Annotated in this window: 220 protein-coding genes and 2 riboswitches (2 of these 222 running past the window's edge); of the genes, 102 read left to right on the top strand and 118 right to left on the bottom strand. The window is 68.0% G+C overall.

What is annotated here, in order from left to right:
* The 4 genes in view from FHR20_RS11825 to FHR20_RS11810 are tightly spaced (at most 29 nt apart) and all read right to left on the bottom strand, a layout consistent with a single transcriptional unit that may run on beyond the window.
* On the bottom strand, positions 1 to 2422 hold the 5' portion of the coding sequence (locus FHR20_RS11825) for an AAA family ATPase (RefSeq protein WP_167299836.1). The gene continues 986 nt to the left of window position 1, outside the view; 2422 of the gene's 3408 nt are visible here — the first part of the coding sequence; the start codon lies at positions 2420 to 2422; its stop codon lies off the left edge, out of view.
* 29 nt (positions 2423 to 2451) lie between these two features.
* Positions 2452 to 3213, bottom strand: coding sequence for a DsbA family protein (locus tag FHR20_RS11820; RefSeq protein ID WP_167299835.1), 762 nt, complete (start codon positions 3211 to 3213; stop codon positions 2452 to 2454).
* A gap of 28 nt (positions 3214 to 3241) precedes the next feature.
* Entirely contained in the window at positions 3242 to 3967 is a 726-nt protein-coding gene (locus tag FHR20_RS11815; protein ID WP_167299834.1) for a DsbA family protein, read from the bottom strand.
* Positions 3967 to 4500, bottom strand: a complete 534-nt coding sequence (locus tag FHR20_RS11810; protein ID WP_167299833.1) for a DUF721 domain-containing protein — start codon at positions 4498 to 4500, stop codon at positions 3967 to 3969. The genes FHR20_RS11815 and FHR20_RS11810 overlap by 1 nt, the downstream gene beginning before the upstream one ends.
* Before the next feature lie 27 nt (positions 4501 to 4527).
* Here FHR20_RS11810 and FHR20_RS11805 point away from each other — a divergent pair, with 27 nt between their 5' ends.
* Genes FHR20_RS11805 through nudC form a run of 3 tightly spaced genes read left to right on the top strand, consistent with a single transcriptional unit; the run spans position 4528 to position 7726 of the window.
* A complete protein-coding gene (locus FHR20_RS11805; RefSeq protein WP_167299832.1) occupies positions 4528 to 5583 on the top strand; it encodes an NUDIX domain-containing protein in 1056 nt (351 codons plus the stop codon).
* Complete coding sequence (locus FHR20_RS11800; RefSeq protein WP_167299831.1) at positions 5571 to 6854, top strand: serine hydrolase domain-containing protein; 1284 nt, start codon at positions 5571 to 5573, stop codon at positions 6852 to 6854. Before FHR20_RS11805 ends, FHR20_RS11800 begins: the two co-directional genes overlap by 13 nt.
* Positions 6851 to 7726, top strand: a complete 876-nt coding sequence (gene nudC / locus FHR20_RS11795) for an NAD(+) diphosphatase (protein ID WP_167299830.1) — start codon at positions 6851 to 6853, stop codon at positions 7724 to 7726. The genes FHR20_RS11800 and nudC overlap by 4 nt, the downstream gene beginning before the upstream one ends.
* Before the next feature lie 8 nt (positions 7727 to 7734).
* Here the strand turns inward: nudC and FHR20_RS11790 are convergent, their stop codons facing one another.
* The 3 genes from FHR20_RS11790 to FHR20_RS11780 form a co-directional block, all read right to left on the bottom strand.
* Positions 7735 to 8241 carry a hypothetical protein gene (locus FHR20_RS11790; protein WP_167299829.1) on the bottom strand — a complete coding sequence of 169 codons (507 nt, stop codon included), beginning with the start codon at positions 8239 to 8241 and terminating at the stop codon, positions 7735 to 7737.
* 14 nt (positions 8242 to 8255) lie between these two features.
* On the bottom strand, positions 8256 to 8534 hold the full coding sequence (locus FHR20_RS11785; protein ID WP_287398132.1) for a helix-turn-helix transcriptional regulator: 279 nt from the start codon (positions 8532 to 8534) through the stop codon (positions 8256 to 8258).
* 82 nt (positions 8535 to 8616) lie between these two features.
* Positions 8617 to 9519: a prephenate dehydratase gene (locus tag FHR20_RS11780; protein WP_167299828.1), complete on the bottom strand. Its 903-nt coding sequence runs from the start codon at positions 9517 to 9519 to the stop codon at positions 8617 to 8619.
* Positions 9520 to 9621: 102 nt separating this feature from the next.
* Here FHR20_RS11780 and FHR20_RS11775 point away from each other — a divergent pair, with 102 nt between their 5' ends.
* The 5 genes from FHR20_RS11775 to yfiB all read left to right on the top strand — a co-directional run bounded on the left by FHR20_RS11775 (position 9622) and on the right by yfiB (position 13218).
* Positions 9622 to 10284: a c-type cytochrome gene (locus FHR20_RS11775; protein WP_167299827.1), complete on the top strand. Its 663-nt coding sequence runs from the start codon at positions 9622 to 9624 to the stop codon at positions 10282 to 10284.
* Between the two features lie 134 nt (positions 10285 to 10418).
* Positions 10419 to 10814: a nuclear transport factor 2 family protein gene (locus FHR20_RS11770; RefSeq protein WP_167299826.1), complete on the top strand. Its 396-nt coding sequence runs from the start codon at positions 10419 to 10421 to the stop codon at positions 10812 to 10814.
* Positions 10815 to 10973: 159 nt separating this feature from the next.
* The gene (gene yfiR / locus FHR20_RS11765) at positions 10974 to 11501 is read left to right on the top strand and encodes a regulatory sequestration protein YfiR (RefSeq protein ID WP_167299825.1); all 528 of its coding nucleotides are present in this window, start codon (positions 10974 to 10976) and stop codon (positions 11499 to 11501) included.
* Complete coding sequence (gene dgcN / locus FHR20_RS11760) at positions 11501 to 12730, top strand: diguanylate cyclase DgcN/YfiN (RefSeq protein WP_167299824.1); 1230 nt, start codon at positions 11501 to 11503, stop codon at positions 12728 to 12730. Before yfiR ends, dgcN begins: the two co-directional genes overlap by 1 nt.
* Positions 12727 to 13218, top strand: a complete 492-nt coding sequence (gene yfiB / locus FHR20_RS11755) for an outer membrane lipoprotein YfiB (RefSeq protein WP_167299823.1) — start codon at positions 12727 to 12729, stop codon at positions 13216 to 13218. The genes dgcN and yfiB overlap by 4 nt, the downstream gene beginning before the upstream one ends.
* Positions 13219 to 13231: 13 nt before the next feature.
* Here the strand turns inward: yfiB and FHR20_RS11750 are convergent, their stop codons facing one another.
* Entirely contained in the window at positions 13232 to 14140 is a 909-nt protein-coding gene (locus tag FHR20_RS11750) for an LOG family protein (RefSeq protein ID WP_167299822.1), read from the bottom strand.
* A gap of 36 nt (positions 14141 to 14176) precedes the next feature.
* Positions 14177 to 14851: an extensin-like domain-containing protein gene (locus FHR20_RS11745; RefSeq protein WP_167299821.1), complete on the bottom strand. Its 675-nt coding sequence runs from the start codon at positions 14849 to 14851 to the stop codon at positions 14177 to 14179.
* 158 nt (positions 14852 to 15009) lie between these two features.
* Here FHR20_RS11745 and FHR20_RS11740 point away from each other — a divergent pair, with 158 nt between their 5' ends.
* The 3 genes from FHR20_RS11740 (at position 15010) to FHR20_RS11730 (ending at position 19030) form a co-directional block, all read left to right on the top strand.
* Positions 15010 to 16170: a phosphoserine transaminase gene (locus tag FHR20_RS11740; RefSeq protein ID WP_167299820.1), complete on the top strand. Its 1161-nt coding sequence runs from the start codon at positions 15010 to 15012 to the stop codon at positions 16168 to 16170.
* Between the two features lie 101 nt (positions 16171 to 16271).
* The gene (gene serA, locus FHR20_RS11735) at positions 16272 to 17849 is read left to right on the top strand and encodes a phosphoglycerate dehydrogenase (protein ID WP_167299819.1); all 1578 of its coding nucleotides are present in this window, start codon (positions 16272 to 16274) and stop codon (positions 17847 to 17849) included.
* Between the two features lie 59 nt (positions 17850 to 17908).
* The gene (locus tag FHR20_RS11730) at positions 17909 to 19030 is read left to right on the top strand and encodes an ATP phosphoribosyltransferase regulatory subunit (protein WP_167299818.1); all 1122 of its coding nucleotides are present in this window, start codon (positions 17909 to 17911) and stop codon (positions 19028 to 19030) included.
* On the opposite strand, the gene FHR20_RS11725 is transcribed toward FHR20_RS11730, so the two are convergent.
* From FHR20_RS11725 to FHR20_RS11710, 4 genes are all read right to left on the bottom strand, one after another.
* A complete protein-coding gene (locus FHR20_RS11725) occupies positions 19027 to 20460 on the bottom strand; it encodes a mannitol dehydrogenase family protein (protein ID WP_167299817.1) in 1434 nt (477 codons plus the stop codon). The genes FHR20_RS11730 and FHR20_RS11725 overlap by 4 nt on opposite strands.
* 60 nt (positions 20461 to 20520) lie before the next feature.
* Positions 20521 to 21549, bottom strand: a complete 1029-nt coding sequence (locus FHR20_RS11720; RefSeq protein ID WP_243857296.1) for a retroviral-like aspartic protease family protein — start codon at positions 21547 to 21549, stop codon at positions 20521 to 20523.
* A gap of 114 nt (positions 21550 to 21663) precedes the next feature.
* Positions 21664 to 24078, bottom strand: coding sequence for a ligase-associated DNA damage response DEXH box helicase (locus FHR20_RS11715; RefSeq protein WP_167299816.1), 2415 nt, complete (start codon positions 24076 to 24078; stop codon positions 21664 to 21666).
* A gap of 10 nt (positions 24079 to 24088) precedes the next feature.
* Positions 24089 to 24562, bottom strand: coding sequence for a hypothetical protein (locus FHR20_RS11710; RefSeq protein ID WP_167299815.1), 474 nt, complete (start codon positions 24560 to 24562; stop codon positions 24089 to 24091).
* 142 nt (positions 24563 to 24704) lie between these two features.
* On the opposite strand from FHR20_RS11710, the gene FHR20_RS11705 reads away from it, so the two are divergent.
* Entirely contained in the window at positions 24705 to 25703 is a 999-nt protein-coding gene (locus FHR20_RS11705; RefSeq protein WP_167299814.1) for a ligase-associated DNA damage response exonuclease, read from the top strand.
* 167 nt (positions 25704 to 25870) lie between these two features.
* Here FHR20_RS11705 and FHR20_RS11700 read toward each other — a convergent pair whose 3' ends face one another.
* The 8 genes from FHR20_RS11700 to FHR20_RS11665 all read right to left on the bottom strand — a co-directional run bounded on the left by FHR20_RS11700 (position 25871) and on the right by FHR20_RS11665 (position 32327).
* On the bottom strand, positions 25871 to 26257 hold the full coding sequence (locus FHR20_RS11700) for a hypothetical protein (RefSeq protein ID WP_167299813.1): 387 nt from the start codon (positions 26255 to 26257) through the stop codon (positions 25871 to 25873).
* A gap of 36 nt (positions 26258 to 26293) precedes the next feature.
* Complete coding sequence (locus FHR20_RS11695) at positions 26294 to 27133, bottom strand: endonuclease/exonuclease/phosphatase family protein (RefSeq protein WP_243857295.1); 840 nt, start codon at positions 27131 to 27133, stop codon at positions 26294 to 26296.
* Positions 27130 to 28668, bottom strand: a complete 1539-nt coding sequence (rpoN, locus tag FHR20_RS11690) for an RNA polymerase factor sigma-54 (RefSeq protein WP_167299812.1) — start codon at positions 28666 to 28668, stop codon at positions 27130 to 27132. The genes FHR20_RS11695 and rpoN overlap by 4 nt, the downstream gene beginning before the upstream one ends.
* A 28-nt stretch (positions 28669 to 28696) precedes the next feature.
* The gene (lptB, locus tag FHR20_RS11685; protein ID WP_167299811.1) at positions 28697 to 29473 is read right to left on the bottom strand and encodes an LPS export ABC transporter ATP-binding protein; all 777 of its coding nucleotides are present in this window, start codon (positions 29471 to 29473) and stop codon (positions 28697 to 28699) included.
* Between the two features lie 125 nt (positions 29474 to 29598).
* Entirely contained in the window at positions 29599 to 30213 is a 615-nt protein-coding gene (locus FHR20_RS11680; protein ID WP_167299810.1) for an LptA/OstA family protein, read from the bottom strand.
* A gap of 2 nt (positions 30214 to 30215) precedes the next feature.
* Entirely contained in the window at positions 30216 to 30860 is a 645-nt protein-coding gene (gene lptC, locus FHR20_RS11675) for an LPS export ABC transporter periplasmic protein LptC (protein ID WP_167299809.1), read from the bottom strand.
* Entirely contained in the window at positions 30861 to 31481 is a 621-nt protein-coding gene (locus tag FHR20_RS11670; RefSeq protein WP_167299808.1) for a ribonuclease D, read from the bottom strand. It lies immediately after the preceding gene.
* A gap of 9 nt (positions 31482 to 31490) precedes the next feature.
* Positions 31491 to 32327, bottom strand: coding sequence for a TerC family protein (locus FHR20_RS11665; protein ID WP_167299807.1), 837 nt, complete (start codon positions 32325 to 32327; stop codon positions 31491 to 31493).
* 210 nt (positions 32328 to 32537) lie between these two features.
* Here FHR20_RS11665 and FHR20_RS23030 point away from each other — a divergent pair, with 210 nt between their 5' ends.
* Positions 32538 to 33356, top strand: coding sequence for a cold-shock protein (locus FHR20_RS23030; RefSeq protein WP_167299806.1), 819 nt, complete (start codon positions 32538 to 32540; stop codon positions 33354 to 33356).
* Positions 33357 to 33617: 261 nt separating this feature from the next.
* Here FHR20_RS23030 and FHR20_RS11655 read toward each other — a convergent pair whose 3' ends face one another.
* On the bottom strand, positions 33618 to 34091 hold the full coding sequence (locus FHR20_RS11655) for an Lrp/AsnC family transcriptional regulator (RefSeq protein WP_167299805.1): 474 nt from the start codon (positions 34089 to 34091) through the stop codon (positions 33618 to 33620).
* Positions 34092 to 34199: 108 nt separating this feature from the next.
* Between FHR20_RS11655 and FHR20_RS11650 the strand changes: the two genes are divergently transcribed.
* On the top strand, positions 34200 to 35519 hold the full coding sequence (locus FHR20_RS11650; protein ID WP_167299804.1) for a S41 family peptidase: 1320 nt from the start codon (positions 34200 to 34202) through the stop codon (positions 35517 to 35519).
* Positions 35520 to 35553: 34 nt separating this feature from the next.
* Here FHR20_RS11650 and FHR20_RS11645 read toward each other — a convergent pair whose 3' ends face one another.
* From FHR20_RS11645 to FHR20_RS11635, 3 genes are read right to left on the bottom strand one after another with little or no spacing between them, the layout of a single operon-like run.
* Positions 35554 to 36384 carry a DMT family transporter gene (locus tag FHR20_RS11645; protein WP_286712524.1) on the bottom strand — a complete coding sequence of 277 codons (831 nt, stop codon included), beginning with the start codon at positions 36382 to 36384 and terminating at the stop codon, positions 35554 to 35556.
* Complete coding sequence (locus FHR20_RS11640; RefSeq protein ID WP_167299803.1) at positions 36381 to 36818, bottom strand: hypothetical protein; 438 nt, start codon at positions 36816 to 36818, stop codon at positions 36381 to 36383. Before FHR20_RS11640 ends, FHR20_RS11645 begins: the two co-directional genes overlap by 4 nt.
* A 15-nt stretch (positions 36819 to 36833) precedes the next feature.
* A complete protein-coding gene (locus tag FHR20_RS11635; protein WP_167300488.1) occupies positions 36834 to 38411 on the bottom strand; it encodes a cisplatin damage response ATP-dependent DNA ligase in 1578 nt (525 codons plus the stop codon).
* A 49-nt stretch (positions 38412 to 38460) separates the two neighbouring features.
* Between FHR20_RS11635 and FHR20_RS11630 the strand changes: the two genes are divergently transcribed.
* Positions 38461 to 39294: a metallophosphoesterase gene (locus tag FHR20_RS11630; protein ID WP_167299802.1), complete on the top strand. Its 834-nt coding sequence runs from the start codon at positions 38461 to 38463 to the stop codon at positions 39292 to 39294.
* A gap of 47 nt (positions 39295 to 39341) precedes the next feature.
* Positions 39342 to 39671, top strand: a complete 330-nt coding sequence (locus tag FHR20_RS11625) for a hypothetical protein (protein WP_167299801.1) — start codon at positions 39342 to 39344, stop codon at positions 39669 to 39671.
* Between the two features lie 60 nt (positions 39672 to 39731).
* Here the strand turns inward: FHR20_RS11625 and FHR20_RS11620 are convergent, their stop codons facing one another.
* Together FHR20_RS11620 and FHR20_RS11615 are read right to left on the bottom strand one after the other, a co-directional pair.
* Positions 39732 to 40229 carry a Dps family protein gene (locus tag FHR20_RS11620; protein ID WP_086128047.1) on the bottom strand — a complete coding sequence of 166 codons (498 nt, stop codon included), beginning with the start codon at positions 40227 to 40229 and terminating at the stop codon, positions 39732 to 39734.
* Between the two features lie 96 nt (positions 40230 to 40325).
* Positions 40326 to 40889 carry a TMEM165/GDT1 family protein gene (locus FHR20_RS11615; protein WP_167299800.1) on the bottom strand — a complete coding sequence of 188 codons (564 nt, stop codon included), beginning with the start codon at positions 40887 to 40889 and terminating at the stop codon, positions 40326 to 40328.
* 224 nt (positions 40890 to 41113) lie between these two features.
* Here FHR20_RS11615 and rpmG point away from each other — a divergent pair, with 224 nt between their 5' ends.
* The gene (rpmG, locus tag FHR20_RS11610; protein ID WP_025560997.1) at positions 41114 to 41281 is read left to right on the top strand and encodes a 50S ribosomal protein L33; all 168 of its coding nucleotides are present in this window, start codon (positions 41114 to 41116) and stop codon (positions 41279 to 41281) included.
* 69 nt (positions 41282 to 41350) lie between these two features.
* Here the strand turns inward: rpmG and FHR20_RS11605 are convergent, their stop codons facing one another.
* Entirely contained in the window at positions 41351 to 41779 is a 429-nt protein-coding gene (locus FHR20_RS11605) for a response regulator (protein ID WP_167299799.1), read from the bottom strand.
* 37 nt (positions 41780 to 41816) lie between these two features.
* Here FHR20_RS11605 and FHR20_RS11600 point away from each other — a divergent pair, with 37 nt between their 5' ends.
* From FHR20_RS11600 to FHR20_RS11585, 4 genes are all read left to right on the top strand, one after another.
* A complete protein-coding gene (locus tag FHR20_RS11600) occupies positions 41817 to 42083 on the top strand; it encodes a DUF3572 family protein (protein WP_167299798.1) in 267 nt (88 codons plus the stop codon).
* A complete protein-coding gene (locus FHR20_RS11595; protein WP_167299797.1) occupies positions 42080 to 42715 on the top strand; it encodes an HAD family hydrolase in 636 nt (211 codons plus the stop codon). Before FHR20_RS11600 ends, FHR20_RS11595 begins: the two co-directional genes overlap by 4 nt.
* 8 nt (positions 42716 to 42723) lie before the next feature.
* Entirely contained in the window at positions 42724 to 43188 is a 465-nt protein-coding gene (locus tag FHR20_RS11590) for a RidA family protein (RefSeq protein ID WP_167300487.1), read from the top strand.
* 258 nt (positions 43189 to 43446) lie between these two features.
* Positions 43447 to 44241 carry a TorF family putative porin gene (locus FHR20_RS11585; protein ID WP_167299796.1) on the top strand — a complete coding sequence of 265 codons (795 nt, stop codon included), beginning with the start codon at positions 43447 to 43449 and terminating at the stop codon, positions 44239 to 44241.
* 104 nt (positions 44242 to 44345) lie between these two features.
* Here the strand turns inward: FHR20_RS11585 and FHR20_RS11580 are convergent, their stop codons facing one another.
* From FHR20_RS11580 to FHR20_RS11545, 8 genes are all read right to left on the bottom strand, one after another.
* Positions 44346 to 44759 carry a DUF3035 domain-containing protein gene (locus tag FHR20_RS11580; protein ID WP_086128054.1) on the bottom strand — a complete coding sequence of 138 codons (414 nt, stop codon included), beginning with the start codon at positions 44757 to 44759 and terminating at the stop codon, positions 44346 to 44348.
* Entirely contained in the window at positions 44752 to 45321 is a 570-nt protein-coding gene (gene lspA, locus FHR20_RS11575) for a signal peptidase II (RefSeq protein ID WP_086128055.1), read from the bottom strand. The genes FHR20_RS11580 and lspA overlap by 8 nt, the downstream gene beginning before the upstream one ends.
* Positions 45318 to 48164, bottom strand: a complete 2847-nt coding sequence (gene ileS / locus FHR20_RS11570; RefSeq protein ID WP_167299795.1) for an isoleucine--tRNA ligase — start codon at positions 48162 to 48164, stop codon at positions 45318 to 45320. The genes lspA and ileS overlap by 4 nt, the downstream gene beginning before the upstream one ends.
* A gap of 93 nt (positions 48165 to 48257) precedes the next feature.
* Complete coding sequence (locus FHR20_RS11565; RefSeq protein WP_167299794.1) at positions 48258 to 49184, bottom strand: bifunctional riboflavin kinase/FAD synthetase; 927 nt, start codon at positions 49182 to 49184, stop codon at positions 48258 to 48260.
* Positions 49185 to 49354: 170 nt separating this feature from the next.
* Positions 49355 to 50527, bottom strand: coding sequence for a dipeptidase (locus FHR20_RS11560; protein ID WP_167299793.1), 1173 nt, complete (start codon positions 50525 to 50527; stop codon positions 49355 to 49357).
* Complete coding sequence (locus tag FHR20_RS11555) at positions 50524 to 50994, bottom strand: dihydrofolate reductase (protein WP_167300486.1); 471 nt, start codon at positions 50992 to 50994, stop codon at positions 50524 to 50526. The genes FHR20_RS11560 and FHR20_RS11555 overlap by 4 nt, the downstream gene beginning before the upstream one ends.
* Before the next feature lie 144 nt (positions 50995 to 51138).
* Positions 51139 to 52020: a BPSS1187 family protein gene (locus FHR20_RS11550; protein ID WP_167299792.1), complete on the bottom strand. Its 882-nt coding sequence runs from the start codon at positions 52018 to 52020 to the stop codon at positions 51139 to 51141.
* Entirely contained in the window at positions 52017 to 52811 is a 795-nt protein-coding gene (locus FHR20_RS11545) for a thymidylate synthase (protein WP_167299791.1), read from the bottom strand. The genes FHR20_RS11550 and FHR20_RS11545 overlap by 4 nt, the downstream gene beginning before the upstream one ends.
* A 53-nt stretch (positions 52812 to 52864) precedes the next feature.
* Here FHR20_RS11545 and FHR20_RS11540 point away from each other — a divergent pair, with 53 nt between their 5' ends.
* Positions 52865 to 53359 carry a JAB domain-containing protein gene (locus FHR20_RS11540; protein ID WP_243857294.1) on the top strand — a complete coding sequence of 165 codons (495 nt, stop codon included), beginning with the start codon at positions 52865 to 52867 and terminating at the stop codon, positions 53357 to 53359.
* On the opposite strand, the gene FHR20_RS11535 is transcribed toward FHR20_RS11540, so the two are convergent.
* From FHR20_RS11535 to FHR20_RS11520, 4 genes are all read right to left on the bottom strand, one after another.
* Positions 53345 to 54112: a class I SAM-dependent methyltransferase gene (locus tag FHR20_RS11535; protein WP_167299790.1), complete on the bottom strand. Its 768-nt coding sequence runs from the start codon at positions 54110 to 54112 to the stop codon at positions 53345 to 53347. The genes FHR20_RS11540 and FHR20_RS11535 overlap by 15 nt on opposite strands.
* On the bottom strand, positions 54109 to 55236 hold the full coding sequence (prfB, locus tag FHR20_RS11530) for a peptide chain release factor 2 (protein ID WP_167299789.1): 1128 nt from the start codon (positions 55234 to 55236) through the stop codon (positions 54109 to 54111). The genes FHR20_RS11535 and prfB overlap by 4 nt, the downstream gene beginning before the upstream one ends.
* Before the next feature lie 128 nt (positions 55237 to 55364).
* On the bottom strand, positions 55365 to 57881 hold the full coding sequence (locus tag FHR20_RS11525; protein WP_167299788.1) for a penicillin-binding protein 1A: 2517 nt from the start codon (positions 57879 to 57881) through the stop codon (positions 55365 to 55367).
* Between the two features lie 204 nt (positions 57882 to 58085).
* Positions 58086 to 59348 (bottom strand): N-acetylmuramoyl-L-alanine amidase, encoded by a 1263-nt coding sequence (locus FHR20_RS11520; RefSeq protein ID WP_167299787.1) that lies wholly within the window; start codon positions 59346 to 59348, stop codon positions 58086 to 58088.
* 484 nt (positions 59349 to 59832) lie between these two features.
* Here FHR20_RS11520 and FHR20_RS11515 point away from each other — a divergent pair, with 484 nt between their 5' ends.
* The 6 genes from FHR20_RS11515 (at position 59833) to FHR20_RS11490 (ending at position 67233) form a co-directional block, all read left to right on the top strand.
* Entirely contained in the window at positions 59833 to 62457 is a 2625-nt protein-coding gene (locus tag FHR20_RS11515) for an Rne/Rng family ribonuclease (RefSeq protein ID WP_167299786.1), read from the top strand.
* Between the two features lie 137 nt (positions 62458 to 62594).
* The gene (locus tag FHR20_RS11510) at positions 62595 to 63953 is read left to right on the top strand and encodes a M48 family metalloprotease (RefSeq protein WP_167299785.1); all 1359 of its coding nucleotides are present in this window, start codon (positions 62595 to 62597) and stop codon (positions 63951 to 63953) included.
* Between the two features lie 5 nt (positions 63954 to 63958).
* Positions 63959 to 64741 carry a DsbA family protein gene (locus FHR20_RS11505; protein WP_167299784.1) on the top strand — a complete coding sequence of 261 codons (783 nt, stop codon included), beginning with the start codon at positions 63959 to 63961 and terminating at the stop codon, positions 64739 to 64741.
* 121 nt (positions 64742 to 64862) lie between these two features.
* Entirely contained in the window at positions 64863 to 65813 is a 951-nt protein-coding gene (locus FHR20_RS11500) for an ABC transporter ATP-binding protein (protein WP_167299783.1), read from the top strand.
* Positions 65810 to 66583: an ABC transporter permease gene (locus FHR20_RS11495; protein ID WP_167299782.1), complete on the top strand. Its 774-nt coding sequence runs from the start codon at positions 65810 to 65812 to the stop codon at positions 66581 to 66583. The genes FHR20_RS11500 and FHR20_RS11495 overlap by 4 nt, the downstream gene beginning before the upstream one ends.
* Positions 66583 to 67233: an FABP family protein gene (locus FHR20_RS11490; RefSeq protein WP_167299781.1), complete on the top strand. Its 651-nt coding sequence runs from the start codon at positions 66583 to 66585 to the stop codon at positions 67231 to 67233. Before FHR20_RS11495 ends, FHR20_RS11490 begins: the two co-directional genes overlap by 1 nt.
* A gap of 62 nt (positions 67234 to 67295) precedes the next feature.
* Here FHR20_RS11490 and FHR20_RS11485 read toward each other — a convergent pair whose 3' ends face one another.
* On the bottom strand, positions 67296 to 69155 hold the full coding sequence (locus FHR20_RS11485) for a CocE/NonD family hydrolase (RefSeq protein WP_167299780.1): 1860 nt from the start codon (positions 69153 to 69155) through the stop codon (positions 67296 to 67298).
* A 54-nt stretch (positions 69156 to 69209) separates the two neighbouring features.
* Complete coding sequence (locus FHR20_RS11480; RefSeq protein WP_167299779.1) at positions 69210 to 69953, bottom strand: CPBP family intramembrane glutamic endopeptidase; 744 nt, start codon at positions 69951 to 69953, stop codon at positions 69210 to 69212.
* 210 nt (positions 69954 to 70163) lie between these two features.
* Here FHR20_RS11480 and FHR20_RS11475 point away from each other — a divergent pair, with 210 nt between their 5' ends.
* The 3 genes from FHR20_RS11475 to FHR20_RS11465 are packed head-to-tail and all read left to right on the top strand — an operon-like array spanning position 70164 to position 74089.
* Positions 70164 to 72476 (top strand): ferritin-like domain-containing protein, encoded by a 2313-nt coding sequence (locus FHR20_RS11475; RefSeq protein ID WP_167299778.1) that lies wholly within the window; start codon positions 70164 to 70166, stop codon positions 72474 to 72476.
* Between the two features lie 13 nt (positions 72477 to 72489).
* The gene (gene bufB, locus FHR20_RS11470) at positions 72490 to 73341 is read left to right on the top strand and encodes an MNIO family bufferin maturase (protein WP_167299777.1); all 852 of its coding nucleotides are present in this window, start codon (positions 72490 to 72492) and stop codon (positions 73339 to 73341) included.
* Positions 73331 to 74089 carry an HvfC/BufC N-terminal domain-containing protein gene (locus tag FHR20_RS11465; RefSeq protein WP_167299776.1) on the top strand — a complete coding sequence of 253 codons (759 nt, stop codon included), beginning with the start codon at positions 73331 to 73333 and terminating at the stop codon, positions 74087 to 74089. The genes bufB (FHR20_RS11470) and FHR20_RS11465 overlap by 11 nt, the downstream gene beginning before the upstream one ends.
* Before the next feature lie 35 nt (positions 74090 to 74124).
* Here the strand turns inward: FHR20_RS11465 and glpX are convergent, their stop codons facing one another.
* On the bottom strand, positions 74125 to 75093 hold the full coding sequence (gene glpX, locus FHR20_RS11460) for a class II fructose-bisphosphatase (protein ID WP_167299775.1): 969 nt from the start codon (positions 75091 to 75093) through the stop codon (positions 74125 to 74127).
* Positions 75094 to 75246: 153 nt separating this feature from the next.
* On the opposite strand from glpX, the gene FHR20_RS11455 reads away from it, so the two are divergent.
* Together FHR20_RS11455 and FHR20_RS11450 are read left to right on the top strand one after the other, a co-directional pair.
* Positions 75247 to 75600, top strand: coding sequence for a hypothetical protein (locus FHR20_RS11455; protein ID WP_167299774.1), 354 nt, complete (start codon positions 75247 to 75249; stop codon positions 75598 to 75600).
* 70 nt (positions 75601 to 75670) lie between these two features.
* Positions 75671 to 75979 carry a hypothetical protein gene (locus FHR20_RS11450; protein WP_167299773.1) on the top strand — a complete coding sequence of 103 codons (309 nt, stop codon included), beginning with the start codon at positions 75671 to 75673 and terminating at the stop codon, positions 75977 to 75979.
* Between the two features lie 19 nt (positions 75980 to 75998).
* Here FHR20_RS11450 and FHR20_RS11445 read toward each other — a convergent pair whose 3' ends face one another.
* From FHR20_RS11445 to FHR20_RS11435, 3 genes are all read right to left on the bottom strand, one after another.
* Positions 75999 to 77291, bottom strand: a complete 1293-nt coding sequence (locus FHR20_RS11445; RefSeq protein ID WP_167299772.1) for a homoserine dehydrogenase — start codon at positions 77289 to 77291, stop codon at positions 75999 to 76001.
* Between the two features lie 130 nt (positions 77292 to 77421).
* On the bottom strand, positions 77422 to 78372 hold the full coding sequence (locus FHR20_RS11440; protein WP_167299771.1) for an isopenicillin N synthase family dioxygenase: 951 nt from the start codon (positions 78370 to 78372) through the stop codon (positions 77422 to 77424).
* Between the two features lie 110 nt (positions 78373 to 78482).
* A complete protein-coding gene (locus FHR20_RS11435; RefSeq protein WP_167299770.1) occupies positions 78483 to 79022 on the bottom strand; it encodes a hypothetical protein in 540 nt (179 codons plus the stop codon).
* Positions 79023 to 79141: 119 nt separating this feature from the next.
* Between FHR20_RS11435 and FHR20_RS11430 the strand changes: the two genes are divergently transcribed.
* The 5 genes from FHR20_RS11430 to FHR20_RS11410 all read left to right on the top strand — a co-directional run bounded on the left by FHR20_RS11430 (position 79142) and on the right by FHR20_RS11410 (position 82390).
* A complete protein-coding gene (locus tag FHR20_RS11430; protein WP_167299769.1) occupies positions 79142 to 80374 on the top strand; it encodes a multidrug effflux MFS transporter in 1233 nt (410 codons plus the stop codon).
* Between the two features lie 61 nt (positions 80375 to 80435).
* A complete protein-coding gene (locus FHR20_RS11425; RefSeq protein WP_243857293.1) occupies positions 80436 to 80789 on the top strand; it encodes a DNA primase in 354 nt (117 codons plus the stop codon).
* 46 nt (positions 80790 to 80835) lie between these two features.
* Positions 80836 to 81426 (top strand): YdeI/OmpD-associated family protein, encoded by a 591-nt coding sequence (locus FHR20_RS11420; RefSeq protein WP_167299768.1) that lies wholly within the window; start codon positions 80836 to 80838, stop codon positions 81424 to 81426.
* Positions 81427 to 81530: 104 nt separating this feature from the next.
* Positions 81531 to 81944 (top strand): ExbD/TolR family protein, encoded by a 414-nt coding sequence (locus FHR20_RS11415; RefSeq protein ID WP_167299767.1) that lies wholly within the window; start codon positions 81531 to 81533, stop codon positions 81942 to 81944.
* Between the two features lie 59 nt (positions 81945 to 82003).
* The gene (locus FHR20_RS11410; RefSeq protein WP_167299766.1) at positions 82004 to 82390 is read left to right on the top strand and encodes an MliC family protein; all 387 of its coding nucleotides are present in this window, start codon (positions 82004 to 82006) and stop codon (positions 82388 to 82390) included.
* Here FHR20_RS11410 and FHR20_RS11405 read toward each other — a convergent pair.
* The gene (locus FHR20_RS11405) at positions 82380 to 82583 is read right to left on the bottom strand and encodes a hypothetical protein (RefSeq protein ID WP_208413564.1); all 204 of its coding nucleotides are present in this window, start codon (positions 82581 to 82583) and stop codon (positions 82380 to 82382) included. The two genes, FHR20_RS11410 and FHR20_RS11405, sit on opposite strands and share 11 nt — an antisense overlap.
* A 65-nt stretch (positions 82584 to 82648) precedes the next feature.
* Between FHR20_RS11405 and FHR20_RS11400 the strand changes: the two genes are divergently transcribed.
* Entirely contained in the window at positions 82649 to 83041 is a 393-nt protein-coding gene (locus FHR20_RS11400; RefSeq protein WP_167299765.1) for an acyl-CoA thioesterase, read from the top strand.
* A gap of 36 nt (positions 83042 to 83077) precedes the next feature.
* Here the strand turns inward: FHR20_RS11400 and ppc are convergent, their stop codons facing one another.
* On the bottom strand, positions 83078 to 85750 hold the full coding sequence (gene ppc, locus FHR20_RS11395) for a phosphoenolpyruvate carboxylase (protein ID WP_167299764.1): 2673 nt from the start codon (positions 85748 to 85750) through the stop codon (positions 83078 to 83080).
* Positions 85751 to 85829: 79 nt separating this feature from the next.
* Positions 85830 to 86843, bottom strand: coding sequence for a L,D-transpeptidase family protein (locus tag FHR20_RS11390; protein WP_243857292.1), 1014 nt, complete (start codon positions 86841 to 86843; stop codon positions 85830 to 85832).
* A gap of 97 nt (positions 86844 to 86940) precedes the next feature.
* Between FHR20_RS11390 and FHR20_RS11385 the strand changes: the two genes are divergently transcribed.
* A complete protein-coding gene (locus tag FHR20_RS11385; protein ID WP_167299763.1) occupies positions 86941 to 87789 on the top strand; it encodes an oxygenase MpaB family protein in 849 nt (282 codons plus the stop codon).
* On the opposite strand, the gene FHR20_RS11380 is transcribed toward FHR20_RS11385, so the two are convergent.
* The 6 genes from FHR20_RS11380 to FHR20_RS11355 all read right to left on the bottom strand — a co-directional run bounded on the left by FHR20_RS11380 (position 87786) and on the right by FHR20_RS11355 (position 93832).
* On the bottom strand, positions 87786 to 88184 hold the full coding sequence (locus FHR20_RS11380) for a septal ring lytic transglycosylase RlpA family protein (RefSeq protein WP_167299762.1): 399 nt from the start codon (positions 88182 to 88184) through the stop codon (positions 87786 to 87788). The genes FHR20_RS11385 and FHR20_RS11380 overlap by 4 nt on opposite strands.
* A 132-nt stretch (positions 88185 to 88316) precedes the next feature.
* Positions 88317 to 89105: a DUF4198 domain-containing protein gene (locus FHR20_RS11375; RefSeq protein WP_167299761.1), complete on the bottom strand. Its 789-nt coding sequence runs from the start codon at positions 89103 to 89105 to the stop codon at positions 88317 to 88319.
* A gap of 47 nt (positions 89106 to 89152) precedes the next feature.
* Positions 89153 to 90280, bottom strand: a complete 1128-nt coding sequence (locus tag FHR20_RS11370; protein ID WP_167299760.1) for an ABC transporter permease — start codon at positions 90278 to 90280, stop codon at positions 89153 to 89155.
* Positions 90277 to 91443, bottom strand: coding sequence for an ABC transporter permease (locus FHR20_RS11365; protein WP_167299759.1), 1167 nt, complete (start codon positions 91441 to 91443; stop codon positions 90277 to 90279). The genes FHR20_RS11370 and FHR20_RS11365 overlap by 4 nt, the downstream gene beginning before the upstream one ends.
* Positions 91444 to 91448: 5 nt before the next feature.
* Positions 91449 to 92471: an HlyD family secretion protein gene (locus FHR20_RS11360; protein WP_167299758.1), complete on the bottom strand. Its 1023-nt coding sequence runs from the start codon at positions 92469 to 92471 to the stop codon at positions 91449 to 91451.
* Positions 92468 to 93832, bottom strand: coding sequence for a TolC family protein (locus FHR20_RS11355; protein ID WP_243857291.1), 1365 nt, complete (start codon positions 93830 to 93832; stop codon positions 92468 to 92470). Before FHR20_RS11355 ends, FHR20_RS11360 begins: the two co-directional genes overlap by 4 nt.
* 621 nt (positions 93833 to 94453) lie before the next feature.
* Between FHR20_RS11355 and FHR20_RS11350 the strand changes: the two genes are divergently transcribed.
* The 3 genes from FHR20_RS11350 to FHR20_RS11340 all read left to right on the top strand — a co-directional run bounded on the left by FHR20_RS11350 (position 94454) and on the right by FHR20_RS11340 (position 96280).
* A complete protein-coding gene (locus tag FHR20_RS11350) occupies positions 94454 to 94603 on the top strand; it encodes a hypothetical protein (protein ID WP_167299757.1) in 150 nt (49 codons plus the stop codon).
* An 87-nt stretch (positions 94604 to 94690) separates the two neighbouring features.
* Positions 94691 to 95143, top strand: coding sequence for a GNAT family N-acetyltransferase (locus FHR20_RS11345; RefSeq protein WP_167299756.1), 453 nt, complete (start codon positions 94691 to 94693; stop codon positions 95141 to 95143).
* A gap of 231 nt (positions 95144 to 95374) precedes the next feature.
* A riboswitch (cobalamin riboswitch) is annotated at positions 95375 to 95592 on the top strand.
* A gap of 166 nt (positions 95593 to 95758) precedes the next feature.
* Complete coding sequence (locus FHR20_RS11340) at positions 95759 to 96280, top strand: hypothetical protein (RefSeq protein WP_167299755.1); 522 nt, start codon at positions 95759 to 95761, stop codon at positions 96278 to 96280.
* Here the strand turns inward: FHR20_RS11340 and FHR20_RS11335 are convergent.
* Positions 96265 to 97665, bottom strand: coding sequence for a short-chain fatty acyl-CoA regulator family protein (locus FHR20_RS11335; RefSeq protein WP_167299754.1), 1401 nt, complete (start codon positions 97663 to 97665; stop codon positions 96265 to 96267). The genes FHR20_RS11340 and FHR20_RS11335 overlap by 16 nt on opposite strands.
* Positions 97666 to 97769: 104 nt before the next feature.
* Between FHR20_RS11335 and FHR20_RS11330 the strand changes: the two genes are divergently transcribed.
* From FHR20_RS11330 to purU, 11 genes are all read left to right on the top strand, one after another.
* Positions 97770 to 98102 carry a hypothetical protein gene (locus tag FHR20_RS11330; RefSeq protein WP_167299753.1) on the top strand — a complete coding sequence of 111 codons (333 nt, stop codon included), beginning with the start codon at positions 97770 to 97772 and terminating at the stop codon, positions 98100 to 98102.
* A complete protein-coding gene (gene acnD / locus FHR20_RS11325) occupies positions 98099 to 100729 on the top strand; it encodes a Fe/S-dependent 2-methylisocitrate dehydratase AcnD (protein WP_167299752.1) in 2631 nt (876 codons plus the stop codon). Before FHR20_RS11330 ends, acnD begins: the two co-directional genes overlap by 4 nt.
* On the top strand, positions 100726 to 101880 hold the full coding sequence (gene prpF, locus FHR20_RS11320) for a 2-methylaconitate cis-trans isomerase PrpF (RefSeq protein WP_167299751.1): 1155 nt from the start codon (positions 100726 to 100728) through the stop codon (positions 101878 to 101880). The genes acnD and prpF overlap by 4 nt, the downstream gene beginning before the upstream one ends.
* Before the next feature lie 11 nt (positions 101881 to 101891).
* Positions 101892 to 103055, top strand: a complete 1164-nt coding sequence (prpC, locus tag FHR20_RS11315) for a bifunctional 2-methylcitrate synthase/citrate synthase (RefSeq protein ID WP_167299750.1) — start codon at positions 101892 to 101894, stop codon at positions 103053 to 103055.
* A gap of 26 nt (positions 103056 to 103081) precedes the next feature.
* Positions 103082 to 104002, top strand: a complete 921-nt coding sequence (prpB, locus tag FHR20_RS11310; protein ID WP_167299749.1) for a methylisocitrate lyase — start codon at positions 103082 to 103084, stop codon at positions 104000 to 104002.
* Positions 104003 to 104079: 77 nt separating this feature from the next.
* Complete coding sequence (locus FHR20_RS11305; RefSeq protein WP_167299748.1) at positions 104080 to 104742, top strand: epoxyqueuosine reductase QueH; 663 nt, start codon at positions 104080 to 104082, stop codon at positions 104740 to 104742.
* Between the two features lie 49 nt (positions 104743 to 104791).
* A riboswitch (cobalamin riboswitch) is annotated at positions 104792 to 105014 on the top strand.
* Between the two features lie 124 nt (positions 105015 to 105138).
* Positions 105139 to 106125: a DUF1852 domain-containing protein gene (locus tag FHR20_RS11300; protein WP_167299747.1), complete on the top strand. Its 987-nt coding sequence runs from the start codon at positions 105139 to 105141 to the stop codon at positions 106123 to 106125.
* Positions 106126 to 106154: 29 nt separating this feature from the next.
* Complete coding sequence (locus tag FHR20_RS11295; protein ID WP_167299746.1) at positions 106155 to 107183, top strand: methionine synthase; 1029 nt, start codon at positions 106155 to 106157, stop codon at positions 107181 to 107183.
* Positions 107184 to 107274: 91 nt separating this feature from the next.
* Entirely contained in the window at positions 107275 to 108282 is a 1008-nt protein-coding gene (locus FHR20_RS11290; RefSeq protein WP_167299745.1) for a bile acid:sodium symporter family protein, read from the top strand.
* Positions 108283 to 108292: 10 nt separating this feature from the next.
* Positions 108293 to 108814 carry a flavin reductase family protein gene (locus tag FHR20_RS11285; RefSeq protein ID WP_167299744.1) on the top strand — a complete coding sequence of 174 codons (522 nt, stop codon included), beginning with the start codon at positions 108293 to 108295 and terminating at the stop codon, positions 108812 to 108814.
* Positions 108815 to 109666, top strand: a complete 852-nt coding sequence (gene purU, locus FHR20_RS11280) for a formyltetrahydrofolate deformylase (RefSeq protein ID WP_167299743.1) — start codon at positions 108815 to 108817, stop codon at positions 109664 to 109666.
* A gap of 553 nt (positions 109667 to 110219) precedes the next feature.
* On the opposite strand, the gene FHR20_RS11275 is transcribed toward purU, so the two are convergent.
* Positions 110220 to 111038, bottom strand: coding sequence for a hypothetical protein (locus FHR20_RS11275; protein ID WP_167299742.1), 819 nt, complete (start codon positions 111036 to 111038; stop codon positions 110220 to 110222).
* A gap of 145 nt (positions 111039 to 111183) precedes the next feature.
* Here FHR20_RS11275 and FHR20_RS11270 point away from each other — a divergent pair, with 145 nt between their 5' ends.
* The 4 genes from FHR20_RS11270 (at position 111184) to FHR20_RS11255 (ending at position 114515) form a co-directional block, all read left to right on the top strand.
* Entirely contained in the window at positions 111184 to 112140 is a 957-nt protein-coding gene (locus FHR20_RS11270; protein WP_167299741.1) for a DUF4365 domain-containing protein, read from the top strand.
* Positions 112141 to 112614: 474 nt separating this feature from the next.
* Positions 112615 to 113181, top strand: a complete 567-nt coding sequence (locus tag FHR20_RS11265) for a sigma-70 family RNA polymerase sigma factor (RefSeq protein ID WP_167299740.1) — start codon at positions 112615 to 112617, stop codon at positions 113179 to 113181.
* A complete protein-coding gene (locus FHR20_RS11260) occupies positions 113174 to 113875 on the top strand; it encodes an anti-sigma factor (RefSeq protein ID WP_167299739.1) in 702 nt (233 codons plus the stop codon). Before FHR20_RS11265 ends, FHR20_RS11260 begins: the two co-directional genes overlap by 8 nt.
* A 109-nt stretch (positions 113876 to 113984) precedes the next feature.
* The gene (locus FHR20_RS11255) at positions 113985 to 114515 is read left to right on the top strand and encodes a fasciclin domain-containing protein (RefSeq protein WP_243857377.1); all 531 of its coding nucleotides are present in this window, start codon (positions 113985 to 113987) and stop codon (positions 114513 to 114515) included.
* Between the two features lie 150 nt (positions 114516 to 114665).
* On the opposite strand, the gene FHR20_RS11250 is transcribed toward FHR20_RS11255, so the two are convergent.
* Both FHR20_RS11250 and FHR20_RS11245 read right to left on the bottom strand, forming a co-directional pair.
* On the bottom strand, positions 114666 to 115127 hold the full coding sequence (locus FHR20_RS11250) for a DoxX family protein (RefSeq protein ID WP_167299737.1): 462 nt from the start codon (positions 115125 to 115127) through the stop codon (positions 114666 to 114668).
* A 52-nt stretch (positions 115128 to 115179) separates the two neighbouring features.
* Entirely contained in the window at positions 115180 to 115458 is a 279-nt protein-coding gene (locus FHR20_RS11245) for a BufA1 family periplasmic bufferin-type metallophore (protein WP_167299736.1), read from the bottom strand.
* Between the two features lie 210 nt (positions 115459 to 115668).
* Here FHR20_RS11245 and FHR20_RS11240 point away from each other — a divergent pair, with 210 nt between their 5' ends.
* The 6 genes from FHR20_RS11240 (at position 115669) to FHR20_RS11215 (ending at position 120628) form a co-directional block, all read left to right on the top strand.
* Positions 115669 to 116208: a sigma-70 family RNA polymerase sigma factor gene (locus FHR20_RS11240; RefSeq protein ID WP_167299735.1), complete on the top strand. Its 540-nt coding sequence runs from the start codon at positions 115669 to 115671 to the stop codon at positions 116206 to 116208.
* Positions 116205 to 116846 (top strand): DUF1109 domain-containing protein, encoded by a 642-nt coding sequence (locus tag FHR20_RS11235; protein ID WP_167299734.1) that lies wholly within the window; start codon positions 116205 to 116207, stop codon positions 116844 to 116846. The genes FHR20_RS11240 and FHR20_RS11235 overlap by 4 nt, the downstream gene beginning before the upstream one ends.
* 82 nt (positions 116847 to 116928) lie before the next feature.
* The gene (bufA2, locus tag FHR20_RS11230) at positions 116929 to 117207 is read left to right on the top strand and encodes a BufA2 family periplasmic bufferin-type metallophore (protein ID WP_167299733.1); all 279 of its coding nucleotides are present in this window, start codon (positions 116929 to 116931) and stop codon (positions 117205 to 117207) included.
* A gap of 63 nt (positions 117208 to 117270) precedes the next feature.
* Positions 117271 to 118101 carry an MNIO family bufferin maturase gene (gene bufB, locus FHR20_RS11225; protein ID WP_167299732.1) on the top strand — a complete coding sequence of 277 codons (831 nt, stop codon included), beginning with the start codon at positions 117271 to 117273 and terminating at the stop codon, positions 118099 to 118101.
* Complete coding sequence (locus tag FHR20_RS11220) at positions 118098 to 118874, top strand: HvfC/BufC N-terminal domain-containing protein (RefSeq protein ID WP_167299731.1); 777 nt, start codon at positions 118098 to 118100, stop codon at positions 118872 to 118874. The genes bufB (FHR20_RS11225) and FHR20_RS11220 overlap by 4 nt, the downstream gene beginning before the upstream one ends.
* Before the next feature lie 398 nt (positions 118875 to 119272).
* Complete coding sequence (locus FHR20_RS11215) at positions 119273 to 120628, top strand: serine hydrolase (protein ID WP_208413562.1); 1356 nt, start codon at positions 119273 to 119275, stop codon at positions 120626 to 120628.
* A 387-nt stretch (positions 120629 to 121015) separates the two neighbouring features.
* Here FHR20_RS11215 and FHR20_RS23230 read toward each other — a convergent pair whose 3' ends face one another.
* The 4 genes from FHR20_RS23230 to recF all read right to left on the bottom strand — a co-directional run bounded on the left by FHR20_RS23230 (position 121016) and on the right by recF (position 126393).
* Positions 121016 to 121918, bottom strand: a complete 903-nt coding sequence (locus FHR20_RS23230) for a TniQ family protein (protein ID WP_167299729.1) — start codon at positions 121916 to 121918, stop codon at positions 121016 to 121018.
* A 213-nt stretch (positions 121919 to 122131) separates the two neighbouring features.
* Positions 122132 to 124678: a DNA topoisomerase (ATP-hydrolyzing) subunit B gene (gyrB, locus tag FHR20_RS11200; RefSeq protein ID WP_167299728.1), complete on the bottom strand. Its 2547-nt coding sequence runs from the start codon at positions 124676 to 124678 to the stop codon at positions 122132 to 122134.
* A gap of 63 nt (positions 124679 to 124741) precedes the next feature.
* The gene (locus FHR20_RS11195; RefSeq protein WP_167299727.1) at positions 124742 to 125263 is read right to left on the bottom strand and encodes an energy transducer TonB; all 522 of its coding nucleotides are present in this window, start codon (positions 125261 to 125263) and stop codon (positions 124742 to 124744) included.
* A 62-nt stretch (positions 125264 to 125325) separates the two neighbouring features.
* Entirely contained in the window at positions 125326 to 126393 is a 1068-nt protein-coding gene (gene recF / locus FHR20_RS11190; RefSeq protein ID WP_167299726.1) for a DNA replication/repair protein RecF, read from the bottom strand.
* 118 nt (positions 126394 to 126511) lie between these two features.
* Between recF and FHR20_RS11185 the strand changes: the two genes are divergently transcribed.
* Complete coding sequence (locus FHR20_RS11185) at positions 126512 to 127261, top strand: hypothetical protein (protein WP_167299725.1); 750 nt, start codon at positions 126512 to 126514, stop codon at positions 127259 to 127261.
* 15 nt (positions 127262 to 127276) lie between these two features.
* Here the strand turns inward: FHR20_RS11185 and FHR20_RS11180 are convergent, their stop codons facing one another.
* Complete coding sequence (locus FHR20_RS11180) at positions 127277 to 128041, bottom strand: Coq4 family protein (RefSeq protein ID WP_167299724.1); 765 nt, start codon at positions 128039 to 128041, stop codon at positions 127277 to 127279.
* A gap of 156 nt (positions 128042 to 128197) precedes the next feature.
* Between FHR20_RS11180 and FHR20_RS11175 the strand changes: the two genes are divergently transcribed.
* Positions 128198 to 128416 carry a helix-turn-helix transcriptional regulator gene (locus tag FHR20_RS11175; RefSeq protein ID WP_167299723.1) on the top strand — a complete coding sequence of 73 codons (219 nt, stop codon included), beginning with the start codon at positions 128198 to 128200 and terminating at the stop codon, positions 128414 to 128416.
* Positions 128409 to 129047: a hypothetical protein gene (locus tag FHR20_RS11170; RefSeq protein ID WP_167299722.1), complete on the top strand. Its 639-nt coding sequence runs from the start codon at positions 128409 to 128411 to the stop codon at positions 129045 to 129047. The genes FHR20_RS11175 and FHR20_RS11170 overlap by 8 nt, the downstream gene beginning before the upstream one ends.
* Positions 129048 to 129218: 171 nt before the next feature.
* Here the strand turns inward: FHR20_RS11170 and dnaN are convergent, their stop codons facing one another.
* Both dnaN and FHR20_RS11160 read right to left on the bottom strand, forming a co-directional pair.
* Complete coding sequence (gene dnaN / locus FHR20_RS11165; RefSeq protein WP_167299721.1) at positions 129219 to 130331, bottom strand: DNA polymerase III subunit beta; 1113 nt, start codon at positions 130329 to 130331, stop codon at positions 129219 to 129221.
* 137 nt (positions 130332 to 130468) lie between these two features.
* Positions 130469 to 131077 (bottom strand): outer membrane protein, encoded by a 609-nt coding sequence (locus tag FHR20_RS11160; RefSeq protein WP_167299720.1) that lies wholly within the window; start codon positions 131075 to 131077, stop codon positions 130469 to 130471.
* Positions 131078 to 131386: 309 nt separating this feature from the next.
* Between FHR20_RS11160 and FHR20_RS11155 the strand changes: the two genes are divergently transcribed.
* Positions 131387 to 132034 (top strand): histidine phosphatase family protein, encoded by a 648-nt coding sequence (locus tag FHR20_RS11155; RefSeq protein WP_167299719.1) that lies wholly within the window; start codon positions 131387 to 131389, stop codon positions 132032 to 132034.
* The gene (locus FHR20_RS11150) at positions 132031 to 132492 is read left to right on the top strand and encodes a hypothetical protein (protein WP_167299718.1); all 462 of its coding nucleotides are present in this window, start codon (positions 132031 to 132033) and stop codon (positions 132490 to 132492) included. Before FHR20_RS11155 ends, FHR20_RS11150 begins: the two co-directional genes overlap by 4 nt.
* Before the next feature lie 161 nt (positions 132493 to 132653).
* Here the strand turns inward: FHR20_RS11150 and FHR20_RS11145 are convergent, their stop codons facing one another.
* Together FHR20_RS11145 and FHR20_RS11140 are read right to left on the bottom strand one after the other, a co-directional pair.
* Complete coding sequence (locus FHR20_RS11145) at positions 132654 to 133055, bottom strand: DUF4168 domain-containing protein (RefSeq protein ID WP_167299717.1); 402 nt, start codon at positions 133053 to 133055, stop codon at positions 132654 to 132656.
* A 103-nt stretch (positions 133056 to 133158) separates the two neighbouring features.
* On the bottom strand, positions 133159 to 134037 hold the full coding sequence (locus FHR20_RS11140) for a LysR family transcriptional regulator (protein WP_167299716.1): 879 nt from the start codon (positions 134035 to 134037) through the stop codon (positions 133159 to 133161).
* 93 nt (positions 134038 to 134130) lie between these two features.
* Here FHR20_RS11140 and FHR20_RS11135 point away from each other — a divergent pair, with 93 nt between their 5' ends.
* From FHR20_RS11135 to FHR20_RS11110, 6 genes are all read left to right on the top strand, one after another.
* Positions 134131 to 135066: an NAD-dependent epimerase/dehydratase family protein gene (locus FHR20_RS11135; RefSeq protein WP_167299715.1), complete on the top strand. Its 936-nt coding sequence runs from the start codon at positions 134131 to 134133 to the stop codon at positions 135064 to 135066.
* Between the two features lie 79 nt (positions 135067 to 135145).
* On the top strand, positions 135146 to 136330 hold the full coding sequence (gene rlmN / locus FHR20_RS11130; protein ID WP_243857290.1) for a dual-specificity RNA methyltransferase RlmN: 1185 nt from the start codon (positions 135146 to 135148) through the stop codon (positions 136328 to 136330).
* Between the two features lie 102 nt (positions 136331 to 136432).
* Positions 136433 to 137191, top strand: a complete 759-nt coding sequence (locus tag FHR20_RS11125) for a sulfite exporter TauE/SafE family protein (protein WP_286712566.1) — start codon at positions 136433 to 136435, stop codon at positions 137189 to 137191.
* A 17-nt stretch (positions 137192 to 137208) separates the two neighbouring features.
* Positions 137209 to 137898: a cytochrome b/b6 domain-containing protein gene (locus tag FHR20_RS11120; protein ID WP_167299713.1), complete on the top strand. Its 690-nt coding sequence runs from the start codon at positions 137209 to 137211 to the stop codon at positions 137896 to 137898.
* Positions 137895 to 138632, top strand: coding sequence for a molybdopterin-binding protein (locus FHR20_RS11115; RefSeq protein WP_167299712.1), 738 nt, complete (start codon positions 137895 to 137897; stop codon positions 138630 to 138632). Before FHR20_RS11120 ends, FHR20_RS11115 begins: the two co-directional genes overlap by 4 nt.
* Before the next feature lie 89 nt (positions 138633 to 138721).
* On the top strand, positions 138722 to 139984 hold the full coding sequence (locus tag FHR20_RS11110) for an SAM-dependent methyltransferase (protein ID WP_167299711.1): 1263 nt from the start codon (positions 138722 to 138724) through the stop codon (positions 139982 to 139984).
* On the opposite strand, the gene FHR20_RS11105 is transcribed toward FHR20_RS11110, so the two are convergent.
* Entirely contained in the window at positions 139972 to 140391 is a 420-nt protein-coding gene (locus FHR20_RS11105; RefSeq protein WP_167299710.1) for a DUF1801 domain-containing protein, read from the bottom strand. The genes FHR20_RS11110 and FHR20_RS11105 overlap by 13 nt on opposite strands.
* 114 nt (positions 140392 to 140505) lie before the next feature.
* Here FHR20_RS11105 and FHR20_RS11100 point away from each other — a divergent pair, with 114 nt between their 5' ends.
* The 4 genes from FHR20_RS11100 (at position 140506) to FHR20_RS11085 (ending at position 146862) form a co-directional block, all read left to right on the top strand.
* Positions 140506 to 141726 (top strand): argininosuccinate synthase, encoded by a 1221-nt coding sequence (locus FHR20_RS11100; RefSeq protein ID WP_167299709.1) that lies wholly within the window; start codon positions 140506 to 140508, stop codon positions 141724 to 141726.
* Between the two features lie 88 nt (positions 141727 to 141814).
* Positions 141815 to 143527: a hypothetical protein gene (locus FHR20_RS11095; protein ID WP_167299708.1), complete on the top strand. Its 1713-nt coding sequence runs from the start codon at positions 141815 to 141817 to the stop codon at positions 143525 to 143527.
* On the top strand, positions 143527 to 145077 hold the full coding sequence (locus tag FHR20_RS11090) for a hypothetical protein (RefSeq protein ID WP_167299707.1): 1551 nt from the start codon (positions 143527 to 143529) through the stop codon (positions 145075 to 145077). The genes FHR20_RS11095 and FHR20_RS11090 overlap by 1 nt, the downstream gene beginning before the upstream one ends.
* Before the next feature lie 9 nt (positions 145078 to 145086).
* A complete protein-coding gene (locus FHR20_RS11085) occupies positions 145087 to 146862 on the top strand; it encodes a hypothetical protein (protein ID WP_243857289.1) in 1776 nt (591 codons plus the stop codon).
* Between the two features lie 84 nt (positions 146863 to 146946).
* Here FHR20_RS11085 and FHR20_RS11080 read toward each other — a convergent pair whose 3' ends face one another.
* Genes FHR20_RS11080 through FHR20_RS11065 form a run of 4 tightly spaced genes read right to left on the bottom strand, consistent with a single transcriptional unit; the run spans position 146947 to position 151405 of the window.
* Positions 146947 to 148122, bottom strand: coding sequence for a GNAT family N-acetyltransferase (locus FHR20_RS11080; protein WP_243857288.1), 1176 nt, complete (start codon positions 148120 to 148122; stop codon positions 146947 to 146949).
* A gap of 9 nt (positions 148123 to 148131) precedes the next feature.
* A complete protein-coding gene (locus FHR20_RS11075; RefSeq protein WP_167299706.1) occupies positions 148132 to 149403 on the bottom strand; it encodes a mechanosensitive ion channel family protein in 1272 nt (423 codons plus the stop codon).
* Positions 149400 to 150584, bottom strand: a complete 1185-nt coding sequence (gene metC / locus FHR20_RS11070; protein WP_167299705.1) for a cystathionine beta-lyase — start codon at positions 150582 to 150584, stop codon at positions 149400 to 149402. The genes FHR20_RS11075 and metC overlap by 4 nt, the downstream gene beginning before the upstream one ends.
* Entirely contained in the window at positions 150581 to 151405 is an 825-nt protein-coding gene (locus tag FHR20_RS11065; RefSeq protein WP_167299704.1) for a sulfurtransferase, read from the bottom strand. Before FHR20_RS11065 ends, metC begins: the two co-directional genes overlap by 4 nt.
* A 53-nt stretch (positions 151406 to 151458) precedes the next feature.
* Here FHR20_RS11065 and queF point away from each other — a divergent pair, with 53 nt between their 5' ends.
* From queF to FHR20_RS11050, 3 genes are all read left to right on the top strand, one after another.
* Positions 151459 to 151905 carry a preQ(1) synthase gene (queF, locus tag FHR20_RS11060; RefSeq protein ID WP_167300478.1) on the top strand — a complete coding sequence of 149 codons (447 nt, stop codon included), beginning with the start codon at positions 151459 to 151461 and terminating at the stop codon, positions 151903 to 151905.
* A gap of 144 nt (positions 151906 to 152049) precedes the next feature.
* Positions 152050 to 154311 (top strand): glycosyltransferase family 4 protein, encoded by a 2262-nt coding sequence (locus FHR20_RS11055; RefSeq protein ID WP_167299703.1) that lies wholly within the window; start codon positions 152050 to 152052, stop codon positions 154309 to 154311.
* Between the two features lie 43 nt (positions 154312 to 154354).
* Positions 154355 to 155641: a glycoside hydrolase family 130 protein gene (locus tag FHR20_RS11050; protein ID WP_167299702.1), complete on the top strand. Its 1287-nt coding sequence runs from the start codon at positions 154355 to 154357 to the stop codon at positions 155639 to 155641.
* Between the two features lie 57 nt (positions 155642 to 155698).
* Here the strand turns inward: FHR20_RS11050 and FHR20_RS11045 are convergent, their stop codons facing one another.
* Complete coding sequence (locus FHR20_RS11045; RefSeq protein ID WP_243857287.1) at positions 155699 to 157723, bottom strand: OPT family oligopeptide transporter; 2025 nt, start codon at positions 157721 to 157723, stop codon at positions 155699 to 155701.
* Between the two features lie 203 nt (positions 157724 to 157926).
* Here FHR20_RS11045 and FHR20_RS11040 point away from each other — a divergent pair, with 203 nt between their 5' ends.
* From FHR20_RS11040 to FHR20_RS11030, 3 genes are all read left to right on the top strand, one after another.
* Positions 157927 to 158250, top strand: coding sequence for an ArsR/SmtB family transcription factor (locus FHR20_RS11040; protein WP_167299701.1), 324 nt, complete (start codon positions 157927 to 157929; stop codon positions 158248 to 158250).
* Positions 158247 to 158675 carry an SRPBCC family protein gene (locus tag FHR20_RS11035; protein WP_167299700.1) on the top strand — a complete coding sequence of 143 codons (429 nt, stop codon included), beginning with the start codon at positions 158247 to 158249 and terminating at the stop codon, positions 158673 to 158675. Before FHR20_RS11040 ends, FHR20_RS11035 begins: the two co-directional genes overlap by 4 nt.
* Positions 158676 to 158829: 154 nt before the next feature.
* On the top strand, positions 158830 to 159885 hold the full coding sequence (locus FHR20_RS11030) for an AI-2E family transporter (RefSeq protein WP_167299699.1): 1056 nt from the start codon (positions 158830 to 158832) through the stop codon (positions 159883 to 159885).
* Positions 159886 to 159924: 39 nt separating this feature from the next.
* Here FHR20_RS11030 and FHR20_RS11025 read toward each other — a convergent pair whose 3' ends face one another.
* From FHR20_RS11025 to hflK, 4 genes are all read right to left on the bottom strand, one after another.
* Positions 159925 to 161592, bottom strand: a complete 1668-nt coding sequence (locus FHR20_RS11025; protein WP_167299698.1) for a helicase HerA-like domain-containing protein — start codon at positions 161590 to 161592, stop codon at positions 159925 to 159927.
* Positions 161593 to 161663: 71 nt separating this feature from the next.
* Positions 161664 to 163160, bottom strand: a complete 1497-nt coding sequence (locus FHR20_RS11020; RefSeq protein ID WP_167299697.1) for a Do family serine endopeptidase — start codon at positions 163158 to 163160, stop codon at positions 161664 to 161666.
* 94 nt (positions 163161 to 163254) lie between these two features.
* The gene (gene hflC, locus FHR20_RS11015; protein ID WP_167299696.1) at positions 163255 to 164106 is read right to left on the bottom strand and encodes a protease modulator HflC; all 852 of its coding nucleotides are present in this window, start codon (positions 164104 to 164106) and stop codon (positions 163255 to 163257) included.
* Positions 164103 to 165212 carry a protease modulator HflK gene (hflK, locus tag FHR20_RS11010; RefSeq protein WP_243857286.1) on the bottom strand — a complete coding sequence of 370 codons (1110 nt, stop codon included), beginning with the start codon at positions 165210 to 165212 and terminating at the stop codon, positions 164103 to 164105. The genes hflC and hflK overlap by 4 nt, the downstream gene beginning before the upstream one ends.
* A gap of 70 nt (positions 165213 to 165282) precedes the next feature.
* Here hflK and FHR20_RS11005 point away from each other — a divergent pair, with 70 nt between their 5' ends.
* Positions 165283 to 166239 (top strand): P-loop NTPase, encoded by a 957-nt coding sequence (locus FHR20_RS11005; RefSeq protein ID WP_167299695.1) that lies wholly within the window; start codon positions 165283 to 165285, stop codon positions 166237 to 166239.
* 4 nt (positions 166240 to 166243) lie between these two features.
* Positions 166244 to 166672, top strand: a complete 429-nt coding sequence (locus FHR20_RS11000) for a CoA-binding protein (RefSeq protein WP_167299694.1) — start codon at positions 166244 to 166246, stop codon at positions 166670 to 166672.
* Here the strand turns inward: FHR20_RS11000 and FHR20_RS10995 are convergent.
* The gene (locus FHR20_RS10995) at positions 166657 to 168243 is read right to left on the bottom strand and encodes a winged helix-turn-helix domain-containing protein (RefSeq protein ID WP_167299693.1); all 1587 of its coding nucleotides are present in this window, start codon (positions 168241 to 168243) and stop codon (positions 166657 to 166659) included. The two genes, FHR20_RS11000 and FHR20_RS10995, sit on opposite strands and share 16 nt — an antisense overlap.
* 165 nt (positions 168244 to 168408) lie before the next feature.
* Between FHR20_RS10995 and FHR20_RS10990 the strand changes: the two genes are divergently transcribed.
* Positions 168409 to 168708 (top strand): UrcA family protein, encoded by a 300-nt coding sequence (locus FHR20_RS10990; RefSeq protein WP_167299692.1) that lies wholly within the window; start codon positions 168409 to 168411, stop codon positions 168706 to 168708.
* 50 nt (positions 168709 to 168758) lie between these two features.
* On the opposite strand, the gene FHR20_RS10985 is transcribed toward FHR20_RS10990, so the two are convergent.
* The 4 genes from FHR20_RS10985 to FHR20_RS10970 form a co-directional block, all read right to left on the bottom strand.
* Positions 168759 to 169871: an aminotransferase class V-fold PLP-dependent enzyme gene (locus FHR20_RS10985; protein WP_167299691.1), complete on the bottom strand. Its 1113-nt coding sequence runs from the start codon at positions 169869 to 169871 to the stop codon at positions 168759 to 168761.
* Positions 169868 to 170632 (bottom strand): tryptophan 2,3-dioxygenase, encoded by a 765-nt coding sequence (locus FHR20_RS10980; protein WP_167299690.1) that lies wholly within the window; start codon positions 170630 to 170632, stop codon positions 169868 to 169870. The genes FHR20_RS10985 and FHR20_RS10980 overlap by 4 nt, the downstream gene beginning before the upstream one ends.
* 263 nt (positions 170633 to 170895) lie before the next feature.
* Positions 170896 to 171714 (bottom strand): 2,3,4,5-tetrahydropyridine-2,6-dicarboxylate N-succinyltransferase, encoded by an 819-nt coding sequence (gene dapD, locus FHR20_RS10975; RefSeq protein ID WP_167299689.1) that lies wholly within the window; start codon positions 171712 to 171714, stop codon positions 170896 to 170898.
* Entirely contained in the window at positions 171711 to 172379 is a 669-nt protein-coding gene (locus FHR20_RS10970; RefSeq protein WP_167299688.1) for a pyrimidine 5'-nucleotidase, read from the bottom strand. The genes dapD and FHR20_RS10970 overlap by 4 nt, the downstream gene beginning before the upstream one ends.
* 148 nt (positions 172380 to 172527) lie before the next feature.
* On the opposite strand from FHR20_RS10970, the gene FHR20_RS10965 reads away from it, so the two are divergent.
* Entirely contained in the window at positions 172528 to 173538 is a 1011-nt protein-coding gene (locus FHR20_RS10965) for an LLM class flavin-dependent oxidoreductase (RefSeq protein ID WP_167299687.1), read from the top strand.
* 17 nt (positions 173539 to 173555) lie between these two features.
* Here FHR20_RS10965 and FHR20_RS10960 read toward each other — a convergent pair whose 3' ends face one another.
* From FHR20_RS10960 to FHR20_RS10945, 4 genes are all read right to left on the bottom strand, one after another.
* Positions 173556 to 174044: a hypothetical protein gene (locus FHR20_RS10960; RefSeq protein ID WP_167299686.1), complete on the bottom strand. Its 489-nt coding sequence runs from the start codon at positions 174042 to 174044 to the stop codon at positions 173556 to 173558.
* A gap of 222 nt (positions 174045 to 174266) precedes the next feature.
* Positions 174267 to 175604 carry a sensor histidine kinase gene (locus tag FHR20_RS10955; protein ID WP_243857369.1) on the bottom strand — a complete coding sequence of 446 codons (1338 nt, stop codon included), beginning with the start codon at positions 175602 to 175604 and terminating at the stop codon, positions 174267 to 174269.
* Positions 175605 to 175716: 112 nt separating this feature from the next.
* The gene (locus tag FHR20_RS10950) at positions 175717 to 176385 is read right to left on the bottom strand and encodes a response regulator transcription factor (protein ID WP_086128141.1); all 669 of its coding nucleotides are present in this window, start codon (positions 176383 to 176385) and stop codon (positions 175717 to 175719) included.
* Between the two features lie 20 nt (positions 176386 to 176405).
* On the bottom strand, positions 176406 to 176708 hold the full coding sequence (locus FHR20_RS10945) for a hypothetical protein (RefSeq protein WP_243857367.1): 303 nt from the start codon (positions 176706 to 176708) through the stop codon (positions 176406 to 176408).
* Between the two features lie 104 nt (positions 176709 to 176812).
* On the opposite strand from FHR20_RS10945, the gene FHR20_RS10940 reads away from it, so the two are divergent.
* Positions 176813 to 178603 carry an ABC-F family ATP-binding cassette domain-containing protein gene (locus FHR20_RS10940; protein WP_167299684.1) on the top strand — a complete coding sequence of 597 codons (1791 nt, stop codon included), beginning with the start codon at positions 176813 to 176815 and terminating at the stop codon, positions 178601 to 178603.
* An 80-nt stretch (positions 178604 to 178683) separates the two neighbouring features.
* Here the strand turns inward: FHR20_RS10940 and FHR20_RS10935 are convergent, their stop codons facing one another.
* From FHR20_RS10935 to FHR20_RS10910, 6 genes are all read right to left on the bottom strand, one after another.
* Complete coding sequence (locus FHR20_RS10935) at positions 178684 to 179634, bottom strand: histidine kinase dimerization/phosphoacceptor domain -containing protein (RefSeq protein ID WP_167299683.1); 951 nt, start codon at positions 179632 to 179634, stop codon at positions 178684 to 178686.
* A 138-nt stretch (positions 179635 to 179772) separates the two neighbouring features.
* A complete protein-coding gene (locus tag FHR20_RS10930; protein ID WP_167299682.1) occupies positions 179773 to 180585 on the bottom strand; it encodes a DUF815 domain-containing protein in 813 nt (270 codons plus the stop codon).
* Positions 180586 to 180670: 85 nt separating this feature from the next.
* Positions 180671 to 182752, bottom strand: coding sequence for a tetratricopeptide repeat protein (locus FHR20_RS10925; RefSeq protein ID WP_167299681.1), 2082 nt, complete (start codon positions 182750 to 182752; stop codon positions 180671 to 180673).
* Positions 182736 to 184106, bottom strand: a complete 1371-nt coding sequence (gene prsR / locus FHR20_RS10920) for a PEP-CTERM-box response regulator transcription factor (RefSeq protein WP_167299680.1) — start codon at positions 184104 to 184106, stop codon at positions 182736 to 182738. The genes FHR20_RS10925 and prsR overlap by 17 nt, the downstream gene beginning before the upstream one ends.
* Entirely contained in the window at positions 184103 to 186160 is a 2058-nt protein-coding gene (gene prsK / locus FHR20_RS10915; protein WP_167299679.1) for an XrtA/PEP-CTERM system histidine kinase PrsK, read from the bottom strand. The genes prsR and prsK overlap by 4 nt, the downstream gene beginning before the upstream one ends.
* The gene (locus tag FHR20_RS10910) at positions 186161 to 187549 is read right to left on the bottom strand and encodes a TIGR03013 family XrtA/PEP-CTERM system glycosyltransferase (protein WP_167299678.1); all 1389 of its coding nucleotides are present in this window, start codon (positions 187547 to 187549) and stop codon (positions 186161 to 186163) included.
* A 160-nt stretch (positions 187550 to 187709) separates the two neighbouring features.
* Between FHR20_RS10910 and FHR20_RS10905 the strand changes: the two genes are divergently transcribed.
* On the top strand, positions 187710 to 188771 hold the full coding sequence (locus FHR20_RS10905) for a mannose-1-phosphate guanylyltransferase/mannose-6-phosphate isomerase (RefSeq protein ID WP_167299677.1): 1062 nt from the start codon (positions 187710 to 187712) through the stop codon (positions 188769 to 188771).
* Here the strand turns inward: FHR20_RS10905 and FHR20_RS10900 are convergent.
* Positions 188768 to 189907 carry a sulfotransferase gene (locus FHR20_RS10900; protein ID WP_167299676.1) on the bottom strand — a complete coding sequence of 380 codons (1140 nt, stop codon included), beginning with the start codon at positions 189905 to 189907 and terminating at the stop codon, positions 188768 to 188770. The two genes, FHR20_RS10905 and FHR20_RS10900, sit on opposite strands and share 4 nt — an antisense overlap.
* A 65-nt stretch (positions 189908 to 189972) precedes the next feature.
* Between FHR20_RS10900 and FHR20_RS10895 the strand changes: the two genes are divergently transcribed.
* Entirely contained in the window at positions 189973 to 190560 is a 588-nt protein-coding gene (locus FHR20_RS10895) for an aspartyl/asparaginyl beta-hydroxylase domain-containing protein (protein WP_167299675.1), read from the top strand.
* Between the two features lie 35 nt (positions 190561 to 190595).
* The gene (locus FHR20_RS10890) at positions 190596 to 190892 is read left to right on the top strand and encodes an HNH endonuclease (RefSeq protein ID WP_167300474.1); all 297 of its coding nucleotides are present in this window, start codon (positions 190596 to 190598) and stop codon (positions 190890 to 190892) included.
* A 37-nt stretch (positions 190893 to 190929) separates the two neighbouring features.
* On the opposite strand, the gene pepF is transcribed toward FHR20_RS10890, so the two are convergent.
* From pepF to groES, 3 genes are all read right to left on the bottom strand, one after another.
* Positions 190930 to 192792 (bottom strand): oligoendopeptidase F, encoded by a 1863-nt coding sequence (gene pepF, locus FHR20_RS10885; protein WP_167299674.1) that lies wholly within the window; start codon positions 192790 to 192792, stop codon positions 190930 to 190932.
* A 439-nt stretch (positions 192793 to 193231) separates the two neighbouring features.
* A complete protein-coding gene (groL, locus tag FHR20_RS10880) occupies positions 193232 to 194875 on the bottom strand; it encodes a chaperonin GroEL (protein WP_167299673.1) in 1644 nt (547 codons plus the stop codon).
* A 79-nt stretch (positions 194876 to 194954) separates the two neighbouring features.
* The gene (gene groES, locus FHR20_RS10875; RefSeq protein ID WP_086128153.1) at positions 194955 to 195242 is read right to left on the bottom strand and encodes a co-chaperone GroES; all 288 of its coding nucleotides are present in this window, start codon (positions 195240 to 195242) and stop codon (positions 194955 to 194957) included.
* A gap of 277 nt (positions 195243 to 195519) precedes the next feature.
* Here groES and sppA point away from each other — a divergent pair, with 277 nt between their 5' ends.
* From sppA to FHR20_RS10860, 3 genes are read left to right on the top strand one after another with little or no spacing between them, the layout of a single operon-like run.
* Positions 195520 to 197412: a signal peptide peptidase SppA gene (gene sppA, locus FHR20_RS10870; RefSeq protein ID WP_167299672.1), complete on the top strand. Its 1893-nt coding sequence runs from the start codon at positions 195520 to 195522 to the stop codon at positions 197410 to 197412.
* Positions 197409 to 197984, top strand: coding sequence for a GNAT family N-acetyltransferase (locus FHR20_RS10865; protein WP_167299671.1), 576 nt, complete (start codon positions 197409 to 197411; stop codon positions 197982 to 197984). The genes sppA and FHR20_RS10865 overlap by 4 nt, the downstream gene beginning before the upstream one ends.
* A 56-nt stretch (positions 197985 to 198040) precedes the next feature.
* A complete protein-coding gene (locus FHR20_RS10860; protein WP_167299670.1) occupies positions 198041 to 198427 on the top strand; it encodes a hypothetical protein in 387 nt (128 codons plus the stop codon).
* Between the two features lie 11 nt (positions 198428 to 198438).
* Here FHR20_RS10860 and FHR20_RS10855 read toward each other — a convergent pair whose 3' ends face one another.
* Positions 198439 to 199074 carry a trimeric intracellular cation channel family protein gene (locus FHR20_RS10855; RefSeq protein ID WP_167299669.1) on the bottom strand — a complete coding sequence of 212 codons (636 nt, stop codon included), beginning with the start codon at positions 199072 to 199074 and terminating at the stop codon, positions 198439 to 198441.
* Positions 199075 to 199137: 63 nt separating this feature from the next.
* Between FHR20_RS10855 and FHR20_RS10850 the strand changes: the two genes are divergently transcribed.
* On the top strand, positions 199138 to 199803 hold the full coding sequence (locus FHR20_RS10850; RefSeq protein ID WP_167299668.1) for a YoaK family protein: 666 nt from the start codon (positions 199138 to 199140) through the stop codon (positions 199801 to 199803).
* A 101-nt stretch (positions 199804 to 199904) separates the two neighbouring features.
* Here the strand turns inward: FHR20_RS10850 and FHR20_RS10845 are convergent, their stop codons facing one another.
* From FHR20_RS10845 to FHR20_RS10805, 9 genes are all read right to left on the bottom strand, one after another.
* A complete protein-coding gene (locus FHR20_RS10845; RefSeq protein WP_167299667.1) occupies positions 199905 to 201233 on the bottom strand; it encodes a serine hydrolase in 1329 nt (442 codons plus the stop codon).
* Between the two features lie 87 nt (positions 201234 to 201320).
* Positions 201321 to 202715 carry a dihydrolipoyl dehydrogenase gene (lpdA, locus tag FHR20_RS10840; protein ID WP_167299666.1) on the bottom strand — a complete coding sequence of 465 codons (1395 nt, stop codon included), beginning with the start codon at positions 202713 to 202715 and terminating at the stop codon, positions 201321 to 201323.
* A 198-nt stretch (positions 202716 to 202913) separates the two neighbouring features.
* Complete coding sequence (gene odhB, locus FHR20_RS10835) at positions 202914 to 204122, bottom strand: 2-oxoglutarate dehydrogenase complex dihydrolipoyllysine-residue succinyltransferase (RefSeq protein WP_167299665.1); 1209 nt, start codon at positions 204120 to 204122, stop codon at positions 202914 to 202916.
* A 28-nt stretch (positions 204123 to 204150) separates the two neighbouring features.
* On the bottom strand, positions 204151 to 207087 hold the full coding sequence (locus FHR20_RS10830) for a 2-oxoglutarate dehydrogenase E1 component (protein ID WP_167299664.1): 2937 nt from the start codon (positions 207085 to 207087) through the stop codon (positions 204151 to 204153).
* A 166-nt stretch (positions 207088 to 207253) separates the two neighbouring features.
* Positions 207254 to 208138: a succinate--CoA ligase subunit alpha gene (gene sucD, locus FHR20_RS10825; protein ID WP_167299663.1), complete on the bottom strand. Its 885-nt coding sequence runs from the start codon at positions 208136 to 208138 to the stop codon at positions 207254 to 207256.
* A gap of 105 nt (positions 208139 to 208243) precedes the next feature.
* A complete protein-coding gene (locus FHR20_RS10820) occupies positions 208244 to 208819 on the bottom strand; it encodes a hypothetical protein (protein ID WP_167299662.1) in 576 nt (191 codons plus the stop codon).
* Positions 208820 to 208929: 110 nt separating this feature from the next.
* Positions 208930 to 209892: a malate dehydrogenase gene (gene mdh / locus FHR20_RS10815; protein WP_167299661.1), complete on the bottom strand. Its 963-nt coding sequence runs from the start codon at positions 209890 to 209892 to the stop codon at positions 208930 to 208932.
* 160 nt (positions 209893 to 210052) lie between these two features.
* On the bottom strand, positions 210053 to 210343 hold the full coding sequence (locus tag FHR20_RS10810) for a hypothetical protein (RefSeq protein WP_167299660.1): 291 nt from the start codon (positions 210341 to 210343) through the stop codon (positions 210053 to 210055).
* A 5-nt stretch (positions 210344 to 210348) separates the two neighbouring features.
* Positions 210349 to 210678 (bottom strand): YbjQ family protein, encoded by a 330-nt coding sequence (locus FHR20_RS10805; RefSeq protein WP_086128170.1) that lies wholly within the window; start codon positions 210676 to 210678, stop codon positions 210349 to 210351.
* A 100-nt stretch (positions 210679 to 210778) separates the two neighbouring features.
* On the opposite strand from FHR20_RS10805, the gene FHR20_RS10800 reads away from it, so the two are divergent.
* Both FHR20_RS10800 and FHR20_RS10795 read left to right on the top strand, forming a co-directional pair.
* On the top strand, positions 210779 to 211141 hold the full coding sequence (locus FHR20_RS10800; RefSeq protein ID WP_167299659.1) for a hypothetical protein: 363 nt from the start codon (positions 210779 to 210781) through the stop codon (positions 211139 to 211141).
* Positions 211141 to 212283, top strand: coding sequence for a glutathionylspermidine synthase family protein (locus FHR20_RS10795; protein WP_167299658.1), 1143 nt, complete (start codon positions 211141 to 211143; stop codon positions 212281 to 212283). Before FHR20_RS10800 ends, FHR20_RS10795 begins: the two co-directional genes overlap by 1 nt.
* 4 nt (positions 212284 to 212287) lie before the next feature.
* On the opposite strand, the gene FHR20_RS10790 is transcribed toward FHR20_RS10795, so the two are convergent.
* On the bottom strand, positions 212288 to 212695 hold the full coding sequence (locus FHR20_RS10790) for a VOC family protein (protein WP_167299657.1): 408 nt from the start codon (positions 212693 to 212695) through the stop codon (positions 212288 to 212290).
* Positions 212696 to 212756: 61 nt separating this feature from the next.
* On the opposite strand from FHR20_RS10790, the gene FHR20_RS10785 reads away from it, so the two are divergent.
* Entirely contained in the window at positions 212757 to 213296 is a 540-nt protein-coding gene (locus FHR20_RS10785; protein ID WP_167299656.1) for a winged helix-turn-helix transcriptional regulator, read from the top strand.
* Here the strand turns inward: FHR20_RS10785 and FHR20_RS10780 are convergent.
* The 4 genes from FHR20_RS10780 to FHR20_RS10765 all read right to left on the bottom strand — a co-directional run bounded on the left by FHR20_RS10780 (position 213253) and on the right by FHR20_RS10765 (position 217637).
* Positions 213253 to 215154 (bottom strand): glycoside hydrolase family 2 protein, encoded by a 1902-nt coding sequence (locus tag FHR20_RS10780; RefSeq protein WP_243857285.1) that lies wholly within the window; start codon positions 215152 to 215154, stop codon positions 213253 to 213255. The two genes, FHR20_RS10785 and FHR20_RS10780, sit on opposite strands and share 44 nt — an antisense overlap.
* 1 nt (position 215155) lies before the next feature.
* A complete protein-coding gene (locus FHR20_RS10775) occupies positions 215156 to 215932 on the bottom strand; it encodes a COG4705 family protein (protein WP_167299655.1) in 777 nt (258 codons plus the stop codon).
* 30 nt (positions 215933 to 215962) lie between these two features.
* The gene (zapE, locus tag FHR20_RS10770) at positions 215963 to 217075 is read right to left on the bottom strand and encodes a cell division protein ZapE (RefSeq protein WP_167299654.1); all 1113 of its coding nucleotides are present in this window, start codon (positions 217073 to 217075) and stop codon (positions 215963 to 215965) included.
* A gap of 103 nt (positions 217076 to 217178) precedes the next feature.
* Entirely contained in the window at positions 217179 to 217637 is a 459-nt protein-coding gene (locus FHR20_RS10765) for a PaaI family thioesterase (protein ID WP_167299653.1), read from the bottom strand.
* Between the two features lie 130 nt (positions 217638 to 217767).
* On the opposite strand from FHR20_RS10765, the gene FHR20_RS10760 reads away from it, so the two are divergent.
* Positions 217768 to 217959 (top strand): hypothetical protein, encoded by a 192-nt coding sequence (locus FHR20_RS10760; protein ID WP_167299652.1) that lies wholly within the window; start codon positions 217768 to 217770, stop codon positions 217957 to 217959.
* Between the two features lie 67 nt (positions 217960 to 218026).
* Here FHR20_RS10760 and FHR20_RS10755 read toward each other — a convergent pair whose 3' ends face one another.
* The 4 genes from FHR20_RS10755 to FHR20_RS10740 all read right to left on the bottom strand — a co-directional run bounded on the left by FHR20_RS10755 (position 218027) and on the right by FHR20_RS10740 (position 221376).
* Positions 218027 to 218812 carry a succinate dehydrogenase iron-sulfur subunit gene (locus FHR20_RS10755; RefSeq protein WP_167299651.1) on the bottom strand — a complete coding sequence of 262 codons (786 nt, stop codon included), beginning with the start codon at positions 218810 to 218812 and terminating at the stop codon, positions 218027 to 218029.
* 59 nt (positions 218813 to 218871) lie between these two features.
* The gene (locus FHR20_RS10750) at positions 218872 to 219735 is read right to left on the bottom strand and encodes an ATP-dependent Clp protease proteolytic subunit (protein WP_341786439.1); all 864 of its coding nucleotides are present in this window, start codon (positions 219733 to 219735) and stop codon (positions 218872 to 218874) included.
* A gap of 1 nt (position 219736) precedes the next feature.
* Positions 219737 to 220711 carry a C13 family peptidase gene (locus FHR20_RS10745; RefSeq protein WP_167299650.1) on the bottom strand — a complete coding sequence of 325 codons (975 nt, stop codon included), beginning with the start codon at positions 220709 to 220711 and terminating at the stop codon, positions 219737 to 219739.
* A 113-nt stretch (positions 220712 to 220824) separates the two neighbouring features.
* Positions 220825 to 221376 (bottom strand): hypothetical protein, encoded by a 552-nt coding sequence (locus tag FHR20_RS10740; protein ID WP_167299649.1) that lies wholly within the window; start codon positions 221374 to 221376, stop codon positions 220825 to 220827.
* Between the two features lie 99 nt (positions 221377 to 221475).
* Between FHR20_RS10740 and FHR20_RS22695 the strand changes: the two genes are divergently transcribed.
* The gene (locus FHR20_RS22695; protein WP_167299648.1) at positions 221476 to 221688 is read left to right on the top strand and encodes a helix-turn-helix domain-containing protein; all 213 of its coding nucleotides are present in this window, start codon (positions 221476 to 221478) and stop codon (positions 221686 to 221688) included.
* A gap of 69 nt (positions 221689 to 221757) precedes the next feature.
* On the opposite strand, the gene sdhA is transcribed toward FHR20_RS22695, so the two are convergent.
* Both sdhA and sdhD read right to left on the bottom strand, forming a co-directional pair.
* Positions 221758 to 223560 (bottom strand): succinate dehydrogenase flavoprotein subunit, encoded by a 1803-nt coding sequence (gene sdhA / locus FHR20_RS10730; RefSeq protein WP_167300471.1) that lies wholly within the window; start codon positions 223558 to 223560, stop codon positions 221758 to 221760.
* Positions 223557 to 223690 carry the 3' end of a succinate dehydrogenase, hydrophobic membrane anchor protein gene (gene sdhD / locus FHR20_RS10725; protein WP_167299647.1) on the bottom strand. Its footprint extends 256 nt past the window's final position, so the window shows 134 of its 390 coding nt (coding positions 257-390); its start codon lies off the right edge, out of view; its stop codon occupies positions 223557 to 223559. The genes sdhA and sdhD overlap by 4 nt, the downstream gene beginning before the upstream one ends.

The following is a 223690-nucleotide window of genomic DNA, read 5'->3' as shown; positions in this document are numbered from 1 at the left end:
GTCCGGCAAGCGCCGCGCTCTCCTCGGCGAGCTGGGCGGCCCGCTTGTCCATTTCGGCGGCACGCCGGGCGGCCTCGCCCGCACGCGATTTCCAGCCCTTGGCTTCGGCACCGGCGGCGGCGTGGCGTTCGCGCGCGCTGCCGATCTCGCGCTCCAGCGTGCCGCGCTCGGCGCGGGCCGAAGCGGCGGCGGCGCGCTTGCCCTCGGCGTCGGCGGAGAGCGCGGCGACGCGGGCGCGCGTCTCGGTGCCGTCGGGCAGGGCGGCCTTGGCGGCCTCGGCACGGGTCAGCTCGGCCGCCGCTTCGTCCTGTTCGGCGGCGATGCGGCGGATGCGGGCGTCGAGATCGGCGCGTTGCGAATCGAGCCGTTCGAGTTGGGCGGTGGCGCGGTCCTCGGCCCGGCCGGCCTCGCGCCCGGCATTTTCCGCATGGTCGAGCACGCGGCGGCAGTCGGCGGCGGCGCGGCGCGCCTCGGCGATATTCTCCTCGATCCGGCGTAGCTCGGCATCGGCGCCCTCGACCGCGCGCACCGCCGCCGGCCGCGCCCGTTCGATGGCGGCGAGCCGGTTGACCCGCACCAGCCGCTCGGCCGCCGCCGCCCCGCCGGACCTGGCGACATAGCCGTCCCAGCGGCGCAGGATGCCGCCCAGCGTCACCAGCCGCTGGCCGACCGCGAGCGGCTGGCCGTCATCCGCTTCCGCCACCAGCACCTGGGCGAGTCGGCGCGACAGCCCGGCCGGCGCCTGGACGTGCGCGCCCAGCGGCGCCGTGCCCGGCGGCGCGGCCGGATCGCCGGGCTGCGGCGCGGCACCGGCCCAATAGCGCTCGGCTCCGGTATCGAGCCCGGCCTCGAGATCGTCCCCCAGCGCCGCGGCGAGCGCGCGCTCATAGCCGGCGTCGACCTTCAGCTTGTCGAGCAGCCGGTCCTTGTCCGAAGGCCGGGTCGCCTTGGCCAGCGCGGCCGCTTCGCTGTCGAGCTGGGCGAGCTCCGCATGGGCAGTGGCGCGGGCCGCCTGGGCATGGTTGCGCGCCTCGATCGCGGCGCGTTCCTCGGCATCGGCGCGGGCCAGGCCGGTGCGTGCGCCTTCGGCCTGGCGGAGCGCCTGTGCCCGGGCCTCGGCGGCGCGGGCCTTCTCCGCCTGCAGCGGCTCGGGGTCGGGCAGCGCCCGCAGCTCGGCGTCGATCCGCGCCCGATCGCGTTCGGCGCGTTCCGCCCGGGTGCGTGCCGCCGCCAGCGCGGCCTCGGCGACGCGAGCCTCGGCGGCTTCGCTCGCCTGCGCGGCGAGCGCCTGGGCCAGCGCCACCTCGGCATCGCGCGCGGCCCGTTCCGCCTCGGCCAGCGCGGCATCGAGATTGGGCATGCGCGCGGTCGTCTCGGCGATGCGCGTGTCGAGCGCCTTCCCCTCTTCCTCCAGCCGGGCCAGCGCCTCGGCCGCATCGCGGGCGAGCGCGCCTTCGCGGCCGCGATCCTCGTCCAGCCGACGCACCGAATCCTGCATCTCGGCAATCCGCCGTTCGACCGCGGCCCTGTCCGCACGCAGCGTCGCGAGACCGTGCATGGCCTCGCTCGCCCGGTCGCGCAGCGCCAGCGCCTCGGCGCGCAGCGTGGCGAGCTTCTCGGCCGCCGCCTGCTGCACCGCCACCGCCGAATCATGCGCCCCGGTCCGCTCGGCGACCAGCGCCTCGGCCGCCGCCGCTTCCCGCTTGGCCGCATCCGCCGCCGCAGCAGCATCGCGCCAGCGCGCGAAGATCATCCGCGCCTCGGCGACGCGGATCCGGTCGGAAAGCTCGCGATAGCGCTCGGCCTGGCGCGCCTGGCGCTTGAGCTGGGCGGCGCGGGTCTCCTGATCGCCGATCACTTCGTCGAGCCGGGCGAGATTGGCCTCGGTCGCGCGCAGGCGCTGCTCGGCATCCTTGCGGCGGACGTGCAGGCCGGCGATGCCCGCCGCCTCTTCCAGCATCGCGCGGCGCTCGCCGGGCTTGGCCTGGATGATCGCGCCGATCCGGCCCTGGCTGACCAGCGCGGGCGAATGCGCGCCCGTCGCCGAATCGGCGAAGAGCAGGGCGACGTCCTTGGCGCGGACGTCGCGGCCGTTGATCCGATAGGCGGAACCGGCGCCGCGCTCGATGCGGCGGACGACTTCCATCTCGTCGTCCTCGCCTACCTGGTCGGCGAGGATCGAGACTTCGGCGAAGTCGCGCGACGGGCGAGTCGCGGTGCCGGCGAAGATCACGTCCTCCATGCCGGCGCCGCGCATCGACTTGGCGCTGGTCTCGCCCATCACCCAGCGCAGCGCTTCGAGCAGGTTCGACTTGCCGCAGCCATTGGGGCCGACGATCCCCGTCAGCCCCGGCTCGATGCGGAGGTCAGCCGGGTCGACGAAGCTCTTGAAGCCCGTCAGCCGCAGCCGCTTGATCTGCACGCTCGCCTACCCCCGCAGCGTCATGAGGATCAGCGCGCCCCGGCCGCCTTGAGCAGCGGCTCGAGCTGTTCCCACGAGCCGGCATCGACCTTCTTGCCGTTGATGAAGAAGCTCGGCGTGCCGTTCACGCCATGCACGGTGGCGGCATCGGCGTTCACCTTGGCGATCTCGTCGATCTTCTTCTGGTCGCCCAGGCACTGGCGCGCCTTGGCCTCGGGCACGCCGCGCTGCTTCATGAAGTCGATCATGCCGAGCTGCTCGGCAAAGCCCACCGCGGCCTGGGGCGGCGGCAGCTGCTGGAGCTGCTGGGCGAGCTGCGGGTTGTTCTTCACCAGCTGTTCGGTGCGGGTGAGGAAGCTCTCCTGGTTCTCGAAGAACTGGTCGAGCATGCTGAAGAAGCTCTCGTCGGGCACGCACTGGTTGAGCAGCGCGGCGGCGAGGTCGGGCGCGCCGTGGATCAGGAAGTCGCGGAACTCCCAGCTGACCTTGCCGGTCGAGATGTAGTTCTTGCGCAGCGGCTCGGGCGCGGTGCGGCCGAACAGCCCGCAATAGGGGCAGTTGCGCGAGCCATATTCGACCAGCTTGATCGGCGCGTTGGGGTTGCCCTGGATATAGCCGCCGTCCTTGGTCTTGCCGATCGTGTCGACCCAGGCCTTGCCGGCGGGTGCGGTGACGGCGGCGATCGGCGTCGAGGAAGTCACTGGTGCCGAGCTGTTGCCCGTGCCACCGCCGCCGCAGGAAGCGAGCGCGAACAGCGCGGGGATCAGGGCCAGGGCCAATTTGATACGCATAGGTCTGCTTTCTCCAGAAATCGCGATGTCAGGCGCCGTTCGCCCACAGCTCGGGCAGCAATCGTTCCCAGCTATAGGCACTTACCTTGCGCCCGTTGACGATGAAAGTGGGCGTGGCCCGCACCTGGTGGACATTCACCGCGTCGGCATTGGTCTTGGCGATGCGTTCGATCCGCTTGGGATCGGCGAGGCACTGGCGGGCCCTGGCTTCGGGCAGGCCCTGGGTCTTCATGAAGGCGATCAGGCCCAGCGCCTCGGCGAGGCGCGTCGCCATCTGGGGCGGCGGCAGCTTCTGCCAGGCCGCCACCTGCTGGGGCTGGCTCTTGAGCAGTGCCGCCAGCTTGTCCTCGAACTGGCGCTGATTGGCGTAGATCGCATCGAGCACCGGGAAGAAGCGCGCGGGCGCGACGCACTGGTTGAGCAGCGCCATGGCGAGGTCGGGCGCGCCATGGATCAGGAAGTCGCGATATTCGTAGCTGACCTTGCCGCTCGCGATGAAGTCACGGCGCAGCGGCGGCACGCCCTCGGCGGCGAATCGCCCGCAGGTGGGGCAGCCGCGCGAGCCATATTCGACCAGCTTCACCGGCGCATCGGGATTGCCCTGGCGAAAGCCGCCCTGCGGCGTGATGACGACGGTGGCGACCCAGTCCGGCGCCGCGGCCGGCTTTGCCGCGGGTTTCCGGGCCTGCTGCGCCGATGCGCCGCCCGCCAGCGCCAGCGCCAGCGCGCCGGCGACCAGGTACCGGTTCCGCATCAGTCGATCCGGCCGATCTTGGGGCGGTCGTCGCTCGCCGCCACGCCCGCGGCCAGCGCCTCGAGCACGGCCTTCAGCTCGGGATCGCCGATGCCCCGCAGGCTCTCGCCCATCGCTTCGCTGAGCGGCTTGAGGCTGGGCGGCGGCGCCGCCTTTTCGGGCCGCTTCACTTCGCCATGGCGAATCGCGAGCCGGGCCACTGCCGCATAGCCGAAGAAGCGGTTCACCCGCTCGACGATCTCGGGCGCGATGTGCTGCATCGTCGGGGCATGCGCACCCGCGACGACGAGGTGGAGCACGCCCTGTTCGCGCTTGCCCTGGGGGAAGCGGATCGATTCGGGCATCGAGACGCGCGCATAGCGCTCGCCGACGATCTCCACCCAGCGGCTGACGATCGAATGCTGGACGAAGCCGAACTTGCGGAAGGTCGCGCGGCCGACATCGGGGAGCAGCTCGGATACCGGGCGGGCGCGGAGCGCGCGCTGCGGCGCGGGGGCCGGCTGGCGGGTGGTGGCGCGAGGGGGCTTCGTCATTTCCGCCAACCCATGCCATAGGGGCATGTGCCCGACAACGCCCCTCGCGCAATCGCCTCCGCGCTGCTCCACTGGTACGACCGCAACGCCCGCGACCTGCCCTGGCGCGCGCGGCCCGGCGCCAATGCACCCGATCCCTATCGCGTCTGGCTCTCGGAAGTGATGCTCCAGCAGACCCAGGTCGCCAGCGTCATCCCCTATTTCGACAAATTCACCACGCGCTGGCCGAGCGTCGCGGCGCTGGCGGCGGCCGAGGATGCCGATCTGATGGCCGCCTGGGCCGGGCTCGGCTATTATGCGCGCGCCCGCAATCTGCTCGCCTGCGCCCGCGAAGTGGCGCGGCGGGGCGGCTTTCCCGACAGCGAATCGGGCCTGCGCGAGCTGCCCGGCGTGGGCGGCTACACCGCTGCGGCGATCGCGGCGATCGCGTTCGGCCGGCGCGCGGTGGTGGTCGACGCCAATGTCGAGCGCGTCGTGGCGCGGCTGTTCGCGGTGGAGGAGGCGCTGCCCGGCGCCAGGGCCAGGATCTACGCCCGCACCGATTCGATCACTCCCGATCTGCGCTCGGGCGATTTCGCCCAGGCGATGATGGACCTGGGCAGCGGGACCTGCACCGCGCGCTCTCCGCGCTGCCTGCTCTGTCCGCTGCGCGAGGATTGCGCCGGATTCGCGGGCGGCGCGCCCGAACGTTTCCCGGTCAAGGCCGCCAAGCCCGCCAAGCCCCGCCGCCACGGCACGATGTTCTGGCTCGAGCGGGAGGGGCAGGTGCTGCTCGTCCGCCGTCCGGACAAGGGGCTGCTCGGCGGCATGCGCGCCTTGCCCACCGGGCCCTGGGCCGATTCGCCGCCGGGGCTGGCCGGCGCGCCGGCCCCGGCCGAATGGCACATGCTCGACGCGCAGGTCGGCCATGGCTTCACCCATTTCAACCTCGACGTCGGACTTGCGGCTGCAACGATCCCGTCGCATGCAGGCGCCGCCGTCGCCGGCGAATGGTGGCCGATCGCCGATCTGGAATCGGCCGGATTGCCCACCGTCTTCGCCAAGGCGGCACGGACATTCAGGAGGCGGCTATGCGCGGATTGATCGGTTTCGGCTTTGGCTTGGCAGTGCTGGCGTCGCCGGCCTTGGCGCAGACCGCGCCCAAGCCGCCCGCCGCGCCGGATGTCGCGGCCGAGACTGCGCTCGCCAAGCGCTATGTCGCCGAAGGCAAGGTGCCCGGCATCGTCATCCTCGCCGGCCGTCCGGACGGCTCCGTCACCGTGGTCAGCGAAGGCCGCGTCGCCGACGAGGCCACCGCACATAAGGCGGATCGCGACAGCCTGTGGCGGGTCTATTCGATGACCAAGCCGATCACCGGCATCGCCGCGATGATCCTGATCGAGGAAGGCAAGCTCAAGCTGGACCAGCCGATCGGCGACTTCATCCCGGCGTTCAAGACCATGAAGGTGCTGGTCGATCCGGCCAAGGACCTGACCACCCGCCCGGCGACCAGGCCGATCACGGTGCGCAACCTGCTCACCCACACCGCGGGCCTGGGCTACAACATCATCACCAAGGGGCCCTTGCTCGACGAGTACAACAGGCTCGGCATCAACCCGGCCCAGGTGAACGAGCAGATGGAAGTCCAGATGGCGGCGCTCCGCCCGGGCAGCCTCGAGGAGTTCGCCAACCGCACCGCCTCGCTGCCGCTGATCGCCGAGCCCGGCGCCAAGTGGAGCTATTCGATCAGCCTCGACATCCTCGGCCGGGTGATCGAGGTCGCCAGCGGCATGCCGTTCGACCAGTTCGTCAACACGCGCATCTTCAAGCCGCTCAAGATGGAGCAGAGCTATTGGACCGTGCCGGCGGACAAGGTCGGCAATTTCGCCAGCAACTATGTCTTCATGGGCACCACCCGCGTGCCCGCCGACCCGGCCGCCAGCTCGATCTATCTGAAGAAGCCCGAATTCCCCTATGGCGGCGCCGGCCTGGTCATGTCCGCGCGCGACTATGACCGGTTCCTCCACATGCTGCTGAACCGCGGCGAGCTGGACGGCGTCCGCATCCTCAAGCCAGAGACGGTGGCCGTCGCGATGTCGAACCTGCTTCCGGCGGGCGCCGACACGTCGGTCCTCAACGAGACCGCGAAGGACACCGGCGCCCAGATGGGCTTCGGCGCCGGCGGCTCGATCTATCTCGGCGACGTTCCGGGCGGCCCGGGCAAGGGCACGTTCGGCTGGGGCGGTGCCGCCGGCACGATCGCCTGGGTCGATCCCGTCCACAAGGTGCGCGGCGTGGGGATGATCAACCTGTTCGGCGACACGCCGCTGAAGCGCGAAGTCTCCAAGGCGATCTACGCCGACATCGCCAAGTGACGCGCGCGCCCGGCTTCACCGGCGGCACGCTCGATCGTGCCGACCGGGTTCGCCATGAGCCGGAATTGCTCGCCGCCGCGCTGGCGGATCCGCGCGCGCGCCTGCTGGTGCTGGATTCGCTCGATCCGGTGCTCGACGCGGACGGCCGGCTGACCTGGACCGGCCTGGCGGAGGCGAAGGGCGAGCTGCTGTTCCTCGGCCATGACCAGGGCGTGCCCCGCTTCGTCTCGGCGCTGCCCGACGGCATGCCGGTGCCGCTGGGCCGCTCGCCGGCGATGTTCGCGCTGCTCGATCGCTTCGCCGCGCCCGATGCCGCGAACTATGCATCGGCGCGCGGACTCGTCTTCTGGCATGGTCGCAACCGCTTCTGCGCCAATTGCGGCGCGCCCACCCGCATCACCCATGCCGGGTGGGCGCGGCACTGCCCCGAGTGCGGCGCCGAGCATTTCCCGCGCGTCGAGCCGGTGGTGATCATGCTTGCCGAGCAGGGCGACCGCGCGCTGCTCGGCCGCCAGCCGAGCTGGCCGCCGGGCCGCTATTCGGCGCTGGCCGGCTTCCTGGAAGTGGGCGAGGCGATCGAGGAGGCAGTGCGCCGCGAGACGTTCGAGGAAGCCGGAATCCGGCTGGGCGCAGTCCGCTATGTCGCCAGCCAGCCCTGGCCCTTCCCGGCATCGCTGATGGTCGCCTGTATCGGCGAGGCGCTGAACGACGATATCCGCGTCGATGCCAACGAGCTGGAGGACGCACGCTGGTTCACGCGGGAGGAGGTTTGCCAGGCGCTCGCCCGCGATCCCGCCGCGCCCTTCCTGGGCCCGCCGCCCTATGCGATCGCCCATACGCTGCTGACGGCCTGGGTGGAGGGTGGGGGCTAGGCCCCGTCCTACTCCTCCTCCACCGGTCGCGTCGCCCAGCTCGCATGCAGGGTCGGCACGGTGAGGTAGAGCACGAACAGCATATAGGTGAAGTTGGCGAGCTGCGCGATCAGCACCTCGCGGCTCCAATGGTCGAGCAGCGTCAGGCCGAGCATCAGCCAGATGCCGAGGAACGTCGCGAAGCTCACCGTCGCGAAGCCGGCGAGGAAGGCGCGCTGGCGCACCTGCCGGTCGAACTCGTCGACCAGCCTGGGGCCGCCCCAGGGCTTGATCGGCCCGAAGATCGGCAGGAAGGTGCCCAGCACGAACCCCGCTGAGATCAGGGCATAGCCCGGATAGGTCCCGCCGGGCTGCGCCAGCCCCCAGGCCCAGCCGCCCAGGGCCAGGGCAAGCGCGAGGATCGGTATCCAGCGCAGGTGGCGCCGGCGCACCTCGGCCCTGGCGAGCGCGGGGATGCCGGTGCGGTCGGCGGCGGCGTCGAGCCGGGAGAACAGGCGCTGGTTGAAACGGGACATGTCGGCCTCCGGGATCATTCGGCCGCGCGGCGCAGCGCCGACGCGACCGATTCGAAAGGAGTGAAGGAGAAGAGCAGCTCGACCGGCGCGTCGAACACCGCGGCGAGCTTCATGCCGAGCTCGAGGCTGGGGCTGTAATCGCCGCGCTCGAGATAGCCGATGGTCTGGGGGTTCACCCCCACGGCTTCGGCAAGCGCGCGCCGGCTCATCCCGCGTTCGGCACGGAACAGGGCAATACGGTTGTGGATCTGCGGCAATTTGGCGACTCGGATGATGATATGTTGTCTATACACAACAAATCATCTCATGAGTCAAGCGCGCGCCATGGCGCCGCAAGACGCGTTCCGGTGGCGATCCAGTGGCCGTCGGCGTTCGCTAGGCGCGTTCGCGCGCCTGGGCATAGGTGCCGAGCACGCGCATCCACTTGGTGTGGAACTTCAGCTCCTCCAGCGCGCGGGCGACCGGCGCCTCGTCGGGCCTGCCGACGATATCGGCATAGAATTCGGTCGCCGCGAAGCTGCCGCCGCGCTGGTAGCTTTCCAGCTTGGTCATGTTGACGCCGTTGGTCGCGAAGCCGCCCAGCGCCTTGTAGAGCGCGGCGGGGACGTTCTTCACCTCGAAGACGAAGGTGGTCATGAACGGGGCCCCCGCTTCCCCGGCCCCTTCGGCGGCCAGCGGCTCGCGGGCAAGGATGACGAAGCGCGTCATGTTGTGCTCGGCATCGGCGATGTCGGCACCCAGCGTCTGCAGGTCGTAGAGCGCGGCCGCGCCCGGAGGGGCCAGCGCGGCGACCGCCGGATCGCCGGCCTCCGCCACCATCGCGGCGGCACCGGCGGTGTCGGGATAGGCGAGCGGCTGGATGCCCTGGGCCTTCAGCCAGTGGCGACACTGGCCGAGCGCCTGGGGATGGCTCATTGCCTGGCGCACGCCCTCGACCGGACCAAGTCCCATCAGGGCATAGCGGATCGGCAGGAAATGCTCGCCGATGATCGACAGGCCCGATTCGGGCAGCAGGAAATGGATGTCGGCGACGCGGCCGTGCAGGGAATTCTCGATCGGGATCATCGCGCAGCCGGCGCGGCCCTCCTTCACTGCGTCGATCGCGTCCTCGAACGAGAAGCAGGGGAGCGGCAGCCCGTCGGGGAAGCATTCGCGCACCGCGATGTGCGAATTGGCGCCGGGCGCGCCCTGAAAGGCGACGGCCCGCACGGGGGTCTTGGCGGCTGCCTCGGTCATCTCCGCGACGAGCTTTCTCGCCGGGCTCGCGAAATTCTCCATAACGGCCGGGCGCTAGCCGCCGAACCTCGCACTCGCAAGCCCCGCTTGCTTTAGTTGCGGTGCCGGTTTTAAAGGAACGCAATTTTTCCGCAGGGGCATTTCATGGACAATCGCTTCAATACGATCGCGGGCTGGGCACTTGCGGGCGGCATTGCCGCGCTCGGGCTTTCGATCGCTGGGGGAATGCTGTTCCATGGCGAGCGCCCCGAGCATATGGGTTATGTGATCGAGGGCGTCGAGGAAGCCGGCGATAGCGGCGCGGCGGTGGTCGAGCCGATCGCGGTGCGCCTGGGCAAGGCCGATGCCGCCAAGGGCGAAGCCTCGTTCAAGAAGTGCATGGCCTGCCACACGATCAACCAGGGTGGCGCCAATGGCATCGGCCCGAATCTCTACGGCACGATGGGCGAGGGCATCGCCCAGGGCAAGGCGGGCTTCGCCTTCTCCGATGCGCTCAAGGCGGTGGGCGGCAGCTGGGACTTCGACAAGATGGACGCGTGGCTTTCCAATCCGCGCAAGTTCGCCTCGGGCACCAAGATGACCTTCGCAGGCATCGCGGACGGCCAGGAGCGCGCCAATGTGATCGCCTATCTCAACGCCCAGGGCTCGAACCTGCCGCTGCCGGCCGCTCCGGCCGCCGGCGCCGCCCCGGCCGAGGGCAATGCGACCGACGATCACGCCGCGGGCGGCAACATCTCGAACGAAGCGGCCCCGGCCCCGGCGGCGGGTGCGCCCGCCAAGGCGCCGGCGGAGAAGAAGGGCGCCTGAGCGCGCGCCACGAGGATCGAATGCACGGGCGTCGCGGATTATTCCGCGGCGCCTTTTTCTTTCCCGGCCGGATCGCGTGCGGGGCTTCGGCGCCGGTGCTGGACGCGTTCGGCCCGGCCCGGCTAGGGAAGGCGATGGCTTCGCACCTTGCGCCCGAACTCGCCATCCGCATGCGCCGCGCCGCGTTCAACCGGGCGCTGGCGGAGGCCGATCTCGCCGCGATCGGGCCGCTCCTCGCGCCCGACGTCGTGCTGGTGGCGGGCACCGATTCGGCAGTGATCGCGGGCCGCAAGGCACAGCTGCTCGCCTGGAAGCGGGAATTCGCCGCACCGGATCGCACGGTCTATGCCCGCACGCCGGAGGCGATCACGCTTTCCCCGGTGGCGCCGATCGCGTTCGAGCACGGGGCCTGGCAGGGCGTGTCGTCGCGGAACGGCGCGGTCGAGGCGGCGGGCGCCTATACTGCCAAATGGCGTCGATCCGGCGAGGACTGGCTGATCGAGGCCGAGCTCTACCTCACGCTTGCCTGAATGGTGCGGTGCGGCAGATGTAACGCGCGGTAACCGGATGCGAAGCATGGGTTTTCATAAAAACCCTCTCCCGTTCCGCAGATTCCGCGTGACTTGCCGCGAACGCTTTCGGTACCGTTATGGTTATTGCGCCGTAAAGGCCGGAAGGATCGGGTCGTTTTGTTGCTTGCTCTCGCCCTGTCGGCGATAGTTCCAGGATCTCCTGAGGCACCGATCCCCGCGTCCGACACGCGTTTCGCGCCGGGCACCGAGGACTCGGCCGTCGCCCGTACCGTCGGCGGAATCGCGAGCTACACGCGCTGGCCCGAGCCGATGGCGACGCTGCGCATCTGCGTCTCCGGCGCGGCGCGCCATGCCGACCGGCTGAGCGAGGCGGCGCGCACGGCGGGGCGGCCGGCAACGGTGCGCCGCCTGGGCATCGGCGCGGCGCCGACCGGCTGCGACCTCCTCTATCTTGGGCCGATGCGGCCCGCCGAGAGCCTGGGCATGATCCGCGCGACGCATGGCCGCGCGATATTGTCGATCGCCGAATCGGATCCGGCGTGCCGCGGCGGCGCGATGTTCTGCCTCGCGGTGAGCGCCGCGTCGCTCAGCTTCCGGATCAACATCGATGCGATCTCGCGCAGCACCCTGCGCGTCGACCCGCGCGTGCAGCGCGTGGCAACCCTGGCGGGAGGGGGAAACTGATGGCGGGTCCTACGCAATTGCCGAGCGTGCGCCAGGTGCTCTCGAGGGTGCATTTCCGCGTCACTCTGGTCGCCGTGGCGATCGCCGGTCTCACGGTGATGCTCACCGGCTTCGCGGCGCTCGGCATCTACGCCCGGCAGAATCTCGAGCTGATCGCCCAGACGGCGAGCTACAGCGTCGCGCCGGCGCTGGTGTTCGAAGATCCCGACGCGGCCAGGCTCGCCATCGAGCCGCTGGCGGAGAGCCCGGGCGTGGCCGGGATCGCGGTATTCGGCCCGTCCGCGCGCCCCTTTGCCGCGCGTATCAAGTCGACCCCGGCCGCCGGTTCGTCGATCGGATGGGTGGCGAAGTCGCTGTTCTTTCCCCGGCCGGTCGCCGCGCCGGTCACGCAGGGCGGCCGGGTGATCGGGGAGGTCCGCGTCGAGGGGGATGCCGCGATCGTCGCCGGCTATATCCGTGCCGGGCTGCTCGGCGGCCTGGCCTGCCTCCTTCTCACTGCGATCGCGACGTCGCTGCTCGCGCGGCGGCTGCAGGAGGAGATCGCGGTGCCGCTCCAGGCCATGGCCGCCGTCGCGCATGCGGTGCGCGTGGGGCGCGCCTTCGATCGCCGTGCGCCCAGGGCGAGCATCCGCGAGATCGATACGCTGCGCGACGATTTCAACGCCCTGCTCGCCGAGCTGGAGGAATGGCATCATCGCATGCGCGACGAGAATGCCGCGCTCAGCCACCAGGCGACGCACGACCCGCTCACCGGGCTGCCCAACCGGGCATTGCTGGAACAGGAGCTTTCGGCCGTGCTGGAGCGCGCCCGGCGCGAGGGCACCAGCTTCGCGCTGCTCTATGCCGATGGCGACGGCTTCAAGGCGATCAACGACGAATATGGCCATGCGGCGGGAGACGCGGTGCTGGTCGCGATCGGGCGCCGGCTGCGCAAGGGCCTGCGGGCCAGCGACGTCGCGGCGCGGCTCGGCGGCGACGAATTCGCCATCCTGCTCGCCGCGCCGAGCGGAGCCGAGGCCGTGGCGCGCGCCAGCGAGGGGATTGCGCTCCAGATGGCCGCGCCGATCGCGCTTCCCGGCGGCGAACAGGTCGTGGTGGGACTGACCCTGGGTGCCGCCGTCTATCCGCGCGACGGCGAGGACCTGGCCGCCCTGGTCCATCATGCGGACCTGGAGATGCTCACTGCCAAGCAGGGGCGGCCCCAACATCGAAAGGAAGGCAGGAAATGAAGTTCGCTGCGTATCGCCCCGCGTTCGCGCTGTTGGCCCTGTTGCTGGCCGGTTGCCAGGCGTCGATGCACCCCAAGCCGCTGTGGACCGCTCCCCAGCTCGAAGTGATGCGCGCCGCCGGCTTCGTGCAGACCGATCGCGGTTGGGAGCTCAGCGTCGCCGATCGGCTGCTCTTCGCTTCCGACGAGAGCCGCGTCGACGAGAAGCAGGCCGTGGCGATCGCGCGCATCGCGAGCAACCTGCAGGCGGTCGATATCCGCCACGCCACGATCGAGGGCCATGCCGACATCACCGGCACGCGCCGCCACAACCTGATCCTGTCGGGCCAGCGCGCCCGGGCCGTCGCCAGCGTGTTCGTCGGCGCGGGCTTCGATCGCGGCAACATCCGCACCGAGGGGCTGGGCGACCGCTATCCGATCGAGGACAATCGCACCGCCGAGGGGCGGCAGGAGAATCGCCGCGTGGTGATCCTCCTCAGCGCGCCCTGAACGGGCGGAGCGATCACTCCGGCTTGTCGATTCCCGGCCGCGGGCGGGCGATCACCGTGTGGTCCTTGCCCTTCCAGAAGTCCTGGACGATCTGCCAGCCCTCCTCCGCGGTCTCGCAGAAATGGAACAGGTCGAGATCCTTGGGCGAGATCACCCCTTCCTCGACCAGCGCCTCGAAATCGACGACGCGGTTCCAGAAGTCCTTGCCGTAGAACAGCACCGGGATCGGCGCGATCTTGCCGGTCTGGATCAGCGTCAGCAGCTCGAACGATTCGTCGAACGTGCCGAAGCCGCCGGGGAACACCGCCACCGCGCGCGCGTGCAGCAGGAAGTGCATCTTCCTGAGCGCGAAATAGTGGAACTGCATCGACAGGCCCGGCGTGACGTACGGGTTCGGGGCCTGCTCATGGGGCAGCAGGATGTTGAGGCCGATCGTGTCCGCCCCCACGTCGCGCGCGCCGCGGTTCGCCGCTTCCATGATCGACGGACCGCCGCCCGAGGTGACGACGAAGTGGCGGTTCCCCGCCTCGTCGAGCGGGAAGTTGGAGGCGAGCTGGGCAAGCGCGCGCGCGACCTCGTAATATTTCGACTTCTCGACCAGCCGCTCGGCGATCTTCTTCTGCTGCTCGGTCTCGGCCAGCGCGAGCAATGCGCTCGCCTTGCTCGGCTCGGGGATGCGGGCCGATCCGTAGACGACGAAGGTGGACTTGATGTGCGCCTCGTCGAGCAGCAGCTGCGGCTTCAGCAATTCGAGCTGGAAGCGCACCGGCCGCAGGTCCTCGCGCAGCAGGAAGTCCATGTCCTGGAAGGCGAGGCGGTAGGCGGGGTGCTCGGTCTGCGGGGTGCCGGTGGCGGTGTTGGCGTTCTGCACTTCCTGCTGGGCAGGGCGGAAAACGCGGCTCGGAACTCTCGTATCGCTCATTTCGCCCGGCTTAGGCCCAATGCGGGCGCGCTGCAATCAGCGGCAGAACGGGCCCCGCCCCATGTCGAGATGGAGATGGTTGTAATGCGCCGCATTATAGTCGGGGCTCAGCACCGTGGCGAAGCGCTTGCAGGCCGATCCGTGGATCGTCTCGAGAAAGGCGCGGACCTGCTGGTCGCCGCTGCGCCAGTCGCGCTCGATCGTCACGCGCCGCCCGTCCGCCAGGACGAAGCCCGAGACATCGACGGCGTTGGCCAGCCCGTGCTCGGACATGCGCTGCGCCGATGCGGCGCCGTTGCCGATGATGCCGCGGCACGAATAGGTGCCATAGGTCTCGACCCGGACCAGGTCGCTGCCCAGTATCTGCCCTGCCGCCGGGGCGACGGCGAAGCGCACCCAGGCAGTGAAGCTGCGCGCCAGCCCGCATTTCATCGACTTGAGCCCGGTCACCGGCACGCCGATGTCGAGCAGCTGCACCGCGCCGGTGACGATGCAGCCGCCGCCGAAGTCGCGGTCGGGCAGGGCGGAATAGCGCACCTGCTCGCGCGAAAGGTCGGCGAAACATTGCTGCGTCTCGCGCGGCGTGGGACCGTTCAGCGTGACCGGGCCGCCGGGGCGCTCGCGAATCGGTGCGGGAGCGGGCCGATCGCCGCCGCCGCCGAACAGGCAGCCGGAAAGCAGCAGGGGCAGGAACAGGGCAAAAACGCGCATGATGCACGCATAGCATCATCGGCACGCGTCATGGTCAACGCCACAAATGTTCGCGGGCCCGCCCTTTCGCGCAATTGACTTTCGCGGGCGCGCCGCTAGGGCCGTCGGCGGGCCACGCGGTCCCAACGCCGCGCGTGCTCTCTGCAAGGAGAGTCTATATGACTGATACGACTGCCGCCGACGCCGGAATTGCGTCCATTGCCAAGCCCGCCGCCAAGCCGGCACGCCCCCATTTCTCCTCCGGTCCCTGCGCCAAGCCTCCCGGCTGGTCGCCCGAGAAGCTCGCAACCGCGTCGCTCGGCCGCTCGCACCGCTCCAAGCTGGGCAAGAACCGCCTGCAATACTGCATCGACCTGATGCGCGAGTTGCTCCGCCTGCCCGAGACGCACCGCATCGGCATCGTCCCCGGCTCGGACACGGGCGCCTTCGAAATGGCGATGTGGACGATGCTCGGCGCGCGCGGAGTCACCACGCTCGCCTGGGAAAGCTTCGGTGAAGGTTGGGTCACCGATGCGGTCAAGCAGCTGAAGCTCGAGCCGACGATCGTCCGCGCCGATTACGGCCGGTTGCCGGACCTTGGCGCGGTGAACTGGGCGGACGACGTGCTGTTCACCTGGAACGGCACCACTTCCGGCGTGCGCGTGCCGGACGGCGAATGGATCGCTGCGGACCGCGAAGGGCTGAGCTTCGCCGACGCCACCTCGGCCGTGTTCGCCTATGACCTGCCCTGGGACAGGATCGACGTCGCTACCTTCTCCTGGCAGAAGGTGCTGGGCGGCGAGGGTGCGCACGGCGTGCTGATCCTCGGCCCCCGTGCAGTCGAGCGGCTCGAGAGCCACACGCCGGCCTGGCCGCTGCCCAAGGTGTTCCGCCTCGTCTCCAAGGGCGCGCTCGCCGAGGGCGTGTTCAAGGGCGAGACGATCAACACGCCGTCGATGCTCGCCGTCGAGGATGCGATCTTCGCGCTCGAATGGGCCAAGGGCCTGGGCGGCGCCGAGGGGCTGATCGCCCGGTCGGACGCCAATGCCGCGGCGCTCGACGCGATCGTGGCGGAGCGGGGCTGGCTCGGCCATCTCGCGGCCGAGCCCGGCATCCGCTCGAAGACCAGCGTGTGCCTCACCGTCGAGGGCGCCGATGCCGACTTCATCAAGAAGTTCGCCGGCCTGCTCGAGAAGGAAGGCGCGGCGTACGACGTCGCCGGCTATCGCGACGCCCCGCCGGGCCTGCGCATCTGGTGCGGCGCCACCGTCGACACTGCCGACATCGTCGCGCTCGGGCCCTGGCTCGACTGGGCCTATGCCGAGGCACGCAGCGCCTAGGCGCCATCCCCCCGCGAAGGCGGGGATCCAGAGTCACCAGCGAATCACGCAATAACCCCGGATCCCCGCCTGTGCGGGGATGACGGGGGTGGAGAACCGAAATGCCCAAAGTCCTGATCAGCGACAAGATGGACCCCAAGGCCGCGCAAATCTTCCGCGAGCGCGGCGTCGAAGTCGACGAAATCACCGGCAAGACCCCCGAGGAGCTCAAGGCCATCATCGGCCAGTATGACGGCCTCGCCATCCGCAGCTCGACCAAGGTGACCGCGGAGATCCTGGATGCCGCCGCCAACCTCAAGGTCGTCGGCCGCGCCGGCATCGGCGTCGACAATGTCGACATCCCCGCCGCTTCGGCGCGCGGCGTGGTGGTGATGAACACGCCCTTCGGCAATTCGATCACCACCGCCGAACATGCCATCGCGCTGATGTTCGCGCTCGCCCGCCAGCTGCCCGAGGCCGATGCCTCCACCCAGGCCGGCAAGTGGGAGAAGAACCGCTTCATGGGGGTCGAACTCACCGGCAAGACGCTCGGCCTGATCGGTGCGGGCAATATCGGCTCGATCGTCGCCGACCGCGCCCAGGGCCTGAAGATGAAGGTCGTCGCCTTCGATCCCTTCCTCACGCCCGACCGCGCGATCGAGATGGGCGTGGAGAAGGTGGGCCTCGACGACCTGCTGCTTCGCGCCGACTTCATCACGCTGCACACGCCGCTGACCGATCAGACGCGCGGCATCCTCTCGGCCGAGAATCTCGCCAAGACCAAGCGCGGCGTGCGCATCATCAATTGCGCGCGCGGCGGCCTGATCGACGAGGCGGCGCTGAAGCAGGGGCTGGAGAGCGGCCATGTCGCCGGTGCGGCGCTCGACGTGTTCCAGGTGGAGCCGGCCAAGGAGCATCCGCTGTTCGGCACGCCCAACTTCGTCTCGACGCCGCATCTCGGCGCCTCGACCACCGAGGCGCAGGTGAACGTGGCGATCCAGGTCGCCGAGCAGATGGCCGATTTCCTCGTCTCGGGCGGAGTTACCAACGCGCTCAACATGCCCAGCCTCTCGGCCGAGGAGGCGCCGCGCCTCAAGCCCTATATGGCGCTGGCCGAGAAGCTCGGCTCGCTGGTCGGCCAGCTTGCGCATGGCGAGCTGCGCAACATCGCGATCGAGAGCGAAGGCGCGGCGGCCGAGCTCAACCAGAAGCCGATCGTCGGCGCCGTGCTCGCCGGCCTGATGCGTGTCCATTCGGATACGGTGAACATGGTCAATGCGCCGTTCCTGGCCAAGGAGCGCGGGCTCGACGTGCGCGAGGTGCGGCACGACCGTGAGGGCGATTATCACACGCTGGTCCGCGTCACCGTGGGCACGGCGCAGGGCGATCGCTCGGTAGCGGGCACGCTGTTCGGCAATGCCGCGCCGCGCCTGGTCGAGCTGTTCGGCATCAAGGTCGAGGCCGATCTGGCCGGCAACATGCTCTACATCGTCAACGAGGACGCGCCGGGCTTTATCGGCCGGCTCGGCACCACGCTGGGCGCGGCGGGAGTCAATATCGGCACCTTCCATCTGGGCCGCCGGGAAGCGGGCGGCGAGGCGGTGCTGCTGCTCTCGGTCGACGATGTGGTGGGCGAGGCGCTCCTGGCCACGGTCCGGGCGCTTCCCGGCGTGAAGACGGCGATGGCGCTGACGTTCTGACGCGCACGGTGCGCCATCCCGGCTTTCGCCGGGATGGCGCTTTGGTCTAGGGGAGCGGGATGAGCGGACTGTTACCCGAAGGCTTTCACGATCGCCTCCCCCCCGCGGCGGATGCGGCGACGCGGCTCGAATCCCATGTGCTCGGCGTTGCCCGCGGCTATGGGTACGAACAGGTCGATCCGCCGCTCGCCGAGTTCGCCGACGAGCTGAGCGCGCGCCTCAAGGCCGCGGGCGGATTGCGCGACGCGGTGCGCTTCGTCGATCCGGTCTCGCAGCGAACGCTGGCGATCCGGCCCGACCTGACCGCCCAGATCGGCCGCATCGCCGCGACGCGGATGGGGCACCATCCCCGCCCGGTGCGCCTTTCCTATGCCGGCCCGGTGATGAAGCTTGCCGCCTCGGAGCTCGACCCGCTGCGCGCGACCCGGCAGATCGGCGCCGAACTGATCGGCCTCGACACCGTTGCCGCCGCCACCGAAGTGGTGCGCGTCGCGATCGAAGCGCTCCGGGCGACCGGCGTCGAGGGCATCGCGCTCGATTTCACGCTGCCCGATCTGGTCGATTGCCTGGCGGGCGACAGCCTCACCCCTGCCCAGCTCGCAACCCTGCGCGACCGGCTCGACGCCAAGGACGCCGCCGGCGTCGCAGCGATCGCGCCGCGGTACCTGCCCCTGATCGAAGCCGCCGGGCCCTTCGATGCCGCGATCGAGCGCCTGCGCGCGAGCGATGCGGGCAAGGCGCTCGCCACCCGGCTCGACGGCCTTGTCGAGATCGCCGCGAGCATCCGGGGCCAGGCTGCGCTCACCCTCGATCCCACGGAACGCCACGGCTTCGAATATCAAAGCTGGCTCGGCTTCTCGCTGTTCGCAAAGGGCGTGCGCGGCGAGATCGGCCGGGGCGGCACCTACACCATCCTGCACGGCAATGGCCGGGAGGAAGCGGCCGTGGGCTTCTCGCTCTATGCCGATCCCATTCTCGACGCCGGCATCGGCGCGGGTGCGCGACGCCGGCTGTTCCTTCCCTTCGGCACGCCCGCCGGCATCGGCGCCAAGCTGCGCGAAGAGGGCTGGGTGACGGTTGCCGCGCTCGAAGCGGACGACACGCCCGAGGCCCAACTCTGCACCCATGTCCTGCGCGACGGGGCGCCGCAGACGATCCAGGCCGGGCTCGCGGCGAACTAGCGCGCGAGCAGCTCCGCCGCCCGCCCGTCCAGGAACGCCGCGACCGCTGCCGTCACCGCATCGCGGAAGCGTGCATCCTCGGCAAGCTGTGCCGGGAACACCTGGCGAAGCGCCAGCACCGCGGCCGCCGGGTCGGCGCCCGAAGCGGCGCCGGCGAGCATTTCCGCCAGCGGATCGGTGATCGTCTCGCCCGCCTGGGCCTTGCGGCGCAGAAAGGCGATCCACGCCGCCACCGGCACCCCCAGCCGCGCCACGTCATGTCCTGCCGCCAGCCGGTCGCGGACCGTGTCGAGCAACCGATAGGGCAGCTTCTGCGAACCGTCCCAGGCGATCTGGCTGAGCAAATGGCGGATCGCCGGGTTGCGGAAGCGGGCCAGTACCGCATCGGCATAGTCCGGCACGTCGAGCCCCTCGACCGGCTTCAGCGCGCCCGCAATGTCCTCGTGCATCAGCCGGCTGGCAAAGCCGCCCAGCGCGGGATCGCGCACGGCCTCGAACACGGTCTCGTGCCCGAGCGCCAGGCCGATATAGGCCAGGCTCGAATGCGCGCCGTTGAGGATGCGCAGCTTGGCCTGCTCATAACCGCGTACGTCATTGGTCAGCGTCACGCCCGCGGCGGCAAGGTCCGGCCCGTCGGCCAGGTCGAAACGCTGCAGCACCCATTGGGTGAAGCGCTCGCGCTGCACCGCCGCCCGGTCGTCGACACCGAGTTCGGCCGCGATCCTGGCGAGGAAGGCGGCGTCGCTCGCCGGAGTGATCGAATCGACCATCGAATCGGGAAAGGCGACTTCGCCCGCCATCCAGTCGGCCAGCCCGGCATCCCATTCGCGGGCCAGTGCGACACAGGCCGCGCGCAGCTTCGCGCCATTGCCGGTCATGTTGTCGCAGCAGAGCATCGCGAAGGGCGGCGCGCCCGCCGCGCGGCGATCGGCGAGGCCCGACACGATCCAGCCGATCACGCTCGCCGGCTCGGCGGGGCGAGCACGGTCGTGGACGATGTCGGGATGGGCGAAGTCGAGGCTGCCGTCGGCGGCCAGGCAATAGCCCTTCTCCGTCACCGTGCTGGTGGCGAGCCGCACTGCGGGATCGGCGAGCAGGGTGCGCAGCCGCGCGCCTTCGCCCGGGCCGATCGCATCCGAATGCGCGGCGATGATGCGCGTGCCCGGCTCGCGATCGATCACCGCCAGCGTGTAGAGCCCGTCCTGCATCTTGAGCGCGTCGACGGTGCCCGCGCTGCGCAGCGAGACCGCGGCGATGCCCCAGCGCGGATCGGTGTCGAGCACTCGGTCGAACACGTCCGCCTGGTGCGCGCGGTGGAAGGCGCCGGGGCCGAAATGGACCACGCCGGTCCGGATCGCGGCGGGGTCGTGCCCCGGCCGGGCGATAGCGGGGGGAAGCGAGGCGAGCGCGGCGCGCGAGAGGCTGGTCATGCGGCGCGACCAACCCGCCCGCACCGCCAAAGTCAATGGGCCCGAGTCAGCGGCGCGGCGTCAATAGCGCGTGAGGGGCGAGCTGCCGCTCACGCCGGGAATCATCGAGCCGGTGGTGCGTTCCTTGGGGCTGCGGTCCACCGGCATCAGGAAGCGGACCTGGCGGTTGGGAAAGTCGATGTCGACGCGGCGGAAGCTGCGCAGCGCGTCCATGCCCAGCAGCAGCGCCGGGCGCCGGGTGAGGCCGAAGCGCTCGAAGGGCGCCACCTCGGCGAAGGCCACGGGCATGGCTCCGAAGCGCACCTTGCCCACGGTGATGTTGGGCACTTCGGTATAGTCGGCGGTGGTGCGGTTGCCGATGACGCTGGTGAGCGTGATCGGCTGGGCCTTGGGCGCGTCGCGGCCGACGCGCTTGCGCAGCGCGTTGTTGCCCATCGTCACCTGGCTGCCGGTGTCGAGCACCACCTGGATCCGGGTATTGTCGTAATAGGCGTCGGTCACGATCAACTGGCCGAACACGTTCTTGGCGGTGACCACGATCTCGTCGGGATCGCGCTTCGCGAAGGTCTTGCGCTTGACGCTCGGGCGCACGGCCATGATGCCCTTCTCGAAGTCGATCGTCACCTGATGGTTGCGCAGCGTATCGATGCCGAGCAGGCCGAGCGCGCCGAGGTTGCGAGCCTCGAGCGCGGGGGCGATGATCGTATGCTGCTCGCCGATCGACTTGATCGAGAGACCGGGCACGACGACGGTGTTGACCCGGTCGCGCCCGGTCATCGAGGTGATGACCACCGGCGCCGAGGCCCCCAGCCGCAGCGATCCGGCGAGCTCGCGCGACACGACGGTGCGCTCGGCCCCGGTGTCGATGATGAAGTTGTAGGGCCCGCTATTGCCCACCGCGACGGGAACGGTGAGCCGCTTGTCGATCTCTCCCAGCGCCAGGAGCGTCGCCTCGACATTCTCGGGCGTGGGCATGGTCAGCGCGGGATCCTGGGGCGGGGGCGGCGTGCCCTCGCGGGGATTCTGGCGGTCATGCGCTCCGGCGGTTGCGGCCAGCGGGAGCAGGAGAAGCGCGGCGAGCCTGTTCATGGATACGAAGATACACCTTCGCATGCTGCGCAGCAATCTGTCCGCATTGTGTCTGGCGTCGTTCTCGGCTTCGCCGAATCGGGAGCGGCCGGTGCCGCCCTGCCGAAGACGACTCTAGTCGAGGCGCATCGCCTCTGCCGCGATGTCCTCCGCCTCCATCAGCAGCGCGTCCTCGGTGACGCCCTGGGCGACGTTCTCGCGGCCGATCATGATGAGCACCGGCACGGCCAGGGGCGAGACGCGGGGCAGGTCGATGTGCAGCATCGTGTCGGCGGCGGTATCGAGGAGATGGCCGAGGCGGCCGACATCGGTCATGCGGGCACGCGCATCGGCCCAGGCGGCGCGCAGCAGCAGATGGTCGGGCTCATATCTGCGCAGCACGTCGTAGATCAGGTCGGTCGAGAAGGTGACCTGGCGGCCGGTCTTCTTCTTGCCGGGATGCTGGCGCTCGACCAGCCCGCCGATGATCGCCACTTCGCGAAAGGCGCGCTTGAGCAGCGCGGAACCCTGCACCCATTCGACGAACTCGTGCTCGAGAATGTCCGGCGAGAAAAGGGCGCGCGGGTCCTCGATCCGCTCCAGGCCGTAGACCGCGAGCGCATAGTCGTTGGCGACGAAGCCCAGCGGCTTCAGCCCCAGCGCCTCCATCCGCCGCGTGACCAGCATGCCGAGCGACTGGTGCGCGTTCCAGCCCTCGAAGCTGTAGATCACCATGTGGTGCCGGCCCTCATGCGGAAAGGTCTCGACGAGCAGCTGGCCGGGCGCCGGGATCGCGGAGCGGCGCGCCTGCATCTCCAGCCATTCGCGGACGTCGACGGGAAAGCGCGGCCACTGGTCCCGATCGTGGAGGAAGCGGCGGACGCGATCGGCAAGGTTCGCGGTGATGGCGAGGCGGGCGCCCATGTACGAGGGGATGCGCGCGGTCTTCGAAGTGGCGCGGACGACCAGGTCGGTGGTGTCGACTCGCTCGACTTCCAGCGCCAGGCCGGCGAAGAAGAACGTGTCGCCCGGAGAGAGGGCGGCGGCGAAATTCTCCTCGACCTTGCCGAGGCGGCGGCCGTTGCGGAAGCGCACCTCGAGCATCGGCGCCTCGACGATGATCCCGGCGTTGAGCCGGTGCTGCGCAACAAAGGCCGGGGTGGTGACGCGCCAGAGGCCGTCCCTGCCGAGTGTCAGCCGCTTGAACTTGTCATAGGCGCGCAGCGCATAGCCGCCATCGGCGATGAAGCCCAGTATCTTGCCGAACGTCTCGTCGGGCAGGGCGGAATAGGGCAATGCTGCACGGATCTCCTGCAGCAATTCACGCGCATCGAACGGTGCCGCGCAGGCACAGGCCATGACGTGCTGCGCCAGCACGTCGAGCGCGCCGGGGCGGAAGACGTCGGGGTCGAGCGCGCCCTGTTCGACGGCGTCCAGCGCCGCGCGGGCCTCCAGATACTCGAAGCGGTTGCCGGGGACGAGCACCGCTTCGCTCGGCTCGTCCAGCCGGTGATTGGCGCGGCCGATGCGCTGGAGCAGGCGCGAGGATCCCTTGGGGGCGCCCATCTGGATCACGCAGTCGACATCGCCCCAGTCGACGCCCAGGTCGAGGCTGGCGGTGGCGACCAGGGCGCGCAGCTTGCCGTCGGCCATCGCCTGCTCGGCCCGCCGCCGCGCCTCGAGGCTGAGGCTGCCATGGTGGACGCCGATCGGCAGCTTCAGCTCGTTCACCTTCCACAGTTGCTGGAAGACCAGCTCGGCAAGGCCCCGGGTGTTGCAGAAGACGATGGTCGTCCGGTGCGTCTCGATCTCGGCCATCACCTGCGGGATCGCATAGACACCCGAATGGCCCGCCCAGGGAACCTTATCCTCGGGGAGGAGGATGGCGATGTTCGGCTCGGCGCCCTTCTCGCCCTCGACCAGCGTGACGCCGCCGATATCGCCATGCGGGGCGAGCCAGGCGCGATAGCCGTCCGGATCCGCGACGGTTGCCGAGAGCGCGACGCGGCGCAGCTCCGGGGCGAAGCGCTGGAGCCGGGCAAGGGCGAGGGCGAGGAGGTCGCCGCGCTTGCCGGTGGCAAAGGCATGGACCTCGTCGATGACTATCGTCTTCAGCCCGGAGAACATCGTCAGGCTGTCCTCATAGGAAAGCAGCAGGCTGAGCGATTCGGGCGTGGTGAGCAGGATCTGGGGCGGCCGGGCGCGCTGGCGGACCTTGCGATCCCAGGGCGTGTCGCCCGTGCGCGTCTCTACCCGGATGGGTAGGCTCATCTCCTCGATCGGCGTGAGCAGGTTGCGCTGCACGTCCACCGCCAGCGCTTTCAGGGGCGAGATGTAGAGCGTGTGCAGCCCATCGACCGGCGCTTCGATCAGCTCGGCCAGGCTGGGAAGGAAGCCCGCCAGCGTCTTGCCCGCGCCGGTAGGCGCGACGAGCAGCGCATGCTCGCCCCGGCGGCCGGCGGCGAGCATCTCCAGCTGGTGCCGACGCGGCGCCCAGCCGCGCGCAGCGAACCAGCTTATGAGAGGATCGGGAAGGTCGCGTGCAGACACGCGCAAGGAGTCACTTGTCAGGATTTCTGGCCAGCAGTTCCGCTATCACCGCACGCCGGTCACGCTGCTCAAAATGCGTAAACAGGGTTCGGTCGTCGGTACATGCGAAGCGATACAATGGGGACGTGATAGACATTGGCCCGGACATGCTGGCTATCGTGCTATTGTGTTTTAGATCGCCATTAGCGTCCAGGGTGAACGGTTCCATCCTCGACGTTGTCCTCGTCGTGCACCGGACTATTAAACTCAATGCAACGCCAGTTGCGCCGTTGGCTTGGGGTTTTGAAAACAACGCGACAAGCCAGAGAACCGCGCTGTCGCCCGATCGCCTCGGCTGCCCGTTGGAAATTACGTTCCAGCTATCGGCGCCGCCGGGTTGAACAAGCCACCAATCATTCCCCTCAAATCGATCCGCCGTGAGCGCCTGTGCCAGCGCTGGCGAAGCGAATGCACAGGTCATCAAGGCGGCGATCAAAAACTTCACGATGTTTCCCTATGCAGTGGGTTGCAAGAGTATCCTCGGCGCAAAGCCAGTCAAGGTCGCCGCGCTCATCACGCACCCAACTAAGGCGGTGAGCGATTCGATCCAGCTGGAACCGCGTGGCCCGTCCAGGCATATCGCCTTCATGGCGAAGCTCGGCGACTGGATCGATCCTAGGCCCACCGGCATCTATCTGCCCGCGGCCGATATCTGGATCGACCCGTCCCAGCCGGTCCGCCGCGCCCTCGTCACCCACGGCCATGCCGATCATGCCCGGGGTGGCCATGGCGCGGTGTGGGCGACGCCGCAGACGCTGGCGATCATGGAAGCGCGCTACGGGCCGCAGAACGGCCGGCCCGTGGATTATGGCGAGCGGATCACGCTGCACGGCATCGACATCCGCTTCGTGCCCGCCGGCCATGTCCTCGGCTCCGCCCAGATCGTGCTCGAGCATCGCGGCGAACGGATCGTCGTCTCGGGCGACTATAAGCGCCGCGAGGATCCGACCTGCGCGCCCTTCGAGCCGGTGCCCTGCGACGTGTTCGTCACCGAGGCCACGTTCGGCCTGCCCGTGTTCCGCCATCCCGAGACGCATGACGAGCTCGACAAGCTGCTCGCGGCCCTGCGCGCCAATCCGGACCGCTGCGTGCTGGTCGGCGCCTATGCGCTGGGCAAGGCGCAGCGCGTGATCCGCGAGCTGCGGGTGATGGGGTTCGAGGATCCGGTCTATCTCCACGGCGCGCTCCAGCGGCTCTGCGATCTCTATGTCGAGCAGGGCATCGACCTGGGCGAGCTGCGCCCCGCCACCGGGGTGCCGAAGGCCGAGCTGCGGGGGCGGGTCGTCCTGTGCCCGCCGGGCGCGCTCAACGATCGCTGGTCGCGCCGCCTGCCCGATCCGATCACTGCAATGGCATCGGGCTGGATGCGCATCCGCCAGCGCGCCCGGCAGCGCAACGTCGAGCTGCCGCTGATCCTCTCCGACCATGCCGACTGGGACGAGCTGACCCGCACCATCGCGGAACTGGAACCGCGCGAAGTGTGGGTGACCCATGGCCGCGAGGACGCGCTCGTCCACTGGTGCCGCCTACACCAGATCAAGGCGCGCGCGCTCGATCTCGCCGGGTTCGAGGATGAGGATGATTGATCCTGCCGCGTGAGGCCGAATCGCGGCGGAAAACTGGCTCCCTTGTCCGTTCCTCGGGGCAATCGCCGCGAAAGGTCATGCGAGTCGCGCCAGCGGGGCACCGGCGATCGCGCACCATGCTTGCGCGGGCGCGCGCACGGCAGGCGAAATCCTGTGTCGCAGGCCGCTCAGGCGGCGGCGCGGTCCGAGCCGGCGAACAGCCACGCCTCGGCCGCCCAGGGATCGTCGAAGCAGCGCGCGATCCGCCGGTCGAGCGCGCGCTGGAGCTGGGTGCGCGCCAGCGTCCGGCCGATCACGAAGGCGAGCCGGCGCGAGCGATGGGCGGGATCGGCGAGCATCGCGCGGAACATCTCGACGCTTTCCTGCGCCTGGATCTTCATGTCGCGCAGGTCGTTGAGCGTCAGGTGCCGGTTGGGGCCGCAGGTGAGCTGGGCATGCGCCCTGGCGCGTTCCGCGAGAAAGGCGTCGATGTCCGCGGAAGTGAAGAAGCCACCCATTCGGATGCGGACGAGATCGCGCGCGGGGTCGACGTCGATAGTGAAATCGGCAGACATGGAAACGGCGATAGCCCGCACTGGCCTACCAAAATCCTAAGGACGTTCGACGCCCGGCCAGGCGAGCGTCGCGACCACGGGAAAATGATCCGACGGATAGAGCGCGCCGCGATGGGCATCGATCGTCCGATAGCCGCGCGCCTTGAAGCCGCGCGTCAGGATCCAGTCGATCCGATGGTCGGGCACGCCCTTGAAGCCGTGAAAGGTCGCCTCCGGGCCCAGCGGCTTCGCCACGGCGTCCCGGGCATCGGCCAGCATCTCGCCCAGCAGGGCATGCGGCGCCGAATCGGGGCCGGTATTGAAATCGCCGGTCAGCACCACGGGCACGCCCCGGGGCAGGGCGGCGATGCGCTTGCGGAGCAGCGCGGCGCATTTCTCCCGTGCGGAGGCATCTTCCGCCCGATAGGGGAAATGGGTGTTGAGCAGGTAGAAGCGCTTGCCCGAGCGCGTCTCGAACAGGCCCCAGGTAACCATGCGCGGATAGAGATTGCCCCAGCTGATGCTGGCGACCTGCTCCGGCGTGTCCGACAGCCAGAAATCGCCCTGCTCGATCAGCTTGAGCCGGTCGCGGCGATAGAAGACGCCCATATGCTCGTCGGCATGGCCGCCGCGCCGGTCGATCCCGAACCAGCTGTACTGCGGCAGCTTGGCGACGAGATAATCGCCCTGGATCCGGAACAGCTCCTGCGTGCCGATCACGTCGGGATCGGCGGCGGCGATCGTCTCGACGAAGAGATCGCGGCGATTCTCCCAGATATTCGCCCCGTCCGAAGGCGAGGGCAGGCGCACGTTGAAGCTCATCACCACGAGGCCGTCCCGGGCCTGCGCCATCGCCGGGGCGAGCAGGGCCAGCAGCAATGCGAGAAAACGGATCAACCCACGCCCTCCAGCGCCTTTTGCCGGCGGCGCTGGACCGAGCTGCCGATCCCCATCGCCTCGCGATATTTGGCGACGGTGCGCCGAGCGATGTCGAAGCCCTTGGCGTTGAGCAGCTCTACCAGCGTGTCGTCCGACAGGATCTTGCGGGGGTCCTCGGCCTGGATCAGCGTGCGGATCGCGTTCTTAACCGCCTCGGCCGAGACCGCGTCGCCGCCGTCCGCCGACTGGATCGCCGAGGTGAAGAAATATTTGAGCTCGAACAGCCCGCGCGCGCAGCTGAGATATTTGTTCGAAGTGACGCGGCTGACGGTCGATTCGTGCATCTCGATCGCCTCGGCGACCTGGCGCAGCGTCATCGGCTTCAGATGCGCGACGCCCTTCAGGAAGAAGGCTTCCTGCTGCTTCACGATCTCGCTGGCGACCTTGATGATCGTGCGCTGGCGCTGGTCGAGCGCCTTTACCAGCCAGTTGGCGCTGGCCAGCATGTCCGAAAGCCAGGCCTTGCTGGTCCTGTCCTGCGGGCCCGCCGAGACTTCGGCATAATAAGCGCGGTTGACGAGCAGCCTGGGCAGCGTGGCGGCGTTGATTTCCACGGCCCAGCCGGCGCCGCGGCGGGCGACGAAGATGTCCGGCGTCACGGCGAGCGTCGGCTCCCCGCCATAGCGGCAGCCGGGCTTGGGATCATAGCCCCGCAGCTCGCGGATCATGTCCGCCAGGTCCTCGTCGTCGACGGCGCAGATGCGCCTGAGCCGCGCGAGGTCGCCGCGTGCGACCAGATCGAGATTGTCGATCAGCCGCGCCATGCAGGGATCGTAGCGATCGGCCTCCTTCGCCTGCAGCGCGAGGCACTCGGCAAGGTTGCGCGCGCCCACGCCGGTGGGATCGAAGGTCTGGATCGTCGCGAGCACCGCTTCCACCCGGGCGAGCGGCACGTTCAGCCGGTTGGCGATGTCGAGCAGCGCCGCGGTGAGATAGCCCGCCTCGTCGATCTGATCGATCAGGTGCGCGGCGATGAACAGGTCGTGCCCGGCCACGCTGGCGCCGGCCTGTGCCGTCAGGTGATCGGCGAGGCTGAGGTCGGCGCTGCCGAGATTGTCGAAATCCGGCCCGTCCTCGGGCGCGGCGCCGCTGCCGGCACCGGTCAGGCCCAGGCTGCCGTCGAGCCCGCCGCCCGCGCCGATCGTGTCGCTGCCGCTGTCGTGGTGGAAGGTCTCGGCGGCGAAATCCACGTCGAGCGCGGCTTCGCCCGCAGCCTCGCCGCCGCCGGCGATCAGCTCGCTGGCGTCCGCCGGGCCGTCGCGCTCCTCGAACTCGAAATCGGGCTCCGGGGCGTCGGCCGGTTCGGACGCGCCGCGCTCCTCGTCGCCGCCGGTGCCGCCATTCTCGAGCAGCGGGTTCTTCTCCAGCTCCTCGGCGATGAAGGTCTCGATCTCGAGATTGGAGAGCGCCAGCAGCTTGATCGCCTGCTGGAGCTGCGGCGTCATCACCAGCGATTGCGACTGGCGCAGATCGAGGCGGGGCGCGAGGCTCATGGGGAGCGGGCCGGGACCGAAGGCCAGGTCACAGCTCGAAGCTCTCGCCGAGATAGAGGCGGCGGACATTCTCGTCCTTGACGAGATCGGCGGGCGCCCCGGCGAACAGCACGCGGCCGTCATAGATGATGTAGCCGCGATCGACGATGTCGAGCGTCTCGCGGACATTGTGATCGGTGATCAGCACGCCGATGCCGCGCTGCTTGAGCTGGATGATCAGGTCGCGGATGTCGGAGATCGAGATCGGGTCGATGCCGGCGAACGGCTCGTCGAGCAGGATGATCGTCGGGTCCGCCGCCAGGGCGCGGGCGATCTCGGCGCGGCGGCGCTCGCCGCCCGACAGCGCCATGGCCGGCGCGGCGCGCAGGCGCGTGAGGCCGAATTCGTCGAGCAGCTCGTCGAGCCGGCGCTTGCGCGCGTCCTTGTCGGGCTCGGACAGCTCGAGCACGGCGAGGATGTTGCCCTCCACCGTCAGTCCGCGGAAGATCGAAGTCTCCTGGGGAAGATAGCCCAGGCCCAGGATCGCACGGCGATACATGGGCAGGCGCGTGATGTCCTCGCCGTCCAGCATGATGCGGCCGCTGTCGGGCTTCACCAGCCCCATCACCGAATAGAAGCAGGTGGTCTTGCCCGCGCCATTGGGCCCGAGCAGGCCGACCACTTCGCCGCGGCCGACCGAAACCGATACGTCGGTCAGCACCACGCGCTTGTCGTAGGACTTGGCGATCGAGACGACCGCGAGCCCCTTGTCGGGCAGCGGCGCTGGGTCCGCGACGGGGGTTTCGAGAGTGGCGACTTCGGTCATACTCGGTCCCTGCATGGACGGGCTCGCGTTACTGGCGGGTTATTCCCCGGCAGTTTGGCAGGATTCCTGCATGAACTGGGCCGGGAAGGGAAGGGGCCGCGCGGCGTGCCGTGGAAAAAGGGCGATTACGGTTTCGGAGCCGGCGTTGCCGCGGGCGCTGGGGCCGGCGTCGGCGTGGCTGCCGGCGCGGCCGCGCGCTTGGGCACCGAGAAGCGGCCGGTTACGCGGCCACCGCGGCTCTGCACCCCGGGCGTGCCCGGCACGGCGGTCGAGCCGCCTACGCCCGAACCGTCGATCGTCGCGCGGCCGGTGTCGAGGTTGATCACCAGGCGGCCGCCCGAGACGGTGTTGGCCCCCTGCTTGAGCGTGACGCCGCCGACCATGGTGATGATCCGTTTGTTGACGTCGTACACCGCGAACTGGCCGGTCGCGCGCTGATCGGGCCGAGTGACGGTGACGCCGCCGGCCGCGTCGAGCCGCGAGACTTCGGGCGAGCCGTCGGTGATCTGGCCGGTATAGGCGACGGTGACGCGTGCCGCCTCGAGCATCATCTCGGCCTGCCGGATCTGCACGCTGCCGCTGAACAGCACGCGATTGGCCTTGTCCTGCAGCTCCATGTGCTGGGCATTGAAGTCGATCGGCGCGTTGCTGTCGTGGCGCTGCTGCGCGGCCGCGGGGGCAGCGGACACGGCGAGCGCCAGCGAGAAGCCGATCGGAAGCAGGGCGGTCGCACGGATCATGTCTAGCGCCTATTCGCGCGCTTGGGGACGATCCGCAAGCGTGCATTGCCATCTAGGGAGATGGTGCGGTTTTCCAAGTCGGCGGTCATCTTGTTCGCGCTGAACACGCCCGTGGGCGTCTTGCCGGTCACGGCGCCGCCGCTTTCCATCTTGCGGGTCTTGAGGTCGACGGTCGCATTCTCGGTGTCGAGGACATAGCCGTCGGCGGTCTGGAACTTGACCGGGCCGTCGACCGAGACCTGTTCCTTGTTGAGATCGTAATGGCCGCGATCCGCCTTGAGCGTGGCCGGCCCCTCGGGCAGCCGGATCTCGGCGGCGAGGTCGCGCAGCTGCACGATCGGCTCGGCCGAGCTCTTCTGGATCGCCGAGCCCGCGTTGAGCTGGAAGGGCTGCCCCTTGCTGTCCTCGCCGCGATACACCGCCGATTCGAGGCGGAGCCGCTCGGTGGCCATGTCGACCTTGTTCTTGTCGAGCACGAAGCTGACATCGCCCTTGGTGAGGAGCGGCGCGAGCACGAGAAAGGCCGAGAGCACGCCGATGCCCACCGGCAGGAAGATCAGCGAGAGCCGGATCAGCCGATCGTGCGCGCTGCCGGGATGCGCCCAGCTGCGCTTCTGCGACTGGAGGCGGGTGGCGACTTCCGACATCTAGATGTGCGCGAAGATGTCGGTTTCGGGCCAGCCGGCCAGGTCGAGCTCCGCGCGCCAGGGCAGGAAGTCGAAACATGCCTGGGCGAGGTCGGTGCGGCCTTCGCGCTCGAGGCGCTTGTCGAGTTCTTCCTTCATGGCGTGCAGGTAACGCACGTCGGACGCCGCGTATTCCCGCTGCGCCTCGGAAAGTTCGGGGCCGCCCCAATCGGAGGATTGCTGCTGCTTCGAGATCTCGACGCCGACCAGCTCGCGGGCCAGGTCCTTGAGGCCGTGGCGATCGGTATAGGTGCGGACCAGGCGCGAGGCGGTCTTGGTGCAATAGACCGGGCCGGCGATGACGCCCAGATAGAAGCGGATCGCCGCGAGGTCGAAGCGCGCGTAATGATAGAGCTTCAGCCGCTCCGGATCGGCGAGCAGCATGCGCAGGTTCGGCGAATCATAGGCCGAGCGCGAGCCGAAGCGGACGAGATGCTCGTCGCCCGAACCGTCGGAGAGCTGGACGACGCACAGCCGGTCGCGCGGCGTGATCAGCCCCATCGTCTCCGTGTCGACGGCGATCGAGGCGCCCGGTGCGAACAGGTCCTCGGGAATGTCTTCTTCATGAAAATGCACAGTCATGGCCGCCGCCTAGACCCGATCGCCGCCGGGCTCAATGGCCGGCGCTTCCGACGCGGCCGCCCGCTTGCGCGCGCGCGCGGTCCGCGCCCAGATGTTGAGCCCCTCGACGGCGGCCGAAAAGGCCATGGCGGTATAGATATAGCCCTTGGGGATATGGGCGCCGAACGCCTCGCCGATCAGCACCATGCCGATCATCAGCAGGAAGCCCAGGGCGAGCATGACGACGCTGGGGTTGCGATTGATGAAATTGGCGAGCGGATCGGCGGCGGCCAGCATCACGGCCACGGCCACGATCACCGCGACGTACATGATCAGCACATGCTCGGTCATGCCGACGGCGGTCAGGATCGAATCGACCGAGAAGACGACGTCTAGCAGCAGGATCTGGACGATCGCGGCCGTGAAGGTGATCGAGGCGACCTTCTTCTTGTCGAGCAGCTGGTCGCCCTCGCCCGGCGCGTCGGCATCGACCGAATGGTGGATCTCGGTCGTCGCCTTCCACATCAGGAACAGGCCGCCGGCCAGCAGGATCAGGTCCTTCCACGAGAAATCGGTCTCGAAGGTGGGAATGCCGTTGGCATCGGGCGGCCCCTGGATGCCGAGGCTGAACACCGTGGTCTTCAGGCTGATGATCCAGCTGATCGCGGTCAGGAGCGCGAGCCGCATCGCCAGCGCCAGGCTGATGCCGACTCGGCGCGCGCGCCGGCGCTGCGCCTCGGGCAGCTTGTTCGAGAGAATCGAGATGAAGATGAGGTTGTCGATACCGAGCACCACCTCCATCACGATGAGCGTGAGGAGTGCGGCCCAGGCGGCCGGACTGGCGAGCAATTCGGCGATCGCGTCCATGCGCCTACCTCTGCCGTGCCCCCGATTGTGGCGCAAGCGCCGCGGTTAACGATTGTTCGCCCCGATCAAGTCGAATTTCGTTCGCTCGCTGTCCGATTTTGGGCTATGCCGATTCCATGGCGCAAGATTTTGCGCTGGAAGACCTGCGTTTTTCGTCCGGCGCTTGGCTTTTGATTTGATTTATGGGCGAACCGGGAAGACGAACAGGGCATGAGTTTCGATAGAGGGCGCCGTGGGGATCGCGGCGGACGTGGCCGCGACAAGCGTGATGGCTTCGGCGGCGATGATTTTGGTGGCGGCGGCTTCGGCGGCGGTTTCGAGGATCGTGGCGGTTTCGGCGGCGGTGACCGATTCGGCGGCGGCGGTGGCGGTGGCTATCGCGGCGGCGGTGGCGGCTTCGGCGGCGGTGGCGGCGGTGGTTTCCGCGGCGGCGGCGGCGGTGGCGGCTTCGGTGGTGGTGGTGGCGGCGGCTTCGGCGGCGGCAACCGCATGCCCCCGCAGGTCATCGGCGAAGGCACCGGCGTCGTTAAGTTCTTCAACGGCCAGAAGGGCTTCGGCTTCATCGTCCGTGACGATGGCGGCGAAGACGTCTTCGTGCACATCTCGGCGGTCGAGCAGGCGGGCCTCACCGGCCTGGCCGAAGGCCAGCCGCTCGGCTTCACGCTCGTCGATCGCGGCGGCCGCATCTCGGCCACCGAGCTGAAGATCGATGGCGAGCCGATGCCGGTCGAAGAGCGCGCACCCCGCGAGGATCGCGGCGATCGTGGCGGCTTTGGCGGCGGCGAGCGCGGTGGCCCGCAGCGCCAGCTGACGGGCGAGAAGGCGACCGGCACGGTCAAGTTCTTCAACGCGATGAAGGGCTTCGGCTTCATCCAGCGCGATGACGGCCAGCCGGACGCGTTCGTGCACATCTCGGCCGTCGAGCGTGCGGGCATGCCGACGCTCAATGAAGGCGACCGACTCGAGTTCGAACTCGAAGTCGATCGTCGCGGCAAATATGCCGCGGTGAACCTCACGCCGTCGAGCTGAGGCGCGCCTTCGGGCCAGCAGATCGAAGGGGCCGGGCGGAAACGTCCGGCCCTTTTGCTTTCTGATTTGCGCGGAGAAGAAGGAGAATTTGTCCGCGCAACGGGCGCCGGGAACGCAGGGGAGCAGGTGCGGGAAGCGCATGCACCGTGTCGGCATCGGCAATGACGATGGCTAGAGCGCCCTCGGCGCAGTGCGGGACAGCCTGAGCGTCCTCAGCGCGAACCAATCTCCGCGCCTTCGCGAAGCGAATCGCGAATCGGCTTATCCCTCCAGCAGTTCGTGGAGCGGTAGCGCCGGCGTGAACTTGCGCCGGCGCTTCACGAAGCTCGTCTCGTAGCGTCGCACCACCGGATCGCCGCCGAGCAGCGAATCGACCAGCATGTTGAACGAATCCATGTCGCGCGCCGAGACGAGCAGGACGAGATCGAAATTGCCGGTCACTTCGAGCATCAGCTGGACGTGCGGGCTGGCGAGGACCCGGCGCTGAAAGGCCTGGAGCGCGTCGAGCGAGTGCCGGTCGAACTGGACATGGACCAGTGCCGACAGGAACGGCCCCACTTCCTCCGAGACGATGGCCACATCGGCCGCGATCGTGCCGTCCGCGCGCATCCGGCGGATTCGCCGGGCGATCGCGCTGGGCGAGAGCGGCAGCCGCTCGGCCAGCAGGTCGGCGGTCATCAGCGCGTCCTGCTGCAGCAGCGCGAGAATGCGCAGGTCGATGGCGTCGTTGGTCATCCGGCGACTATGCCAGATTCTGGCAAGCGCGCAGCCGAAATTGCGCGCCACGCGCCCGCGCTTCAGGTCATGCAGTGTTATGCAGATAACACAGTTGGGGAGAGACTCATGAAGATCGCACTTGCCGCGCTGGCGCTTTCCGCCGGCCTCGCCGCCGGCGCGCAGGCGCAGCAGGGGCCGGGCCCCATGCCAGGCCCCGCGCCGATGGCCGCACCGGCGGCGAGCAAGGCGGAGATCGTCACGGGCATCCGCAAGGCGATCGCCGGGAACTATGTGGTCGCGGGCAAGCGGGCCGCACTCGACGCCGCGCTTGCCAAGGGCCTGAAGGCCGGGCGCTACGACGTCGCGGATCCGGGCGAATTCACGCGCCGGCTGAACGAGGATCTCTACGCGGTGGCGCAGGACAAGCATCTCTCGCTGTTCTTCGATCCGCGCCTGTCGGCCGAGATCGCCGGCCGCGGCAGCCAGAATGACGAGATCGAGGACACCCCCTTCTTCAAGGCGATGATGCGCCAGCGCAACTATGGCATCACCGAGATGAAGCTGCTGCCCGGCAATGTCCGTTATATCCGCTATGACGGATTCGGCTGGACCGGGGCGGAGAGCAAGGCGGCGATCGATGCTGCGATGGCGTTCCTGCGCGAAGGCGACGCGGCGATCCTCGACCTGCGCGGCAATGGCGGCGGAAGCCCCGAGGCGGTGAAGCGCATCGCCAGCTATTTCGTGCCGGCCGGCACGCCGCTGGTGACCTTCCATCTGCGCAGCGCGGCGCCGACCAGCTCGACGAGCGAGGCGGTGCCCGGCGGGCAGCTCCGCCTGCCGCTCTATGTGCTGACCAGCAATCGCGCGGCGTCGGCCGCGGAAGAGTTCGTCTCGCACGTCGCGCGGCTCGGCTTCGGAACGCTGGTGGGCGAGACGACGGCGGGCGCGGCCTATCGCAACGAGCATTTCGCGGTGCCCGGCGGCTTCGTGATGAGCGTGTCGATCGGCTATCCCGAGCTGCCGGGCGGCGGCAACTGGGAAGGCAAGGGCGTGCCGCCGAAGATCGCGGTGCCGGCGGACCGGGCGCTCGACCGCGCCCAGCAGGATGCGGCGCAGAAGCTCGCCGAGAAGGCGCAGGGGCCGCAAAGGACCGAGCTGGAATGGACCGCCGCGCTCTATGCGGCGCGCGCGACGCCGGTGGCGCCCGCCCGGGCGCTCGCGGCCTATGCCGGGCGCTATGGCGCGCGCACGGTGGCCGTGGAGAATGGCGCGCTCACCTGGCAGCGCGACGGCGGCGTCAAATCGGCGATGGTGCCGCTGGGTGGCGACCTGTTCGCGCTCGAATTCGACCCGGCTACCCGGGTGCGCTTCACCGGCGAAGGCGCGGTGACCGGCGTGATCATCGAGCGCGCGGACGGCTCGGGCAATCCGGTGCCCAGGGGATAGTCGCGGCCCCCGCCGGCGCTGCTTCGGGTCGGCGCTAGAGCAGGATCAGCACCGCGCCGGCGAGGATTCCGGCGACGCCCAGCGCCCGGCCGGCCGTCACCTTCTCGCCCAGGAAGAGGGTGGCGATGACCAGCGCGGTGACCATGCCGGTTTCGCGCAGGGCGGCGAGCGGCGCGGTGGGGCCGATCGCCAGTGCCGAGAGCGCCAGGCCATAGGTGACGATCGAGAGCGCGCCCGCCGCCACGCCCGGGCGCCATTGCCGCGCCGCCGCAGCGAAGATCGCGCCCCGGGAGAGCAGGGCGAACATCGTGACCGTGCTCATCCCCATCAGCACGAACATCCAGACGATGTAGCTGTGCGGCGTCGGCGCGGCACGCACGCCATGCGCGTCGATCACCGTATAGCCGGCGATGGTGAGCCCGGTCAGCAGCGCCCAGCCCAGGCCGGCCCGGCCGATGTGCCGGCCCAGCACCATCACGAACATGGCCCCGCCGATCAGCGCGATGCCGGCCAGCTCGCGCGCTCCGGCCGGCTCGCCGAGCAGCCCGATCGAGAGCGCGGCGGTGACCAGCGGCGCGGTGCCGCGCAGGATCGGATAGGCGGCCGAATAGTCGCTCGTCTCGAACGTGCGGACCAGCGAATAGAGATAGAGGCAATGGACCAGCGCGGTGCCGGCGATCCAGGGCCAGGCAGCGGCCGGCAGCGGCACGAGCAGCGTCGCCGGCAGCAGGATCAGCGCGCTCGATCCGTCGATGATCGCGCGGCCGGCCATCTTGTCGCGGCCGCCCTTCAGGATCGCGTTGACCACGGCATGGATCGAGCCCGAGGCGATCATCATCGCCGGGGCGAGCAGCTCGGGCTTCACCAGGCGGTGTCGCGGACGTGCCGGAGCCAGAACGCGAGCAGGATGCGCGAGACGATTCCGGAGAAGACTATCAGCGGAACGACCAGCCAGAGCATCAGCACCTGGAAGGCGCCCCATTGCCCGGCGACGAGATGCCGGGCGCTGCTCAGCGCCGTCCAGCCCAGGACGATCGCGGTGGTGATCAGCCCGGCGAGCAGGGCGGCGCCGATCCAGCGCCGCCAGGGCAACGCGGGATCGCGCAGGAAAAGCAATGCGATAGGGGTGCCGACGACCAGCGCATAGCAAAGGCCGAACAGCGCCAGCGTGGCCCAGACCCGCAGCAGCGAATCGGCACCGCCGCTGCCGGCAAAGGCAGCGAGCAGCGATGCGGGAACCGGGCCCGCGAGCACGCAGGCGACGAGCGGCAGCGCCGGTACGCGATCCTCTGGCCCCATGGGGCGAATCTTGGCTCAGGTGAGGTGCTTGCGCAACGTCTCGATCGTGTCGGCTTCCCGGGCAGGCTTGTCGGTGCGGATGCGGCTGATTCGCGGGAAGCGCATCGCCAGGCCCGATTTGTGGCGCCGCGATTCGTGGATCGAATCGAAGGCGACTTCGAGGACGAGGCTCTTGTCGGTCTCGCGCACCGGCCCGAAGCGATTCACCGTATGGGTACGGACATGGTGGTCGAGCCATTTCAGCTCTTCGTCGGTGAAGCCGAAATAGGCCTTGCCCACGGGCAGCAGCGCGCCCTCCGCCGTCCAGGCGCCGAACGTATAGTCGGAATAGAAGCTGCTGCGCTTGCCCGAGCCGCGCTGGGCGTACATCAGCACGCAATCGGCGACCAGCGGATCGCGCTTCCACTTGTACCAGAGCCCCGCCCGGCGCCCGGCGACATAGGGCGCGCTGCGCCGCTTGAGCATCACGCCCTCGATCGACGCGTCGCGGGCGCCGGCGCGAAGCTCCTCCAGCGCGGCGAAGTCCGCGGCCGCGATGACCGCCGAGAGGTCGAACCGCTCGGGATCGAGCCGCGCGGCGAAGCGCTCGAGTCGGGCGCGGCGCGCCGACCAGGGCAAGTCGCGCAGATCCTCCGCGCCGTCGAAGAGGATGTCGTAGAGGCGGACGAATGCGGGATAGTCGGCCAGGGTTTTCGCACTGACCAGCTTGCGGCCGAGGCGCTGCTGGAGCGTGTTGAAGCTCGCCGCCTCGCCGCCCTGGAACGCGCCCTTCACCAGCAGTTCGCCATCGAGCACGCCGGGCGTGGCGAAGGCCCCTGCGACTTCGGGAAAGCTGTGGGTGATGTCGTCGCCCGCGCGGCTGTAGAGCCGGGTCTCGCCCGCGACATGGACGAGCTGGACGCGGATCCCGTCCCATTTCCACTCGGCGGCATAATCGGCGAGATCGACGCTCTCCTGCTCGAGCGGGTGCGCGAGCATGAAGGGGCGGAAGACCGGCAGGTCGCGCGCGCTGGGCTGCGCGGCGCGGCCCTCGGCCCAGTCGAACAGCGGCGCATAGGGCGGGGCGAGGCCATGCCACACTTCCTCCACCGCCTCGACATCGAGCCCGAAGGCCCGGGCCAGCGCGGTCTTGGCGAGCCGGGCCGAGATGCCGACGCGCAGCGCACCGGTGGAGAGCTTGAGCAAGGCGAAGCGCGCATCGGCGTCGAGGCGATCGAGCATCGTCGCGAGCGCCGCGGGCGCATCGGACCGAGAGATGCCGCCGAGCGTCGCGACCACCTGCGAGACGGTGAGCGGGGCCATGGTCTCGGGCGCTGCCGCGGGTTCGGGCCAGAGCAGCGCGATCGTCTCAGCCGAATCGCCGACGAAGTCGCGACTCATCGCATAGAGCACCGGATCGACGCGTTCCTCCACCATCGCACGGATCAGGGCGGGCTTCACCGCGGGCAGGTCGAGCCTGCCGGTGAGCGCCGCCATCGCCCAGCCGCGGTCCGGATCGGGCGCGGCGCGCAGATAGTCGCCGATCAGCTTGAGCTTTGCGTTGCGCGAGCGCGTGTAGATCAGGCCATCGAGCAGGTCGGCAAAGGCACGCATGATGGCGCAACGCATAGCGCGGCCGATGCGCTCCCGTTACGATGTTCGCATGCGCAAGCTCCTCCTCATCCTCGCCGGCCTGGCCTTGCCGCTCGCCGCCCTTCTCGGCTGGTGTTTCCGCGAGGCGACGAGCGACCCGGTGGTCCGTCGCGCCGACGTGGCGATGCCGGGGCTGGAGCGCCCGGTGCGAATCGCGCTGCTGAGCGACATCCATATCGGCACCGCGGCGATGGGGCCGGCGCGGCTCGGGCGAATCGTCGCGCAGGTCAATGCGCTCCGGCCGGACCTGGTGGTGATCGCGGGCGACTTCATCTTCGGGCATGACCCCCAGGGCGCGGCGAAGCTGGGGCCGCCTATGGTGGGGCCGCTGCGACAGCTGCGCGCGCCGCTCGGCGTGGCGGCGGTGCTCGGCAATCACGATTATTGGACCGGTCCGCAGGCGGTGCGCAACCAGCTGCGCCAGGCCGGCGTGACGGTGCTGGAGAACCAGGCCGCGTTGCGCGGGCCGATCGCGCTGGGCGGCATCAGCGACGATTTCTCCCACCATGCCGATGTCCCGGCGACGCTGCGCGCGGCACGGGCCCTGGGGCGGCCGATCGTGCTGGTCACGCATTCGCCCGACGTCGCGCCCGGTCTGCCCCCCGACGCGCATCTCCTGCTCGCCGGGCACACCCATTGCGGGCAGGTGCTGATCTTCGGCCGCAATATCGCGCCCGCGGTCAGCCGCTACGGCGCCCGCTATCGTTGCGGGCTGGTGCGCGAAGGCGCGCGGACGGTGATCGTCACCGCCGGGCTCGGCACCAGCGGCGTGCCGTTCCGCCTGGGCGCGCGACCCGATATCTGGTTGGTCACGCTTGTGCCGCCGGCAATGGTGCGGACATGAAAAGCGGGTTAGGTTCGCCGCTCCACCACCGGAGGGGTCTCCCGACAATGAAGCTCGTTCTCACTGCCGCCCTGCTCGCCTGCGCACCCGTTGCCGCCCTTGCCCAGAACGCGCCTGCGACTGCCGCGGCTCCGGCGCCGGCCGCCGCGCCCGCCCCAGCGGCGAAGTTCAGCGCGGACACGCCGATCGAAACGCTGTTCGCCAATGAAGGCGCCAAGGCCGTGCTCGTCGCCGACGGCCTGGGCGATATCGACAAGCATCCCGCCTATGAGCAGTTCAAGGCGATGAGCTTCCGCGCGATCCAGCCCTTCTCGGAAGGCAAGCTCACCGACGAGATGCTGGCCAAGCTCGACGCGGACCTCGCCAAGGTCAAGTGACGTGGAAGGGGGCCGGACTCGCCGTCCGGCCCCCTTCATCCGATTCGCGCGGACGCGGGTTCAGCCCTTGCGCGACGCCTCGAACAGGAACCAGGCGCGCTCCTCGGCCTGATCGGTCCATTCGTCGACGATGCCGCTGGTCGCATTGTCGCCGGCATCCTCGGCCGCCTGCTTCACCGTACGGAAGCTCTCGATCAGCTTGAGATTGTCCTCGCGCAGTTCGGCGAGCATGTCGCCGGGCGCGACATAGTCGGCGTCATTGTCGGTCAGCGTCTGGCGGCGGGCGATGTCGCCGATCGAGCGCAGCGTGACGTTGCCGGTCTTGCGCACCCGTTCCGCGATCGCATCGGTGATGCCGTAGATCTGCGCCGCCTGATCGTCGAGCAGCAGGTGATAGTCGCGGAAATGCGGGCCCGAGACGTGCCAGTGGAAGTTCTTGGTCTTGAGATAGAGCGCGAAGCAATCCGCCAGCGCGGAATTCAGCGCGTCCGCCACGCTCTTTGCGTCGTTGCGGTTGAGATCGGTAGGGGTGCGGAGCGCCGCATTCGTATCAGCCATGTTCGTCCTCCCGGGATTCGGTTCGCAGGGTCAACGAACGGGATATGGGATCGGCTCCGCCCGGCGCATGCGCATTCTTCCGATCTCAGAGATCGATCAGGTGAGGCGCAGCGCGTTCACGCCGATCCAGCAGCCGGCGATCAGGAAGCCGATTCCGCTCAGGATGCGCAGCCAGCGCCAGGGCATGGCCGCCCAGGTCCGCTCGCCGAGCAGCGCGGCGACGAATGCCACGCCGAACGTGCCGATCGAAGCGCCGGCCGCCGCGAACCAGGGCTGGCCGCCGGTGGAGAGCGCAAGCGTGAAGAAGGGCGTGCTTTCGCCGAAGGCAAGAATCAGCACGCCAAGGAGAGGGGTGAAGAAGGCGCCGAGCTTCCAGCCATCGAGCCGGTCCTTCACGCGATTCGACCCGGCCGCTCCCAGCGCGCCGAAGATCAGCGCCATGGCGAGCAGCAGCGCACGCGCATTGGGCGTCATCATCGGCCCGATCAGCGATCCGCCAAGGGCGGCCGCGAGGTTGAGGGTGGCATGGGCGATGCCCGCCGTGATCGCCACGGTGAGCGGCCGGCCATAGCGATCGGCGAGGATCGCGGTCAGCATGGCCGGCTTGTCGCAAAGCTGGGTGAGGGCGGCCAGCAGGAAGGCCGGGACCAGAGCTTCCATGCGCTTCCCTTTCGGCCGGCATCATGCGGCGCTTCGGTTAAGCCTGCGTGAAGGACATATCCCATCGTCCTCCCCGCCTGCGCGGAGAGGGCGGGAAGGGAATGCGCGCCCTGCCACGCCCAGCCTTGACTTTTGGCCGAGAATCGCACAGTTGCCCGCGTCTGGTAGCGGCGCGCTCTGGCGTGCCGCTCTTTTCTTTTCGCAGTTTCAAGGGTTGTTGGGTCATGGCCAAGCCGACCACTGTCAAGATCAAGCTCGTCAGCACGGCGGACACGGGTTTCTTCTACGTCACCAAGAAGAATCCGCGTACCCAGACCGAGAAGTTCTCGTTCCGCAAGTACGATCCCGTCGTGCGCAAGCACGTCGAGTTCAAGGAAGCCAAGATCAAGTAAGGCGGGCGCGAGCCCGGCTTGCCCTGCCCCCGCGCATGCGGGGCCGATCTTCAAGAAAGCCCCGGGCCGTCAAGGCTGCGGGGCTTCTTCTGTGCCGGTGCCCGGGGCTTCGAGCGGTGCCGCCGGCGATTCGGCCGGCATCAGCGCGCGCACTTCCTCCATGAAGCGCACCAGGCTGATCGGCTTGGAGACATAGGCATTGGCCCCGGCCGCGCGGATCCGCTCCTCGTCGTCGCGGCCCGCATAGGCGGTCACCGCCATGATCGGGATGGTCCGCAGCCTGGGGTCCAGCTTCATGTGCTGGATCAGCTCGAGCCCGGTGACGTGCGGCATCTGGATGTCCATCACCACCAGCTGCGGATCGAAATCGCGCGCGCGCCCCACCGCCTCGCGCCCGTCGCGCACCGGCTCGGCTTCGAACTGGTGCGCGCGCAGCAGGTCGCAGAACAGCTTCAGATTGAGTTCGTTGTCCTCGACAACGAGCACCCTTTTTGCCACGCGCTACCCCCGGATCGACTCTCGGGTGATGTAGGGTATGGCAGGCGCGGAAACAAATGCGGAAGCGCTGGCGCTGCAGGCACTTGTCTGGACGCTGGGCGAGGAATCGCGGGCGCGGCGCCTGCTCGACCTCACCGGCCTCGATCCCGCCGAGCTGCGCGCGCGGGCCGGCGAGGCAATGCTGCTCGCCGCGACTCTGTCGTTCCTCGAATCATACGAGCCCGATCTTGTCGCCTGCGCGGCGGCACTCGACATAAGCCCCGAACAACTGGTCGCCGCCCGGGCGACGCTGGAAAGATCATGAAGCCCCTGCTGATCACCGATTGCGACGAGGTCCTGCTCCATATGGTGCGCCATTTCGGCGTGTGGCTGGGCGAGACGCACGATATCGAGTTCACTCCCAATGGCGGCGATTTCGCCAATTCGATGCGCCGTCGCGCCGATTCGGCCGTGGTGGAGCGCGAGGAGATGTGGGGCCTGCTCGATGGCTTCTTTCCCGCCGAGATGGATCGCCAGACGCTGGTGCCCCATGCCCGCGAGGCGCTGGCCGCGCTTGCCGCGCGCGCCGACATCGTCGTGCTGACCAACCTGCAGGATCATTGCCGCGCGCACCGGATCGCCCAGCTGACGAATCACGGGATCGAACATCGGGTGGAGTGCAACCAGGGCGGCAAGGGCTCGCCCGTGGTGCGGCTGATCGAGGAATATCGGCCGAGCGTCACCGTGTTCGTCGACGATCTGGCGGTGCACCACGAATCGGTGGCCAAGCATGCGCCGGGCGTGTTCCGCCTCCATATGGTCGCCGAACCCAGCCTGGCGCCGAGCGTGGCGAAGGCGCCGCATGCCCATGCCCGGATCGACGACTGGCGCGAGGCGCTGGGCTGGATCGAGGCGCGCTTCGACGCGGGCTTGACCGCCGACGCGGCGAGTGGTTGAGCAAGGCCATGACCACCCATGTCGATCGCAAGCTCGAAGAGCTCGGCCTCGCCCTTCCCGAAGCCGCGGCGCCCGTCGCCGCCTATGTCCCCGTGGTGGAGGCGAACGGCCTGCTCCACGTCTCGGGCCAGATTCCCTTCAAGGACGGCGTGCTGATGACCGGCCGGCTGGGCGAGGACCGCGACCTGGCGTTCGGGACCGAGGCGGCGCAGCGCTGTGCGCTGATGCTGGTCGCGCAGATCAAGAAATATCTCGATGGCGACCTGTCGCGCGTCGAGCGGATCGTGAAGCTCGGCGTGTTCGTCAATTCCGCCGCGGACTTCACCGACCAGCCCAAGGTCGCCAACGGCGCCTCGGAACTGATGCAGGCGCTGTTCGGCGATGCCGGCCGCCATGCCCGCAGCGCCGTGGGCGTGCCCGCCCTGCCGCTGGGCGTGGCCGTGGAAGTGGACGCGGTCGTCCAGATCCGCTGATCCGGCTTTCCCGGGCCTTCGATTCCGGCTCGTTCCCATCGGGGAGCGGGCCGTTTTCGTATGCGGGGATCGCGCTGTTGCTACCCAGCAACAGTTTGTCACGATCCCGTGACGGAACAGCAATTAATGTTGTGCGGTGCAGCGTGGTGCGGCAAGGAAGTCGTGCTTCGCAAGCAGCGCAGGCCGACGAGCCTCAAGTCGACGCCGTACCGGAGCAGCAGGCGGGAACCCTTTTTTGAACAACGGGAAGGGTATTCCATGCGCTACACCATGATCAGCTTCGTCGCGCTCGCGGCTGCGGCCGCAACTGCCCCCGCAAGGGCCCAGGACCAGACCGATCCGCCGCCTGCCGTGACGATCAGCGGCAGCGTCGGCGTGGTCAGCGACTATAAGTTCCGCGGCATCTCGCAGACCGACGGCAATTTCGCCGTGCAGGGCGGCATCACCGTTGCCCATCAATCGGGCTTCTACGTCTCGGTCTGGGGTTCCTCGATCGACGACTATGTCACCGTCCACGGCACCGCGCATCAGGAGCTCGACCTGATCGCCGGCTACAAGCATGCGTTCGACGGCGGCGTCACCGTCGATGTCGGCGCGCTCTATTATGTCTATCCGGGCACGCGCCCCGGCTTTGCGGGCGACCGGAGCTCGTCGGACTTCCTGGAGCCCTATGCCTCGGTCAGCTATGCGATCGGGCCGGCCACCGCGAAGATCACCGGCAATTATGCGCCGAAGCAGAAGGCGCTGGCGATCGACCAGGGCCAGAGCGGCCTGCTCCGGAAGCAGGACAATTTCTACCTGGCCGGCGATCTGTCGGTCGCGATCCCCAAGACGCCGATCGGCCTCACCGCCCATCTCGGCCACACCTGGGGGCCGAGCTGGCTGTCGGGCCCGACCAACGAATATACCGACTGGTCGCTGGGAGCGACGGCGACCTGGAAGTCGCTGACCTTCGGCGTCTCCTATGTCGATACCGACACCAACTTCATCACGCCGAGCGGCAAGGACGCCGCCAAGGGCGGTATCCTCGGCTCGGTGAGCGTCGCCTTCTAGATTGGGGGGAGGGGGAGCGGCACGCTGCTCCCCGCCATGCGAAAGCGCCGGCCTGCATGGGGATGCGGGCCGGCGCTTTCTTCGTTCGGGAAAGGCGGGACGCCTTATTTCGGCGTGCTGGCCTTGGCGTCCTTGCCGTCGCCCTCCGGCGCCGCGACGATGTCGCGCGTGGTCGAGCCCTTGTCGACCACCGTGGTGCCGGGGCTGCCAGCAGTCGAGCGCGCGCTCTGATCGGCGCTGGTGCTGCCCGACTGGTCCATGATCGCCTGCTCGCCGGGGCTGCGCGCGGCCGAGCCGCCGAACATCGCGTCGAGCGCCTGGTTGGCCGGGTTGCCTTCCTGCGGACGCGGGGCGCCCGGCTGCGGCGGCACCAGCGAGAAATCGGGCGGGATCACCAGCGGCGCCTGGCGGGCCACGGCGAACTCGTCGGGGCGCGAACGGTCATAGCCGCGCTTGCCGCAGGCGGAGAGCGATGCCGCGAGCGCAATGGCGCTCACGATGGTAACGGTCTTACGCATTGACTTCATTCTCCACAGCGGCCGGGCTGTCGCCTGCGGCCTTATCGCGCACTAGAAGGGCGCGGATCAACAGGATCAGCACGCCGATGGTAATCGCCGCATCGGCGACGTTGAAGACCAAAAACGGGCGCCACGCCCCGAAATGCAGGTCGGCGAAATCGACGACGAAGCCGAGGCGCGCGCGATCGAGGATGTTGCCGAGCGCCCCGCCCAGCACCATGCCGAGCGCGCAGATGTCCGGCAGTTTCCTCTCGCGGAACATCCACCAGACCACGCCCGCGGCGATCGCGCCGGTGAGCGCGACCAGCAGCCAGCGAGTCGCATCGCTGTTGGCGGCGAACAGGCCGAGCGACACGCCGATATTGGCGACGAAGCGCAGGTCGAAGATCGGCAGCACTTCCTGGACATGGTTGAGCCCGTCGAGCCCCAGCTTCTGGCCGATCAGCGTCTGGACGAACTTGAGGTCGACGCCCAGCGCGCGCACGACGAGCAGCTTCGTCACCTGATCGATGACGAAAACCAGGGCCGCCACCGCGAAGCCGATTCCACGAGTCACGTTCATTCCACCACCCCGGCACAGCGGTCGCACAAGGCGCCGTCCTGCGCAACTTCCGGGAGATGCCGCCAGCACCGGCCGCATTTATGGCGCTGGGTGGGCACGACCGTGACCGTTTCACCCTGCGTCACCGCCGAGACGATGAACAATTCGGCGAGATCCTCGGCCGAAGCCGGCAGATCGGGCACCGTCACTTCCGCCTCCAGGCTGGAGCGGACCTGCTTTTCGCGGCGATAGGGCTCGATCGCCTCGGTCACTTGCTGGCGCAGCGCCCGGATCGCGTTCCAGTCGCTCCGTACCGCCGCGCCCTGGGGCAGCACGGGCCATTCGAGCAGGTGGACCGATTCGTCCTCGCCCGGGAAGCGCGCCTGCCACACTTCCTCGGCCGTGAAGGCGAGGATCGGCGCGGCATAGCGGACTAGCGCGTGGAACAGCACGTCGAGCACGGTGCGATAGGCGCGGCGCTTGGCCGAGTCCTCCGCATCGCAATAGAGGCAGTCCTTGCGGATATCGAAGAAGAAGGCCGACAGGTCCTCGTTCATGAAATCCGTGAGCGCGCGGCTGTAGCGGTTGAACTCGAATGCGTCGGCCGCACTGCGCAGCTCGGCATCGAGCTCGGCGAGCTTCGCAAGGATGTAGCGCTCCAGCTCGGGCATCTCGGCCACCGCGATCCGCTCGCCTTCGCCGAACCCGTCGAGCGCGCCGAGCAGGTAGCGGAAGGTGTTGCGGACCTTGCGATAGGTGTCGCCGGTGCCCGCCAGCACTTCCTTGCCGATGCGGACATCCTCGAAATAATCGGTCTGGGCGACCCAGAGGCGCAGGATGTCCGCGCCGCTCTCGCCGATGATCTTGAGCGGATCGACGACGTTGCCCAGGCTCTTGGACATCTTCTTGCCCTGGCCGTCGAGCGCGAAGCCATGGGTCAGCACCGCGTCATAGGGCGCCCGGCCGCGCGTGCCCGCGCTTTCGAGCAGCGACGACTGGAACCAGCCGCGATGCTGGTCCGAGCCCTCGACATAGAGGTTGGCGCGGGTGCCGGCGCCGTAGCGCGCCTCGATCACGAAGCTGTGCGTCGAGCCCGAATCGAACCACACGTCGAGGATGTCGGTGATCACCTCGTAATGGGCGAGGTCGTAGCGCGGGCCGAGCAGCGCCTGGTGGTCCGCCTGGAACCAGGCATCGGCCCCGCCGGTGGTGAACGCCTCGAGGATGCGGGCGTTCACGTCCGGATCGCGCAGATACTCGCCGGTCTGGCGATGGACATAGAGCGCGATCGGCACGCCCCAGGCGCGCTGGCGGCTGATCACCCAGTCCGGCCGCCCTTCCACCATCGCGCGGATGCGGTTGATCGCGCGCTCGGGCACCCAGCGGGTGTTCGCGATCGCATCGAGCGCGATGCCGCGCAGCGTGGCGCCGTTCGAGGCGCTGGCGTCGCGCGATTCCTCGTCCCAGCTGGTGTCGTGCGTGGCGGTGCTGGGGCGGTCCATCGGGATGAACCATTGCGGGGTGCAGCGGAAGATCACCTTGGCCTTGGAGCGCCAGCTGTGCGGATAGCTGTGCGCGAAATCGTCCGAGGCGGCGAGCAGGGCGCCGGCCTCGCGCAGGTCCGAGCAGATCGGGCCGTCGCTGGCGACGAACTTCTTGTTGATCACCGATCCCTGGCCGCCGAGCCACAGCCAGTCGGCCCGGTACATGCCCGCCGCATCGACCGCGAACACCGGATCGATGCCATGCGCCTTGCAGAGCAGGAAATCGTCCTCGCCGTGATCGGGCGCCATATGGACCAGGCCGGTGCCGGCATCGGTGGTGACGAAGTCGCCGGGAAGGAACGGACGCGGCCTGGCGAAGAAATCGCCGAGCTTGTGCATCGGGTGCCGGGCGACGGCGCCGGCGAGTCGGGTGCCTTTGACGGCTGGCTCTGTCACGAACCCGAGACGGGGCGTGTCGTGATGGACCTGCTGCACTCGATTCAAGAAGGGGCTAACCAGAGCTTCCGCGACGATAAACTTTTTGCCCTGAAGTCCCTCGGGAACCAGTTCACCTTCAACACTCTGGAACCAACCCAAGACGTACTCAACTTCCGGCCCATAGGCCAAAGCCTGGTTCACCGGGATCGTCCACGGCGTGGTCGTCCAGATCACTGCATGTGCGCCGACCAGCTCGGGCGCGTTCGGGGCCTCGACGATCTCGAACGCCACGTCGATCTGCGTCGAGACGATGTCCTCATATTCGATCTCGGCTTCGGCCAGCGCGGTCTTCTCGACCGGGGACCACATCACCGGCTTGGCGCCGCGATAGAGCTGGCCGCTCTCGGCGAACTTGAGCAGCTCGCCGGCGATGATCGCCTCGCTCTCATAGTTCATCGTGAGGTACGGGTTGGCCCAGTCGCCCATCACGCCCAGCCGCTCGAACTGGCCGCGCTGCACGGCCACCCATTTCTCGGCATAGGCGCGGCATTCGGCGCGGAAGGCGACGGGGTCGACTTCGTCCTTGTTGAGCTTCTTGGCGCGGTACGCTTCCTCGACCTTCCACTCGATCGGCAGGCCGTGGCAGTCCCAGCCCGGGATATAGGGCGCGTCCTTGCCCATCAGGCTCTGCGAGCGGACGACGATGTCCTTCAGGACCTTGTTCATCGCATGGCCCATGTGAATGTCGCCATTCGCATAGGGCGGGCCGTCGTGCAGGATGAAGCGGGTGCGGCCGGCACGCTGGGCGCGCAGCTTCTGGTAGAGGCCGATCTTCTCCCAATGCGCGAGGATGGCCGGCTCCTTCTGGGCCAGTCCGGCCTTCATGGGGAACTCGGTCTTCGGCAGGAAGACGGTTTCGCGATAGTCTTTTTGGTCGCTCATGGGTGCGCGGGAATTAGAGGAAGCCGCGCGGCATGCAAAGCAGATGTTCTGATGCCGCGCCGGACGAACGGTTTCGGGAGAGGTATCGGAGGGCTATCGGGCCAGCAGCTCCCGCGCGCGGGCCGCATCGGCGGCCATCTGCCGCTTGAGCGCGTCGAGCGAATCGAACTTCGCCTCGGGGCGCAGATAGTCGATCAGCTGCACTTCGATCGTCTGGCCATAAAGGTCGCCCGAGAAATCGAAGAAGAAGGGCTCGAGCAGTTCGACCGGCGGCTCGAAACTGGGGCGGATGCCCAGGCTGGCAACGCCGTCCAGCACGCGCCCGTCGGCCAGGCGCCCGCGCACCGCATAGATGCCATAGGCCGGGCGCAGATAGTTGGCGAGACTGAGATTGGCGGTAGGAAAGCCCAGCGTACGGCCGACCTGGTCGCCATGCTGGACCGTACCCTCGATCGCGAAGGGGCGGGTGAGCAGCCGCGCGGCGTCGCCCGGCCGGCCCTCGCGCAGATGCGCGCGGATGCGGCTCGAGGAGACGATCTCGCCGTCGAGGCGGACCGGCGCCACCGTTTCGGCGGAGAAGCCCAGCTCGGCGCCGAGCGCGGCGAGCGTCGCCACATCGCCTTCGCGCCCCTTGCCGAAGGTGAAGTCGCCGCCGGTCACTACGCCGCCCGCGCCGATGAACCCGACCAGCCGCTCCTCGGCAAAGCCGCGCGCGCTGAGCGCCGCCAGCGCGGCGTTGAACGGGAAGACCAGCATCGCGTCGATCCCGGCTTCGGCGAGCAGGCGCTGGCGCTGGTCCATGGTGGTGAGGCGGAACCAGGGGCTGTCCGGCCGGAAATAGCGCTGGGGATGGGGATCGAAGGTGCCGACGAGCGCCGGCCGCCCCTCGGCCCGCGCGCGCGCGACCGCGCGGCCGACCACGGCCTGATGCCCCAGGTGAAACCCGTCGAAATTGCCCAGCGCGACGATCGCCCCCCGATAGCCGGGCGGCACCGCCGAGCCGCCGTCCAGCCGCTCCATCGGGCGGCCTATAGGGGGGGAGGCTTGGTCTGCCAACATGCTCAGCTGTTCCCCGGCGAAGGCCGGGGCCCAGTCGCCATATCGCTCGAGAGGCTCGGCGACCTAACTGCATGTGCCGGGACTGTTCCCCGGCCATCGCCGGGGAACAGGCCGGTCAACGCGTTCAGGCCTTACTGTCCCGGCACGATCCCCGCGCGGATCACGCGCAGGACGTTGCCGCCCATCACCTTGCGGATGTCCTCGGGCGAGAGCCCGGCATCGACCAGCGCCCCGGTGATCGCGATCAGCTGGGACGAATCCCAGCCGGTGGTCACCGCGCCGTCGAAATCCGAGCCGAGGCCGACATGGTCGATCCCCACCAGGTCGCGCACGTGCAGGATCGCGCGGACGACATTGGCCGGCTCGGTGCCGCACACCGCCGCGTCCCAATAGCCGATGCCGACCACGCCGCCGGTGCGCGCCACGCCCTGGATCTCCGCATCGGTCAGGTTGCGGTTGACCTTGCAGGTCGCCTGGACGCCGCCATGGCTGGAGACGACCGGGCGCTTCGCCATCGCCAGGATCTCGGCGACCGATTCGTGGCTCGAATGGGCGATGTCGACGATCATGCCGAGCTGCTCCATCCGCGCCACCACCTGGCGGCCGAGCGGCGTGAGCCCGCCCTTGTGGACGCCGTGCATCGATCCGGCGATGTCGTTGTCGAAGAAGTGCGCGAGGCCCGCCATGCGGAAGCCCGCGGCATGGAGCTTGTCGAGATTGGCGAGCTGCCCCTCCAGGTCCTGCAGCCCCTCGATCGAGAGCATGCCGCCCACCACCTTCCGGCCCGCGGCGCGATCGGCGAGGAGCTGGTCGAGCTCCGCGGGCGTATGGATCACGCGCAGCTTGCCGTTCGAGCCGGCCGCGGCCCGATCGAGCTTGCGGGCATGGAAGAGCGAGCGCTCGAGCAGCGAGGTCCAGGTCTTGGGCGGCTGGAGCTGGGCGATGGTGAGCAGGGTGATGTTGTCGGTATCGCCCGAATTCGCGTCGTAATTCTGGTGCTTGGGCGTCTTGGTGACCGAGGAGAAGACCTGGAGCGCGACATTGCCCTCGATCAGCCGGGGCAAGTCGACCTGGCCGGTGTTCGAGCGCTCGAGCAGGCTGCGGCGCCACATCAGCGTGTCGGCATGCATGTCGGCGATCTGGAGCGAGGCGTGGAGCTGCTTCACCGCGTCGCTCGGCTTGGCGAGTTTGACCGGCACCACCTTGTTCATGCTGCCTTCGACGATGCCCGGCGCGAAGCCGAAAAAGCCGACCACGGCCAGCAGGAGCAGGATCAGCACGCCCCAGAGGATCTTCTTCTTCATCGCACCCGCTCCAGCGTCACGAAGCTATAGGCAGGGCGCCCCGCTTCCTCGGCGAAATCCTCGCGCGCAACTTCGCGCCATTCAACCCCGAAAGCGGGGACGATCGCGTCCCCCGGCGGCGCGGCATGGATTTCCGTGAGCTCGATCCGGTCGGGCGCGAACAGCGCGAATATCTCGGCACCGCCGATCACCGCGACTTCGCCCGGCCCGGCCAGCGCCAGCGCCTCTGCCGGGGAATGCGCAACCTCCGCGCCCTCGGCCCGCCAGGCGGCGTCGCGCGTGAGCACGATGTGGCGGCGGCCGGGCAGCGGCGCGGGGAAGCTTTCGAAGGTCTTGCGCCCCATGATCATCGGCTTGCCCATGGTCTGCGCCTTGAAGCGCCGGAGATCGGCCGGCAGATGCCAGGGCAGCCTGCCGTCGACGCCGATCACGCCATTGTCGGCCCGGGCGAGATGGAAGGAGATCAGCGGCATCGCGGGGCCGGCGCGGCGCGGTCGGAACGGGGCGGGGACGGACGCGAGGCAGGGATCATCCGCCGACACAAGCAGATGCGGCCCCATATGGGAACCCTTCGCCGATGCGGCCCCGCCGGGGCCCCGGATGTCGCGGCGTCACTCGGGTGCGTCGCTGCCCCTGCCGAACATCGCGCGCCAGACCTCGGCATAGCGCGGGTCGCGGATGCCGGCGCCGTGATAGGGGTTGGGGCTGTTCGCGCCGAAGCCCGGCGGCAGGTCGAGCGTCAGCACATGCACCTGCGCCGCCGGCAGGCCGAGCGCCGCATAGGCCGCCCGGATCAGCGGCACGGTGTTCTCGCGGCTGTTGTACGCCGCCTGCCAGCGCGCGATCGGCGTGGCGCTGGCTCCGGAGATCCAGGGCGCGGGCCGGCGCTCGCGGCCGCTGGTCTCCCAGGGGCTGGAGAAGAGCACGACGCGGCGGACCTTGTGGCGCTTGGCGATCCACGCCGCCATGCCCGCGCCCTGCGACTGGCCGGAGAGGAGGATCGCTTCCCAGTTCGGGCTGTCGCCGTCGAGATAATGGCCCCAGCCCCTGGCCGGCTGCTCCTTGTCGAGCAGGCGGAGCAGCGCGACTAGGCGCGGCACGATGGCCTCGGCCCGGGGATTGGACACCGTCCTGGACTTGCCGGTGCCGAAGGTCCGCATCTCGCGAAAGTCGCTGGCGCAGTCGGGATCGGGGTCGGCGGTGCAGACCTGCACCACGGCCGGATCATTGTCGTAGCCGAGCGCGATCGCCCGATAGCCCAGCCCGGCGACGAAGCGCATCAGGTTGGCGTTGTAGGCAGGCTTGCCGTTGGTGCCGGGCAGGAACACCGCGAGCGGCGCATCGGCCGGCAGCCCCTCCGCGGCGAAGACGTAGCTCGGATCGTCGAACGCCTTGACCGCGGGGTCGGCCCGGGAGGGAGCGACCTGATAGCCGGTCACCGGGTCCGCCGCCGGCGCCATCGCCAGCAGGGCGAGGGCGGCGAGCCGGATCACACCGCCACCGGCGCCTTGATGTGCGGCTGGGCCGCGTAGCCGTGGATCGCGAAATCCTCATATTCATAGGCGTCGATCGACGGTGCCTTGCGGAGGATCTCCAGCCGGGGGATCGCGCCCGGCGTGCGCGAGAGCTGCTCGCGGGCCTGGTCGAGATGGTTCGAATAGAGGTGGCAGTCGCCCCCGGTCCAGACGAAGTCGCCCACTTCCAGCCCCGCCTGCTGGGCGAGCAGGTGCGTGAGCAGCGCGTAGCTGGCGATGTTGAACGGCACGCCGAGGAAGATGTCGGCCGAGCGCTGGTAGAGCTGGAGGCTCAGCCTGCCGTTCGCGACATGACACTGGAACAGGCAGTGGCAGGGCGCCAGCGCCATGGCATGGAGCTCGCCCGGGTTCCAGGCGGAGACGACCATCCGGCGCGAATGGGGATTGGTCTTCAGCGTCTCGATCAGTTCGGCGATCTGGTCGATATGGCGGCCGTCCGCCGCTTCCCAGTCGCGCCACTGCTTGCCGTAGACCGGGCCCAGTTCGCCCGCTTCGTCGGCCCATTCGTCCCAGATGCTGACCTTGCGCTCCTGCAGCCACTTCACATTGGTGTCGCCGCGCAGGAACCACAGCAGCTCGATGAGGATCGAGCGCAGGTGCAGCTTCTTGGTGGTGAGCAGCGGGAAGCCCTGGGACAGGTCGAAGCGCATCTGATGGCCGAACACGCTACGCGTGCCCGTTCCGGTCCGGTCCATCTGCTCGGCGCCGTCGTTCAGCGCGCGCGCCATCAGGTCGAGATATTGCTGCATATCCGCAACCTAGTGCCGCGCCGGGCCGGCGCCAAGCGGGCGAGATATCTCCATTGTGGAGAAACGCGCCCCTCGGCGGGCCGGGGCGCCCGTCCGGAACGGACCGGCTCGCGCTTCGGCGCGCCGATGGCGAGTGGCAGCGCCGCGCGATGCTGTCCGGTGCCGAGAACCCGCCCCTGCGCCTGGCCGATGTCCGGGCCGCGGGCGCGCTGTTCGCACCGCTCGCGCACGAGACGGTGGAGGTGCTGGCCTTCGCCTATCTCGACCGGCACCAGCAGGTGCTGGGCATGCGCCATGTCCGCTCGGCGCATCGCGACCGGCTCGACCTGCCGATCCGCGACGTGGCGGCGGATGCGATCGCCTTCCATGCCTTTGCCGTGGTAATGGCGCACAATCATCCGAGCGGCGATCCGACGCCCAGCCCGGCCGATCGCGCGGCGACGGACCGGCTCGCCCGGGCGCTCGACACGCTGGGCGTGCGGTTGCTCGATCATCTGGTGGTCGCGGCCCGCGGCACCACCAGCTTCCGCAGCCTAGGGTTCCTTTGATTCCCTGGACATGCTGGCCGGCGTCGCGGTCTTGCCGCTCTTGCAGGCGCGGATCGCGCTCGGCTCGGGCCGGTCGCCCTGCGCCTCGAAGATCGCGATATAGCCGCCGGCCGAGGGCATCGGCCGGATCGAGACGAGCGTGTAGCCCACCGCGGCGAACTCGCATTTGAGCAGTGCCGGCGGCGTGCCGTGATCCTGGGTCGGGCGATTGGCGTCGACCACCACCACCTGGCCGTCGGGCGCGAGCGCAGGGCGCAGCCGCCACAGGAACTCATAGGGGCTCTCGATCTCATGGTACATATGGACCATGAGGACGCGGTCGAAGCTGTTCTCGGGCAGGCGCGGATCGGCGGGCAGGCCGAGGCGCACGCTGACATTGTCGAGCCGCTCGCGGATCACGCGGCCGGCGAGCTTCTGGATCGTGTCGGGTACGATGTCCTCCGCGACGACCCGGCCCTTCTTGCCGACGCGCGTGCCCAGGCGGACGGTGTAATAGCCCTCGCCCGCGCCGATATCGGCCACGGTCATGTCGCGCTTGATCCCGGCCAGGTCCATCACCTGCGCCGCTTCGTTCAGCCGGTCGCGCGCTTCCTCGGTCGACCAGCGCGGGGATAGGATGGTGGCGACCGGACGGTCGGCGGCGGGGAAGCCGCTGTTGATCGCGGGCGCGCCCTCTTCTCGATTGTCGAGCGCCGGCCCGCCGCTGCACGCGGCCAGCGCCGATCCCAGGAGCAGGGCAAGGCCCGATCTCAATCGACATCCTCCACTTCGACCGTCTCGCCGGTCACGCGCTGCGATAGCGCAGCCGCCATGAAGGCGTCGAGGTCTCCGTCGAGCACGTCCGACGGCGCGGTGGACGTCACGCCGGTGCGCAGGTCCTTCACCAGCTGATAGGGCTGGAGGACGTAGCTGCGGATCTGGTGGCCCCAGCCGATATCGGTCTTGGTGGCGTTGGTCGCGTTGGCCGCCGCCTCGCGCTCGGCCAGTTCGCGCTCGTAGAGGCGGGCGCGCAGCTGGTTATAGGCCTCGGCCTTGTTCTTGTGCTGCGAGCGCTGGTTCTGGCACTGCACCACGATGCCCGTCGGCAGGTGCGTGATGCGCACCGCCGAATCGGTGGTGTTGATGTGCTGGCCGCCGGCGCCCGATGCGCGATAGGTGTCGATGCGCAGCTCGCTCTCGTTGATCTCGACCTCGATATTGTCGTCGATCACCGGATAGACCCACACGCTCGAGAAGCTGGTGTGGCGCCGCGCCGCGCTGTCATAGGGGCTGATGCGGACGAGGCGGTGCACGCCGCTCTCGGTCTTGGCATAGCCATAGGCGTTCTCGCCCTTGACCAGCAGCGTGGCGGACTTGATGCCGGCCTGCTCGCCGGCGTGGAAGTCGATCAGCTCGACCTTGAGGCCGTGGCGATCGGCCCAGCGCGTGTACATGCGCTGGAGCATGCCGGCCCAGTCGTTGCTCTCGGTGCCGCCGGCGCCCGCGTTGATCTCGATATAGGTATCGTTGGCATCGGCCTCGCCCGAGAGCAGGGCCATCACCTTGTCCTTCTCGGCGCGCTCGGCCAGCGCGGCGAGGCTGGCGGTGCCTTCGCTCGCCATTTCCTCGTCGCCCTCGGCCTCGGCCATCTCGATCAGCTCGGCGGTGTCGTTGAGCTCGGTCTCGATCGCGCGCGTGGCGCTGATCGCCTCGTCGAGGCGGCGGCGCTCGCGCATCACGTCCTGGGCCTTTTTCGCGTCGTTCCAGAGAGTCGGATCCTCCACGCGCGCGTTCAGCTCGTCGAGGCGGCGCAGCGCGCGATCCCAATCGAGGAAGCGGCGGAGCAGCGCGAGCGACTCCTTGATGTTGTCGACATGAGCCTGCGCTTCGGCGCGCATGGGTTTTACCTTTCGAACTAACTACTTCGTCACCCCCGCAACGGCGGGGATCCAGGGTAACAAGCGGCGTCGCCTTTGGCTCTGGATCCCCGCCGTTGCGGGGATGACGACCTATATGAGAATGCGCGCTAGTAGATTCCGCCCTCGCGTTGCAAGAAGTCGCTGTCGCCTTCCTGCTTCTTCGGCGCGACCTTCTTCTCGACGGCCTTGGTTTCCTGCGTCTCGTCCTGCCCGCGCCGGCCGCGGCGCTGCTCGGTATCGGGCTTGAAGGCTTCCCAGATCACGCCCGAGAGCGGGTCGCTCGACGGCCAGGCGCCGGTCACCGGCTTGCCCGAGGCGCGGTCGATGCGGACCATGCGGATGCCCTGCGGCGCAGTGAAGGGAACCTTCTCCATGCCTTCGAAGGCGGGGATGGCGAATTCCTTGAAGATCGGCGCCGCGATCGAGCCGCCCTGGGCATAGCCGCCCAGATTGGTCGGCGTGTCATAGCCGATATAGAGGCCGCCGATCATCTGCGGGGTGCCGCCGACGAACCACACGTCGGTCGGGCCCGAGGTGGTGCCGGTCTTGCCCATCATCGGCCGGTTCAGGTCGCGCAGCACGGTGGCGGTGCCGCGCTGGACCACGCCCTCGGCGATATGGACCATCTGATAGGCGGAGAGCGCGTCGATCACCTGCTTGGCGCGGTTCACCGGGCGCGGCATCGCCCCGCCCTTCCAGTCGGGCGCGTTGCAGCCTTCGCACGGGCGCCAGTTCTCGGGCCATACCACCGCGCCCTTGCGGTTCTGGACGAAGTCGATCAGCGACGGATTGAGCGCGCGGCCATGGTTCACCAGGATCGAATAGGCATTGACCATGCGCAGCACGGTCGTCTCGCCCGCGCCCAGCGCATAGCTGAGATAGGGCGGGAATTTCTGCCGCGAGACGCCGATGCGCTGCATCAGGTCGACGACATGGTCCATGCCGGTCTGGTTGGCGATCTGCACCGTCATCAGGTTGCGCGACTGCTCGATGCCCCAGCGCAGCGTCTTGGGGCCGGCGCCGCGGGCATTGCCGAAGTTGCGGAAGCATTTCTGGCCGAGATTGGCGCCCTGCCAGACGCAGAACGGGCCGTCGACCACGATCGAGGTCGGGGTCATGCCCTGTTCGAGCGCGGCGGCATAGACGATCGGCTTGATCGTCGAGCCCGGCTGGCGCTGGGCCTGGGTGGCGCGATTGAATGCCTGGAGGCGCGAATCGAAGCCGCCCTGCATGGCGAGGATGCGGCCGGTGCGCGGATCCTCGACCACCATGCCGCCCGAGACCTTGGGGATCGAGCGGAGCGACCATTGGCTGCCCGATTCCGGCGCCACCGCGACGATGTCGCCGGGCTTGAGCGCATCGAACGCCTGGCCGCCCTGCCCGCGCACCGGCATGGTCGCCGCCCATCTGGGCAAGGTGCCGGTGGTGCCGTCGTCGAAGCCGATCTGCCAGACGTCGCCCGTGCGATCGATCAGCACGCCGGCGCGCCAATCCTCATAGTCGACGCCGATATTGGTGTTGAGGAACGACTGGAGCCAGCTCTTGCCGACATCGGCACGGCCGATCGGGCCCGACCAGCCACGGCCGCGATCATAGCGCAGCAGGCCGTCGCGCAGCGCCTTCTGCGCATATTGCTGGAGCTTGGGATCGAGCGAGGTGCGCACCCACAGGCCGCCCGAATAGACGCTGTAGGGCCCGCTCTCGTCGGTCTCGCCGAACTTGTCGATCAGCTGGCGGCGCACTTCCTCGACGAAATAGCCGCCGAGGCGCTCGAACCGGGGCGTCTGGCGCGGCACGGTGCCGAGCGGCGCCGCGACCGCCGCGTCGTGCTGGGCCTGGTCGATGAAGCCGTTGTCGAGCATCTGCCCGAGCACCCAGTTGCGGCGATCGAGCGCGCGCTGCGTGTGGCGTTCGGGATCATAGTTGGACGGGCCCTTGGGCAGGATCGCCAGATAGGCCATCTGCGGCAAGGTGAGCTTGTCGAGTTCCTTGCCGAAATAGGCCTGGCTCGCCGCCTCGACGCCGCCGGCGTTGCGCCCCAGCTCGATCGAGTTGAGGTACAGCTCCATGATCTGCTGCTTGGTGAGCGTGTCCTCCATGCGCCAGGCGAGGATGCCCTCCTTGGCCTTGCGCAGATAGCTCGTCTCGTTGCCGACCAGCAGGTTCTTGGCGACCTGCTGGGTGATCGTGGAGGTGCCGCGCGGCGTGGAGCCGCTGATCAGCCCCTGGAAGGCGGCGCGGGCGAGGCCGGGGAAATCGACGCCGTGATGCTCGAAGAAGGTCTTGTCCTCGGCGGACATATACGCCTCGACGAGGAGCTTGGGATATTCGGCGAAGCTCAGCTGCACGCGGCGCTCGCGCGCATAGCTGTGGATCGGCAGCCCCTCGACCGAGCGGACATTCGTCGGGAGCGGCGGCTCGTAGTTCTTGAGCGTGTCGACCGAGGGCAGGTTGCGCGCGATGAACAGCCAGACGAGGAACACGAACAGGCCGGCCAGCAGCGCGAGCACTGCCAGGATTCGGAACCACCAGCGATGGCGCACGCGGCCGAACAGCCCCTTGAAGCCCCCGATCTCGCGCTTGATGCGCATCTTAACGCTGGAAGTGGTGGAACCGTCGGACATGCGGCTCGCGGTTTAGCAGGATTGGGAGCGGAAGGAAGCGGGGAGTCTGGCGGCCGGCTTCGCACCGTCCTCCGGTCTCTCCGTGCAGGCGGGGGTGGCGGCAAGGGTGAATCGCGCCGAAACCCTTTTATGCCGCCTTCGGAACCACTTCCCCGCGCACCCTCTATAATGAACCCCGAGGGGAGGAAGAAGAAGGGGATGCGTTCAACGGGAGGCCAGTGTCCGCGACGCCATGCGGGTCGCGAAATGGATCTCCACGGCCTTGCGCACGCTCTGCGCCACTTTCCTGCGCCCGTCGTCCGATGCGAGGAAGGCGGCATCGCCCTCGTTCGAGATATAGCCCGTCTCGAACAGCACCGAGGGCATGTCCGGCGCCTTGAGCACCATGAGCGAGGCCATGCGGTGGTAGTTGGCCTTGATCGGGATCAGCGGCTGGGCCTCGCGGCCGAGCAGCCGGGCGAAGCTCGCCGAAGCGTTCATCGTCTCGCGCTGGGTGAGGTCGATGAGGATCGAGGAGATGTCCGGATTCTGCGTGCCGAGGTCGACGCCGGCGATGATGTCGGCCTTGTTCTCGCGTGCCGCCAGCCGCGCCGCTTCCTTGTCGGAGGCGACCTCGGAGAGCGTGTAGACGGTCGCGCCCGAGGCTTCGGCATTGCCCGCGCTGTCGCAGTGCACCGAGATGAACAGGTCCGCGTTCAGCTTGCGTGCCAGGCCGTAGCGCTCCTGGAGCACCAGGAAGCGATCGTCCTCGCGGGTGAGCGCCACGCGCACCCGGCCCGAGGCGATCAGCGCGTCCCGGATCGCCAGCGCGGTCTTGAGCGTAAGGTCCTTCTCGCGCAGGCCATTCGCGCCGATCGCGCCGGGATCGTGCCCGCCATGGCCGGCGTCGATCACCACCAGCGGGCGATCGGACGCGCCATAGACATGCGGCAACGCGGCCGGCGGCGCGCGCCGGGGCAGGGCGATCGTCTCGCTATAGCGGCTGTGCCCGGCGGGCTGCACATAGGAGAAGGGCGGCAGGAAGCGCATCCGGCGCTCGGCCGCGGCGCGGGCGAACTGCGCGTCGTCCACGGTGCGCAGCTGCAGCGTGAGCGTGCGCCCGTCGCGCCCGAAGCTGCCTTCGGTCACGATCGCCGGCCGCGCGAGGTCGAGCACGATCCGCGCGCCCTCGGCGCCTTGCGAGCCCTGGCGGATGCCCGCCACCGGCCCGTCGGCATAGGCGCGATTGCCCGGCTCGGCGCCCCTGGCGTCGAGAACGATCCGCTGCGGTCCGGCCAGCATGAAGGCGCTCGCCTGCGAGACGGGCTCGTCGAACCTGACGATCACCCGGTCACCCTTGACTCGCACTTCCTGCACGACGCCCGCCCAGCTTGGAACTCCGGTCAACCAGCCGGAGAGCAAGGCGAGCAGGAACAGCACCCTGACGCTATGCCGCGCCCGGGCTCCGGGGGTCCAGCCCAAAACCATGATTAGATACTCTGACTACGCGTCTGCCCTGACGAGTCCGGACTAGGCGGCGCGTCTCAAATCGCCGTGAAACGATGCGGTTAATTTGCGATTCGGCATATTATTGCCGGCAAGGCGGCAAGGGCTTGCCGGTTGGCGCCAAGGTTGCCGCGCCGCCGCGGTAATGCTAGGCAACCCCAGGCCGGCCCTTGCGCCGGCCCTTTCCCGCGGCCACATCTTGCCGCGACAGTTCAGGTTGACGCTCGCATGAGGCAATTTCCGCAACGCTCGCACCGACCGGCCCCGATGGCCGGCCGCGGGTTGGCGGCGGAGTCGGCGGACCACCGGTTCGCGCGTGCCCTTCGAGCAGCAGCAGTTTTCGAAACCCGCGAGACCGCAGCCGGCGAATCCGCCGGCCAGGGCCGCTTTGCATATCGCGCGCCTGCGCGAGCCCTCCGCAACACCAATCCAGAGGGCTGGGGCCGGCGCGCCCGGAGAACAATAAATGACCATGCGTATGCTGATCGACGCACGCCACCGGGAGGAAACCCGCGTGGCGGTCGTCAAGGGAAGCCGAATCGAGGAGTTTGATTTCGAGTCCGCCGAGCGCAAGCAGCTCAAGGGCAATATCTATCTGGCCAAGGTGACACGCGTCGAACCGTCGCTCCAGGCGGCGTTCGTCGACTATGGCGGCAATCGCCACGGCTTCCTGGCCTTCAGCGAAATCCATCCCGACTATTACCAGATCCCCAAGGAGGATCGCGAAGCGCTGCTCCGCGAAGAGGCCGAGCACGCCGCCGAGGAAGCCGCGCTGCGCGCCGAGGAGGATGGTGACGAGGATCACGACCACGACCATGACGAAGGTGGCGTGGAAGTGCTCGAGCGTCCGCACGACGACGAGGAGGGCGAGGACGAGGCCGATGCCGAGGCGGGCGAGGAAGCCCGCGAGGGCGGCCGTTCGCGCAAGCGCCGCGGCAAGGGCGGCGGCGAGGACAGCCCGGCGGAGGCGCTGCGCCAGCGCCGCATGAACCTGCGCCGCCGCTACAAGATCCAGGACGTGATCCGCCGCCGCCAGGTGCTGCTGGTCCAGGTCGTCAAGGAAGAGCGCGGCAACAAGGGCGCTGCCCTCACCACCTATCTGTCGCTCGCCGGCCGCTACTGCGTGCTGATGCCGAACACCGCGCATGGCGGCGGCATCTCGCGCAAGATCTCGTCGGCGGCGGACCGCAAGCGCCTCAAGGGCATCATGGCGGACCTCAAGCTGCCGCCGACCATGGGCTGCATCGTCCGCACCGCGGGCCTCCAGCGCACCAAGGTCGAGATCAAGCGCGACTTCGACTATCTCGCCCGGCTGTGGGACGGGATCCGCGAGAACACGCTCAAGTCGACCGCGCCGGCGCTGGTCTATGGCGATTCGGATCTGCTCAAGCGCGCGATCCGCGACATCTATAATCGCGACATCGACGAAGTGATCGTCGAGGGCGAGGACGGCTATCGCCAGGCCAAGGACTTCATGAAGCTCCTGATGCCGAGCCACGCCAAGAAGGTGAAGCAATATGCCGATGCGGTGCCGCTGTTCCAGCGCGCCGGCGTCGAGGACCAGCTTTCGGCGATGTACAATCCCGTCGTCCAGCTGAAGAGCGGCGGCTATCTGGTGATCAACCCGACCGAGGCGCTGGTCTCGATCGACATCAACTCGGGCCGCTCCACCCGCGAGCACAATATCGAGCAGACCGCGACCGCGACCAACCTCGAGGCCGCGCACGAGATCGCTCGCCAGCTGCGCCTGCGCGACATGGCCGGCCTGGTCGTGATCGACTTCATCGACATGGATCACTCGTCGAACGTCCGCAAGGTCGAGAAGGCGATGAAGGAGGCGCTGAAGAACGATCGCGCCCGCATCCAGGTCGGCCGCATCTCGGCGTTCGGCCTGATGGAGATGAGCCGCCAGCGCCTGCGCACCGGCGTGCTCGAGGCGTCGACCGTGCAGTGCCCGCATTGCGAGGGCACCGGCCTGGTCCGCACCGCTTCGTCGGCGGGCTTGTCCGCGCTGCGCCTGATCGAGGACGAGGCCGCGCGCGGCCGCGGCTCGCTGATCACGCTGCGCGCGAGCCAGGAAGCCGCCTTCTACGTGCTCAACAAGAAGCGCGCCGACATCGCCGAGATCGAGGATCGCTACGGCGTGACCGTCGAGATCCTGTCGGACGGCGAGCTCGAGGGTGCGCGCATGTCGGTCGAGGCCTCGGGCCCGCCGCCGGCGCACGCCCCGAGGTTCGAGAAGCTGGTCGAGGAGCCCGAGGACGAGGATTACGTCGAGGAGCTCGACGAGGAAGAGGAGGAGCTCGAAGCGGAGGCCGAGGGCGACCGTCGCGGCGAGCGCGACGAAGGCGAAGGGCGCGGCAAGCGCCGGCGCCGGCGCCGTGGCCGTGGCCGTGGCCGTCGCGAGGAGCAAGGCGAGGGCGCCGAGGGTGAAACCGAAGGCGAGGCCGAAGCCGAGGCTGGCGACGCCGGCGAAGGCGAAGACGGCGAGGAAGCGCCCGTCGCCGAGGGCGAGGCGCGCCACGACGGCCGCAAGCGCCGTCGTCGCGGCCGTCGTGGCGGGCGCCGCGGCGATCGGGTCGAGAATGGCGAGGAAGCCGGTGACGATGCGGCCGAGGCACCGGTGAGCGACGTCGCGGAAGTGGCCGAGGCGGCGCCGGAACCGGCTGCGGAGGAAGCTCCGGCCAAGCCGAAGCGCACCCGCCGGAAGAAGGCGGAAGCGGTCGAGGCCGAAGCCGCGCCTGCAGTCGAAGCTCCGGTCGCGCCGACGCCCGAGCCGGTAGCGGAGGAAGCCCCGGCCAAGCCGAAGCGCACCCGCCGGAAGAAGGCGGAAGCGGTCGAGGCCGGAGCCGCGCCCGCGGTCGAGGCTCCGGTCGCGCCGGCGCCTGAGCCGGTGGCGGAAGAGGCGCCGGCCAAGCCGAAGCGCACCCGCCGGAAGAAGGCGGAAGCAGTCGAGGCCGAAGCCGCGCCCGCGGTCGAAGTTCCGGTCGCGCAGGACACCGCCCCGGTCGAAGCCGGTGAAGGCGAAGAAGGCGACAACGAGGACGGCACCCCGCGTCGCGGCTGGTGGCAGCGCACCTTCGGCGCCTGATTCCAGGACGCGAGGGAAAGGGGGCGCCGGTCCGATGGGCCGGCGCCCCTTTTTCGTGGCTTCACGCGCGGTTCATCGGTGCGCACGCACGGCCAATGCCATTGATCGCAGTCGGAAATCGGAGGATACGGACGGCCATGAAGCGCATCCTCGCCCTGTTCTCGGCTGCCTTGCTGCTCTGGATTCAGCCCGCCGCCGCCCAGTCGATCCTGCGCGATGCCGAGACCGAGGCGCTGCTCAACGACATGGCCAGGCCGCTGTTCGTCGCGGCCGGCCTCTCGCCCGCCAATGCCAAGGTGGTGCTGATCAACGACAGTTCGATCAACGCCTTCGTCGCGGGGGGGCAGATCGTCTATGTCCATTCGGGCCTGCTCGACGCCGCCGACACCGCCAATGAAGTGCAGGGCGTGATCGCGCACGAGATCGGCCATATCGTCGGCGGCCATGCGGTGTTCCAGCGCGATGGCGGCTATACCAGCATCTCGATCCTCAGCCTGCTGCTCGGCGTGGCGGCGATGGCGGCGGGCAGCGGCGAGGCGGGGATGGGCGTCCTCGCCGCCGGCCAGCGTGCGGCGATCGGCAAGTATCTTTCCTTCAGCCGCATCCAGGAAAGCTCGGCCGATGCGGCCGGCGCCAAGTTCCTCAACAGCGCCGGGATCAGTGGCCGCGGCATGCTGAGCTTCTTCGACAAGCTCACGGCCCAGATGCACCGCTACGGCTATTACACCACCAATCCCGAAGTCGATCCGTTCGCCCAGACCCACCCGATGTCGCAGGATCGCGTCGAGACGCTCAAGGCGGACCTGATGAACGCGCCGAGCTGGCAGAAGCCGCTCGACCGGGATCTCGAGACTCGCTTCAAGCGCGTCCAGGCCAAGCTGCGCGGCTATGTCAACGAGGCCAAGGACACGCTCGCCAAATATCCGCCGAGGGACCAGTCGGTCTATGCGCATTATGCGCGCGCCTATGCCTATCACAAATCGGGCTATCCCGAGCAGGCGGCGACGGAGACGACGGCGTTGGTGAAGGTGGCGCCCAAGGACCCCTATTTCCTGGAGCTCGAGGGGCAGATCCTGCTCGAATCGGGCAAGCCGACCGAAGCGCTGGAGCCGCTGCGCGAGGCGACTGCGCTCTCCGGCAACCAGCCGCTGATCGCCAGCACGTTCGGCCATGCGCTGCTCGCGACCGAGGACAAGGCGAACCTCGCCGAGGCCGAGCGCGTGCTCAAGCAGGCGGTCGCGCGCGACAACGACAATCCCTTTGCCTGGATGAACCTGGGCACCGTCTACGACCGCAAGGGCGACGAGCCGCGCACCGCGCTCGCCACGGCCGAGCGGGCGCATCTGATGGGCGATGTCGGTACCGCGCTGATGAGTTCGCGCGCCGCCATGGCCGGGCTCCCGCAAGGCTCGCCCGACTGGGTGCGCGCACAGGACATCAACATGGTCTCGCAGACCGCCTGGGACGAAATCAGGAAAAAGAAGAAGGACCGATAGGGGCAATGATCGAACGGCTTCTGCGGTCGCCGCTGGCGCTGGCCGGCGCATTCATGCTGTGCGCGCTGCTCGGCGCGGGCATCTTCGCGGGCATCCAGGCGCTGGTTCCCGGCATGGGCCAGCGCGGCGCGGTGGAGCGGGTGGTGCACGACTATCTGCTCGCCCATCCCGAAGTGCTGCTCGAATCGGTCGAGCGCTACAATCAGAAGCAGAGCGCCAGGGCCGAGAAGGTCCAGGCCGAAGCGGAGGCCGTGGCCAGCAAGGCGCTGCCGGGCGAGCTGCCCAGATTGCAGTCGCCCTATGCCGGCGCCTGGGCGGGCAATCCGAAGGGCGACGTCACCCTGGTCGCGTTCATGGACTATGCCTGCGGCTATTGCCGCGCGAGCCTGCCCGCGATCGCGGAGCTACTGAAGCGCGATCCGAACGTGCGGGTCGTCTATCGCGAATATCCGGTGCTGGGGCCGGACAGCCTCGTCGCGGCGCGCTGGGCGCTGGCGGCGGCCGAGCAGGACAGGTTCCGCGCCTTCCACGATGCGCTGTTCGCGACCGACGGGCCGAGCGCGGGCAACATCGAAGCCGCGGCGCAGAAGGCCGGGCTCGACCTGGCGCAGGCGAAGCAGGCGATAGCCTCGAAGGCGGTGGAGGACGAGATCATCGCCAACCACAAGTTCGGCCGGAAGCTGGCGATGACCGGCACGCCGAGCTGGGTGATCGGCGGCAAGCTGCTCTACGGCATGCGCGACTATGACGGGCTCGCCGCCGCCGTGGCCGAGGCGCGGAAGAAGTGACGATCCAGATCCTCCCCCGGCAAGCTGGGGGAGGACTCAAGTTTCCCGATTTTTGTACCGACCGGTTGCCGCGCCGCGCTGCCGCGCCTACTTAGCGGGTCCTTTCCCGGCCGGGGGCACGATGACTTCCATTCTTTCCATAAATGGCGTGAGCAAGACCTATGGCTCGGGCCACAGGGCGCTCGATCATGTCGATCTCGAGATCAGGCGCGGCGAGATCTTCGCGCTGCTCGGGCCCAATGGAGCGGGCAAGACCACGCTCATCTCCATCATCTGCGGCATCGTGACGCCGAGCACCGGCACCATCCTGGTCGACGGGCACGACGCGGTCCATGAGCCGCGCGCCGCCCGCTCGAGGATCGGGCTGGTCCCGCAGGAGATCGCGGTCGACATGTTCTCCACCGTCGGATCGGCGCTGCGCTTCTCGCGCGGCCTGTTCGGCAAGGCGCCGGACCAGGCCTATTGCGACCAGGTGCTCAAGGACCTGTCGCTCTGGGACAAGCGGGGTGCCAAGATCATGGAGCTGTCGGGCGGCATGAAGCGCCGGGTGATGATCGCCAAGGCGCTCTCCCACGAGCCCGACATCCTGTTCCTCGACGAGCCCACCGCGGGCGTCGACGTGTCGCTCCGGCGCGACATGTGGAAGATGATCGGCAAGCTGCGCGAGCGCGGCACCACGATCATCCTCACCACCCACTATATCGAGGAAGCCGAGGAGATGGCCGACCGGGTGGGCGTGATCGACAAGGGCAGGCTGCTGCTGGTCGAGGACAAGGCCGCGCTGATGAAGAAGCTCGGCAAGCGCGAGCTCGACCTGTCGCTGGTGGAGCCGATGGCCGCGATCCCGGCGGGGCTCGAGGAATGGCACCTCAGCCTCGAGGACGAGGGCCATCGCCTGCGCTACACCTTCGATGCCCAGGCGGAGCGCACCGGCATCCCCTCGCTGCTGCGCAAGCTCGGCGAGATGGGCATCGCGTTCAAGGATCTCGACACGTCCAAGTCGAGCCTTGAGGACATTTTCGTCGGGCTGGTCGAGCATCGGGAAGCGTCGAACGAGGGGGGTGTGGCGTGAACTTCGTAAACTTCCACGGCATCTGGGCGATCTACAAGTTCGAGATGGCGCGCACGCTGCGCACGCTCTGGCAGTCGATCGCGACGCCGGTGATCACCACTTCGCTCTATTTCATCGTGTTCGGCAGCGGCATGGGGAGCCGGATCCCGTCGATCGAAGGCGTGCCCTATGGCAGCTTCATCGTGCCGGGGCTGATCATGCTGTCGCTGCTTACCCAGAGCGTCGCCAATGCCTCGATCGGCATCTATTTTCCCAAGTTCACCGGCACGGTGTTCGAGTTGCTCTCGGCGCCGATCTCGGCAGTGGAGCTGGTGATCGGCTTCGTCGGCGCGGCGGCGACCAAATCGGTGGTGATCGGGCTGATCATCCTGCTGACCTCGGGCCTGTTCGTGCCGCTGCGGGTAGATCATCCGCTGGCGATGCTGGCCTTCCTGCTGCTCACCTCGATCAGCTTCAGCATGTTCGGTTTCATCATCGGCATCTGGGCAAAGGGCTTCGAGCAGCTCAACCTGGTGCCCGCGCTGATCCTGACGCCGCTCACTTTCCTCGGCGGCAGCTTCTATCCGCTGAGCTTCCTGCCCGAGCCGTGGCGCACGGTGAGCCTGTTCAATCCGGTCGCCTATCTGATCAGCGGCTTCCGCTGGGCCTTTTTCGGCGATGTCGGCGATATCGACGTGCGCTGGAGCCTGGGTTTCGTCGCGGCTTTCCTCGCGCTGTGCCTTGGCCTTATCGTGACGATCTTCCGCACCGGCTACAGGCTCAAGAACTGATGAATCCCTTCCCGCTCGATATCTTCACCGAGCCCGAGGACGTCGATCCGCACACGCTGGCCAATCTCGGCCCCCTGGCGCGCCTGGCCGGCCGCTGGGAGGGCAGGAAGGGCATCGACATCAACCCCAAGGCCGACGGGCCCGAGCAGCGCGAATTCATCGAGCGGATCGAGTTCGTGCCGATCGACCCCCAGGCGAACGGGCCGCAGCTCTTCTACGGCCTGCGCTACCACATCCACATCACCACCGCGGAAGAGGACATCACCTTCCACGACCAGGTGGGCTATTGGCTGTGGGAGCCGGCGACCGGGCTGATCCTGCAGACGCTGGCGATCCCGCGCGGCCAGGTGCTGCTCGCCGCCGGCAAGGGCGCGCCGGGCGACAAGGCGATCCGGGTGGAGGCGACGCGCGGGCAGACCAATTACGGCATCTGCTCGACCGACTTCCTCGAATATGCCTTCCGCACCGATGCCTATACGATCGACATCGTCTTCGATGACGATGGCGGCTGGCGCTACGACATCCACACCACGCTCGCGGTGAAGGGCCAGGGCAGCTTCGACCATCACGACCGCAACACGCTGCACCGGGTGGGCGAGGCGCGGCCGAACCCATGGGTGCAGATCCTGGCGGCCAAGGGGCAGGGATAGCTGCCCTCTTCTTGCCGCTCCCCGGCCCTTGCCGGGGAGCGGGCTGGAATCGATCGGAGGGCCTAGCTCCCCACCACCGGCAGCATGATCGCCGAGCCCGCGCACACCTTCTGCGTCGCCTTCTGGTAATCGCCCGGCCTGGCCTTGTAGATGTTCGGCACGAAGGTCTGCGGGTTGCGGTCGATCATGGGGAACCAGCTCGACTGGACCTGCACCATGATCCGGTGGCCCTTCTTGAAGACATGGTCGTGGTCGCGCAGCGGGATCGACCAGTCGGTCACCTGGTTGGGGACCAGCGGCGTCGCCTTCTCGAACGACTGGAGATAGCGGCCGCGGCGGACTTCCATCGCGATCGGCAGCTGATAGCCGCTCAGCCCCTTGGCATAGGCGCCGAGCGTCGTCGGCGGCTTTTCATAGTCCTCGGGGAAGACGTCGATCAGCTTGACCACGAAGTCGCTGTCGGTCCCGCTGGTCGCGGCCATCAGGCTGGCGGTGATCGCGCCGGTCACCGTCAGGTCGCCGTCGAGCGGGGCGCTGACATAGCTCAGCACGTCCGGCCGATATTCGACGAAGCGCTGATCCTCGGTCTCCCACCAGCGCCAGTCCGGCGTCGCATAGGTGGCCGACATCGGGCGCGGGCGGAAGGGCACCGGATTGGCCGGATCGGAGATATATTCGCGGCACCCTTCGCCCGCGGCCCGTGCCTGGAACGAGACGCTGCCATCGGCATGGAGGAACAGGCTCCGGCGTGCCGCATTGGCGAGCGGCCATTGGGCATAGGTCTTCCATTGCCAGCTGCCCGACTGGAAGCTCTTCAGCGCAAAGTCGGGCTTGGTGCCCTTGCCGTGCAGCCAATAGGCGAAGAAGGGCGCCTCGACCTGCTCCATGAACTGGGTACCGCTGTCGACGCCGAAGGGGATACGGCCTAGCGCATTGCCGGGCGAGCGCCAGCTGCCATGGTTCCACGGACCGGCGACCATCAGCGAGAGCTTGTCCGGATCGTTCTCGCGCTGCTTGTAGAAGATCTGCCAGCTGCCCCAGGGATCCTCCTGGTCCCAATAGCCGGCGACGTTGAGCGTCGGCACGGTGGTGCGCTTCAGCGTGTCCGACCAGACCTGCTTCTTCCAGAATTCGTCATAGTCGGGATGCTCGATCATCTCGCGGTAGCGCGGCACCCGGCCCTTGAAATACTTCTCCTCGATGTCCGCCGGCGAGCCGGCCTTGAGAAACCATTCATAGGTGTCGTAGCGATCGTACAGGTCGATGCCGGCATTGGTCTTGTCGGCCTGGAGGCTGTTCACCCAGTCGCTGGCATAGGTGAGCCGCATCGCGCCCCAGCGGTGCAGGTCGTCATTCTTCCAATAGTCGGTCCAGGCGGCCTGCGGGCTCACCGCCTTGAGCGCCGGATGCGGACGGGCGAGCGCGACCGCGGCGGTGAAGCCGGGATAGGAGACCCCCCACATGCCGACCTTGCCGTTGTTCGGCTTCACGTTCTTCACCAGCCAGTCGACCGAATCATAGGCATCGGTGGATTCGTCGACGGCGTTCTTGCCGGTCTTGATCTCGGTGGAGAGGGTGAAGGGGCCGCCTTCGGACTGGAAGCGGCCGCGCATGTCCTGCGAGACGAAGATATAGCCGTCGCGCGCCAGCGCCGCCCAGTTGGCCGGCACGTTCTGCGGTGCACGCGCCGAGGCGCCATAGGGCGTGCGGCCGAACAGGATCGGCAGCGGGCCCTTCTGGTCGCGGGGCCGCAGGATCACCGTGTGGAGCTTCACTCCGTCGCGCATCGGGATCATCGCCTCCTCCATCACGAAGGGCGAACCCTCGGCCTGGGCCGGCGCGGCGGGGGCGGCCTGGCGCGCGGGCAGCGCGGCGACCGGCGCGGCGGCGACCGCCAGGGCGAAGAGACTGACCAACCGCATGCACACCTCCATCGGAACCGGAATTGAGAGGGCGTAACCGGTGTGTTGCCGGTGTCAATCGGCGCTGCGGCGAAACCGGAGGGCGATGGCGGGGCGCAGAACCAGCGCGTTGAAGTCGATCAGCAAGTGCACGAAGATCGGCGCCGCCAGTCCGCCGGTGCCCAGATAGAGCGCGGCGAAGAATGCGGCGAGCAGCCCCGTCACCGCCATGCCCAGCCACCCCTGATAGCGGTGGAGCAGTCCGAAGATCAGCGTCGAGGCGATGAAGGCGAATGCCGGGGCGCCGCCGCTCAGGACGATCAGGAGCGGCAAATAGAGGCGGAAGAATATCTCCTCGCTGATCCCGGCATTGATGGTCAGCGGCGCGACGCGGAGCAACTCGGCCCGGTTGCGCGGCAGCATCGCGGTGATGTCCAGCCCGGGCACGGGCTTGACGGGTTCGCGCCGCCTGCGCTGCAGCAGCGCGCCCAACGCTCCCCCGCCGAGCAATGCCCCGACCATGAGCCCGAGGACCAGCGGGCTGTCGATGCGAAAGTCGGGCATTGCCGGGGTCAGCGGGGCGAACTCGCCGGGGAAGCGCCACAGCGCCTCCACCCGCCCGAGCAGCGCCAGCCCGAGCAGCGGCACGCCCAGATACATGGCGCAGGCGTTGCGGGCCCAGCGCAGGAAGGTGCGCTGGCGCCGCTGCGTGTCCTCGATCGCGCGGAAACGCCGGAAGCTGCGGACGTCGCTGCGCTGGAACCGGGCGAGCGCGGCCAGCGATGCGATCAACAGCGCCGGCGCAACGAGCGCATGCATGTCCTGCCCCCCTTGTGACCGTCCAGCGGAATAGCGGCGGCACGGCGCGAGGCAAGGGTGAGGAGGTGGTTCAAGAAAAGCGTAAATTGACTGTCAGCCACGACAAATATCGCATGCAACTATATTGGTTCTTTCGTCGATTGACGTCCCAATTGCGTTGGTGGAACCCAATGTCATCGCAGATATGTGCGAAGCTTGGGGGAAATTGCCATGCATCTGACGCACAAGGCCGGCGAGCTGTCGGCGCGCCCTCTCAAATTCCTGGAGACCGACACGCTGGTGGTGCGCTGGATCGCGCAGGCGGCGGTCAATGTCGAGCTGTTCACCATCCCGCTCTACATGACCTCGCTCTATTCGATCACTGGCATGCACCCCATCACGAGCCAGGGGAACAGCTTCTACAAGGGGCGGCAATGGCCGGGCGCCAAGACGAGCGCGACCTTCGAGCACAAGCCCGGCAAGAAGGGCTGGGGCAACAAGAAGGCGTTCAACATCGTCTTCTCGGTGTTCATCCAGGAGATGCTGCATCTCCAGATGGCGGCCAATCTCGCCACGTCGATCGGCGCCGTGCCGAGCTTCACCGCCACCGCGCTGCAGAGCGGCGATCATGGCTGGACCTGCTACGGCCCCAAGCTGACCAGGATCCCCGGCGTCGTCGACCTGACCGACACCAACCGGTTCAAGGACGTGAAGGTCAATGTCGGCCCGCTCGACGAGGAGCGAATCAAGCTGTTCCTCGCCATCGAGCAGCCGCAGGAGACGGCCGAGAAGGACATCGTCCGCAACCAGGACCGATATTTCCCCAAGGTCCCGTTCAAGTACACGACCGTGGCGGAGCTCGACGCGCACATCATGTTCGGCTCGATCGGCTATATGTACCAATGCTATCGCGACTATCTGCTGATCACCTATGAGGACGGGTCGCGGCTCTGGGACCATGTGATGGACGCCTCGGGCCAGCAGAACGACCTGTTCAACAATTTCAGCTTCCCCGGCCACCCGATGCGCGAGTTCATGGGCTTCGAGACCACGATCGCGCTCACCGATCCCGAGATCGCGCTCCGCCAGGCGCTGAACATGATGAACGCGATCACCGACCAGGGCGAAGGCGCCACGCTGGGCGCGCGCTATGACGACAAGGGCCAGCGGCTGAAGGACGATGCCGCCAAGCTCGTCCAGGGCGCGGTCAGCCCGCATTACTGCCCGGACCGCGACGCGCTCGCCTCGGACTATCCGAGCTATTCGCAGACCGGCAAGCTGATCCCCTCGTCCGACGCTGCGGCCCGCGCCGACAATGACGGCATCGACCATTACACCCGTTTCCGCCAGATCGAGGACATTCGCGGCAGCGGCGGGCTCGAGACCTGGGACCAGTCGCCCAGGATCGGCAAATGGACCGCGGCGGACCTGACCACCGAAGGCTATGACCCGAAGGACAATCCCTACGGCCTGGCCACGCCGGAGCAGATCGCCCATGCGCTCAACAGCCTGAAGAACGGCGCGGGCAGCGCGGCCAGCTTCCAGAAGATGAGCCAGGCGGTGTGCGGTGCGATCAAGGGCGTCACCACCGTGCTCGACAGCTATTGGAACCCGGCCGGCGCCACCGTGTCCTTCCCCTTCCCGTCGATGGCGGGATCGGGCGACCGCATGTCGACCGCCTGGGCGGTATTCGGGAGGACGCCGGACCTCTCGGTCGGCGTCGGCGAGCCGGATTCGCGCATCGTCAACCATGCCTGCCAGGGGCTCGACGTGGCGGAAGTCGGGGGCAAATGGGGCACCAACGCCTGCGCCCAGACTTCGATCTATCACACCTGCCGCGGCTCGAACCTGTGCAAGGGCCAGGGCGGCTGCGGCTTCGTCCAGCTCACCAGCGGCGGCGGCAGCTGCGGCGGGGCGAGCAGCGGCTGCGGCGCCGCCGCCTCCAAGACCTCGAACGCACCCAAGGCCAACCCGGTCGCGGGGGGCGGCTGCGGCACGCCCACCACGGTGAAGGGCGGCGGCTGCTCGGCGGTGACCATGCGTGCCTATGGCGGGCTGTGCGGCACGCCCACGCCTTCCCCCACACCCACGCCGAGCGGCCCGATGTACACTGCGCCGAGCGACAATATCTGCGGCGGCTTCGGCGGCTGCGCAGTGCCGATCTCCGCGCTCCAGCTCTATCCCAAGGCGGGCACGATGGAGGTCTGGGCGCTGGTCGGCAGCTCCAAGCCGGTGCTCTGCGGCACGCCCAAACCGACGCCGTCGCCCTCGGGCTGCGGGGCCCCGCAGGCCAAGGCGGACAAGAATCTGTGTGGCACCCCGTCGCCTTCGCCGTCGCCTACCCCCTCGGGCTGCGGCGCGCCTTCCTCGAAGAAGATCGCCACGATCGACTTCAAGGAAGGCGACAAGGTGGAGGACATCGCCTTCCAGGCCTTTGCCAAGGTCGTCGCCTACAAGGTCAATGGCGATCCCGACAAACCGGTGCCGGGCCTAGTCCAGCAGGCGCCGAACGATCTGCGCCTGGCCTATCCGCCGTCGACCTAGGAGAAGGATGGCAATGACGCTGCCCCGGCTCGGCCTGCCCAATCCCGGCGACGGGCTGGGTCTGCGCGAGGAGCATTTCCCGCACCTGATGTCGACGCCCCCGGAATCCTGGGGCGTCGACTGGTTCGAGGCGATCACCGAGAATCTGCTCGACAATGCCGGCTATGGCATGCGCGTGTTCGAGCATGTCGCGGCGCACCGGCCGGTGGTGCTCCACGGCGTGTCGCTCTCGATCGGCAGCACCGCGCCGCTCGACATGGCCTATCTCGGCAAGCTGCGCGCGCTGGCCGAGCGCTTCCGGCCGCTCTGGATCTCGGACCATCTGTGCTGGACCGGAGTGCAGGGCGTGAACAGCCACGATCTGCTGCCGATGCCGCTCACCGAAGCGGCGCTGGCGCATGTCGCGGACCGGGTTCACCAGGTGCAGGATTTCCTGGGCCGGCCGCTGATCGTCGAGAATCCCAGCACCTATCTCGAGTTCCGCGCCAGCCAGATGCCCGAGGCGGAGTTCCTCGCCCGATTGTGCGAGGCGACCGGCTGCGGGCTGCTGCTCGACGTCAACAACGTCCATGTATCGAGCTTCAACCATGCGCAGGATCCGATCGCCTATCTCGAGGGGATCCCGGCGGCGCATGTCGTGCAGGTCCATCTCGCCGGGCCGAGCGACCATGGCACGCACCTGATCGACACGCACGACGCGCCGGTGCCCGATGCGGTGTGGCCGCTCTATGCCTGGGTCTGGGAGCGCTGCGGGCCGGTCGCCACGATGGTCGAATGGGATGCCGGCATCCCCGAATTCGACGTGGTCGCCGCCGAGCTCGCCAAGGCGCGGCGGGTGCGCGAGGGGCTGTCGCTTGCCGCCTGAGCTCGCCGCGCTGCAGGACTGGATGCAGGAGGCGATCCTCGCCGCCTCGGATCGCGGCGCGCGCGCGCATGTCCATGGCGATAACCGGCTGACTGCCGAGGAGCGGGTCCAGATCTATGCGCGCGGCTATCGCCAGCGGCTGATCGAGTGCCTGGAGCGCGAATATCCCCTGCTCGCCGCGCTGGCCGGGCCGACTGCCTTCGGCCTGTTCGCCCAGGGCTATGTCGCCGCGCGGCCCTCGCGCAGCTATACGCTCTACGATTTCGGCGCCGGCTTCCCGGCGTGGCTCGAGGCGTCGCGGCCGGCGGGCGGAGCGCAGGATGTCGGCGCCATTCCCGCCGCATTGGCGCGCATCGAGCGGACCAAGGCCGAAGTCCATCGCGCCCGTGGAATCGAGCGCGGCGCCCCGGCCTGGCCGGGCATGGATCCGGTGCTGGCCGAGTTGCTCGCGCTGGCCGCGACTCGGCGCTGGTATCGGCCGGACAGCGCCCGGCTGCTGGCGCTGCCCTTCGACTTCGGCGAGATGCTGGCCACGGGCGAGCCGATCCCCCCGCGTCCGGAGCCGATGCTGCTCGCGGTCGTCCGCGCGCAGTATCGGATCGCCTGCCTGCCGCTCGAACCCTGGCAATATGACTGGCTGGCCGTGCTTCCGGACGATCCGGCGCGCGCGGTGCCGCTGCCGGACGACGCGCGCATCTCGCTCTGGCTGCCCTTCGCGACGGCGCACGGGCTGGCGGCGCCGGGATGAACTCTCGAAATCCTCGCTTGCGAAGCGAACGAGGATTACAGCCGGTGCTCGCCCTTCACCCAGCGGACCGTGCCCGAATGGGCGCGCATCACCACGCTCTCGGTGGTCATCTTGGTGGCGAAGCGTTTCACGCCCTCGAGCAGCGAACCGTCGGTCACGCCCGTCGCCGCGAAGATGCAGTCGCCCTTGGCGAGCTCGGTGAGGTCGTAGATCTTGTCGAGATCCTCGATCCCCCATTTCCGCGCGCGCTGGCGCTCGTCGTCGTTGCGGAAGATCAGCCGGCCCTTGAACTGGCCGCCGACGCAGCGCAGCGCCGCGCAGGCGAGCACGCCCTCCGGGGCGCCGCCCTGGCCCATATACACGTCGATCGTCGTCTCGGGATCGGTGGTGGCGATCACGCCGGCCACGTCGCCATCGCCGATCAGCACCACGCCGCAGCCGACGTCGCGCAGCTCCGCGATCAGCTTCTCGTGGCGCGGGCGATCGAGCACGCAGGCGATGATCTCGTGCGGCTGCACGCCCTTGGCGGCGGCGATCGCATGCACATTCTCGGTCGGCGACTTGTTCAGGTCGATAACGCCCTCGGGATAGCCGGGGCCGACCGCGATCTTGTCCATATAGACGTCGGGCGCGTTGAGCAGGCCGCCCTTCTCGGCCACCGCGAGCACCGCCAGCGCATTGGGGCCGGCCTTGGCGCAGATGGTGGTGCCCTCGAGCGGATCGAGCGCGATGTCGATCGCCGGGCCCTTGCCCTGCGCCGCGCCCACCTTCTCGCCGATATAGAGCATCGGCGCCTCGTCGCGCTCGCCCTCGCCGATCACCACCGTGCCGTCGAGATAGAGCTTGTTGAGCGCGTCGCGCATCGCCTCGACCGCAGCGGCGTCGGCCGCCTTCTCGTCGCCGCGGCCGACCAGGGTGGAGGCGGCGATCGCCGCCGCTTCGGTCACCCGCACCATTTCGAGGACGAGGACGCGATCGAGGGCGTGGCTGGCGGTCTGCTGCATGGGAATGGGATACCCCGGTGATTGGACTTGGAGGCGCGATTAGGCAGGGTGGTGGCGCTTGTCGATTCCGCTAACGTTGTCAGCGCAAGGTATCCGCAATTCGGTCACATCATTACGCTACCGGACGAATCCCCGGGGGCGGAGGATGTGCAAATGCTTATGCTCGCCTTGCTTCTGCTTGCCCAGAATAACGACCCGTCGCCGGTCCAGGTGATGGAGGCGCACCGCCAGCGCTGGTCGGCCAATCCCGCATGCCGGCGCGCGCGCGACGAGAGCGAGATCGTGGTCTGCTCGCGGCGGGAAGCGGACAAATATCGGGTCCCGCTGACGACGACATACAACGGACCCGATACCGACCAGGGGCGGCTCAACCGGCTGTTCGACGGAGCGGACGGGCGCCCGCCATGCGGCGAGGGCGCGTTCCTGGTGCGCTGCGGCTTTGCCGGGGTGACGATGAGCGTCAGCGCGCGCGGCGTGCGCACCGTGCGCCGCGAACTGGCGCCCTGAAGGACGCCGGCCGAGGGAAACCGGCGGCGCGCCGCGCGTTGAGCGCGGTGCCTTTCCTTCGGAGACCCGGATGCTGCTGCTCGCCTTCGCCCTCGCCAATGCCCTGCCCGCTGCCGAGCCGCCGCAGCATCGCCGCAAGGCCAGGGCGCGCGTGACGCGCGTCACCAATATCCCCGCCCGCGCCGCGCCGCGGCCGCGCAACCTGGCCGTCACGGTGCCCGCCGATCCGGACAAGCGCTACCGCCTGCCGCTCCCCAGCAGCGAAGTGACGGATGCCAAGCGCGATGCCGTGCGCAGCACGGGCATGGCGTGCGGCACCACCGGCGCGCCGGTATGTCCGCACAAGGGAACGCAGCTGCTGAAGAGCAGCATCGACTGAGTACGGACCCTGGCCGGTTCTAGCCGGCCAGGATGTGCATCCACATCGGCTCGCCCATCAGGCTGGCCGAGCCGCGCAGCTGGTCGAGCGCCTGGGACACCGCGCGTTCCGGCCCTTCATGCGTGACGATGGCGACGAGCACGCTGCCATCGGGGTTGGCGCCGCGCTGCATCAGGCTTTCGATCGAGACGCCGGCGTCGCGCATCGCCGCGGCGATCTCGGCGAGCACGCCCACCTTGTCCGCCACGGTGAAGCGCACATAGGCGCGGCTGGTGCGCTCGCCGGCATCGGCGGCCCCCTGCCGGGCAAGTGCGGCGGCGGGCATCGCATAGGGGTGGCCGAATTCGCCGCGGGCGATGTCGATCAGGTCGGCGACCACGGCGGATGCCGTCGGGCCGTCGCCGGCGCCGGCGCCCTGGAACAGCAGCCGGCCGACGAAATTCCCTTCGGCGACCACGGCGTTGGTGGAGCCGGTGACATGGGCGAGCGGGTGGCTGAGCGGCACGAGATGCGGGTGCACGCGCTGGAACAGTCCGCCGGGACCGGCATCGGCGATGCCGAGCAGGCGGACGCGGTAGCCGAGCGAGGCGGCTTCGGCGATGTCCGCCGCAAGGATGTGGCGCACGCCGGTGATCGCCACCCGGTCGAACGCCGGCTGCGTACCGAAGGCGAGGCTGGCGAGGATCGAAAGCTTGTGCGCGGCATCGACGCCGTCGATATCGAAGCTCGGGTCCGCTTCGGCATAGCCGAGGCGCTGCGCCTCGGCGAGGATCTCGGCGAAGTCGCGGCCCTCGGCCTCCATCTTGGACAGGATGAAATTGCAGGTGCCGTTGAGGATGCCATAGACGCGGGCGATCTCGTTGGCGGCGGCGCCTTCGCGCAGCCCCTTGATCACCGGCACGCCGCCCGCCACCGCGGCTTCGAACTTGAGCGCCAGGCCGGCATCTTCCGCGGCACCGGCGAGTTCCAGCCCATGATGCGCGATCATTGCCTTGTTGGCGGTGACGAAGCTCTTGCCGCCGTTCAGCGCCGCGCGGGCGAGGGCGAGGGCGGGACCATCGGAGCCGCCGACCAGCTCGACCACCACATCCGCCCTGGGATGGCGCGCCAGCTCGGCGGTGTCGTCGACCCAGTCGAAGCGCGTGATGTCGACGCCGCGATCCTTGGCGCGATCGCGCGCGGAGACTGCGACCACTTCGATCGGCCGGCCGGCGCGGCGGGCGATCAGCTCCGCATTCGCGTCGATCAGGCGGATCACGCCCGCGCCGACGGTGCCCAGGCCAGCAAGTGCGATACGAAGCGGTTCGGTCATTCGGCTCAATCCTCCGTCATGCTGAACTCGCTTCAGCATCCAGCCCGCGGCCGAAGCCGCGCGTTCGGCCCTAGCGGCACCTTGGACCCCGAAACAAGTTCGGGGTGACGGAGGATTTCTTTGCGCCGCCCTATTTCTTGATCAGCCCGATCTCGACCAGGCGCTCGAACAGATAGTCGTGCGCGGTGATTGGCTCCGGATAGCGATTGGGATTCGCCTCGGTGATCGTCGACGGCAGCGTCTCGATCAGGAAGTCCGGCGCCGGATGCAGGAAGAAGGGCATCGAGTAGCGCGGGGTGCCGCGGCGCTCGACCGGCGGGTTGACCACCCGGTGGGTGGTCGAGGGCAGGTAATGATTGGTCAGGCGCTGCAGCATGTCGCCGACATTCACCACCATCGCGCCCTCGGGCGGCTTGACCGGCAGCCAGCGGCCATCGCGGTCGAGCAGCTCGAGCCCGGCTTCCTCGGCGCCGAGCAGCAGGGTGATCAGGTTGATGTCCTCATGCGCGCCGGCGCGGACTTCGGGCGCATCGGCGGCGACGGGCGGATAGTGGAGCAGGCGCAGGACGGAATTGCCGTCGCGCACCGCACGATCGAACCAGTCGGGCTGGAGGCCGAGATAGCGCGCGATCGCCGAGAGCAGCCGGTCGCCGGCATCGTCGAACGCCTGGAACAGCTCGAGGAACGTCTCCCTGAAGCCCTCGGGGCGGTCCGGCCAGATGTTCGCGGCCATGTCCTTCTCGAAGCGATGGCCCTTGGCCAGTTCGCGGCCGACATGCCAGAATTCCTTCAGGTCGACATGTTGCGCGCCCTTGGCGATCTCCGTCTTGAACGGCGTATACCCGCGCGCGCCGCCGCCGCCTTCGACGAAATAGGCGCGCTTTTCCTGCTCGGGCAGGTCGAAAAAGGCCTTGGTCATCGACCAGGCGCGATCGATCAGATCCTGCGGCACGCCGTGATCGGCGACCATCGCGAAGCCGAAGCGCCGGAAGGACTGGCCGAACTTCCGCGCGAATCCATCGGGATCGTTTGCTTGTTCGGCCATCGAGACGAGGGGCACCTCGTCGAGAACAGTAGCCATCTATGAGTCTCCTTGGGCCCAGTTAGCCCCGCCGGTGCCGACGCGACAAGGGGTGTGCCGGCATGGCCCGGGCCCGGGCGCGCGCGGATCGCGTGGCGTCTCGAACGCGGCTAGCTGCCCGTCATCTCCATGCGGCCCTTGACCTTCTGGCCTCCGTCCGCGCTCAGGTCGAGCGTGAAGGTGCCGCCGTCCGAAGTGGTGCCGGCAAAGCCGTCGCCCCGGGAGGCGAACGTGAAGCCCTTCTTCGTGAAGCCGTCGCGGAACCAGTTCTGGACGGCGGCGAGCGATGCGGGGCTGGTGAAGTCGATCCGCACCTTGCCGTCGTCCTTGCCCCCGCCCTTGCTTCCATCCTTGCCCCCATCCTTGCCGTTGCCGGGCTTGTCGCCGCCGGTGATGTGGAAGCCGGCGATCTCGGACTTCGGGTAGAGCTTCACGCCGTCGAGATCGACGTCGTCGGCCTTCATCTTGATCTGCGGCACCCGGAAATTGCCCTGGAAGCCGTCGCCCTTGATCGAGACGGTGCCGTTTTCCATCCTGAAGCTGCCATTGTCGCCATCGTCCGACTTCACGTCGATCGTCACCGGCGTTCCCGTGCCGCCGTTGCAGGCGGCCAGCGCGAGGGGAAGCAGCAGAAGGGGCAGACGACGCATCGGCGCTCTCCATTGGTGTATCATAAACGCAATACACTAGCCGAAGCGCATGGCCGGCGCAACAATGGCATTGGCTTTGGGGGGTGACGCGCGCCGCCCGATGCGCCATTTGCGCCGGCATGGAAGAGCCGCACCTCACAACGGAAGCGCAGAACAAGGCGCCGCTCGCGTTCGGCGAGTTCGTCAGCCTCGTCGCGGCGATGATGGCGCTCACTGCGCTCGGCATCGATTCGATGCTGCCCGCGCTGCCCGCGATCGGCGCGAGCCTGGGCGTCGACGCGCCCAATCATCGCCAATATGTCGTCACTGCCTTCCTGATCGGCTTTGCCTTCGCGCAGCTCGCCTATGGCCCGCTCTCGGACCGGTACGGGCGGCGGCCGGTGCTGGCGATCGCGCTGACTTCCTATGTGGTGACCAGCGCGGTGGCGGCGCTTTCGGGCAGCTTCACCTTGTTGCTGGTCGCCCGCGCGGCGATGGGCGCGTCGGCGGCGGGCGCGCGCGTCGTCTCGGTGGCGCTGGTGCGCGACTGTTTCGCCGGCCGGGCGATGGCGCGGGTGATGAGCCTGGCTTTCATCGTCTTCATGGCCGCGCCGATCGTCGCGCCGACCCTGGGGCAGCTGATCCTCTATGCCGGATCGTGGCGGCTGATCTTCTGGGCCGTCGCCGCGCTGGCGTGCCTGGTGGTGCTGTGGTTCTGGCTGCGCATGCCCGAGACGCTGGGGCAGGAGGGACGGCTGTCGCTCAACCCGGCGCGCGTGTTCGCCGATTACGGCCTGATGCTGCGCGATCGCCAGGCGGTGGGCTATACGATCGGCATCATGCTGCTGTCGGGCGGCATGTTCGGCTTCATCGGATCGGTGCAGCAGGTGATGGAGGACGTGTTCCACGCGCCCGGGCTGTTGGCGGTCGTCTTCCCCTGCGTCGCCTCGACGATGGCGCTGGGCTCGTTCCTCAACTCGCGGCTGGTGATGAAGATGGGCATGCGCCGCATCTCGCATACGGCGCTCGCCGGCATGATCGTCTTCGCCGCGATCCATCTCGCCGTGGCGTGGAGCGGATTCGAATCGATCTGGAGCTTCACCCTGCTTCAGGCGCTGATGATGGGATGCGTGGGCCTGTCCACGTCCAATTTCTCGGCGATGGCGATGGAGCGGATGGGCGAGATCGCCGGCACCGCCTCGAGCCTGCAGGGCTTCGTCACCACGCTCGGCTCGGCGCTGATCGGCGCCGCGATCGGCCAGGCGTTCGACGGCACCACCGTGCCGCTCTATACCGGATTCCTGCTTATGGGCCTCATCGCTTTCGTGGTAGTGGCGGTGACCGAGCGCGGACGCATGTTCCGCCCCAGCTAGGGAACGCTCGGGCACGATCGCCGTTCGCACTTCGAAGGTCCGCCGCCGTGGCGGGCGCGTGATGCGAGGACGGATGATGGGTGGCTATCAGGTTCCGGGGCGCGGCCCAGGCGATGACGGGTTCGACGAGGAAGGCTATGACGAGAGCCAGCGTGCCGAGATCCTCGAGGCGACCAACGACGGCCCGAGCGACGGCAATGTCCTGACCGACATGGCACCCGATTTCGGCGCGGATGACGATGCCGACGCGGACGACCTGCGCATGGTCGACGACGAGATCGGCGAGGAGGACGAGGAGGGCGGCCAGAAGGCGCGCGCCATTTCCGAGGACGAGATCCAGGACGGGTTCGACGAGGACGACCTGGCGGGCGACGACGATCTGGACGATGCCGACGGGGATGCGCTCGAGCCCTGAGCGCCGCTATTGACGTCCGGCCGGGGGCGGCGGAACATGCCGCCCCATGGCCAGCGATCCCCGGATAGACGCCTATATCGAGAGCCGGGCCGCGTTCGCGCGGCCGATCCTGCACTGGATCCGCGCGCGCTTCCATGCCGCCGTGCCGGAAGTGGAGGAGACGATCAAATGGTCGCATCCCTTCTTCACGCTCGGCGGCAAGCCCTTCGCCAACATGGCAGCGTTCAAGGCGCATGCGAGCTTCGGCTTCTGGAACCGGCAGGACAATGAGACCGGCAAGGAAGGCGAGGCGATGGGCCAGTTCGGCCGCATCGAGTCGCTGGACGACTTGCCCGGGGCGGCGGAGGTCGAGCGGCTGATCCGCGAGGCGGCGGCGCTGATGGCGCAAGCGAAGCCCGCCCGCACGCGCGCCGCGCGCAAGGACGAAGCGGAAGTGCCCCCCGAGCTGGCCGAGGCGCTGGCGGATGACGATGCCGCCGCCGCTGCCTTCAACGCCTTCCCGCCGAGCTGCCGGCGCGAATATTGCGAATGGATCGCCGAGGCCAAGCGGCCGGAGACCAAGGCCAAGCGCGTCGCGGAGGCAGTCGCCTGGATGCGCGAGGGGAAGCGGCGGAACTGGAAATACGAGAATTGCTGAGGGACGGCCGACTTCCCTCTCTCCGTCGGCGGGGAGCGGGAGAAACGCGTTGCCATCCTCTCCCGGCTATGTGATGTTACATCATCATAACGAGGAGAGGTGCCATGACCCGTGCCGTCCGCGCTCGCCGCATTCCCGATACCGCTCCGATCGGTGCGATCAACATCACGCCGCTGATCGACGTGATGCTGGTGCTGCTCGTCGTGATTATCATCGCCATTCCGATCGCCTCGCACAAAGTGCCGGTCGATCTTCCCGCCGGGCGGGGGACGCCGGTGCCGCTGCCGCCCGCGGTGCTGGCGATCGACCGGCAGGGCGCGCTCCACTGGAACGGCGCGGCGCTCGCCGACGCGGCACTGCCCGAGCGGCTGGCGGCGCTGCAGAAATCGGGCGCGGTCCTTCACCTCCAGACCGATCCGGAGGCGCGCTACGAGCGGTTCGACCGGATTCTCGCCACGGTGAAGCGCGCAGGCATCACCAGGCTCGGCTTCGTCGGCAATCGGCCGCTCGAAGACTAGGCTGGCGGAACGGGCGCATCGGGCTATTCGTTACGTTCCCGGACGAAAGAGGAATCCCGATGCGCCTGACCCTGACCGCCCTGCTCGTGCTCGGCGCCTGCTCCAGCCCGCAGCCCGCCGTCGACCGCAACGTCGTGCAGGCGGAAACCACCAACATCACCGACGACGCCTCGCCCGCGCCGGTGGACAAGGCGCCGATCGCCGGTGATGCCGGCTCGGCCGTGCGCTTCCGCTGCATGGACGGGGTGCGCATCGCCGCCCGCTTCGATACGGACAAGGACATCGCAACCGTAACCCGCGACGGGCGGACGTTCGTGCTGCCGCAGCAGCGCATGGCCTCCGGCATCCGCTATTCGGACGGGAGCACGACCTTCGAGGGCAAGGGCGACGCCATGTCGTTCGAGGCGCCGGGCCAGCCGCCGATCGCCTGTACGGTCATCCGTTGACGAAATTCTCGAGCACCGCCAGGTCGCTGTTGCTGACGTTCGTGCCGGTCGCGTCTTCGAGCATGGCGGCGGCCTGATGGCTTTCCTTGTCGCCGAAGCCGATGAAGGTGACGGCCGTGAAGATCACGCCCGCGGCCCAGAACAGGGCGGCCCAGCGGCTGCGGAAGATCCGGGAGGGGCGGCGCGGGATCATTGCACCGGAATATCCGCAAGCGATGAAGGCTGCGCTTCCGAAACTGGTTAAGCTAGAAGGGCGGCATGGCTTCCTATAGCGCGACCATCACCGCCGGCCCCGGGGACATTGACGAGCTCGGCCATGTCAACAATGCGGTCTGGGTGAAGTGGATCCAGGACGTGGCGGTGGCGCACTGGCATGCGGTCGCCGCGCCCGAGCACGCGCAAGCCTATATCTGGGTCGTGACCCGGCACGAGATCGATTATCGCGGCAATGTGGCCGAGGGCGATACGGTGACGGCACTCACCTGGGTTCCCGAGCCGCCGCGCGGCGCGCGGTTCGACCGGCACATGAAGTTCACCGGCGCGGACGGGAAGGTCCGCGTCGAGGCGAAGACGACCTGGGCGATCCTCGACCGGGCGAGCGGGCGGCTCATTCGCGTGCCGGCGGAAGTGGCGGCGCCGTTTCTCTCTTGATTCCTCCCCCAGCTTGCCTGGAGGAGGATTGAAGCATCACCCGCTGTTGCGCAGCGCCGTCGCGATCGCGTTGATCGAGAGCAGGATGCCCTCGCCGATCCGGGGATCGTCCTCGCCGGCGCGGTGGCGCTTGAGCAGCTCGATCTGCAGCAGGTTGAGTGGTTCGATATAGGGCAGGCGCAGGCGGATCGACGTCTCCAGTCCCGGATGCTTCTCCAGCAGCCGCGTCTGGCGCGTCGCCTGGAGCAATCCGTCATGCGTCTTCTGCCACCCCTCGCGGATCCGGCCGAAGATCGCATCGCGCAGGCCCGCGTCCTCGACGAGCGCGGCATAGTGGGCGGCGATCTCCATGTCGGACTTGGCCAGCACCTGCTCCATGTTCGCCAGGGTCGAGGCGAAGAGCGGCCAGGCCGTCGCCATCTCGCGCAGCAGGCCCTTGTCCGCGAACGCCTCCATTGCCTGGCCGACGCCGTACCAGCCCGGCAGCATGATCCGCGCCTGCGCCCAGCTGAACACCCAGGGGATGGCGCGCAGGTCCTCGATCGCGTCCGACTGTTTCCGGCTCGCCGGGCGCGAGCCGATCTTCAGGCCGGCGATCTCGGCGATCGGCGTCGCCTGGCGGAAAAAGGTGCGAAAGCCCTGGGTCTCGTAAACCAGCCCGCGATAGGCCCTGAACGCGCTGTCCGAGAGCTGGTCCATCGCCGCGGCGAAGCGTGTCGCATCGGCCTTGCCCAGCTTCTCGGGCTCGAGGCTGGCGAGCAGCGTGGCGGAGGCCATCGCCTCCAGATTGGTGCGCGCGCTCTCGCGCGTGCCGTATTTCGCGGCGATGATCTCGCCCTGCTCCGTCACCCGGATGCGGCCCTGCACGGTGCCCTTGGGCTGGGCGAGGATGGCCGCGAAGCTCGAGCCGCCGCCGCGCCCCACCGCGCCGCCGCGGCCATGGAACAGCTGCATGCCCAGGCCTGCCTTCTCGAACACCGGCTTCAGTGCGGTCGATCCGCGCGAGAGCTGCCAGGTCGAGGTGAGATAGCCGCCGTCCTTGTTGGAATCGGAATAGCCGATCATCACTTCCTGATGCCCGCGCTTCGCCGCGATCGCCGCGACTTCGGGCAGGCCCAGCCAGGCGTCCATGATCGCCGGCGCGCCCTCGAGGTCGCCGATCGTCTCGAACAGCGGGATCGCCATGACGTGCGCCTGCGGCTCGTCCCCGGGGAGGTAGAGCCCGGCTTCCTTGAGCAGGATGTGCACCTCGAGCAGGTCCGACACCGATTGCGCCATCGAGACGATGTAATGGGTGATGCACTGGCGCCCGTATCTGGCATGGGCCTGAGCCGCGGCGCGGACGATGGCGAGCTCGGACGCCGTCTCCTCCGAATATTCGGCATAGGGGCTGGTGAGCGGCCGGGCGCTGGCCAGTTCCCTGCGGAGGATCTCGACCCGCTTCTCTTCGGGAAGCGACGCATAATCCTCGGTCACGCCGCCCGCCTTGAGCAGTTCGGCGACCACGCGCTCGTGCACCGCGCTGTTCTGGCGCATGTCGAGCGTGGCCAGGTGGAAGCCGAACGTCTCCACCGCGCGGATCAGCCGGCCGAGCGCGCCGCCCGTCGCCAAGGGTCCATTGCCCTCGTCGGCCAGGGCATGGGCGATCGTCACCAGTTCCTCGCGGAACGCGCCGGGATTGGCATAGGGTTCGGCGGCGATCGCGGCGGGGCGGGGCGGGGCCTTGCCGGTGAGCTTCTGATGGGTGGCGGCGAGCCGGGCATAGATGCCGGTGATCGCCCGGCGATAGGGCTCGTCGGCGCGGCTCCTCGCCTCGTCATGGCTGGCCTCGGCGAGCTTGAGCAGCGCTTCGCCGACCTGGACATGCTCGGTCGAGATCGAAAGCTCGGCGCCCAGCGCATGGACCGCGTCGAGATAATAGCCGAGCACCGCCTCGGCGGCGCGGGCGAGCGCGAACTGCATCGAATCGGCGGTCACGAACGGATTGCCGTCGCGATCCCCGCCGATCCAGCTGCCCGGGCGCAGGAAGGACGGCGCCCGGCCGCCCAGCGCCCGGTCCCACCGGGCATAGAGCGCGGGGAGGACGGGCAGGAAGATGTCGCGCAGATAGGAGAGCGCAGTCTCCACTTCGTCGGCGACGCCCAGCTTCTCGCGGCGCAGCACCCGGGTCTGCCAGAGCAGCGCGATCTGGCGGAGGATCGCTTCCTCGACCTTGTCGCCATCCTCGGTCTCGGCCACGCCGCGGTCGCGCAGCAGCATCAGCTCGGCGATCCGGTTCTTGTGGTCGATCATCGACTTGCGGCGCACTTCGGTGGGGTGCGCGGTGAGCACCGGAGCCACCAGCGCCTGGTCGAGCAGCGCCATCACCGCGTCGCGGCCGATGCCTTCGCCCTCCAGCCGCCGGAGCGCCGAGGCGATGTCGGCATCGCTTTCGGTCTCCACGCCCTGGCGATCCTCGGCCAGGTTGGCGAGCATCGAGAAGAGCATGAAGCCGCGGGTGAAATCGAGCGTCTCGTCCAGCGTCAGCCGGTCGAGCCCGCGGTCCACCGCACCCGCCCCCGCGACGCCGCGTGCGCGATCCACCGAGGTGGAGCGGATATACTCGATGCGCTTGAACAGCTCCTCGCCGCCATAGGCACGGATTACGTTGCCGAGGAGCCGACCGAGGAAGCGAACGTCCTCGTTGTTTGCGATCGCGAGGCTAGCCATGGGGCGCGTTGCTGCACTGCGAAATGTTACGGGGTCAATGCGAAAGCGCTTGGGCGCGCGTTTAGTTTCGCTTTCCGGCTCAGCGCGTGGTGACTTCGTCGTCTTCCAGCCATCCGGCAACGCCGGGATCATTCTCGATCAGCGCTTCCGGCGCGACGGCGGCGGGCTGCGCGAGATCGCTGCCAAGGCCGAGCGAATCGGGGATCACCACCAGGGTGGTGCCGGGCCCCACCACGCCGGCGAGCGCGCGGCGGAAGGGATCGCTGCCCTGGAAGCGGCCGGCATCCGGCGCGGCGAGACCGGCGGCGGCAGGGCCCTCGCCCGGCAGCGCCAGCCTTTGCCACCGATAGTCGCCGGCAACCACGTCCTGCAGCACATAGGCCTGGACCCGGTCGATCACGCCGTCGAACGCCACCGGGGCCGAGCCGATCTCGACGCCGCCGCGCAGCACCACCATCCGCCGGTCCGCACCGCTCACCACGATCGAGACCGGGCCGGCGCGCGAAAGCTCGGGCCGCCATACCGCCGGGCCTGCGGGGAGCGCGGGCGCCACCGGATCGGCGCCGATGCGCAGCGCCGGGGCCTGGTTGGTGACGATCACCGTCATGCCGAGATCGGTCTCCTCGAACAGCAGCCGGGCGAATTCATGGGGCAGGCGGATGCAGCCATGCGAGGCCGGATAGCCGGGCAGGTTCCCGGCATGGAGGGCGATGCCGTACCAAGTGAGGCGCTGCATGAAGGGCATCGGCGCGTTCGAATATTTGCTCGAACGGTGCCATTTCGCCTTTTGCAGGATGGTGAAGACGCCGGTGGGTGTGCGATGGCCGGCCTTGCCCGTCGAGATGGTGGAGACGGCGATCGGCACGCCGTTGCGATAGGCGACCACCCGCTGGGTGGCGATGTTGACCACCACCAGCATCGGGCCTGCCGGGGCGATCTCGGGCACCCAGATATACTGGCCGGGCCTGAGCCGCTCGACCGATGCCATCACGGTGCCGCCGTGGATCGGCTGCATCTGGGCCGCACCCGCGGTGGCGAGCAGGCCCGTTGCGGCGGCAAGGGACAGTGTTTTGATGCGCTTCGATCGGAGCAAGACTCACCCATGCGATGACGTCATGACATCCTATCAGCGTGGCGCTCCGGCGAAAACGGGCGGTTGCGGGAAAACGGTTAGTCCCTAGCTTGGGACCATGAATCCCGCCGATGGCATTGCGAACAGGCTGCGCGGCGCGCTGATCGGCCAGGTGCGCGCGGTGTTCAACGACCAGGCCCGGGGCGAGAAGCCGGTCCAGCGCAAGCCGGAGGAGAGCCTGTTCGGCCCCCGATCGGTGGTGTGGCGCGTGCACGGCGACGTTACCACGATGATGGTGGGCGGGGTGACGGCGCTGCTGCTCCAGATGCTCCATCCGGCGGTGCTGGCGGGGGTATGGGACCATTCCAGCTTCCGGGGCGACATGCTGGGGCGGCTGCGGCGCACCGCGCGGTTCATCGCGGTGACCACCTATGGCTCGGCGGAGGAAGCCGAAGCGGCGATCGACAAGGTGCGCGAGGTGCACACCCGCGTGAAGGGCGTGCTGCCCGACGGCACGCCCTATGCCGCCGACGATCCGCGCCTGCTCGCCTGGGTGCACGTGACCGAGGCGGTGAGCTTTCTCGATGCCTGGATCCGCTATGCCGAGCCGGGCATGGGCCTGGCCGATCAGGACCGCTATTTCGCCGATTTCGCGCGCATCGCCGAGGCGCTGGGCAGCGATCCGATCCCGCGCAGCCGGGCCGAGGCGAATGCGCTGATCGCCGCGATGCGGCCCGAACTGGCCGTCGATGCGCGCACCCGCGAAGTGGCGCGCATGGTGCTCGACCAGCCGGCGCCCAATCTGGCGGTGGCGCCGGTGCAGGCGCTCACCTTCGGTGCGGCGGTGGACCTGCTGCCCGGCTGGGCGCGGACGATGCACGGGCTCTCCGGCGCCGGGCTGGCGACGCCGGCGCTGCGCATGGGCACGCGTGGTATCGCCGGCACGCTGCGCTGGGCATTCCGTTAATCCTGGCCGGCTTCGGCTTCTTCTTCTTCCGCCAGGGCGAGCGAAACGGTGCCTCGCCCCCGCCGGACAAGGCCGATCTCGCTTGCGGCCGCGCGGGAAATGTCGATCAGCCGGCTCTTGTCCCAGGGGCCGCGGTCGTTGATCCGCACGACCACGCTGCGCCCGCTTGCGGCATTGGTGACGCGTACGCGCGTGCCGAAGGGCAGGCTACGGTGCGCGGCGGTGAAGTCGCTGGGATCATAGGCTTCGCCGCTCGCGGTGCGCTTGCTGGCGAAACGGTCGGCATAATAGCTGGCCTCGCCCGTGGCGATCGCGGCGGCGGGCGCCAGGCCGGGGGCGTTGGCATGGGAGATCGCGCAGGGCGAAAGCAGCATCGCCGCAACGGCAAATGCCATTCCCCGCTCAGACCTTGCCCCCATTGCACGCCCCTCGTGTCGCCCGGGAGCGGGCCTGCCGCCGATCGCCGAACAAATCCACACCGACGGGCCGATACTGCGCCATATGGTGGTTGGGCGGCGACGAGCCGCTCAGGCCGCGTCGAAGGCCAGCGTGTAGGTATAGCTGCGATAGGGCGTTTCCGATCCGGCCGGCGCCGCCGTGCGGTGGCGGACCAGGATCAGGTAGATGCCGGCCTCGCCGGGGCGCAGCGTGAAGTCGCCCCGCGCGTCCGACCGGACCGTCGCGGCGATTTTCCTGCCGTCGTAATTGCCCGCGGCGCGGAACAGCGTGACTTCGGTATCGGCAAGCGGCTTGCCGTCGAACAACAGCCGGAACCTGGCGTCGCTGCCCGCAGCGATCTCGGCCGGATGGGTGCGCGGCTGGATCTCCAGCGCGGTGCCGATCGGCCGCAACGCGCCGGCACTGGCCGCGCCGCGCGTGACATAGGCTTCGGCGAGGGTGGTGCTCTGCACATCGACGGTGCGCGCGCCGGCGGGCGGGGCGCCGTCCTCGCCGGCGATGATCCACTTGCCGCCCGCCTGGTACATCCTGCCCTTGCGGCCGAGGCGCTGGCCGGTGGTGAGGCGATAGGTGCCCTCGGCGGAGAGGTCGGCCTCGAAGATGGTGAGGTCGCGCAGATAGGTCGGCGTGCCGACCTCGCCGCGCGTGCCGTCGGGCCGGATGAAATGGAACGGCGCGTCCTTCATGCCGATCTCCGGCACAAAGGCATCCTCGCCGAACGACGCGGTGACGGTGACGTGATCGCCCTTGCCGATGTCGAACAGGGTGGGAAGCAGATAGGGCATGTGCGCCTGGGCCGCGGTGCCCAGCACCAGTGCGCCGATCGCGCCCAGCAGCGTGAGTTTGGCAAATCGCATGACGGCCCCCGTTCGAATGTCGCGGGCTTGCGCTAATATTATTGCGATTAACTTTCAATAGCAGATATTCGAGCAGGCTTGCGGATGCGGTAGCGCCAGGCCGCGATGCCGCCATAGAGCAGCGTGAGCAGGGCAAGGTTCAGGAGTTCGGCCCATTGCTCGCCCAGCGTCGCGCCCATCTGGTTGATGCCCACCATCAGGCGGATGCCCGGCGTCGTCGGCAGCAGGCGCGCGAGGAGTGTCAGCCAATGCGGCGTCGCCTCGGCCGGCCAGGACAGGCCGGAAAGGAAGAATATCGGGACGGACGTGACGATCCAGAGCTGGATCGGCCGCTCGCGCGTGCGGAAGAAGCTGCCGAGCGCCAGGGCCCCCGCCACCGTGGCCGCCACGAACAACGCGGCGGAGACGAGCAGCGCGGCCGGATCGGCCCGGGCGCGCGGATAGTCCTGGAACCAGAAGACGAAGCCGGTGAACCAGGCGATGTTCGCGCAGCCGATGACGAAGAAGGCCAGCGCGATGCCGAGCAGGCCGGCCGGGGCAATGCCCTGCCTGCCCTGCTGCTCGCGCATCGTCGCGGCGAGCATGGCAAGGCCGATAAGCAGGGTCTGCTGGATGATCAGGAAGGCGACGCCCGGGAAGATCGTGCTGCCATAGCCTTCGCGGGTATTGAACAGCGGACGCTGGATCATCGCGAGCGGCGGCGGGGCGGGTGCGCCCTGCGCCATCGCCTGGTCGAGCGCGGCGTCGCGCCCTGCCGCGCCCAGCGCCGCGCCGACGCCGGCGAGCGCAGTCGAGGTGCGCAGGAGATAGGCGCCATTGCCATAGAGCGCGACCACGCCCTGGCCGCCGGAGAGGATGCGCCGCTCGAAGCCTGCGGGGATCACGACGATGGCGCTCACTCGCCGCTCCTGGAGCTGGCGCAGCGCGGCGGCGGGCGAGGGCGGGCGCGAGACCAGTTCCGCCTGCTGCACCGCGCCGAGCCGGTTCTCCAGTGCGCGGCTGGTGCCGCTATGGTCCAGGTCGACCACCGCGATCGGCATTCGCACCGGCACTTCGCCCGAATAGGCGGAAGGATAGAAGAAGGCATAGAGGATGCAGGATCCGATCAGCAGCATCAGCGCCGAGCTGTCGGCGAAGATCGCGCGGAAGGTGGCGAGGAAGGCGCGGCCGATCATCGCCGGCCCCAGCATTCCGGGCGCCGCGCCGCGGCCAGGTAGCGCGGCAGCCCGATGCCGCCGCCGACCAGCAGGAAGGCGAGCATCGCCAGCACCTGCCATAGCGACTGGGCGGCGGGCGCGCCCATGATCCATTGCTCGGCCAGCAGCTTGGCGAAGGCCGAATAGGGCAGCAGCGCGCTCCACAGCCGCGCGAAGCCGGAGGCGGATTCGATCGGGAAGATCGCGCCGGCAAAGGCGAAGGACGCGCCGGCATAGAGCCCAGCGACCGACAGCGCCTTGCCCATCGTCAGCGTCAGCCCGACGACCAGCAGCGTCACGCCGACATAGGCGAGGTACATGGCGACATAGCCGGCGAGCAGCATCGCCGCGCTTCCCGCCACCGGCCAGCCGCGCAGCCCGGCGACATAGCCGATCGCCAGCAGCCCCCAGCCGGTGAAGATCGCGAGATAGGGCGCGAGCTTGCCCGCCACGGCGGCGGCGGCGCGCAATGGGGGCTCGCCGCCGATCCAGGCGCCGATCGTCCCGTCGCGCAGCTCGCGACCGAGCCCGCCGGCAATCGCGACCATGAAGACCAGGTGGAGCAGCGCGGGATGGATCAGCGCGACCAGCTGCAGTTCGTAGCTGCCCTGGGGGTTGAACAGCACCGCGCTCTGCACCGCGATCGGCGGGCGGCGGACCCTGCCGGGGCCGAGCACGGCGGCGGCCTGGGTGGCGGCAAGCGTTGCCGCATAGCCCTGCACGACATTGCCCACTTCGCGCAGCGCGGCGCCCGATGCCGTCGAATAGCTGGCATTGTAGAAAGTGGTGACGCTGGCAGTGGCGCCGCGCAGCACCGCGCGCTCGCTGTCGGCCGGGATCAGCACCACGGCATAGGCGCGGTTCGATCGCACCAGCCGTTCCGCTTCGCGCATGTCCCCCGGCCGCGCCGCGACGCGCAGGCCCGGCGCCGCCTCCAGCCGCCGCGTCAGCTCGCGCGAGACGGCGCTGTCGTCCTGGTCGACCACGGCGATCGGCAAGTCGCGCATCACCCCGGCGGAAAGCTGGATCGCCACCACCGCCATCAGCAGCAGCGGCACCCACGACACCAGCGCGAGATCCCAGAAGCTGGTGGCCAGGAACCGCACCTCCCGCCGCAGCGCGCTGCCGAAGGCGCTTGCCATGCCGGTCAGGCCGGCCAGTCGAACAGCACGGTCATGCCCGGCCGCAGCCCCTCGACCGGTGCGACCGGCACCACCCGCACCTCGAAGCTCTTGATGTCGAACCCGGTCGATTGCCGCGTCGCGCGCCAGGTCGCGAAGTCGCCGGCCGGGGCGGTGTAGATCACGCGGAAGCGCGCGCGCCGGTTGGCGAGGGCGGGAATCGTGCCGCCGATCTCCTTGCCCCGCGCCAGCCCGCGCAGCTGGTCCTCGCGGACGTTGAGCGTCACCCAGGGATGCGCTGTGTCGGTCAGCACGAACACCGGGAAGCCCTGCGGCACCAGCTCGCCGGGCTGGGCCAGCCGCTTGCCGACCTCGCCATCGGCGGGCGCGGTGACGCGCGTCTCGTCGGCCGCCGCCTGCACCTCCGCCACGGCGCCGCGCGCCTGCTGCACCTGGCCGGTCGCCGCCGCCTTGTCCTGCCGCCGCGCGCCCGCGAGCGCGAGATCATATTGCGCCCGCGCCGCCTTGGCCTGCTCGGCGGAAGCGACTGCGTTGGTCCGCGCCTCGTCCGCCTTCTGCCCGGCGATCACGCCCTGCTCGTAGAGCCGCTGCGTACGCGCGGAGGTGGTCCGGGCCAGTTCGGCAGCCGCCTGTGCCCGGCGCCACTGCGCCTCGGCGGCGCGGATGTCCTCCGGCCGGGCGCCTTCGTCCGCCTTGCTCTCCACCGCCTGCGCCGCCGCCAGCGCTCCGCCCGCCTGCTCGGACTTGGCGGCGACTTCCGGGCTGTCGAGCGTGTAGAGCAATTGCCCGGCCTTGACCGGCTGCCCCTCCTCGACATGAAAGGCGGCGATGCGGGCGGTGACCTTGCTGGTGATGCGCATCTCGCGCGCATCGACCATGCCCTGGATCTGGTCCGGCGCGGGGCGATAGGCCAGCCACAGGCCGAGCGCGAGCAGCACCGCCACCACCAGCCCCGCGATCAGCGCGATCGGTCGCCGCCGGGCGGGTGCGGGTGCGGGGGCTTCGTCCTCGATCACGGTATCGGTCATGGGATCACCTTGTCGGCCCGGGCGAGATACTCGGGCATCCGGGCCATCTGGCCGCTCAGGCTGAGCAGCTGGGCGAGCGCCTGGACATAGTCGTTGGCGGCCTGGGCCCGCTGGACGCGGGCGCGGCCCAGCCCGAGCTGTGCGTCGATCACGTCGAGCGACGTGACCTGCTGTTCGCGGAAGGAGAGCGTCTGCAGCCGCAGATTCTCGGTGGCCGAGGCGAGCGCGCTGTCCAGCAGCAGGAAGCGCCTGCGCGCCGCCTCCGTCTCGCCCCAGGCCTTGGTCACGCCGATTTCGAGCTGGGTGCGCGCCTCGCGCAATCCGGCCTCGGCCTGCGCCACCGTCTCGCGCGCGGCATCCACTTGCTGCCGGCGGCCGGCACCCGACATGAGCTTGTATTTCAGGCCGACGCCCACCGACCAGTCGGGGTCGGTGAGCAGCGAGTCGCGCCTGTCGAAATTATACTGGCCGAAGCCGTAGATGGTCGGCCGCAGCTTGGACTGCTGGATCGTCACGCCGGCGCGCGCCTGGTCTTCCAGCGCCTGCATCCGGGCCAGCTGGGGATGAGCATAGAGCGCGGCGGCCTTGAAGTTCTCGAGCGGCTCCAGCGGCTGCGAATCGACGCCGAGCGGGCTGAGCGGATGCACGCCGGCCGGCGCGCGCAGCATGCCGGCGAGCGCGGCATTGGCGGTGCCCAGGTCCGATATCGCCTTCTCATATTCGCGGGCGGCATCGTCGCGCGCCACTTCCGCCTGCAGGCGCTGCGCGCGGCTGATGAAGCGCGCCTGTTCGAGCTTCGTCGCGTCGGCGACATGGCGGTTGAGCCCGTCGAGCACGTCGCGGCGGATGCCCAGCGCCCGCTCGGCGAGCTGCTGCCCGTAATAGGCCTGCACCAGCTGGACGAGGGCATTGTCCACCGCGATGTCGCGATCGGCCTTGGCCTGGGCCACCTGCGCGCTGGCGCCGGCCCGGGTCCCGGAGATCTGGCCACCGGTGTAGAAGGGCAGGGTGGCGGTGACGATCGGCCGGGTGCTAGTCCGTTCCTGGCGGAACTTCAGCGGATCGCGGATGCCGAAGGATTCCGCCACCGGCGCCAGCGATCCGAGCGGCAGATAGAGCGTCTTCTGATATTCGAGCAGCTGCGCCTCGACGTCCACGTCCGGCCGGCCGAGCGTGCGCGTCGCGCCTTCCTGCGCTTCCTTGCCGCGCAGATTGGCGGCGGCGGCCTCGATCGCGTCGGAGCGCTGGAGCAGCCTGTCCTGCGCCGCGCGATAGTCCAGCCCCAGCGGCTCGGAAGTTTGCGCGAAGACGGGCGATGCACAGGAAAGCGTAGATAGCAGCGACAACGCCAGGATGCGCATCGACAGAACTCCCGTCACGCCACGCGCGAATGATCGCGATCATGCCGCTTTTGTAAAGAGCGATTTCCCGCGTTCGGGTCCATTACGGTCGGCGATGCGCGGCTGGGGCAAGAGCCCGGCGCGTTTCGATTTGCTCCGGCAGGCCCTTGTTCTTCGTCATCCCCGCTTTTCTTCGTCATCCCCGCGCAGGCGGGGATGACGGTGTTTGTGGTCCGTTGCTGAAACTGAGAGACTTGGGGCTAAGCTAAATCAATAGCTTATCGGGACATGAGCGTGTCGTTCGGAGACTCTCGTCGCTCAATGCGAACTAATTTTAGCGTGTTTGTCTCAAAATCTCAGAGACTCGAGTCTCGGGGCAATTTCACCGGCATATCAATGGTCGGCAAAGCGCCCCAGTTCCTGACATTCAACGCGTGCGATTCTGATCCCGAAAGCGGCCGCTAGCGAACTCCGTAGCCAGACGCGACCGACGATGGGTCGAAGTGCGCACAAGTCTCCAACCTACATGTGCTCGTCAATGGCGCAGTGGCGGGGCGATGACGCAGCCAGCGCGTCATACGCCAGTCCGGGCTGGGAAAGCCTGCTGCCTGCAACCGTTTGGGGTTCGCCTGGCGTCGTTCAATGACCTTCAATGCAAAGCTTGGCTTCGAGATCCTCGAAGAGACCATCCCGGTCGTAAGACTGTGCGATGTCGAACACGACCGCGACCAAGCGAGGATGTCCGACAATGAATTGGATCGCCTGCAGGACCTGCTTGCGGCAGAGAATTGATCCGCCCCTTGCAGCGCTGCCGCATCGAGCGGATTGCGACAGCGCGGGATCGCTTATCGCGGAATCGCATCCAGGGAGTCTCGTGTCTTGGGTTCAGAATCGGTCACGCTCCGCCGGGTCCATGCGCTTGACGGCGGTATTGCGCGGTTGGCTGGAGAGGCGGACTCCGAAGGTCACCGCTTCATGCGGCGCCTTCTGGATGAATGGTGCTCCGGCGCAAATCGTTTCAACGGTGACGGAGAGTTCCTGCTCGGCGTCGACATTAATGGGCAGATCGCTGCCATAGGCGGCCTCAACCTGGACCCTTACGCTGCAGACGCACGCATTTGTCGACTTCGTCATGTGTATGTTTCGTCCGCCGCTCGGCGAAACGGTGTCGGATCGCTTCTGGTGAAGCGCATCATATTCGATGCTTCCCGTTCATTCGCGACTCTACGTCTGCGTACCGCAACGCCAGAGGCTGCGGCATTTTACGAGCGGCTGGGCTTGCGGAAAAGCAACCAGGAGGCTGCGACACATATCCTCGATCTTCAAGCCTGATGGTCGGATTGCGAGCCTTCTGAGCCTTGGGCACCAATGAGCCGAAAAATAGCCGCCCCCCCTGATTGGCCCGCAAATCGGGTTTTCGCCAACGCGCAGTCTGAAAGATTTGATAGCCGCATAGCGATAGTTCGCGCATTGGCCGAGGCGCCCGCATTTTGATCTAGTGCAGAAAAGGGCCATTCCTGTTGTGCCCTAACTGATGCTAAGCACCAACCGCTCGGCCTTGCCGGGCAAGAACACCGTGCTGGTTCCCCGCGAGGGGATTAAAATGGGAACATGGTAAGGGGGCGTCCCCCAAATCCATGCTGTCCCTGCAACTGTAGGCGGCGAGCAAGGGCGCTGGGCGGATGTAATGAATCCGCTGACCACTGGGTTATGAACCTGGGAAGGTGCACTCGAAGCGACGACCCGCGAGCCAGGAGACCTGCCGGCGCGGGTCGCTGTTGCCTTGGTCCAGGGGATGGTCGAGGCGCGGACGAGCGTCCGAACGGCGAAAAGCAAGCGTGGGCACGGCCTGCGGTGTCCCGCGTGCGCTCTGCATGCCGGGAGCCACGGGTATGCGCGGGCTGACCGTGAGGACAGGGTGTGAATCAAAGACCAGGCTGGACGGAGTTGAAGGACGAACGATCGATCAGGCTGGCGTGGCGCATCGCAGATGCGTTGCTCGTCCGTGATCGATCGAGCTCGAAGGTCCTGCTCGATTTTCAACCGGCGCACGACGAACATCTCGGCCTGTCGCTGCGTTGGCCGGAAGCCCGTCACCGCGTCCTGACATTCTTGCAAGGCCAGGCCATGCGGAAATGGATCGGCCTCTCACTCGAAGTCGAAGTTCCGGATGGGGACCTGCGCTTGGGTGAGGTCATCGAGCGCTGTGCTTGTGCGCTGGTCCTTCCCGCAAGCCGCCCGCTGACACCGCGGCTGGTTCTTAGTGCACTCCCGATCAGCGCGCAGGAGCGACTGCGCTGGACCAAGGATGGCCGCCTACTCCAAGCGGGCGCGGTGACGATCCGGCGCGCGCATTCGATCTCCGTGGCAACCTATGCGGTCGAGACGATCTCGGAACTGGCCGAGGACCCCTCGATCATCGCGCTCTGGCGGGAGCAGGATGCCTTGCGCCTTCACGCTACGGGATAGGGAACAGGCGCAGCTCGGTTCTCGTCGATTGCCAGCGCCCGGCCAATCGGCGGAAACGCGCGTTGCGGGCAAGCAGGGCGTTCGCATACCTTGCAGCCCGCCCCGATCGGAGTTGCCGCTGCCGGATCGGACAGGTCAAGGCCGCGCGAATAGACGAGCTGGCCAGCGTGGCGGATGTCGCAGCCGAGGCCGATGGCGAAGGTCTTGCCGGGTTTGCCGAAGGCGCCGCCGCTGCTCATCACCGTGCGCGCCACCCAGAGATAGGTACGCCCGTCGGGCATCTGCGCGATCTGGCGCAGCACCCTGCCTGGCTGGGCAAATGCCTCGTACACCTTCCAGAGCGGGCAAGTGCCCCCAACCCGTGAGAAGTGAAAGTCGGTGGCCGATTGGCGCTTCGAGATGTTGCCGGCGCGATCGACACGGACGAAAAAGAAAGGAACTCCGCGCGCGCTTGGGCGCTGCAGCGTGGATAGCCGGTGGCAAACGGTTTCAAACCCCACCCCGAAGATCTCGCCAAGCCGCTCGATATCATAGTGCTCGGCCTCCGCGGCAGCGAGAAAATCGCCATAAGGCAGTACGAGTGCCCCGGCGAAATAGTTGGCCAGCCCGATCCGGGCCAAGCGACGTGCCTCGTCATCGATCAGAATGGGGTCGACGGTCAGGGTGCCAATCGCTTCGTCTAGCTCGAGAAAGGCGAGTTGGGTCGCCATCTGGAATACCTGCTGCCCCAGTGTCAGGCCGGCGGACAGGTGCAGCAGGCGGGTGGCCGGATCATAGCTTCGCTGCACCGGACCGGCTTCACCAACTGCCAGTTCAACCCCGTGCTTCCCTCTCAGCCAGGCAACCAGTCCGGCATGGATAGTCCGCGGGGAAAGGCCAGCGTCTCGGTAGATGCGCTCGGCCGCCTCATCCAGCACCTCGACATGGTTGCGCCGGGCATAGAAGAAATCGCGAACCTGCTCGAAGGGCTGGCGCACTCTGGTACCCAACGTCCAATCATCACCCAGTTGTGCGGCCATCACGTCGCCGCGCTCCACGGCGTCGCGATAGCGTCGGTGCAACGCAATCAGCGTCCGGCCGACAGCCGGCATGTTCGCGGCCAACTCGCGCAGTTCGGCCAGCGCGATGCTTTCCCCACCCTCTGCAACGGCATCGCGCATGTCGGTGATCAGGCGTGCTTCCTCGTCCTCGGAGAAAAGCTGGACGTCTATCCCGAACACCGCATTGAGCTTTAGCAGGATCGGCACGGTCAACGGCCGCTGGTTCTGTTCCAGCTGGTTAAGATAGCTCGCCGAGATGCCGAGCGCCTGCGCGAGTTCGACCTGTTTCAGGTTCCGCTCTTCCCGCAGCCGCCGCAGCCGCACGCCCATATAAGCCTTGCGCATAATCGTCCGATCTTCGCAAGATTTGCTAATTCGCAAATCCGAGTTCGCAGACCTTCGCTCTTTCAGTACTTCCGATTGCGCGCCGGTTTGCGGATTATGCGAATATGCTTAGCCGCGCCCATCCGCAAGATGCAGACCTGCTTGACCGCCTCCTGGATGCGGCCTCGGCCCACGCGCGCGCCGGGCTCGGCGAGCCGGTAGTGCTGCGTCGGTGCAGTGACATTGAGATCCGCGAGGAAATCGAAGGCCTGCGTTTCGAGACCTGGTGCGTCCGCAAGGGCGAGGAAGGCCTTGTCGTTGTGGCGACCGCCACCGCGTACGATGAAGGCGGCCGCGAATGCATGGTCGCCTCGGGCCGTTTCACCTTCTCAACATTTGTGGCTCCGAGCGCGTCGATCCTGACGCGGCTTGCACGCCTGGATTATCCGACGAAATGAATAGCGCGTTCCGAACGCCGCTCGCCGGCACCGACCTCGATTATTTCGATACCCGCGCCGCGATCGAGGCGCTCCGCCCGGGCGCCTATGACACGCTGCCCTATGTGTCGCGGGTGCTCGCCGAGCAGCTGGTACGCCGCTGCGATCCCGCGATGCTCGACGATGCGCTGATCCAGATCGCCGACCGCAAGCGCGACATGGATTTCCCCTGGTATCCCGCCCGCGTCGTCTGCCACGACATTCTCGGTCAGACCGCGCTCGTCGATCTCGCGGGGCTGCGCGACGCGATCGCCGATCAGGGCGGCGATCCGGCCAAGGTCAATCCGGTGGTGCCCACTCAGCTGATCGTCGATCACAGCCTGGCGGTGGAGCATGGCGGCTTCGATCCGCAAGCGTTCGAGAAGAACCGCGCGATCGAGGACCGCCGCAACGAGGACCGGTTCCACTTCATCGAGTGGACCAAGCGGGCGTTCGACAATGTCGACGTGATCCCGGCCGGCAATGGCATCATGCACCAGATCAACCTGGAGAAGATGTCGCCGGTGATCCAGGCACGCGACGGCGTCGCCTTCCCGGACACCTGCGTCGGCACCGACAGCCATACGCCGCATGTCGATGCGCTCGGCGTGATCGCGGTCGGCGTGGGCGGGCTCGAGGCCGAGACGGTGATGCTCGGTCGCGCCTCGATGATGCGGCTGCCCGACATCGTCGGCGTCAAGCTCACCGGCCGCCGCCAGGAAGGCATCACCGCTACCGATATCGTGTTGGCGCTCACGGAGTTTCTGCGCACCGAACGCGTGGTCGGCGCGTGGCTGGAATTCTTCGGCGAAGGTGCTGACAGCCTGACGATCGGCGACCGCGCGACCATCTCGAACATGTGCCCGGAGTACGGCGCCACCGCCGCGATGTTCTACATCGACCAGCAGACGATCGACTATTTGCTGCTCACCGGGCGCGAGGCCGAGCAGGTCAAGCTGGTCGAGAACTATGCCAGGACCACGGGCCTATGGGCCGACGCACTGCAGACCGCTCAATATGAGCGCGTGCTGGAGTTCGACCTGGGCAGTGTCGTGCGCAACCTCGCTGGCCCGTCCAACCCGCATCGCCGCCTGCCGACGAGCGCACTCAATGAGCGTGGCATTGCAGTCGACCTCGAAGGCGCGCTGGCCGAGGAGCGCGAGGGGCTGATGCCCGACGGCGCGGTGATCATCGCTGCGATCACCAGCTGCACCAACACCTCGAACCCGCGCAATGTCGTGGCCGCCGGCCTCGTCGCGCGCAACGCCAACCGGCTTGGGCTGCTCCGCAAGCCCTGGGTGAAGAGCTCGTTCGCGCCCGGCTCCAAGGTTGCGCGGCTCTATCTGGAGGAAGCGGGTCTCCTCGGCGAGCTGGAGCAATTGGGCTTCGGCATCGTCGCCTTCGCCTGCACGACCTGTAACGGCATGTCGGGCGCGCTCGATCCGGTGATCCAGCAGGAGATCGTCGACCGCGATCTCTACACCACCGCCGTGCTCTCGGGGAACCGCAACTTCGACGGGCGCATCCATCCATACGCCAAGCAGGCCTTCCTAGCCTCGCCGCCGCTGGTCGTCGCCTATGCGATCGCGGGCACGATCCGCTTCGACATCGAGCAGGACGTGCTGGGCATCGCGGCGGACGGCAGCGAAGTGCGGCTGAAGGACCTGTGGCCGAGCGATGCCGAGATCGACGCGATCGTCGCCGCGCATGTGAAGCCCGAGCAGTTCCGCAACGTCTATGAGCCGATGTTCGGCCAGCGCCTCCACGGCGGCGAGAAAGTGAGCCCGCTCTACGACTGGCGGCCGAAGTCGACCTATATCCGTCGCCCGCCTTATTGGGACAAGGAAGGGCTGGGCGCGCTCGCAGCGTCCCCGCGCACGCTCACCGGCATGCGGCCGCTGGCGATCCTGCCGGACAACATCACCACCGATCACCTCTCGCCGTCCAACGCGATCCTGCCGACCTCGGCGGCTGGCGAATACCTGACCAGGATGGGCGTACCCGAGGAAGACTATAACAGCTACGCCACCCACCGCGGCGACCACCTAACCGCGATGCGCGCGACCTTCGCCAATCCAACCCTCCAGAACGAGATGGCGGTGGTCGACGGCGCGGTGAAGAAGGGCTCGCTTACCCGGCTCGAGCCGGACGGCCAGGTCGTGCGGTTGTGGGAAGCGATCGAGACCTATCTCGGCCGCCGCCAGCCGCTGATTATCATCGCGGGCGCCGATTACGGCCAGGGTTCGTCGCGCGACTGGGCGGCCAAGGGCGTGCGCCTGGCCGGCGTCGAGGCGATCGTGGCGGAGGGCTTCGAGCGCATCCACCGCACCAACCTGATCGGCATGGGCGTGCTGCCGCTGGAGTTCCAGTTCGGCGCGACACGTCTCGGCCTCAAGCTCGACGGCACCGAGACCTATGACGTGGTCGGCCAGCGCCGCCCCGGCGCGACGCTGATGCTGCTCATCCACCGCAAGGACGGCGGCACCGAGGAGGTGCCCGTCACCTGCCGGCTCGATACCGCCGAAGAAGTCTCGATCTACGAGGCGGGCGGCGTGCTCCAGCGCTTCGCCCAGGATTTCCTCGCCGGCCAGGCGGAGGCGGTAGCATGACCGGCCAGGTCCGCATTCCCGCCACCTATATGCGCGGCGGCACCAGCAAGGGCGTGTTCTTCAAGGCGGAGGACCTGCCCGAGGCCGTGCGCGTGCCCGGCCGCGCGCGCGACCGGCTGTTCCAGCGCGTGATCGGCAGCCCCGATCCCTATGCCGCGCATATCGACGGCATGGGCGGGGCGACGTCGAGCACCAGCAAGTGCGTGATCATCGGCCCGGCGAGCGTGCCCGATCACGACGTCGACTATCTCTACGGCCAGGTCGCCATCGGCGAGGACCTGGTCGACTGGTCGAGCAATTGCGGCAACCTCTCCACCGCGGCCGGCGCCTTCGCGATACAGGCCGGCTATGTCGATGCCAAAGCCAATGACGGGAGCCCCGACGGCATCCGCACCGTCCGCATCTGGCAGGCCAATATCGGCAAGACGATCGTCGCGCATGTGCCGGTGTCGGGCGGCGAGGTGCTGGAGACCGGTGATTTCGAGCTGGACGGCGTGACCTTTCCGGCCGCCGAGATCGTGCTCGAATTCGAGGACCCGGCGGACGGCGGAGGCGCGATGTTCCCGACCGGCAATCTGGTCGATACGCTCGACGGACCTGACGGGCCGATCCAGGCAACGCTGATCAATGCCGGCATCCCAGCGGTGTTCGTGAACGCCGAGGACCTTGGTTACACCGGCGCCGAGCTGCGCGAGGCGATCAACTCCGATCCGGCCGCGCTCGAGCGCTTCGAGGCGCTGCGCACCGCGGGCGCCGCCCGCATGGGCATCGTCAAGACGGGCCGCGCGCCCGCGATCGCCTTCATCGCGTCCCCGATCGACCATCGCACCTCTAGCGGCAAGGAAGTGCTGGCCGGCGAGATCGACCTGCTCGTCCGCGCGCTGTCGATGGGCAAAGTCCACCACGCGATGATGGGCACCGCATCGGTCGCGATCGCTGCTGCGGCGGCGGTCCCCGGCACCCTGGTCAACCTGGCCGCAGGCGGTGGCGCGCGGAACGCGGTCCGCTTCGGCCATCCCTCGGGCTCGCTCCGCGTCGGCGCCGAGGCCCGGCAGGTCGACGGCCAGTGGACGGTCACCAAGGCAATCATGAGCCGCAGCGCACGCATCCTGATGGAAGGTTGGGTGCGCGTGCCGGCCGACAGTTTCTGAGAGAGGATCCGATGAACGACGTTCCTGCCTTCAAGCCGAAGAAGTCGGTCGCCCTTTCGGGCGTCACCGCCGGCAACACCGCGCTGTGCACCGTCGGCCGCACCGGCAACGACTTGCATTACCGGGGCTACGACATTCTCGATTTCGCCGAGACGAGCGAGTTCGAGGAGATTGCGCATCTGCTCGTCCATGGCAGCCTGCCGACCGCGACTCAGCTGGTCGCGTACAAGAAGAAGCTGCGCAAGCTGCGCGGGCTGCCGCGTTCGGTGAAGGAAACGCTGGAGGCGATTCCGGCCGCCGCGCATCCGATGGACGTGATGCGCTCGGGCGTCTCGGCGCTGGGCTGCGTGCTGCCCGAGGCGCACGACCACAATCTGCCGGATGCGCGCGACATCGCCGACCGGCTGATGGCCTCGCTCGGCTCGATCCTGCTCTACTGGTACCATTTCGCGCATCACGGCCGCCGGATCGAAGTCGAGACCGACGACGACAGCATCGGCGGGCATTTCCTCCATTTGCTGCACGGCACGCCTCCGTCGGAGAGCTTCGTGCGCGCGATGCACACCTCGCTGATCCTCTATGCCGAGCATGAGTTCAACGCCTCGACCTTCACTGCGCGCGTGATCGCCGGCACCGGGTCCGACATGTACTCCGCCATCGCTGGCGCGATCGGCGCGCTGCGCGGGCCCAAGCATGGCGGCGCCAACGAAGTCGCCTATGAGATCCAGAAGCGCTATTCGAGCGCGGACCAGGCCGAGTTCGACATCCGGCGCCGGGTCGAGGCCAAGGAAGTCATCATCGGCTTCGGCCATCCGGTCTATACCGTCTCCGATCCGCGCAACGTGGTGATCAAGCGCGTCGCCAAGGGCCTTGCCGACGAAGCCGGCGCGCAGCGCCAGTTCTCGGTCGCCGAGCGGATCGAGAGCGTGATGTGGGACGCGAAGAAGATGTTCCCCAACCTCGACTGGTTCTCGGCGGTCTCGTACAATCTGATGGGCGTGCCGACCGCGATGTTCACCCCGCTGTTCGTCATCTCGCGCACCTCGGGCTGGGCAGCCCATGTCATCGAGCAGCGCGAGGACAACAAGATCATTCGCCCCTCGGCCCATTATACCGGTCCTGAGGACCTGACCTGGGTGCCGCTCGCCGAGCGCGGCGAAGACGTAGCCGCCTGATTGGGCTGCCTGAAGGAGTATAGATTTTGCCGTATCTCGTAGCCGACGACCTGCCGACCGAATCTGCAGGCAAGCGCTTTCGCGCCGCGCTCGCCCGACCGGGCATCTACCAGCTGCCGGGCGCCCACAATGGCCAGGCGGCCATCCAGGCGCGCAATGCGGGCTTTGATGGCCTGTACCTGTCTGGCGCAGCGATGACGGCGAGCATGGGCCTGCCCGATCTCGGCATCATCACCGTGGACGAGGTGGCGTTCTTCATCCGCCAGATCGCCCGCTCTTCGGGGCTTCCGCTGCTCGTCGATGGCGACACGGGTTATGGCGAGGTGCTGAACGTCATGCACATGGTCCGCACCTTCGAGGATGCGGGCGCAGGCGCGGTGCATCTGGAAGACCAGATTCTGCCCAAGAAGTGCGGGCACCTGAACGGCAAGAACCTGGTTCCCGCGATCGACATGGCGGCCAAGGTCGCAGCCGCGCGTAAGGCCAGCCGTGACATCGTCATCATGGCCCGTACCGACGCCGCGGGCGTCGAGGGCTTCGATGCCGCGGTCGAGCGCGCCAAAATGTATGTCGATGCCGGCGCCGATGCGATCTTCCCGGAGGCGCTAAATACCCGCGAGATGTTCGAGAAGTTCGCCGCCGCGATGCCCGGCGTGCCGCTGCTCGCCAACATGACCGAGTTCGGCAAGACGCCCTTCTATACCGCGAAGGAATTCGAGGAGATGGGTTACAAGATGGTGATCTGGCCGGTCTCGTCGCTGCGCGCTGCCAACAAGGCGCAGGCCGAGCTTTATGCGTCGATCAAGGCCAATGGCGGCACCCACAAGATGGTCGATTGCATGCAGACCCGTCAGGAGCTGTACGACGTGATCGGCCTGCACGATTTCGAGGAGCTCGACGCCTCGATCATCAAGACGATCGTGCCCCAGGGCATGCCGCAGATCTGAACCGGCTACCGCTTGCGGTGGCTACGGGTCGCGGGGACTGGGGAGTCCTCGCGGCCCGTTGTATATCTGGAAACGAAATGACGACCGAAATCGACCGCCCGATCCTGACGCCGCCCGACGGGCACAAGAAGGTGCTGCTGCATTCCTGTTGCGCGCCCTGCTCGGGCGAAGTGATGGAAGCGATGACCGCCAGCGGCATCGACTACACGATCTTCTTCTACAATCCGAACATCCACCCCAAGGAGGAATATATCCTCCGCAAGGAGGAGAATATTCGCTTCGCCGAGGCGCACGCCGTGCCGTTCGTTGATGCCGACTACGACACGGTTAATTGGTTCAAGCGCGCCAAGGGCATGGAGTGGGAGCCGGAGCGCGGCATCCGCTGCACCATGTGCTTCGACATGCGTTTCGAGCGGACCGCGCTCTATGCGCACGAGCATGGCTTCCCGGTGATCACCTCGTCGCTCGGTATCTCGCGCTGGAAGGATATGAACCAGATCAACGGCTCCGGCGAGCGCGCGGCAAGCCATTACCCGGATCTCAGCTACTGGACGTTCAACTGGCGCAAGGGCGGCGGCGCCAGCCGGATGATCGAAATCTCCAAGCGCGAGCGCTTCTACCAGCAGGAATATTGCGGCTGCGTCTATTCGCTGCGCGATACCAATGCGCATCGCGTCTCGCAGGGCAGGGAGGAGATCCGGCTCGGCGAGCTGTTCTACGGCGAAGAGAGCATGAAATAACGACATAAAGATATCTTTATATCATCATTGACAGACCGCCTACGATGGTGTTGAAGCAGCCCGTCGAGGTTCCCCGATTCAGGCGTGGATCGGGGCTAAGACGGGAAGCCGGTGGTGTCCTTTCAGGGCAGAGTCCGGCGCTGCCCCCGCAACTGTAAGCGGCGAGTGGCGGTTCCAATTCGTGTCACTGAGCTTCCGCAAGAGGCTCGGGAAGGCCGGAACCGCCGCGATGACCCGCAAGCCAGGAGACCTGCCTTCGGCGCCATAACTTTCCTCGGACGGGGGTTCCTCCGGTGGATCGCGCTTGAAGCAGGACGCGCGGTCGCGCGGCGTCTGGGCTGCCCATCTCGCGCGCTCTTCCTTCGGCCCTCCGCCCGGCAATTCAGGTGGTCGGTCATGAGCAAAAGCGAATTCACGTTCTCCATAAAGAGCATCGCGTTCGACGAGGATTATCATCCCGCCGATAACACGCGGATCACGACCAACTTCGCCAATCTGGCGCGCGGAGAAAGCCGCCAGGAGAATCTGCGCAACACGCTGCGGATGATCGACAACCGCTTCAATTCGCTGGCGCATTGGGACAACCCCAAGGGCGATCGCTACTCGGTCGAGCTCAAGATCATCACCGCCGAGATGAGCATGGCTTCAGAGGGGAGTGACGAGGTCTTCCCCCTGATCGAGATCCTTCAGACGACGATCGTCGACAAGAAGACCGGCGAGCGGATCGACGGGATGGTCGGCAACAACTTCTCCTCCTATGTCCGCGATTACGATTTCAGCGTCGTCCTGCCGGCGTACATGAAGGCGCATCCGAATGCTGGGGCGCCGCAGGATTTCGGCGACCTGCATGGCAATTTGTTCAAGCACTTCCTGAATTCTAGCGCCTACCGCGATAATTTCAGCAAGCCGCCGGTCATCTGCCTGAGCGTGTCGAGCAGCAAGACCTATCATCGCACTACTAACGAGCATCCCGTGCTCGGCGTCGAATATCGCAACGACGAATTCTCCGCGACCGACGAGTATTTTGCCAAGATGGGCATGAAGGTCCGCTATTTCATGCCGCCGAACAGCGTCGCACCTTATGCCTTCTACCACATCGGCGACTTGCTCGGTGACTATACCAGCCTCGAGCTGGTCAGCACGATCAGCGTGATGGAGACGTTCCAGAAGATCTACCGCCCGGAAATCTACAACGCCAATTCGGCGGCGGCGGAGCTCTATCAGCCCAGCCTCAAGTACCAGGACTATTCGCTGACTCGCATCGTCTACGATCGTGAGGAGCGCAGCCGGCTGGCCGTTGAGCAGGGCAAGTTTGCCGAGGAGCGCTTCATCAAGCCCTATCAGGCCGTGCTCGCGAGGTGGTCCGCCAGCTTCGCCGCCTGATCCCCCGACAAAATACAAGGTTACCCATCATGACGACATTGTTGCCCACCTCGACAGCTGGCAGTCTGCCCAAGCCCTCCTGGCTGGCGGAGCCGGAGAAGCTCTGGTCGCCGTGGAAACTGGAGGGTGAAGAGCTGGTCGCGGGCAAGCAGGATGCCTTGCGCCTGGCCGTGGAGGATCAGCGGCAGGCGGGCATCACCATCGTCGGCGACGGCGAGCAGACGCGCCAGCACTTCGTCACGACGTTCATCGAGCATCTCAGCGGCGTCGATTTCGAGAAGCGCGAGACTGTCCGGATCCGCAACCGCTATGATGCGAGCGTGCCGACGGTCGTCGGCGCCGTCTCTCGTCCCAATTCCGTCTTCGTCGAGGATGCGAAGTTCCTGCGCGCGCAGACCGATCAGCCGATCAAGTGGACGCTGCCGGGTCCGATGACGATGATCGATACGCTCTACGATGCCCACTATCGGAGCCGCGAGAGGCTGGCCTGGGAATTCGCGCAGATCCTCAACCAGGAAGCCAGGGAGCTCGAGGCCGCAGGCGTCGACATCATCCAGTTCGACGAGCCGGCGTTCAATGTCTTCTTCGACGAGGCGAACGACTGGGGCATCGCCACCCTGGAGAAGGCGACTGAAGGGCTGAAGTGCGAGACGGCGGTCCACATCTGCTACGGCTACGGCATCAAGGCCAACACCGACTGGAAGAAGACCCTGGGGGCGGAGTGGCGCCAGTATGAGGAAACCTTCCCCAACCTGCAGAAATCGAAGATCGATATCATCTCGCTGGAATGCCATCACTCCCATGTGCCGATGGATCTGATCGAGCTCATCCGGGGCAAGAAGGTCATGGTGGGCGCCATCGACGTCGCATCCGACACCGTCGAGACCGCCGAGGAAGTTGCCGACACGCTGCGCCGGGCGCTTCAGTTCGTGGATGCCGACAAGCTCTATCCGTCGACTAATTGCGGCATGGCGCCCTTGTCGCGGCATGTGGCGAGGGGCAAGCTGTACGCGCTGGGCGCGGGCGCGGCGATCGTTCGGAAAGAACTCTCGGCCTGACAGGTCGACGGAGACGTCGCGCGCATTGGGTGACCAGCCCGAGCGCGCGACGATCCCCGCCTGGCCGTGTGCCCAACTTCTGGAACCCTTGATGACTGCTCTCCTGCGCCGGCTGCGGCTGGACCCCTATATCCTTGCGATCATGGCCATGGTGGCGGTTGCGGCCATCCTTCCCGCGAGGGGAGTGGGGAAGGATGTGCTCGATCAGGTGGTGCGCGCCGCCATCGCCATCCTGTTCTTCCTCTACGGCGCCCGGATTTCCCCGAAGGCGATCTGGACCGGCATCACGCACTGGCGGCTGCAGGGCCTGGTGTTCGTCACGACTTTCGCCGTGTTCCCCCTGGTCGGCTTCGTGGTCCTGAAGCTGACCGGCGGCTATCTCGACAGCGGCCTGGCCACCGGCTTGATGTTCCTGTGCCTGCTGCCCTCGACGGTGCAGTCGTCGATCGCCTTCACTTCGATCGCGCGCGGCAATGTCCCGGCGGCGCTCTGCAGTGCTTCCGTCTCGAACCTGGCCGGCGTCGTGATCACGCCCTTGCTCGCGACGATGCTGCTGAGCGCCCATTCCGGCGGGATGTCGCTCGACGCGGTGCGGGACATTGCAGTGCAGATACTTCTGCCCTTTGTCGTCGGCCAGTTTGCGAGGCCGCTCATCGGGAACTGGCTCAGCCGCCAGAAGACGCTGACGATGCTCTTCGATCGCGGATCGATCCTGCTCGTCGTCTACTCGGCGTTCAGCGCCGGTGTCGTCGCGGGCATCTGGAGCAAGGTGACGCCGCAGAGCCTTGCGCTGGTCATAGTCCTGGATCTCGTGATCCTCGCGATCGTGCTGGTGTTCACGACGGCAGTCAGCCGCCTCCTGCGCTTCACGGTCGAGGACGAGATCGCCATCGTGTTCTGCGGTTCGAAGAAGAGCATGGCGAGCGGTTTGCCGATGGCGAACATCATCTTCTCGGCGAGCACGGTGGGCCTGATCGTTCTCCCGCTCATGCTGTTTCACCAGATGCAGCTGATGGTCTGCGCGGCGCTTGCCCGACGGTACGCACAGCGACCGGAGGAAGCCGTTCTAATGACCACGGTTCCTGAGCCGGCAATCTAGGATCCAATAGATGAACATTCTGAGCACCATCAGCGACGATGCCGAGCTGCGCCGTCTCTTCGGGAGGTTTCCGACCGGTGTCACCGCCCTGTGCGCCCTGGATCAGGGCAAGCCCGTGGGCATGACCGCAAGCGCCTTCGTGGCGATCTCGCTCAACCCGCAATTGGTGTCGGTGTGCATCAAGCGCGGCTCCGGAACCTGGCGGCAGCTGCGGACGCTTGAGCGCGTCGGAATCTCGTTCCTCAGCAACAGCCATGCCGCAACCGCGCGCCAGTTGGCCCAGTGGAGTGAGGACCGCTTCCGCGGGCTGGAGTATGAAGTGACGCCCGATGGCGCCATATTCCTGGCGAATGCGGCGGCTTGGCTCGAATGCTCGGTCGAGCAGGAAATCGCCGCCGGCGATCATGACATCGTCCTGTTCCGCCTTCACCGGGCAGCGGCTGCCGACGAGACCATGCCGTTGGTCTTCCACTCCAGCGATTTTCATACCCTGGCGCCCATCGCCCAGCTGGCGCACCCCGGAGAAGGCTGAATGACGCAGTCCTACACGCTGGTCGTCAACTGTCCGGACCGTCCGGGCATTGTCTACAATGTTAGCAGGATCATTTTCGAGCACGGCGGCAACATCCTGGAGTCACGCCAGTTCGAGGATAGTGAGACGGGGCGTTTCTTCCTGCGCATCGTCTTCGAGAGCGACAGCGAGCGTTCCGTGATGGCGGACGCGGTCGCCCAGCTCGCCGACGCCTTCGGAATGGACTGGAAGCTGGTGCGAACCGATCAGCCGGTCAAGGTGCTGATCCTAGTCTCCAGGTTCGACCATTGCCTGGCCTATCTCCTCTACAAGGTTCGGATGGGGGAGATGCCGATCGAGATCGTTGGCATCGCATCCAACCATCCGGCCTCCGCGCTCACCGCGAGCGACATCCGGGACGTTCCCTTTCATCACCTGCCGGTTACCCCCAAAACCAGGGACGAACAGGAGGCGCGCATCAAGGCGCTGGTTGAGGAGAGCGGTGCAGAACTCGTGATCCTAGCCCGCTATATGCAGATTCTATCGGACGATCTCGCGGCCTATCTGTCCGGACGCTGCATCAACATCCATCACAGCTTCCTGCCAAGCTTCAAGGGGGCGAAACCCTATCACCAGGCCTATGCGCACGGCGTGAAGATGATCGGTGCCACGGCGCACTATGTCACCGCGGAGTTGGATGAGGGGCCGATCATCCATCAGGCGGTCGAGAGCGTGACCCATGAGGACTCACCGGAGGATCTGGTCCGCAAGGGGCGGGAGATAGAAAACCATGTCCTTGGCCACGCGGTCGGCTGGCATGTGACGCACAGGGTGGCGATGAACGGGCGGAAGACGGTCGTATTCAGGAGTTGAGCGAGGAACTGTGGCGATGCGGGAAAACTGATTTTCGCCGCTTGAAAGCGCGAAGCGTAGACCGGCCGAGTTGGTGGACTATTCCGCCTATTGATTAACGGCCCATGCTAGGTGGCTGAGCCGGCGGACGGAGGCAATTCTGGGCTATCGGTCATAGGCGCCAACTTGTCTGGCGATGGCGACTGTCGGGCATTCCGTTCCCGGAAGCTGCCAGTCCGCTGTCGGCCCACGAGCCGTCGGGCCGGTTTCGGCCGGCGCTGCCAGTCGGGAATGCGCCCCAATCCCGGTCATTCCTAACCCGTCAGGTCGATCCCGAAAGCTACCGTCTGTTCGCACAGTGGCCGGATGGCTGAGTTTGGGACATTTCCGACGTTCGCGCCCGACCGGTTCAACGGCGGCTTTTGTTGGGAGCAGACGTTCGCGGTTTCTGATTCAAACGACCGGCTCGGGTCTTAAGCTGCCACGAGAATCTGCCGATCGGGCTCGCCCAGAATTATTGGAAATTACGTGGTTTCCCAAACGCGGTCGACATAGGTTTACCCTCGGGGCGAAGTCATACCGGTCCCTTGTCGTATCGCCGCAAAAGCAGCGTGCTCGTCAACAGGACGGTGTGCAGTCGGAAGGTGCTGTCATCCTCATCGGAGAGGCCAGGATGGGGCCCTTCGGGATGGAGACGTTTGACCAGGCCGTTTACGAACCCCTTGCCGTCGTCCGACCATTCGTTGAGCGGTCGGCTGAGGAATCCGCTCGCAGCCAGCTTAGCCCTTCTAGACTGCCCCGTCGGAAGTGCGGCAGCGTCGGGGTCAACTCGTTCTGCCAGTCCGTCGAGAAGTGCGTCGAGAAACGTTCGGATCTGGCCGTTTGCGCCGGCCCAATTCCCGCGCGCGTGGGCATCGATAGCCTGAATGAGGTGACCTTTGGCGACGCCCAGTCCATGGACCGCGAGCAGCCGCATCAGATCGGATTCGGTTTCCGGCAGACCGATGTCGCTCGGAAGCACGCGGCGCAGCACACCGTCCGACACGGTGAAACCGTCGAGTTCCAGCACGCGAAGGAAGGTCGCCATCAGGGGCGTCAGTTGACGGGCCTTTGACCAGGAGTGCTCCGGTTCCGGAGGAATGGACCGCGCGGCGCGCTCGACGAGCAGGGACTCGATCGACTCCCCGTCGATCTGCATGCCAGGATTGAGGTTCACGAACCGCTTCAGGTCGCTAAGCCGGTTCTTCTTGCTGACCGGCTCCGACCGGACCTGCGTGTAGACCGCCGGGCCCAGTTCCATCAGGAATGCTGTGACGTCCGACTGATACCAGGCCTCCTCAAGCACGTCGGTAGCTGCGATCGTCGTTCGTCTTGAGAGGTTCATGTGCGGCATTGGTCACCTGTCGTCGCGCTTCGATCGCGCCATTCTACGCGATCGCAGGGGCCAGCCAAATCGGCCGCCCGAATCCGCGCCGATATTCGCAAGGCGTTGAACTGCTTTGGTTGGCGCTCCATCCTGTCCGAAAAGGAGACGCGCCATGGCGATGAAGTTGCCGAAGAGGCCGAAGGCCCATCTGACCGAGGCGGAGGCGTGGAAGATACTGCAGACATGCGCGCCGAGCACGTGGATCGTGCGCGAGGTCACCGAGCGCGATTACGGCATTGATGCCTACGTCGAGATCTCCGACCGGGAAGGCAACGTTACCGGCGATCTGATTTCGATCCAGCTCAAGGGGACGGATTCCATCACTTGGCGTGGGGAGAAGGGAAACCGCATTGCGACCTCGCCCTCCATTGCGACGAGCACGGCGAACTATTGGGAACGGCTGCCGGTGCCGGTGTTTCTCTTCGTGGCCGACGTGCAGGCCAAAGACATCTGGTTTGCGCCGGTCAAGCCTACGATCCGCCGCGAGTATGGGAAGTTGTCTGATCAGGAGACCATGACCTTCGGGTTGAAGAAAAAGCTGCGCCTCCGGAGCAAGGTCGGGCCTGCGCTCGTCGAAGTGTTTGGCCGTCGCGAACGGCTCCAACGCGATTTCGTCTTCCATCTGACGAACATCGTTTCCAATGCGGGCGACTTTCATCAGTTCATCGACGGTAATCAGGGAAGAGATGCGCACATGGAGGTCGCATCGGAGGTGCATCTGCGCTTCGTGAGCCTCTACCAGTCCTGCGAGATGGTGGCCTACTTTCTTGGCGTGAATTGGACCGTCGACTCCCTGAATGAACTGCACAGGCGTGATCACGAGGTTTTCCAGGATGACTTCGTCATGCTCCACGAACTGACCCTGGATCAGGCGTTGGCGCAGTTGGAACCGCTGTTCCCGAAGCTACTTCGGGGTGCGGTTGAATTAATCTCCAAGAGCGAGAGGGCGTATTGGAAGGCGATGCAACCAGTTCTATACGCCCAATGCTCATCCGGAGAGCTCGAATGGACGATCAAGTCGATCGAGGAGCGCATAGCGGCATCCGAACCCTATAGGCGCAAGTTATGATCTGGCAGTGGCTGCCAATGATATTGCCAGTCGCTGTAGATTTTCCCGGCAGAGCGACAATGCTGATGAGCACCAACGGCATTTATGGGCAGGTTCTTAAAGTGCATCGGGGCAGTCGCCGTGAACGGTAGATGGGACATTCCGACGCTCGCGTCGGACCGGTCAAGCGGCAGCTTTTGTCGAGAGCAGGCGTTCGCGGATTCTGATTTAAGCGACTGGCTCTGGTCGCCAGCGGCCGGAGGGTTGTGGGACTTTTCTGCCCTTACCAAGTGACGCGTCGAACGGCAGGTTTCGCCAGCGGACGCCCGGCGCTTCCCGGACCGGCCATCAGAGCGCGACTGGAGAAGGGCCGAGAGTGGACCTACCGTTCCTAGGTTCGAAGCGCGGATTGCGCTCGTCATATTACCGCGTGATCAAACCCTTGCCGCCGAAAGCGTACTGACAGTCCGAGCTCGGTCGGATAGCTTCGCAGCCATGGTCGATACGCCAGCCAGCGCGAACAGGGAAAGGCTCGTTGCCAACTTGGCTCGCGTCGCCAAAGGCGATCAGGCGGCCCTGCGCGCCGTATATGATACGACCGCCGCGAAGCTTTTTGGCGTTTGCCTCCGTATCTCCGGAGATCGTGAGGCCGCCGAGGATATCTTGCAGAAAGTCTATCTCAAGGTCTGGGACCGCGCCGGGCGTTTCGATGCGGAGCGTGCAAGCCCGATCACCTGGCTGTGCGCCATCGCGCGCAATACAGCGATCGACTGGCGGCGGGCCAATGGCAGCACGGCGCACCTGCCGGAGAGCGCGGCGGCGATAGTTGAAGACGACAGCCCCCTCGCGCCCGAGGTGATCGATGCCGCCACGCAGCGCGCGCGGATTTTCGACTGCCTGGATGCCTTGGACGAGCGCCCGCGACACGCGATCCGCGCAGCGTTCTTCGATGGGCTCACCTATTCGCAGCTCGCCGAGGCAATGGCGGTGCCTCTCGGCACGCTCAAGAGCTGGGTCCGCAGGGGGTTGATCCAGCTCAAGGGGTGCCTGGACGATGCCTGAGCCGATCATTCCCGAGGAGCGCGATGCACTTGCCGCCGAGCTCGCACTTGGCCTGCTCGAAGGCGAAGAGCGTGCCCTGGCGATGCGCTTGCGGCTGTCAGATCCCGATTTCGCGGCCACGGTCGATGCCTGGGGCAAGCGCTTCGAGCCGCTGTGCGCAGGGTTCGAGGAACAGCCTTCGCCCGCGCTCTGGCCGGCGATCGAGCACCGCCTGGGCGGTCCGGGCGAGCGGGACAGCCACCGTGCGCTCCGACGCTGGCGGATCGGCGCGATCGCGAGCGGCGCGCTGGCGGCATCGCTTGCGGCGGTGCTTGTGCTGCGGCCTGCGCCCGCACCGGTCGAGATCGTCCGGGCGCCCGACAGGACAGTGATCGCGCAGCTCGGCAGCGGCGATGCTCCCGGCTTGCTCGCCGCAAGCTACGATCCCGCCGGTGGCGTGCTGCGCATCCGCGCGGTCCGGCTGCCCGACAGCAAGCTCGCCCCCGAGCTCTGGGTGATCCCCGCGGACGGCGTGCCGCGTTCGCTCGGCCTGGTTGCAGCGGATGGCGTGACTCGCGTTGTGGTCGATGCGCCGCATCGCGCCCTGCTCTCGGATGGCGCGACGCTGGCCATCACATTCGAGCCGCATGATGGCGCGCCGCATAAGGCGCCGAGCAGCGCCCCGATCGCCGCCGGAAAAATTTCAACGATCTGAGCCGTGACTGCATCCGCCAGGCAACCGGCGCCGTAGCTTCTTCGCACCCGAACCTCGGGTGCTGGAGAAGGAAGCCAAGATGCCCAGCCTCAGGAAGCTCAGTCTCACAATGGCCGGTTCGGCGCTGCTCGCCACCGGTGCGGTCGCGGCCGTCCAGCATTATCCCATGGTCGGCGGCGCGGCGATGTATCCAACGAAGAACATCGTCCAGAACGCCATGAACTCGAAGGACCACACCACGCTCGTCGCCGCCGTCAAGGCCGCGGGCCTAGTCGATACCCTGTCCGGACCCGGCCCCTTCACCGTCTTCGCACCGACCAACGCCGCCTTCGCCAAGCTCCCGGCAGGCACCGTCGACAAGCTGGTGATGCCCGAGAACAAGGCGACGCTCACCAATATCCTCACCTATCATGTCGTGCCCGGCAAGATGAGCGCGGCGATGCTCGCGGCCAATGCGAAGAAGCATATGGGCAAGGCGATGCTCACCACCGTGCAGGGCGAGAAGCTAACTGTCACCAAGGGGCCGGACGGCGCCTGGTGGGTGGTCGACGCCAAGGGCGGCAAGGCAAAGATCACGATCGCCGACGTCAACCAGTCGAACGGCGTGATCCACGTGATCGACGGCGTCCTGATGCCGTGACGCCGGTTCCGGCGCGAACCCTCTCGCGCCGGATCGTGCCCGGCGGCGCGCCTTGGTCCCATCGGTAAACGCTGACTCGGCGCGCCGTGAAAGCCGCTGCCCGGATCCCCCTGGCAGCGGCTTTCCCTTGACTGGGCGATTTGCCGCTCCCTAGCGGCCCGCGCCGGTAGAGCCAGACTGTCGCATGATTGCGTCGACCGACCAGGCGCCTCCGCCGCGAAAGATGAGGGGAAGCAGGATCGCCGCCCAGCTCAGATGGGTCGGCCAGGCATCGGGATAGACGAAGATCTCGATCACTAGCGTCATGCCGAGCAGCGCCAGTGCCGAAAAGCGCGTTGCCAGACCCAACACCAGCAGGATCGAGAAACCATGCTCGGACCAGGTCGCCGCCACCGCCGCGATCTCGGGCGGAACCAGCGGCAGTGCATATTCGGTACGGAAGAGCTCATAGGTGCCGTCGGTGATGTGTAGTATGCCGTCCACCTTGGTGCGGCCGGACATGAAGAATACGCCGGCGATACCCAGCCGGGCCATCAGCAGGAGCAGGGCGTCGGGCACCAGCGTGGACGCGCGATCGGTGAGGCGTGTGTAGAATGCAGCGGGGGAAGTCATCGACGATCTCCGGAGGAATGCCGCCGGGACAGGGCGTGCCCCGGCCGGCACATCAGGCTTTGGGACTCAGCGAGCCATTGCCCTTGGGCGTCCTGATCGTGGTGCAGGTGCCGGCCTTGACCAGCTTCCAGGCGTTGCCCTGATAATTGACCTTCGACGTGCCTGCGCAGCTGGTGCCGGCACCGGCCTTGCAGTCGTTCTTGCCGGCGAGCGAGACGCCGTAGCATTTCTCCATCGCGGGCTTGGTCTGCGCCGAGGCGGCAGGCGCGAGCGCGGCGCCCGCGACGGCGATGGCGAGCGTGGCGGCAAGGGTGGCATTGGTCGAACGCATGTCTCTGATCCTTTGAAGACGGTGCCTCCGTCGCGCGGCCCGGCAGAGGGGAGACCGGGCCACGCGGTGACCGGGGAGGAGGCGGAAGCCCATGTCACATCGCCAGTTCGGCGCGGGCGCGGGCGGCGTTACAAATCGCCCTCGAATTTTTTTCGCGAAGCGGTGTAACCTTTGGCCCGGCCATGCCGAACTCTGCCTTGAGGAGCAGGGATGCGAGCGAACGAGGAAGCGCTGCGCGGGTTGATGATCGATGGGCTGGACGGTGACGCCGCGGCCCATGCCGCATTGCTGCGCCTGCTCGTCCCCTTGTTGCGCGGCTTCTATCGGCGTCGTGCGAACGGCTCCGACGACGATATCGAGGATCTGGTGCAGGAAACCCTGATCGCGGTGCACACCCGCCGCGCGACCTATGACCGCGAACGCGCCTTCACGGCGTGGCTGTTCGCGATCGCCCGCTACAAGATGGTCGATCATTTTCGCCGCACGCGCCGCCTGCAGCCGATCGAAGGGCTCGAGGAGACGTTGATCGAGCCGGATTTCGAGAATGCCCTGGTGGCGCGACTCGATGTCGAGGAGCTTCTGGCAGCACTCCCCGGCAAGCAGGCCCAGGCGATCCGCGCCACCCGGATCGACGGCCTCAGCGTCGCCGAGGCGGCGCAGGCCGGCGGCATCGGCGAATCCGACGTGAAGGTATCGGTGCACCGGGGATTGAAGGCACTGGTCGCGCGGATCCAGGGAGGCGCGCGATGAACACCGACGACCTGATCGCGCAGCTTTCGGAAGATGTGCCGCCGGTGCGCCGGGGCGCCGTCGGGCTGCGGCTCGTGCTCGGCATCCTGCTCGGCGCGCTGGTTTCGGGCACCGCCCTGGTGCTGGTGCTCGGCATCCGCCCCGATCTGGGCCTCGCCATGCGCGGGCCCGCCTTCTGGATGAAATGGGGCTATACCTTCTCGCTGGCGCTCGCCGCGATCGTGATGACCGTGCAGCTCGCGCGGCCCGACAGCGCGCGGCTGCGCTGGACCTGGCTGCTGGCGGTGCCGGTGGTGCTGCTTGGCGGGCTGGGCGTGGCCGAGCTGGCCCGAACGCCGCCCGGCCTGTGGCTCGCCATGTGGCTCGGGCACAGCTGGATGATCTGCCCCTGGCTGGTGCTGGCGCTGGCCATGCCGATCTTCATCGGCCTGCTCTGGTCGTTCCGGCGCCTGGCACCGACCCGGCTGCGCGCGGCGGGAGCTGCGGCGGGGCTGGCGGCGGGTGCCTTCGCGGCGACGGTCTATTGCATGCATTGCCCCGAGGTATCGGCGATCTTCGTGCTGACCTGGTATTCGCTCGGCATTCTGCTCGCCGCCTCGATCGGCGCGCTGCTCGGTCCGCGCCTGCTGCGCTGGTAATTCGCAGGAGCCTGTAACCGTCAGGCCCGGGTGGGCGAACTGGGGATGCCAATTCGGCTGAACCCCTTTCGGAGTATCCCCAATGACCCTCATCCGCACCGGCGCCAGCATCGCCGCTTCCGCCGCCGTCATCGCGATCAGCGCCGCGGCGCCGACTGCCGCCATCGCCAAGGCCGGCATGGGCGCGACCGCCGCCAAGGTCGTCCACTGCTATGGCATCAACACCTGCAAGGGCACGTCGGACTGCAAGACCGCGAAGAACGACTGCAAGGGCCAGAACGACTGCAAGGGCCAGGGCTTCAAGGAAGTTACCGCCAAGGCATGCACGGCCGCCGGCGGCAGCCTGACCGCGCCGAAGTGACCGGCGCACCGGCCCGGCGTCCCCAGCGCCGGGCCGGGCTTCCTTCCTGGCGAGGACCTTTTGATGATCGCTCCCTTTGCCGGCTTCGGCCTGGGCCTGCGCAAGCCGCATTATGCCGAATTCCTCGAGACCAAGGTCGCGGTCGATTTCGTTGAGGTGATCTCGGAGAACTTCATGATCCCGGGCGGTCGGCCCCGCCGCATCCTGCGCGAGGTCCGCGAGCGCTATCCGGTCGCGCTGCACGGCGTGTCGATGTCGATCGGTTCGGCCGACGGGCTCGACGGCGCCTATCTCGCCCGCCTTCGCGCGCTGATCGACGAGATCGACCCACTCTTCGTTTCGGACCATCTGAGCTGGTCGCGGATCGACGGGTTCAATTCGCACGACCTGTTGCCCTTGCCCTACACGCGAGAGGCGCTCGACCTGGTCTCGGCCAATGTCGATCGCGCGCAGAACGCGCTGGGCCGGGCGATGCTGGTCGAGAACCCCTCCACCTATATCGACTTCGCACCCGCCGACACGACCGAATGGGCATTCCTCGACGCGCTGTGCGCGCGCACCGGCTGCGGGCTGCTGCTCGACGTCAACAACGTCTTCGTCAGCGCGAGCAACCACGGCTTCGATCCCATCGCCTATCTGGACGGCCTGCCGCATGCCCGGGTGCGCCAGATCCACCTTGCCGGCCACAGCCAGGGCAGCGAGCTCCTGATCGACACGCACGACCAGCCCGTCCCGGATCCGGTATGGAGCCTCTATGCGCACGTCCTGCCGAAGCTCGGCCCGGTCGCGACGATGATCGAGCGGGACGACGCGATCCCGCCACTGCACGAACTGCTTGCCGAGTTGGGGACCGCCCGACGGATCGCCCGCGAAACCGTGCGTACCGCGGCATGACCCTGATCGATCTCCAGCGCGACATGCGGGCATGGCTGGCGCGCGAAGATGACGCGGCCGCGACGCGCCTCGGCGGCGAGGATGCAGCGCCGGGGCTGCGCGTCCACCGGAACAATTTCCGGGCCTCGCTCGCCGCTTGTCTGGAGGAGAGCTTTGCCCGCACCCGCGACTGGATCGGCGACGAAGCCTTTGCGCGTGCCGTGGCCGCGCACATTCTGCGCGTGCCGCCGAGTAGCTGGACCCTCGACGCCTATCCGCGCGACTTTCCCCCCACGCTGGCGCTGCTCTACCCCGGCGACCCTGAAGTCGCCGAGCTGGCCTGGATCGACTTCGCGCTAGGCGAAGCCTTTGTCGGCCCCGACGCCGCGGCGCTGACAGCGGCGGACATCACCGAAGTCGATTGGGACGCCGCCGTGTTGCATTTCACTCCGACGCTTGACCTCCGCGACCTGACCACGAACGCAACCGCGATCTGGTCCGCATTGGCAGAAGGCGTGGAGCCGCCGGGCGTGGCTTATCTGCCGGAGCAAGGTGCGATCCTCGTCTGGCGCGAAGCGGAAACCGCGCACTTCCGCGCCATCGATCAAATCGAGCGTCAGGCACTGCTCGCAGCTCGGGCTGGCCTGTCGTTTGCTGACCTGTGCGCAGAGCTAGTCGACAGATTCGGGCAAGAGGACGGGACTAGCCGCGCTGGCGAAATGCTCGGTCAATGGCTCGCGGACAGGTTGATAGTTGCCATCTCGCATTCGGATGATGATGCACCGCATCAATGATCTTGACTGCGGCAACCTGCTCCCACGCGCTGCCCTCTGGTACAACTGGCCGCATACAGAGTTTCATTGGTTGGTCACACGAATTGGCTGCAATTGATTTCTGAAGGAACGGCCGATTTCGGAGTAGCCGTCGGCGCCAGCAAACGACCGCTATTGGGGCGCCTTCCTGACGGTCTGCATCCGAGCGATCCATCGGTAACTTCTGTCAGGAGGAGACGTTCGCGGTAGCTGATATGAACGACCGACTTTGGTCGCCAGCGGCCGGAGGGGTGTGGGACTTAGCCGCCATTCCTGAGCGAGGTGTCGAACGCAGATTTGATACTGGCGCGTGCATCAATCCGCGTGCATTGGCCGCTCCCGCCGTAGAAGCGCGGTGGCATTGCTCCATGGGGTCCAGATTGTCGAGAAACAGCCTTTGCGCATATATTGGTAACAGCGCCCTCGTCGGCCTGGTCGCCTTTATTTTCTCTGCCGTCCCTGCCATGGCGCAGGGTTCGGGACGTATGGATCGGCTCGTGCGAGCCTCGGCCGAGGCGGACGAGTTCTCGGGGGCCGTTCTGGTCGCTCGCGATGGTCAGGTCTTACTCGATAAAGGCTATGGTCTCGCCAATCGCGAATGGCAGGTTCCCAACGACGGCAACACCAAGTTCCGCTTGGGATCGATCACCAAGCAGTTCACCGCCGTCGCGATCATGATCCTGCACGAGCGCGGCCTGGTGGATTTGGACGCGCCGGTGAAAACATGGTTGCCGGATGCGCCCAGTGCCTGGGATCAGGTCACGGTAAGACGCCTGCTGGCGCACACCGCCGGAGTCCCCAATTTCACAAGCTTCGACGACTTCCAATCGACGAAAGCGCTACCGGCGACGATCGACAGCTTGATCGCGCGGTTTCGGGATCGCCCACTCGATTTCCGGCCCGGTGAGGGGCGGAAATATTCCAACTCCGGCTATGTGCTGCTGACCGCCGTTATCGAGAAAGCCAGCGGGAAATCCTATGCCGATTTCCTTTCCGAAGCTGTCTTCCAGCCTCTGGGTATGCGCGATACTGGCTACGACCGTAACGCCGTTGTCCTGTCTCGTCGTGCGTCCGGTTATACGCCGACCGCAAACGGCGTGATCAACGCCGAACACTGGGACATGAGCATCCCGCAAGGCGCAGGCGGGCTCTATTCGACGAGCCATGACCTTCTGAAGTGGGAGCAGGGACTGTTCGGAGGACGCGTGTTGCGACCCGCCTCCTCCACGCTGCTGACGACGCCCGTCCGCGACGGATACGCCTTTGGCGTGTTCGCCACCAAGGCGGCGGGAAACACCACAATTGCCCATTCGGGCGGGTTGAACGGCTTCAACACGTTCATGGCCTACGATCCTGACCGTCGCACGACCGTGATCGTGCTGGGCAATCTCAACGGTGCTGCGCCGGATTTGCTGGGCGGATCGCTCATGGCGCTTGCACGCGAAGATGTCGGGGATGCGCGAGGGAAGGTGTCTCCTGCGGCTTCGGTCCTGCAAGACTACGCCGGCGCCTATAGTCTGACGCCGGGTTCGGCCATTTCCATTTCAGTCGTACAAGGCCGCCTGGTGAGCCAGCTCAGCGGGCAGCCCCCTGTTCCGCTCGATGCAAAATCGGGCGACGTCTTTGTTCTTCGTGGCAGTGATGCCCGGATAACCTTTACACGCGATGCCTCTGCCGCGGTATCCGGGCTGATCCTGCATCAGCACGATCAAGACAGGATCGCTGGCAAGTCTTAGTACGCCGGAACGCAGGCTGTAGAGGATCGCCGCGCTACCGAGATGAATGCGATGCCGCTCTACGCGACGACCCTGCTGGCCCCGCTCGGGCAGGTAATGCAGGAGATTTGCTCGGAGCGGTTTGCCAAAGCTCGAGCGAGCGCTCCTGCCATTAGCTGACGTTCACGCCCGCCGTGCGAACGGCACTTTCTGGTCGGCAGGTGCTCCTGGGGTCTCAATGCCATGAAATCCGAAAGCGTTTTCCCATGGCCACTTTGGCCATCGGAGAACGATCATGGAGATATCTGAAACCGCACCCACCGCCACCAAGCGTCAAGTCTGGAATGCCGGTAGAACCGTCGGCGCGAAGCGTGCGCTGAAACCGAAGCAAATATGGGAAATCCGATTTTATCTGACGTTAAAATATGATCTAGCGGCTGATTGAAGTTGATCTAATAGATCTTTTGCGCGGGGGTGGTTGTATTTATTGACGCTGTTAAAATAGAATTTTATCAAATTGCCTATTTTATAGTTTGGTTGATTTTCCGCTCTTCGATCTATTATTTCGATGATTATGGGTGCCGGGTTCTCAAAAAGACGGCCGGCAGATTCGACGATGGCCTCCTGTCCGAGCGTTTGCCGTTGGGTGTGCTCTTGGTCGGCAGAGGCTCCGCGAGCCCGTCCACCAAAGAAATTGATTAGGAACAGCAGGTCGTTGAGGTCAAGCAGAGCCGTGTCGAAACCCGTGGGCGCGGGAACGCCATTAAGGCCGCACGCAATCGCTAACCGCCGACTGACCTGAATTGCGGAGTGCGATGCACGAGGCGTTTGTTGCTTTCGAAAGTCAGAGTCGCAACGACACCGCACGAGGCTTGTTCGGTGCCAAGTGAGAGGTTGTCCGCAGGTTTGGCAGTGGCGGAGTAGCTGGCAACCGTGAAAGGGACACGCCTGAATAAAACGGAGGTCCCACAGGCAAGAAATCACTTCTTGGTCCCGCAGGCAGAGTGGGCATAGTCGCGGATTTACCCATGAAACCCGTCGGCACGGGACCTCGTGGCCGAAAAAGCGCAAATTTGATTTACCTGATCGAATGTACGCCAAATTAGTGGCAGTCGCGAGAGGTAATCCGAGAAGTCTCGCCACCTCCTCTATCGCGTGCGGAGCAGCGATATTGCCGAATTTTGTTAGCGCGTTGGATAGTACATCCCTCGGCCCGCTGTAGCCGTTGATGTCCGCAATGCGTAAAAGATAGCCGGGAAGGCGCTCCTCTGCAGTCGGCGCGCTTCGGACGACTATGGTCTGATGACACATGGTTGACCTCGAGGGGCTGTGCAATTGAAACATAGCACAGCATCCTCGCCGTCAATATATCATCTGAGTACTTAGGGGCTGCGAGCAATAGATTACGCGGGCGGCAGATGGGGGAGGTCATACCGCCCGAGCAATTACGAGATGAGTCTCCAACTCTTTAAGACGAGTCTCGCACTTTCAGTGACAGACCAGTTTGCCGATCGGGGCCCAACCCTACACGTCGAGATTGGCGACGCTCAGGGCGTTCTCCTGGATGAACTCGCGGCGCGGCTCGACCACGTCGCCCATCAGGCGCGTGAAGATCTCGTCCGCCACATCGGCCTGGTCGACCTGGACGACGAGCATCGAGCGATTGGCCGGATCGAGCGTGGTCTCCCAGAGCTGCTCGGCGTTCATCTCGCCAAGGCCCTTGTAGCGCTGGATCGACAGGCCCTTGCGGCCCGAGGCCAGGATCGCATCGAGCAGCTCGCTCGGGCGCGCCACCAGCGTTTCGCCCTTGGCGGCGGCGACCAGTTCCTCGCCATCGCCTTCCTCGGAAGCCGGCGCGGCCTCTTCGGTCATCGCGGTCTTGGCCGGCACCAGCTTGGCGAGCGCGCCATAGCTGGCCGCCTGCTCGGCAGCGAGCGCGTGGAGCTTGCGCCCCTCGGCCGAAGTGAGGAACGCCGCCTCGATGATGTGGTGATCGGTCACGCCGCGCCACAGCCGCTCGAAATGGAAGCCGCCCTCGTCGGTGACGCGGGCCGACCAGCGCGCATCCTCGTCGGTCTGGTCGAGCCGGCGGGTCACCGCGCCCAGCCGCTCGGCGCGCTGCTCGCGGCTCGCCTCGGGATCGAAGGCGCCGGCCAGCGCCAGCGCCTCGACGATGTCGGGCGCGTAGCGCCGGGGCACATAGCGCATCAGGGTGCGCGTGCGCCGGGCATGGTCGACCAGCTTGATCAGCTCGTCGCCGAAGATCGGCCCTTCATTGGTTTCCAGCCGCGTCGCACCGACTCCGGCCTCGACCAGATACTGGTCGAGCGCGGCATCATCCTTGAGATACACTTCGGAGCGGCCCTTGGTCGCCTTGTAGAGCGGCGGCTGGGCGATGTAGAGATGCCCCGCCTGGATGATCTCGGGCATCTGCCGGTAGAAGAAGGTGAGCAGCAGCGTGCGGATGTGCGCGCCGTCCACGTCCGCGTCGGTCATGATGACGATCTTGTGGTAGCGCAGCTTCTCCAGGTTGAAGTCGTCGCGGCCGATGCCGGTGCCCATCGCCTGGATCAGCGTGCCGATCTCGCGGCTCGACAGCATCCGGTCGAAGCGCGCGCGCTCGACGTTCAGGATCTTGCCGCGCAGCGGCAGGATCGCCTGGAAATGCCGGTCGCGGCCCTGCTTGGCCGAGCCGCCGGCCGAGTCACCCTCGACCAGGAACAGCTCGGACTTGGCCGGATCGCGCTCCTGGCAGTCCGCCAGCTTGCCGGGCAGGCTGGCGATGTCCATCACGCCCTTGCGCCGGGTCAGCTCGCGCGCCTTCTTGGCGGCCTCGCGCGCCGCCGCCGCGTCGATCACCTTCTGGATGATCATGCGGGCATTGGCGGGATTCTCCTCCAGATATTCGGCCAGCTTGTCGGCCATCAGGCTCTCGAGCGGCTGGCGCACTTCGGACGAGACCAGCTTGTCCTTGGTCTGGGAACTGAACTTCGGATCCGGCAGCTTGACCGAGACGATCGCGGTGAGCCCCTCGCGCATGTCGTCGCCGGTGAGCGTCACCTTCTCCTTCTTCAGCGCGCCCGATTTGTCCGCATAGTTGTTGATGGTCCGGGTCAGCGCGGCGCGGAACGCCGCCAGATGGGTGCCGCCGTCCCGCTGCGGGATGTTGTTGGTGAAGCAGAGGACGTTCTCGTAATAGGAGTCGTTCCACTCCAGCGCGACATCGATGGTCACGTCGTCGCGGGTGCCGGCGATCGCCACGGGATCGGGCATCAGCGGCTGCTTGTTGCGATCGAGCCACTTCACAAAGGCCGCGATGCCGCCCTCGTAATAGAGTTCGACTTCCTTCACGTCCTCGTGCCGCGCATCGCGCAGGAACAGGCGCACGCCGGAGTTCAGGAACGCCAGCTCGCGATAGCGATGCTCGAGCTTCTCGAAGTCATACTCGATCTGGTTCTTGAAAGTGCCGCCGTCGCCGGGAGTCTTCTCGGTGGAGGCGAGGAAGGTCACGCGCGTGCCCTTCTTGCCCTCGGGCGCCGTGCCGATCACCTTCAGCGGCGCCGTCGCGTCGCCATAGGCGAAGCGCATGTAATGCTCCTCGCCGTCGCGCCAGATGTTGAGGTCGAGCCATTCGGAAAGCGCGTTCACCACCGAGACGCCCACGCCGTGCAGGCCGCCCGACACCTTATAGGCATTGTCGTCGCTGGTGTTCTCGAACTTGCCGCCGGCATGCAGCTGGGTCATGATGACCTCGGCCGCCGAGACGCCCTCCTCGCTGTGGATGCCGGTGGGAATGCCGCGGCCATTGTCCTCGACCGAGACCGAGCCGTCCGGGTTCAGCTGGATGATGATCTTGTCGCAATGCCCGGCCAGCGCCTCGTCGATCGCATTGTCCGAGACCTCGAACACCATATGGTGGAGGCCCGAGCCGTCGTCGGTATCGCCGATATACATGCCGGGGCGCTTGCGCACTGCGTCCAGTCCCTTGAGGACCTTGATCGAGTCTGCGCCGTAGCTGTTCTGGTTCGGGGTATTTTCGGGAGTGGTGTCGTCGATTGCCATGCCCAGCATATAGGAATTGGCGTCACGAAACGGAAGCAAAATAGGGGGGCGCGGCGGCCCCCCTGGGCGCGCTTATTCGCTGTCATATTCGAAGGTGGCGATCGCGGCCGCGTGCACCGGCTTGCCCTGGTAGCTGGCCGGGGTGAAGCGCGCGCGCTTCAGCACCGCGGCGCAGGCGGCGAGATCGAGCCTGGCGATGCCGCTGCTGTGCTGGACCATGCAGTGCGTCGCCGCGCCGCGCTCGTCGATCTCGTAGACGATGGTCACGCTGCCCGAGCTGTGCTCCGGGATCGACATGGCGGGATAGTCGGAAGACGGGAACCACTCGTCGGTCGGGCCCTTGGCCAGCGCTGGCGTGATCGCCGCCGGCACGCCCCGGGCCGCGATGGCGGCGCAGGCCGCCTTCGTCCTGGCCGCGTCGGTGGCGGGATCGAGCGGCAGGCAGGAAATGATCCGGTTCCTGCGGTCGGTCGCCACGGCATAGGTGGCGCCTTCGTGGCGCATCGCCGGCCAGGCGCGCAGCTTCTCGCCGGATGCGCCCGGCGCGGGCGCGAGCACCGCCGCGGCGGCACCGAGCATGAACAAAGCGGGCATGATATCTTCCCCCCTCCCGTTGCGTGCGGAAGGGTGCGTAGGAATCGCCGCGGCGTCCAGTCCTATTCTGCGAGCACCGTTCCGTCGGCGACGTGGTAGCGCGTGGCGCCGCCGGGCACCGCTTCGAACAGGCCCGGCTCGGTGCCGGTCATCCACACCTGTCCGCGGCCTTCGAGTCGGGCGAACAGCGCGGCGCGGCGGCCGGGGTCGAGATGGGCGGCGACTTCGTCGAGCAGCAGGATCGGCGCGCGCCCGGCACGCTCGGCGACCAGTTCGGCATGGGCGAGGACCAGACCGAGAAGGAGCGCCTTCTGCTCGCCGGTGGAGCAGAGATGCGCGGGCTGCCGCTTGCCGAGATGGGTGACGAGCAGGTCCGCCCGGTGCGGGCCGGCGAGCGTGCGTCCCGCCGCGGCATCCCGCCGGCGGCCGGCGGCGAGTTCGCGGGCCAGTGTGTCGGCATCGCCTCGCCAGCCTTCCAGCGCCAGGCCGGCGCGGGCGAACGGCCCCTCGGGCTGTGCCGCCAGCCGCTCCGCGAGCGCCGATACGGCCTCGCGCCGGGCGGCGTCGATGGCGGCGCCATGTTCGGCCATGCGCGCCTCGAGCGCGGCGAGCCAGTCGACATCGGGCGCGGCATCGTCGGCGAGCAGGCGGTTGCGCTCGCGCATCGCCGCATCGTAGCGCGTCGCATGATGGGCATGGCCCGAGGCGAGGGCGAGGGTCAGCCGGTCGAGGAAACGCCGCCGCTCGCCCGCGGCATCGACGAACAGCCGGTCCATCGCCGGGGTCAGCCACAGCACGCTCACCCATTCGGCGAGCGAAGTGGCCGCGGCGGTGGCGCCGTTGATCCGCACCAGCCGCCGCTCGGGCGCACCGGCCTGGGTGCCGGTGCCGATGTCGGTCTCGCCCAGCCGCGCGGCGACGCCGAAGCCGCCGCTGCCGCCCTGGCGCGCCATTTCGGCGAGCGGCGCGCGCCTGAGGCCGCGGCCGGGGGCGAGCAGCGACAGCGCCTCGAGCACGTTGGTCTTGCCCGCGCCATTCTCGCCGCTCAGCACCACGAAGCCGGGGCCGGGCGCCAGCACGGCATCTTCATGGTTGCGGAAATCGGTGAGGACGAGGCGGGTTGCGGCCATTTCCCGCCGATAGCCGATCGCGCGACGGGGATCACCTGCCCGCATGCGCCCGGCTTGCGGCGCGCCGGGACTTGCCCGATGATCGCGCCCGTCCACATCCTCGGGGAAAGAAGGCACGATGCTCCGCACCATGTTGTTCCTGGCCGTGCCGCTCGCGCTCGCGCCCTTGCCCGCGCTGGCCGATATGACCGCGCGCTACGGCGTCGACGGCAAGGAACTGGTCGTCGAAGCGGACGAAGGCGGGAATTCCCGCGTCGAGCTGGCCGGCAAGTTCGCGATCGTCCGCCGCGACGGCGCCGATTATGTCGTGCTGTACGGGAAGACCGGCCCCAAGGTGTTCGAACTCCAGGCGATGGCCGCGCTGTTCAAGGCCATGCTGCCCAAGGCCGCGGAGGCGGCGAAGGAGAAGGTCGAGTTCGGCCTGGAGGCGGGGCCCGCCTCCGCCACCGTGGCCGGGCACACCGGCTCGGTCTGGCTGATGCGCATGCTCGCGGGGCCGGGGAAGGACCGCAAGCGCCATATCGAGATCGTGACGAGCGCCGATCCGCAACTGGCGCCGATCGGACGGATCGTCGCCCGCGCCGCCGATCTCGCGCTCGATTTCATGGCCGGCTTCATCCCCGAATCGACGCAGTTCGGCGCCACCGCGCGGGGGCTCCTCGCCAAGGGCACGCTGCTCCGTATCCAGCCGGTCGATTCCGGCGTGCCGGGCAAGATCGTGTTCGAACTCCGTTCGGTCGACACCGCGGCGATCGACCCGAAGCATTTCGAGCTGCCCGGTCCGGTCGCTTCGGCCGAGGAAGTCTTCGGGGCGATGGATGGGCTGGCGCCGCCGGGCGGCGGCGGCAAGATCGAGAACCTGCCCTGAGCGGGCAGGCGGAGATCAGATGCCCTTCAGGCCGGCCGCTTCGAGGCTGGCCTGCGCGGCCCGGTACCGGACCGGGTCGCCGATGCCCAGGCGGCGGCGGACCTGGTCGAGCGGTTCGGCGAGCAGCGTCTCGTAATCCTCGCCGTGCAGCCATTCGGCCCGCTTGCCGTGGCGATAGCCCTCGACCACCGCGCGGAAGAAATCGAGCCTGCGGGTGATGCGGATGCTCTTCAGCGCCGCGCCCAGTCCGATGAAGCCCCAGCCGAGCCCGCCGGTCTGCGCATAGGAAAAGGCGACCAGGCAGGCCTCGCCCAGATGCTCGTCGGCCTGGTAGCCGGTGATAACGTGCCACAGGTCGTGGATGTCGCGCTCGCGCCGGCCCATCCAGGCATAGGGATGCTGGATGTCGGCATTCTGGAACGCTCCCTCGGCCATGCTGACGGCCACGAGCCCGTCGGCCGAATAGCCGGTGCGGTCGAGGAAGTTGCGATAGGCGGCGCCGACGGTGCCTTCGGCGAAGCCATCGATCCAGGCACGGTCCGACAGCTTCTCGGCCATCTCGACATGCTGGAAGGCGATGCGCCCGCCATTGGGCATGGTCAGCAGCTTGCGATAGCTCTTCTGCGTCGCATCGCCGTTCAGCGCGCGCATGATGCGGAAGACCTGCTCGGTATCGTCGCCATTGGCGAGCAGCCGCCCGAGTGCACGGAACGCGGTGCCCCATTCCCGCTTCATCGGGATGCCGGGGTTGAAGATCTGCGGCGCGGGTTGCGTGGCCATGGAAGCGAATCCCTTACTGACAATAGTGTCAATATAGGAGTCGGATCGCAAAATCAACCTGTGGCCATATGGCCATGCATGACAAGAGTTCTTGACAATCCTGGCTCGGAATGACAAGAGCTCTTGTCATATGGTACAGAGTTCTGGACAGGCCGCATGAAGAACCGACTGCGCGTGCTGCGAGCGGAGGCGAATCTCAGCCAGGGCGACCTGGCCGGGCTGCTCGGCGTGTCGCGCCAGACGATCAATGCGGTCGAGACCGACAAATACGACCCGAGCCTGCCGCTGGCGATGCGGCTTTCGAAGATCTTTGGAGTGCCCATCGATGCCATTTTCCTCGACGACTGGACCCCGCCCGAGCTCCCCCATGGCTGATCGCAAGCCTCGCCGCCGGCTGGTCCACGCCGCCTATGGTGCCGCAATCGGATTCGTCATCGCCCTTGCCGCCGGGCGGAGCGGCCTGATCGCCTGGCTGGCGGAGATGCCGGTCGAGGACATGGCCTCCACCGCGCTCGCCGTCCTGCTGCTGTCCCTCGGCCTGTTCGCCCTGATCGCCGCGTCGAGCAGCACGCTCTATCGCCGCATGGCCGAAAACTATCAGGAGGGCGACCCGCTCGACGCCGGCGTGCTGCGCTATCTGCGCATGAACGGTGCGGCCCTGCTCCTGGGCGCCGCGCTGCTGCTTGTGCCGCCGCTCGCCGTCCGTTTCGGTTTCACCGGCGATGCGGCGATTCCCGTCGCGATCGGCATCGCGGCGCTGCTCGCGCTCCAGACCTGGCTGAGCGCCCGGATCCGGCGCGGCAGTGACGAGCTCAATCGCGCCGCACTTGCCGAGGCGTCGATCGCCAGCTTCTGGCTGCTCCAGTTCGGGCTGTTCGGCTGGGCCGCGCTCGCCAGGCTCGGCCTCGTCGCCAATGTCAGCCTGTGGACGCTGATGACGATCTCGGGAGCGATCTATCTGGCCGTGTCGATCGTCGTGGCGCTGCGCCGGGGCATGTTCGCCTGACGCGGGGTTCGCCGGATGCTGTTCCCCGGCGAAGTTGGCTAGGCGTATCAGCCTTTCGAACGACATTGCAACAGGGCCCCGGCTCTCGCCGGGGAGCAGTCGCCCCCGATACGAAAATGCCGGCGCAGAGCGGTTCCGCGCCGGCATTCCTGCCTTGTGTCCGCTGCGCGATCAGACGCGCATCGGCATCAGCACATAGAGCGCCGGCGACTTGTCGTTCTCGCGGATCAGCGTCGGCGCCGCGGCGTCGGCCAGATGGACTTCCACCGAATCGCCTTCGATCTGGTTGAGGATGTCCATCAGGTAGCGGCTGTTGAAGCCGATCTCGAAGCCCTGGGCGGCATAGTCGCCCGGCACTTCCTCGGCCGCCGCGCCATTTTCGGGGCTGGTGACCGACAGGATCACCTTGTCGCGCTCCAGCGCCATCTTCACTGCGCGGGTCTTCTCGGTCGCGATGGTCGAGACGCGGTCGACGCCTTCCATGAAGCTCCTCGGATCGAGCTTGAGCAGCTTGTCGTTCGCGGTCGGGATGACGCGAGTGTAATCGGGGAAGGTGCCGTCGATCAGCTTCGAAGTGAGGATCGCCTGGCCCAGGTCGAAGCGGATCTTCGATGCCGAGAGCGACACGCCGATCGAACCGTCCACTTCGTCGAGCAGCTTGCGCAGCTCGCCCACGCATTTGCGCGGCACGATCACGCCCGGCATCGAATCGGCGCCGTCCGGCCGCGCCACGGTGACGCGGGCGAGGCGGTGGCCGTCGGTCGCGGCGGCGCGCAGCACCGGCGTCGCTTCGTCGACGACGTGCAGATAGATGCCGTTGAGATAATAGCGCGTCTCTTCGGTCGAGATCGCGAAGCGCGTCTTGTCGATGATCTGCTTCAGCGTCTCGGCCGGCAGCTCGAACACCGTCGGCAGCTCGCCCTCGGCGATCATCGGGAAATCGTCGCGCGGCAGCGTCGACAGGGTGAAGCGCGCGCGGCCGGCATTGACGGTGATCCGCCCCTCGGCCGCGGACAGTTCCACCTGCGCGCCCTCGGGCAGCTTGCGGACGATGTCGAACAAAGTGTGCGCCGGCACGGTGATCGCGCCGGGCTGGTCCACCGCGGCTGCGATCGTCTCGTCGATCTGCAGGTCGAGGTCGGTTGCCATCAGGCGCAGCGCGCCGCTGCCCTGTGCCTCGATCAGCACGTTGGACAGGATGGGGATCGTGTTGCGCCGCTCGACCACGGACTGGACGTGGCTCAAGCCCCTCAACAGAGTTGCGCGTTCGATCGTCGCCTTCATCAAGAACCCCCGGGGCATGTGTCGCCCGAATCTAACCCGGTACCGGGACTTTTCCGACCTTTACCCTTAACGGCAAAAAGGGCCGGAGCAAGCGCCCCGGCCCTATAGTTCACACCTTAAATACGCGGTTAAGGGTATTAGAAGCGCACGCCGACGCCGGCGAGCACCTGGTGGCGCTTGGCATCGATGCCCGCGTCGTCGTTATTGTACTTCGAGTAGCGATACTCGCCCTTCAGATAGACCTTGTCGTTCAGCTTCACCTCGGCGCCCGCGCCCAGGCGCCAGCCATCGGCATTGTCCGAGGTGCGGATGTTGGTCGTGCCCGACACGTAGCGGCTGTCGAACTTGGCGTTGGTGTAGCCGCCCTTGGCATAGATCAGCGCATTGCCGCCCACGGTGAAGCCGACGCGGGCGCCGACATAGAGGTCGCGGCCGGTGCTGATGCGCGCACGGTCGCCGGCGACGAGCACGCTGGTGTCGGTGCGCTTGGCGGTGGAGCCGGTGGCTTCGCCTTCGACGCCGAACACGGCGTTGCCGGCCTGGAAGTCATAGCCGATCTGGCCGCCATAGAGCACGCCGTCGGCGCCCTTGACGCCACTGCCCGAGGGCTTGACGTGATCCCAGCCGACCACGGCCTCGGCGCGCGGGCCGGTAAAGCCCGAATCGGTGCTCTGCGCGAAGGCGGGAGCGGCGAAGGCCGAGCCGGCGAGAAGCGCTGCGGCGGCGGCGATGAACTTGGTACGCATAACTGAACTCCTTGGGTACACACCCGCGCTTCGCAGTGCGGGCGGGGAGATCAACCCGGCGCGAGGGACGCCGTTTCATGAACCCCCGATAAACAGAAAAAAGCGTGGCTTATCCGCAACAGTTGCGATTGCCGGCCACGCCTGGCCCTTAACGGCGACAATGTCCCCGCAATGGTCACTCCCTCTTATCGTCTGCCCGCGAGCGGGCTGGTGTCCTATTGGAATAGCGCACCTGATTCCCCGCTGAACGAAAGGGGGCGCAAATTGGGCACTTGCCTTTCTCTTGCCGCCAATGCTTGTGCGGGGCCGATGACGAACCAGCGCAAAGGCCGCGATTTCATCGCCCGCCACGGCGAGACCGTGTTCAACCTTGCCCGGCGCATGCAGGGCGATCATCCGCACACCCCGCTGACCCGGGCCGGCTTCGCCCAGGCGGATGCGATGGGCGCGGCGCTGCGCGAGATACTGGGGCCCCGGCCGAAGCTCACCCTCTGGTCGTCGAGCGCGGGGCGCGCGCTGCAGACGCTGGCGGTCATCGCCGAGCATCTTGAGCTCGACTGGCACCAGGCGCGCCGCGACGACCGGCTGGTCGAGATCGGCATGGGCGAGTGGAGCGGGCGCTATTATGCCGATCTGATGGCCGAGGTGCCGGGCTTCCTCGATCTGGAACATGGGCTCTACACGCGCCCGCCGCCGGGCGGCGAATGGTATGACGGCATCGCCGCGCGCGTCTCGTCCTGGCTCGCCGACACCGACGATGATCCGGGCGACCGGCTGGTGATCATGCACGGCATGTCGAGCCGCGTCCTGCGCGGCGTGATGACCGGGTTGCCGGTGCAGCCAAGGTTCGCCGCGCCGGTGGCGCCCGACCTGCCCCAGGGTTCGATCGTGCGGATCGAGCATGGCGTGGAGACGGTGGTGCACATCGGCACCGGGCGCGGCGCGGCGCCGGCATGAGCGGGCTGGCGCTCCTGCTGCTGCTGCTTCAGGCGCGCGCGCCGCTTGGCACGTTCGATGGCTGGGGAGCGTTCCGCGATCCCTCGCCGCTGCGCTGCTTCGCGATCGCCCGGCCGGTGGAGAAGCATGCCAATGCGCAACCCTTTGCCAGCGTGGCGACCTGGCCGCGCGACGGGGTGCGCAACCAGCTGCACATAAGATTGAGCCGCGCGCGCGCGCCCGATGCGCGCGTGACGCTGTCGATCGGCGAGCGGCGCTTCGAGCTGCAGGCGGGGGATGCGGATGCCTGGGCGCCGGATGCGCGCACCGATGCCGCGATCGTCGCGGCGATGCGCGCGGGACGGAGCATGAGCGTGGAGACGATGGGCGCGAACGGCGCCCCCTTCGCCGACGGCTATGCCCTCCGGGGTGCGGCGACCGCGATCGACGCCGCCGCGCTGGGCTGCGCGGGGCGATAGAGCGGGCTCCGGGTCTCGGACACCATTTCCGCCATTCCCATTTCTCGCCGTCATCCCAGCGCAGGCGGGGGTAACGTTGGAAAACGCGGAGATGCCGGTGAAGAATGAAAAGGCCGGGGCGTGGAACCCCGGCCTTCCGTCCTTGTCCTGACGACCAATCCCTACGGCTGCTTCGCCGCCGGCGCGCCGCCCGAGGCGGCGAGCTTGGCGCTGGCCGCTGCCTGGATGCGCTTGTTGAGCGCCGTGTCCGTCTGCATGGCCTGGCCGATGGCGTTGAAGCGCTCGGCAGTCAGGCCGGCGGCGGTGGCGGCGGCCGCCATCTTGGCGCCCTTGTCGGCCTCGGGCGTGGCGGTGTCCTTGCGGATCTTGTCGATCTCGAGCGCCGCGGTGGCGAACTGGCCGACTTCGGCCTCGGTCACCGGCCCGGCGGCCTGCGGCGCGGCTGGTGCCGGCGCGGTCTGCGCGGGGGCGGCCGGATCGGCGGTCTGCGGCGCGGTCTGGGCCAGCGCGGCCGGGGCGATGGCCAGCGTCGCGCCGGCGAGGATCGTTCCGATAAGCTTCATTACTGCACTCCAAAAAGCAACCAACTCACCCCTCGAACGCAACGCTGCGGTGCGCGGATGCAACAGGACAACCCGAACGCGGTGCGTCGTGGCTCTCCCGGGGCTAACCGAGATAGGCCTGGAGCCCGGCAACCAGCGCGTCGAACACCGTGCGCACGCGGGCCAGGCCGCGCAGGTCTTCGTGGCAGACCACCCAGGTCTCGAGGTCGAGCCGGAAGTCGGGCAGCAGCCTGACCAGCCCGTCGCGCGTGCCGATCGGCAGCTGGCAGATGCCGATGCCCAGCCCCGCGCGGATGGCGGCGAGCTGGGCATGGTCGCTGTCGCTGCGGAAGCCCAGTTCGCCGAGCTTCACGGGGAAGCCCGCCGCCTGCACCGCGCGCAGCGTCGGCGAATCGCTCTGGGGCCCGATCAGCCGGTGGCCGGCGAGATGGGCGAAGTGGACGGGATGCGGGCGGCCGGCAAGATAGTCCGCATGCGCGTGCACGCCGAGCGGCACCGTGCCGATCCGCCGCGCGACCAGCGCTTCCTGGCGGGGCGGCGCCATCCGGACGGCGACATCGGCCTCGCGGCGCAGCACGTCCTCGTTGCGGTTGCTCGGGCTCAGCTCGATCACCAGGCGCGGATATCGGCGGGCAAGGGCGGTGAGGACCGGCGGCAGCGCCTCCACCGCGATCACTTCGCTGGCGGTGACGCGCACCGTGCCGGCGATCTCGTCCGGCGCCGCCGAGGCGGTGCGGACGAACGCGTCCGAAGCGAGCGCCATCGCGCGGGCATGCTCGTGCAGCGCCGATCCCCTCTCCGTGGGCGTGAGGCCGCCGGGGGAACGCGTGAACAGCGGCGTGCCCAGCGCCGCCTCCAGCGCCTCGATCCGCGTCCGGACCGTCGGTTGCGCAAGGTTGAGCCGCCGCGCCGCGCCCGACAGGCTGCCGGTCTCGAGCACCGCCAGAAAGGCGCGCTGCTGCTCCCAGTCGATGGGGTTCATAAAATTCCTATACACGATATGAAAAGGTTCGACAATTTTCTTATAGGCTCGATTGGTCCAACCCCGTGAACATCGATAGCAACGGAGGCTGGAATGGACAGGATCGCATTGGTGCTCGGGGCGACGGGCGGCGTAGGCGGCGAGACGGCGCGGGCGCTGCTCGCCAGGGGCTGGCAGGTGCGCGGGCTGGTCCGCCGGCTCCGTCCCGGGCTGGACCCCCGGATCGACTGGCGCGAGGGCGACGCGATGGTGCGCAGCGACGTGCTGGCCGCGGCCGAGGGTGCGGCGGCGCTGGTCCATGCGGTGAATCCGCCGGGGTATCGCGAATGGGACAAGCGGGTGCTGCCGATGCTGGAGAACAGCATCGAGGCGGCCTGGGCCAATGACGCCCGCCTCGCGCTGCCCGGCACGATCTACAATTACGACCCCGCCGGAACCCCGGTCGCCCGGCCCGATTCGCCGCAGGAGCCCGGCACGCGCAAGGGCGCGATCCGCAAGGCGATGGAGGCGCGGATCGCCGAATCGGGGGTGCGCGCGCTGATCCTGCGCGCCGGCGACTATTATGGGCCGCGGCCGGGCAACAGCTGGCTCTCGCAAGGGATGATCGCCCCGGGCAAGCCGGTGACGCGCGTGACCAATCCGGGGCGGCGCGGGGTGGGGCATGCCTGGGCCTATCTGCCCGATGTCGGCGAGGCCTTCGCCCGGCTGCTCGATCGCGAGGCGGAGCTGCCGCGCTTCGCCCGCTTCCATTTCGCCGGTCACTGGGACCCGGACGGCAGCAGCTTCCCCGCGGCGATCGCGGCGGCGGCGGGCGGCAAGGTGAAGCATGCCCGCCTGCCCTGGGCGCTGCTGCCGCTCGCCGCACCGTTCAATCCCACCCTGCGCGAGCTGATCGAGATGCGCCCCTTCTGGAACCATCCCGTGCGTCTCGACAATCGCGAGCTGGTGGCCTTTCTGGGGGAGGAGCCGCACACCGGGCTGGTCGAATCGCTGCGGGCCACGCTCAACGCGCTGGGGTCACTGGAATAATCGCGCGAGATCGACTATGTGCGCGGCCATGCAGACAGTCTCGGCCGCGCCCACGCCCGTTCACGGGCACATCGAGCCTATGCCCATTCCCGGGCACATCGACCCCGTGCCGGTGCCCCGACCCGCGGTGGCGCGCGAGGACGGTCGCGTCGACCTGATCGGCCTTTCGCGCGAACAGCTTCGCGCGGTGCTCGCCGATGCCGGGCTGGAGCCGAAACAGGCCAAGCTGCGCGCCAAGCAGATCTGGCACTGGATCTACAATCGCGGCGCGACCGACTTCGCGGCGATGACCGACATCGCCAAGGCCCAGCATCCCTGGCTCGCCGAGCGCTTCGTGATCGGCCGCCCCGAGATAGTGGAGGCGCAGGTCTCGACCGACGGCACGCGCAAATGGCTGCTCCGCTCGGCGGACGGCCAGGACTATGAGATGGTCTTCATCCCCGATGCGGACCGCGGCACGCTCTGCGTATCGAGCCAGGTGGGCTGCACGCTCAACTGCCGCTTCTGCCACACGGGCACGATGCGGCTGGTGCGCAACCTTACGGCGGGCGAGATCGTCAGCCAGGTGATGCTGGCCCGCGATGCGCTGGGCGAATGGCCGAGCCAGCCCGAGGGCCGCATGCTCACCAACATCGTGATGATGGGCATGGGCGAGCCGCTCTACAATTTCGACAATGTCCGCGACGGGCTGGCGATCGTGATGGACGGCGACGGGCTCGCGCTCTCCAAGCGCCGCATCACCCTGTCGACCAGCGGCGTGGTGCCGATGATGGCGCGCGCGGGCGAGGAAATCGGAGTGAATCTTGCGGTATCGCTCCACGCGATCACCAAGGACGTGCGCGACGAGATCGTGCCCCTGAACCGCAAATACGGGATCGAGGAGCTGCTCCAGGCCTGTGCCGACTATCCGGGCGCCAACAATGCCCGGCGCATCACCTTCGAATATGTGATGCTGAAGGACAAGAACGACAGCGACGCCGATGCCCGCGAACTGGTCCGCCTGCTCAAGAAGTACAAGCTGCCCGCCAAGGTGAACCTGATCCCGTTCAACCCCTGGCCGGGCGCGCCGTACGAATGCTCGACGCCGGAGCGGATCCGGGCGTTCAGCAACATCGTGTTCGAAGCGGGCATCTCGGCCCCGGTGCGCACGCCGCGCGGCCGCGACATCGACGCCGCCTGCGGCCAGCTCAAGACGGCGGCCGAGAAGAAGAGCCGCGCCCAGATGGACCGCGAGGCCGAGGAGAAGCTGGCGGCGCTGGGGTAAGGCCCGGTATCGCGGTCGCGCCGTTCCGGTAGCTTGCCCTCGCGGACCGGCGCGCGCGAGATTGCCCTCGACAAGGCGGGGCGGGCGCGGAAGGAAGGCGGAGTGATCGATCCCGCCGCCCTGATCCTTCCCGCTGCCGCCGGCATGCTCGGGGGCGCGATGAATGCGCTGGCGGGCGGGGGCACCTTCGCGACGCTGCCGGCGCTGATCGCGCTCGGCCTGCCCTCGAACATCGCCAATGCCACGTCCAACGTCGCCCTGCTGCCGGGCGCAGGCGCGAGCGCATGGGAGTATCGCGACGAACTGGCGCCGGTGGGCGGCCTGTCGGTGCGGGCGCTTGCCGGGATCACCTTTGCCGGCGGGCTGGTCGGCAGCATGCTGCTCGTGCTCACCCCGACCCGGGCATTCGACATGATCATCCCCTGGCTGCTGCTCTTCGCCTTCGTGGTGATGGCGTTCGGCCGCCGCGCCTCGGACTGGCTGCATGCGCGGGTGACCATCGGGCGGCGCACGCTCGTCGCCGCGCAGAGTCTGCTCGGCATCTATGGCGGCTATTTCGGCGGCGGGGTGGGGCTGATCACCACCGCGGTCTATGGCCTGCTCGCCGGTGCCGACCCGCGCTCGCTCTTCTCGATCCGCACGCTGATGCTCGCGGTCGCCAATTTCGCGGCGGCGCTGGTGTTCATCGCGATCGGCATGGTGCGCTGGTGGGCCTGCCTGCCGATGCTCGCCGGCGGGATCCTGGGCGGCTGGCTGGGCGCCCGGATCGGCAAGCGGCTCTCGCACCGGATGGTGCGCGCCTGGACCCTGCTCGTCACCGGCGGCACTACCCTCGTCTTCTTCGTGCGCGCCTATGGATGATCGGCTAGGATAGGGCCATGCAGGTCTATCGCCACCGGCTGATCACGCGCATCTGGCATTGGGTCAATGCGCTCGCCGTGCTGGTGATGATTCCGAGCGGGCTGATGATCTTCAATGCGCATCCGCGGCTCTACTGGGGCAATTACGGCGCGAATTTCGACCATGCCTGGCTCAGCCTGCCGCGCTGGCCGGGCTGGCTGACCCTGCCGTCCACCTACGACCTGGCCGGCGCCCGGCACTGGCATCTGTTCTTCGCGCTGGTGCTGGCCTTCTCGCTGCTGATCTACCTGCTCTGGAGCCTGGCCAACCGGCACCTCCAGCGCGACCTGCGCTTCCGCCGCGACGAGCTCAGCGCCGCGCACCTCGCCGGGGACCTCCGGGCGCATTGGGAGATGCGCTTCCACGATCCGGAGGACCCGCGCGCGTACAATCTCTTCCAGAAGGCGAGCTATGCCCTGGTCCTGTTCGTGCTGCTGCCGCTGCTGATCTTCACCGGCCTGGCGCTGGCGCCGGGCATGTGGCCCTGGCTGGCGGACCTGTTCGGCGGGCGGCAATCGGCGCGCTCGCTCCATTTCATCGCGATGGCGCTGCTGACCGGCTTCGTCGTGGTGCACCTGACCCTGGTGATCCTGGCCGGCCCGGTGAACGAAGTGCGCTCGATGATCACCGGCTGGTGGCGATCGCCCGAAGCGGAGCCGGGGGAATGATCACCCGGCGCGGCCTGATCGTCACCGGTGGGGCGACCCTGCTCGCCGGCTGCGATGCGTGGAGCGGCAGCCCGGTGCTGCTGAGCGCCGAGGACGCGCACCGCTATCTCCAGCGATCGATCAACGGCCGCGCCGCGCTCGCCCGCGAGTTCCGCCCGGAGCAGCGCAGCCCGCGCTTCCGCACCAACGGCACTGCCAATCCCAATACGCCCGAATATAACGCGCTTGCCGCCAATCGCTTCGCCGACTGGCGATTGCAGGTCGGCGGGCTGGTCGCGCGGCCGCTCTCGCTCAGTCTCGCCCAGCTGCGTTCGCTTCCCCAACGGGCGCAGATCACCCGGCACGATTGCGTCGAGGGCTGGAGCGCGATCGGCAAATGGCAGGGGCCGCGGCTGGAGACGATCCTCCGGCTCGCCGGCCTGCGCGACGGCGCGCGCTATATCGTCTTCCACTGCGCCGACGCGTTCGGCCAGCGGCGGATCCCCTATTACGAATCGATCGACCTGGTGGACGCCTTCCACCCCCAGACGATCCTGGCCTGGGCGATGAACGACGCGCCGCTCGGCATCGGGCACGGCGCGCCGCTGCGCCTCCGGGTCGAGCGCCAGCTTGGCTACAAGCACGCGAAATATGTGATGCGGATCGAGGCGGTGGCGAGCCTGGCCGGGATCGGCCGCGGCAAGGGCGGCTTCTGGGAGGATATCGCCGGCTATGAATGGTACGGCGGAATCTGATTTCGCAGCTGCGGAAATATTGCGGAAATCGCGCGCTTCCCTAATGTGGTTGCCGGGGGGCTGTTACATCGGGTGGTGGTGACGGCTTAATGGCGTTGATCGATCGTTTTTTCGCACGCGCAATCAAGCGCGGACAACTCACCGTCATCCACGCGGATGGCACCCGGCAGAGCTTCGGCGAAGCCGATCCGGCGCTCAAGCCGGTAACGATCCGTTTCGGAGCAGGCGCGACGCGCCGCATCCTGCGCGATCCCTCGCTGGGCGCGGCCGAGGCCTTCATGGACGGCGACATTCAGGTCGAGCAGGGCGAGATCCTCGACCTGCTGATCCTGTTCGCATCGAACAATCGCTGGGAAGACAATGATTCGGTGCTCTTCCCCAGCGCGTTCAAGAAGGCGGTCGACGCCGTGATGTTCCGGCTCGGCCGGATCAACATGGAGCGCCGTTCGAAGCGGAACGTCGCGCATCACTACGACCTGTCGGGCAAGCTCTACGATCTCTTCCTCGATACCGACCGGCAATATAGCTGCGCCTATTTCAGCGCGCCGGGCATCGGCCTCGAACAGGCCCAGCTCGACAAGAAGGCGCACATCGTCGCCAAGCTGGCGCTGAAGCCGGGGATGAAGGTGCTCGACATCGGCTGCGGCTGGGGCGGCATGGCGCTCTACATCCACCAGAAGACCGGCGCCGAGGTGCTGGGCGTCACCCTGTCGGAGGAGCAGCTCAAGGTCGCGCGGCAACGGGCGGCGGATGCCGGCGTGGCGGACAAGGTGAAGTTCGAGCTGATCGACTATCGCCACGTCGCCGGCCAGTTCGACCGGATCGTCTCGGTCGGCATGTTCGAGCATGTCGGCACGCCGCACTACCGCACCTTCTTCCGCAAGGTGCGCGAGCTGCTGACGCCCGAGGGCGTGATGCTGCTCCATACCATCGGCAGGGCAGGCGGGCCGGGCGTTACCGATGCCTTCACGCTGAAGTACATCTTCCCCGGCGGCTATATCCCGGCGCTCTCGGAGATCGCGAAGGGCTATGAGGGGCTGCGCTATTTCATGACGGACGTGGAGGTGCTGCGCCTCCATTATGCCGAGACGCTCCGGCACTGGTACGAGCGCACCGTCGCGGCGCGCGACGCGATCGTCGCCCTGTACGACGAGCGCTTCTACCGCATGTGGTGCTTCTACCTGGCGGGGTGCCATGTGAGCTTCAAATATGGCGGGCTGGTCAACTACCAGCTCCAGTTCTCGCGCTCGCGCGACGCATTGCCGCTCACCCGCGACTATATGGTCGAGGAGGAGCGAACCCTGCGCGAGCCGCACAAGGTGACGCTGCGCCAGGCCGGTCAGGCCGGGTAGGCGGCGTCCATCCGCGCGATCTTGGCGCGGACGATCTCCTCGAGCACGTCCGCGTCCACATCGGCCAGCCGCTTGATGTACAGGCAGCCCTTGCCGGTCCGGTGCCTGCCCAGCCGGCCCAGGACCTCGCCCTGATCGGCATTGCCGTCGAGCACGTAGAGGACCAGCTCGGCCTTGCGCGGGCTGAAGCCGATCCGGCACATCTCGCCGGTGCGGCCGCTGTCATAGCGATAGGCATAGCGCCCGAAGCCGATGATCGATGGCCCCCACATCTTCGGCGGCTCGCCGGTCAGCCGTGCCATCATCGTGCAGACCGCCCCGGCATCCGCGCGGCGCGTGGCATCGGGCACCGCAGCGATGAAGTCGGCGACCTGAATCTCCGTTGCCCTGGTCTTGAGCTCGGCCATCTGCCCCTCCCGAGTCGATGCCGGGGGAGCATGCCCCAGCTACAGAACTTGCGGAAGCGGTCCCGCGCCCGTAAGGCGCACGCCGTTTCCCCGCACATCCTTTGGAGTCGCCCCATGTCGGACAAGATCAACCGCGTCGTGCTCGCCTATTCGGGCGGCCTGGACACGAGCGTGATCCTGAAATGGCTCCAGCAGGAATATCAGTGCGAGGTAGTCACCTTCACCGCCGACCTCGGCCAGGGCGAGGAGCTCGAGCCGGCGCGCAAGAAGGCCGAGATGGCCGGCGTGAAGCCCGAGCACATCTTCATCGACGATCTGCGCGAGGAGTTCGTCAAGGACTTCGTCTTCCCGATGATGCGCGCGAACGCGCTCTATGAGGGCCTGTATCTGCTTGGCACCTCGATCGCGCGCCCGCTGATCGCCAAGCGCCAGATCGAGATCGCCAAGATGGTGAATGCCGACGCGGTGAGCCACGGTGCCACCGGCAAGGGCAATGACCAGGTGCGCTTCGAACTGGGCTATTACGCGCTCAACCCGGACATCAAGGTGATCGCCCCCTGGCGCGAATGGGACCTGACCAGCCGCACCAGGCTGATCGAGTTCGCCGAGAAGCACCAGATCCCGGTCGCCAAGGACAAGCGCGGCGAATCGCCCTTCTCGACCGACGCGAACCTTCTGCACACGTCGAGCGAGGGCAAGGTGCTCGAGGATCCGTGGGAGGAAGTGCCCGACTATGTCTATTCGCGCACGGTGAACCCCGAAGACGCGCCGGACGCGCCCGAGACGATCACGATCGATTTCGAGCGGGGCGACGGCGTGGCGCTGAACGGCCAGGCGATGTCGCCGGCGACGCTGCTCACCGCGCTCAACGAGCTGGGCCGCAAGCACGGCATCGGCCGGCTCGACCTGGTCGAGAACCGCTTCGTCGGCATGAAGAGCCGCGGCATGTACGAGACGCCGGGCGGCACCATCTATCATCTCGCCCATCGCGGCATCGAGCAGATCACGCTCGATCGCGGCGCGGCGCACCTGAAGGACGAGCTGGCGCCACGCTATGCGGAGCTGATCTATAACGGCTTCTGGTTCGCGCCGGAGCGCGAGATGCTCCAGGCCGCGATCGATCACAGCCAGGAGAAGGTGACCGGTACCGTCCGCCTCAAGCTCTACAAGGGCAGCGTGATCGTCACCGGCCGCAAGTCGCCGTACAGCCTCTATTCGGAGAAGGTGGTGACCTTCGAGGACGATCAGGGCGCATACGACCAGCGCGATGCCGCGGGCTTCATCAAGCTCAACGCGCTGCGGCTCCGCTTGCTCGGGCGCCGCGATCGCCTCTGATCGGCCGGGTATCCGGCGGGTGCCGCGCGCATCCGTCGGCGGCAGGCGCCTAACGCGCAATTAACCAAACTGGCCTAGCTGCGGTGGCATGGAGACGAGCCGGCCCCGGTATGCATGGCGTGACCCTGGCGTCGCGCTGCTGCTGACCGTGGTGCTGTGCGGCGCCTGGACGCTGCGCGACTGGCACGATCTGGCCGCGCTGCGGCTCCCCGATACCGACGACATGGTGCGGCTCCAGCAGATCCGCGACTGGCTGGCCGGCCAGTCCTTCGGCGACCTTGCCCAGCATCGGCTCGGGCCGGTGCCCGGGCTGGAGATGCACTGGTCGCGACTGGCCGACCTCGTGCCCGCGGCATGGATCGTGGCGCTCACGCCCTGGCTCGGCGGCCATGGCGCGGCGCTGGCCGCGGTGATCCTGTGGCCGGCTTCGCTGTTCTGCGCAGCGCTGGCGTTGACCGGCGCGGTCGCGCGCCGCCTGGGCGCGCCGCCGGCGACGGCGACCCTGCTCGCCGCGCTCGCCTATCCGGCGACCAGCCTGTTCCTGCCGGGGCGGATCGACCATCACGGATTGCAGCTCGTCCTGATCCTGTTGCTGGTGCGCGTACTGCTCGGCACGGGCAGCTTCCGGGCCGGCGCGGTCGCGGCGCTCGCCGTGACGGCGTCGCTCGTCATCGGCCTCGAGACCTTGCCGCTGCTGGGCGTCGCCGGTGCGGCGCTGGTGCTGCTGTGGGTGGCGGACAGGCCGGGCAGCCGCGACCGGCTGCTCGGTTTCGGCTTCGTCCTGCCGATCGCGCTTGCCGGAGCGGGCATCCTGTTCCGCACGAGCGGCTGGAGCGTGCCGGCCTGTGACGGTTTCACCGGGCTGCTGTGGCGGGCGGTGCAATGTGCCGCGATCGCGCCGATGGGCCTGGCCCTGTTCGCGGTCGCGGGGCCGCGGACCGCGCGCGCGCGGGCGGGCGCCGCCGGGATCGCCGGCGTGGCGGCGGCGGGGGCGGTGCTGCTGCTCGCGCCGCAATGCCTCGATCCCTATGGCGAAGTCGATCCGCTGCTCGCGCGCCTCTGGCTCGCCGAAGTCGGCGAGGCGCAGCCGCTGTTCGGCGCGCCGCCCGCCAACGCCATCGCCTATGCCGGGCTCGCACTGGCCGGGCTGATCGCGTCCCTCGCGATCGCGCGGCGGCGGCGCGAGGCCGGCTGGTGGGTGGTGGCCGCGCTCCAGTTCACTGCGCTGGCGATCACGCTGTTCCAGTTGCGCGGGGCCTATGCCGGGGCGATGCTCGCCGCGCCGGCGCTGGCGGTGACGATCGGCGCCGCGCGGGCGCGTGGCCCGTTCGCGCTTGTCGCCGCCTGGATCGCCGCGACCGGCATCCTCTACCCGATCGCCGCCACCGCGATCTTTCCGCCGCGCGCCGCCGCCGGGCCGAGCTGCACCACGCCGGAGAGCCTCGCCCGGCTCGCGGCGTTGCCGCCCGGACACCTGCTCGCGCCACTCGACCTCGGCGCCTATGCGCTCGCCGCCACGCCGCACGCGGTGCTCGCCGCGCCCTATCACCGAAACAATCCGGGAAACCGTGCCATGTACGACTTCTTCCTGAGCCAGCCCGCGCAATCCGAAGCGATCGCGCGGGCATGGGGCATCGACTATGTCGCCTTCTGCCCCGACGATCTCGACCGCTTCGCCAGGGAAGCGCGGGATCCGCGCAGCCTGGCCGCCGGCCTGCGCGCCGGATCGATCCCCGACTGGCTGGTGCCGATCGATGGCGGGGATGCGCCGCGCACCTACAGGCTGGCGTCGCGCCACTGATGGAACCGCCGGCGGCCCGCTGGTGGGAGACGCGCTGGTTCGCGCTCGCCGCGATCCTGGCGTCGTGCGTGCCGCTGCTCGCGCCGGATGTGCCGCCGCTCACCGATCTGCCGGGGCATATCGGCCGGTTCCGGGTGATGCTGGGTACCGATGCGGACATGCTGGGCCGATGGTATCATTTCCAATGGCGGCTGATCGGCAATCTCGGCGCCGATCTGCTGGTCGCCGGTCTTGCCCCGCTGACCGGGCTCGAGCCGGCGGTGAAGCTGGTCACGATCGCGACGGTCGCGCTTTCCGCTGCCGGCATCCTGTGGATCGCGCGGGAGATCCATGGCCGGGTCACGCCCTTCGCGCTGTTCGCGCTGCCGCTCGTCTACAACTACGCCTTCCATTTCGGCTTCCTGAACTTCGCGCTGGCGGCGGCGCTCGCGCTCAACGGCTTCGCCCTGTGGCTGCGGCTCGGGCGGCTGGGCCGGACCGGGCTGCGCGCGGCGCTGTTCCTGCCGCTGGCATGCGGCATCTGGGTCGCGCACGTCATGGGCTGGGGCATGCTGGGGCTGATGGTCTTCGGTGCCGAGCTGGGGTTGCGGCGCCGGGATGGCGGCGGATGGATCGATGCGGCGATGCGCGCCGCCATCGCCTGCCTTCCGCTCGCATCCCCGCTGCTGCCGCTGCTGCTCTGGCGGCCCGACGGCGGCGGCGGGATCACCGAGCGCTTCTTCAGCCTGCGCAAGGTCTCGTGGCTGGCGATCTTCCTGCGCGACCGCTGGTGGCCGTTCGACTTCTGCTCGGTGCTGCTACTCTGGGGATTGATCTACCGAAGCGCGCGCAACCCGCGCTTCGGCCATTCGGCGGCATTGGTGGGCGCGTGCCTGATGCTCGCCTGCGCCTTCGTGCTGATCCCCTACAAGCTGTTCGGCTCCGCCTATGCCGATATGCGGCTGGCGCCGTTCATCGTCCTGTTCGCGCTGCTCGCGATTCGCGTCGACAAGGGCATCGGCGCGCGCGAGCTGCGCTGGCTGGCGGTGGCCGGCCTGGCGTTCTTCCTGGCGCGGACGGCGGGAACCACGATCAGCTTCTGGCAATATGGCCGCGAATATGACCGGCAGCTCGCCGCGCTCGACCATGTGCCGCGCGGGGCGCGGATCGTTGCGTTCGTCGGCGACAATTGCGTCGATCCCTGGGCGCTCGGCCGGCTCGATCACCTCTCCGGCCTGGCGATGGCGCGCCGTGCCGCCTTCTCCAACGACCAGTGGGAGCTCGCCGGCTCGGCGCTGCTCACCATCGACGCGCCCGCGATGGGCGCGTTCGCGATCGATCCGTCCGAAGTCGTCCTCGCCAGCCCCTGCAGGGACAAGCAGGACCGCATGACCATCGACCAGGCGCTGCGCGGCTTCCCGCGCGACGCGTTCGACTATGTCTGGCTGATCGCACCGCCGCCCTTCGATGCGCGGCTGCTCGCCGGCACGACGCCCGTCTGGCGGGACGGCGCCAGCGGGCTGTACGAGATCGACAGGAACCGCTTGTCGGGCGGCGCCCCTGCGCACTAGAAGGCGCGGATGGACAGGGGCGACGCGTTGCAATGGTGGCAGACACGATGGTTCGTGGCGCTCTGCACCTTAATAGCCATCATTCCGCTGCTCTGGCCCCAGATCCCGCCGCTGGTCGATCTGCCTGGCCATATGGGGCGCTATCGCGTCCAGTTCACCTATGACCAATATCCTTTCCTCAAGGAATGGTACGACTTCCGCTGGAGCCTGATGGGCAATCTGGGCGTCGACCTGCTGGTCATCCCGCTGCACCATGTCTTCGGGCTCGAGCTGGCGGTGAAGCTGATCGTCATCGCGATCCCGGCGATGACCGTCGCGGGCATGTTGTGGATCGCGCGCGAGGTGCATGGCCGCATCCCGGCGACCGCGCTGTTCGCGCTGCCGCTCGCCTATGCCTTTCCCTTCCATTTCGGCTTCGTCAATTTCGCGCTGTCGATGGCGTTCGCCCTGCTGGCGTTCGGCTGGTGGCTGCGGCTGGCGCGGCTGGGCAAGTTCGTCTTCCGCTCGATGGTGTTCCTGCCGATCTCGGTGCTGATCTGGGTCTGTCACACTTATGGCTGGGGCCTGCTCGGCATCCTCGCCTTCTCGGCCGAGCTGATCCGCCAGCACGATCTGCGCCGCAACCCGCACGTGCCGTGGCACAAAGACCTGATCGGCGGCTGGATCCTGCCCTGGTTCCATGCCGGGCTCCAGTGCATCGTGCTGGCGCCGCCTGCGCTGCTGATGGTGCTGTGGCGTTCGGGCGGGCACGTCACCGGCCAGACGTTCGACATGTTCAACTGGCGCGCGAAGATGCTGTGGATCACCCAGGTCTTCCGCGATCGCTGGCAGCTGTTCGATCTGGCCTCGGTGGGCGTGCTGTTCCTGCTGCTGTTCAAGGCGGTGCGCGATCCGAACATCCAATATTCGCGCAACCTGGCGCTGTCGGGCATCTTCCTGACGCTGGTCTATGTCTTCCTGCCGCGCGTCGTGTTCGGATCGGCCTATGCCGACATGCGGCTGGTGCCCTTCCTGCTGGCGATCGGCATCCTTGCGATCCGGCCCAAGCCCGGCCTGTCGATCCGCGGTGCCGCCACCGTGGCGGTGCTCGGCATGAGCTTCTTCTGCGTGCGCATCGCCGCCACGACCTGGAGCTTCCTGCTCTACAGCGGCACCTATGACCGCGAGCTCAAGGCGCTCGAGCATCTGCCCCAGGGCGCCCGGCTGATCAGCTTCGTCGGCGAGACCTGCCGCTACGAATGGAAGCAGACGCGTCTCCAGCACGTCCCCGCGCTCGCGCTCGAGCGCAAGCTCGCCTATACCAACGACCAATGGTCGATGGCGGGCGGGCAGCTGCTCACCGTGCGCTATGCCGCCGCCAGGCGCTTCGCCCATGATCCGTCGCAGATCGTCACCGACGTGCAATGCCCGCGCGAATATTGGCGCCCGGTGGCCTGGGCGCTGGCGCGCTTCCCGCGCGACGCGTTCGACTATGTCTGGATGATCGAGACTCCCGCCTATAACCCGCGCTTCGAACAGGGGCTGATCCCGCTCTGGCGCGACGGGTCGAGCGCGCTGTTCAAGATCGACCATTCGGTGCCCGCGCCGGTGATCGAGCCGGGCGAGCTGCCGGTGCCGCGCTGGGAGCGGGATATCATCCTGCGCGAAGGGCATCAGGGTGGCAGCAGCCTGCCGGATCCGGAGGCCAGCCCGGTGCCGGAGCCGGAGGAATCTCCGGCGCCGACGCCCACGCCGTCCCCTTCGCCCAGCCCGGCGCACAAGGCGAGGCACGGGAAGAAGCACTAGCCTGCGACTGCCGCGTCACCCGGGCCGCCGGCAAATGGGCCGCCGGCAAATGGGCCGCCGCCCCATTCCAGATCCGCGCCGCGCCTAGCAGCCGCGGCGGAAGGGCGTGAGCTCGCCGAGATATTCCTGCTCCTGCGCCACCGCTTCGCGCTCGCGCTCGAGATAGTCGGCGACGGCGCGGCGGAAGCCCGGGTCCGGGAGGTAATGCGCCGACCAGGTGGTCACCGGCGCATAGCCGCGCGCAAGCTTGTGCTCGCCCTGGGCCCCTGCCTCCACCCGGTTCAGGCCGCGTGCGATCGCGGCGTCGATCGCCTGATAGTAGCAGAGCTCGAAATGCAGGAAGGACACTTCCTCGAGCGCCCCCCAATAGCGGCCATAGAGCGCGTCGGCGCCGACCAGGTTGAGCGCGCCGGCGATCGGCTGCCCATCCCGCTCGGCGAAGATCAGCAGCACCTTGTCCGCCATCTCGGCGCCGAGCAGCGAGAAGAAGTCGCGCGTGAGATAGGGGCGGCCCCATTTGCGGCTGCCCGTGTCCTGGTAGAAGGCCCAGAAGGCGTCCCAATGCGCCTCGGTGATCTCGGCGCCGCACAGATGGCGGATGGTCAGGCCCGCCACTGCCGCCGCGCGCTCCTTGCGGATGGCCTTGCGCTTGCGGCTGGCAAGGGCGCCCAGGAACTCGTCGAAGCTCCGATAGCCTTCGTTCGCCCAGTGGAACTGGGTGCCGGCGCGGATCAGCCAGCCGGCCTGCTCGAACAGGGGCAGCTGGTCCGGCTCGAGAAAGGTGACGTGTGCCGAGGAGAGCCGGTTCCGGTCGGTCACCGCCTCGATCCCGGCGATCAGGCCAGGCGCCAGCGCATGGTCGCGCAGCAGCAGCCGGGGGCCCGGTACGGGCGTGAAGGGCACGGCGACCTGGAGCTTGGGATAATATTGCCCGCCCGCCTGCTCCCAGGCATCGGCCCAGGCATGGTCGAACACATACTCGCCCTGGCTGTGGCCCTTGGCATAGGCCGGGGCGATCGCCGCGGGGATGCCCTGCGCGTCCTCGATCACGATCGGCAGCGATTGCCAGCCGGCACGCGGGCTCACCGATCCCGAGCGTTCGAGGATCGAAAGAAAGGCATGGCTGACGAACGGGTTGCCCGTTCCCGCGCACGCGTCCCAGTCGCCCGGCAGGATCGAGCTGACTCCATCGGCGATACGGGCGGTTACGGAAGCGGCGGGCACGGCGTCCAGATAGGGATCGCGCCCCGCAAAGGGCAATGGGCTAGTCTAGTCTCGCTTCGTCCCGTCGCCGAGAAGCCGCACCTCGCGCTGCGGCAGGGCGAGGGCGATGCCATGTTCCTTGAACATCACCCAGAGCCGGTTGAGCACGTCGCTCTTCACATTGCCGACGCCGCTCTCGGGGTCGCTTATCCAGGTGAGGATCTCGTGCTCCACGCCGCTTTCGCCGAACGCCGCGAGGCGCACATTGGTGGGCGGATCGTCGAGCGCGCGCGGGCTCTCCTTCGCGGCGCGCAGCATCAGCGCCTGGGCGAGCTTGAGGTCGCAGTCATAGGCGACGGTCACCGGGATGCGGACGCGGACGTTGCGATCGGTGTACGACCAGTTCTCCACTTCCTGCGTCATCAATATCTCGTTCGGGATCAGATGCTCCTTGCCGTCGCGGGTGACGACGCTGACCGCGCGTACGCCGATCTTGTTCACCCAGCCGAAGCTGTCGCCCACCACGATCACGTCGCCCGGCTTGATCGAGCGATCCATCAGCAGGATGATCCCGGCGATCAGGTTGCCGATCGTCTTCTGCAGGCCGAAGCCGATGGCGAGCCCGAACGCGCCCGAGAAGACGGTGAAGGCAGTCAGGTCGATTTCGAGCAAGTCGATGCCGACGAAGAAGGCGACGATCACCGCGGCGATCGCGGCCAGCTTCTGGAAGAGCAGCTTCTGGGTGGGATCGAAGCCGCGCGCGCCGCCGATCCACCGCGTCAGCATCCGGTTGAACAGGCGCACGCCCGCGAAGAGCAGCAGCACGGTGACGGCGATGCTGAGCAGCGAGAGCAAGGTGAGCCGCCGCTGGCCGATCTGCACGCCGACCCGGTCGAGCGTGTCCTGCGTCGCCGCGAACCCGCCGATCGCGTGGCTCAATATGGTGGCGAAGGCGATGGCGGCCACGCTCCAGGCGATCCAGCGCGGCAGGTTGAGGCCCCGCAGCACCGCGACGGTGAACATGGCGGCGGCGGCCCCGGTGGCGAAGCCCAGCCCCAGCGCGGCGAGCGGGTGCCAGGGCCAGGCGGAGAGGATGACGCCGAGCAGCAGCGTGGCCACGCCGTGACGGATCACGTCGCAGATGCGCCCGCTGAACAGCGGGCCGTGATCGGCGTCGCGCGACCAATATTCGGCGATGCGTCCGCCGATCCTGCGGCCGGCGAACCAGCCCAGCGCCAGGGCGACGATGGCGAGCGCGGCGGCGATGCCCGCTTCGGACAGTTCGGGCGGCGAAGGGAGGTCGTGTCCCGCCAGCCAGTCGCCGAACCGCTGCATCATCCGCGCATCCCGGCGAAGCGCGCGAGCCCTTGCGCGAGATCGGCGATCAGGTCGTCCGGATCCTCGAGCCCGATCTGGAGGCGGACGACCGGTCCCTCGGCCTTCCACTCGGTCGCGGTGCGGAAGCGCTGGGGGTCGACCGGCAGGGCCAGGCTCTCATAGCCGCCCCAGCTATAGCCGATGCCGAAATGCTCGAGGCCGTCGATCAGCGCGGCGCGCGCCTTCTCGCCGCCGCCGGCGAGGACAAAGGAGAACAGGCCCGAGGCGCCCTTGAAGTCGCGCTGGAAGAGCGCGTGCCCCGGGCAATCGGGCAGCGCCGGGTGGAGCACGCGCGCCACTTCGGGGCGAGTCTTCAGCCATTCGGCGATCCGCAGCGCCGCGCGGCCATGCTGTTCCAGCCGGATCGCCATGGTGCGCAAGCCGCGCGCGCCCAGCCAGGCGTCGTCGGGGCTGGCCGTCTGGCCGAGCTGATAGCTGGCGTCGCGCAGCGCCGCATATCTGCCCTGGGCCGCGGTGACCGAGCCCAGCATCACGTCGGAATGGCCGACGACATATTTGGTCGCGGCGAGGATCGTATAGTCGATCCCGCGCGCGATCGCGGGGAAGAGCAGGGGAGTCGCCCAGGTATTGTCGAGCACCGTCGCGATGCCGCGGTCCCTGGCCGCCGCGACGATCGCCGGCACGTCCTGCACCTCGAAGGTCAGGCTGCCGGGGCTCTCCAGGAGGATCACCCTCGTATTCGCGCGGCACAGCGCCGCGATGCCTTCGCCGATCAGCGGATCATAATAGCTGGTCTCGACTCCCATCCGCCGCAGCAGGCCGTTGGCGAAGTTGCGCGTCGGGTCGTAGCTGCTGTCGGGAAGCAGCAGATGGTCGCCGGGGGAGAGCAGGGCAAGCAGGGTCGAGGCGATGGCGGCGACGCCGGATGGGTAGAGCAAAGTCGCCTCGGCGCCCGGCTCGAGCTCGGTCAGCGCATCGGCGAGCGACCATTGCGTCGGCGTGCCGCGCCGGCCGTAGAACAGGCGATGATGGGTATCGCTGGCGCCGCTGGCGCGCAGATGCGCCACATCGTCATAGAGGATCGTCGAGGCGCGCCACACCGGCGGGTTGACGATGCCCTGGGTCCATTCCTTGCGCCGACCGGCGGCGACGACCTTGGTCTTGTCCTGCTTCTCGCTCATGCCGGTCCCAATGCCTTGGCGGTCTCGGGCCGGCTACCCCATTCCGTCCAGCTGCCGTCGTACAGCGCGGCCTCGTTGTCGAGCAGGTGCGCGCCGAACGCCAGGATCGCGGCGGTGATGCCCGAGCCGCAGGTGGTGACCAGCGGGCGGGCGAGGTCGATGCCGTGCTCCTCGAACACCGCGCGGATATGATTGGGGGCCTTCCAGGTGCCGTCGGGGTTGAAGAATTTCGGATAGGGGACGTTGCGCGATCCCGGGATATGGCCCGCGGCGACTTCGGTGCGCGGATCAGCTTCCGCGCCGGTGAAGCGCGCGGCCGAGCGGGCATCGGCGATCTGCCCGGTCTCGGCCTTCATCTGCTCGAGCGTGCGCATCTGGGCCCGAGGCGGCCGGGGCTGGAAATTGCCGGGCTCGGCCCGATGCGGGCCGCTCGCCACGGCACGGCCTTCCGCCTTCCACTTGGCCATGCCGCCGTCGAGCAGCGCCACGTCGACGCCGGCGAGCCGCAGCACCCACCAGGCACGGCACGAAGTATGGTGCGGGCCATTGTCGTAGAGGATGATCGGCGTTTCGGTGTCCGCTCCCAGTGCGCGCAGCCGCTCGGCGATCCTGGCGACGGTCGGCACGGTCGAGGGGAGCGGGCTGGTCTCGTCCACCAGCGTGTCGAGATCGAGGAAGCGCGCGCCGGCAATATGCTCGGCCTCGAACTCGGCGCGGGGATCGCGCGGCGGCGATCCGGGGATCGTCGAGCTATAGGTTGCATCGAGCACCAGCACGCCATCGGTGCCGGCCAGCCATTCGGTCGTAACGAGCCCGTCCATGGAAAGCGTCCTAGAAGGATGCAAAGCGCTCCGCAAACGCCTACATGGCCGGGATGGACGCCAAGCATCTCGGAAAAACCTCGATCCTTCCCGCCACGCCGGAGGAGGCCGAACTCGACTATGTGCCCAATCCGCGCAAGGGCACGCGCTATCTCATCCGCTTCGCGGCGCCCGAGTTCACTTCGCTCTGCCCGATCACCGGCCAGCCGGATTTCGCGCATCTGGTGCTCGACTATGTGCCGGGCGACATGATCGTCGAATCCAAGTCGCTCAAGCTGTTCCTCGGATCCTTCCGCAACCATGGCGCCTTTCACGAGGATTGCACCGTCGGCATCGGCCAGCGGCTGTTCGACGAGATGCAGCCGGAATGGCTCAGGATCGGCGGCTATTGGTACCCGCGCGGCGGCATACCGATCGACGTCTTCTGGCAGTCGGGTGCGCCGCCGGAGGGTGTCTGGATACCGGATCAGGGGGTTTCCGGCTATCGCGGCCGCGGCTGAACGCCAGATTTACAAGGCGACCGGACGGTCGTAGCATGCTGCGTTGCAGCAAGATGAAACCTTATTGAAAACAGTTGGTTTGGAAGGGCGAGCGTGGGGCTTACGCGCAATTGAGTTTGCGATAGCGAAGGGAAAGATCGGCGCATGAAAGCCCCGAATATCCAGCACCTCGCACTGATCGGTAACTTCCTGCCGCGCAAATGCGGGCTCGCCACCTACACGACCGACACCCATGCCGCGCTCAAGCAGCGTTTCCCGGACCTTAAGGTCGACGTCTATGCGATGGACGATCATCCGGGGCGGTATGACTATCCCGATGCGGTGACTGCCGCGATCCCCGAGCAGGACCGCGTCGCCTATCTCGGTGCCGCCCGGGCGATCGAGGCTTCGGGCGCGCAGGCGCTGTGGGTCCAGCATGAATATGGCATCTATGGCGGTCCCGCCGGCGACTATCTGATCGCGCTGCTCGACCGGCTGTCGATCCCGGTGATCGCGACGCTGCACACGGTGCTGGAGAATCCCGATCCCGATCAGCGGCGCGTGATGGAGGCGCTGCTGCGCCGCGCCGCGCGCGTGATCGTGATGGCGGACAAGGGCCGCGACATCCTCAAGCGCGTGCACGGCGCCGACGACAGGAAGATCGCGACGATTCCGCATGGCGTGCCCGATCGCCCCTTCGCCGATCCGCGGGACTTCAAGCCGCGCTTCGGCTGGCAGGGGCGCGAAGTGATCCTCACCTTCGGCCTGCTGGCGCCGAGCAAGGGCATCGAGGCGATGATCGAGGCGATGCCGGCGATCGCCGCGGCACGGCCCGACGCGCTCTATGTGATCCTGGGCGCGACGCATCCGAACCTCGTCGTGCGCGAGGGCGAAGCCTATCGCGACCGGCTGAAGGCGCAGGCCGCCGATCTCGGCGTGGCCGGGCACGTCGCCTTTGTCGACGGGTTCGTCGAGCAGGGCGCGCTGCTCGACTATCTCCAGGCGGCGGAGGTCTATGCGACGCCCTATCCCAATCCCGCGCAGATCACGTCGGGCACGCTTTCCTATGCGGTGGCGGTGGGCAAGCCGGTGGTCTCGACCCCCTATATCCACGCGGCCGAGATACTGGCGGACGGTCACGGCGTGCTGGTGCCCTTCCAGGACAGTGCCGCCCTTGCCCGCGAGATCGTCCGCCTGCTCGCCGACGAACCGGCGCGGATGGCGCTGGCCGCGCGCGCCTATGCCCGTGGTCGCACCATGTTGTGGCCGCGCCTCGCCGAAGCCGCGATGGATGCCCTGGCAGCCATCGTCGCCGCCCGGCCGCGCCGCTTCGCCCGGCCGGCCAAGGCGCTGGTGCCGCTCGAGCCCGACCTCGCCGCGGTCGAGCGGATGAGCGACGCGACCGGCATGTTGCAGCACTCGATCTATTCGGTGCCCGATCGCCGCCATGGCTATTGCATCGACGACAATGCCCGAGCGCTCATCCTGATGAGCAGGGTGGAGGCGATGGACGAGGGCCTGCGCGACAAATGGACCAGCGTCTATGCCGCGTTCGTTCAATATGCCTGGAATCCGGACCTGCGCCGCTTCCGCAACTTCATGAATTTCGACCGGACCTGGTGCGAGGATGCCGGCTCCGAGGATTCGAACGGCCGCGCGCTGTGGGCGCTGGGCGTTACGGCGCGCGACGCCCGGGCGCAGAAGCATCGCGACTGGGCCTCGGCCCTGTTCGACGCCACCGCTCCGATCGCGCTCGAGCTAGGCAGCCCGCGGGCGCGCGCCTTCGCGATGCTGGGGGGCGCCGCGATGCTCGGCGCGCATCCCGGCCATGCGCTCGGCCGCGAGATCCTCACCCGGTTCGGCGAAGAGCTGATCGCGCTGCTCGACCGCAATCGCCGCCCCGAATGGCAATGGTTCGAGATTGTGCTCGCCTATGACAATGCCCGCCTGCCCGAAGCGCTGCTGCGCGCCGGCACGGCGCTGGGCCGGCGCGACTTCACCGGCGTCGGGCTCGAGACGCTCGAATGGATCGTCGGCCGGCAGACCTCGCCCGAGGGCCGCTTCCGCGCCGTCGGCACGGAGAGCTTCGGGCGCGCCTATGCCGCGCCGCTCCAGTTCGACCAGCAGCCGCTCGAGGCGCAGGCGACGGTGGAGGCCTGCGTCGCCGCCCATGAGGCGACGGGCGACAAGCGCTGGGTGGAGGAGGCGATGCGTGCCTATCGCTGGTACCTTGGCGCGAACGACCTCGAGCTGCCGCTCGCCAGCGCCCAGGACGGGGGATGTTTCGACGGATTGATGCCGCATGGGCTCAACCGCAACCAGGGCGCCGAGTCCATTTTGGCGCTCCAGCTCGCCAATTGCGCGATTTCGGCTCTTTCAAAGGCAACCGGAAACGTGGCAACACCGGTGCGAGCCGCCGTCGCCTAGCGTCAGCCTGGGCATCGGTGCGGGGACAATGGCTGGGAGCCGAATGCTCGAACTTTTCAATCATGCGCTGCGCCTGCGTGCGGATCCTTCGCGCGTCGTGGTGCGGCCCTTCCACATTGCCTGGGCGTCGAACGGATCGGCGCCGAGCCGCACCGAACGGCTGGTGAGCGAAGTGCTGGCGATGTCGCCCGGCGAGGCGCGCAGCCAGCTGGAGATCGTGCTCAAGGATTTCGAGGCGCGCCACTGGCAGACGCGCCGCGTGTTCATGACGCGCTATGACGAGATCGAGGCGATGCTCGGCCTCGACGGCAGCCAGATCGGTGACGAGAAGCGCCAGCTGATCGGCGCCTATTTCTGCCACGAATACAGCTATGCCGCCGCTGCGCTGATGAACCCCAGCGCCGTGCCGCATTACGATCAGACCGGCATGCCGCCGGGATCGCTGCGCATCCTGATGAGCCTGCGCGCCGTGGGCGAGGGGCACATCTCCTCGGTTGCCTTTCGCGAAGGCATCATCACCGATCGGAACGACCTGACACTCGCGCCGGAACCGCCCTTCGCCACTGCCGCCGATGCCCGCGAGGAGGACGAGGAGCATATCCCCGAAGGGCCGGTGACGGTCTATCGCCACCGCGATTCGACGCTTTCGGGCACGGTGATCTTCCCGATCACCAAGGCCCAGTCCAACGGCCTCGAAGACCTGCGCATCACCCATTTCCGCCATGAGGACGGGCAGGAGGAATGGATCGGCACCTACACCGCCTATAACGGGTCGGTGATCCAGTCCGAGCTGCTGCGGACGCGCGACTGGCGCAGCTTCGACCTGGTGCCGATGTCGGGCAGCGCGAGCCGCAACAAGGGCATGGCGCTGTTCCCGCGCACGGTGAACGGCCGCTACATGATGCTGGGCCGGCAGGACGGCGAGAACATCTTCCTCCACGCCTCGGACGACATCACCAACTGGGACGGCGGCGAGCTGCTGATCAAGCCGAAATTCCCCTGGGAGCTCGTCCAGATGGGCAATTGCGGCCCGCCGATCGAGCTCGACCAGGGCTGGCTGATCCTCACCCACGGCGTCGGTGCGATGCGCAAATATTCGATCGGCGCGGCTTTGCTCGACAAGCACGATCCGTCCAGGGTCCTCGCCCGCTCGAGCGAGCCGCTGCTCGCCGCGGCGGACCAGGACCGCGAAGGATATGTGCCCAATGTCGTCTATACCTGCGGCGCCATCAGGCATGGTGACAAGCTGTTCATCCCCTATGGCGTGGCCGACAGCTCGGTCGCCTTCGCCTTCGTGCCGATCCGCTCGATCCTTGATCAGATGAAGTGAACGGCCTCGATCAGATGAAGTGAACGGCGGCGGGGCGATCCCCGCCGCCTTCCCCCATCACCGATAGTTCGCCTCGTCCTTTGCCGGGCTTTCCGGGCCGGCGCCGGCGGGCGTGCCGCGCACCAGCTTGCGCGTCATCGCATAGGCGATGGCGATCAGCCCGAAGAACAGCAAGGGCGCGATCCACATCGCCACGCTCTCGAAGCTTTCCCCCATCACCGCCAGCGGCGCATCGTTGGGCGGGATCGGCGCGTTGCGGTTCGCCCAGGCGAGAATGCCGGCGAATGCGACGCCGAACAGGCTCTCGCCCACGATCAGGCCGGTGGCGGCAAGCACGCCCATCCGCTCGGCGAACTCGGGATTGGCCTGGCGCTTGGCCCAGCGATCGTAGAAATGCCCGATCACTGCGCCGACCGGGATCAGCAAGGTGAGGCCCATCGGCAGATAGATGCCCATGCCGACGGCCAGCGGCGGCAGGCGCATCCTGCCGGCCCTGCCCAGCACTTCGTCGACGATGATCACGCCGACGCCGATCAGCGCGCCCAGCCCGATCAGGTTCCAGTCGATATCGCCGCCCAGCACGCCCTTGGCGATCGAGGAGATCAGCGCGGCCTGGGGCGCCGAAAGCGCATTGGGCCCGGCGCCGGGCATGCCGACAAAGCCGAGCGTGTTCTTGAGCAGGTCGAGGACCAGCGGGATCGCCAGGCTGCCGAACACCACGCCCAGGATCAGCGCGAGCTGCTGCTTCCACGGCGTCGCGCCGACGAGCTGGCCGGTCTTGAGGTCCTGGAGATTGTCGTTCGAGATGGTCGCGATCGAGAAGATGATCGCGGTGGTGAACAGCGCATAGGCGATCAGCGCGTTGGTGCGCGCCGGATCGGCCTCGTGCCCGAAGACCGCGACCAGCAGCAGCGAGGCGCCGAGCACCGCGAGGATGCCGACGCCGGAGACCGGCGAGTTCGACGCGCCGATCAGCCCGGCCATATAGCCGCAGATCGCCGCGATCAGCACGCCGACGACCAGCACATAGGCGAGCGAACCGCCGATCACTGCGAACGGATGGTCATGGACCGGGCCGCCGGCCGAGAAGGTCCAGAGCAGCCAGGCGATGGGAAGGAGCGTCGCGAGCGTGATCAGCGCCACCACGCCGATCGGCATGTCGCGCTCGGTGATGTCGAGCACCTGGCCGCCCTGGCGCGCGCGCGAGGCGGCGAGGGCGGAGCGCAGGCCCGCCACGATCGGCCCGATGATCTTGAGCAGCGACCAGATCGCCGCGACGCCGATCGTGCCCGCGCCGATGAAGCGGACCTGGCCGCGGAACGTGGAACTCACCAGCGCGTCGACCGCGCCCAGATCGCCGCCATGGGCGAACCAGGGCACCAGCACCGTCCAGGAGATCAGCATGCCGAAGAACATCGCCGCGCCGACCGAGATGCCGACGAGATGGCCGACGCCGATCAGCAGCATCGACCAGCTGGTCGACCAGCCGGTGGCGGTGCCGCCCACCGCGAAATTCTTGCCCGCCTCCTCGGCCACCAGCTTCATCTTGGCGAGCAGCGCGAACAGCCCGGAGAAGATCGTGCCGGCGATCAGCGTGCGCAGGCCCGCGGCGTTCTCCCGGTCGCCGGCGCCCGAGGCCGAGCCGACCTTGAGCACTTCGGCGGCCGCGACGCCCTCGGGATAGGGCAGGTCGGTGCCCGTCACGAGCGCGCGGCGCAGCGGCACCGAGAACATCACGCCGAGCACGCCGCCGGTGATGCACACCGCCACCGTGGTCCAATAGGGGAAGCCCGACCACCAGCCGACCATGATCAGGCCGGGCAACACGAACACGATGGCCGCAAGGGTGCCCGCGGCGGACGCGATCGTCTGGACGATGTTGTTCTCGAGGATCGTGCCGCTCTTGAACGCCTTCAATATGGCCATCGAGACGACCGCGGCGGGGATCGACGTGGCGAAGGTGAGGCCGACCTTGAGGCCGGCATAGACGTTGGCGGCGGTGAACAGGATGGTGATCAGCGCGCCGAGGACGATGCCGCGCAGCGTGAGCTCGGCCATCGGGCGAGGCGATTGGGTGGCCATCGGGTCAGATCTCCGCGCGGGAAGTCGCAAAGGTCGCGACATCATCGCACGCGGGGGTCTTTCCCCGCGGCAAGGCGCACGGGGCGGCCGGATTGGTAAGGAATGCGTTGGTCATCGGCGGAGCGTGGCATCTGCGCGCCCGGTAGGACAGCGTTTTTTACGCGGAGGTTGATTGTTATAACCAGGGGGTTATGAATTAACGCATGGAGCCGAGTGCCTTCGATACGCTGTTCCGCGCATTGGGCGATCCCACGCGCCGCGCGCTGTTCGAGCGGCTCGCGCGGTCCGAGCTGACCGTGCGTGCATTGACCGACGGGGCGGGGATCTCGCAGCCGGCGGTCTCCAAGCATCTCGCGATACTGAAGGGCGCGGGGCTGGTGCTCGACCGGCCGCAGGGCCGCGAGACGCATTACCGGGCCGATCCCAAGGGGCTGGCGCCGCTGCTCGACTGGATGCGGCTGCACGAAACGCTATGGGCCGGCAGCTTCGACCGGCTCGACGATCTGCTGAAGAGGATGGACCAATGACCGAGGCGCGCACGCTGGTGATGGAGCGCGAATTTCCCCATCCGCCCGAGCGGCTGTGGCGCGCGCTCACGCAGCCGCACCTGATCGCGGAATGGCTGCTGCCCAATGATTTCGCGCTGGAGGACGGCCATCGCTTCACGCTGCAAAGCCCGGGCGCGCCGGGCTGGAGCGGGCGGATCGACTGTGCGGTGCGCGAGATCGAGCCGGGGCGGCGGCTCAGCTATAGCTGGGATACCGGCGGCGAGGGGGAAGCGATGCCGCGCTTCGAATCGGTAGTGACGCTGACGATCGAGCCGGTGGCGGGCGGCACGCGGCTGCGCATGGAGCAGACCGGTTTCGCCAATGCCGCCAATTATGGTGGCGCGCGCTATGGCTGGGGCATGTTCCTCGATCGGCTGGAAGGGGTGGCCGCGGGGCTGGCGTGAGGTCTCCCGATATCCGTCATCCCCGCGCAGGCGGGGATCCGGAGTCACGAAAGGCGCCGTTCCGCACCCCTGGGTCCCCGCCTGCACGGGGATGACGAGAACGGGACCAGAGAGGGGGAGTTGAGGTGCGCCCGCGTCCTGCTACGCTCCCCCCATGAACGCCAGAACCGAAACCGCCCAGCGTGCGGCCCGCCTCGCGCTCGTCGGCGCGCTGCTCCTCATCGGCCTCTGGATCGCGCACGGCTTCGTGCCGGCCCTGCTCTGGGCGGTGGTGCTCACCATCGCGGTCGATCCGCTGCATCTGAAGCTGCGCGTCTGGATGAAGGGTACCCACCGCATCGTCATCCCGCTCATCATCACTGCGCTGGCGGCCCTGGTGGTGCTGGTGCCGCTCGCCTTCGGCATCGCCCAGGCGCTGCGCGAGGCGCACGACATTTCGAGCTGGATCGCCCAGGCCCAGGCGCAGGGTGTGCCGGTGCCCGACTGGGTGGCGCGCCTGCCGATCGGCGGCGAAGCGGTGCGCGACTGGTGGCAGACGCATCTCGCCCGGCCCGAGGATGCCACGCAGCAGCTCCGCGCGATCCGCGGCGGGGAGTGGCTGATCCATTCGCGCATGATCGGCGCCAATGTCGCCCATCGCGCGGTGGTGTTCGGGTTCACGCTGTTGACCCTGTTCTTCGTGCTGCGCGACCGCGATGCGCTGCTGGCCCAGGGCCGGCGCGCGGTGCTCAGGTTCTTCGGCCCCACCGGCGAGCGCGTGGGAGCGCAGGCGATCCGCTCGGTGCGCGGCACGATCGACGGGTTGGTGCTGGTGGGGCTAGGCGTGGGCGCGCTGATGGCGATCGTCTATCTGGTCGCCGGGGTGCCGCACCCGCTGCTGCTCGGCGGCGCCACGGCGATCGCCGCGATGATTCCGTTCGGCGCGCCGGCGATGTTCGCCGTCGCGGCGTTGCTCCTGCTGCTCCAGGGCTCGGTGGGCGGCGCGATCGCCGTGGTGGCGATCGGCACCGCGATCATCTTCGTCGCCGATCATTTCATCCGCCCGGCGATGATCGGCGGCGCGACCCAGCTGCCCTTCCTCTGGGTGCTGATCGGCATATTGGGCGGCGTCGAGACGCTCGGCCTGTTCGGTCTGTTCATCGGCCCCGCCGTGATGGCGGTGCTGGTGATGCTGTGGCGGGAGTTTCTGGCCAATGGGGCGGGGGAGTGACCTTCAGGCCCCGCTCCCGGAAGGAGAGGGGCTCCGTTCTCACCGCCCCTTGAACAGCCCGCCGAGCACGCCGCGCACCAGGCCGCCGACGATCCCGCCGCCCGTGCCGCGCGAGCCGCCGAAGATCGCCTTGGAGACTTCGTTCGCCACTGCCCGGCCCGCCGCCGAGGACGCGGAGCGCGTGGCCGAGTTGATCGCGCGGTTCCAGGGGTTGTTCGCCGCCTCGCGCTCGGCCTGGCGCTGGGCCTGGGCGTCGAGCCGGGCCTGGCGATCGGCGTCGCGCTGATCGGCGAGGCGCTGGCGCTCGGTTTCCTTGGCGACCCGCGCATCTTCCTTGGCCTGGGCGGCGGCGGCCTTCTCCGCCGCGTCCTTGGCCTGGGCCTCGGCGGCGGCCGCCGCGGCCTCGGCCGATTTGGCGGCGAGCAGTTCCTCGGCGGATTCGCGGTTGACCACGGTGTCGTACCGGGTGCCGATCGCGTCGGTCTGGATCAGTACCTTGCGTTCCTCCGGCGTGACCGGGCCGACGCGCGAGGCCGGCGGGCGGATCAGCGTGCGCTCGACCGGGCTCGGCGCGCCGTCCTCCTGCAGCAGCGAGACCAGCGCCTCCCCCACCTTGAGCTCGGTGATCGCGGTGGTGACGTCGATACCGGGATTGGCGCGGAAGGTGGTGGCCGCCGCCTTCACTGCCTGCTGGTCGCGCGGGGTGAAGGCGCGCAGCGCGTGCTGGACGCGGTTGCCCAGCTGGCCGGCGATCGTATCGGGCACGTCGATCGGGTTCTGGGTGATGAAATAGACGCCGACGCCCTTGGAACGGATCAGGCGGACGACCTGCTCGATCTTGTCGAGCAGTGCCTTGGGCGCATCGTCGAACAGCAGATGCGCCTCGTCGAAGAAGAAGGCGAGCTTGGGCTTGTCGGGATCGCCGACTTCGGGAAGCGATTCGAACAGCGCGGAGAGCAGCCAGAGCAGGAAGGTTGCATAGAGCTTGGGGCTGGACATCAGCTTGTCGGCGGCGAGGACGTTGACCAGTCCGCGGCCCTTGTCGTCGGTGCCCAGGAAATCCTGGATCGCGAGCGCCGGCTCGCCGAAGAAATTGGCGCCGCCCTGGCTGCGCAGCTGGAGCAGCGAGCGCTGGATCGCGCCGACCGATTGCTTCGAGACATTGCCATAGGTGGCGGTGAGCTCGTCCGCCCGCTCGGCGCAGTGGGCGAGCATGGCCTGCAGGTCGTCCAGGTCGAGCAGCAGCAGCCCGTCCTTGTCGGCAACGGTGAAGGCGATGGTGAGCACGCCTTCCTGCACTTCGTTGAGGTCCATCAGCCGGGCGAGCAGCAGCGGGCCCATCTCGGAAATGGTGGTGCGGATCGGATGGCCCTGCTCGCCGTACAGGTCCCAGAACTGCACCGGCGTATCGGCATAGGCCCAGTCGGTCAGGCCGATCTCGGCGGCGCGCGCCTTGAAGATCTCGTGCGTCTTGGCGGTGGGCGAGCCGGCCATGGCGAGGCCGGACAGATCGCCCTTCACGTCCGCCACGAAACAGGGGACGCCGGCGTTCGAGAGGCCCTCGATGATGCCCTGGATCGTCACCGTCTTGCCGGTGCCGGTCGCGCCCGCGATCAGCCCGTGCCGGTTGGCGCGCCTGAGGACCAGGAACTGCGGCTTCGCGCCGCCGGCGCCCGCGCCAATGAAGATGCCCGTCTCTCCCGCCATCCGTCGACTCCTAACCTGGGAGTCCGGGATAGAGGAGAAACGGGCATTCGTCAGCCCGATCGGGCAGGGTTTTAGTTGATGCCGACCGAGACGAAGCGGCCAAGGGCGCGGCGCTGGACCCAGAGCAGGACATTGCCCTTGCCCGCGCTCTTCGCCGCCTGGACCTGCTTGGCGACATCGGCCGCGCTGGCCACCGGCTGGCGGTTGACCGTGGTGATCACGTCGCCGCGCTGCAGGCCCTTGCCCGCCGCGTCGCTCGCCTGGCTCACCTGGAGCACGACCACGCCGGTGGTGCTCGGGTTGACGCCCACGCTCTGGGCGATCTGCGGGGTGAGCGGTGCCACCTGCACGCCGAGCGAAGCCGCGGCCATCGTCTCCGTGTCGCCGCCGCCCGGGCCCGAATTCTCGTCGTTCGGATCGAACTGGGCGAGCTGTTCCTCGGGGGGGCGCGTGCCGACCACGATGTTCAGCGTCTGGCGCTTGCCGTCGCGGTAAAGCTCGAGCGGCACGCGGGTGCCCGGCTTCACATTCGCGACGAGATAGGACAGCGTCTGATCGGGCGTGACGGCCTTGCCGTCGACCTTGACGATCACGTCGCCCTGCTTGAGCCCGGCCTTCTCCGCCGGCTGGCCCGGCTCGACGCGGGCGACGACGGTGCCCTGGCCCTTGGGCACGCCAAGGCCGTCGGCGATGTCGTCGGTCAGGTCCTGCATGCCGATGCCGAGATAGCCGCGGGCGATCTTGCCGCCCTTCATCAGCGTGTCGATCACCGGCTTGGCTTCTTCCGCCGGGATCGCGAAGCCGATGCCGACATTGCCGCCGGTGGGCGACAGGATCTGCGAGTTGATGCCGATCACATTGCCGTTCAGGTCGAACATCGGGCCGCCCGAATTGCCGCGATTGATCGAGGCGTCGGTCTGGATGAAGCGGTCATAGGCGCCGCCCTGGCCGGTGACGCGGTGCAGGGCCGAGACGATGCCGGCGGTGACCGAGCCGCCCAGCCCGAACGGATTGCCGATCGCGACGACCCAGTCGCCCACCCGGGCGCTCGTCGAATCGCCGAACTTCACGAAGGGCAGGTTGGTGCCTTCGATCTTGAGCACGGCGAGGTCCGACTGCGCGTCGTTGCCGATCAGCTTGGCCTTGAACTCGCGCTTGTCGGGCAGGGTGACCGTGATCGATTCGACGGTGGCGCCGCGCGCGCCCGCCGAGATGACGTGATTGTTGGTCACGACATAGCCGTCGGCCGAGATCAGGAAGCCCGAGCCGAGCGATTCGGCCTGGCGCGTGACCGGCTGGTTGCCGCCGCCGAACGCCTCGAACGGCGTGCCGGCGAACGGATTGGCGTTCATCGTCACGCGCTGCGTGGTCGAGATGTTGACGACCGCCGGCTGCAGCTTGGCGACCATGTCGGCGAAGCTCATCGGCGCGCCGGCCTTGGGCGCGGCGGCCTGGATCGCGCCGGGCTCGTTCTGCGCGGTCTGCGCACCGGCCGGCTGGTTGAGCGTCATCGTCGCGGCGGCGCCGCTCAGCAGGATGGCGGTAGTGAGAGCGTAAGCGTAACGCACGTGAGTCGGTCCTCTCAGACGAAGGAAAAGCGTTCGAACGGAATATTTGCGCCGAAATGCTGAACGGCGATTGAATATGAACGGATCGAAAGGCTCATCGTTGCCCCATGAATTCCTTCAGATAGGAATTGTTCGGCGACAGGATGATCGACGTATCGCCCTTGGCCGGATCGGTATTCAGGAACGTCGTCCGATACGAGCGCATCGCGCGCCAGAAATCATAGAATTCCGGATCCTTGTTGAAGGCCTGGGCATAGATCTGCGCGGCCTGGGCATCGGCGTTGGCGCGGATGATCTGCGCGTCCTTCATGCCCTGGGCCTCGATCGTCTTGGCTTCCTGGTAGCGCGCCGTCTTCATCCGCTCGAACGCGCTGTCGAGCGGCGAGCCCGAGGGAAGCTCGGTCTGCTTGATCCGCACGTCGACGATGGAGACGCCATATTGCGCGGCGAGCTGCTGGAGCGCGCCCTGGATATTGTCCATCACCTGGCCGCGCTCCGGGCTGAGCAGCACCGCCGAGGGACGCTTGCCGAGCTCGTTGCGCAGCGCCGAGCGGAACAGCGGCTGGAGCTGGTCGCGCGCACGCTCCTCGGTGCCGATGGAGACGACCATCTTGAGCGGATCGGTGACGCGGAAGCGGGCATAGGCATCGATCTGGAGCCGCAGCTGGTCGGTGGAGAGCACCGGCTCGTTGGGCAGGTCGACCGAGAGCACGCGCTTGTCGACCCAGACGATCCGGTCGATGAACGGAATGCGGAAGATCGGCCCGGCATTGGTGCGGCCGAACGTCTCGCCCGAGCGCCAGGCATTGACCACGCGCTTGGGCTGTTCGAGCCGCAGGATCACCGCCTGCTTGGTCTCGGGCACGATCGCGACGGTGCTCATCACCACGATCACCGCGACGATGAGCGCGACGGCGATGCCGATGGGGCTGCGCAGCCAGGTCATTTCTGGTCTCCCTGCTGGGCCTTGCCGGCATCGGGGCGGATCCCCGGCAGCGGCAGATAGGGGGTGACGCCGGGCGCCTCGACGATCGTCTTGTTGGTACGCGCGAGCACTTGCTCCATCGTCTCGTAATAGAGGCGGCGGCGCGTGACCTGGGGAGCGGTCTTGTACTGCTCGTAGATCTTGTCGAACTCGGCGGCCTCGCCCTGCGCGACGGCGATCACCTGCTGGGCGTAGCCATTGGCATTGTTGCGTGCGCCCTGGGCGCCCTGCTGCGCGGCCTGGACCGCCTTGAAGGCGTCGTCCACCTGCTCGGGCGCCGCGGCCTTGGTGAGCGCGACGCTCTGGACGCGGATGCCGGCATGATATTCGTCGAGGATCTTCTGCATCGCCGCCTGCACGTCGGACGAGATCCTGCCCTGGCCCTCGCCGATCGCCTCGGTGAGGGTGGTGGTGGCGATCACCGCGCGCATCGCGCTCTCGGCGGTATCCTTCACCGTTTCCTTCGGATCCTTGATCTGGAAGGAATAGTCGGCTGCGTCGGTGATATACCAGTTCACCGAATAGGCGAGATCGACGATGTTCTGATCGCCGGTGAGCATCAGGTTGGCGCCGCTCTCGGGGAATTTCTCGGTGCGCACGCTGCCGACATCGACGACGTCGACCATCTGGATCGGTGCCGGCAACGTGAACTTCACGCCCGAATCGAGCGTGCCGGTATAGCGGCCGAGCGTGGTGACCACGCCGCGCTCGCGCGGGCCGATCGTGTGGAAGCTGGTGAAGATCACCCAGATCAGCAACAGGCCGACGATCACCAGGGCCCAGAGCCGGGCGCCGCCCGGCGCTCCGGGAAAGCCGCCGCCGCGCGCGCGGCGGAACAGCTCTTCGAACAGGCCGCCACCGCCGCCGCCGCCATCGCCGCCGCCGGAGCGGGGGCGCCGCCCCTCGGGCGGGAAGGACCAGGGGTTGCGCGGCCCGCCGCCGGAGCCGCCCTTGCCGTCGCCCGAGCCACCGCCATTTCCACTGCCGCCGCCGGAGCCCCAGGGGCTCTTGGGGGCTTCGTTCTGCAGAATACCGGCCTTGCCCAGCCAGCTCATCAGGTTTGCCATTGCGCCTTTATAGGGGCGTGCGCGCGGATTTACAGTGGCGCGCGGCGATTGTGCGCCTATCTGGCACGCGATGACCGACAATGAAGCCCTTGCGGCCGCGCTCGAACCCGTCTCCGCCGGCCGTGCCACTGCCCGTCTCGAAGGGGCCCGCGCCAGCATCGTGCTCGACGTGACCGGGCTCGGCGAAGCCGCGCGCGCAGAGCTCGAAGCCGATGTCCGCGCCGCCGCTGCCGCCCTGCCGGGGATCGACGCGGTGCGCGTGCTGATGACCAGCGAGCGCCGCACCCGGCGGCTGATCGCGGTGGCGAGCGGCAAGGGCGGAGTGGGCAAGTCGACCGTCGCGGCCAACCTCGCCATCGCGCTGCACGCGCGCGGGCGCCGGGTCGGGCTGGTCGATGCCGACATCTACGGCCCCTCGCAGCCGAGGCTGATGGGCGTGGAGGGCGTGCGGCCCCAGGCGCGTGAGAAAGTGTTGCTGCCGGTCGAGACCCGTTTCGGCGTGCCGATGCTGTCGATGGGCGGGCTGGTGGCCGAGGGGCAGGCGATCGCCTGGCGCGGGCCGATGGCGGGCGGCGCGCTCGGCCAGCTGGTCGATGCCGATTGGGGCGATGCCGAGCTGCTGGTGCTCGATCTGCCGCCGGGCACCGGCGACGTGCAGCTCACGATGATCCAGAAGCACAAGCCGGCGGGCGCGGTGATCGTCTCCACGCCGCAGGACCTGGCGCTGATCGACGCCACCCGGGCGATCGACCTGTTCAACAAGGCCGGCGTACCGGTGATCGGCCTGATCGAGAACATGTCGGGCTATGCCTGCCCGCATTGCGGCGAAGTCTCCGATCCGTTCGGGGCGGGCGGCGCCGAGGCGGCGGCGGCGAAGCTCGGCATTCCGTTCCTCGGCCGCGTGCCGCTCGAGATGGCGATCCGCGCCGCTTCCGACGCGGGCGAGCCGCCGGCCGCGGGGAACGGACCCGCGGCCCAGCTGTTTGCCGGATTGGCGGGGCGGGTGGACGACTGGCTGAAAGGATGAAGCGATGCCGCTGACGCGGGACGAGGACATCAGGGCGCTGCTGGAGAGCGTGCGCACCATCGCGATGATCGGCGCATCCGATCGGCCCGATCGGCCGAGCTATGGCGTGATGGCCTTTCTCCAGCGCCAGGGCTACCGCGTGATCCCGGTCAATCCGCAGATCACCGGCGAGCATGTGCATGGCGAGTTCGTGTTCCGCGCGCTCTCCCAGATCGGCGAGCCGATCGACTTGGTCGACATCTTCCGCCGCCCCCAGGCCGCCGGCGAGGCGGTGGACGAGGCGATCGCTGCCGGCGCCAGGGCGGTGTGGATGCAATTGGGCGTGATCAACGCCGAAGCTGCCGCCCGCGCCGAGGCGGCGGGCCTCAAGGTGGTGATGGATCGCTGCCCGGCGATCGAGATCCCCCGGCTGGGGATTCAGCCCGTCGCCTGATAGTCGGGTCGCACGCCCGCGTCCTTCCAGTAGCGGACCAGCCCGATCTCCTCGGCAAGGCGCAGGAAGCGCGGATCGGCGCGCATCGCCGTGGTCGAGGGCAGGAACAGCATATGGGTGCGCCGGGCGCTGCGCCGCGTATAGGTGCCCTGTTCGGTGGAAAAGCGCAGCTCGCCCGGATCGAAGCCGCGGGCGAAGAAATAGGCGTCGGCGACGGCGAAGGCCTCGTCCGGCCGGCCGAGCGCGGACAGGAACTGCATGCCGTTCTCGGCGAAGCCCGCGCCGCGATGCGCGCCTTCGAGCGCAGCGGCGACGGCAGCGTCGATATCGCGCGGTGCCCGGCTGAGCATCGCGCGCGCCACCGTCAGCACCTGTGCGAAATTCCAGTCGGGGATGCCGGTCGGGCGCGTCTCGCGATTTTCGCCCAGCGCGATCGCCTCGCGCGCGCGGCCGGTATACATCAGCACGTAGAAGCGCGTGAACCACACCGCGAAATGGGTGGGGAATAGCGCGACCGCGTCGTCCATCGCCTTGTCGGCTTCGTCGAGCCGGCCGGTGGCCCACAGGGTCTGGATGTGCGTATAGGCGAGGCCCGGATTGGGCGGCATGCGCCTCCAGATCCCGTCCAGCAGGTTGGCGGCCTCCGCGCAGCGGCCCACGCCCAGCATCATGCCGGCCAGCGCGCTGGTCAGCATCTCGTTGCCGGGATGCTGGGCGAGGCTGGTGCGCAGCCCGCGCTCGGCGGCGAGCCAGTTGCCGAGCACCGGCTTGCCCAGCCCCTCCGCGGCGAGGGCATAGGCATTGCGGGGATCGAGCGCCAGGGCGCGGCGACGCGCCTCGGCGGCGCGGGTGCGCATGTCCGCTTCGAACCGTTGCGGCCAGCCGACCGCCGCCGCCGAGTAGGATAGGGCGAGCAGGCCCCAGCCATCGGCATAGTCGGGCCGCAGCAGCACCACGCGGCGCAGCAGGCCGATCGCCTGGTTGCTGCCCTCCACCGTGCCCTGGGTCATCGCCATCTGCGCCTGGATCATCAGTGGCGCAATGTCCTCGGGCGGTTTTTGCTGCCCAGGCACGGAGGGCGCCATGCCGAAGCGGCGCCAGGCGAGGAACCCGCCGCTCGCGGCCAGCGCCACGCCGGCCCCGGTGAACATCGCGCGCCGATCGAGCTTCAGGCGGTGTAGTTCGGTGCGCATCCCCTCCAGCGCGGCGTCGCGCGATATGGGAAGATCGGCGGCATCGCCCGCGCGCATCAGCCGGTAGCCCACCTTGGTGACCGTCTCGATCCGGAAGCTGCGCTGGCCGATCCCCTCGGCGGCGCGGCGCAGGCGCGAGATCACGCGGTTGATCGCGTCCTCGCCCACGACGCGCCCCTCCCAGCACGAGCGAGTCAGGTCGTCGCGGCTCAGGATCGCGCCGTCTGCCCTGGCGAGCGCGACGAGCACCTGCATCACCCGCGGTTCGAGCACTTCCTCGGTGCCGTCGTCGCGGGCGAGCTGGCGCAGCGCCGGGCGCACTTCGAGCCCGCCCAGCCGAAACGCCGCTTCATGTGCCAGATCGATGCGGCCCTCCACGCCCCTCCCATCTCCGTATTTCGCTTCGCGCGCCACCCTATCGGCGAATCATCGGCATTTCATCAGCTCTTCATCGGCTCGTCATCCTCTCTGCCGGGCGCTTTCCGGGCGATCAGATCGAGGTCCCGGCACGATGCCGGAAATCCCCATGGAAGGGAGCCAGACATGCCCAGGTTCATCGCCGCCCTCGCCGCCGCCACGCTGCTCGCCGTCCCCGCCCTGGCCGAGGGCCGGCCGGAGCGAAGCGCCACCGTTCGCCATGCCGATCTCGACCTGAACAGCGCCGCCGGGCGCGCCGCGCTCGACCGCCGCCTCGCCGCCGCGACCGAGCAGGTCTGCGGTTCCTATGCGGGCGCCGACCAGGACGAAGCGGGCCGGATCCAGCGCTGCCGCGCCACGGTCGAGCGCGACGTCGGCCGCCAGCTGGCCGCTCGCTGGGGCGCCGCGCGAGTCGCGCGCCGCTGAACTTCCTCACGGCCGGGCAGGGCCGCGCATTGCCCGCCCGGCCGCTTTTTCTAGCGGAGTTCGGAAAGCGCCTCGATCAGCCGCGCCACGTCGCGCGCGTCCTGGTAGAGGCCGAAGCCGATGCGCAGCACGTCGCCGCGCACATCGGTGATCACTTCCTCGGCTTCCAGCACGGCCTTCCAGCGCTGGGCGTTCGGGGAGCGGAGCGCCAGGAAGCGCGCGGGGCTGCCCGGATTGAGCAGCTCGGCCGCGATCGGCAGGCCGGCGAGCAGTTGCGCGCGCAGGCCATCGACATGCGCCGCGATCGCCGCGGTGGTGAGGCCTTCCTCACGAAGCATGTCGCGCACCGCGACGAAGCGGTAGATGCCCGAAGGATCGAAGGTCGCGCCCAGGAAGCGGCGGCCGTCCGGGGCGTAGCCGATGCTGCCCGGCGGCAGCGACAGGTCCTCGAACTCGGCATACCAGCCGGTGACTTCCGGCCGCGGGCCGAAGCCGGGCGGGGCGTGGAGGAACGCGCAGCCTTCCCCGGCCATGGCGTATTTATAGCCGCCGGCGAGGTAGAAGACCTTGTCGGCCACCGCCGACAGGTCGGTCTCCAGCGCCATGAAGCCGTGATAGCCGTCGATCACCACCCAGGGGCCGTCGGGCCGGGCGAGCGCGGCGAGCGCGGCGATGTCCTTCAGCACATGGCCGGTGCCGAACTGGACCTGGCTGACGAAGATCAGGTCGTGCCCGCCCGCCTTCGCGCGCTCGGCGATCCGGTCCAGCGGCGCGCGTTCGACGATCGCCGTGCCCGCTTCCTCCCAGCGCGCGGCCTGGCGGCGGAAGCTGTGGAACTCGCCGTCGCTGGCAAGGATGCGCAACGGCCGGCGCGGCAGCGCCGAGGCGATGGCGAGCAGCAGCATATGGGTGTTCGGAGCGAACACCAGGGTGCCCGGATCGGGCAGCCCGAGTTCGGCCGCGACATGCGCCTGGGCCGCGGGCCAGATCTCGCCCATCACCCGCTCCCATTTGCGGTCGGCAAGGCGCACGCCGTCCTCCCAGGCGGCGAGCTGGCCGACATAGGAGGCATCGGGCCACAGATGATGCGAATGCGCGGCGAAGTGCAGCCGCTCGGGCGCCGCCGCCAGCGCGCGCTGGAACAGGTGCTTGTAGCCGGTCACAGCTGGGTCCGCAGCGTCCAGAGTTCGGGGAAGGCGCGCTTGGCCAGCGTCGATTCGAGATAGGGGACGCCGGGCGTGCCGCCGGTGCCGGGCTTCATGCCGATCACCCGGCTCACGGTGATGACGTGCTTGTGCCGCCAGGTGGCGAGCGCATCGTCGATATCGACCAGCTTCTCGGCGAGCTGGTACAGCTCCCACCAGCGCGTGGTGTCGCGATAGACTTCGGCCCAGGCATCCTCGACTGCCTTGCTGGGTACATAGGGCTTGCGCCAATCGCGCTCCAGCGCCTCGGCCGGCACGGCGAAGCCAGCGCGGGCGAGCGCGGCATTCGCTTCGTCCCACAGGCTGGGCAGCACCGCGACTTGCGTGGTGAGCGGCCCCGGCACGCCGCCGCCGCGCAGGCCCAGCATCGTCTCGACCGCGCGGAACTGGTCCGACTGGAAGCCCGAGCTGGTGCCCAGCACTTCGCGGAAGCGCGTATAGTCGGTGGGCGTCATCGTCGCGAGCACGTCCCAGCTGAGCGTCATCACCGCCTGGATGCGGCTGACCCGGGCGAGCGACTTATATGCTTCCACCGGCTTGTCGGCGCGGACCAGATCGAGCGCCGCGCGCAGCTCGGCGATCATCTGCTTGAGCCAGAGTTCCTTGGTCTGGTGGATGATGATGAAGAGCAGCTCGTCATGCCGGTCCGACAGCGGATGCTGGGCTGCGAGCAGCTGGTCGAGGGCGAGATAGCGCCCATAGGTCATGCTTTCGGTCATGCCCCGGCATATCGCCTGGCGGTGGCCCCTGCATCCGTTTTCGTGGCCCTAGCGATCGAGCGGGGCGAGGTCGCGCCATGGCCCTTTCCGGCCGTTCGCCCGCGGCGCGATCGATCCGCCGACCTGACCGGCATCACCCGCCGCTTCTACCGTCCCCGGGGCAAGGGGACGGCATTCGTGCGCACGCGCGCCGCCGATCGGTCGCCGCCGACCCGGCCCATGGGTTGCGCATGGCGGCCACCGTGACCGGCATCCGGCGAGGATCAGTCGCGCAGCAGCTCGTTGATCCCGGTCTTCGAGCGGGTCTGGGCGTCCACCGTCTTCACGATCACCGCGCAATAGAGGCCGGGCTTGCCGGCCTCGCCCGGGATCGTGCCCGGCACCACCACCGAATAGGGCGGGACATGGCCGCGATGCACTTCGCCGGTGGCGCGGTCGATGATCTTGGTCGAGGCGCCGAGATAGACGCCCATCGAGAGCACGGCGCCTTCGCCGACGCGCACGCCCTCGGCCACTTCGGCGCGCGCGCCGATAAAGGCGCCGTCGCCGATGATCACCGGATCGGCCTGGAGCGGCTCGAGCACGCCGCCGATGCCGACGCCGCCCGACAGATGGACGTTCCGGCCGATCTGCGCGCAGCTGCCCACGGTGGCCCAGGTGTCGACCATCGTGCCCTCGCCGACATGGGCGCCGATATTGACGAAGCTCGGCATCAGCACCGCACCCCTGGCGATATGCGCCCCGTGGCGGACGACCGAGCCGGGCACGGCGCGGAAACCGGCCTGGCGGAACGCGTCCTCGCCCCAATTGGCGAACTTCGACGGCACCTTGTCGAACCAGTTGGCGCCGCCCGGGCCCTGGATCACCTGGTTGTCGTTGAGGCGGAAGCTGAGCAGCACCGCCTTTTTCAGCCACTGGTTGACCTGCCAGCCATCCGAAACCGGCTCGGCGACGCGCGCTTCGCCACGGTCGAGCAGGTTCAGCGCCTCGGCCACCGCCTCGCGTACCGCGCCCTCGGTGCCGAAGCCCAGATTGGCGCGGTCTTCCCAGGCGGCGTCGATGGTCGTCTGCAGGTCGGTCATTCGGAAGTCTCCAGGATGCTGTGGAGCCAGGCTCCGAGATCGTTGACGGTATAGTCGATGAAGCCGCGCTCCGTGTCGGGCGCCTGTTCGGAGCCATTGTCGATCCACACCGTGGTCATGCCGATCGCCTTGGCGGGCTCCAGATTGCGCGCCATGTCCTCGACGAACAGGCTATGCGCCGGGTCGAGGCCGTACGCGTCGCACAGGCCCCGATAGGCCAGCGGATCCGGCTTGGGGCGATAGCCGGTCGCATGGACGTCGTGGATCGCCTCGAAAGTGGCGCCCAGGCCGAGCCTGTCGAGCACCCGCGTCGCATAGGGGGCGTCGCCGTTGGTGAAGACGAGCTTGCGGCCGGGCAGGCGGGCGAGCGCCGCGACCAGCGTCTCGTTCACTTCGAGCACGCTCATGTCGACGTCGTGCACGTCCGCCAGATAATGGTGGGGATCGGTGCCGTGCTCGGCCATCAGCCCGGCCAGCGTGGTGCCGTGCGCGTGGAAATAGCCCTTCTGCACCTTGTGCGCCTCGGCTGCGTCGAGCCCGAGGAGGTTCTGGACATATTGGCCGATCCGCGCGTCGATCATCGCGAACAGGTTGGCGCTCACCGGGTAGAGCGTGTTGTCCAGATCGAAGATCCAGTTGCGGATGTGCGACAGGGCGGGGTCCATGTCCGGGGCGGTTAGGCCGAGCGGGCCGGGCTATCAAGGCTTCTCTCGCCGGGGCGACGGATATGAGCCGCGGCGACGGATGATTGCTTCGGCGGCGACGATGAAAACTTTATGGCAGAGCGTGCTGGGCCTCCCCATCTGGCGCTCCATGACTGCCTATTCCCTGCTCGACCTCGTTCCCATCGTCCAGGGCGGGAACGCCGCCCAGGCCCTTGCCAACGCCGCCGATCTGGCCGCCCATGTCGAAGGGCTCGGCTTCACCCGCTACTGGGTGGCCGAGCATCACGGGATGGACGGCATCGCGAGCGCCGCCACCGCGGTGGTGATCGCGCATGTCGGCCAGGCGACTTCGACGATCCGGGTCGGCGCGGGCGGGATCATGCTGCCCAACCATGCGCCGCTGCAGGTGGCCGAGCAGTTCGGCACGCTGGACGCGCTCTTCCCCGGCCGGGTCGATCTTGGCCTCGGCCGCGCGCCGGGATCGGACCAGCGCGTCTCCGCCGCGATCCGCCGGGGCCTGGGCAGCGACGGCAACGAGTTCCCGCGCGACGTGGCCGAGCTGCAGAGCTATTTCGCCGATGATGGCCGCACCGGCATCCGCGCCACGCCGGGCGCGGGAGCGAAGGTCGATATCTGGATTCTCGGCTCCAGCCTGTTCGGCGCGCAGCTCGCGGCGATGCTGGGGCTGCCCTATGCCTTTGCCTCGCATTTCGCGCCCGGGCTGCTCGACGAGGCGATCGATGCGTATCGCCGCAACTTCCGCCCCTCCGCGGCACTGGAGAAGCCGCATCTGATGCTGGGCTTCAACGTCTTCGCCGCCGATACCGATGCGGAGGCGGAGTATCTCGCCAGCTCGCAGCAACAGGCCTTTGTCGCGATCCGCACCACCGGCAAGGGCATCCAGCTGCCGCCGCCGGTGCAGGGCTATCGCGAAACCCTGGGCGGGCATGGCAATGCGATGCTCGATCAGGTGCTGTCGGCAAGTGCGATCGGCGGGCCGGACAGGGTGCGCGCGCAGCTCGCCGCCTTCGTCGCCCGCACCGGCGCCGACGAGCTGATGCTCACCAGCGCGATGTTCGATCACCAGGCCCGCAGGAAGAGCCTGTCGCTCGCCGCCGAGGCGATGCGGGGGCTCCAGGTCGATTTGAGCGGGGTATGACGCATAGTGGCAGGCGATCACGCCTGCCGGTCGATCACCCAGCCGGTCGCCGAATCGCCATTGCCTCGCGTCCCGGCATTGCCGCCATAGGTGGTGGTGCCCGACGCGGCGGCATCGCGCAGCTTCTGGAGGAAGGCGGACATCGCATCGAGCCGGCGCGCCGCGGCTTCGCTGATCGGGGTGCCGGTGTCGTCGCCCGGGATCTCGTCGCCCGATGGCGGGGGGCTGCCGGGGCCGTCATCGGGCCCCTCCGCGAAGAAGCGCCTGAGCTCGGCCGCCTGGTCGTCGGTCAGCGCGCCGCGCCTCGTCTGCGCGTCGATCAGTCCGTCGATCCGGCCCTTCATGCCGCCCGTACCGCTGCCGGGATGATCCGAGGCGAGGCTGGAATCGATCGTGCCGAGCGCGCCGCGCAGCGCATCCCGATCGTCGGCGCTGATCGTGCCGGCCGAGGCCGCCGCCGCGATCCGCGCATCCATCCGCTGCGCTATCGAGGAAATGGAAGTCATCGCTGGTCCTTCGCGTCTACAATCCCCGGAGTGGAGTCTAGCACATGAGTGCTAATATGTTGTAAACAAAGGATTATATGGTGGCGGATCGCGATTGGGCGGCGCCGGCCCCAGAAACCGGCGCCGCCACGTGACCCGACGGACAAAAGAGGGCAATCCGCGAGTTCGCGAACGCTCTGCGTCCGGTTCGTCGCAGCCGAATTTCAGTTTGTTGCAATCGCCTCAGCTGGCGGCGGGCAGGCGCAGGCGCACGAGCAGGCCGCCCAGATCCTCGCTTTCCTCGAGGCTGACGGTGCCGTCATAGATTTCGGCGACGTCGCGCACGATGGCGAGGCCCAGGCCCGTGCCGGGCTTGCCGCTGTCCAGCCGCACGCCGCGATCGAAGATGCGGATGCGATCGGCCTCGGGGATGCCGCGGCCGTCGTCCTCGACGAGGATCTCGACGAACCCGGCCTGCACCCCGGCGGTGATGAACACGCTGCCGCCGCCATATTTGGCGGCATTCTCGACCAGGTTGCCGAGCAGGTCGTCCAGGTCCTGCCGCTCGATATGGGCGACCAGGTCCTTCTGTCCGTCGATGTCGATGCGGACATTCGGATAGAGCCGGGCGACCGCACGCTCGACCGCCTCGATCGACGGCCAGACCTGGGCGCGGCTGTGCGCCGAGCCGCGGCGGCCGACGGCGCGGGCGCGGGCGAGGTGATGGTCGATCTGGCGGCGCATCGTGCGCGCCTCGCGGATCACGGCCTGGGCAAGGTCGGGCTGGCCGGCGGCCGCCGCGTTCATGATCACGCTCAGCGGCGTCTTGAGCGCATGGGCGAGGTTGCCGGCATGGCGCCGGGCCTCCTCGGCCTGGCGGTCGTTATGCTCGACCAGCGCGTTGAGCTCCTCGACCATCGGCGCGACTTCGGCGGGCATCGCGCCTTCGACGCGCGTCGATTCGCCGGCGCGCAGCCGCGCGATCTCCTGGCGCACCCGGCGCAGCGGCAGCAGCCCGTACCAGGTCTGCAGCGCCACCATGATGACCAGGCCGAGCCCGAGCAGCACGAAGCTGCGCACCAGGGTGCGGCGCAGCTGGGCGATCTGCCCGTCCAGCGTCTCGCGGCTCTGCGCCACCTGGAAGCGCCAGCGCACGTTCGATCCCGGCAGCACGGCGTCGCGCTCGGCGACGCGCAGCAGCTGGCCGGGAAGCTGGCGGCTGTCATAGACGTGCACGTTGGTGTCGCTGTGCTGCTGGTCGACCTTGAGCTTCTGGTCCCAGAGCGAGCGCGAGGGGAAGGCTTCGTGGCCCTTGCCGCTGATCTGCCAATAGGCGCCGGAATTATATTCGAGGAAGCGCTGGTCGGCGAGCTCGCGGTTGAGCATCACGTCGCCATTCTGGTCGAGCTCGGCGGAGAAGATCATCGCCTTGAGCAGATAGTCGAGCTGATCGTCGAAATTCTTGGTGACGGTGGTCACCAGCACCCGGTCGAGGGCGATGCCGCCGCCGACGAGCAGCAGCATGATCCAGGCGGTCGCGACCAGCAGCATGCGCCGGCTCACCGATCCGGTGGTGCGCATATAATGGCGCGACGGCACCTCGCCCGGCGCGACGGGCTCCGGCTCGGTGAGGGGCCGACCGAACAGGCGCCGGCGCAGCCCGCCTAGAGTCTGGGCGAGCCGTGCCATCCGCTCAGGCGTCGGCCGGCTCTTCCAGGCTGTAGCCCAGGCCGCGGATGGTGGTGATCACATCGGCGCCCAGCTTCTTGCGGATGCGCGTGACGAAGACTTCGATCGTGTTCGAATCGCGATCGAAATCCTGGTCGTAGATATGCTCGATCAGCTCGGTGCGGCTCACCACCTTGCCCTTGTGGTGGAGCAGGTAGCTGAGCAGCTTGTATTCCTGGGCGGTCAGCTTCACCGGCTCGCCGCCGCGCGTGACCTTGCCCGAGCGCGTGTCGAGCCGGATGTCGCCCGCGGTCAGCTCGGCGGAGGCATTGCCCGAGGCGCGGCGGATCAGGGCGCGCAGCCGGGCGATCAGTTCCTCGGTCTGGAACGGCTTGGCGACATAGTCGTCGGCGCCGGCATCGAGGCCGGCCACCTTGTCCGACCAGCTGTCGCGCGCGGTGAGCACCAGGACCGGCGTGGTCTTGCCTTCCTTGCGCCAGCGGTCGAGCACGGTCAGCCCGTCGATCTCCGGCAGGCCGAGATCGAGGATGATCGCGTCATATTGCTCGTTGGAGCCGAGATAGAGGCCCTCCTCGCCATCGGTGGCGAGATCCACCGCATAGCCCGCGCCTTCCAGCGCGTTGCGGAGCTGCTGCCCCAGGTTCGGCTCATCCTCGACGATCAGCAGTCGCATGTCATTCCCCTCGCCGGGCCCTAATCGCCCGTTTTGCGGACGATCGCGCCGGTCCGGCCGTCGACGTCCACCCAGATCACCGATCCATTGCGCAGGAACTTCAGCGTGTAAACTTCCGTTGCGGGATCATAGTCGAAACCGAGATATTGGGCCCCGGGCAACCGCGGCACCACGCGACGCTCGATCTCGCGTACCGAGAGCGGCGGCCCGGCCTGGCGCCGGGGGCGGCCGTCCGAATCCTGATGCCCATCCGGCTGCGCAGCCGCAGTCCCGGCGGGCGCGAACGCCGCCAGACAGGCGCAAAGGATGGGCGTCACCAACATCTTCATGGCAGATGGCATAGGGTCCGGGCATTGAATAGCCCCTGAACGCACGCTTCAGCCGGCGGTAACTTGCCGGGCCCGTCGCGGGCCCCTAGGTGGCGCGCATGGCTGCACCTGTCCTCGCTTACGAAAATCTCGGTCTCGTCCAGGGCCATGGCTGGCTGTTCCGCGGCCTGAACCTCTATATCGGCGAGCGCGACCGGCTGGCGCTGATCGGCCGCAACGGCGCGGGCAAGACGACGCTGCTCAAGCTGATCGCCGGCAGCATCGACGGCGACGAGGGCCGCCGCACCATCGTGCCGGGCACGCATGTCGTGCTGCTCGAGCAGGAGCCGCGGATGGAAGGCTGCGCGACCTTGCTCGACTATGTGCTCTCCGGCAGCGACGCCCCGCCCCGGCACGAGGCGGAGGCGATCGCCGACCAGCTCGGCATCGACCTGGGCCGCGACGCGAAGACGGCGTCGGGCGGCGAACGCCGCCGCGCCGCGATCGCGCGGGCATTGGCGCAGAACCCCGACGTGCTGCTGCTCGACGAGCCGACCAACCATCTCGACCTTGCCGCCATCGAGTGGCTCGAGGACTGGCTGAGCCGCTTCACCGGCGCGTTCATCGTGATCAGCCACGACCGCACCTTCCTCACCCGCCTCACCCGCTCGACCCTGTGGCTCGACCGCGGCACGATCCGCCGCGCGGAAGTCGGGTTCGGCGGGTTCGAGGCCTGGACCGACCAGGTCTATGCCGAGGAGGAGCGCAACGCGCAGCGCCTCGATGCCAAGCTCAAGATCGAGGAGCATTGGCTCCAGCGCGGCGTCACCGGCCGGCGCCGGCGCAACCAGGGGCGGCTCGAGAAGCTGAAGGAAATGCGCGCCACCCGCGCCGCGATGATGGGGCCGCAGGGGGCCGCCAAGCTGGCCACCGCCGCCGACGACAGCAATACCAAGGTGGTGATCGACGCCAAGCACGTCACCAAGCGCTTCGGCGCCGGGGAGAATCAGCGCACGATCATCAAGGACCTGACCTTCCGCGTCACCCGGGGCGACCGGATCGGCATCGTCGGCGCGAACGGCGCGGGCAAGTCGACCCTGCTCAAGCTCCTGACCGGCGAGATCCAGCCCGACGAAGGCAGCGTGAAGCTCTCCAACACGCTGAACGGAGTGATCATCGACCAGCAGCGGAGTCTCATGGATCCCGCCAAGTCCGTCCGTGACGTGCTGGCGGACGGCGGCGACTGGGTCGAGGTGCTGGGCGTGCGGAAGCACGTCCATGGCTATCTCAAGGAGTTCCTGTTCGACCCCTCGATCGCCGAGGCGAAGATCGCCACGCTATCGGGCGGCGAACGCTCGCGGCTGCTGCTGGCGCGCGAGTTCGCTCGTCATTCGAACCTGCTGGTGCTCGACGAGCCGACCAACGATCTCGATCTCGAGACGCTCGACCTGCTCCAGGAGGTGATCGCCGATTACGAAGGCACCGTGCTGATCGTCAGCCACGACCGCGATTTCCTCGATCGCACGGTAACGGTGACGCTCGGGCTCGACGGATCGGGGATGGTGGACGTGGTGGTCGGCGGCTATGCCGATTGGGAAGCCAAGCGCCGGCCGAAGATCGAGGCGAGGAAGGCCGCGCCCAAGCCCGTGCCGGCGGCCGAAGCGCCGAAAAGGGCGACCAAGCTCAGCTACAAGGACCAGCGCGACTATGATCTGCTGCCCAGGCGGATCGAGGAGATCGAGGCGCAGATCGCCAGGGACGAGACGGCGCTGGCCGATCCCGATCTCTATGCGAAGGACCCGGGCAGATTCTCGAAGCTCAGCGACGGCATCTCGAAGCTGCGGGACGAGAAGGACGCGGCGGAGATGCGCTGGCTGGAGCTGGCGGAGATGGTGGAAGCGCTGGGCTGAGGCGCGACGGCGCCGCAATCCCGACCGTTACCCCGGCCTTGTCCCGGGGGTGACGGGGGTTTGGGCATGATCTGCCTGGCTCAAGCTTCCAGCACCACCGTGACCACCGTCCCGCCGGGGCCGGTCTCCGTCGTCGCCGTGCCGCGTGCCTGCCGGACGAAGCCGTCGATCAGCTTCTGGCCGAGCCCGCCATCCTTGCGGGGCCTGGCATCGGCGGGCATGCCCACGCCGTCGTCGCGCACCACCAGCCTCCAGCCCTGCGGCGTCGCTTCGAACCGCACTTCGATCCGCCCGCTTTCGCGCCCCGCAAAGGCGTGCTTGGCGGCGTTGGTCACCAGTTCGTTGACGATCAGCCCGATCGAGACGGCGCGGTCGCGCGGGATCGCGCCATGGTCGCACGCGCAGTCGAGCGTGATCGCGCCGCGCAGGAACAGCGCATCGGCCAGTGCCGCGCTCAGTTCCTCGAGATAGACCGCCATGTCGACTGCGCCGTGCGACGCCGCCGCGCCGCGATAGAGGTGCCGGTGCGCCCGGGCGATGCTGTCCACCCGGGCGAGCGCCGAGGAGAGGGCCGCCTGGGTCTCCGCCTCCCGTGCGCGGCGGCGCTGCATGTCGAGCAGGGCGGCGACCAGCGTGAAATTGTTCTTCACCCGGTGATCGAATTCCTCGAGGAACAGGTCGCGCTCGGCTATCTCGCGGTCGCGCTCGTCGGAGGCGCGGCGCACGGCGCGGCGGAACAGCTCGGCGATCACGATCACCGCCAGATAGTTGATCGCCGCCAGCGCCAGCCGCGCGGTTTCGTCCGGCGACTTGAGCGCCAGCGTGTGCCGCACCGGCAGCACGAAATACCAGCTGTAGAGCAAGGTGAGCACGCCGGTCAGCAGCCCCGCCTGCCACCGCCCGAACAGCGTCGCGATCAGGATGGCGGGGAAGCCGAGCACGAACGGGCCGGCGGCGGGCGCGAAGCTGTCGATCGCGGTGCGCAGCCCGATGGCCATGGCGGTGGCGAGCAACCCCAGGCCAAGCTGCACGATCCATGTGCCACGCCCGCTCGGCGCCAGCCGGTCGAGAAGATCGGTTTCGCCTATTCGCCCCATGGCACGAGCAGGGACTGGCCGCCGATGAGAGTCAAGCGTCCTCGCCGGTCTTTTTGATCTGGATCAGTGCAATTACAGATTGCGCCCCGATCTTCCTGCAAGGTCAATCACATATTGCCATGCGACCCGTCCCGAACGGCTGCCGCGCCGCGTTGCCCAGCCGATCGCGTCGACCGGATCGAAGCCGAGGCCATGCGCATCGGCATAGGCGCGGACGATGTCGACATAGGTGTCCTGGTCGACGACATGGAAGCCGAGACTGAGCCCGAACCGGTCGGCCAGCGCCAGGCCGTCGTCCGCCGAATCGCGCGGATTGATCGCGCTCGATTGCTCGGCAATGTCGCGGACGACGAGGTGGCGGCGGTTCGAAGTGACGAGCAGCCGCGCGTTGTTCGGCCGGGCCTCGGCCCCGCCCTGGAGCAGCGAGCGCAATGCCCGCGCATCGCCTGCTCCGTCGAAGCCGAGATCGTCGAGGAACACGGCGAAGGGCCGGCCGGTCGTGCCGAGCAGTCCGAACAGTTCGGGCAGGGTGGCGAGTTCGGTGGTCACCGCCTCGACCAGGGCGAGGCGCCCGCCCCGTGCCTGAACCGCGGCGACCGCACTCTTCACCAGCGCCGACTTGCCGGTGCCGCGCGCGCCCCAGAGCAGCACGTCCTGCGCGGCATGGCCTTCGGAAAGCCGGGCGAGGTTCGCCACCAGCGCCTCGCGCTGCGAATCCACGCCGCGCAGGATCTCGATCGGAAGCGGATCGAACACGCGCGCCGGGGCCAGGCCATGCCCGCGCCATACATAGGCGGGATGCGCCTCGAGATCGGCGGGCGGCGGCGGCGGCGGAGCGAGCCGGTCGAGCGCATCGGCGATGCGGGCGAGGATCTCTTCGTTCATGGGGGTGGCTATAGCGAGGTGCCGTCGCCGGCTCACCCCCAACTTCGCTTTCAGCCCCTGTGGGTGCGGCTTGTCAGGCGTCGGGTCAGCCGTTGGCCATCGCCAGGGCCGCCGCCCGGTCGGTGAAGCCCGGATCGGCCAGCGCGGCCTGGGCGTGCTCCTTCGCCTCGGCCTTGCGGCCCAGCGCCGCATAGACCTGGGCCAGGTGCCAGCGCAGGCCCGGATGCCGGGGAGCCAGGATCACTGCCTTCCGGAGCAGCTCGAGCGCGCCGTCCTTGTCGCCGCCAAGGAACAGCGCCCAGCCATAGGCGTCGACCACCGCGGGGTTGGCGGGGGAGAGGCCATAGGCCGCCTCGCCGAAATCGACTGCGGGGCCGGTTTCGCCGGCACCGGCATAGGCGGCGGCCAGTTCGGCGTTCAGCACGGCGTCGCCGTCGCCGATGCGGGCACGGATGTCCTCCAGCGAATCGATCGCCGCGTCATAGTCGCCGCCGGCGAGCTGCCAATGGGCCGAGAGGCGCAGTGCCGGGATGCTCGCCGGGTTCTGCGACAGGAACAGGGCGAGTGCGTTGGCCGCATCCTCGCGCCGGCCCGCGCGATCGAACGCGTCGACCAGGCGGAGCAGGGTCGGCTCGTCGAAGCGCAGGTCGGCGGCGCGGCGATAGGCCGCGGCGGCATCGGCCGGGCGGTTCAGCAGCATCAGCATGTCGCCGAGCACCACCTGCGCGGCGGCGGCGCCGGGATTCCTGGCGGCGATTTCCTGGGCGCGGGCGAGGGCGCCGGCCTTGTCGCCGCCAGCGATCAGCGCGCGGATCAGCGGCAGCGCCGCTTCCGGGTTGCCCGGCTGCCGGGCCGCATCGGCGGCGAGCGTGGCGGTGCTGTCGTCGGCGCTGAACGCCGCCGATTCGCCGGTCGCCGGGAAGGCGGCACGGTCGAGAAAGTGCGAAGCGCTGTCGCGGTCGCCGATCCGCTCGAAGCCGCGGGCGGCCAGGGTCAGCGCATAGCTGTCGGCATCGGCGCGGGCGACCACGGGGCGCAGCATGTCGATCGCGTTGCGGGCGCGGTCGGTGCGCAGCAGGGCGATGGCGAGCAGCTTGCGCGCGGTGATGTTCATCGGCTGCATGCCGACCAGGTCGGTCAGCTTCTCGATCGCCTGCTCGTAATCGCCCTTCTCCAGGTCGAGCGTGCCGCCGAGCAGCATCATGCCGGGAAGGTCGTCGATGGCGCCGCCGGTCTTTTCGAGGATCGAGCGGGAGAGGTCGAAATTGCCGGCCCGCGCGGCGATCACTGCCTGGAGGTAGAGCGCCTGCGGGCTGCCCGGCCGGGCGGCGAGCGCGCGGCGAGTGGCGGCGAGCGCGTCGACGGTGCGGCCGGCGTCGCCCAGGGTGGCGGCATATTCGATCAGCGCGGCGTGGCGGGCGGGATCGCGCTTGAGCGCCTGTTCGAACCAGGGCAGCGCGGCGACCAGCCCATATTGGCTGCGGACCACCTCGCCGCGCACGACCAGCGCGTCGACCGAGCCGGGCGCGAGCTTGACCGCACGGTCCGAAGCCTCGGCGGCGCCGAGAAGGTCGCCGGCGGCGAAGCGGAAGCGGGCGATATCGGTCCAGAGGCCGGCATCGTCGGGTGCGAGATGCACGGCCTGGTCGAGGGCGCTCTGCGCGCCGGCATAGTCGCCGGTGGCGGTCAGCGCCCGCGCGCGGATGCGCAGCCCATAGGGGCGCAGCTTCTGCGGCGCCTTGTCGGCCTCGGCGGGTGCCTTGTCGGTCTTGCCCTGGAGCACCCATGCCTCGGCGCGCCATTGCGGCACGGCCGCGGCGTCGTAGCCGGCATCGACCGCGCGCTGGATCTCTCCCTCGGCGCCGACGCCGTCCTGCAGCGCGAGCAGTGCGCGCGCGAGGACGATATGGGCGTTCCCATTGTCGGGGTCGCCGCGCACCGCTTCCGCCGCGAGATCGCGTGCGCCGGTGGCGTCGTCGGCCTTGAGCATCGCCTCGGCGCGCTCGGTGGCCTGGGCGGCTTCGGCCTTGCCCATCCGGCCGGGGGCCAGCGTGAACCAGCCGATCAGCACGGCGAACAGCACCGCCAGCGCGACGCCGATCACCAGCACGCCGCGCACGCCGAAGCCCGAGGATCTGGCGCGGGCGCGCCTATGGCTGGAGGTCATAGGCCTTCATCAGGTCATAGAGGGTGGGGCGGCTGATGCCGAGCAGCCGGGCGGTGCCGGAGATATTGCCTTCGGCGCGGGCCAGCGCATGACGGATCGCCTTGCGATCGGCGAGCTCGCGCGCTGCCTTCAGGTTGACGGGCTCGATGCCCGCCTGCGCGTCGAGATCGAGATCCCCGGCGGTGACGTGCTTGCCCTCGGCCATGATCGCCGCGCGCTTCACGCGGTTCTCGAGTTCGCGCACATTGCCGGGCCAGCCCCAGGCATCGATCGCGGCCAGCGCGTCGGGCGCGAAGCTGCGGGCAGCGGTGTTCATCTGCCCGGCGTATTTCCGGAGGAAATGGCGGGCGAGCAGCCCGGCGTCGCCCGGCCGCTCGGCCAGGCTGGGGATGCGCACCACGATCTCGGCAAGGCGGTAGTAAAGGTCCTCGCGGAAGCGGTTGTCGGCGACCATCGCGTCGATGTCCTGATGCGTCGCGCAGACGATGCGGGTGTCCACCGCGATCGCCTGGCGCCCGCCGACGCGCTCGATCACGCGCTCCTGGAGGAAGCGCAGCAGCTTGACCTGGAGCGGCAGCGGCACGTCGCCGATCTCGTCGAGGAACAGCGTGCCGCCCTGGGCCAGCTCGATCTTGCCCTCGGTGGTCTTCACCGCGCCGGTAAAGGCGCCCTTCTCGTGCCCGAACAGCTCGCTTTCGAGCAGGGTCTCGGGGATCGCCGCGCAGTTGATCGCGACGAAGCGCCCCTTGCGCCCGCTCTTGTCGTGCAGCCCGCGGGCGAGCAGTTCCTTGCCCGTGCCGCTGGCGCCGAGCAGCATCACCGACACGTCGGCGCTGGCGACGCGCTCGATCGTGCGGGTGACCTTGAGCATCTCGGGCGCGCCGGTGAGCATGCCGCCCAGTACCGCACCGGCCTCGACCCGTTCGGCCAGGCGCCGATTCTCGGCTTCCAGCGCATGGACATGGAAGGCGCGGGCGACGATCAGGCCGAGCGCGTCGATGTCGATCGGCTTCTGGTAGAAGTCCCAGGCGCCCAGCGAGATCGCGCGCAGCATCGATTCGTGCGCGCCGTGCCCGGAGGCGACGATCACCTTGGTGTCGGGGCGGAGCGACAGGATCGTCTCCAGCGTGGCGAAGCCCTCGGTGGTGCCGTCGGGATCGGGCGGCAGGCCGAGATCGAGCGTGACCACCGGCGGCTCCTCGGCCCGCAGCACTGCGATGGCTTCCTCGCGCGTGGAGGCCGTGAAGATCTCATAGCCGTCATAGGCCCAGCGCAGCTGGCGCTGGAGCCCGGCATCGTCCTCGACGACGAGCAGTTTCGGCAGCAGCCTGGTCGGGGCGGGGGCGTCGCTCATGCGGCCCTCCCCATGCCCAGATCGGCGGGGTGCGCGGCCTTCAGGATCACGCGGAAGCGCGTGCCCTTGCCTTCGCGCGACGTCACTTCGATGCGGCCCTCCATGGCATGTGCGAGCTGGCGCGCCTCGAAGACGCCGATGCCGAACCCGCCTTCCTTCGACGAGACGAAGGGCTTGAACAATTTGTCGCGGATGAAGCCGGGCGACATGCCGATCCCGAGATCGATCACGTCGATCGCCACCCGCTCGCCATCGGCCGAGACCGCGAGCGTCACCGGCTCGTTCGCCGGACTGGCATCGATCGCGTTCTGGACGAGATGGCCGAGCAGCTGCTCGAGGCTTGCCGGATCCGCATGGGCGATGGCGCTGCGCACGCCGGAAGTGACCACCGGATGCTGGCCCCTGCGCTGGGTGGCGACTCGCTCGACCAGCGCCACGATCTCGATGGCATGCGGCGCCTCGGAGCGGCCGCGATGATGCTGGGAGAGGCGCGCAAGCAGCCCGTTCATCCGCTCGGCCGAGCTCTGCAGCGTTGCCACCATGTCGGCGCGGAACTCGGGCTTGTCGGCATGGCGCTCGGCGTTGCGTGCCGTGAGGGTGAGCTGGCTCACCAGGTTCTTGATGTCGTGCAGGATGAAGGCGAAGCGGCGGTTGAATTCGTCGAAGCGCTGCGCCTCGGCGAGCGCATCCTGCGCGCGGGCCTCGGCGAGATAGGAGGCGACCTGGCGGCCGGCCACTTTCAGCAGGTCGAAATCCTCCCAGTCGAGCGCGCGGTCGAGCGGTGGGCGGGCGAGCAGGATCGCGCCCGCGAGCTCGGCCAGATGCGGCAGCGGTACGATCACCCAGGCCTCGGGCAGGTCGAGCATCCATTGCGGCACGACGGCGGCGTCGAGATGGTCCTCGCTGCGGCGGACCGCGTCGAGCTCGATGATCCGGCCGCTTGCCTGGAGATGGCCGCCCAGCGCCGTGTCGCTGGCGATCGGCAGCGTCGCGCGGTCCCAGTTCCAGCTCGCACCGACGCCGAGCCCGCCCGCATCGGGGACGAGCAGCACCCCCGCGGGGCTCTCGGTCAGGTCGGCGATCGCCTTCACGATGCGTTCGTCGAGTGCGGCACCGCCTTGCGGATTGCCGAGCGTTTCGGTGAAGCGCATCCATTCGGTGCGATAGTCGTAGCGGTGTCGGAAGAGGTGCTTGGCGAGCTTGACCTTCAGCCAGGCGCGCAGCCAGCTATTGGCGACCAGCGTGAGGATCGCCGCGGTCGAGCCCAGCACGAAGGCGGTCTGCAGGATGCGGGCATTGGGGCCGCCGACGGTGGCGATCGCGGACGTGGCGAGCGCGAGCAGCGCGAAATAGACGCCCACCGCGACGAGCGAGAGCGACTGGTAGGTGACGGCGCGCGACACCTCGATCTTCCATTCGCCCTTGCGCTGGAGCACGGCGCCGATCGCAAGGGCGACGGCGAGATAGGCGAGCCCGCGCAGCACCAGCGGCTCGATCCGCCACTCGGCGGCGAGATAGGCGATCGTGTAGAGCCCGAGCTCGGCGCACCAGATGCCGGCAAGCGCAAGCACCAGCGTGCGCAGCGGCCCGCCGGCGGCCGGGCTCAGCGCCGACCAGAGCGCCTGGACCAGCACCAGCGCCGCGACGGCGACGAGCATGCGCAGCAGCACCGCGGCATTGGCGGTCTGCGCCGCCACTATCGGTTCGGGATCGGCATAGGCGATGAGGGTGAGCGCCAATGCGCCGATCTGTACGAGCGCGACGACGCCATAGACCGTGCCCAGCGCGATCGGCGGGCGGGTCTGCGCGTCGCGGCGGTGGAGCACCAGCATGAAGCCGAGCCAGGCGAGGTTGCGCAGCGTCTCGGCGAACCAGCTGGCGAAATCGGTCGATCCGATGCCGGCGATGGCGAGCGCCCAGAACGCGGTGGCGGCCAGCGCGAAGGCAAGCGGGCGGCGCGGCAGCCCGGCGAGATCGGTGCGCCACGCCCAGAGCGCGAGCGCCCCGAACAGCAGCGCCGCGAGCGCGTGCAGCCAGAGCAGCAGCGCCCCCATCTAGCGTGCGCCTTCGGGGAACAGCACGACGCGGATGGTCTGGAGCAGGATCAGCACGTCGAGGAACGGCGAATAGTTCTTCGCGTAATAGAGGTCGTATTCCAGCTTCTGGCGCGAATCCTCGATCGATGCGCCATAGGGATAGTTGATCTGCGCCCAGCCGGTGATGCCCGGCTTCACCATGTGGCGCTCGGCATAATAGGGCAGCTTGGCCTCGAGATCCTCGACGAACTGGGGGCGCTCCGGGCGCGGGCCGACAAAGCTCATCTCGCCCTTGAGCACGCTCCAGCATTGCGGCAGCTCGTCGATCCGCGTCTTGCGGATGACGCGGCCGACGCGGGTGATGCGCGGATCGTCCTTCTCCGCCCACACGGCCTTGCCGTCGACCTCCGCGTCCTGGCGCATCGAGCGCAATTTGATCACGTCGAAGCCGGTGCCGTACAGGCCGACGCGGCGCTGGCGATAGAAGGCCGGGCCCCTGCTCTCCAGCTTCACCAATATGGCGGTGAGCAGGATGATCGGCAGCATCAGCATGAGCAGCACCAGGCTGGCGCCGATGTCGAACAGCCGCTTGAACAGGCTCGACAGCATGCGGCCCGAGGAGAAGCCGTCGGAGAAGATCAGCCAGCTGGGATTGACGCTGTCCAGGTCGACGCGACCGGTCTCGCGTTCGAGGAAGGTCGAGATCTCGTTGACGTGCACGCCGGTGGTCTTGATCCGCAGCAGGTCCTTGAGCGGCAGCGCGTTGCGGCGTTCCTCGAGGGCGAGGACGACTTCGCTGGCGTTGAGCACCACGACATGGTCGGCGAGATTGTAGATCGCATCGCGGGCGATCGCCTCGGGGATCACGCGATTGGCTTCGCTCATCGCGACATAGCCGACCACGACGAAGCCCGCGCCGGGAGTCTTGGAGAGATCCTTCAGGCGCTGTGCCCGCGCGCCGGCGCCGAGCACGACGATGCGGCGCTTGAACGCCTGGCTGCCCAGCGCCTTGCCGAGCAGGATGCGCAGCGCGATCAGCGACGCGATGGAGCAGCCCATCGCGTAGAGCAGGTTCGAGCGCCAGAAGCCGATCTCGGGGATCAGGAAATAGAGCACGCTCAAGCCGATCACGCCCAGCGAGATCGCCACGATCAGCCGTGCCATCGCATAGCGCAGCGACTGGAGCGAATCGGCACCATAGACGCCGACCGCGACCATCGCGACTTCGAGGAACAGCGCATAGCTGACGAGCTGCGGCCAGCGTTCCTGCATCAGCGGCAGGCCGATGCCGAGCTGGTGCGCGCGCAGCATCCAGCCGAGCTCGCCCGACATCGCCAGCAGCAGGATGTCGAGAAAGCCGAGCAACAGCACCGCGTTGGGCACGTAATGCTTGAACAGCCGGATCATGGGACCCGCTCTAGTGCAGAAGTGTAAACAAATCCGACATGGCGACGCCGGCCGGGCTCGCGGAAAAATCCGTCGCGCGCCGGCACCAATGCCGCAACCCATGTGTTTGACCCCGGGGGCAAATCGCAGCATTGCGAAATCTTCAGGAGGTTCGAAACACATGCCGGACTCGAAGCCGATCGTTCCTGTCATCCTGTCGGGAGGATCGGGCACCCGACTCTGGCCGATGTCCCGGGCCGAGAAACCCAAGCAGCTCCTGTCGCTGACCGCCGAGGAAACGATGCTCCAGCTCACGGCGCGGCGCGCCGCCGGCGAGCGATTCGGCCGGCCGATCGTCGTCGCCAACGCGCATCACGCCGATATGGTCGAGGAACAGCTCGCCGCCGCGGACAGCGCCGCGCGCGCACTGGTGCTCGAGCCGATGGGGCGCAACACCGCGCCGGCCATCGCCCTCGCCGCGATCGCCGCGGGCGGCGGCGCCGAGCCGCTGCTGGTGATGCCGTCCGATCACGTGATTGCCGATGTCGACGCTTTTCACCTGGCGATCGAAGCCGCGCTGCCGCTGGTGGAGGAGGGGTGGCTGATCACCTTCGGAATCACGCCCGACGCGGCCGAGACCGGCTATGGCTGGATCAAGGTGGGCGAAGTGCTGGCCGAAGGCGTGCACCGCGTCGAGCGCTTCGTCGAGAAGCCGGCGCGCGACAAGGCCGAGGCCATGCTTGCGCAGGGCGGCCATACCTGGAACGGCGGCATCTTCCTGTTCCGCGCCGATGCCTATCTGGGGGCGCTGGCGAGCTATGCGCCCGAGATGCTGCATGCGGCGCAGCAGGCGATGGCGAACGGCCGGCGCGATGGCGCCCGGATCTGGCCCGATGCCGAGAGCTTCGCCGCCAGCCCGTCGGACTCGATCGACTATGCGGTGATGGAGAAGGCGCCGCGCGTGGCGGTGGTGCCGGTGACGATGGGCTGGAGCGACGTCGGCAGCTGGGATGCGCTGCATGCGATCAGCCATGCCGATGCCGGCGGCAACGTGGTGCGCGGCGATGCGGTGGTGATCGAATCGAGCAATTGCCTCGTCCGTGCCGAGCCCGGCAAGCGCGTGGCGCTGGTCGGCGTCGAGGACCTGATCGTGGTCGCTTCGGGCGACGATGTGCTCGTCCTCCCGCGCGGGCGCAGCCAGGAAGTGAAGAAGATCATCGAGGCGATGCAGAAGGGCGGTTAGGTCGCGAGGCGCCGGGCCTCGAGCTCGACAAAGATCGGGGCGAGATACTGGTCGGCGATGGCGCGCAGCGCGGCATCGGCCTCGCGCTGCTTCGCTTCGCCATCGGCATGGAAACGCGCGGACGGGGCCTTGGAATGGCGACTTGCCATCGCGGCCATGGCGTCGCGCGCCGCCGCGTCGGGGGCGATGCCGAAATGGGGAAGGATCTGGTCGAAGAACGCCTCGGGCAGCTGGGCGTAATTGACCAGCAGCCCCTTGTCCGTACCCTGCTCGATCACCGCACTGCAGGTCCGCTCGAGTATCCGGGCAATGAAGGCGCGTTCGGGGAGGTGCGCATCCTCGCGCGCTAGGCCGAACCATTCGAGCGGCACCAGGTCGGGCACGGTCTGCACGCCGCGCAGGCGCAGCTGCGAAACCAGGACTTCCACCGGCTCGCGATAGAGGAAGATCCAGGGCGTCTCCGGGAAGGCGCGGCGGAGCAGCGGCAGCGCGCGGGTGTGCCAGCTGTCGAGCTTGACGAAGAGATGCCCTGCGCCGCGGCCATAGGCATGGACCAGCGCGCGCAGCGCGTCGACCTGCATCTCCGGATCGGGAAAGCGATGCCGGATCATTGCGTCGAGCGGCGGCGCCTCGGAGATCGAGACATGCCCCGGGGCGGCACCGAGCATCTGCGAGACGAGCGTCGAGCCGCAGCGCGACATGTGGAAGATGAAGCCCGAAGGCGGCCGGGGATCCGCGCGGCCAAGGAAGCTGGCGAGCGGCGTGGCGGTGCGGAACAGGCGGTTGAACGGCCGGCCCGCCGCTTCGCGCACCGCATCCTCGAAAAAGGGGCTGCCCGGGGAGATGTTGGCGAAGTTGAACCAATCGACCGCGGGTTCGGGCAAAGCCGCGAAGCCGATGGGCAGCCAGCCCCGGGCCGGCCAATCGTGCCGGGCGACCGGCGCCTGGAGGAAACGATGCATTCCGGCGGGGTCGGGGCGGCCGCCCTCGATCAGATCGGCCGCGGTGAGCGCGATGCCGCGCGCGGCGGCCCAGGCGAGCGCACGGGCTTCGAATATCGCCGGTTCGCGGGGTTCGGCGAGGTGCGCCTGCGCCTGCGGGTCGGCCATCACGGCGGCGCGGAATCGGTCGAGCATGGTTGGTGGCATTGCAATCATCGAGGGCCGGGATAGGCTCATGCGGAAGGGAGAGGCAGGCTAATATGGCGACCATATCCGTACAATCCGCCTGGCCCGATCGGGTGCGACTGCCGCTTGCCTTCGATCCCGCGCCGCTCGCCGCCGACATCGCCGCGCTCGAGCGTGGCGACTGGACCGCGCATTTCGTGCAGCGGAACTATGAGGGCGAGTGGAGCGCCTTGCCGCTGCGCGCGCCGGCCGGCGCCGCCCATCCGGTCCAGCAGATCTACTCGGCGCCCGGCGTCACTGCGTTCGTCGATACGCCGTGGCGCGCGCGGATGCCGGCCCTGTCGGCGGCGATCGACGCGTTCGCCTGTCCGGTCCGATCGGTGCGGCTGATGCGGCTGGCGGCGGGATCGGTGATCAAGGAGCATGCGGATTTCGATCTCGACGCCGCCCAGGGCTTTGCGCGGATTCATGTGCCGGTGCTAACCAGCGACGATGTCGATTTCCGGCTGAACGGCACGCGCGTGACGATGGCGCCGGGCGAGGCCTGGTATCTGCGCCTCGCCGATCCGCACAGCGTGGCGAACCGGGGCCGGAGCGCGCGCGTCCATCTGGTGCTCGACCTGGTGGTGGACGACTGGCTGTTGCGCCAGCTCGAAGGATGAGCGGGCGCGTCCGGCGCAAGCAGGTCGCGGCGGCGATGGCGGCCGCGGCGGATGCGCCGCCGGCGGAGGCCTGCGCGCTCTGCGCCCGCCCGCTCGGCCGGCGGACCGAATGGCACCATGTCGTGCCGAAGAGCGAGGGCGGCCGCGAGACGGTGCCGCTCCATCCGATCTGCCACCGCACCATCCATGCCTGCGCGAGCAACGCCGAGCTGGCGCGGGTCTATCCCACGATGGCGGCGCTGCTCCGGTCGGAGGACATCCGCCGCTTCGTCGCATGGATCGCGGACAAGCCGCCCGATTTCCATGCGCCGACGCGGCGGAAGGCATCCTGATTCCTCCCCGGAGCAAGGCGCCGAGGGAGGAACGGGTTCAGCCGATCAGCGCCTCGGCCTGGTCGAGCACGTTCCTGAAGTCCGCGACCAGCGCCTGGTACGGAGCCGGGCTGGCCATGTCGAGGCCGGCGCGCTTCAGGATCTCGGTCGGATAGTCGGACCCGCCCGCCTTCAGCACCGACAGGTAGTTGTCGCGCTCCTTCGGGCCGCCCTTCAGGATCGACTGGGCGAAGAAGGTCGCCGCCGAGATGCAGGTGGCATATTGGTAGACGTAGAAGCTGTTGTAGAAATGGGGGATATACGCCCATTCGTTGGCATATTCGGGCGCGAGTATCATGTTCGGCCCGTGATAGGTGCGCAGCAGCTCGCCATAGACCTTGGTGAACTTGGCGCCCGACAGGCCTTCGCCCGCCTCGGCCATATCATGGGCCTTCAGCTCGAATTCGGCGAACATGGTCTGGCGGAAGAAGGTCCCGCGATAATTCTCCATCTGCTGGCCGAGATAGAAGAGCTTCTCCTCCTTGGTCTTCGCGTTCTTCATCAGGTGCGCGAACAGCAGCTGCTCGTTCAGGGTCGACGCGATCTCGGCGAGGAAGATCGGATAGTCGGCCTTGTCATAGGGCTGGGTCGAATTGGCGAGCAGCGAGTGGAGCGCATGGCCCCATTCATGGGCATAGGTGCTCATCCCGTCATATTTGTCGCTCAGGTTGAGCAGCAGATAGGGGTGCACGTCGAACGCGCCGGGGTTCATATAGGCCCCCGGCCGCTTGCCCTCGCGGGGCCAGGGATCCATCCATTTGGCCGCAGTCGCCTTGGCGATGCGCGCCTGATAGTCGGGGCCGAGCGGCTTCACGGCTTCCAGCGTCGTCGCGCGCATCTGGTCGAGCGTGTAGCTGCGGTCCATCGATACCAGCGGCGGATAGATGTCGTAATAGCCGATGTCCGGCAGCTTGAGCATCTTGCGGCGCAGCTCGAAATAGCGGTGGAGCTGGGGCAGCCCCTTGTTCGCCTCGGCCACCAGCGTGCGGTATACGGTCTCGGGCACGTTGTTGCCGGAAAGCGCGCGGGCGAGCGAGGTCGGGTATTTCCGTGCCTTGGCATAGAAGATGTCGCCGCGCACCTTGGCGCCATAGGTCGCGCCGAACGAGTTCTGGAACTTGCCGTGCGCGGTCCAGAAGGCGTTGAACACTGCCTTGCGGTCCTCGCGGCTCGGCGCGTCGCGGTTGAGCGAATAGCCTTGCGAATCGAGGCGGACCTGCTTGCCGGTGGAGAGCGTGATCGTCGGCCAGGGAATGTCCGACGAGCGCAGCTGGCCCGAGATCTCGCCCGGCGCGGCGAGCGGCGAGCTGGCGCTGGCGAGGATCGCCTCGCCCTCGGGCGAGAGCGTGTGCTCGGCCTGGCGCAGCGTATCGGCCAATGCGAAGTCGAACCGGGTACGCAGCGTCGCATTGGCGGCGAGAAAGGCGTCGATCTTCGCCTTGCCGAGCGTCAGCAGCTCGGGCGAGGTCCAGGAGCTGGCCTCGCCGAACGCGGTGTAGAGGTCGCGCGCCTGCGCCAGCTTCTCCTGGTTGGCCGAGATGCGGACGTCCTCGTCGCCCTTCAGGCTGGCATAGGTGTAGATGCGGCCGATCGTGCGGCCGAGGTCCGACTGGAGCACCAGCGCCTCGGCGAGCACGTCGGCGCTTTCGCCAAGGCGGCCCTTGAACCTGGCGACGGCGGGAATTGCGGCGAGCGCCTGCTTGCGGGCATCTTCCCAGGCGGCCTCGCTGGGATAGAGTTCGCTCAGGTCCCACTGCGCCCCGGCGGGCGCGGCGGCCTGGCGGGCCCATGCGGGCAAGGCGGCGACGGCGCCGGCGAACGCGGCGGCAGCCAGCGCCTCGCGACGAGAAAGTTCGGTCATGTTCCAGTTCCCCGAGAACGCGCCTGTAGGCCGGCGCCGTGGTGAGGCGGCCAATCTGTCGCGATTTCGAGATGAAAGGAAGTGCTTTGTCGTCCTATGACGCCAGCACGCCGCGGCTCAGCGGGCGCCCTTGGGCGTCACGATCCAGTCGCGTTTGGCACGCCGGGTCATGTGCACGCCGCAATACCGGCATTTGCTCACAAATTTCTCGCCCTCGCCGATGCGCTGGGCATGTTTCTCGGAACGCTCGTGCCGCCCCCCAGGCAACGCACACGACCACCAACCCAACTGAACACTTGCAGACCCCCAAAACAAGTTTTCCATTCATTTCCCCACTGTTTCTGGCGGGTCAAGCGCTTAACCATTCCAGTTCGGCGCAAAGCAAGCGGGCCGGGGATCGCTCCCCGGCCCGCCCGTCTTCTTGCCTGAGTGGCGGGACTTAGAAGTCCATGCCGCCCATGCCGCCCATGCCGCCACCCATGGGGGGCATGGCAGGCTTGTCTTCCGGCAGCTCGCTCACCGCCGCTTCGGTGGTGATGAGCAGGCCGGCGACCGAGGCCGCATCCTGCAGCGCGGTGCGGACGACCTTGGTCGGGTCGATCACGCCGGCGGCGACCAGGTTCTCGTACACGTCGGTCGCGGCGTTGAAGCCGAGCGAGGTGTCGGTGCCCTCGAGCAGCTTGCCCGCGACGACGGCGCCGTCATGGCCGGCGTTCTGCGCGATCTGCTTGAGCGGCGCGGTGATCGCCTTGCGGATGATGTCGACGCCGCGGGTCTGGTCGTCGTTCGCGCCCTTCAGGCCCTCGAGAGCCTTGGTGGCATAGAGCAGCGCAGTGCCGCCGCCCGGAACGATGCCTTCTTCCACGGCCGCGCGGGTTGCGTGCAGCGCGTCGTCGACGCGGTCCTTGCGCTCCTTCACCTCGACTTCGGTGGCACCGCCGACCTTGATCACGGCCACGCCGCCGGCGAGCTTGGCGAGACGCTCCTGGAGCTTCTCGCGGTCATAGTCGCTGGTGGTGACTTCGATCTGCTGGCGGATCGCGTCGGTGCGGCCCTTGATCGCATCGGCTTCACCGGCGCCATCGACGATGGTGGTGTTGTCCTTGTCGATCGTGACGCGCTTGGCGGTGCCGAGCATGCCCAGGGTAACCGACTCGAGCTTGATGCCCAGGTCTTCCGAGATGACTTCGCCCTTGGTGAGGATCGCGATGTCCTCGAGCATCGCCTTGCGGCGATCGCCGAAGCCCGGCGCCTTGACGGCCGCGACCTTCAGGCCGCCGCGCAGCTTGTTGACCACCAGGGTGGCCAGCGCCTCGCCCTCGATGTCCTCGGCGATGATCAGCAGCGGGCGACCCGACTGCACGACCGCCTCGAGGATCGGCAGCATCGACTGGAGGTTCGACAGCTTCTTCTCGTGGATCAGGATGTACGGATCGGCGAGCTCGACCGACATCTTCTCGGGGTTGGTGATGAAATAGGGCGACAGATAGCCGCGGTCGAACTGCATGCCCTCGACGACGTCGAGCTCGAATTCGAGACCCTTCGCCTCTTCGACGGTGATCACGCCTTCCTTGCCGACCTTCTCCATCGCCTCGGCGATCTTCTCGCCGACTTCCTTGTCGCCATTGGCCGAGATGATGCCGACCTGGGCGACTTCATTGGTGCCGGCAACCGGCTTCGAGCGCGACTTCACGTCCTCGACCACCTTGGTCACGGCGAGATCGATGCCGCGCTTCAGGTCCATCGGGTTCATGCCGGCCGCGACCGACTTCATGCCCTCGCGCACGATCGCCTGGGCGAGCACGGTGGCGGTGGTGGTGCCGTCGCCCGCGGTGTCGTTCGCCTTCGAGGCGACTTCGCGGATCATCTGCGCGCCCATGTTCTCGAACTTGTCCTTGAGTTCGATTTCCTTGGCGACGGTGACGCCGTCCTTGGTGATGCGCGGCGCGCCGAAGCTCTTCTCGATCACGACGTTGCGGCCCTTCGGGCCCAGGGTCACCTTCACCGCATCGGCGAGGATGTCGACGCCGCGCAGGATGCGCTCACGGGCGTCACGCGAAAACTTGACGTCTTTCGCAGCCATTGTTCCTACCTCTCAAAATTCGTTCAGAAAATCATAAAAGCCACGACCCCATCGCATGCGGCGGGGCCGGGAACCGGGTTCAGCCGATGATGCCGAGGATGTCCGATTCCTTCATGATCAGCAGGTCTTCGCCATTGACCTTGACCTCGGTGCCCGACCATTTGCCGAACAGGATGCGGTCGCCGGCCTTGACGTCGAGCGGGGTGATCTCGCCCTTCTCGTTCTTCGCGCCCGAACCGGCGGCGACGACTTCGCCTTCCTGCGGCTTTTCCTGGGCGGTGTCGGGGATGATGATGCCGCCGGCGGTCTTGGCTTCGGCCTCGACGCGGCGGACGAGCACGCGGTCGTGCAACGGACGGAAGTTCATTGCCTGATCCTTACTTCAGGGTTGATCTCGGATTTGGCACTCGCTCGGGGTGAGTGCCAGCCGGCGCGATATGCGAAGCCGATCCGCCCGCGTCAACCAGGGCGCGGCGCGCCGTTGCAAATTTAGGTGGCGCCGACCCCCGGTCCGGCACCCGCGAAGCGACGCAAGGGCTCTCGCTGCGAGACAAATGGTCGTTCCCGCGCAATGGCAGGGGCATTTACGCGTCCCCCGCGATCCTCTAGCACCACGGGCATATTCCTTCGCATGGGAGCGGCACGTGAAGCTTGTTCGGGGCGCCTGGAAGATCCTGGTGGGGATCAAGGACTTTCTGGTCCTGGTCTTCATGCTGCTGTTCTTCACGATGCTGTTCGCGGCATTGTCCGCCAAGCCCAATCCCGGATCGATCCGCGACGGCGCGCTGCTGGTGGCGCTCGACGGCGCGCTGGTGGAGCAGCCCGAGGAGGCCGATCCCTTCTCCCGGCTCAGTGGCGCAGGCACGGTGAAGCAGCAACGGCTGCGCGATGTGGTGCGCGCGCTCGATGCCGCGAAGGGCGACGACCATGTGAAGGCGGTGGTGCTCGATCTCGATCGCTTCACGGGCGGCTATCCCGCCGCGATCAGCGAAGTTGCCGCAGCGGTCGGCAAGGTGCGCGCGGCGGGCAAGCCCGTGCTCGCCTATGCCACCGCCTATACCGACGACAGCTATGCGCTTGCCGCCAATGCGAGCGAGATCTGGGTGAATCCGCTGGGCGGCGCGATGTTCGCGGGCCCGGGCGGCACGCGGCTCTACTATAAGGGGCTGATCGACAAGCTCGGCGTCAATGCGCACATCTACCGCGTCGGCAAGTTCAAGTCGGCGGTCGAGCCCTATATGCGCAGCGACATGTCGCCCGAGGCCAAGGAAGCCGATCTGGCGATGTACCAGCAGATCCTCGACCAGTGGCGGCAGGAGATCGCCAAGGCGCGGCCCAAGGCGCGCATCGCCGACTATCTGGCGAAGCCCGCGGAAACGGTGACGGCGGCAAAGGGCGACATCGCCAAGGCGAACCTGGCGATGGGCATCGTCGACAAGCTGGGCGACCGGCTTGCCTTCGGCAAGCGCGTCGCCGAGATCGCCGGCGCGCCGAGCGGCAAGCCGGCAGGCAATTTCAACCGGATCAAGCTGGCCGATTTCGTGGCCGCGCATCCGCTGCCCACCGGCGGCGACGCGATCGGCGTGATCACCGTCGCCGGCGAGATCGTCGACGGCAAGGGCGGCCCCGGCAGGGCGGCGGGCGACACGGTGAGCGCGGCGTTGCTCAAGGGCCTGGCGAACAAGAAGCTGAAGGCGTTGGTGGTCCGCGTCGATTCGCCGGGCGGCTCGGCGCTCGCCTCGGAGCAGATCCGCCAGGCGATCCTCCAGGCCAAGGCGCAGGGGCTGCCGGTGGTGGTCTCGATGGGCAGCCTCGCGGCGAGCGGCGGCTATTGGGTGTCGACCGCGGGCGACACGATCTTTGCCGAGCCCAACACGATCACCGGCTCGATCGGCATCTTCGGCGTGATCCCCACGTTCGAGAAGACGCTCGCCAAGATCGGCGTCGGCACGGACGGGGTGAAGACCACGCCGCTCAGCGGCCAGCCTGATATCTATGGCGGCACCAATGCGGAGACGGACACGCTGCTCCAGTCGGCGATCGAGGCGGGCTATGCGCGCTTCGTCGGGCTGGTCGCGGGCGCCCGCAAGCTGACGCCGGAGCGCGTCAACGAGATCGCCCAGGGCCGGGTCTGGATCGGCGGCACCGCGCACCAGATCGGGCTGGTCGACCGGTTCGGCGGGATCGACGATGCGATCGCCGAGGCCGCGCGGCGCGCCAAGCTCGACCCGGCCAAGGTCCATGCCGTCTATCTCGAGAAGGAGCCTTCGAGCTGGGCCAAGCTGATCGCGAGCTTCGCCGACGACAAGGACGAGGACGGCGACTGGGCCGATCAGCCGGCCGGGGCGGACCTGTTCGCCCGCGCCGCCATCGGCCAGCGCGCGCTGCTCGCCCAGGCGCTGGGCGATGCCAAGCGGCTCGCCACCGGCGGCTCGGTCCAGGCGCGCTGCCTCGAATGCGGCGGCTTCGGCCCGGCGACCGGCAGCCTCGAGGATGCCCGCCTGTTCGACGCGATCGCGGCGCGGCTCGGCCTGTGATCGGCATCCGCGCAGCCACGTCGGACGATGCCGGCGCCATCGCCGCGATCTATGCGCCGCATGTGCTCACCGGCACCGCCTCGTTCGAGATCGAGCCGCCCGAAAAGGCGGAGATGCGCAAGCGGATGCATGCGAGCGAGGGCCTCTATCCCTGGATCGTGGCGACGACGGGCGGCGCCAGCGCCAATGATCCGGATGCCGGCGTGATCGGCTATGCCTATGCCGGCAAGTTCCGCGACCGCCCGGCCTATCGCTATGTCTGCGAGACGTCGATCTACCTGACCGACGCGTCGAGCGGATCGGGCGTCGGCCGGCTGCTCTACGAGGCGCTGGTCGGCACGCTCCGGGCCCAGGGCTTCATCCATGCAATCGGCACGATCACCCTGCCGAACGACCGCTCGATCCGCCTGCACGAAGCGGTCGGCTTTCGCCGCCAGGGCGTCTATCGCGAAGTGGGCTTCAAGCACGGCCAATGGATCGATGTCGGCTTCTGGCAGTGCGAGCTGAACGAGCCGCGCGTGCCCCCCGTCGAACCCCGCAAATTCGCCGATATGGGGATTGTCCGGGATTGAGGGTCGCGCGGCGCCGACTATCCTCGCACCGTCCTTGTGCCGGATACGAGTAGCGTATGCCTGATTCCGAGTTGCACAGCCTTCGCGTCGATCGCGAGCGCAAGCTGATCGATCTCAGGCTGAAAGCCATGCTCTCGCCCGAGGATGCGGCCTGGATCGGCGAGGAACTGCGTGCCGCCGTCCGCGATTTCGGCCCGGAAGTGGGGCAGCATGTCACGCTCTACGATGCCAGCAGCATCCCGGTCGTCCCGCAGGCCACGGCGGAGCTGATCATCAACACCTTCAACAACGAAGCGGTGCGTCCGCTATGGGCGCGCAAGGTGGCCTTTGTCGTCGTCACTGCGCTGGCCCGGCTGCAGGTGCAGCGGCTTCGCGAAGTTCGTCCCGACATCGGCATCTTCGGCGATCGCGAGGAAGCGATCGCCTGGTTGCTGGAGGAATAGCCCCGGCTTCCTCAGCGCCGGCCGCGATAGGCGGGCAGGCCGAGTTTCCACCGGATGGCGGCAGCGCGCAGCCCGAAGCCGGCGCCGGCAGCGAGCAGCCCGGCGGCGAAGACCGGCAGCCCGGCGAGCGCCAGCGCCACCTGCAGCGTGGCGGTGAGCGCGGCGGCGGTGACGTAAAGCTCGGGCCGCATCAGGATCGAGGGCTCGCCTGCCAGCACGTCGCGGATGATGCCGCCCGCACAGGCGGTGACCACGCCCATCACTGCCGCCGGCACCGGCGGAATGCCATAGCCCAGCGCCTTGGCCGCGCCGAACGCGGCATAGGCGGCCAGGCCCAGCGCATCGAGCCACGCGAAGGTCGCGTCGTTCCACCAGCGCTGCGGCGTGCTCCACACCAGCACCGCGACGGCGAGGATCAGCGCGGCGACGGTCGCGTCGTGCACCCAGAATACCGGCGCTCCGATCAGCAGGTCGCGGATCGTGCCGCCGCCCACCCCGGTGACGAGCGCGAAGAAGGCGGCGGTGACGAAGGTCTGTGCCCGGTGCGCGGCGGCCAGCGCGCCGGTCGCCGCGAACAGCGCGATGCCGAACATGTCGAGCCAGGGCAGGATCGGCCCGATGCGGGCAGCGGCGAGAGCGGCGTCCATCCGTCTTGTTTCTCTCCGGCAACGGCTTGCTGTCAAACGCGCATCCGGGGCATGACTGCGGCCATGCAGCGTACCGAGTCTCCGCTTGTCGTCATCGCCATCTGCCTCGCCGCGCTTGCCGGCTTCGTCGATGCCCTGGCCTTCACCAGCCTGGGCGGCTTCTTCGCCTCGTTCATGAGCGGCAACAGCACGCGGCTGGGCGTGGGCCTGGGCGGCAACCTGCCCGGCGACGCGGCGGTGGCCGGCGGCCTGGTGATGAGCTTCGTCAGCGGCGTGATCCTCGCCAGTGTGGTGACGCGCTGGCGCCAGGCGCGGTTCCGCGAAAGCCTGATGCTGGTGGTGACGGCGCTGCTCGTCGCCGCGGCAACGCTCGCCAGCCTGGCACCGGGGCCGATCGTGCTGATCTTCCTCGCCATGGCGATGGGCTGCGAGAACGGCATCCTCCACCGCGAGGGCGAAGCGACGATCGGCGTCACCTATATGACCGGATCGCTGGTCAAGATGGGGCAGAAGCTGGCCGGCGCATTGATGGGCGATCCCGATCGCTGGGCCTGGACGCGCTATCTGTTCCTGTGGCTCGGCTTCGTCGCCGGTGCGGTGATGGGGGCGGCGAGCCATCTTCGCTGGGGCTGGACGGCGTTGTGGCTGGCGCCGATCGCCAGCGCGGTGCTCGCCTTCGCGCTGATGCGGATCCGGCCGAAGCTGGCCGGCCCCTGGGCGGTTCGCTGATAGAGGGGCGCTGCCCGGCCTGGCATGTCCGTCTTCACGTCGACTCGGCAGGCTGAGGGGCGCTGCTCGAGACGCGGGCGCGACGATGGCGGGCCGGAGCCCTATTTCCGCACGGCCTTCTGGTCGCGCCCATTCTGGTGCATCACCGCGCCGACGATCTTGCCCGACGCATCGCGGGTGAAGTCCATCTGCGCGTCCACCGCGCGGAAGAAGAAGCGGTCCTTCGCTTCGGGAAGCAGGTCGAGCGGCGGCTGGCGGGTCGCCTGGGCGATCAGGCGGTCGCCCTCGGCGCGGAGGGTGAAGCTGAAATTGGGGTTCGCTTCATAGGTGCCTTCATAGGCCTTGAGCAGGGCCGGCTCGAGCTTCACCGCCTTGCGCTCGCTCGGCAGCGTGATCGTGCCGCCGCGCGCCAGCGTCATCATCGTGGCGCCGAGCTTGTCCGCGCTGTTGCCGTTGAGATTGGCGAGCACCACCACCGTGATCCTGCGGTCCGGATCATAGCCGAGCCAGGTGTTGAACCCCTCGATGCCGCCGCCATGCGACAAGGTGGTGCTGCCGTCCCTAGCGACGGCGACGATGCCGAGCGCGTAATTGTCCTTGTAGGGCGTCCGCATCGCCGCGAGCGATTCGGGCTTGAGCAGCTTGCCGCCCCACAGCCCCGTTTCCCATTTCAGCAGGTCGTGCGTGGTCGAATAGAGCGCGCCCGCGCCCTGCGGAATCGACATGTCGATATAGTCGGCATTGACCACCAGCCCGGCGCGCGGGCTGTAGCCGGACGCGCGGTGCGGGATCACCTGCGCATGGCTGTCATAGCCGCTATCGGCCATGCCGAGCGGCTTGAACAGGTTCTCGGCAACGAGGGCGGCATAGGGCTGGCCGCTCGCCTTCTCGATGATCGCGGTGAGCAGGACATAGCCCGAATTGGAATAGCTGTGCCGCTCGCCCGGCGCGAAATCGAGCGGCTTGCCGCGGAAACGGGCGATCAGCGCATCGAGCGTGGTCGCCTGTGTCCTCGATGCCGAATATTCGTCGAACGACGTGAAGTTGGGGATGCCGGCGCTATGGGTGAGCAGGTGGAAGACAGTCACCTTGTCCCAGGCCGCGGGGGCATCGGGCAGATAGGTCTTCACCGGCGCATCGAGGCGCAGCTTGCCGCGCTCCTGGAGCAGCAGGATCGAAGCGGCGGTGAATTGCTTGGTGATCGAGCCGAGGCGGAATTTGGTCTCGCCGTCGTTCGGGATCTTCCATTCGAGATTGGCCGAGCCATAGCCCTTGTCGAACAGGATTCTGCCGTCCTGCGCGACGAGCACCGCGCCCATGAAGGCACCGCTATCCGCCTCGGCGGCGGCGACCTTGTCCATCCGCGCCACGTCCTGGGCAAAGGCAGGCGCGGCGCAGACGAGCGCGAAGCCGAGGACGAAATGGCGCATGAAGGTTCCTCCCAAAGTGTGTTAGTTCACTAACACGCAATGGAAGCGCCTTCAACTCCCTCCCCCATCGGGAGAGGGAGGCGATGGTCAGATGTGGATCGGCTTGCCCTGGACCGCCATGGCGGCTTCCTTGAACGCTTCCGAATGGGTCGGGTGCGCGTGGCAGGTATAGGCGATGTCCTCGCTGGTCGCGCCGAACTCCATCGCCTGGGCGGCCTGGGCGATCATCGTGCCGGCGACCGAGGCGATCATCCACACGCCGAGCACGCGGTCCGACTTGGCGTCGGCGATCACCTTCACCCAGCCGTCCGGCTCGTGGTTGGTCTTGGCGCGCGAGTTCGCGATCATCGGGAACTTGCCGACCTTCACTTCGCCGCGCTCCTTGGCCTGTTCCTCGGTCAGGCCGACGCCGGCGATCTCGGGCCAAGTGTAGACGACCGAGGGGATCACGTCATGGTTCACGATGCCGGTCAGGCCGGCGATGTTCTCGGCCACCGCAATGCCTTCGTCCTCGGCCTTATGCGCGAGCATCGGGCCGGGAACGACGTCGCCGATCGCCCAGATGCCGGGGACCGAAGTGCGGAAGTCGTGGTCGATCTCGATCTGGCCGCGCTGGTTGGTCGAGAGGCCGGCGGCCTCCAGGCCCAGGCCCGAGGTGTTGGGACGGCGGCCGATCGAGACCAGCACCGCGTCCGCCTCGAGCGTTTCCGCAGCGCCGCCGGCCGAGGGCTCCAGGGTGAGCGTGGCCTTGCCGCCGTTGACGGCGACGCCGGTCACCTTGGTGGAGAGCTTGAGCTCCATGCCCTGCTTCTTGAACAGCTTGCCCGCTTCCTTGCGGACTTCGCCGTCCATGCCCGGCAGCAGCTGGTCGAGGAACTCGACCACGGTGACCTTGGCGCCGACGCGGCGCCACACCGAGCCGAGCTCCAGGCCGATCACGCCGCCGCCGATGACGACGAGATGCTGCGGGACCTTGGCCAGTTCGAGCGCGCCGGTGCTGTCGACCACGACCTTCTGGTCGATCTCGACGCCCGGCAGCGGAGTGACCGAGGAGCCGGTGGCGATGACGATGTTCTTCGCCCGCACCTCACCGTCGCCGACCTTGACGCTGTCCTTGCCGGTGAAGCTGGCATGGCCCTTCAGCCATTCGACCTTGTTCTTCTTGAACAGGAACTCGATGCCGCCGGTCAGGCCCTTCACCGCGTCGATACGCTGGGCGTGCATCGCGTCGAGGTCGAGCTCGACCGTCGGGGTCTTGATGCCGAGCTTGGCGAGCTTGCCGCTGGCGGCTTCCTCATAGAGCTCGGAGGCGTGGAGCAGCGCCTTGGAGGGGATGCAGCCGACGTTGAGGCAAGTGCCGCCCAGCGTCGCACGGCTCTCGGCGCATGCGGTCTTGAGGCCCAGCTGCGCCGCGCGGATCGCCGCGACATAGCCGCCGGGGCCCGAACCGATCACCAGCACGTCGAAATCATAATCGGCCATTTGCTTCTCTTTCGTCTCTGCGACGGGAGCTGGCGGCGGCGAGGGCGGAGGAGTTTCCGCGGGCGCCGGGGCCGGCTCGATCATCGGGGAGGCTGCTTCTTCCTGCCTCCGCTTGCGCTTCCACAACCACATAGGATGACCCGCCCCGCCTGCAACCCATGAGGGTTAGTGGCGGAGCAAGTCAGTTTTGCGACCGCCTTACAGGTCGATCAGCAGTCGGGTCGGATCCTCGATCGCGTTCTTCAGCGCGACGAGGAAGGTCACTGCCTCGCGGCCGTCGACCAGGCGATGGTCGTAGCTGAGCGCGAGATACATCATCGGGCGGATCACGATCTGGCCGTCGCGGACCACCGGGCGGTCCTCGATGCGGTGCAGGCCGAGCACGGCCGACTGGGGCGGATTGATGATCGGGGTCGACATCAGCGAACCGAACACGCCGCCGTTCGAGATGGTGAAGGTGCCGCCCTTCATTTCTTCCATCTTCAGCGTGCCGTCCTTGGCGCGCTTGCCGAAGTCGCCGATCGTCCGCTCGATGCCGGCGACGCTCAGCGTCTCCGCGTCGCGGATCACCGGCACCACCAGGCCCTGCGGGGCCGAGACGGCAACCGAGATGTCGCAATAATCGTGATAGACGATCTCGTCGCCCTCGATCGAGCCGTTGACGCCCGGGATGTCCTTGAGCGCCATGCAGGCGGCCTTCACGAAGAAGCCCATGAAGCCCAGGCGGACGCCGTGCTTCTTCTCGAACAGATCCTTGTACTTGGCGCGCGCCTCGATCACCGCGGTCATGTCCACGTCGTTGAACGTGGTCAGCATCGCGGCGGTGTTCTGCGCCTCCTTCAGGCGCTTGGCGACGGTCTGGCGCAGGCGCGTCATCTTGACGCGCTCTTCCTTGCGGCCATTGGCCGAGGAGGCGGCCGGCACGGCGGCGGGCGCCGGAGCGGCGGCAGGGGCCGGCTTGTTGCTGGCCGCGGCGATCACGTCGTCCTTGGTCAGGCGGCCGTCCTTGCCGGTGCCCTGCACGGTCGACGGATCGACGCCGGTCTCGAGCACCGCGCGGCGCACCGAGGGCGAGAGCGCGGCGGCCTCGGTCGCGGGCGCGGCGGCCGGAGCGGGCGTCGGGGCCGGTGCCGCGGCGGGAGCCGGGCTCGGCGCGGCGCCGGCGCCGGCGCCGCCTTCGCTCACCAGGGCGATCACCGCGCCGACCTCGACCGTGTCGCCCACCTTGACGAGCTGCTCGCCCATCACGCCGGCGACCGGGCTGCCCACTTCCACCGAGACCTTGTCGGTCTCCAGGCTCGCGATCGGCTCGTCGAGCTGCACGGGATCGCCCGGATTCTTCAGCCATTCGCCAAGCGTGGCTTCGGTGATCGATTCACCCAGTGTCGGGACTTTAACGTCTGCCATTGTCTTTCCTCGTTCCCTGGGGACGGTCTCAGTTGTTGCGGGTGCGACGGATCTCGTCGCGGACATTGTGGCCAAGGGCATCGGCGATCAGCGCGCCCTGCTCGGCCTGGTGGCGCTTCATCAGGCCGGTGGCGACCGCCGCGGCCGGCGCGCGGCCGGCATAGCGCGGACGCCGTACCTTGCACTTCGCCTCGGCCAGGCTGGCTTCGATGAAGGGCTCGACAAAGGTCCAATAGCCGTTGTTCTTCGGCTCTTCCTGCGCCCAGATCACTTCCTCGACATTGGGCATGCGCGCCAGGCGCTTGGCCAGCGCCTCGCCCGGGAAGGGATAGAGCTGCTCGATACGGACGATCGCGGTGTTCCCGTCGCCCGCCGCGTTGCGCGCCTCGATCAGGTCGTAGGCGACCTTGCCCGAGCAGAGCACCAGGCGCTTCACATCGGTATCCGCCGGCGCATTGGGGTCCGACAGGATGCGCATGAAATGGCTGTCGCCCAGGAAATCCTCGGCCTTCGACACTGCCATCTTGTGGCGCAGCAGCGACTTGGGCGTCATCTGCACCAGCGGCTTGCGGAAGTTGCGGTGCATCTGGCGGCGCAGCAGGTGGAAATAGTTGGCCGGCGTCGTGATGTTGACGACCTGCATATTGTCTTCCGCGCAGAGCTGGAGATAGCGCTCCGGGCGCGCCGAGCTGTGCTCGGGGCCCTGGCCCTCATATCCGTGCGGCAGCAGCATCACCAGGCCGTTGGCGCGCAGCCACTTGGCTTCGCCCGCGGCGATGAACTGGTCGATCATGATCTGCGCGCCGTTGGCGAAGTCGCCGAACTGCGCTTCCCACAGCACCAGCGTCTTCGGATCGGCCAGCGCATAGCCATATTCGAAGCCGAGCACGCCATATTCGCTGAGCGGCGAATCCAGCACTTCGAACGTGCCGTGCGGAATGGTGCTGAGCGGGATGTAGCGATGCTCGTCGCGCTGGTCGACCCAGACGGCGTGGCGCTGCGAGAAGGTGCCGCGGCCCGAATCCTGGCCGGACAGGCGCACGCCATAGCCCTCCGACAGCAGCGCGCCAAAGGCCAGCGCCTCGCCCGTCGCCCAGTCGAAATTCTCGCCGGTCTGGAACATCGCGCGCTTGGCGTCGAGTACGCGGCCCAGCGTCTTGTGGATCTCGAGATCGGCGGGAACCTCGGTCAGCGTGCGGCCGAGGCTGTCGAACAGCTTCTTCTCGATGCCGGTGTCGACCGAACGCCGCGCATTCTCGGTATCGACAGGCGCCGACAGGCCCGACCAACGGCCGCCGAACCAGTCCGCCTTGTTGGGAAGATACGACTTGCCCGCTTCGAACTCGCCCTCGAGCAGCAGGTTGAACTGCCGGGTGCGCTCGTCGACAAAGCCCTGGTCGATCACGCCTTCGCCGATCAGCTTGCGTGCATAGACCACGCTCACCGACGGATGCTGGCGGATCGCCTTGTACATCAGCGGCTGAGTGAACGAGGGCTCGTCGCCCTCGTTATGGCCGAAGCGGCGATAGCACCACATGTCGATCACGACGTCGCGCTTGAAGGTCTGGCGGAACTCGATCGCCATCTTGCAGGCGAAGGTGACCGCTTCGGGATCGTCGCCGTTGACGTGGAAGATCGGCGCCTGGACGCCCTTGGCGACGTCCGACGGATAGGGCGAGGAGCGCGCGAATTGCGGGCTCGTCGTGAAGCCGATCTGGTTGTTGATGACGAAGTGCAGGCAGCCGCCGGTATTGTAGCCGCGAATGCCCGAGAAGCCGAGGCACTCCCACACGATGCCCTGGCCGGCAAAGGCCGCGTCGCCGTGCAGCAGCACGGGCAGCGAGCCGGTATGCTCCTGCAGGTCACCGGCGATCGTCTGGATCGCGCGCGTCTTTCCGAGCACCACCGGATCGGCGGCCTCGAGGTGCGAGGGATTGGCGACCAGCGACATATGGACGCTGATCCCGTCGAACTCGCGGTCGGTGCTGGTGCCGAGATGGTATTTCACGTCGCCCGAGCCGCCGACGTCATCCGGGTTGGACGAGCCGCCCGAGAATTCATGGAAGATCGCGCGATAGGGCTTCGACATCACGTTGGCGAGCATGTTCAGCCGGCCGCGATGTGCCATGCCGTAGACGATCTCGCGCACGCCGAGTTGGCCGCCATATTTGATGATGGCTTCCATCGCCGGGATCATCGCTTCGCCGCCGTCGAGGCCGAAGCGCTTGGTGCCGACATATTTCTTGCCGCAGAACTTCTCCCACTCCTCGGCCTCGATGACCTTGGAGAGGATCGCCTTCTTGCCGTCCGGGGTGAACTGGATGGCCTTGTCCTTGCCTTCCATCCGGTCCTGGAGGAAGCGGCGCTCCTCGACATCGGCGATGTGCATGTATTCGAGGCCGACATTGCCGCAATAATTGGCGCGCAGGATGTCGACGATCTCGCGAACGGTGGCCTTTTCCAGGCCCAGCGCGCCGCCGAGATAGATCGGGCGATCGAGGTCGGCGCCGGTGAAGCCGTGATATTCGGGCGTCAGGTCGGCCGGCACGTCCTGGCGGGCGAGGCCGAGCGGATCGAGCGTGGCGGCGAGGTGGCCGCGCACCCGATAGGTGCGGATCAGCAGCATCGCGCGGATCGAATCCCCGGCGGCCCGGGCGATGTCGGCTTCCGACGCAGCCGGCCCGGCGGGCTTGGCGGCAGGCGCGGCCCCGCCCTTGGCGGGCTTGGGCGCCGGTTCCATCTGGGTCGGGTCGAGCCCGGCGGTGAGGGCATCCGTCTCGTCGAGCGGCCAGCGCGGATTGGCCCAGCTCGGGCCCGAGGCCGTGCTTTCGAGGCCTTCGAAGAACTGCTGCCACTGCGGCTCGATGCCGGTGGGGTCCGCCTTGTAGCGGCGGTACAGCGTCTCGACGAAGGCGGGGCTCACCCCGCCGGCGACTTGCTCGAAATCCAGGCCTTCATAGCCCATAATAGCGCTTCCTTCATTCCCTCTCCCCTGGGGAGAGGGAGGGGCCCGCTCGGCAAGGCCGAGTGGGAGGTCGAGGGGGATATGGGAACTGAGATCCCCCTCATCCAACTCCGGCCGGGCAGCGAGCCGCCAGGCCTCCATGCCTTCTCTCCCAGGGAGAGAAGGGTTAACCCTTGAGCACTTCCACAAGCGTCGAACCCAGCTCGGACGGGCTGGCCGCGACGCGGATGCCCGCTTCTTCCATCTTCGCGATCTTTTCCTCGGCACCGCCCTGGCCGCCCGAGACGATGGCGCCGGCATGGCCCATGCGGCGGCCCGGAGGCGCCGTGCGGCCCGCGATGAAGCCGGCCATCGGCTTCTTGCGGCCGCGCTTGGCCTCGTCGATCAGGAACTGGGCGGCTTCCTCTTCGGCCGAGCCGCCGATCTCGCCGATCATGATCATCGACTTGGTCTCGTCGTCCGCCAGGAACAGCTCGAGCACGTCGATGAAGTTGGTGCCGTTGACGGGGTCGCCGCCGATGCCGACCGCGGTGGTCTGGCCCAGGCCGGCATTGGTGGTCTGGAACACCGCCTCATAGGTGAGCGTGCCCGAGCGCGAGACGACGCCCACCGAGCCCTTCGAGAAGATCGAGCCCGGCATGATGCCGATCTTGCACTCGCCCGGCGTGAGCAGGCCGGGGCAGTTCGGGCCGATCAGGCGCGACCTGGAGCCGGACAGGGCGCGCTTCACCTTGACCATGTCGAGCACCGGAATGCCCTCGGTGATGCAGACGATCAGGGGAACCTCGGCGTCGATCGCTTCCAGGATCGAGTCGGCGGCGAAGGGCGGCGGCACATAGATGACCGAGGCGTCGGCGCCGGTCTTGGTGACGGCTTCGGCGACGGTGTCGAACACGGGCAGGCCGATATGCTCGGTGCCGCCCTTGCCGGGAGTCACGCCGCCGACCATCTGCGTCCCATAGGCGAGCGCCTGCTGGGTATGGAAGGTGCCGGTCTCACCCGTCATCCCCTGGGTGATGACCTTGGTATTCTTGTTGATGAGGATGCTCACCGATTACTGTCCTTCTCTAGAATCTGTACCGACAGGCGGACCGGCTGCGGTCCGCCGCGCGTGGTGGGGGCAGTGAAATGGATGCGGGGCCCCGGGCTCATGCGCTCACTGCCCCGTCTTGGCGTCGAGCGGGGAGGAGCGCAGCACGACCCAGCCGCCAAAGGCGGCGGCGGTCAGGCGAACGCTGTCGTGCGGGGCGGTGGCGACCGAGGCGCCGAGCGCACTCGCGGTCGGGCGCGCGGTCAGCGGCACGGCTTCCTCGTTCGGCAGGACGAGCTTGCGCGCCGCGAAATAATCCTCGTCGGACAGCGCGTGCCACAGCACGATGCAGCTGTCGCCGATCGGCGTGCCGCTGGGCTGGGCGGTGGGCGGCATAAGATAGAGCTGGCCGCCGGCGATGCGATAGATGGGGTTGCCCACCTGGCCGGCGACGGGGACGGGCAGCTTCTCGGCCTCGCCGCGCGTCGCGACGGTGCTCGCGCCGAGCGCGCGCTGGGCGGCGGCGGGGAGCGTCGCGAAGGTCATCGCCTCGGCGACGCTCTTGTTGAGCCGCACCGCGCCGCTGACGCAGGCAGCCTGGAACAGCGGCACCGGCTCGGCCGGTGCGGTGGGCGTTGCCTCCTGCGCGGCGGCGGGCAGGGCGACGCCGAGGCCAAGAACGAACAGCGCGATCCGCTTCATCTCATTCCCCCAGCCATCGTCGTTCGAACGCACCTCGCGACGCGGTGTCGGCCGCGATCCCCTTGCGGATCACGGCCGGCAACGGCAGCGCGAGAGGGCGCTTCAGCATATCAGGCGAGCGAGCCGTCGATAGCCTTGCAGGCGACCAGCAGTTCCTTCACCGCGTCGACCGAGACGGCGAGGTTGGTCTTGGCCTCGTCGGTCAGGCTGATCTCGATGATCTTCTCGACGCCGTCCTTGCCGATGATGATCGGCACGCCGACGTAGAGATCGTCGACGCCGTACTGGCCGGTCAGGTGCGCGGCAGCCGGCAGGACGCGCTTCTTGTCGTAGAGATAGCTCTCGGCCATCGCGATCGCCGAGGTGGCGGGGGCGTAGAAGGCCGAGCCGGTCTTGAGCAGGCCGACGATCTCGCCGCCGCCCGAACGGGTGCGCTGCACGATCGCGTCGATGCGCTCCCTGGTCGAGAAGCCCATCGCGATCAGGTCGCTGACCGGGATGCCCGAGACGGTCGAATATTCGAGGACCGGGACCATGGTGTCGCCGTGCCCGCCGAGCACGAACGAATTCACGTCCTTGACCGAGACCTGGAATTCCTCGGCGAGGAAGTGGCTGAAGCGGGCCGAGTCGAGCACGCCGGCCATGCCGACCACCTTGGTGTGCGGCAGCCCCGAGAATTCGCGCAGCGCCCAGACCATCGCGTCGAGCGGGTTGGTGATGCAGATCACGAACGCGTCGGGCGCGTTGGCGGCGATGCCCTCGCCCACGGCCTTCATGACCTTGAGGTTGATGCCGAGCAGGTCGTCGCGGCTCATGCCCGGCTTGCGGGCGACGCCGGCGGTCACGATGATCACGTCGGCGCCCGCAATGTCGGCATAGTCGTTCGAGCCGGTGATCCTGGCGTCGAAGCCCTCGACCGGGCCGCACTGGCTCAGGTCGAGCGCCTTGCCCTGGGGCACGCCCTCGACCACGTCGAACAGGACGATGTCGCCCAGGCCCTTGAGTGCGGCGAGGTGAGCGAGCGTACCGCCGATGTTGCCGGCGCCGATCAGCGCGATCTTCTTGCGGGCCATGGAAACTCCCTATGGGTCTGGTTCAACCGGACACAGACGCGCGTACCGGCGCGCCGGTGAAAGCGACGGCGGCTTAGGCCTATAATAGGAGAGTCGCAACCCATGAAAACCGTGGGTGCCGGATTATCTTTGCAACTAATTCGCAAGTGCAATAAGTGACTTACGCTTCGTCGCCGGCATCGACATAACGCCGTTCGCCGGTGGCGGGATTGAACCATATGGTCACGAGCCGCCCGGTCTCCTCGTCGCGGAAGCGCTCCGTGGTGGGGTGCCAGCCGGCCGGGTCGAACGGGCCGTCGGCGCCGCGATAATGGAAGCGCTCGAACAGGGTGCCGAGCAGCAGCACGCCGGCCATGGCCAGCATCGGCCAGGCGGCAGTGTCCAGCACGGTCATCGCGGCCGCCGCGACGAACCACAGGACCGCCACGACCGTCACGACCAGGCGGAGCATCGGGATCAGTCCAGCGGAGCCGGATCGAGCACCACCGCAGTGCCATAGGCGACGACTTCGTTCATCGCCTGGGCGATCTCGCCCGAATCGAAGCGCATCATCACGATCGCATTGGCGCCCATCGCATGGGCGTTGGCGACCATCCGGTCGATCGCGTGGCGGCGCGCATCCTCCACGAGCCGGGTATATTCGGGAATCTCGCCGCCGACGATCGAGCGTAGCGAAGCGCTGATGTTGCCGCCGATGCCGCGGCTGCGGACGACGACGCCGAACACCTGGCCCAAGGTGCGGACCACGCTGTGGCCCGGGATATTCTCGGTGGTGGTGACGATCATGGTTCCATCCCCTGAGTCGTTGCCTGCATCCTGCCGGCGTGCGGATGGATTGCCAAGCGCCACGCCGTGCTGATAGCTCTCTGCCCGAGCGGGGGTTGGGATGCACGGAAAGATCGATTTCTCGGCGCTCAGGGTGACGGTGGCGACGTCCGCCGCACTGCTGGCGAGCGGCTGCGGCGGCGGGGCGCTGGTCGCGAACCAGCCCACCCGGATGTGCGTCGACGGTGCCGGCCGCCGCATCGCCGATGCGAATTGCGGCAGCGCCCGTGGCGGGGGCGCGGGCGGCGCGCACGCCTATTATGTCGGGCGCGGCCAGCGCGTGCCCGAAATGGGAGAGGTCGCCCGGGGCGGCTCCACCCGGCCCAGCGCCGGCGTCTCCTATTCGAGCGTGAGCAGGGGCTCGGTCTCGCGCGGGGGCTTCGGGCGCTCGGCCGGCTTCCATGGCGGCTTCGGAGGCGCGTAATGCGACGCACCCCGGTCGCCCCGCGGCCGGACTGGCAGGCGCGGGTCGAGGCGCTGGGCCTCGTCTGGCACAGCATGGACGGGCGCCCCTATTGGGACGAAAGCGCCTGCTATCGCTTCGAACGCCGGGAAATCGACGAAATCGAGGCGGCGACCGCCGAGCTCTACCGGCTGTTCCTGGCGGCGGGCGAGCATGTCCTCGCCAACGACCTGCTCGGCAGCTTCGGCATTCCCGAGCCGGCCTGGGCCGCGATCCGGCGGGCCTGGGGCGAAGAGCCGCCCGCGCTCAACTTCGGCCGTTTCGACCTCGGCTATGCCGGGGACGGCCCGCCCAGGCTGTTCGAGTTCAACTGCGACACGCCGACCAGCCTGATCGAGGCCGCGGTGATCCAGTGGGACTGGAAGGAAGCCGTCTTCCCCGCGCTCGACCAATATAGCGGCCTGCACGAGAAGCTCGTCGACAAATGGCGCGACATCGCGCCGCTGCTGCCGGGCGGGCATGTGCATTTCGCCCATGTCGCGGACGATGCCGGCGAGGACACGGTCACCATCGCCTATCTGCGCGACACGGCGCAGGCGGCCGGGCTCGCCACCACGGCGATCCGCATGGAGGATATCGGGTGGAGCCATGACGCGCGGCGTTTCGTCGACCTGGGGGACCGGGCGATCGAGAACTGTTTCCACCTCTATCCCTGGGAATGGCTGCTCGCCGAGGAGTTCGCGCCCGCATTGCTGGAGAGCCTGGACGGCACGCGCTGGATCGAGCCGATCTGGAAGATGATCTGGAGCAACAAGGCGATCCTGCCGGTGCTCTGGGAGCTGTTTCCCGGTCATCCCAACCTGCTCCCCGCCAGCCGCCGCCGGCTGCCCGGTGGCGACCAGGTCGCCAAGCCGCTGCTCGGGCGCGAGGGGGCGAATGTCTCGATCCTGCGCGGGGGCGAGGTCGTCGCGGAAACCGGCGGGCGTTATGACGAGAGCGGCTGGATCTACCAGGCGCTCTACCCCTTGCGCGATTTCGGCGGCGGCTATCCCGTGATCGGCGCCTGGATCGTCGACGGGGCGCCGGCCGGCATGGGCATCCGCGAGGACGGCCTCATCACCGGCAACACCGCGCGCTTCGTGCCGCACGTCATCGAGGACTGAGGCCTCAGCCCTGCCCCGAGAGGTCCTGGGCGAACATCAGGGCATTGCCGTCGGGATCATAGAAGGTGAGCAGCCGGACCATGCCGGGGATCTCCTGCACCGGCCCATCCTGGCGCACGCCGGCGGCATCGAGCACCGCCTTCGCCGCGTCGAGATCGACCACGCCGAAGGTGAGCGTCGCGCCGCCGCCCTGGATCACCTGCTCGACCTGGGCGAGGCCGACGGACACGCGCGCGACGGGGCTCTCGAACTCGCACCAGGCGATCTCATCGACTCGGTAGAGCAGCTCCATCCCGAGTGTGTCGCGATACCAGGCGATGCCGGCATCGAGGTCGCTGACATTGATCGCGCAAGTGAGGGCGCCGTCATAGCCGAGTGCGGCGCGGGCCGGGGCCGCAAGCGTGGTTGCCATTTCCGATCTCCGAATCTATAGTTCCATTTATATAGTCGATATGAATTTGACGATGGAGTCAATGCCCCCCGAACCCGTGCCGCTGCTGCGCATGCTCGAGGCCAATCGCTGGGCGATCCCGGTGCTGGCGCTGCTCCATCGCGAGCACGGCTCGCGCTTCGCCGTGATCGCGCGGGCATTCGACCTGCCGCACAACAGCCTGACGCGGTGCCTCGTCCATCTGAAGGCGTGCGGCTGGGTGGTGCCCAATTCCGGCCATGGCCACCCGCTGCGCCCGGAATATGTGCTGACCGAAGCCGGGCTGGCGGTGGCCGCCTTGTGTGCGCGGATCGAGGTGGCGCGGGCGCGGCTGAAGCTGGGGCCGGGCGACCTGCCGCGCTGGTCGCTGCCGCTGGTCGTCGGACTGGGTCCGGACTGGACGCGCTTCGGCGAGATCCAGGCGCGCCTCGCCCCGGTGACGCCGCGTGCGCTGTCGACCACGCTCAAGGCCGTGATCGACGAGGCATTGGTGCGGCGGAAGCTCGAGGATCGCTATCCGCCGCTGCCGCTCTACGCGCTCACGGGCAAGGGCGCGGATCTCGCGGCGGCAATGGCCGGGTAGCGTTCGGAGAGGGGCATCGGCGCTCCGCCTTCTCCCGCTTCGCATAGTCCTCGGCCAGCACCGCGAACGCCAGCTTGCGCTGGCCGGTCTCGGAGATCAGGCCCTTGCGGTTCCAGCCCTGCTGATAGACCGGGTGCTGCCGGCGCGGCGAGCGGAAGTCCTTGAGGATCCAGGGGCTCAGCCCTTGCAGGAACGGCACCCTGGCCGCCATTTCGAGCGTACGGCGATAATATTCGGCCTGATATTCCTCGCTGAACTTGTGCGGGGCGGCGGCGGCGTCGTGATAGCCATGGAGCGCATCCGCGCCGAATTCGGAGAAGATCAGCGGCTTGTCGACCGGACTCCGCCATTCGAAGCTCGGGAGCGCGGCGAGCGGGTCGTCCGAATACCAGCCATTATAGGTGTTGATCGCCATCACATCGAGGTCGGCCACCAGCGGATCGTCGATCCGCATCACCTTGCCCTGGCGCGTGCTGAGCAGGGCGGCGGTCACCAGCCTGCTGTCGTCCAGCGCGCGGACGTCGCCGATCAGCGTGCGCAGAAAGGCGTTGCGGGCGTCGCTTACCGGCGTCTCGTTGGCGACGCTCCACAGCATGATCGCCGCGCGGTTGCGGTCGCGGCGGATATTCTCGGCGATCATCCGGCGCGCGGTCGCCAGCGTATCGGCGTCGTCCCAGGCGACGCGCCAATAGACGGGCACTTCGCTCCACACCAGCAGCCCCATCTCGTCGGCGAGGCGCGTGGTGCCCTCGTCGTGCGGGTAATGCGCCAGGCGTACGAAATTGCCATGGAGCCCCTGCTTGATCTCGGCGAACAGGGCGCGGGTGGCGGCGGGGCTCATCGCGCGCACCGGATCCTTGCCCAATTCCTCCTCGTGCATCGAGATGCCGCGCAGGAAGATCGGCTTGCCGTTGAGCAGGATTCTGTCGCCCTGCACCGCGATCGTGCGGAAGCCGATCCGGTCGGTGAAGCGATCCGCGCCGGCGGCGATCTCGACGTCATAGAGCGTCGGGTTGTCGGGCGACCAGCGCCGGAGCGCGCGCGGAGCGGCGAGGCTGGCGGTCCAGTTTCCCTCGCCATCGGTGCGGCCCTCGAGTGCGGCACCCAGCGCGGGGATCGCCAGGCGGATCGGCATGCCTGCGGCCTGGGGTCCGAGCAGGCGGGCGGAAACGGCGATGCGGCCGTCCCTGCCCAGCCGCACGAACGCATCGTCGACGAACGTCTCCGGCACGGTGACGAGACGGATCGAACGGGTGATGCCGCCATAGGTTTCCCAGTCGGTGACCGGCGGGGGCACGTCCCTGTCGGTCCGGGCGGAATCGACGCCCAGCGTGATCTGGTTGCTCCCGGGCCGCAGCAGCGCAGTCACGTCGAAGGCGAACGGCGTGAAGGCCCCGACGTGCTTGCCCACCGGCTTGCCGTTGAGGAACACGCTGGCGGCATGGTCGGCGCTGCCGAAGCGGAGATACACGCGCTTGCCCGGGCCGGCGGGCTGCCAGTCGAAAGTCCGCTGATACCAGACCAGCCCCTGATAATAGCGCATCTCGGGCGCATGGCCGATCCAGCTGCCGGGCAGGTGCGTGACCGGCGAGCGCTGCATGTCGAACTCGAACAGCGCGTTCGGGCGCTTCTCGGCCTCGTCGGCCTGGATCCTGTCCTGGAAGCGCGCGGTGCTCTCGCCCGGCGGGCCGCCATGGAAGCCGGCGACGCCGTCGCGATAGGGGTCGACCGACCAGTGCCAGGCACCGTCGAGGCTCCGGCCCGGGCGCATATCGGCGGCGGCCAGGGTCTGGGCGGAGGCGGTAAACGGTGTCAGCGCCAGCGCGAGCGCGCACCATGATATGGTGATCGGCTGCAACTTACTCTCCCTGGGATGCGCCGCCCGGATGCGTGCCCGGGCGCTGCGGAATGACGAGGATCAGCACGAGGATCGCCGCGGCGAGCACCGCCGAGGCGAGGGGGCGGCTGAAATCGAGCCCGCCCTTGGCGAGCGGCTTGTCGAGGAAGTCGCCCACCGTTGCGCCGAGCGGCCGAGTGAGGATGAAGGCGGCCCAGAACAGCGCGACCCGGCTCGTCCGGGTCCGGTAATAGAGCAATGCCAGCCCCGCGAGCGCGCCGCCGAACAGCATCGCGCCGCCGGCATAGCCGAGGCCGCCATCGTCCGCCGCCCAGTCGCCGAGGGCGGTGCCGAGTGTCTGCGAGAAGGTGATGGTCAGCCAGTAGAAGCCCTCGGCCGGGGGCGAGCGCACCGTGTCCACCGAGACCGATCCCAGCGCCGCGTGCCACAGGCCCAGCGCGCCGAGCACGCAGGCGAGCAGCAGGGCCGAGCCGCCGGTATAGCCGATGCCCAGCGAGCGCGTGGCGAAATCGGCCATGGTGGTGCCCGCCGTCGTCGAGGCGATGATCGTCGCCCAGTAGAGGAAGGAGTGGAAGCGCCTGGCCGCGATCTGCCAGGCGACGAGCAGGACCAGGGGAACGACGAAGATCGCGGTGCTGGCGAGATAGCCCATCTCCCAGGTCATCGAGACGGTGTCGCCCCCCGTCTCGCCGAGCGTGGTGGCGAGGATCTTGATGATCCAGAAGCCCAGGGTGACCGCAGGCACCTTGGTGACGAAGTCGCGCTGATCCCGAGTCATTTGCCGTCTCCGCTGGCCGGAGTCGGCAGCCTATCGTTCGCCGTGGCCCTCCGCCAGATAGGCATCCGAGCGCATTTCCATGAGGCGGGAAACGGTGCGGTCGAACTCGAAGCGGCCGTCGCCGGCTTCGTAGAGATGCTGCGGCTCGGCATCGGCGGCGGCGAGCAGCTTGACCTTGTGCTCGTAGAGCGCGTCGATCAGCGTGACGAAGCGCGCCGCTTCGTTGCGGTTCTCGGGCCCCAGCCTGGGGATGCCGACCAGGATCACGGTGTGGAAGCGCCGGGCGATGGCGAGATAGTCGGCCGCGCCGCGCGCCTCGCCGCACAGCCGCTTGAACGAGAAGACCGCGACGCCCTTCAGGCATTTCGGCACGTGCAGCTCGCGTCCGCCCTGCACCGGCAGCGCGCAGCTCGGCACATGCGCGGCATCCTCGACCGGATAGTCGGTCAGGCGGAAAAAGGCTGCGGAGAGCTGCTTCGTCGCCTCCGGGCCATTGGGCACCAGCCAGGTGTCCATCCGCCCGAGCCGGTCGAGCCGGTAATCCGTGGGCCCGTTGAGTGCGACCACGTCCATCCTGGTCTCGATCAGCTCGATGAAGGGAATGAACAGCGTGCGGTTCAATCCGTCCTTGTAGAGGTCGCGCGGCGGGCGGTTCGACGTCGCGACCATGGTGAGGCCATGGCCCATCATCTCGGTGAACAGGCGCGAGAGGATCATCGCGTCGGCGGGATTGTTCACCACCATCTCGTCAAAGGCGAGCAGGCGCACGTCCTCGGCCATCGCATCGGCGACCTTCACCACCGGATCGCGCGTGTCCTTCTTGCGCTCCTCGTTCAGCCGCTCGTGCACTTCGAGCATGAACTCGTGGAAATGGACGCGGCGCTTCCGGCGGATGTTCACGCTCTCGTAGAACAGGTCCATCAGCATCGACTTGCCGCGGCCGACGCTGCCCCAGATATAGAGCCCGCGCGGCGGCTCGGGCAGGCGGCCGAGCGCGCGCCACAGGATGCTGCCCTTTTTCGGCACCGCCTCCAGCTCGCCGGCGAGCCTGTGCAGCCGCTCGGCGGCGATCGCCTGTTCGGGATCGGGGCGAAGCTCGCCGGCCTTCACCAGCGCGCGATAGCGTTCGATCACGCTGGTCATTTTCCCTCTCCGCCACTCCCGCGCAGGCAAGGGGCCGGGCATCGCGGGCGATGTCCGTCGTGGCTCTGGATCCTCGCTCCTGCGGGGATGGGGGAGGAAAGCGTCATGCGGGGGGCGAACTCTTGCGGATGGTGCCGAGGAAGCTGGCGATGGTCGCTTCGCCTTGCCGTATCACGCCGCGCATGAAAAGCATGCGCCCCGTTTCGCGCAGCAATTCGATCTCGGCGACGATCGGCCGGCCGATCGTGCTGGTGCCGATGAACTGGGCGGAGAGATCGAGCGTCACTGCGCCGCCCGCGGAGATCATGCCGAAGCTGCGCGCCGCCGCGAACAATGCCACGTCCATGAAGGCGAGCAGCGCGCCGCCATGGGTGGAATCGCGCAGATTGGAATGCTCGCGCCCCGGCACCATCCGGACCAGCGCCTTGCCATCCTCGATCCGCGTCAGGATCGGGCCGAGAAATGCGTTGAAGCGCGTCGGGTCGCGCAACTCCCACCGCTTCCAGCCGGGGTGGTCGGCAGCGTCTTCATGAATGAAATCGGATTCCGGATCAGAAATCATGCCGATGCTTATCCATTATGGACTGATCTGCGGTGCGTTTCTTCAGGGGGTCATCATTATCTACAAGAATAGATACCGAGATTCGAAGACGTGAATCTCGCTGAACATTCCAATTGGAAAGGAGAAAGCAATGAAGAAAGTCATTCTGGCGATCTCGCTTCTCGTGGCGGGTTCTGCCGCCGCCGCGCCTCCTGCGCCATTTTATCGTTGGGCGAGCAAGTTGAACGGCTTCATCACTTGCGCGCAGACCTCGCCGGGAAGCGGATGGATACTGGCAAGCCCGACGCCCTATCGCGATGCCGGCTGCAGGACGCCCTACTAAGGCCGCAGCCATCATCCTCGACGCGGGGCTCGGCCGGGTGCCGGGCCCCGCTGGGCGTTTCCATCCGTTACAGCGTGCGCTCGGCTTCCATCTTCTTGATCTCGGCGATCGCCTTGCCCGGGTTCAGGCCCTTGGGGCAGACGTTCGCGCAGTTCATGATCGTGTGGCAGCGATAGAGGCGGAAGGGATCCTCGAGCTCGTCGAGACGCTCGCCGGTCATCTCGTCGCGCGAATCCGCCAGCCAGCGATAGGCCTGGAGCAGGATCGCCGGGCCGAGGAACTTGTCGCTGTTCCACCAGTAGCTCGGGCACGAAGTCGAGCAGCAGGCGCACAGGATGCACTCGTACAGGCCGTCGAGCTTCTCGCGCTGCTCGGGGCTCTGGAGGCGTTCCTTGCCCGAGGGCGTGGTCGACACGGTCTGCAGCCACGGCTTGATCGAGGCATATTGCGCGTAGAAATGCGTGAAGTCGGGCACCAGGTCCTTGATCACGTCCATGTGCGGCAGCGGCGTGATGCGGATGTCGCCCTTGATATCCTCGATCGCGGTGGTGCAGGCGAGGCCGTTGCGCCCGTCCATGTTCATCGCGCACGAGCCGCAAATGCCCTCGCGGCATGAGCGGCGGAAGGTGAGCGTCGAGTCCTGCTCGGACTTGATCTTGATCAGCGCGTCGAGGACCATCGGGCCGCATTCGTCGAGGTCGATCTCGAAACTGTCGTAGCGCGGATTCTCGCCCGTGTCGGGATCGTAGCGGTAGATCTTGAACGTCTTGACGTTCGTCGCGCCCGGATCCGCCTTGTGCTCCCGGCCCTTGGTGGAGATGCGGCTGTTCTTGGGAAGGCGGAATTGGGCCATCGAGGGGGTTCCTTATGCTTGGGCGCGCGATAGCCAATCGCGCCGCGCCGCTCAACCTCTCAGATGAGGTCGAGCACCAGGCCCAGCGAACGCGCCTCCTCCGCCGCGATGTCCCGGGCGGCCGGCGCGCGGGCCTGGAGGTCTTCGAAGGACAGGCGCGAGCCCGCCACGAGGGCGCGGTAGTCCTCTTCCTCGATCCGCGCGGATTCCTCGATTTCGTGCAGCATGGCCTTGAGGCTGGCGGCGCAGCTGTCGAGCGGGCCGGCAATCTCCACATTGCGGGCGAGGATGCGCGGGTGGAGCATCAGCCGCGTGCCGCGGGTGAGGAAGCGCTTGTCGGGGGGGAAGGCGGCCATGAAGGCGACGCCGGCCGAATGGACCGCGACCTTGCCGACGAAGAGGGTCTCGCATCCCGAATATTCGCGCAGCAGCCGGATCTCGTCGCCCATCAGCCGCGCGACTTCGGGATCGCCGCCCGGCGTCGAGAGCGAGACGACGAGCGCGCCCTGCTTCGGCGCGGCGCCGAGCTGCGCGCGGAAGCTGGCGTACATCGCCTGGTCGACCGGGCCGGACAGCGCGACGTGCGGGCGGGCGAGGAGCGGGTAGCGCGTCGCCTGGATGCCGTCGTCGGGCAGGGGCTCCGGTTCGTGCGTGCCGGCAATTGCCGCGAGCACTTCGGGCTCGGGGATGGGCGGGAGCGCGGGGGCGGCCGGCCGCGGCGCAAGCGCCCGGCGCCGCGCCTCGCGTCGCTCCACCCAGCGGCGGACCATGAACGCGAAGCCGAAGGTGATCAGCAGGCCAAGGCCGAGCTGCAGCAGCCGGTTGCGGAAGCCGCCCGGAAGCGCCTTCTGGATCGCCGCGGGGATCTGGTGTTCCAGCTCGCCGGGGATCAATCGCTCCAGAAGGGTCTCCTGCTCGGCCATCTCATCCGCCGGCCTTGAGCGCGTCGGTCGCCGGGCGGCCGACGGGGGGCGTATCGGTCTGGGGCATGCGCGCCTCGAGCGGCGCCAGCCAGGTCGCGACATGATCGCCGATCGCCACCTGCGGATTGGAGGGCGGCACCCGCGCCGCACCCTCCCATTCGCCGATCATCATCCGCGCTTCGTCCGACGCCTTTTCGAGCGGCTGGTTCTTGCGCAGCGCATGGTTGATCATCGCGTCGCCGAAGAAGGTCCAGTCATTGTCGGCCTGGCAGCCGAAGCTCGGCCGGTCGGAGGAGGCGGCGGTGAACAATGCGGTGTCGGGGCTGGACAGCGGCCCCACGAAGATGCCCGAATAGCAGGCCGAGAGGATCAGCACGCGATTCCGGATGCCGAGTTCGTCGAGCAGCGCCTGGAGCCGCCTGGGACTCAGGACGCCATAGCCCTCGTCGCCGTCATGATAGGCGATGCCCACCTTGGCGCCGTGGCTGGTGGTGTAGAGGACGAGGACGTCCTGCTCCCTGTCCATCACTTCGGCGACCCGGGCGAGCGCGAGCGTGAGGCTGGTCAGCGAGCCGTTCGGCAATTCGCTCGGCATGGTGCCGGTGCTGCCGGCGAGCACGATGGTGCGCCCGGCGGCATCGAAGCGGCGCGAGAGCACCTTGCCCGCCTCGCGCGCCTCGCGCCCGAACACCGGATCGCTGTCGAGCGCGACCGAGACGACATAGGCGTCGACCAGTGCCTTGCGCTGCGGCTGGAGCGCGGCGAGCGCGACGTTCAGCTTGCGGGCATCGGCGAGCATTGCCCTGGCCGATCGCCCGCGCTGCAGCTCGGGGCCGGGATCGAGCCCCTCGATGCCATCGCTGCCCGAGACCATCCCGGGCCATTCCGCCTTGTGCTCCGGCGCGCGATACTGGGCCGTAGCGGGCGTGACGGCGAGCGCGGCAGCCGCCGCGAGGATGGCGAACGCGATACGCATGGCAGGCCCGAACCCCCCGGAGATCGTTAACGCCTCACTCTCGCGGGTGCGGGAGCGGTGTCAAGCGGGGACGGAAATCCCGTCCCGCTGCCGCATTTGGGGAGTGCCCGGCCTCAATGCCAGATGGCGGCGAGCGGATAGAGTGCGATCAGCCAGATCAGGCAGGCCATCACGATATGCCGGTTCCTGACGGAGATCGCGACCAGCGAGATCGGAAAGAAGGACCATGTGAGGACGATTACCCGAACGGTGAACATGCCCTTCGGGCCCAACAGCGCGACGGTCGTAGCCATCAGCGCGACGTTGCAGAGTAGGACGGCGCCCATCACCTTGCGGTAATGCTTGTCGAAATAGGCATTGAGGTCGGGCCATTCGGCGAAGTCGCTCGGGAAGATCAGCGAGGCGGCGACATAGTAGCTGGCAGTGACGAGAAAGCCGCCGAACAGCATCGGCCAGCTAAGCTTGAGCAGGTCGCGCAGCGTCCAGCCATACATCCAGAAGGTGACGACGTCGCACGATACGAAGATGCCGAGCAGCGCGGTCGCCCAGCCGATCCGCACCTCGTGCCGCGCCTTGAGTGCGCGCGAGAGCCCGCCCAGCCCCTCGGCCAGGGCAAGGCCGAGCAGCAGGCCGAACAGGGAAAAGCTGAATTCGAACCCGCTCATCGATGTGCCCCTATGCCGCGCACTCTCGTGGCGGCAGGGGCGGTGTCAAGCGAATGAATGTGAAGTGACGCTTGACGGCCATGTCCCCATTTTGCGCAAGTGCAGATCGAGGCGATCCGGCACAAGGCGCTGCCGAGCCTTGTCGAAACGGGCAGGTCGAAGGGCTTGCCGGCCGAAATGCCGATCCGGTTCGAGAAAGCGTTCGGCGTGAAGGCAGATGCGCTGCTCCGCATGCCGAGTGCGTATGCGTTGGCGAGCGTTCGCGCGCATGCCGAGGATATCAAGGTCGAGCGGTTCGGGAAGGCGGCCTAGTCGCGACCGGATAGGAAAAGGGCCCGTTCGCACCTGGCGAACGAGCCCTTCGAACCTTGGATGGAAGGATCAATACACCCGCTTCTTCGGCTTGATGTACTCGATCTCGTCGGTGAGCGTGTAGTCGTGGACCGGGCGGTAATCGATCTCGGTCTTTCCGCCCTTGCCGCCCCAGCCTTCGAAGGTGGCGACGGTGTGCTTCATCCAGTTCTTGTCGTCGCGCTCGGGGAAGTCCTCGTGCATGTGCGCGCCGCGGCTTTCCTTGCGGTTGGCGGCGCACTCGATGGTGACGACGGCCTGGCCGATCAGGTTGTCGAGCTCCAGCGTCTCCACCAGGTCGGTGTTCCAGATCAGCGAGCGGTCCTGGATGCCCACGTCCTGGAAGCCCTTGTACACTTCCTGCATGTGGCCGACGCCCTCGGCGAGCAGCGCGCTGTCGCGGAACACGGCGCAGTGGCGCTGCATCGTCTTCTGCATGTCGGCGCGGACCTCCGCGGTCGGGCGCGAACCCTTGGCGTTCCGGAAGTGATCGAGGCGGCCGAGCGCGAACTCCTCCGAGCCCTTGGGCAGCTCGTTGTGCTTCATGCCGGGCTTGAGCAGCTCCTTGAGGCGCAGGCCCGTCGCGCGGCCGAACACGACCAGGTCGATCAGCGAGTTGGAGCCCAGGCGGTTGGCGCCGTGCACCGACACGCAGGCCGCTTCGCCGACCGCGAACAGGCCGGGGATCACGGCATCCGGATCGCCGTCCTTGTTGTGGACGACTTCGCCGTGATAATTGGTCGGGATGCCGCCCATGTTATAGTGCACGGTCGGCACCACCGGCAGCGGCTGGCGGGTCAGGTCGACGCCGGCGAAGATCTTGCCGGTCTCGGTGATGCCCGGCAGGCGCTCGTGCAGGATCTTCGGATCGATGTGGTTGAGGTGAAGGAAGATGTGATCCTTCTCCTTGCCGACGCCGCGGCCCTCGCGGATCTCCATCGCCATCGAGCGCGCGACCACGTCGCGGCTGGCAAGGTCCTTGGCCGAAGGGGCATAGCGCTCCATGAAGCGCTCGCCCTCGGAGTTGGTGAGGTAGCCGCCCTCGCCGCGCGCGCCCTCGGTGATCAGCACGCCGGCGCCGTAGATGCCGGTCGGGTGGAACTGGACGAACTCCATGTCCTGCAGCGCGATGCCGGCGCGCAGCGCCATGCCGTTGCCGTCGCCGGTGCAGGTGTGCGCCGACGTCGCCGACTGGTAAACCCGGCCGCCGCCGCCCGTCGCGAGGACGACGGCATGGCTGCGGAAGCGGTGGATCGAGCCGTCTTCCATGCAAAGCGCGATCACGCCGCGGCAGGCGCCGTTCTCCATGATCAGGTCGAGCGCGAAATATTCGACGTAGAAGTCCGCGTCGTATTTCAGGCTCTGCTGGTAGAGCGCGTGGAGCATGGCGTGGCCGGTGCGATCGGCCGCCGCGCAAGTGCGCTGCACGGGAGGGCCTTCGCCCATGTTCTGCATATGGCCGCCGAACGGGCGCTGGTAGATCGTGCCGTTGTCGTTGCGGCTGAACGGCACGCCGGCATGCTCGAGCTCATAGACTGCGGCGGGCGCCTCGCGGACCATATATTCGATCGCATCCTGGTCGCCGAGCCAGTCCGAGCCCTTGACGGTGTCGAACATGTGCCACGACCAGTGGTCGGGCGTGTTGTTGCCCAGGCTCGCGGCGATGCCGCCCTGCGCCGCCACGGTGTGGCTGCGGGTCGGGAACACCTTGGTGATGCAGGCGGTCTTGAGGCCCGCCTCGGCACAGCCCATGGTGGCGCGCAGGCCCGAGCCGCCGGCGCCGACCACCACCGCGTCATAGGTGTGATCGATGATCTTGTACGCGGACATCAGAGCGCTGCTCCCGCCGTGAAGGCGATCTTGAGGATCGAGAAGATGGCGGTGGTGCCCGCCGCCAGCGTGAAGAAGTTGAGCAGCACCATCAGCACGATGTGCGTCTCGTCGTGCTGATAATCCTCGATCA

Origin of the sequence: Sphingomonas leidyi, from assembly GCF_011761945.1 — a bacterium.
GTDB lineage: Bacteria > Pseudomonadota > Alphaproteobacteria > Sphingomonadales > Sphingomonadaceae > Sphingomonas > Sphingomonas leidyi.
Note: the sequence above shows the minus strand (reverse complement) of the source record. Positions and strands in the feature narration are given on the sequence as shown.

Coding starts and splice junctions, on each gene's coding strand:
- FHR20_RS10765 (WP_167299653.1), bottom strand. CDS start 217,637: ATGATTTCTGATCCGGAATCCGATTTCATTCATGAAGACGCTGCCGAC.
- FHR20_RS11355 (WP_243857291.1), bottom strand. CDS start 93,832: ATGCGCATCCTGGCGTTGTCGCTGCTATCTACGCTTTCCTGTGCATCG.
- FHR20_RS10820 (WP_167299662.1), bottom strand. CDS start 208,819: ATGAAGCGGATCGCGCTGTTCGTTCTTGGCCTCGGCGTCGCCCTGCCC.
- rpmG (WP_025560997.1), top strand. CDS start 41,114: ATGGCCAAGCCGACCACTGTCAAGATCAAGCTCGTCAGCACGGCGGAC.
- FHR20_RS11630 (WP_167299802.1), top strand. CDS start 38,461: ATGCGCAAGCTCCTCCTCATCCTCGCCGGCCTGGCCTTGCCGCTCGCC.
- FHR20_RS10895 (WP_167299675.1), top strand. CDS start 189,973: ATGGCGACCATATCCGTACAATCCGCCTGGCCCGATCGGGTGCGACTG.
- FHR20_RS11220 (WP_167299731.1), top strand. CDS start 118,098: ATGACCCTGATCGATCTCCAGCGCGACATGCGGGCATGGCTGGCGCGC.
- FHR20_RS10930 (WP_167299682.1), bottom strand. CDS start 180,585: ATGAACGAAGAGATCCTCGCCCGCATCGCCGATGCGCTCGACCGGCTC.
- FHR20_RS11640 (WP_167299803.1), bottom strand. CDS start 36,818: ATGGGGCCAGAGGATCGCGTACCGGCGCTGCCGCTCGTCGCCTGCGTG.
- FHR20_RS11580 (WP_086128054.1), bottom strand. CDS start 44,759: ATGCGTAAGACCGTTACCATCGTGAGCGCCATTGCGCTCGCGGCATCG.
- recF (WP_167299726.1), bottom strand. CDS start 126,393: ATGGCCGCAACCCGCCTCGTCCTCACCGATTTCCGCAACCATGAAGAT.
- FHR20_RS11430 (WP_167299769.1), top strand. CDS start 79,142: ATGGAAGAGCCGCACCTCACAACGGAAGCGCAGAACAAGGCGCCGCTC.
- FHR20_RS11425 (WP_243857293.1), top strand. CDS start 80,436: ATGCGAGGACGGATGATGGGTGGCTATCAGGTTCCGGGGCGCGGCCCA.
- FHR20_RS11050 (WP_167299702.1), top strand. CDS start 154,355: ATGCTCGAACTTTTCAATCATGCGCTGCGCCTGCGTGCGGATCCTTCG.
- FHR20_RS23030 (WP_167299806.1), top strand. CDS start 32,538: ATGAGTTTCGATAGAGGGCGCCGTGGGGATCGCGGCGGACGTGGCCGC.
- FHR20_RS11035 (WP_167299700.1), top strand. CDS start 158,247: ATGACCGAGGCGCGCACGCTGGTGATGGAGCGCGAATTTCCCCATCCG.
- FHR20_RS11090 (WP_167299707.1), top strand. CDS start 143,527: ATGGAACCGCCGGCGGCCCGCTGGTGGGAGACGCGCTGGTTCGCGCTC.
- FHR20_RS11115 (WP_167299712.1), top strand. CDS start 137,895: ATGATCACCCGGCGCGGCCTGATCGTCACCGGTGGGGCGACCCTGCTC.
- FHR20_RS11335 (WP_167299754.1), bottom strand. CDS start 97,665: ATGCGCAAGGCTTATATGGGCGTGCGGCTGCGGCGGCTGCGGGAAGAG.
- FHR20_RS11260 (WP_167299739.1), top strand. CDS start 113,174: ATGCCTGAGCCGATCATTCCCGAGGAGCGCGATGCACTTGCCGCCGAG.
- FHR20_RS11705 (WP_167299814.1), top strand. CDS start 24,705: ATGGCGAAGCTCGGCGACTGGATCGATCCTAGGCCCACCGGCATCTAT.
- FHR20_RS11665 (WP_167299807.1), bottom strand. CDS start 32,327: ATGGACGCGATCGCCGAATTGCTCGCCAGTCCGGCCGCCTGGGCCGCA.
- prfB (WP_167299789.1), bottom strand. CDS start 55,236: ATGCGCGCCGAAGCGCAGGCTCATGTCGACAACATCAAGGAGTCGCTC.
- FHR20_RS11045 (WP_243857287.1), bottom strand. CDS start 157,723: ATGGCCACCCAATCGCCTCGCCCGATGGCCGAGCTCACGCTGCGCGGC.
- FHR20_RS11700 (WP_167299813.1), bottom strand. CDS start 26,257: ATGTCTGCCGATTTCACTATCGACGTCGACCCCGCGCGCGATCTCGTC.
- FHR20_RS11120 (WP_167299713.1), top strand. CDS start 137,209: ATGCAGGTCTATCGCCACCGGCTGATCACGCGCATCTGGCATTGGGTC.
- FHR20_RS11405 (WP_208413564.1), bottom strand. CDS start 82,583: ATGATCCCGCGCCGCCCCTCCCGGATCTTCCGCAGCCGCTGGGCCGCC.
- odhB (WP_167299665.1), bottom strand. CDS start 204,122: ATGGCAGACGTTAAAGTCCCGACACTGGGTGAATCGATCACCGAAGCC.
- FHR20_RS10800 (WP_167299659.1), top strand. CDS start 210,779: ATGCACGGAAAGATCGATTTCTCGGCGCTCAGGGTGACGGTGGCGACG.
- FHR20_RS10755 (WP_167299651.1), bottom strand. CDS start 218,812: ATGGCCCAATTCCGCCTTCCCAAGAACAGCCGCATCTCCACCAAGGGC.
- FHR20_RS11135 (WP_167299715.1), top strand. CDS start 134,131: ATGGACAGGATCGCATTGGTGCTCGGGGCGACGGGCGGCGTAGGCGGC.
- FHR20_RS11450 (WP_167299773.1), top strand. CDS start 75,671: ATGCTGCTGCTCGCCTTCGCCCTCGCCAATGCCCTGCCCGCTGCCGAG.
- FHR20_RS11455 (WP_167299774.1), top strand. CDS start 75,247: ATGCTTATGCTCGCCTTGCTTCTGCTTGCCCAGAATAACGACCCGTCG.
- FHR20_RS11745 (WP_167299821.1), bottom strand. CDS start 14,851: ATGCGCGTTTTTGCCCTGTTCCTGCCCCTGCTGCTTTCCGGCTGCCTG.
- FHR20_RS11820 (WP_167299835.1), bottom strand. CDS start 3,213: ATGCGTATCAAATTGGCCCTGGCCCTGATCCCCGCGCTGTTCGCGCTC.
- FHR20_RS11250 (WP_167299737.1), bottom strand. CDS start 115,127: ATGACTTCCCCCGCTGCATTCTACACACGCCTCACCGATCGCGCGTCC.
- rlmN (WP_243857290.1), top strand. CDS start 135,146: ATGCCCATTCCCGGGCACATCGACCCCGTGCCGGTGCCCCGACCCGCG.
- lpdA (WP_167299666.1), bottom strand. CDS start 202,715: ATGGCCGATTATGATTTCGACGTGCTGGTGATCGGTTCGGGCCCCGGC.
- FHR20_RS10965 (WP_167299687.1), top strand. CDS start 172,528: ATGACTGCCTATTCCCTGCTCGACCTCGTTCCCATCGTCCAGGGCGGG.
- FHR20_RS10790 (WP_167299657.1), bottom strand. CDS start 212,695: ATGGCAACCACGCTTGCGGCCCCGGCCCGCGCCGCACTCGGCTATGAC.
- hflC (WP_167299696.1), bottom strand. CDS start 164,106: ATGACCTGGCTGCGCAGCCCCATCGGCATCGCCGTCGCGCTCATCGTC.
- FHR20_RS11680 (WP_167299810.1), bottom strand. CDS start 30,213: ATGATCCGTGCGACCGCCCTGCTTCCGATCGGCTTCTCGCTGGCGCTC.
- FHR20_RS11750 (WP_167299822.1), bottom strand. CDS start 14,140: ATGAGCGATACGAGAGTTCCGAGCCGCGTTTTCCGCCCTGCCCAGCAG.
- FHR20_RS11380 (WP_167299762.1), bottom strand. CDS start 88,184: ATGGCATTTGCCGTTGCGGCGATGCTGCTTTCGCCCTGCGCGATCTCC.
- FHR20_RS11720 (WP_243857296.1), bottom strand. CDS start 21,549: ATGAACAGGCTCGCCGCGCTTCTCCTGCTCCCGCTGGCCGCAACCGCC.
- FHR20_RS11360 (WP_167299758.1), bottom strand. CDS start 92,471: ATGACCGATACCGTGATCGAGGACGAAGCCCCCGCACCCGCACCCGCC.
- FHR20_RS11145 (WP_167299717.1), bottom strand. CDS start 133,055: ATGAAGCTTATCGGAACGATCCTCGCCGGCGCGACGCTGGCCATCGCC.
- FHR20_RS11565 (WP_167299794.1), bottom strand. CDS start 49,184: ATGGAGCGGCTGGACGGCGGCTCGGCGGTGCCGCCCGGCTATCGGGGG.
- FHR20_RS11305 (WP_167299748.1), top strand. CDS start 104,080: ATGACGACCGAAATCGACCGCCCGATCCTGACGCCGCCCGACGGGCAC.
- FHR20_RS11185 (WP_167299725.1), top strand. CDS start 126,512: ATGCTCCGCACCATGTTGTTCCTGGCCGTGCCGCTCGCGCTCGCGCCC.
- FHR20_RS11255 (WP_243857377.1), top strand. CDS start 113,985: ATGGCCGGTTCGGCGCTGCTCGCCACCGGTGCGGTCGCGGCCGTCCAG.
- prsK (WP_167299679.1), bottom strand. CDS start 186,160: ATGGGGGCGCTGCTGCTCTGGCTGCACGCGCTCGCGGCGCTGCTGTTC.
- FHR20_RS11240 (WP_167299735.1), top strand. CDS start 115,669: ATGCGAGCGAACGAGGAAGCGCTGCGCGGGTTGATGATCGATGGGCTG.
- FHR20_RS10785 (WP_167299656.1), top strand. CDS start 212,757: ATGCCCCCCGAACCCGTGCCGCTGCTGCGCATGCTCGAGGCCAATCGC.
- yfiB (WP_167299823.1), top strand. CDS start 12,727: ATGAAGTTCGCTGCGTATCGCCCCGCGTTCGCGCTGTTGGCCCTGTTG.
- FHR20_RS11095 (WP_167299708.1), top strand. CDS start 141,815: ATGGAGACGAGCCGGCCCCGGTATGCATGGCGTGACCCTGGCGTCGCG.
- purU (WP_167299743.1), top strand. CDS start 108,815: ATGACGCAGTCCTACACGCTGGTCGTCAACTGTCCGGACCGTCCGGGC.
- FHR20_RS10845 (WP_167299667.1), bottom strand. CDS start 201,233: ATGCGCCATTTCGTCCTCGGCTTCGCGCTCGTCTGCGCCGCGCCTGCC.
- FHR20_RS11270 (WP_167299741.1), top strand. CDS start 111,184: ATGGCGATGAAGTTGCCGAAGAGGCCGAAGGCCCATCTGACCGAGGCG.
- lspA (WP_086128055.1), bottom strand. CDS start 45,321: ATGAACGTGACTCGTGGAATCGGCTTCGCGGTGGCGGCCCTGGTTTTC.
- FHR20_RS10750 (WP_341786439.1), bottom strand. CDS start 219,735: ATGGCCGAGCAGGAGACCCTTCTGGAGCGATTGATCCCCGGCGAGCTG.
- FHR20_RS11370 (WP_167299760.1), bottom strand. CDS start 90,280: ATGATCGGCCGCGCCTTCCTCGCCACCTTCCGCGCGATCTTCGCCGAC.
- FHR20_RS11155 (WP_167299719.1), top strand. CDS start 131,387: ATGACGAACCAGCGCAAAGGCCGCGATTTCATCGCCCGCCACGGCGAG.
- FHR20_RS11160 (WP_167299720.1), bottom strand. CDS start 131,077: ATGCGTACCAAGTTCATCGCCGCCGCCGCAGCGCTTCTCGCCGGCTCG.
- dnaN (WP_167299721.1), bottom strand. CDS start 130,331: ATGAAGGCGACGATCGAACGCGCAACTCTGTTGAGGGGCTTGAGCCAC.
- FHR20_RS11415 (WP_167299767.1), top strand. CDS start 81,531: ATGACCCGTGCCGTCCGCGCTCGCCGCATTCCCGATACCGCTCCGATC.
- FHR20_RS11245 (WP_167299736.1), bottom strand. CDS start 115,458: ATGCGTTCGACCAATGCCACCCTTGCCGCCACGCTCGCCATCGCCGTC.
- FHR20_RS11110 (WP_167299711.1), top strand. CDS start 138,722: ATGGCGTTGATCGATCGTTTTTTCGCACGCGCAATCAAGCGCGGACAA.
- FHR20_RS11620 (WP_086128047.1), bottom strand. CDS start 40,229: ATGGCTGATACGAATGCGGCGCTCCGCACCCCTACCGATCTCAACCGC.
- FHR20_RS11490 (WP_167299781.1), top strand. CDS start 66,583: ATGAATCCCTTCCCGCTCGATATCTTCACCGAGCCCGAGGACGTCGAT.
- FHR20_RS11170 (WP_167299722.1), top strand. CDS start 128,409: ATGGCTGATCGCAAGCCTCGCCGCCGGCTGGTCCACGCCGCCTATGGT.
- FHR20_RS10890 (WP_167300474.1), top strand. CDS start 190,596: ATGGCGGCCGCGGCGGATGCGCCGCCGGCGGAGGCCTGCGCGCTCTGC.
- groL (WP_167299673.1), bottom strand. CDS start 194,875: ATGGCTGCGAAAGACGTCAAGTTTTCGCGTGACGCCCGTGAGCGCATC.
- queF (WP_167300478.1), top strand. CDS start 151,459: ATGGACGCCAAGCATCTCGGAAAAACCTCGATCCTTCCCGCCACGCCG.
- lptC (WP_167299809.1), bottom strand. CDS start 30,860: ATGTCGGAAGTCGCCACCCGCCTCCAGTCGCAGAAGCGCAGCTGGGCG.
- FHR20_RS11585 (WP_167299796.1), top strand. CDS start 43,447: ATGCGCTACACCATGATCAGCTTCGTCGCGCTCGCGGCTGCGGCCGCA.
- FHR20_RS10940 (WP_167299684.1), top strand. CDS start 176,813: ATGGCTGCACCTGTCCTCGCTTACGAAAATCTCGGTCTCGTCCAGGGC.
- FHR20_RS11375 (WP_167299761.1), bottom strand. CDS start 89,105: ATGCGATTTGCCAAACTCACGCTGCTGGGCGCGATCGGCGCACTGGTG.
- FHR20_RS11800 (WP_167299831.1), top strand. CDS start 5,571: ATGCGCGGATTGATCGGTTTCGGCTTTGGCTTGGCAGTGCTGGCGTCG.
- FHR20_RS11740 (WP_167299820.1), top strand. CDS start 15,010: ATGACTGATACGACTGCCGCCGACGCCGGAATTGCGTCCATTGCCAAG.
- bufA2 (WP_167299733.1), top strand. CDS start 116,929: ATGACCCTCATCCGCACCGGCGCCAGCATCGCCGCTTCCGCCGCCGTC.
- FHR20_RS23230 (WP_167299729.1), bottom strand. CDS start 121,918: ATGTGTCATCAGACCATAGTCGTCCGAAGCGCGCCGACTGCAGAGGAG.
- ppc (WP_167299764.1), bottom strand. CDS start 85,750: ATGGCTAGCCTCGCGATCGCAAACAACGAGGACGTTCGCTTCCTCGGT.
- FHR20_RS11635 (WP_167300488.1), bottom strand. CDS start 38,411: ATGCGTGCCTTTGCCGACCTGCTCGATGGCCTGATCTACACGCGCTCG.
- bufB (WP_167299732.1), top strand. CDS start 117,271: ATGATCGCTCCCTTTGCCGGCTTCGGCCTGGGCCTGCGCAAGCCGCAT.
- FHR20_RS11445 (WP_167299772.1), bottom strand. CDS start 77,291: ATGACCGAACCGCTTCGTATCGCACTTGCTGGCCTGGGCACCGTCGGC.
- ileS (WP_167299795.1), bottom strand. CDS start 48,164: ATGAGCGACCAAAAAGACTATCGCGAAACCGTCTTCCTGCCGAAGACC.
- prpC (WP_167299750.1), top strand. CDS start 101,892: ATGAACGACGTTCCTGCCTTCAAGCCGAAGAAGTCGGTCGCCCTTTCG.
- FHR20_RS11140 (WP_167299716.1), bottom strand. CDS start 134,037: ATGAACCCCATCGACTGGGAGCAGCAGCGCGCCTTTCTGGCGGTGCTC.
- FHR20_RS10945 (WP_243857367.1), bottom strand. CDS start 176,708: ATGTTGGTGACGCCCATCCTTTGCGCCTGTCTGGCGGCGTTCGCGCCC.
- gyrB (WP_167299728.1), bottom strand. CDS start 124,678: ATGCTGGGCATGGCAATCGACGACACCACTCCCGAAAATACCCCGAAC.
- FHR20_RS11480 (WP_167299779.1), bottom strand. CDS start 69,953: ATGCATGCGCTCGTTGCGCCGGCGCTGTTGATCGCATCGCTGGCCGCG.
- FHR20_RS10795 (WP_167299658.1), top strand. CDS start 211,141: ATGCGACGCACCCCGGTCGCCCCGCGGCCGGACTGGCAGGCGCGGGTC.
- FHR20_RS11560 (WP_167299793.1), bottom strand. CDS start 50,527: ATGAAGAAGAAGATCCTCTGGGGCGTGCTGATCCTGCTCCTGCTGGCC.
- FHR20_RS11420 (WP_167299768.1), top strand. CDS start 80,836: ATGGCCAGCGATCCCCGGATAGACGCCTATATCGAGAGCCGGGCCGCG.
- FHR20_RS11520 (WP_167299787.1), bottom strand. CDS start 59,348: ATGGTTTTGGGCTGGACCCCCGGAGCCCGGGCGCGGCATAGCGTCAGG.
- groES (WP_086128153.1), bottom strand. CDS start 195,242: ATGAACTTCCGTCCGTTGCACGACCGCGTGCTCGTCCGCCGCGTCGAG.
- FHR20_RS11265 (WP_167299740.1), top strand. CDS start 112,615: ATGGTCGATACGCCAGCCAGCGCGAACAGGGAAAGGCTCGTTGCCAAC.
- FHR20_RS10970 (WP_167299688.1), bottom strand. CDS start 172,379: ATGGACCCCGCCCTGTCGCACATCCGCAACTGGATCTTCGATCTGGAC.
- glpX (WP_167299775.1), bottom strand. CDS start 75,093: ATGCAGCAGACCGCCAGCCACGCCCTCGATCGCGTCCTCGTCCTCGAA.
- FHR20_RS11180 (WP_167299724.1), bottom strand. CDS start 128,041: ATGGCCACGCAACCCGCGCCGCAGATCTTCAACCCCGGCATCCCGATG.
- FHR20_RS10900 (WP_167299676.1), bottom strand. CDS start 189,907: ATGCTCGACCGATTCCGCGCCGCCGTGATGGCCGACCCGCAGGCGCAG.
- FHR20_RS10905 (WP_167299677.1), top strand. CDS start 187,710: ATGCCGGACTCGAAGCCGATCGTTCCTGTCATCCTGTCGGGAGGATCG.
- FHR20_RS11725 (WP_167299817.1), bottom strand. CDS start 20,460: ATGACCAGCCTCTCGCGCGCCGCGCTCGCCTCGCTTCCCCCCGCTATC.
- FHR20_RS11030 (WP_167299699.1), top strand. CDS start 158,830: ATGAACGCCAGAACCGAAACCGCCCAGCGTGCGGCCCGCCTCGCGCTC.
- FHR20_RS11365 (WP_167299759.1), bottom strand. CDS start 91,443: ATGGCAAGCGCCTTCGGCAGCGCGCTGCGGCGGGAGGTGCGGTTCCTG.
- FHR20_RS11615 (WP_167299800.1), bottom strand. CDS start 40,889: ATGGAAGCTCTGGTCCCGGCCTTCCTGCTGGCCGCCCTCACCCAGCTT.
- FHR20_RS11485 (WP_167299780.1), bottom strand. CDS start 69,155: ATGCGGTTGGTCAGTCTCTTCGCCCTGGCGGTCGCCGCCGCGCCGGTC.
- FHR20_RS11775 (WP_167299827.1), top strand. CDS start 9,622: ATGGACAATCGCTTCAATACGATCGCGGGCTGGGCACTTGCGGGCGGC.
- FHR20_RS11285 (WP_167299744.1), top strand. CDS start 108,293: ATGAACATTCTGAGCACCATCAGCGACGATGCCGAGCTGCGCCGTCTC.
- FHR20_RS11770 (WP_167299826.1), top strand. CDS start 10,419: ATGGCTTCGCACCTTGCGCCCGAACTCGCCATCCGCATGCGCCGCGCC.
- FHR20_RS11505 (WP_167299784.1), top strand. CDS start 63,959: ATGATCGAACGGCTTCTGCGGTCGCCGCTGGCGCTGGCCGGCGCATTC.
- FHR20_RS11435 (WP_167299770.1), bottom strand. CDS start 79,022: ATGCGTCGTCTGCCCCTTCTGCTGCTTCCCCTCGCGCTGGCCGCCTGC.
- FHR20_RS11195 (WP_167299727.1), bottom strand. CDS start 125,263: ATGCCCGCTTTGTTCATGCTCGGTGCCGCCGCGGCGGTGCTCGCGCCC.
- zapE (WP_167299654.1), bottom strand. CDS start 217,075: ATGACCAGCGTGATCGAACGCTATCGCGCGCTGGTGAAGGCCGGCGAG.
- FHR20_RS11075 (WP_167299706.1), bottom strand. CDS start 149,403: ATGATGCAGCGGTTCGGCGACTGGCTGGCGGGACACGACCTCCCTTCG.
- FHR20_RS11600 (WP_167299798.1), top strand. CDS start 41,817: ATGGCAGGCGCGGAAACAAATGCGGAAGCGCTGGCGCTGCAGGCACTT.
- FHR20_RS10860 (WP_167299670.1), top strand. CDS start 198,041: ATGCCTGATTCCGAGTTGCACAGCCTTCGCGTCGATCGCGAGCGCAAG.
- FHR20_RS11175 (WP_167299723.1), top strand. CDS start 128,198: ATGAAGAACCGACTGCGCGTGCTGCGAGCGGAGGCGAATCTCAGCCAG.
- prpF (WP_167299751.1), top strand. CDS start 100,726: ATGACCGGCCAGGTCCGCATTCCCGCCACCTATATGCGCGGCGGCACC.
- hflK (WP_243857286.1), bottom strand. CDS start 165,212: ATGGCAAACCTGATGAGCTGGCTGGGCAAGGCCGGTATTCTGCAGAAC.
- acnD (WP_167299752.1), top strand. CDS start 98,099: ATGAATAGCGCGTTCCGAACGCCGCTCGCCGGCACCGACCTCGATTAT.
- FHR20_RS11545 (WP_167299791.1), bottom strand. CDS start 52,811: ATGCAGCAATATCTCGACCTGATGGCGCGCGCGCTGAACGACGGCGCC.
- dapD (WP_167299689.1), bottom strand. CDS start 171,714: ATGACCGACCTGCAGACGACCATCGACGCCGCCTGGGAAGACCGCGCC.
- FHR20_RS11730 (WP_167299818.1), top strand. CDS start 17,909: ATGAGCGGACTGTTACCCGAAGGCTTTCACGATCGCCTCCCCCCCGCG.
- FHR20_RS10850 (WP_167299668.1), top strand. CDS start 199,138: ATGCAGCGTACCGAGTCTCCGCTTGTCGTCATCGCCATCTGCCTCGCC.
- FHR20_RS11105 (WP_167299710.1), bottom strand. CDS start 140,391: ATGGCCGAGCTCAAGACCAGGGCAACGGAGATTCAGGTCGCCGACTTC.
- FHR20_RS11815 (WP_167299834.1), bottom strand. CDS start 3,967: ATGCGGAACCGGTACCTGGTCGCCGGCGCGCTGGCGCTGGCGCTGGCG.
- FHR20_RS11330 (WP_167299753.1), top strand. CDS start 97,770: ATGCTTAGCCGCGCCCATCCGCAAGATGCAGACCTGCTTGACCGCCTC.
- FHR20_RS11810 (WP_167299833.1), bottom strand. CDS start 4,500: ATGACGAAGCCCCCTCGCGCCACCACCCGCCAGCCGGCCCCCGCGCCG.
- FHR20_RS10810 (WP_167299660.1), bottom strand. CDS start 210,343: ATGCTCCGCCTGGTCGTGACGGTCGTGGCGGTCCTGTGGTTCGTCGCG.
- FHR20_RS10955 (WP_243857369.1), bottom strand. CDS start 175,604: ATGCGCACCACCGGATCGGTGAGCCGGCGCATGCTGCTGGTCGCGACC.
- FHR20_RS11655 (WP_167299805.1), bottom strand. CDS start 34,091: ATGACCAACGACGCCATCGACCTGCGCATTCTCGCGCTGCTGCAGCAG.
- FHR20_RS11625 (WP_167299801.1), top strand. CDS start 39,342: ATGAAGCTCGTTCTCACTGCCGCCCTGCTCGCCTGCGCACCCGTTGCC.
- FHR20_RS11525 (WP_167299788.1), bottom strand. CDS start 57,881: ATGTCCGACGGTTCCACCACTTCCAGCGTTAAGATGCGCATCAAGCGC.
- FHR20_RS11290 (WP_167299745.1), top strand. CDS start 107,275: ATGACTGCTCTCCTGCGCCGGCTGCGGCTGGACCCCTATATCCTTGCG.
- FHR20_RS11400 (WP_167299765.1), top strand. CDS start 82,649: ATGGCTTCCTATAGCGCGACCATCACCGCCGGCCCCGGGGACATTGAC.
- FHR20_RS11440 (WP_167299771.1), bottom strand. CDS start 78,372: ATGGCTACTGTTCTCGACGAGGTGCCCCTCGTCTCGATGGCCGAACAA.
- FHR20_RS11150 (WP_167299718.1), top strand. CDS start 132,031: ATGAGCGGGCTGGCGCTCCTGCTGCTGCTGCTTCAGGCGCGCGCGCCG.
- FHR20_RS11005 (WP_167299695.1), top strand. CDS start 165,283: ATGACCGACAATGAAGCCCTTGCGGCCGCGCTCGAACCCGTCTCCGCC.
- FHR20_RS11670 (WP_167299808.1), bottom strand. CDS start 31,481: ATGACTGTGCATTTTCATGAAGAAGACATTCCCGAGGACCTGTTCGCA.
- FHR20_RS10925 (WP_167299681.1), bottom strand. CDS start 182,752: ATGACCTCCAGCCATAGGCGCGCCCGCGCCAGATCCTCGGGCTTCGGC.
- FHR20_RS11085 (WP_243857289.1), top strand. CDS start 145,087: ATGGACAGGGGCGACGCGTTGCAATGGTGGCAGACACGATGGTTCGTG.
- FHR20_RS11065 (WP_167299704.1), bottom strand. CDS start 151,405: ATGGACGGGCTCGTTACGACCGAATGGCTGGCCGGCACCGATGGCGTG.
- FHR20_RS11790 (WP_167299829.1), bottom strand. CDS start 8,241: ATGTCCCGTTTCAACCAGCGCCTGTTCTCCCGGCTCGACGCCGCCGCC.
- FHR20_RS11410 (WP_167299766.1), top strand. CDS start 82,004: ATGCGCCTGACCCTGACCGCCCTGCTCGTGCTCGGCGCCTGCTCCAGC.
- FHR20_RS11510 (WP_167299785.1), top strand. CDS start 62,595: ATGAAGCGCATCCTCGCCCTGTTCTCGGCTGCCTTGCTGCTCTGGATT.
- pepF (WP_167299674.1), bottom strand. CDS start 192,792: ATGACCGAACTTTCTCGTCGCGAGGCGCTGGCTGCCGCCGCGTTCGCC.
- FHR20_RS10960 (WP_167299686.1), bottom strand. CDS start 174,044: ATGACTTCCATTTCCTCGATAGCGCAGCGGATGGATGCGCGGATCGCG.
- bufB (WP_167299777.1), top strand. CDS start 72,490: ATGACGCTGCCCCGGCTCGGCCTGCCCAATCCCGGCGACGGGCTGGGT.
- FHR20_RS11235 (WP_167299734.1), top strand. CDS start 116,205: ATGAACACCGACGACCTGATCGCGCAGCTTTCGGAAGATGTGCCGCCG.
- FHR20_RS11385 (WP_167299763.1), top strand. CDS start 86,941: ATGAATCCCGCCGATGGCATTGCGAACAGGCTGCGCGGCGCGCTGATC.
- FHR20_RS11295 (WP_167299746.1), top strand. CDS start 106,155: ATGACGACATTGTTGCCCACCTCGACAGCTGGCAGTCTGCCCAAGCCC.
- FHR20_RS11350 (WP_167299757.1), top strand. CDS start 94,454: ATGACCTTCAATGCAAAGCTTGGCTTCGAGATCCTCGAAGAGACCATC.
- FHR20_RS11595 (WP_167299797.1), top strand. CDS start 42,080: ATGAAGCCCCTGCTGATCACCGATTGCGACGAGGTCCTGCTCCATATG.
- FHR20_RS11650 (WP_167299804.1), top strand. CDS start 34,200: ATGAAGATCGCACTTGCCGCGCTGGCGCTTTCCGCCGGCCTCGCCGCC.
- FHR20_RS11275 (WP_167299742.1), bottom strand. CDS start 111,038: ATGCCGCACATGAACCTCTCAAGACGAACGACGATCGCAGCTACCGAC.
- FHR20_RS11025 (WP_167299698.1), bottom strand. CDS start 161,592: ATGGCGGGAGAGACGGGCATCTTCATTGGCGCGGGCGCCGGCGGCGCG.
- rpoN (WP_167299812.1), bottom strand. CDS start 28,668: ATGAGCCTCGCGCCCCGCCTCGATCTGCGCCAGTCGCAATCGCTGGTG.
- FHR20_RS10980 (WP_167299690.1), bottom strand. CDS start 170,632: ATGACCGAAAGCATGACCTATGGGCGCTATCTCGCCCTCGACCAGCTG.
- FHR20_RS11475 (WP_167299778.1), top strand. CDS start 70,164: ATGCATCTGACGCACAAGGCCGGCGAGCTGTCGGCGCGCCCTCTCAAA.
- FHR20_RS10910 (WP_167299678.1), bottom strand. CDS start 187,549: ATGATCCGGCTGTTCAAGCATTACGTGCCCAACGCGGTGCTGTTGCTC.
- FHR20_RS11590 (WP_167300487.1), top strand. CDS start 42,724: ATGACCACCCATGTCGATCGCAAGCTCGAAGAGCTCGGCCTCGCCCTT.
- prsR (WP_167299680.1), bottom strand. CDS start 184,106: ATGAGCGACGCCCCCGCCCCGACCAGGCTGCTGCCGAAACTGCTCGTC.
- FHR20_RS10775 (WP_167299655.1), bottom strand. CDS start 215,932: ATGACTCGGGATCAGCGCGACTTCGTCACCAAGGTGCCTGCGGTCACC.
- FHR20_RS10830 (WP_167299664.1), bottom strand. CDS start 207,087: ATGGGCTATGAAGGCCTGGATTTCGAGCAAGTCGCCGGCGGGGTGAGC.
- dgcN (WP_167299824.1), top strand. CDS start 11,501: ATGGCGGGTCCTACGCAATTGCCGAGCGTGCGCCAGGTGCTCTCGAGG.
- FHR20_RS11515 (WP_167299786.1), top strand. CDS start 59,833: ATGACCATGCGTATGCTGATCGACGCACGCCACCGGGAGGAAACCCGC.
- FHR20_RS11500 (WP_167299783.1), top strand. CDS start 64,863: ATGACTTCCATTCTTTCCATAAATGGCGTGAGCAAGACCTATGGCTCG.
- mdh (WP_167299661.1), bottom strand. CDS start 209,892: ATGGCCCGCAAGAAGATCGCGCTGATCGGCGCCGGCAACATCGGCGGT.
- FHR20_RS11100 (WP_167299709.1), top strand. CDS start 140,506: ATGTCGGACAAGATCAACCGCGTCGTGCTCGCCTATTCGGGCGGCCTG.
- FHR20_RS10740 (WP_167299649.1), bottom strand. CDS start 221,376: ATGAGCGGGTTCGAATTCAGCTTTTCCCTGTTCGGCCTGCTGCTCGGC.
- FHR20_RS10950 (WP_086128141.1), bottom strand. CDS start 176,385: ATGCGACTGCTGATCGTCGAGGATGAGCCGAACCTGGGGCAGCAGCTC.
- FHR20_RS11300 (WP_167299747.1), top strand. CDS start 105,139: ATGAGCAAAAGCGAATTCACGTTCTCCATAAAGAGCATCGCGTTCGAC.
- FHR20_RS10855 (WP_167299669.1), bottom strand. CDS start 199,074: ATGGACGCCGCTCTCGCCGCTGCCCGCATCGGGCCGATCCTGCCCTGG.
- FHR20_RS10805 (WP_086128170.1), bottom strand. CDS start 210,678: ATGATCGTCACCACCACCGAGAATATCCCGGGCCACAGCGTGGTCCGC.
- FHR20_RS10990 (WP_167299692.1), top strand. CDS start 168,409: ATGCCCAGGTTCATCGCCGCCCTCGCCGCCGCCACGCTGCTCGCCGTC.
- FHR20_RS11055 (WP_167299703.1), top strand. CDS start 152,050: ATGAAAGCCCCGAATATCCAGCACCTCGCACTGATCGGTAACTTCCTG.
- FHR20_RS11780 (WP_167299828.1), bottom strand. CDS start 9,519: ATGGAGAATTTCGCGAGCCCGGCGAGAAAGCTCGTCGCGGAGATGACC.
- FHR20_RS11000 (WP_167299694.1), top strand. CDS start 166,244: ATGCCGCTGACGCGGGACGAGGACATCAGGGCGCTGCTGGAGAGCGTG.
- lptB (WP_167299811.1), bottom strand. CDS start 29,473: ATGACCGAAGTCGCCACTCTCGAAACCCCCGTCGCGGACCCAGCGCCG.
- FHR20_RS11040 (WP_167299701.1), top strand. CDS start 157,927: ATGGAGCCGAGTGCCTTCGATACGCTGTTCCGCGCATTGGGCGATCCC.
- FHR20_RS10760 (WP_167299652.1), top strand. CDS start 217,768: ATGAAGAAAGTCATTCTGGCGATCTCGCTTCTCGTGGCGGGTTCTGCC.
- serA (WP_167299819.1), top strand. CDS start 16,272: ATGCCCAAAGTCCTGATCAGCGACAAGATGGACCCCAAGGCCGCGCAA.
- metC (WP_167299705.1), bottom strand. CDS start 150,584: ATGAGCGAGAAGCAGGACAAGACCAAGGTCGTCGCCGCCGGTCGGCGC.
- FHR20_RS10745 (WP_167299650.1), bottom strand. CDS start 220,711: ATGCGTATCGCGTTCGCCATCCTCGCGGCGGCTGCCGCGCTCGCCGTC.